Genomic DNA, 230,686 nt, shown 5'->3' with positions numbered 1-230,686 from the left:
ACCAATTCCTGGTACTTCCAAGGCTTTGTACTGGCATAGTATAACGTCGGTGATTGTAAGTCAGGTTCATTAGCCCTATTAAAATAATAATTGTCGAAAAAATCATCTAATTGCTTTGTAAATTCTTGCTTCCCACCAGATAAATCAATTAGCCCCTGAACATTAAAAGGCACCGACCATCTATACTGACGGATTGTTCCCTGATACATATTACGGACCGACATCCGATCGACATCCTTTTTAGTTAAATCTTTAAACTCACGGTTCCAGACGGTCTTATACGTTTGTGCTCGCTCAAAAAAATGTTTGCTCAGTTCTTTTTCACCATAATTATCAAACAACTTACCTGTGGCCCACATATCATAACATGCCTCCAGGTACTTATCGGGTTTAGTAAAATCGAATCTGGCGGTATCAGCTAATAAAGAATCTTTTAGTCCTTTGAAATCAACTTTATAACCTTTTTTTAAGGCATCAAGTAACACAACTACACTATGTTCCGTCCGAACTGAATTTGCCGGTTCCTGTGGTCCGGCAAAATCGTATTTCCCATATCTATATAAATCACCTATAGAATGAATCATATCCTGATACTTATCCGGGAATAAGATAGACAATAAAGGAAGTTGGGTTTTATAATTGTCCCAGATTGCCCAACCATGATACTGATTAGATTTTGTAAGATGTAGCTTTCCGTCGGTTCCTTTAAAGGTTTTATCAGATTCTGAAATAAGATAAGGAGACTGCATAGTTCTGTAAAGCAGCGAATAAAAAAGCTTTACACGTTCTTTATCACCTTCTACTTTCACTGATGAAAGATGGTTATTCCAACGCTGGGCAGACTGCTCTCTTAGTGTCGCTATATCTACTTCTTTGTTTTTATTTAACATTTTTATAGCGTGTGCTTCATCTACAGCAGAAAAAGCAACCCTGACATCCACATTTTTTTGCTTAGGGTCCAGATTTACCACCAGGCCATGCTTTCCATTTTCTTGCCATTTTTGTATGTGATCAATCTGGATCGCATAGTATATGGTATAAATACCAACTTTACATGTTGTTTTAGCCTTAACCCATCCGGAGATCACATCACCATTTTTTGTGTGTTTTTCTCCAACAAAAGCTTGATTAAAAACATGAGAAAAGTCAATCGAAAATCCCTTGTCTATTGTTGGAAAGCTAAAGTTGTACATACCATAATTTTGGTCAACAGCGATATTGGTTTCAATTCCTTCCTTGAAAGATATGGTATAACTTCCCGGGCTCGCGGAATCAGCTATTTTTGTTAAAGGTTGTCCTTCATCTTCTTTCCCTAAAAATGGCTTTATTAGTATTACGCCCCCACTTCCCTGGCAACCAACACCTTCGAGTCTGTTATGGGTAAAGCCTAAAACATTTTTTGCCAGATATTCATACCCAGTATGCAAGGTGGGATTGGTTTGAGGCAAAATACTCAACTGGCTAAAAGGCGATGAGGCCGCAGGCGATAGCTGTCCATGGTCTCCTGAGGACCCTAGAAAAACATTTACAAGTTGATCTGGACTTTGTGCAAAGGAAACTGTTCCTGACAATAAAAAGATAAGGCAATATATTAATCTCAGCATATTTTTTTTTTCCAATTAACACCTTGATAACATGTCAATTTACCGATATATTATCTATTAAGGAATGCGCAATATTACTACAAATAATTTTGTTTAAGCAATTCGCTTTCATTAACAAAAGGTTAAATAACCATAAAATAAAAAAGAAGCGAGCATCATCAGGAAGATGATACTCGCTTCTTTAAATTAACGCTCCCAGTTCAATTTATTTGCCCAATTCCGTTTCTTTAGATTTAGTCAATTTCCCATCGACACCCGTTAATTCCAGGTGGAAACGAACCGCTTTATCTATATCAACCGGCACTGTAAATTCAAAAGGGTATTCATTTTTATCAATGATCTTTTCCTTGCTTCCCTTGATCTTGTAGACCAACCTGGCCTTCTTCCATTTTGTATCATCTTCCTGAAGAAATACAAAAAGCTTTTGCGCATAAGCACCAAGCTTAAACAATAATGCCTTTGTATCTCCTTCTGGGATATTTATATCATCACTTCTTTGATCTTTTTTCACATTCAGGATCTGGTCCTGAAAACCACTCCTTATTTTTACGCCCGGGATAGCCAAGGCAGTTAGGCCACCGGCAGGGACATTGATCTCGAAAGAACCGTCTTTTAAATCCGAAAGTTGTGCTGATGGATATAAAGTATGGGCCCCGGTACTGCCAGAAAAATCTACCCTCGAAGCATCTACAGAAACACGAGTAGTGATGTCCGCTCCGGATTGGTTCATAAAAGCAAGTAGAAGTGTATCTCCTTTTTTTGCACTGACATAGTTTAAAGCAATGTTAGCTGTATTCAACAGGCGGGAAGGCATCCAGAGTTGTACATTTTCGAACTGAAAGAACCGACCTTTCTTAGCCCCGTAAAACTTATTCTGCAGATATGCATATCCTTCTATATAATCACTTGGAAAGTCAATTTTGCCGTTACTTTTTACATAAGCATCTGAAACCAGATAATCAACAAACATAGAAGCCATTGGCAGGATATGATTGTAATGAAAGGAGTTTACGCTCTGATCCTTATGCTCATGGAGCGGAAAATCGGCCTTTTCATAGGCTGTAGTTCTTTCCGTATTGATATGATATCCCGGAAAACTTTCAGAACGGCCAACAATCGAAGCTTTAGCCACATTCATTAAAAATGGATCTTTTGTATGATAGCCTATCCTTAACAACCAGGGGGCATAGGTAGACATAAAAATCGCCCTGTGTCCGGTGGACGTTCCTGATGATTCAGGTGTAAGTCCCATTTCAGAAAGTCTCCACGCAGGAACTTTTTCTTCAGGATAATACATTTGATGATGCCCCTTTGATTTGAGGTACCAATACATAGGCGCTTTTCCCCCTTTATTTACAGTAACCAAATCATTCGGTATTGCAGGGGTCATCCAAGTAAACAAGGTATAATGCCTGGCTCCATCCTGTGCTGCTTCCAAATACCGGCGTTCAGCAGTAAGTTCATATAACTCTAAAAGAGCTGACCAGTTATTGGTAAAGGTTGGCCAGAAAAAGTTGGAACTAAACAAGGGATCACCAAACTGCTTTAACCGTGTATCTACTCTTTCTTTCAGATATTTATCCGCTAAAGTCTTGCTTAAACGTAAATAAGCCGAATCGGATGTTAGCTTAAACATAAACATGGCATTGACCCAGTTACGGCCTTTCTGCTCTTCATCAAGATTTCTGACACGCGCGGTTCCAAACTCCTTTTTTGCCATCGTAGCATAAAAAGAGTTATTCTTGCCAAAAACATCCGACAACACCTGTAATTCTGATAATGGAGCAATGGGGCCTCTCAATTTCCTGGAAGGGGATTGAATTTTCTGATTGCTGTCAATCGCAAAAAGGAACTTTTCGCGCGATAACATAAATTCCATTAAAGGGTATGCCCTTTTATCAAACATTTCTTTATCATCCCTAACAATAGCCAATTCAAGCGGGTTCAGACTCGAAACATTTTTTACTGCGCCAGGCACATCTGTAGAATAAGCAAAGCCTTTCAAGCTATCAATAAACCAGGCATAACGTGTCTTGGAATAATCAATCAGGTTATCGAGGGTTGTATTCATTGAAACGGAAGCATTGCTACGGTAATCCTTAAATCCAAACACAGTTGTTGCGATCTGCTCATATGTTTTAGTGATGCTCGAGGGCTCAACAATAAGGTTCATCGAAAACTCAAAAGCATGTCCCGCTGTCATCTGAGAATTGAAACCACCCGGCATAGGGGCGAAAATCTGGGGCTGTAATTCTGATTTGTTATTTAAGAGTGCGATCCCGAACTGGCTGTTGGTTAACAATGGCAAAGGTTGAAAGGGCAAATATCTGGAACCAGCCAGTACGCCTATTGAATTGTATCCGTCATTCACCAATGTAGTGGGTATGGTCGCCATATACGAGGGCGTAAGATAGGGCTGCAATGGAGCCCGTTTTTCCGTCCATATCAGCGGTTGCCATAGTTCATCGACATTGTCGCTTTTAAAAGATGGTGCCCCGATATAGCCAACGCTATAAAAACCGTTCTTTTTAGGTGTAAACAGAAATTCTATTTTGGGATAAGGCAAACTGCTTTTAATTAACCAGGCTTTTAGTGTAAACAAGGCCTGTTCCGGAAAAATAAAATAAATGGAATCTCCGGCATTGACTGTTTTGATGGCACTAAGAAAATATGTTTTTCCTGCGTGATAGATATTGGCTGTTCTATCTTGCTTTGCACTTCTTAATATTTTATCGTCAAATCCATCTCCGGCAACGCTGGCGTTAACAATTTGTTGATGATAATCAGCCAGACTACTGTCATCAGTTTTCCAGGTGGGAATATTGTAAGCTACTTTTTTTAATCCTGAAGGTTTTAAGGCAAGTTCAGGATCCTTTTCGTTACAGATAACCACAAAATCGGGCTTAAACAGATAAGTTTTGTCCTTTGAGATAATTTTAACCCCTTTGCTATCTGTTACAATTTGCGCATTCGACTTCATGCACAAGCCAAAGGCAACTGAAAAGCAAATGAATTTAATATACTTTTTTAATTTAAGAATCTGTTTCATTTCAATAATGTTCCTCTTAATAAAATTCGACCTAAATAGATCACTGTCTGATCATATTTTTCAGGATGTTGAACGATATCCGCTCTCTTGTCTTCTGGCAGTATCATGAGTTTATCAGCTTTCTGGCCAGACAGGGTTACCTTTACCAAATGATCCCCATGAGGCACTTTAATTACATCAAACTGTCCACGGTAACGGTTATAGCAATAGTTGTTGAACCTATTCAATACATCAGCAGCAGTTGTATCTTTTGCCTGGTAATAAATAAAATTCCCCTCCTTTTGTCTGCTTAGTTTTACCGGTTTTCCATCTATGATCCACTCCAGTTGTCCAACCTCTGGTCCGCCAATATCAAATACGCCCAGCATATCTCCCTTAAATCGAAAACTAAATGTGGCCCCGGGCTTATTTGCAGAAAGCACATTAGAGAACCAGGAACTGAATTTTTTAAGGTTTGGATCGGTGTCTGTTGGTATCAGCCGCCAGCCCTTATCAAGAACTGGCAAAGTTGATGGATCTACCATCGTTGCCTCGTCCCATGCAGCAGTAATTAATGGTTTTGGCAACTCCTTCTTTTTTAAAGGCTTTACTACCTCAATTTTTTTAAAGGCACGGGCAATGGCTGCTGCATAGAGATTTCCCCCTGCTGTAGTCGGATGTATTCCATCCTCAGAAAATAAAATTTTCTCCTGATCAGCTGGGCTCCCTTTCCAGATCAGCTTTCCCGTTGCTTCCAGGCTTGCTGGCTCCATACCTAAATTCACAGAAGGCAGGTCGTAGTATGCCGCAATCTGCTCCAACCCTTTAATATTTGGTGGCAACTCATTTTTTTGATAAAAGGCAGTTTGTCCAGTTAAAATGGTATACAGCAAGCAAATAGCGGTATTGGGGTTCTTCTTGATCGTTTGACGGATCATCCCTTCCATCCCGGCAGCATAAGCGCCGTTAACAGCAAATTCTATAAAAATAAGATCTGGCTGGTGGTTGAGTACCTGTTCATTCATCCTGAATGCACCCAGCTCCGTTCCCGTGCCAGATACACCTGCGTTGATCCATTGAAAGCTTGCCTGGGGATATGTCTGCTCCAGGTGCCGAGCCGTTTGAAGTCGATACCCAAAATTCGCCTGGGTGATGCTCCCGCCGATAAAGGCGACCAGCACCTTTTTACCCGCATTTACTTTTTCAAAGAAGCCCGGAAGGCCTGCCCTGACATTGCATTCCAGCTCATTGTTGAAATTACTGGCTTCAATTACAGGAATATTGGATGCAGAAACATCAAAATAAAGAGGGGAAGCCCCCGCCTGGGAGGCCGCAATCTTATCACTATCAGGCCTGGTTTGGGAAAATGCAGTAGCAGACATCAATAAACAACCAAGCAATGCAGTTTTCACACCTTTTTTATTCATTACCATTGAGTACAATTTTTTTTGATTTTGATTTCCCATCATTACTCTTAAAAATGAGTTCCAGGTTTGCGCTCTGGCCCATCGCCAGTTTATTAAAACTCCATTCGTAAGGGTAATGCTTTATTTCCTGCGTCTGATTGTTACAATTAACGGTTACGGAATATCCATTTAAAGGAGCTGTTTCTGCAAATCCATAACAGGTATCCCAACCAAAGGGAGAGCGGATACGGAACAAGAATACACGCCCCCAGGGAGCCCCCAGATCAATCACCTTCATTCCATCTTTTACCGGCTGATATTTCTTGGCTACCCGGTTCGCCTTTAACGGAATAGAAATTGCCTTAAATCCTTTTGCAGGGACAACAACATCGATCTTGGCCGCTTTAAAATCCAGGGAAACTGACTGATCGCTTTGCGCATAAACCAGGGCTTTCCCATCCTTTAGCGCAGCTGTAGCATCAGTCCATTGTACACTTACCTTTTGCTCGGACTCCGCTTCCGAGGAAAGCAGGATCCAGAAGTTCTTATCCGAAATTGCAGTAACATAATTGATTCCTGGATTCTGAATATTTACCAGGCCCTTATGCATCCACAGTGTTGCCTCCTGATCTCCAAAAATCTTTCCTTTCCCGCCTCCGTATACCCGATTGTTAAACCAGACAAATCCTTCCTGTTTACTATAAGGAAACACTACATTTCCATTCGAACGCTGTATGGTTTCTGAGATTAGGTAATCGAGGCTAAAAGCGATGTGCGGTGGGATATGATGATAATAAATGGAACTCACATCCGGCCCTTTATAAGGAAAATCAGCTGACATAGGTACATCCGTAAAACCTGTACTGTAATACCCCGGATAGTTTGTATAACGACCGATCACTGCATTACGTGCATAGGTTTCATAGATAGGTTTGTTCTCGTATTGGAACAACCGCAACAAATGCGGTGCCCAGCTGCTCATCAGTACCGGATGGACTGTCTGACCTTTCACCCGGGTAAAATAAGTACTAGGCTGCTCCAGGCCCAGGCCTACTGGTGATACCAGCCATTCAGGCACTTTCTTTTCCTGTACATCGCCACTTTTCCTGGGAAAGCCTAAACGATAAGGTTGATTGCCTTTCCACCAGATACGTGTAACGCCATCATATTGATTATTCTTGTGAATTGTTTGCAGGCTGTCTTCCACTTTCGGATAGCTGCGTATTCCCGCAATGGTAAAATGGGCCCCATATTCTGCGGCTTTCAGATATTTTTTATCTTTTGTTGTTTCATAGAGATCCAGCAAGTCCCACCAGGGCGTATAAAAAGTGGCATTGTAAAAAGGTGTATGACTGAGTAATTTATTGGTATTGTTATATATTTTTTGCTGAATAAAAACATCGGCATCTTTTTTTGCCTGTTGCAACCATTTCGCCTGCCCTGTAAGCTGGTATGCCCAAAGCGCCTGGTTCCATGAATGGAAATCTGTTGAGTAGCCTTTTGCTATCCTCAGACTATCTCCTGGTAGTGCTATATTTTTCAGCCAGGGATTCAATCCTCCCAATAAGCGATCCAATCCTACGTAATAAGATGTGGTGAACTGAGAGGTAAGCGGATTAAATTCCAGTGTTTTTCGTGTAGCATTATACGCTGTCGGAACAATGTTGGTCGCCCATCGGTAGCCACTTCTGGAAAGCGTAAATTCTATAGTCGGCAGCGACCGGCTGATGTAAAATTCTTCATCATTCTGCAATACAGAGAGTGCGATGTTGGCCAATGGAGTGGCATTTACAACTGTAGGTGCTGTTTCAGGGTCGCCCTCAATATCATAAAATCCCTTTAGTTTGGTAGCCCATCCCGCAGCATTGTCATTTTTCACCAGTTCAATCATGTTGAATACCGCATCAGTAAGCGAAGCTTTTTCTTGTTTCCGGTAGTCCTTAACTTCAAACACTTCCTTCGATACATAATCCATGGCCGAATCCCAATTGCCCGACTTTACCCCAATAATAAATCGTCTGTCAATCAACTCCCCTGCACGGTATTTAGAGTCATTCATTCCCAAAACCGGAGAAAACATAACCGGCTGTATCTGGTTATTGTGGTTCTTCAGTGTAAAACCTGCAGGCGCATAGTCTACCGAACCCCAATCCTTTTTAAACAATTCAGGGCTTGTTGCGACATAACTAGAAACAACACCTTGTCCTGTTTTCGAAGAAACAATAGCCAAAGGCTGCTGCATCATAGAAGTAACCATCATTTGCGGACCTTCAGAAAGCCGCTTATACTGAAACATAGGTGCCATAAGTACGCTTTCCAGCTCCTGATCGGAAACAGGTTGAAAGGCTTCGATCCCCATACTGTAATATCCCGACTTGGCAACCTTGCAGATCAGCCGCAGATCAATATGTTGCTGACCCGGATGTAATGTCCACAAACCAGTTATGGTCGAACCGTTCCTGGTCACATATTGAACTTTTATGATTTGTTTATCTACAGCTTCTACAGCTATAGGAATGGCTTCGCTGAGGTTGCCTGCCTCAAAGGGATTGAGATCAGCTCCCGGCTTTTGAACCGCATATTTATGACCATTAAAAACAAAATATGCTGTTGGTTTTTGTTTGTCCCAACTTGGATAATATTTATTAAACTGGATGTTGGTAGCCTCAGTACTGATCAAGAAAATCCTATGGTCTTCCATGTTTGCAGTACTCACTTGTTGCCAAGCTCCTTCTTTTTTTATTTCTGTTTTACAAGCGATGGCCTTATGGTCAGCTCCCGTTCGTACAAACTGCACACGTACAGCCTCGTTTTCAATTCCTGCAATTACCTTATCCGTCTTGCTCAGTTGAAGTAAGGGGCTTGTGTTTTTCTTTTCCTCCGTAAGCGCGTCCTGCATAACAGGAAGCTTTTTCCAGGATAAAAGGGTTTTCTTATCTATGTCATTTGGATTGATGGTGCTGTCCTGCACAAAAAGAATAGCATCGCAGCGGCCAAAATTAAAATTATGGAGGCGCAACAGCACATCACTCTCTTTCAGGTCAGCACTTCCGAGACGCTCCCAGGCATACCCTGGTTTTCCATGTCCGCCTGCTTTTTTTAACCTGGCATTTCCAACCGAAAGCTGGAACAAGCGAGTGCGAGGACGTGTATCAAAATCGGGGGTCCTTATCCAGATGGCATAGCGACCTGCTTTTCCGATATTCATCACTGTTAATGCATCGGATGTACTGTCTTGCTCTCCTTCTAAAAACCTTAATATGCTACCACCGATGCCGTCTTTATTTACTTCATTAAACCATTTGCCTTTAAACTGAAAGTCAGTCCCCAGCAGCAGGCGTTTTTCTTGCTGGGCATTAGCTGTTCCGGTTTTAAAAAACAAGAATGCTGTTAGCAATAAACATAGGCTGGTTTTCTGGTACATATCTTAATTTATTTGTAGGTAAATGAATAAACCTGGAGGCCGTAAGGCGCTATTTTAATAGGATCACCGGCAGAAAAAGGAATTTTTAAACCTGATGCAGAAAAGCATTTGGCAGTTTTCATATCCAGGCTATGTCCCGGAATAAAATGGGATAGGTCTAGCTTAAGGGCACTTGCCTGTATTTCATCATCGTTGTTTAATACAAACAGGTAAAACACTTTATCCTGCTTATTCAGGGCGCATACATAGTCCATATTGGGATTGTTCAATGAAACCAGTTTTTCCATCAATATCAGGTCTCCCTGTTTATCAAATATTTTTCCCTGTCTGAACCCAAACGTTTTGTGAGGACCAACCTTAGGCGTAAGAAATCCTGAAGGAAAATCAATCCGCCCTTGTGAACGCAAGGAAAGTTCTGCCATCAGATAATCGGTGATCCAACCCACCTGCCACCAGGCGTGATGAGGAAAAGGTCCTGCCCCCTTGTTCATGGCGCTCCAATAATAGGAGGCAACTCCTGTGGCCGGGTCTACAAAAGCATCTTTACTTAAAGCTGCAGTCCTTGCCATTTTGAGGTATAGAGAATCTTTTGTCAGTTGAAATAGCCTTACAAACATGCCAGCATGACTTGCGAGCATGATGGGGCCGCTGTTATTTGCGGAACCTAAAATCCCCCCATGTTCAAAACTTAGCCCCACCTGACTTATTTGCCAGTCTTCCAATTGTCTCGACCCAACTTTTTTGCTTTCTTTATTCGGAATCGGGTGAGAATAGATGGAGGTGGTATAGAATTGTGCCGTTTTGATAGCAGCCTGTTTAAATCTTACATCCTTTGTAATTTCATACAGATCGAGCAAAGCCTGAGCACTTTGTCCCGTGGCAAAATCAGGTGCAAACCTGGCATCTCCGCAAACACCTAAAAAATATCCTTTATCTACCGCATTTTTGATGTACCAGTCTGCAGCTTTTACAGCCGCCTCCAGATATTTTTTATCCCGAAGCGTCTGGTATGCAACCAACAGTCCGTAAAAAGTAGGCCTGTAATCTTTCAGGTCTTCAAACATCGGCTTTTGCGTGTCATTATGATAAGCTACTTCCCAATAACCTTCTGGTTTCATTTTAGCCAAAAGCCAATCGGCCGCCATACGTATGCCCGATTTAAGCTGCTGATTATCCGGCTCAAACAAGGACACATTCCCCATATCCAGCAAAACATAGTAAGTAGTTGCGATCGGCTCCGTATAAGGCCCCCACTCTTCGGCAAACCGTTTTGACTTGTAGAGGTAATATTGACCTGCTGCAGCCCCGTTAAAGAACCCACCAGCCGTATTTTGCTGCGCCAATTTAAAGTTCAATGCATCTTTGAGACGTTTCTGGACAAGGATTGGGTCCTTTGTTATATTCGCCAACATCCACATGGCCCCGTAATCGGCATTTTTTACGGCGTCTTTTTCCGAGCCATGCACCCCACCCAAATATTCCTGGGCGCCGATGGTCCGACCGTTATAATCGAAAGTCCGCCAGCGGGAAGTACTGTCCTTTTTCACATAGTCTAAAAGCTGTTCCATACGATCAGATAAAGACAGGCTGGTTTGCTTTAAATGCAGTAATTCATCAAAGCGGTAAACATCATTCACCACATGCTGATATACGGGATACCAGTTTGAAGTATTGATGGTGTACCTGAAATCAAAGGAGATACTTTCCCCTTTTTTTAAATATGACTTTTGCTGCCCCAGTACGGGATGATATAAGGTCGGGCTGAGTTGTTCCTGCCTGTTGATCAGTGACAGACCAAGCAGCCAGTTCGATTGGGTAGATTTATCAGATTCCCATGGGTCTCTGCCTGTTCCCGGCTCAGCTGTAACTGCGAGTGTAATTCCCTCTTTATTTGTGAGCATAGCAGTCAACGCAGCCGCTGTTCTTTCTCTTACTACAACTGGTCTATCCGGAATCCCATGCCCATAAGCATAAGCATCTGTAAAATCACTGTTGATGGTACTGCCTTGGAACACTCCGGGGATGCAGCCCCATTCAAAGCTCTTTTTGTCGTTTGTATTCAATGCCGGACTTGCAATGGAATAATATCCATCCTTATCGGCTGTTAACTTGATGGAAACGCGTAGATCATTTTTGTAAACAGGATCTAATTTCCAGGTTGCCTCTACAGTAGAGACCTCTGTTTTTTGCTGAAATACGAGTGTATTGCCGACCTGTTTGTACTGCTGCGGATAAAATGAAATGGCACGCCCTTCCTTATTTAAGGAAACCGCAGAGGTATTGGCCTTCCAGGTAGGGATGATATAGCGGTATTCCGGCTCAGGAAACTGGATTTCTTTCCCGTTTTTGTCTTTAGCCTCCGACTCCATCCTGGGCTGATCTGCACTGTAAAGCAGGGTATATTGCCCCAATGTGCCAGACAAGGAGTGCCATCCCTTTTGTCCTTTTACCGACAGCTGTTTTATTTTATATCCCTTACCGCTATCTTCCCAGTTCAAGCGAAGCATATCATTTGTCAATCGGGCTGGGGGAGCTAGCTGGGCATAACTGCTGTTTGCAAAAGCAAGCAGCAGCACGATTACACGGTTAAATCTCATTGGGTAATGGTTAATTCTAATTCTTTTACAACAGTTACTGATTCCTTTAAATTGGCGTTGGTTGCTACAAATGAAACTTTATATACCCCTGCTTTGGTGTAAACCCTCGTATAATCTGTTAGATTCTGAGAAATATTCTTAATCGGTTCCCCTACATCAGGTAAAATACTATTAGGGTTGAACTGTTTGGTGACTACCCAGTCATCATCAAGATCAGTACTGTTTCTTACGGTAAGTAATTGTGCTGAAGTAATACTCCAATTGGTTGCAGGACCACTAAAATTAAAAGCAGTCCAGCCTGCGGTAGCCATAGTGGCCAGTACAGTTTCTTCTCCCGCCTGGTTGGTACTCTTAAGATCGAAAGAACGGATTACCCAACGGTTTTGCTGTGTTTCTGGTTTGATAACAGTAGTCTTATATACCAAAGCCAAGGCCATGTTTTTGTTACGCTCTGCAAAGCTATTCAGGCTGATATTTCCAGAGGGCGTCTGGTCCACACCAGAAGATAAAACGGCTTTATCTGTAATCTCTTCCCAATTAGCAGCCCTTACATTTGCAGCATCATATATTCCGCTGAAATTGGTGGATACATACAGTTTGATCACCGATTGATCAACAGGCGTTAAGAACTGTGCAAAAGTTTTAAAATTGAGGGAAATAGCATTTCCTTCTACGACCGTTCTTTTTCTGAACTCATATTTGCGTCCTGCTTCTCCCGACCAGAATACAATGTTCTCTGTTTTACCATTAACAATAAACTTAACGGGCTCTCCAACTTTATAACTGGTTTTTTCCAACTCAATAGAAAAATCATCCTGAGGAGCCAGCTCATAGGTCTTCTGGCAGGAAGCCAGGGAAAATAATATAACAGATGCAATTAATAGCTTATTCATCTTATACAATTTTGTAGTTACCATCCTGTATTTTGTTTGATATTAGGGTTAACGGCCAGTTCACTATTAGGGATCGGGAATAAAACAGCACGATCGGTTACCCGCTGTGCCTGTGCAATAGCCGCGTCTTTTAAAGCTGTCGGCATGCTGGTCTGGTATTCCCTTGCCTGTGTCTGCATAACGGATGAGTAAATACCCCATCGTACAAGATCGTGTTTCCTAAGGCCCTCGAAAGCAAGCTCACGTAGCCGTTCATTCCTGATCAGGTCCAGAAAGTCCTGCTGAGACAAATTAGCAGCAGCGTCTGCCTGTACATCGGGTATCAGCACATCTTTTCCGTAGCCCCTTCGCCTCACCATATTAATCGCTTTATAGGCATCTACAGAGGGCCCATTATTGGTATAATTATCAGCTTCTGCAAACATCAGCAATACATCGGCATATCTCAACAACGGCCAGTTCGTACCGGTATAGTTTTGATTTCTTGGTAGAGGTTCATACTCGCGCCTCCATTTCCCGTTGCTGCGGTCGTATATCTGATCTGCCGCCCAATTGGTCTTTACAGCCGTTAGTCCGCTTGTCACATACCGGTAAGGAGCAACTGTCCAATCCCTTCTCTGGTCGCCATTAGCATAGGCATTGTAAAGTTTCGCAGTAGCGTGAACATAATCATAGCCATATCCTATATCAATAATTCCACAGGTAATGCCGTTATAACTGCCAATCATGCCCCCCTCTTGTATTTCGCCCTGGTTGGTTCCTTTAAATTCGACTTCCCACAAACCTTCCTTTGTATCGAAGTCCTCCTTAACATGGTTGATATAGATTTGTTTGAAATCGGGATTAAGGCCGTGCAATCCTGAGTTCATTACTTTTTCTGCGTAAGTTCTGGCATCAGCATATTTTGCAACATCCTTTAGCGGAGCGCCTGCCATGGTCAGATAAACCCTCGCCAGTATACCCTGTACTGTAGTTTTTGTAATACGAGTATTATAGCCATAGTCAGAAATGGACTTCACCATATCTTCTGCTTTTTTCATATCAGTCACGATACGCTCGTAAATGTCCTTTATTGGAGTACCAGGGAGCGGCGCTTCGTCAGGTGATTTGCTAGATTGGAGCTTTAAAGGCACACCTCCAAACTCATCTACTAGCATAAAGTAATAGTAAGCCCTTAAAAATAGTGCTTGCCCTCTTATTTCGTTACGTTTTTCCAAAGGTACGCCAACGGCATTATCTATATTTTCGAGCAACATGTTCGCTCTCTCAATGCCAGTGTAAAGCGATTCCCAGTGTCTGTTTAGTTCCAGGGTCGATGCATCTACAATATTGGCATTCATTCCCGTTGTCTGGTTTTTCATGAAAAACTCGTCACTAAAAACCATATAGCAAGACATACCCTGTGAATAAACCCTGTTATCACCCAAACGGTCGTATACTCCGGCCAATGCAGATTGCAGTTCACTTTCTGTTTTGTAATAATTTACTGGCGATATAAAATCCTGTGGGGTTGTGTCCAGGATCTTTGAACATGAGCTAACAACCAGTGCCAGCATCATCGCGATATAAAATAAAGTTGTTTTCATTTGTAAAAACATTTATCGTTAAAAAGTTAGGTTCATACCAAAGGTAATGGTGCGGGCCCTTGGGTAGGGGCTCCAGTCGAAACCCGGTGTGAGTGCAGAATTTCGTACCGAAACTTCAGGATCCAGACCAGAATAGTTGGTCCAGGTTACCAGGTTTTGTGCCGAAACATTAAAGCGGGCTGACTGTATTTTCAGCTTTTTCGTCAAGACAGAAGAAAGGTTATAGCCCAATGAAGCTGTCTTTAACCGAAGGAACGAACCATCTTCGATATTCCTGTCAGAGTATACATTAGGACCGTAACCACCGGCAACAGGCAAATCGCTATTCTGATTTTCCAGAGACCACCTGTTCTCATAGGTTTTAAACATATTCAAGCTTTGTCTGGCTTCCGCACCTTCAAATACAATCCGGTTTGCATTTAAAATGTCATTTCCGTAAGACCATTGAAAGAAAACATTGAGGTCAAACTGTCCATATCGGAAATTATTGGAAAAGCCCCCAATGTGTTTGGGATTAGGATTACCAACAATCGTCTGGTCATTTGCATCTACTACCCCATCTCCGTTAATGTCTTTGTATTTGATGAAGCCCGGCTTAATTAACGAGCGGGGTCCCCCATTGTTCGGTACGTCAGTTCTTAGCTCATAGCTACCGTTAGACAATACATTGAAATCACTTAAAGGATATACGCCGTCAAAAACATAGCCGTAAAACAAGGCCACAGGGCGTCCTGGTAAGGCAATATAAGGTAAAGAGTTATTAAAATTGGCGTTCCAATTCGAAACGCGCGTAATCAAGCTAGGCTGATCACCATTCAACTCTTCTATCTTGTTATTGTTAAAGGCGATGTTGAAATTAGATGTCCAGGTAAACTTCTTTGTACTCAGGTTAACTGTATTCAAAGTGAACTCCAAGCCCCTATTTACCACAACACCTATATTTTTAAATGCAGTAAGGTACCCCGTTGAAGTGGCCAATGAAGCATTCAGCAATAAATCTGTGGTTCTTTTATAATAATAGTCGGTAGTTAAACTGATGCGTTGATTAAAGAAACTTAAGTCTAATCCAAGGTCAAGGTTTGCAGTTCGCTCCCATTTAAGGTTCTCATTTCCCAGCCCAACAGGTACAGTTCCTCTAATATATTGCCCGTTAAAATAATAGCCGCTTTTGGTATTTCCAGTGTTGGCCCCTACTTCCTGATCCAAAACACTCAGGTACGCAAAATCTGACACCCGATTGTTTCCGGTAATTCCATAAGAAGTCCTTAGTTTTGCGGAAGAAATAGCTTTAACAGATTTCAGGAATTTTTCTTCCCCGATATTCCAGGCAAAAGCGCCGGAAGGGAAATAACCCACTCTGTTATCCGGGGCAAACTTTGAAGATCCATCACTGCGGACAGAGGCGGTGAAGATGTAGCGAGAGTTAAAAGTATAGTTAACACGTCCGAGGAAGGATACCATCGTTGAGTAAGTCCCTGAAGTTGTTTTTGCCTGGATAAACCCCTGGTCAAGCCCCTTAATGCCCAATGACTCATTTGGCAATAAAATAGATGTAAATCCATCCCCATCCACGCTATTTCTCTGCATGGTAAAACCAGCCACTGCATCTAAACGGTGCTTCTTGTTAAATGTTCTGTTAAATGAGAGCACGTTCTCGTTCAGTAAACTGCGTATATTTTGATTGTCGATGTAACCATTGATGCCGTAGTTTTGCCCATAAACGGTCCGCGGATTTCCAGCTGCCGTATTAGAGTTGTTAAAGCGCTCAAAAGTCAGACGGGTATCAACCATCCCGCCACTTAGCTTGAACTTAAAATAGTTCAGAAAAGAATATTCCGCAAAAGCATTGGCACTAAGCGATTTGTTAAAGGCATACTGATACATATTGTTGGAGTTTACCACCGGGTTTATCCTTAAATCTGTAGTACCTGCCACATCGTCGTCAAAGGGCTCATCAAAGAAATTTTCATCATTCGCTCTGCCAGTAACAGGCCTATATCCCCAGGTGCTGTACATCAAATATGAGCTGGCATTTCCGGCCGAGCTGCTGTTTAGGTTATCACTGGTTAAATTGGCAATCTGACCTTTTTTGATTGCGTATGTATAATTGGTATTAAGGCCAATTCTCAAATTTTTTCCTACACGCTGATCTATCTGAAACCGTCCCTGGTATCTTTTAAATCCACCATTAATAACAATTCCATCCTGATTTAAATAAGAGCTGCTTACCGAATACTTTGTAGACGCAGTCCCGCCCCTCATAGAGAAGCTATGGTTTTGCATAAATGCATCCTGCAATACATAGTCCTGCCAGTTTATTCCCTGCTCATTCCGATAGGCATCCAAAGTTTTGCCGTCCTTAAGATACAAAGCGGTAGCTGAAGTCTTGTTCAACTCCAGCTGGTACTTCACAAACTCATAAGGGCTCATTACCTCCATCTGCTTTGCAGGGTACTGATAGCCCAGCCAATTGTTATAGGTAACCACTGGCGCGCCTACCTTACCTTCCTTGGTTTTGATCATGATTACCCCATTGGCACCTCTTGCTCCGTAAATTGCCGTAGAAGATGCATCTTTCAATATATCTATTGACTCGATATCATCCGGATTAATGGTATTGTTGTCGGGATTTTCCGAAGGAAAGCCATCAATCACATAAAGTGGTGAGTTTGACTGGGTAATGGAATTCCCTCCGCGAATGGTGATGTTGCTAATACTGCCTGGCTGTCCATCACTAGAACCGACCTGCACCCCTGCCACCCTTCCGGCTAAAGCATCTTCAAAGGAAACCACCGGTGCCTTTTCCATATCTTTCATGACTACAGAACCGACCGAACCCGTAAGGTCCTTTCGTTTTACCTGGCCATAACCCACAACGACTACGTCATCTAAGGCCGTGTTGCTGGGTTCCAGCTGTACTTTATATTGATTCTGGCTGGTTACAACTATCGTTTTGCTGACATAGCCGATCATCGAGAGCACAAGCAGATCGCTTTCTTTTGCATTGGAAAGACGAAAGTTGCCCTGACCGTCCGTTACACCGGAAGCAGTTTTCCCACGGACGGTCACTACTACGCCCGGCAGCGGTTTTCCGTTTTCATCTATTACGGTTCCGGTAATGGTTTTTACCGCCTGGGCCAGACCAGTCAGCTGAATACCCAGGACCAATAACATAGTTAAGAGTAAGTTTGGTTTCATATTCATTATTTATATTTGGTTGTATTGTTACGGCAGGCATTTATATACCTGTCGTACATTTTAAATGACTTGGTTAAAGCATTTCAAACCTCATCCAGATTACACACCTCTCATCAACAGCAATTAAAGCAAAATAACATCTTTGCGTATGCAAATCAACTGCGACATCACTAGTCTGGTCTGGACTGGTTTACTAAACAAATATAATATAATTTATTTCGATTAAACAAATAAAAAAACAAAAAAACCTTCGATGGAGAATTGGGGAGTAGCATTAAATAAATTGTTAGATAGACTGGTTTGGTTTGTATGGTCTATTAATTACATTTGCTTAAATCAAATATCTATGACAATCCAAAATACGCCTCAGAATGGCAATCAAGGTAAAATGAAATACAAACAGCTTGCCGATCACATTATGTCATTGATTGAAATTGATCAGCTCCACATCGGAGATCAGCTGCCATCTCTCAAGCAACTGCAACTACAATTAAAGATGAGTAAAGAAACTTTACTCAAAGGCCTGAATGAACTTGTTGAAAAAGGTATTGTAGAATCTGTTTATAGGAAAGGGTATTACGTACGAAAAACTACTATTGATCGCTCCTTCCGTGTTTTTTTGCTGCTCGATAAAATGAACATTCTGCGTGAACAGTTTTATCGGACCCTTTTTAATCAACTTGAAGCCCGGGCGGATATAGACATTTACTTTCACCACCACAATTACCAGGTATTCGAAAAACTGATCAAAGAAAATCTGGGAGCATATACACATTATGTTATTGCAACCTTTTTAAAAGAAGATGTTGCTCCACTCCTGAACTTAATTCCGGATAAAAAAAGAATAATTATCGATTTAAACGAGCAGGGTTTATCAGGCAACTACAGTAGTATATACCAGGATTATGGTTATGATATTTATAATAGCCTTCATAAGTTAAAGGATGAGTTAAAAAAATACGATCGCCTGATACTAGTAGCCCATCCCGAAGCCATACATGCCAGGCTTGTAATTGAAGGTTTCTTACATTATTGTACCGAAGTTGAGCATCCCTACCTGATACAATCTGACATCGATGAAAAGACTTTCCAAAAAGGTAATGCATACGTAACCTTTAGCAGATATGATACCGACGATGTGATGTTAATTAAGCTTGCCCGTAAAAAGAAACTTAAATTAGGCAAAGACGTAGGCCTCATTTCTTATAATGATACACTCGTGAAAGAAGTCCTTGAAAATGGAATTACTGTTATTTCAACTGATTTTGAGGCCATGGGAAAAACAGTTGCAGAAGCCATTCTGGAAGAAAAAATCATTATCAAGAGGAATCCTACCAACGTCATCAAAAGACATTCGCTCTAGTGTTGGTAAATTAAGAGAATATATACGACATAAAAAAAACCGGAGAAAAATTCTTGAAAGAATCTTACTCCGGTCTTGTTCTTACTGAACAACAGGTAACCATAGACTCTTTTTGATTTACGGACTTTCACCCTCAGGTTTTTTTAAGTTTTTAATCAAATCAACTTCATCCTGACGATATGGAGTTCCATCCTTCTTAAAAATATCATGAAACCACTCTGCAGGCTGATTGCCCTGAGGCAATGGAGTATCCCAGGCATAAATCGTATTTGATTTTCCGGCAACTAAGCCCCAACTGATTGCGCCAATATTTTCCTTTTTAAGCAGGGGTAAAATATTCGAGAACCGGCTGTTTCGGGTTCTTGCCATATATTCCGTACAGATCAAGGGGCGCCCATGAGTTTTTAGCATCTGTATTACTCTGAGATGCCATTCAGGCTCTTCGTAGTCGTGATAGGTAATTATATCGGAGTTTTGTATCTGAAAGGCATTTAGCTCTTCTAGGTCCCATTTCCAAATCCCGGAAGTGATTGGCTGTTCCGGAGCTGCTGCTCTGGCCCAGGAAAATACTTTCCGTAAAAGAGGAAGCGACTCATTTCCTTTATCAGAGTTACCCGGTTCATTATAAAGATCCCATAGTAAAATGCGTTTATCTTTGCCAAAACGATCAAGCACGTCCTTCACATACTTTTCAAGACCTGGAAAAAGTTTGGGATCGGCAGACATAGGTTGCCCCGGATCCTGTACCCAACCTGAGTTATGGATACCTGGTTTAGATGCAGGTTGTTTACCCGGTTTTGCTTCCTTATTCCAGCAATCATCAAAAAACACAAATACTGTTTTTATATGATGTTTGTCCGCAATACCCAGATACTGGTCTATACGCTTTTTAAAGCCCTCAGGATCTTGCTTCCATGCAATACTATGAAGATAGACCCTCAAGGTATTTAAACCAATTTTTGCAGCCCACCCCAACTCTCTGTCAATAGTCAGAGGATCAAATGAATCCGCCTGCCACATTTCTAACTGATTAATGGCGGTACTGGGAAGAAAATTAGCCCCTACCAGCCATCGGTGCTGTGCATACCAGGTATTGGCTTGTTCTATTGTCCATTTTCCAGCTGGCATGTCCTCTCTTTTGGATTGCTGCGCATTGCTCTTTGCAACCCCTGTAATAAGGATCAAAAGGAATACTAAAATCTTTTTGATGTTCATTTTTTTATAGGTTATAGTTACTAAAATTACTTTTATTACTCTCCTGAAGGAACTGGAAGTGAAACACCAGCCGGAATCGGGATGCCAAAATCAGGGTTTCCATCTGTTCTCCAGGTAAACTTTTGCAAACGTAAATCTCTTGCCCAACCCGGAGTGCTGCTTTTCTTGGTATGATAAAATACCCACCACTCCTTACCGTCAGGCGATTGGGTAAAACTTGCATGACCGGTACCGAGTACCTTTGCCGTGCCTTGAAACACTGGTCCACGCTTCTCCCAGTTGGCTGCATCGAGTGGGCTTTTGGAAGGATCCTTTAGTTTTAGCTGTGCCAGGCGATATTCCGGTGTCCAGGATTCTCTTGTCGAATAAATAATGAAGACCTGATCATTTCTCATTAAAAACTGGGGTCCCTCATTTAAATCCAGTGGCCCGCCTGTTTCCCAGGGCTGATCCGGGCTCGATATTTTTACCCGGGCTGAACTGATCGTCCATGGATTACTCATTTCAGCTATATAGAGATGCTGAGATGTTTTATCGGTTGTCGCATTCTGCTCCCAGCCCGACCATACGGCATAAAGCTTTCCAGCAATATGACCAACATTCACATCGATTGCCCAGATCATCCCAGTCTCATTTCCTGCGTCGACGCCTGTATTTAAAATCCCTTTGTCGACATATTCCCCTTGTGGATCATCGGTAACAGATTCGAGAACACCAGACCGCTGGTGAATATAAGGGGGGCCGGCTTTACCGGCCGCATAATAGATGTACCATTTTTTATTAAAATAATGCAATTCAGGTGCCCAGACCTGACTGCTGTTCCAACCCGCTGCAGGAGTATTCCAAACTGTCACCGGTTTGCCCAACTGGCTCAATTTATTGGATTTACTTACAGAAATTCCCTTGCTATTGATATCACCATTGCTTTGGCAGACGTAATAATAACCATTGTGCTTGATTACCCATGGATCGGCACCATTTCCAATGGGATTTTTAAACTTCAGCTGATTCTGATTCAATTGCGCATTACCATCGTTTAGACCATAAAGTGAAAAGAACAGCAGACACCACAGTATAGGTGTGCGGAAACTATTTTTTTTGTTATTCATCATTTTCTACTTAACGTTTTTACCAACTGCTTTTATTGCTGATGCGTATTTCTGGTACATCATTTTAGAAACTACTACCGGATCTCCCTGCGGGGTTTCACTGTACAACTCCCTTCCATTAACCCATTTCCATTCCCATGATTTAATTTTTTCATCAAAAGCTTCCTGGTTGAATTTCTGGTTACTGTTCATTTTTGTTGCCACTTCTTTAAAAAACTGCTGCCACCTTGGTAAGTAGAAGCCGGTTAACAGACCCGACCATTGTTTATTGGCATACTCATGCAGAGATGCATCCTTATCTCCCCAAAGCGTTATCAGATTTCTGGCATTCTTTTCATAAAGGGCTTTCTCCGCATCATTTGTACCCCATTTTTTTGCATCATTTAACCATTTACCTAATAAAAAATCCTTTCTGGTAGCAAGAAGCATATCCATGTCTTTAATCAATTCCAGAAACCTGCCGCTACTTAATTGAAATAATTTATGATTCTTATTTTTATGCGCAAGAGCGATCTCCTGTTGTAAAACACTGGCATAATCCGCCATAATCTGTCTGCTTAAATCAACCAGGTCATACTGAAATCCATCAACATTTTTAAAGTTAGCTGAGGCCTTGATCATATGATCCCAGGCAGGAATCAAATCGACTAACTTATAAGGCATTTCAGTATCTGTCCAGTCTGTACTCTTTTTAAATGTTGGCCTGCCAGTAACGATACTTTCATGTCCGCCATCAACATTATACACTGTATAATGGAGTATGTTCCAGGCCTTTTCTATGTCGACATTTTTTTGTCCGTATCTGCGGTGTGCGTAATCTTTAACCCAGTCATCAGCATCAATTACTTTATCTCTCCACACATTGTCCAGCATCAGTGCATATATGGCTGGATTCTGTTCGATTCCTTCCGGAACTACCCCTATGCCGATCATGTTGCCAGCCTTCGGATTATGAAAAGTTTCTGAAGGTTCGATTGAAATCTTATCCATGTGACCAAACATGTTGATTTTACCACCGAAATTATGAAGCATACACCATATCCATTGTTTACCATAATAAGCATCGGTCTTATCCCAGATTGGCTGCACCTCACTCCATAAATCGAGCACAATCAACTTATCTGTTGGTACTGCATTCAAATAGGATTTCAGTTGCTCTGGTTTCCAGAAATCTCTTTTATCCCAGAAAGTCCAGCCCTGCATAATCCAAACAGCCTGCGGATCTGATGCCGCCATCGATTTATACACTGCGTTACTAGACTCAGCCAGATAAGACGGATCGCTACTTGGTGGGTACATTTCATTAAAGGTATCGGCACCATATAGATGGTCTGTCCCAAAAGTTTTTGTTTGTTCTTCAATAAATTTGCGGCCAATAACCTGGAACATCGGATCTTTTGGATCAAGAATATAGGTATCAGCAAATCTCCCTTCCCAGTTGGTTTTTTGCAGTTTAGCTTGCGGGAAACGATCTTTAAATGCAGGAGGGACATGGCCCGTAAAAGCCGGTAGAATTGGCGTCATCCCCAATTCACGTTCACGTGCGAGAATCTTTTTCTGGAGTTCCTCATGGCTTTTCATCCAGGACTGTGGCAGCGGTCCGCCCCAACCATCAAGATTCCCAGCCCAAAACCACATGAAATAAGCTGGTCCCGAGAAAAAGACGTCCATATCCTGGTCGGTAAAGCCCAGGCTTTTATAAACTCTGTACCAAAGCGCATTCTGACCGGTCATAGCCAGCGGCATATTGATGCCGTTTAAAGCCATAAAGTCAATCTCCTGCTGCCAGCGCTCCCAGTCCCACCAGGCAGCGGTATAATTGAAGGTGCAGTAATTAAAATAATGCCTGTATTGATAAGGTGTAGTCTGATGTACTTTTGTCGGAACTGCAGGCAATTCTTTTAGCAAATTCAGGTTATTTCCGTTCCAGCTGATGTCGCAGTGTGCATAATTTTTCAGGTAGAAATTCAATGCGCTTGCCACTGAAATACCATGATTTCCTCTCAATACGATCTTACCGCCCTTGCTTTCTAATTCAAAAACATCTTTATCATTTTCCTTCTCCAAGAATTCAATCTGAAAATGATCGTGGAATTTCGGCAGGATACGTTTGATTAAAGCATAGCTGTCCTCTTTATTTAAAGTTTGGGTTCCATTTCTGTTCCCCTGCTTTGCAATTGAGGAACTTGCAGTAAATAGCAATACGATCCCCAAACCATAACTCAGTAGTTTTTGTGTGTATTTCATATGTTTTATTTTCTTCAAAAGCTGTTAAGCTTCTTGTCTGTGTGTGTGTTTACGTTTAAATATTTTAGGCAACCGCATGAAAGCTGACAAGTTCAGCGATCAGGGAAGGTAAAATCCGGCCCGGTTCCATTTGAAAGTCATTTAAAACCTCCTCCAGAATAGCTGCAAAATGATAACTTACTGAGCCGATACAATTAAAAGTATACTTATTATAGTCAGGATAACAGGAAACGAGATTATGGAAAAACTCAGTGAAGGACGATTTTACCAGCTGGTGGCCATAGTTCGGGTCAACCTCAGGATGCTTTAAAAACCGGGTAAAGCTTGCACAAAATCTGTTGGCCAATGGCTCTCCATAAATCTTGTGGATGATATCCGCAGGTTTTAGTTCATACGTGTTATAAAATGCACGCTTTACAGATTCAGGCATTTTATTACGTAAATAGTCCCTAAGTATCCTTTTTCCAATTGCCGCCCCACTCCCTTCGTCGCCTAAGATAAATCCCAAAGAATCCACATTGTTAATGATTCTGTTTCCATCATAAATACAAGTGTTGGTTCCGGTCCCCAGTATAGCAGCAAAACCAGGTTTATTTCCTAACAGCCCTCTTGCAGCTGCCAGAAGATCTACCTCGGCAGTTATTTGTTCGCAGTTAGAAAATACGGAGCGCAGTATTCCCTCCATGACCACAACTTTATCGTCCTGACAACCGGCGCCATAAAAATGCACGGCTGTAATCCCTAACCGATCTATTTCGCCAGGAAGATTTGCTTTAATGGAATTAATGATATATTGTTCATCACAAAAATAAGGGTTATAGCCCTCAGTTATAAAATAACGCCCTTTCCTGGCGGAATCAAGAAGACACCAATCTGTTTTGGTGGAACCACTATCTGCGATTAAGATCATTAGTCAGTTATTTAATTAATTTCTATTTTTTCCGATTTTATGCCCGGAAACAGCATAATATCCTATAACAATATAGCAGGGTATCACAATCCAGTAAGCCTGTTGCGGGTTCGTATGATCCGTAACGTAACCGTATAGCAATGGCAGCAACGCTGCACCAGAAATAGCCATAACCAGTAATGAGGATCCTACTTTTGTAAATCGTCCCAATCCCGCAATTGCCAAAGGCCATATAGAGGGCCACATTAATGAATTAGCCAGGCCAAGTAAGGCTACAAAAACCACGGAAATTAAGCCGTTGCTAAAAATGGCTATAGTTGCAAACAAAACACCGATAAGCGCAGAGCTTTTAAGTGCAGTTTCCTGACTAAAGAACCTGGGTATACAAACTATTCCGATCAGATAACCAGCCAGCATGCTAATCAGGGTGAACGAAGTGAAAAACTTGGCAACTGACAATGGGATTCCCTGAAATGCACCATAACCAATGATGCTGTTTCCAGCAATCACCTCAACTCCTGTATATAAGAACAATACGAGGACACCAAGCAATAGGTGAGGAAACTCTAAAATGGAAGTTTTAACATTATGTCCAGCAGATTCCCCTTCTTCATCCAACTCTTCCTCATCAACATCCGGTAGCGCAGAAAAACGAATCACTATAGCCAAAACAATCAATATCCCAGTAATGATGAGGTAAGGTATAATTACCTTGGCTGCCAGGGCATTCAATTCTTCAATCTTTTGCGAAGGATTTAAAAGGCTCAATTTATTCTTCAATGCATCTGCATCATTTAAGATAACAGCGCCCAGAATAACTGGTGCCAAAGCTCCTGCAATGCCATTACAGATGCCCATAAAACTGATCCTCCGGGCAGCACTTTCCTTAGGTCCCAGAATGGCAACATAAGGGTTCGAGGCCGTTTGCAGCACTGTTAGACCTGCACCCTGCACGAATAAACCAACTAAGAAGAGCGGGTAAAATCTGCTGATTGCTGCCGGAATAAACAATAAAGAGCCAGCCGCCACCAGGATAAGACCTATAGACAATCCGTTCTTAAACCCTGTTACCTTTAACAACCAACCGGAGGGAATTCCCATCAGGAAATAAGAGATATAAAAGGCAAATGCTACCAGATAAGATTGAAAATTGTTCAGTTCACAAGCAAGTTGTAAGTAAGGAATCAATACAGCGCTCAACCAGGTAACAAAACCAAAAACAAAAAACAACATCCCTATAATAATCAGGGGGTTCAATACTGCTCTATTCGTCATATCATTTAATAATTTTGAGTCTTTATTTTATCTATGATCGTTTCATAGACATTCAGAGGAAATACCGAGGGTTGTCCATACCAAAAAAATGAGCCTAGTCCCTCGTAACTACCCGCCTTTATATGTCTGCTAGTAGGCAAATAGCTAGATACATCATTACAGTATCCCGCAACACTTACCAATTTCCCAGGCCATAATTTTTTAACTCCAATACTGTAATCCGTTACGGCCTCCCGGGAAAGGCCTACAAGTTTCCAGTTGCCGATGTTGATGGTCTGGATATAAACCGGCATGCTGGCCGGTATCTTATTACTTTTATCCAGCTTAAACATCAAATCTGCCCAACGCACGTTTTTTTCGGCATTTACATCTGCCTTACCATTATCATTTTCCTTCCTGAATGTAGCAATACGTTCATTACTCCATCTGTCTACTGGGAAGTTTACAGAATCAAGGTAAAAGGTAACCTTACCAGACAATTTCTGCAAGGGGCTGTTTAAGATCCTTTTTACATCAGCAGCAAGATCGTTCCCGGTTTTAACGTGATCGTTACTTAAAGGATTAATATCCCCTCCGCAGCCCTGAATGAATAAAGCATCTGTTACCCCCGTTTCTTTCTCTAGGAGGGCCCTTGTTACCCCCGGATAATTGGGACTTACCGTAAAACCTTCAATTCCTTCATTTTTAAATACCGGGTGACATCCGGTTAAAAAGACCAGGGTTTTATGGTGATCTTTTACGCGCTCAATGCTCAGCACATCTACATCATTATCATAAGGTACTTCTGCTCCTTCCAGACTTCGGTTGGCCCCAATCGTAGTTTTTCCTCTTCCAAAAGACAACACAGAAGGTTTCATGCTTTTAATTGCACTTTCAATGACAGCGATCATTGCCGGTTTAACCACATCATTTAAGTAAACAGAATCGGGCAACTGATGTCCGCCCCAGGTTGTCCAGTCTTGCGTTGAAGGTGCAAAATGAGTGTGTGAGGCATTTATCAATACTGCCGATGGCGGTATTTTGTGCTTTCTAAAAACCTGCTGTTTTATTGAAGAGATGAAATCATGATTAAATCCGCAAACATCTGTGCCTACAATCAAAACTGTTTGTTTTTCTGCTGCTACGGCTACAGCGCTTACAGACAGGTTACCATCTGTTCTGTGCCTGCCCTCGAAAATGTTATTATTTTTATCCAATCCGTACAGTTTACCATTGTTGATAGCAATAGATTTCAGATGTACGTCGTATGATAGTCCATTAAATTTCGCAATTTTAACCCAGTCTGCATTTTTATTTTTTAGCTCAAACCGCATCAGTTCATCATTTGCTGTAAGCGCAAACAATCGGCCTTTATAACTCGCCAGACTAATTATTCCTTCCAGCTCCGTAAGTTTTCGCCAGTTCGCGTTTTTACGCTTTATCGGCGCATAAGTAACTGCTCCGTTTTTATCCGCGGCATACATCACTTTGTCCAATACGGTAAATGTTGTTGAGTGACCTGCCAGTTTTCCCCACCTTACATTATCCATTTTTATCCATTCCAGGCTAAAGCGTCCTCCCCTTGGATAACCATAACCTGCAAGGGCAACTGAAAATGGATAGGTCCTGGGCTCAATACTTGACCTCGCTGTTCCGGAAAGATAAGTTTGCTGTGCCTTAACCGGAATAACAAAGAGGCCAGCTATAGCTAACCCTATAAAAATGATCTGATATTGAATTTTCATGTTACTGTACCAATTTTAAGGATTGATAAATAAAGTACTTGTATTTGCGCTACGTTTTCCTGAGGGCGTAATAACGATGGCTTTCAACTGTCTTTTTTCTCCTTTACGAAGGATAATATCTATGGGCTTTTCATAGAGATAATCCGTTTCTCTTGCGTCCTGACCTTCGAAATTATAATAGATCTTAGCCCCCTCAACAGGAACCTTCAGTGAAATTTTAAATACTGAACCAATTAGTGTTGTATCAGTAATCCCGATTGGGCCTGGTACTCTGTAAATTTTATCAGTTTTATCCAATTCAAGCAGATGTTTAGGCAAACGATGTTCAAAAAAACTAACAGAGTCTTTTTTTTCAGGGAATGTCCAGGCAACCTCAGCAAGCGCCATTAATCTTGGATAAAGCATGTATTCTACCTTGCGGTGCGTATCCATATGTTCTGTCCAGATTGCTGCTTCAACACCTATTATATGTTTTTTCTGATCATCTGTTAACACCTTTGGAGTAGGATCATAAGCATACACCCTTGATAAGGTATTGTATCCCCAACCAATTGCTAAGGGTTCCAACTCTCTTTTTCCCTGAATGAAATCGAAATAAACATGTGACGTTGGAGACATCACCACATCATGATTTTGCTGAGCGGCTTTTATGCCTTCATCGATGTTGCGCCAGGCCATTACAGTCGCATTCGGTGCTAGCCCCCCTTCAAGGATCTCATCCCAGCCAATAATTTTTCTTCCTTTTGAATTGACAAACCTTTCTATTCTTTTTACAAAATAACTCTGGAGCTCAAACTCATTTTTAAGGTGTTCGTCTTTAATCCTTTTCTGACAATACTTACAGGCCTCCCAACGTTTTTTAGGGCATTCATCCCCTCCGATATGGATATATGGCGAGGGGAACAAGGCCATCACTTCTGTAAGCACATCCTCCAAAAACTTAAAAGTGTTTTCTTTGCCTGCACAATAGACATCATCATATATACCCCAGCTCTCAGCTACTTTAAAAGGTCCGGGATGATCTCCGCAAGCCAATTCAGGATATGCAGCCAATGCTGCAAGGGAGTGCCCGGGCAACTCAATTTCAGGGATTACCGTTACTTGTCTTTGTGCAGCAAAATCAACCACCTCTTTAATCTCCTCCTGAGTATAAAAGCCGCCATAAGGGAGATGATCCTGACCATTTAAAGAATCTGTATAATGACTGATCTGGGTACTTGCCCTATACGCCCCTACTGAAGTAAGCTTTGGATATTTCTTGATTTCAATTCGCCATCCATGGTCTTCTGTAAGGTGCCAGTGATAAACATTCATTTTATACCTGGCCAGCATCTCTATCTGACTTTTAATAAAAGATACGGGGTAAATATGATAACCAACATCCTGCATAATACCACGATAAGGATATCTTGGCTTATCGTTGATTTCCACACAAGGCAGGTACAATTTTGAGCCCTCCATTTTGATCACCTGCATTAACGTTTGCAATCCATAAAACAAGCCGGCTTCGTCTCCTGATATATTTAAAAGAGTAGAACCAGCTGTCAAGCGATAGGCCTCCTTCGCTAATTTATCCTGATAGGTAAAAACAATAGCCGGAGTTGACTTATTTGTAGTTTCAGCAAGTAAAGGCAGTTTTAATCCGTATCTTTTCTGAAGGTAATCTTTCAAAACAATTGCGATTTTCTTTGACTTACTGTCTGAGTACAAAATTTGAGTTTTAGCTCCTATAGTAAAATTACCCTTCTTTAAAATTACACTGGTAGGTGCCGGTATTACTCCCAGATCAGCGGGTGCATCTTGAGCATAAGCTGCAACAGTACAAAACAATAACCAAATGAATATATATTTCAAGATTGCTGATTTAAGTTAAAAAATTATTAGTTATGCTTTTTCACTAACTCTTCCATGGCACCTTTAACAGTTCCATGTGCAAGAAGAATTGATTTTGCTTCATCGTAATTTTCAATCTCTGCTTTTTGCATAAGCATTTTCACACCTCGATCTACGATTTTATCATTGATAAGCTTAACATTTACCATATTATTTCCTTCAATTCGTCCAAGCTTAGTCATTACTGTGGTTGAGATCATATCAAACAGCATTTTCTGAGCAGTTCCGCACTTCATTCTTGTACTTCCAGTAATAAACTCCGGTCCTGTTAGCACTTCTACCGGGTAATCTGATTGTGCCGAAATAGGTGTTGAAGGGTTACTTACGATACAACCGGTTGTAATATTTAACTCCCTGCATTTTTTTAAGGCTTCCAAAACAAAAGGGGTAGTTCCGCTTGCTGAGATCCCTACTACAATATCATTCGGATTAATTTCAACATTTAACAAGGCATTCCAGCCCTCATTCACATCATCTTCTTTTTCTTCAAGTGCATCAGCTAACCGATCAATTCCTCCGGCGAGGATAGCGTTGAAAATACCTTTAGGTATACCGTAAGTGGTAGGAAGCTCAATAACATCTAATACAGATAACCGGCCACCGCTTCCAGCGCCAATGTAGAACATCCGGCCATCGGCTTTCAATTTACTAACTATTGCGTTAATCAGATTATTTACGCTTGGAAGCACTCCTTCTATAACTTTCGCTACTTTGGTGTCTTCCTGATTAATGTATCTTGTTAATTCTTCAACTGACTTATTTTCTAATTGATCGTACAAGGATGATTGTTCTGTAATTGGTATCATGTGTTTATTTTTTTATTTGTATGTGTTTTTTTGTTAATTCTTTTCCTAAAATTCTGGTCCTTTTCTGATGGTGTTGCCAGGCACCGAATTTTCAATAACCGGCCAATCATCAATCCAATTGATTTTATCGAGCATAAGCATGCGCCTACTGGCCCCGCTGGGAACGAGTGGATTGGTTTTATCAATCGCGTGGTACAAAAGCCAATCGGCACCACTTTTATCTGTTATGATTCTCGAGTTATGCCCTGGCCCAGCATACTTATCACTACCAGAGATAAGCAGTGTTCCATTTCCTCTTTCCGTTATATTCTTCCCATCTTTATCCAGATACGGACCTAACAAATTAGCTGATCTTGCAACTCTTACGTTATAAGTACTTCCTGCACCATTGCAACAACCGCCCTTAGATCCGAAGAAATAGTAATAATCTTTTCTTTTATGAATCATTACAGCTTCGAAATCCCCGGCTGCAATTTTTACTTTTTCAGTTAGATCTTTCATTGAAAAACCATCGTCAGTTAATTCCATAGCATAAGTCCCCTGACTTAACGATGAACTGTAGCTACCAAAAAAGAGATACTTTTTATTGTTCTCCGCAAAGTAAAAAGGATCGATTGTATTGGGCACTCCAATGTCATTACTGAGAAAAAGTTTACCCTTATCAACAAATGGTCCCGCAGGACTACTTGCTATGGCCAGACCTATTCCAGGGTTTGGATCAGCCCAGGCAGAATAGGAATAATACATATGGTATTTTTTATTTACAACAACTACATCCGGAGCCCAGATTCCTCCCTCTGATTTCCATTGTGGTTTTACCGTAAATGCATTGCCAATAGCAGTCCATTTAATTAAGTCCAGAGATCTGATAACCGGCACCAATCTGTTGCCATTTCCATCCCCCCAATCGTCCTCTGTTCCATAACCATAAAACCATCCATCTTCTCCCTTTACAATAGAAGGATCAGCTAATATGGGTTCAAAAACAGGGTTAATGAATTCTACGGTCTTTGCGGGTAGAGGTGGTTCTTCCTCCTTCTCCCTATCAGCAGGACCAGATTTACCACATCCTATAAAGAAAAAGGGGATAACCAAATAAAGAAGCGTACTCTTGCGCATAAAATCTATTAAAGTGTCAGGTCCGTTGGTAGGCATACTATTTTTTTAATGGCCAAAAACCAATTGGATTGAATTTATACCTCCACAAGTCACCCGCACCATCTAATGCAAGCAAATCTTTGCCGGCTGAAAACACTAAGGAATACATATCCCAGCCACTGCCAACCTTACTTTTTGCACCGAATATGCCGTCATCAGATAGCGGAAATTGATACATATCGCCAGTGGCGTCAATTGTAAGTAAAGAGTTTTCGTAAGGAATGATTTGAGTAAATCCTCCCCAACCACTTCCTATAGTTTTTATTCTACCGAAATCAAAATTACCAGCGGCATCTAAAGGATACATATTCATGCTTCCAGCACCATCTATTCCTAACAACAAGCCTTTGAATGGTATGATTTTAGCAAAAATACCCCAACCGAATCCTACGGTCTTGCTTGCCCCAAAATTTCCATTCTTATCGATTATATATTGAGCAACATCTCCGCCACCAGCTGCAAACCTTCCTATTATGCGGTTACCACCATAGTAAAAAACGGTGTTAAAGATATTCCAGCCAGCACCAATCTGCCGCGGACTGCTGAATGTTCCATTTGTACCTGCAGGATAAAGCAATAAATTACCGTTGGGACTTTTACCAATCATATCTCCATTAAAATCGAAGAACATCACACCAGCATTAGCACCCAGCGCATATGCTTTCTCACGCGGAACCTCTCCCGGGGCGTACGATCCGGTTATTAAAAAATAAGTGGTCTGCAGTGCTGGATTAATTTTGGCGTTTGCTTCAGTAATACTTACAGGAAGCAAATAGGATTGAAATGGCAGGATAAAGCCCTGGGTTTTAATACTCAGATTTAAAACCCCTGTATTTTTACTGCCCGCATTTATCTGTGCTTCGGGATTGTCCAAGGTATAACTACCCTCGGGCATTGGCTTATAATCAGTACCGTTCTTCAGGTTAAAATCATCAACGCTTGCTGAAGATGTCCCAAACTTTACATTTATGGTACTGTTGTTATCCAGACTTCCACCCATGTAAGCGCTATAATTAAATTTAGATACCGAAGGTGTTATGCTTAGGCTTTTGATTACCGGGCTGACATTCGCCTGGGGCATATAGAGCATTGAATAGGTCTCGGCATCTTTAACATTTAAATCAATATCAACCTCTTTGCTGCAGCCTGCCGCCAGGATACAGAAAATAAGCAATGAAATCTGTAATATTTTTTTCATGATCTGTTTTCTTAATGTGATAATTCAGTTACCAACCCGGATTTTGTGCTATACTTGGATTTTTGTCAATTTCATCCTGAGGAATAGGAAATAAATAATGCTTCGGCGTTTGAAACACCCTGGTTTCTATCAAAGTTCGTTTATAAAAATCATCATCCTTAAGACTAGTTCCGGCAGCTACATTCATTCCATAAACACGTGCTTTGTCCGTTTGCTCAGCGATCTTCCATCTGTGGCAATCAAAATAGCGGTGTGTTTCAAATGCCAGCTCAACCCGGCGTTCATTCCTGATCCGCGTACGCATTTCTTCTTTGGTTAATGAAACCGGTAAAAATGGCATCCCGGCACGGTCCCGAATGGCATTTACGGCTTTATATACATCACTCGTCGCACCATCAGCTTCATTCAGCGCTTCGGCGTAATTCAAATACATTTCACCCAAACGAAAGAATATCCAGGTTTTAAGTGAATACCGTTGCTCTGTAAGACTTACACCGGGATCAATGAATTTTTTAAGCAAATAACCCGTAGTATTATAATCACGGCCATCGCCACCCATTCCATCAGCTCCGGACTTCCAGAACTGTACCCTTCTGTCTACAAAATAAGCACCGTTAAAGTTAATCGTCGCATAAAACCTGGGGTCACGGCGCAGGTACATATTCCGGGTACCATCCAGCCATTTGCCTGTCGGCTCATTTCCTGCAGCATAACCTGTTTCCACATAACCGGAAGCAGCATTAATGATGGGAGATCCATCTGTACTGTAACCAGTTATCGGCGCCATACCGTTATCCATTTCATAGGCATCTATCTGTCCCTGTGTAGGATTCCAGCCGTCCCATCCGCCTAAACTTCCGGGGAATGCACATTTTTCCATCCAGCCATCTCTACCAGAATTTCTGGCGAATAAAACTTCAGGATTATTATTTTCAATAAACAACTGTTGATAGTTTTTAACAGGATCAGCGTAATTCTTAAATAAATGATACCCTGCAGACTCACACTTTGTTATGCAATCCTTTGCTGCTGCTGCTGCTAAATCCCATTTATTCTCATCATACTGCTGAGGAAATAATTTAGTACCCTCATTGTCTGCAAATGACCTGTAATCAGGATTTCCATTCCATAAAGGACTGGCATTATACAGGAGTACCCTGGCTTTAAGCGCCAGTGTTGCCGCTGCAGTCGGCCGGCCAATATCACGGGTCTGTACCACATTCATTGGCAACAGGGTAATTGCTTTATCACATTCATCGACCACAAATTTTACGCACTGGTCTAAGGGTTTACGGCGGATCTTCGTAAAATCATCTGCAACACCAGCACTATAATCCATGATTGGTACCGGTCCATATATCCTCATTACCTGAAAATGATAGAATGCACGAAGAAAGGTAGCTTCACCAATCCAGCGGTCTTTTGTGGTCTGTGTAAATTCTGCAGACAAGGGTGTAATATGGATATGTTCTAAAAAAATATTTGCTTTTCTAATTCCTTCGTACATATTTTTGTAGATCTGTCCTGCTACATTAAAAGAGTTCCAGGCCCCCTTGTTCATCAGCTTAGGAAATTTCTCGGGCCATGGAATGTTCATTTCATCTGAAGCGACTATAAAAGGGTTTACATCAACCATATCCGTAAAATAGATCTCATTAGGAAGCCCTGCATAAATATCCACCAAAAATGCCTCGGCGTACTTACGCTGTTTAAATGCTTCTTCTATGGTGATGTCTTCATCCGGACTTTTATCCAGGAAATCTTTTCGGCATGCAGAAATAAGAAATAACTGCATGATCAATATGCTGCAGATGATATATTGTAATTTTTTCATGTTCAGTATTATTTAAAATCTATCTGTAAACCTACGTTCAGTGAGCGCTGTAAAGGATAACCGCCTGTACCGTCATTAGATTCAGGATCTATGATTTTGATGTAGTCCCAGGTAATAAGATTCACGCCGTTTACGAAAACCCGGAGATTATCAATACCTATTCTGTTAGTCAATTTTTTTGGCAGGGTATATCCGATTTCGGCATTTCTTAACCTCAAATAATCTCCTTTCCGCATCCATAGTGTCGAATTCACGTAATTATTAGGATTGTTACCTACGTCTATAGCCGGGTATCGTGCATTTGGGTTCGATGGTGTCCACCTGTTATCATAATATTCTGTCAGCACATTGTTAACTCCCTTACCTTCGTAAAACGGCCACATTGAAAAACCTGTTAAGAAAACACTGGTACGGGCAGCCCCGGTAAAGTAGACACTTGCATCGAAACCTTTAAAGGATACGGTCCCGCCAAAGCCGAATGACATTTCGGGCAAGCGAGGAAAACCTACGGGGATCTGATCAGAAGAATCAATCACGCCGTCCCCATTTATATCTTTATACCTTACATCGCCAACACGTACCTCAGAAAAAGTATGTTCCGGACTGGTTTCTATTTCAGCTTGGCTTTGAAAGAACCCATCAGCGATAAATGCGAAGGACTGACCAAGGCGTAACCCCTTTCCAGTCAGATAAGGGAATCGCTTGGCGGGTTCGTCATTTTCTATGACTGTATTTTTCGCGAAAGTAAAATTGCCCCGTAAGGCGTAAAACAAGCCGCCCGAAGTGGTATGCTTGACTTCCAGCAAAGCGTCAATCCCTTTATTATTTACTTTACCAAGATTGCCAAAAGGGATAGACCATGGGAAAAACCCGGCTACTGAAGGAACAGTTTTTCTTTGCAACAAGATATCTTTACGTTTTTCGCTGAACACGTCCACCTGGAGCGTCAACTGATCCTTGAACAAGCCTAAATCCATTCCTATGTTCGTTTTCTGTGCCGTTTCCCAGGTTACATTCTCATTGCCAATTGCATTTTCCTCCATACCGGATAATACTTCTTGTCCGGGGCCAAAACCGTAAGACTGACCCTGTGTTTTAATGGTACTCAGAAATAAAAACCGCTGTCCGATCTGGTCATTACCTACTCTTCCGTGAGATCCCCTGAATTTTAAAGTTGAAATTGCGGGTACTTTCCAGAAATGTTCATTAGACACCACCCAGCCTGCAGAAAAGGAAGGGAAGAAACCATATCTTTTTCCCGCCGGAAAATTCTCAGAACCGTTGTAGCCAAAATTAATTTCAGCAAAGTAGCGATTGTCAAAGCCATAAGTAGTACGTCCGGCCAATCCCTGCCTACGGTAGGGAATATTCAGGATAGAGGAGCTTGCTGTAAGGCTTACGTAGTCGCGCTGGTTAAATAATAACATGGAAGTAACATCATGCCGTCCAAAACTTCGGTTGTAATTCAATTGCAGTTCATTGTATATCGCCCGGTCGGCCGCATTTGAAAATGAATAAGCCAGAGGTTTTTCCTCTCTATAATTAGCGCTGTATATATCCTCACCCGTTATTGGGTCTTTTCCCAGATACCTTTTAACTGCAAATTCTTTAGCCCTTCCATTATCAGTTTGTGCTACACGGTCATACGAGAACAAGCCTCTTAGTGACAATCCCTTGGTGGTGAAAGAAGACATGTCCCAGTTGACACCGAATGTACCTTGCAAGGTACTTCTGTCCTGGGTTAAATATCCTGATTGGGTTGACCTTCCCCATGGGTTCCATCCAAGATAGGTCCGGTCGCCACCGGGAGTTCCATCCGGATTGGTTACCGGAAAAGCAATTGGTGAAATCACTTTTAATGACTGAAATATATCTCCCGCACGAAAACCCGGATAATTGCCGTTCTGAATAATTCCACCCAGGCTCAGCTGCATGGTCAAACTTTTAGACAGATTAAGATCTACGTTGCTTCTGAAATTGTAACGTTTGATATTCGCATTGGTGTTAAATTTATTTGTAGGATCCTGTTTATACAGCCCATCCTGTAGGGTAAAACCTACGTTTGTATAATATTTAATGATTTCCGTACCACCGGTTACGCTAAGATTATTAATGGTCTGCCAGGTATTTTGCTTTAAAACAGCATTGGTCCAGTCAGAATTTGGGTATAGATATGGATCAGAACCGTCATAGAATTTTTTTATTTCTTCCTCACTCCACACTGGCGACTGATTTGCATATAATAATGCTTCATTCATTAAGGATGCATATTGTCCGCCGTTGATATATTCAGGAAGACGCAGCGCTTTCAAAGTAGCTGCTTCGGATCTATAGGTAACGGTCGGTTTTCCAAGCTCACCCCGTTTAGTATTTATAAGTATGACACCATTGGCCCCACGTACGCCATAGATTGCTGTTGCAGAAGCATCCTTTAAAATGGTGAAGCTTTCAATTTCCTGTGCGTTGATCACATTCATATCCCGCTCAACCCCATCAATAAGCACCAAAGGGCCATTACTTCCAAAAGTAGACAAGCCTCTTATATATACTTGCGCGGCATCTCCACCGGGCTCTCCACTTGCCTGCCTGGTAATAATTCCAGGTAGCTTACCTGCAATAGCATTGGTTAAAGAAGGCGTGGAAACCCGCTCTAGTTCCTTAACTGAAATTGTAGACAGCGAAGCTGTAACTGAAACCTTCTTTTGCGTACCATAACCAATAACAGCTACCTCGTCTAAATCTTTATTACCATCAGGAAGAAGTCGAATTGTTATGTTTTTTTTAACATTAGCACTAATGGTCTGTGACCTGTAGCCAATAAAGGAAAACTGAATAGAATCCTTTTCAGTCCTGATTTGCAAAGAAAATCCGCCATTCGCGCCAGTAACCACAACTATATTAGTCCCCTTAATCTTTACCGAAACACCAGGCATGGGAATATTCTCTTCATCCACTACCTTGCCTTTTACAACCCCCTGATCTACCTCCTGAAAAAAAACAACTTCAGACGTGTACTCTTTTGCTGACCCTTTCTCTACATCCGAGTAAATAAAAAGATCCTTGGCTTTCGCTTCTGTTATAAATAACAGCAAAAACATAAATTGTAGAATTTTATACATATGGTTTGGTTGATTAGTTTAGCAAACAAAAACGCAAATAAGCAGCAAAACAACCTCTCAAACCCAATCTTCACTGCAAAAACACCTATTTGCGCTTTTTATGCGTTTTATAATACAAATATAACCGCAATATAATAGCATGCAAATTTTTTTTAAAAAAAATGTATTTATCTAAAAATACAGCCTATTGAAGCTTTGAAACAAGGAATTCCTGGCAAACCGGCATTAAAACTGCCTACAAAAGCACAGACCACAAAACCGCATAAAAAATGCACCTTTATAACTTTATTTAATTAAATAGTATGAAATATGCGGAAACAAGCTAAATTTACTGCATTTAGTCATTCAAAATAAATCATCAAACCGCAAAAAAATCTCAACTTTGAGAGATTTACTATTTTTACATAACGACTCAAAAGCATGCGTAAAGAAGAAAGACACAAACTGATAATGAGAGAAATAAACCTTCATAACAAGGTTTTATCAGCTGATTTAAGTACCTTATTAAACATTTCTGATGATACGGTAAGACGCGATTTAAAAGAACTTGCTGAAACAGGTAAGCTTTTAAAAGTACATGGAGGGGCAGCAAGCAAATCATTTGTTTCGCCTTTCAACACACAGAATGAAGTCTATGCTTTAAATGAGAAGAAGAAGATTGCAGAAAAGACGCTTAAGCTTATAAAAAATGAAATGGTTATTCTTACAGAAGGTGGAACAACCATATTAGAATTGGCAAAAATGATTCCTGAAAACCTTAAGGTTACATTTTTCACGATAAGTCCGCAAGTAGCAATTACTTTGTCTGACCATAGTAATCTGGAAGTGATTACTATTGGAGGCAAACTCAACAAAAATGCGAACCTGCATGTTGGCGCAAGTGTGATCAATCAGTTGGTGGACATTAAAGTAGATCTGTGTCTTTTAGGCGCAAATGCCTTTTCTTCTGAAGAAGGTCTTACGGATATGGATTGGGATATCGTCCAGGTGAAAAAAGCAATCATTCGATCTTCGAAAAAAACTGCAGTACTGAGTATTTCTGAGAAATTGAATACCGCGCAAAGGATAAGAATCTGCGATCCCAACCACATCAATTATCTGATTACTGAATTGTCTCCCGACAGCCCTTTACTAGCCAATTACAGGAATGATAACTTAAAACTGCTTTAGCTACCAATTTCTGCGATCTTTTTTTTATCACCTTCAAAAGTTAAGACTCCCAACGACACATCCATTCAATTTCCTCTATCCATTCTGCTTTTCCAATTTCCCTGAGATAGTTATTTGCCTGCACAATAGATGGGTCTAAATAATCGATGGTCCGATCCGTCCAAATTCCAATGTCATGGTATACAGCTGCAATGCGCTTCGAACTCCCTTCGATGGAGGTTTTAATGTTTTTTCTGCTATTTCCTGTTGTTAAAAGGGTATTTCCACCTGTCGAAAATTTAGAGGATAGTACCAGATCCTTCTTTTCCCCTTGACTTATGGGGGCACCTATTAATACCAGAAACAACAATATTCTCGAAGGTTGGCATCGCAAAGTTTATGAGCAGGCGGGAAAGTTTTATATTCAAATACTGCATAAAACAACACATCTACTATTTCAAACACGGCCCTTCCTGTTTTATGGTTTTAGTTTCGCTATTATTGCTACAAGTTTGATGAAAATTAAACTTAGCATTATGAAAAAAATCATCTTTATATTTCTCAGCTTCTTTATTGCGCTATCTACAGTAAATGCACAAAAAGGCATCAACTTTTCTCGTACATATCCTGGTGGAGGAAAACTCCTTATGTGTGTAGATAGTTCAGCCAAAAATGTCTTTTATGCAAATATGTTCCCCAATCAGCCCCGCACATCTTTTAGTTATTTACCTGAAGTCAACAATGTAAGTATCCAAATTTATTTTAGAAAGGATATAAATATACAGCACTATCGGTATACAATTTTGGCTGATAATAAACCAATAGTAGTAAACAAATCGATTAACATAGCGCAACTGAAGGATGTCGACAGGGGGGATGAAGAAATATTCCGCTCTACCACACTTGGTATTTTCCCTATAAAAGGCAAGACGATTACCACATTAATCTACAGCATCGAAAAACCTCTTGATATTGACAAAGCCGTTTTCTACGGCAAGCCTATTCCAAGAGCAAAGATCAAAGGTTTTTCAAAGCGTTTCGCAACTGACAAAGGCGTTGACTACAATTGGATCACCGACCCAAAAGAAAGAACAAACCTTACTTTCACTAAAAAAGACGAAGAACTAACCATTGTAAAAGACAGATCAGATATTGATTATCTCTACCACACCTCAATAAAAGACAAGCAAACAAATAAAATAATTTTCGAATCAACTGCCTGGGAATACGGTGGCTTAATTGAAGAGCATGAGTTTTTACCTTATGTGAAAATCGACAAAAACGTTTTCAAAAAATCGGGGAGTTATGAAATTATGATACAGCCTTTGATTAAATGGACTGGATGCATGGATTGCGATATCTCAGCAAAAGATATAGAAAAATATATCACCAGACATACGCTTTCTATAACTGTAGATGAAGAAAACTACACCAAAAAAGAACTTTTTATATATGCGTTTATTGTAGCATTTGCTATTGGATTGGCCTTTCTTGTTATCCTTTACTTCACAAAAAAAAGAAACAAAAAAAAGCTGGCAGAAAAAGAGCAGCAAAAAAACATGGCGAAGCTTCAACTTAACTCAATTCGTTCCCAATTAAACCCTCATTTTCTGTTTAATGCACTCTCTGGCATTCAAAATTTAATGAACAAAAACGAGATAGACAATGCCAATAAATACCTTTCCAAATTTGCTCGATTAACTCGTAACGTACTTGATGATAAAGAACTGATTAGTTTGTCACAAGAAAAAACTTTATTAGACGATTACCTACAAATGGAGCAATTACGGTTCGGCTTTAAGTACGAAATTAATCACTCCGAAAACTTAGGCTTAGATAACATAGAAATACCAAGTATGCTGCTACAACCTTTTGTAGAAAATGCGGTGAAGCATGGCATATCGCAAAAGGGTACCGATGGAAAAATTATGATTACATTTATTAAGCATGCCAATGATTTGGTGTTAACTGTTGCCGATAATGGAAATGGATTTGACACAGAAAAAACCAATAATGGTTTAGGTCTTCTATTAAGTAACAATAGAATAGCGCTGTTAAATAGTATTTATAAAGAAAACCGCTTTACTTTAGCTATACAATCCACCACTAAGGGCACTAAAATAAGCTTAACATTAACTGATTGGCTATAATACAATGAGGGCAATTTTAATAGATGACGAAATTTCCAACTTAGAAAACCTACGGACTTTGCTAGAAAAGCACTGTCCGCAGGTAACTATAATGGCAACAGCACAAAATGTAAGTGACGCGGTTGATGCTATTGAAAAATATTTACCTCATTTAGTGTTTCTGGATATTCAAATGGGCAAGCAAACAGGTTTTGATGTGCTAAAATTGCTTCCAACGCGCAGTTTCGAAGTTATTTTTGCTACCGCTTACGATCAATATGGGATACAAGCTGTAAAATCTGCCGCCTTAGATTATCTCTTAAAACCCATTGATATTGAAGAATTGATCAACTCGGTAAATAAGGCCGAACATAAATTAGCAACACAAATACAAACATCGCAGCTCGATTTTTTACTGCAACAACTAAAAAAGCCAGAAACGAACGTCAGCAAAATTGCCCTACAGATGCAAAGCGAAATAAGGTACGTTACTTTATCAGAAATTATACGTTGCGAGGCAGACAATACTTATACCCACTTCTTCCTTTCGAGCAATGAAAAAATATTGGTTTCTAAATCACTTAAAGAATATGCAGATTTACTGCGCCCCAACGGATTTTTAAGAACTCATCAAAGCCATTTAGTAAATCCAAAATATGTAAAAAGCTGGTTAAAAGAAGACGGCGGTATTCTTCTTTTAATGTCTGGAGAAAAAATACCCATTTCTAAGCCCAACAAGGACACTGTAAAACAAGCCCTGCAACAGCTCTAAGTAATAAATCCCAAAAGTCGTGGATTTTATACCAGGTTTACTATTTCTTGAACATAGGAAAAGGATTCAGCGGATGATTAACCGCATTTTTCAAGACCTCCTTTATGAGAAACAAATGAAAACCCAGATTCGGAAACTCATGTCTAATTTCTGCGATCTTTTTTTTATCACCTTCAAAAGTTAAGACTCCCAACGACACATCCATCCAGTCTGCTTTGCAAAAAATCACCACAGTTTCCTTATACGCTCCTTTATATCCTGTTATTTTATGGTGCCAATATATCATTAAATCAATTTCCTCTATCCATTCCGTTTTTCCAATTTCCTTGAGATAGTTATTTGCCTGCACAATAGATGGGTTTAAATAATCGATGGTCCGATCCGTCCAAATTCCAATGTCATGGTATACAGCTGCAATGGCATATTTTTTTTCATTACGCTTATCTTTATCAAGTAAAATACAATGCAGGAAGACACGACAAACGTGGTTCCGATATTTCCCATAATCGATACCAATGACCGATTTAAATCGGGACATTAAATCATCAATGATTTTGTATGAATACCCCATATTGACCTAAAATTCTTTTATGTTGCCCTTTCTTTTTTAAAGCTGGTGAAATTCACCCCGGAATTATTCTTGAAAAATTTGCTAAAATGGGCATAGTCCTTAAAACCTAAGAAATAGGCAATTTCCTTCATAGTTGAACCCGTATAAATTGCTTGCCGTTTTGCCTCCACAACAATCGCTTGATGGATATGGTACCTTGCTGCAAAACCGGAAATCTTCTTCACTGAACGGTTGAGATAGTTTGGAGAAACATATAAAATGCTGGCATATTCGGACACCATCTTTTTCGTCCTATAGTGGTTGTTAAGCAAATCAAAGAACTCTTCGGCCAATTCGCTCCCTCTGTCAGACCTTTCTTTCAGCTGTATCAATTCAGACCCGTTGGAAAGATAAATGATGAAAATATTAAAAAGCCCTATTAAAATCTCTAATTTAGAGGGGGTAAAAAGGCTAAATTCCTTCAACATTTTTGCCATTATATCTTCAAGGTCCTTTTGTAGGTCTAAATCCGGTTGTATAGACCTTACCGTAAATGAATTATATTTTGGAGCGAAAAAAGAGGATATCGACCGCCTATCTAAAAGATGGATAAATTCCGGCGAAAGGTAGATGTAATACCCATCAAGTTTCCCTTCGGCGCCAAATACGCATATTTGACCAGGGCAAAGGAAGTAGACTACATTTTCTTTAATCATGAGACTTTGCAGATCTATCTTGAATATACCATCTCCCTTCTGCACCCAGATTATCCGATAGCCATTATCCTGGTCAGCCTGTCTGGTCGAGAGCTCATTACAGGTACACTGGTCTAAAGTTCTAATTTCGAATTGCATATTATCATCTTTAAGATTCAAGCCTCAATGATATGACAACAACCGATCCACTACATAACAAACTGACAATCTTACACTTAAAACAAAACCCCACTTAAAAAGCTATCTAAATATCGCTAATTATTTAAAGCATTGGCGATATTTAGACATATAATTACTATCTTGAAATATGTCCAAATCAAAGAAAATAAAAAAACCTATGGTTCCAGCCGACATACACGAAACTGGACAAACCGGCAACAATATTGAATCTTTAGAAATGGATATTTTACTTTCTTTAAGTAAGGATATTGCTTCGGTTCGAAGTAAAGAGGATCTTTTTCGAACTATATACCCAAAGCTGAAGCAACTTTTTGCAACAGATGATATATTTATCTGCAAACTGGATAAAGCAAACAAAACCTTAAACCCCATTCTTAGGGTTAGTGACCAAAGGCGTGATGAACATACTGCTTATCGAAGTATAGTCAACACAGACCTCCCCATTCATGACGGCTTTATTGATACAATTCTGAATGCAAAAGCACCCTTGATCTTTGATATTGAGGAGGTAAATAAATGGCTTTCCCCACCTTCATATATGCCAATTGTAAAAGCGGCTGGGCTGGTAGAAAGTTTATCAATAGCTTTATGCCATGGGGATGATCCTATTGGGATTTTGACACTTTGGTCAGAAAAAAAATATTCATTTACACCCCATCATCTTCAACTGATAGGAAAAATTGCGCCCCAGATTTCTTTTGTCATTACCAATATTTTAGCAGAAGAGGCTGCAAGGGAAAGAGAGCAGGAAAATGAAGCGCTCCTTCTGATCAGTAATGAAATTGCTTCCATAAGGAACAAGGGGGACCTTGCAAAAATTTTCAGTACTACGTTGAAAAAATATATCCATTTTAACGATGTAGTTGTTATGATCTATAACAAAGATCGAAATGTTTACCAGGTATATATTTGTGAGGTCGAAGAAAAAAGATTGAGAAATCCTGATTTTCAGGCGGCAATGTCTGCGGAGTATCCGCTTCTGGATAGCGATCTCTCCAATGCCCACATGCCAACAATCATTGACGTCGAGTTCCTGGTAAAGTATATAAATAGTCCCGCAACGTTTATCCATAAGGCAGGAATCAAGGAAATTTCGGCCATTAAATTGATTGATGGTGACCGGCTGATCGGGCTTTTTGTTCTTTTATCAGAACAACTCCTTTCTTTTCCCAAAAGCGCGTTGTATATTATGCAAAGGATCTCTTATCAGATATCCATAGCCGTTGCCAAATTACTCGCCAACGATGAAATTGAGCGAAGGGAAGCTGAGAAAACCTTATTACTTTCGTTAAGTAATGAGATGTCACTGGTGAGAAGTAAGGAAGATCTGGCAAGGATCATCAACCAGAAGCTAAAAAAGTTATTCTCTATTCTGGATTATACGATCGTGGTTCTTCAGGGCGCTGAAATGACTTATGGCCCATACCTGTTCGACCCTGAGGATACCCCTTTCGACAAAAAGACTGAGCTTATCGATACACTGTTCAATAATTATAAGTTTGAAGAGGGATTTTATGATGTGGTATTACAGACTGATGAACCTGTGATTTTTGATATTGATGCGATAATGGCCGCCGATGAGGTTCCTGGACATATCAGCTTCTTTCACTCCCTTGGAATTAAAGTTATTGTTGGTGCTGCTTTACGTATCGGAGAGCGGGACCTGGGGATATTATGGATACAACCATCGCAGGTAAAGTGCTCAGATATCATCATGACCAATGTTTTTAAAGGAGTGTGTTCCCAGATATCAATTGCCCTGGCTAATATCATTGCTAACGAAGACATCCTTAAAAGACAGCAGGAAAAAGAGATTATGCTTTCTTTGGGCAATGACATCGCTTCTATCAGAAACAGGACAGATTTACTAAGCATCTTTACCCATCAGTTTAAAAAACTCTTCCATTATAATGATGCATCAATTATTATTTTGAATAAAGAAAACAACACTTATAGTGCCTTTGTGCTGGATATGGAAGAGAAGCGAACAAATCATATTGATTGCCTTCCCAATTCAATTGGAGTTTATCCAATTGCTGATGGGATCTGCGATGTTATTTTAGCTGCTGATGGCCCTATTATTTTGAATTACCGGCAGGTTTTAGAAAAGAAAACTGCTCCAAGCTGGGCAGTTTTCTTACACGAAAATGGTATAAATGAAATGGTATGTGTTGCTTTGCGCGAAGGCAAGGAAAATATGGGTGCCTTTTTCCTTCATTCTGAAGAGAAAAATTATTTCAACAAACACCAGTTTAATCTTATCCAGGGAATTGCTTATCAATTGTCTGTAGCCTTAGCAAATGTTTTGGCAAACGAAAAAATAACAAAACAGCTGGATGAAATCAATACCTACAAACAACAGCTCGAAGTAGAAAACCTATACCTCCAGAAAGAAATATCAACGGATGGGAACTATAGTGAAATTATTGGTACAGGTACTGAAATGCAAAAAGTATTTCATTTGTTGTCACAAGTCTCTTTTGCCAATAGTACGGTATTGATTTTAGGTGAAACCGGTACTGGAAAAGAACTAATTGCCCGGGCGCTCCACAACATTTCGCCGCGCAAAGATAAAATGATGGTAAAGGTAAATTGCGCTTCTATACCTGCTAATTTAATTGAAAGCGAACTTTTTGGTCATGAGCGGGGAAGTTTTACTGGTGCAACAGACAGAAGGATTGGCAAGTTTGAACTGGCTAATCATGGAACTCTATTTCTGGATGAAATTGGCGAAATTCCCTTTGAACTTCAGTCAAAACTCTTAAGAGCCTTACAAGAAAGGGAAATAGAAAGGATTGGTGGCAGGAATGCCATTAAAATAGATGTAAGGATAATTGTTGCCACAAACAGAGATCTTGAAAAAGAGGTTAATGAAGGACGCTTTCGCCAGGACCTTTTTTATCGGCTCAATGTTTTTCCAATAAACCTACCTCCTTTGAGGGATCGTAAAGAAGACATCCCTGTACTGGCTGCGCATTTTATCTCCAAATATTCGAGAAATGCCGGCAGGGCGATAAAGAACATTTCAAGTAAGGTTTTACAGGATCTGATGGCCTATGACTGGCCGGGAAATGTAAGGGAGATGGAGCACCTCATAGAGAGGAGTGTCTTGCTTAGCAATGGTGACACGATAAAAAACATTCATTTGCCGGTACTGAAACGCATGGAAACAGGATCTTCAATTGCTGAACTCTATATTAAAACTATTGATGAAAATGAGCGCGACCATATATTGTCAGTCTTGAAAAAATGCAAGGGAAAAGTATATGGCAAGGGTGGAGCTGCTGAAATATTAGGCGTTCCGGTGTCAACGTTGAACTCTAAAATTAAAAAATTTGGGATTAAAAAAGAACAATCCTTTCAATAGAAAGGACTGTTCTTTTTACTTAGATTAATAAAATCAGTAATGTATTTTGCGGAGAGTTCCGGATATTGATGTTGAGGCCCATGCCCCGACTGCATGAACGTAATCATCTGCGCGTTTTTAAGCTGTCTTGTAAACGGATACCAATTTTCAACAGCAAAGCTTATATCATGATCTCCACATATAATCAGCATTGGAGTTTTGGTGGTTTTCAGTTGCTCCCTGAAATTTGATTTGTCTTCACGAAATCCGTCGCCACCTTTAAAATAAAGATTAAAAACTTCCATTGTTGAAGGTATTTTTGAGATGTCAATTCTTTTTGCAATGCGATCATGTGAGGCTTTTGCCGCTGCAACGCTGGCCTCGGATTTTGGTTCAAAAAAGAGTACAACCTCATCGTCAAAATTGTTAATTGGTTTTAAAGCGACATCTAGAAAAGCTTTTTCTAATGGAACTTCATTTTTTCCAGGAGGGCCGGTACCAATAAAAATAGAATGGGTAATCAAATCCGGGTACATCAGGGTGGCAGCCTGTGCTACCAATCCTCCGTATGACCATCCCAAAACAATGAATTTTTTAAGGTTTAAAGCCTGGGATAAATCTTTGATATCTTTGGCTACAATTGCAATATCTGTTGGTAATGTACCTGTAGAGGAGCCAATTCCTGTATATTCAAAAGTGATCACATTGAAATTCTCTGCCATTTTATCCAGAAATAGAGGATCCCAGGTATCCAGCGTTCCTCTGAACCGGTTGACAAAAATAATAGGAGTACCTTTCCCTATGGATCGATAAGCTAGTTTTCTGCCTTCAACTTCTACAAGTTTGGTTTCGGATGCTATTGCTTTTTGCCCGTAACTCTCCAGGCTCGCGACTACGAGTATTACAAAAAGAAATGACTGTCTGATAAATGGATTTTTCATTTTGCGGGTTTCATTAACTTTCAAGGGAACTTTCAACTGTAATCTCTGCGTTTAGTACTCTGCTGACAGGACAATTAAGTTCAGCATCCCTGACACTTGTATCAAAAAGGGCCTGATCAATTCCTTTTACCTTAGCTTTTACTACCAGATGTGAGGCCGTTATAGAACCATTTTCAAAATTGATATAAGCGGTAGTTTCCAGGCTGTCGGGCACAAAGCCGGCATCCCCCAGTACAAAACTCAGTTTCATGGTAAAACAACCGGCATGTGCTGCTGCAAGCAACTCTTCGGGATTGGTCCCTTTCCCTTCTGCAAACCGACTATTAAATGAGTATTGTGATTTGTCCAATATAGTGCTTTGAGTGGTCAGATGGCCATTGCCATCTTTTCCAGAACCATTCCAGACTGCTGTTGCTGTACGTTTCATATTTTAAGTATTAGGTTTAAACTCAAAATCCCAGGATACCCTGAGGTTATTTTTCTTAAGCGAGGAATTTCATCTAAATGCCTCTACTCCTGACTTTCAATTCAAAATTATCGAATGGCGAAGCGTACAACAATTGACAAACAACGCCAATCCTTGTACGTTTTATCCCAATATTAATACGCCTGTTGTTTCAGCTGCATTAGCGAAGAACCCGCTCCAAAAATACGCTCCTGTGTTGCGGCTATGATTTCATGGGGAAAGCCCAGTGCAATTGAACTCATCTCATTCAGGCGATACATCTGTTCTGCTGTCAGGTTCGCTTCAAGTGAACTCAGGTTATCGGCCAACTGTTGTTCAGTTCTCGGACCTAGAATTGTAATGGTAGATAAAGATGTTTGAGCATGTTTTTGACGTAACCAGGCCAATGCTACATCAAGGGTTTTCACCTCATTTTCTTCTGCAATTGCTTCTAGTGTATCTATAATTGCCGTTTCTCTGGCACTACGCTCTGCCTTCACTAGTGTTCCCCCCCAGGCTTTTTGTCTTGAAACACTGTCCTGTACCGAAGCCCGGTATTTTCCCGTAAGCGTACCCCCAGCTAAGGGCGACCAAAATGCGACACCAAGTCCTAACGCTTCAGCCATAGGCAGTAGCTCTCTATCCGCTGATCGCTCAATCAGGTTATATTCGATCTGAATGCCGGTTAACGGAGCCCAATTGTTCAAATCAGCTAGAGTTGCGGCGCTTGCAATTTGCCATGCCGGGAAATTCGAGAAACCCGCATAAAGAATTTTCCCCTCACGTGTCAAGTCATCCAGGGTCTTCATTACTTCTATAACCGGGGTTTGACCATCGGAAATATGTGCCCAGTAAATATCTAAATAATCGGTTTTAAGGCGCGTCAAACTCGCTTCAATAGAGGTTCTGATGTTTTTTCTGCTATTCCCTGTTGTTAGAAGGGTATTTCCACCTGTCGAAAATTTAGAGGATATTACCAGATCCTGTCTTTTCCCCTTGATCAACCCGGACAATATTTTTTCAGACTCACCACCCTGATACCCGTCAGCAGTATCTATGAAGTTCCCGCCAGCCTCTATATATCTGTTGAATATTTTTTCTGAGGTCGCCTCATCAGCACCATGCCCCCATTGTGTGCCGAAGTTTCCTGTGCCAAGTGCTACTTCAGAAACCCTTAACCCCGTTTTTTTTCCAAAAATTTTGTAGTTCATAACGTTTTTAATTAAATATGTTTAAACAATGGTGTGCGGTTTGGTTGCTACTCCTGATTTTCAATTCAAAATTATCCAACGGTGAAGCGGCCAACAATTGACAAACAACGCCAATTCTTGTACGTTTTATCCCAATGTACTTATGGGTGCATCTATTAATGCCAGAAATTCTTAAGATTGCATCACATTTAGTTATTATAATTTTCAAACATTGAATATCATGGAAAGATCAAAAACTATCGTACTCATTCACGGAAATTTTGTGAATAACAACTGTTGGGCAGATTGGAAGCACTATTATGAACAAAAAGGCTATAAAGTTTATACTCCTGCGAATCCCGGACACGAAGGAAATCCTGCGGAGTTGAGAGCAAAAGTCCATCCTGCCCTTGTTAAAACAGGATTTATAGACATTGTAAACAACATTGCTAAATTAATAGATAGCCTGCCTGAAAAGCCATTAATTATTGGCCATTCGATGGCAGGAATGGTTGTATTGAAATTGATAGAAATGGGAAAAGCAGTGGCCGGAGTAAGTATTGACGGGGCGCCGCCGAAAAATGTTTTCCCACCGTTTCAAACGCTTAAGACCGTATTACCGGCATTTGGTTTTTTTTCTTTCAGTAAATATTTTATGGGTAGTCGTAAATGGTACAATAATGCATTTTTTAATACCATACCTGATACGGAGAAAGAAAGGGCCTTTGAAAAATTTGCCGTACCTGAAAGTTATAAGGTTAGTCGTGAATTAGTTTTAAATTCCTTTTCAAATATAGATTTTAAGAAAGCCCACGCGCCAATTTTATTTGTTGGCGGCGGTAGTGATCATATCTTTCCACCCAATCTTACACAAACAATCGCCAGAAGATATAAGCATACAAATAGCCGGGTTGATGTGAAAATATTTGAAGGCAAAAGTCATTTCATTTGCGGAGAGCCAGGCTGGGAAAAAGTAGCAGATCATATTCTGGAATGGTATGAATCTCAATAATATATAGAAAGAACCTATTATTGATGATTTAAGTACTGCACAAAACTACAGTACTTAAATCACTAAATAAAATTATGATATCGCTTAACTATCGTTGATTCTGCGGTATCGTTGATTTCATGACCACTTCCTGTGGGATCAGTAAGGTATACCGAAGGTCATTTGCAGGCAGTGTATGTGTCATTCCCTGGACTGTCCTGCTCAGGGTTGTGGCAAACCTGGGCTCCTTGTTTAACCTGCGCAAATCCGTCCAACGCTGACCACGCATTAGCAATTCCTTGCGTCGTTCAGTCAGAATGATCGATAGGGCATTATCGGCACTAGTGGCCTCCAGGTCTGTAAAAGTACCTTCGGTCCATCTGCTGCGAAGCAATGTATTGAGGTCGCCCATCGCTAAGCCCGTATTTCCTGCCCTTGCATAACATTCTGCCCTGATGAGGTACAGTTCATCCACCGCAAGGCCGTTAAAAAGTTTTGCCGAACCTACAGCTCCCTCATAATTCCCGGTAAACCTATAGGTTACTGATGGTACAGGGACATCTGTATTTTCCTTAACCAGGATGGTCTTCCTAAGGTCGTCAGTGGTATAGGAGGCGATCAGTACCGGATTGATGATGGCCAGGTCCTCATAGCCATAACCTGGCTCCAGTGAGCCGTTTTTACTGTACAAGGTGGAGTGAAAAATGACCTCTTCATTGAACCTTCTGAAAGGTGAGAATGATTCCTTGTCCAGCGTATTGAAATTGATCAGCGTATTCCGCAAAGTCAATGCAGCATTTGCACTGCTTAAAGCATTGGGATAGTCCCTCATTGAGAGGTAAACCCTCGCCAGCATGGCCTGTGCCGCCGCTTTGTTAGGGCGTGAGGCCACAGAAGAAACCGGGTTCATCAAACCTCCGGCCTCAGTCAGGTCCTGAACAATACGGTTATAAGTTTCCTGAACTGTACCTCTGCCAGGGACATTATTGATGTCTGAGCTAAGGTCGATAGGGATTCCGGGATCGCTCTGAGCGGTAGCAGCATCATAGGTTTTTGTATATAACTGCGCGAGATTCCAAAATGCATAGGCCCTTAGAAACAAGGCGCTGCCTCTTAAATTGTTCAGTACGGCAGGTTGTTCTTTGCCATTTAGTTCCTGTACCGCTTCCAGCACAAGGTTCGCATGATAGACCTTATTATAAATGTCTACCCATTGCTGTGCGGCAGTTCTGATGGCTCCGGATTGCCAGGTATAAATCGTCCGGTCTTCAATACTGATCTGGTCCGAACCAAACCTGGCATCGTTCATATAGTAATCATCTGCGGAAACCTCTCCGTCTATCGGATATCCGGTATTGAACAATTCATAATTGTCCATCAGCAACTGGCAATCGTTCGCTGACTCTATAAACGATTGTGCTCCACTTTTCTTAATGTCTACATATTTTTGACAAGAAGATACCAGGATACCAAGCGCAGAGAGCAAAAATATAAGTCTGTTTATTTTCATGATATTCAACAGTTAAAAGTTAGCAGAAAAACCAAAGCTGTAAGATCTTGGACTGGGATAATCGAATACTTCAGGATCTATGCCCTGATCGTTTGCTTTCCAAATGATTCCAAGATTGTTGACGTTCGCAGAAATCCGGGGATTTTTAATAAACCAGCTTTTCCCCGGCTTAATGGTGTAAGAAAAGTTAAGTTCCTGCAAGCGGATATGGTCTCCTTTAAGCACATTAATCTCCGCATACCTGTAGAAATTATCGCGGTTCTGGTTGCTGGAGGTAAAAATAGCGGAAGGCACATTGGTATGCAGTTCATCACCGGGCTTTTGCCACCTGTCCTGATACTCGATACCCTGAATCAGCGGAATATTGCTGTTTAGCTGGCTATAGTTTACCATTTGCGAAGTAGGTCTCCGGAAGTAATAGCCCAATTTGTACATCAGATTTGCGGAAACCGAAAAGTTCCCATAGCTGAAGGTATTGCGAATGGCGCCATAATATACCGGTACTGCCGAACCGAAGTACTTCACCGAGGTAAGCGGTCCGTTTTGAATGCCCTGGTAAGCTGCATTTCCTTCCGCATTGTCTGCGATGGTCACTATTGCACCGTCAAGATAGCCTCTCGGATCGCCGGTTTTAGGGTCTAATCCTGACCATTTGTAACCAAATACGCGCGACAGATCATAGCCTTCATTATAGGACCCACTGCTGTTAGAGACCACGCTTCCTGCTAGACTTGCTGTAGCCGCATAAAGTTTGGTCACCTTCACTTTATTGTAGCTGAATAACACATTACTGTTCCATTTGAAAAGTCCGCTTTGCACATTCAGGGAATTCAGGCTCAGGTCTATTCCATAACCCCGCAGATTCCCGGTATTATACGTGATGTTGGTATAGCCGGTACTTGGATCCAGTTCGCCATTGGCCAGCAGGTCAGTTGTCTTTTTGTTATAGTATTGCAAACTTCCCGACAATCTGTTTCCTTTCAATCCGAAATCCAACCCAACGTTCCAGATTCCTGTTTTCTCTGGTCTAAGTTTGCTGTTGGAGATTCCTGTTCCATAACTGGTAAAGGCATAAGGCAGGTCATTGTCGCCATTCACATCAGAATAAGTGATCAGTGGGCGGGCCAGTATAGATGGGTTTACGTTTCCGTTATAACCAAATGTAGAGCGGAAAGTCAGGACCGGAAAAAGCTCCGAATGGTAAAAAGGTTCTGCAGCAATGTTCCAGCTTCCACCAATAGAGTAGTAAGGCGTTCCTTTTTGGTTGGTCCCCCTGCCAAATTCGCTGGAAAGGTCTTTTCTGACACTCGCTGAAAAAGTATACCTCCTGTTGAAGGTATAAGCAGCATTGGCGTACCAGCTGAAAGTGCGGACCTTGTTATCCAGAAAACCCCTGGACAAGTTTGCAATGTACTCCCCGTTATACCCGCTAAAATCTTCCGCGAAAACAATAGGGATCATTGTTTTGTAATCCAGCTTGTTATCGCTTCTCAGTGTACTTTCATTGTAGCCATAGTAGCCGTCCGTTTTGAGGATGCTGTAGTTTTGTGCCAGATCTATACCGGCAATGGCCGAAATTTCATGCTTTTCGTTCCAGCTTTTGTTCAGGTTTAGTTGTCCCCTTAGCGTTTGGTTGTTCGATTTGGTAAGACCAGTCGTGTATTGTCCACCCAGAGGGATCTGACGCACATACGGCGTTACCGGGTTGCCCGTTCTAGGATCTGTGGAAGCCAGTGAAGTGGTAAAATAATTGATCAGGTTTCGCATATAGAATGAATTCTGCCGATACAGGGAATTGTCCTCATTTCTACCTGTATTGTAGTTATAAGTGGCCTGCAAGGACAATCCATCCAATAGCTGATAGGTACTGCTAAAATTCAAGTTCAGGTTCTGTGATTTGAGTTTATTGTAACCTTCGTTAATGTCTTCCAGTGGTTTATACCTCCAGCTTAAAAACTGACCTCCGGTGTAAGTACTTTCGAAAAGGTCTATGAAACCAGGCCGGTAAGTCTTGGTCAGCTCAAGTGGCTTGCCCTGTTCATCTGCCAAGCGGGAATAAGGGAAAAATGTGCTGTTCGCTACGCCACTGATCCGGTTTTCCTCTGCTTGTTCTTCGTTGTTTTGTTCATTGTAACTGATATTGCCCTGAAATTCCAGTTTTTTGATCGGTCGGGCTGAGGCACTGTAAGTCAGCACGATCCGGTCCAGTCCGGAATTTCGGGTGTTGTTGATGGACTTGTCGTAGCCGCCTGATATGCGGTAATTAAATTTTTCCGAGCCGCCATCGACGGCAAGCGCATGACTCTGCGTCATCGCATTGCGCAAAAAGTATTTCGTGTAGTCGCGTCTGATGTCATTGTTTTTAAGTGCTTCGAGCTGCGCCATTGCTTCCTGCTCCGTACTCAGTCCTTTAAATTTCCAGGCATCCAGGATCTCCGCCACCGGCGAAACCGTTTCCTGTCCGTACAGACTGCTGATGCTGACCGCCGGAAGTGCTTTATTCGCATTGAGGAACTGTAATTTCTGCGCCTCTACAAAATCCCCGATCCGCATCGTTTTATTGTAAAACAGGTCGATCTTTTCCGTGACGTTCAGGTTACTGCTCAGCGATACCCTCAATTTGCTGTTGTATCCTCCTTTTTTTGTCTTGATGACAATCACCCCATTGGCGGCGCGGGATCCCCAGATCGAAGCAGCAGCGGCATCTTTAAGGATCGTAACGCTTTCCACATCATTGGGGTTTACCTTGTCGATAGAATATGGGCTGGCAATCCCATCGATCACCACCAATACCTGGCCGCTGAAGTTCCCGTTGAGGTCTGCATTTTCATTTTCGTTGAGGGTATTCTTTCCCCTGATGGTGAGGTTTACCAAAGGTGAGCGTTGTGCATTGGGATTACTGGAATTTATGGGTCTGAGGTCATTTCTGAAATCCATAGACGTCGTGATTCCCTCCAGTCTGCGGATCAGGTTTGGATCGGTACTGTGTAGTAACTGAACTTTACTGATCGACTCAAATGAGCCTGTTGCACGTTCCCTGGGTAAATCCTGGTAACCTGTAGACACAATACGAACTTCCTGAATCTGGTTGAGCTGAGGGTCCATTTTCACATTGATCCTCGTTTTTCCGGCAATTGCAATGGTGTCTGTCCGATAACCTACATAGGATATGATCAGCCTTCCCTGGGGATCGACATCTTTCAGAAAGAACCTGCCTTCCACATCCGTGCTTGTTGCTTTTTTGGTACCCTCTACCCGAACGATGGCCCCAAGCATGGGGTATCCCAATTCGTTGTGTACCTGCCCGCTCAGGTCGATTGCCCGCAGGTATTCACTGATTTTGTCCATCAGCGATTGCTTCCTTGCACTGACCACCACGGTTTTTTCATCCACCGTATAGGTAAGTGGCTGATCGCGAAAGATCAGGTCCAGAACCTCTTTAAGTTCCATGTTATTGACCTTAATATCAATTGGCTTTGTACTGGCCAGCAGTGCATCGGTATACAGGAAATTATATTGGCTTTGTCTGCGAATCTCTTTAAAAAGGGATTTCAGGTTGGCCTTCTTTTCAGACAATGTGATCTTCTGGGCAAAGCCCGCAGCACTGACTTGCATTATGGTTGCTATTAAAATGACGGTGGTGAGTCGCATCATGAACAATAGTTTATAAGTATAGGTTTTATACATTTCATCTGGTTTGTGACAAAAAACTTAGTAGCTGATGAAGGGCCATCCATATTGCTTTATCGGGCAATAATGGCTAAGTTTGTTTGTCTGGTTTATGGAATAGAATCGCAAATTGTATGTAAATGATCCAGTCATTTGGCCAGTTGTGTTACAAGCACTTCTGGCCTTTTTTTATGGATCATCGTGAGATTTGTTATTTCGTAACGATAATCCTCCTTCCTTCTATTTTAAAGTGAACCTTATCGGTCAGTTCTAATTTTTTAAGGACCTGAGATACTTTGGCAAAGCGGTCAATTGTACCGCCGAAGGTATCCTGAGGAACTTCTCCTTCATAAACGACCTCGACGTTATACCATCTGGATATCTTTCTCATGACCGCATGAATGTCCTCGCTTTCAAACATGAAATAACCATTCTTCCAGGCGATAACTTCATCCGTAGAAACTTTAGAAACCGCGATCTTTCCGGCGGTCAGACTGGCCTGTTCTCCTGGTTTCAGCACACTGGAACCGCTGGCTTCAGCACTAATCCTGACCGCACCTTCCAGTAAGGTTGTTTTAGCGGAGGGTTCATCCGGATAAACATTGATGTTAAAATGTGTACCCAATACCTCGACCCGCTGCCCTTTACTTTTTACAATAAATGGCCGGGTTCGGTCATGGACAACTTCAAAATACACTTCACCGCTGACCGAAACTTCACGCCTGGTTGAAAATGCATCAGGAAAGGTAATCGAGGAAGCTGCATTCAGCCATACATGAGAACCATCCGGAAGAATCAGCTGATGTTGTTCCCCTTTAAAGGTTTCGAGTGTATTCCATGCTACGCTGGCTACCTTTTTCCCTGTTGGCTTTGCAGTATAGATCAGTTCTCCCGATTTGGTATGACTGATGCTGAGCCCCGGTTCCCTGAGAATCTCACCGGCTGCAGTCTCCGCCAAAATGATTTTCCTGCCGGAAGCGAGCGTAAGTGTCGCCCTGTTCTGTCCCGGTTCAATATCATTAGCGGCACTCAGCTCAAATGCTGTCGGTTCCTGGTTGTGCATGATAAACCAGGCACCAAAAGACAAAATTAAAAGAACCGCAGCAGCGATGCTCAGTTTTGCAAATAGGGAGAGTTGCTTCGCCACTACCGGCACCGGATTTACGCTTGCCCATACCCTATCCACCGCCTCCAGCAGCTCTGGCATTTGAGCCTGTTCCGAATGGTCGCCATTGTAATTCAGGTACCAGCTTTCGAGCAATGCTTTTTCCTGTTCGGTTGCCTTGCCCTCACTGTACCTTTTTAGTATTTGCTGTAATTCTTCCGCTGTCATGTTGGTGGTTGGAAAAGCTTGTTAAATAGTTAGACAATATAGTGGCTATCAAAGTGGTACATGGGAATGAAATTTATTTTCTTTTCCTGCTGATGATGATGTAGGCCCCCAGAAGTCCGATTAATAAAGGAATTAAACCAGTAAACACCAATTTTAAAGTTGAAATCTGTCTTTTTTTAAGCAGAATTTCATTGTCTTTAGGTTCGGGCCGCCGCGTATCTATCGGAAACTCCCCATTGGCGAACCATTTGAACAGCTTAGTGCTAAATCTTTGATTCATTCCTTTTGGCTGGCTCAGCTCTTTGTTAGAGATAAAGTCGGCATCTCCTGACACGAAGATCTTTTGCACTTTACCTCTGACCGTCCGGTGGAGCGCTATAGCTGTAGGATAGCTTCCTTTGACATCGCCCAGATCCGGATGGTAGGAAATATCAGTCGAGCCCTTGGCCAACTCCCCTTGTTTGTTCCAGCCATTGGCAGCACTCATCAGTAAGGTATCGGCAATGAAAACTCCATTGTTGTAATATTGCAACGCGGATACGCCCGGCATCGCCACCGGCATTCCTTCCTTAAAGGTTGTTGTGATCACCTGATCCGGCAGATTGTCGTTACTCGGCATCACCAATGCGCCTTCCTTTAACTGGATATCAACCCATTTTAAGATTGGGTTGATCAGTTGTTGCAGTCCGGGTTCTGTAGTGATCATCAGGTTGCCTCCATTGTCAATATACGATTTTAATCCGGTGAGTTCAGCAGGCTTTAGTGCCGTTGCAGGGTCTGCCAGGATCAGCAGGCTCAGGCGATCTGGTACCGGGTTTGAATCCAAGGTTATCGTAGAAACATCAAAACCCTGATTGATCAGCGAGCGCCTTACTTTTTTTGCGTTGAGGAAGGATTCGTAATTGCGTTCTCCGGTTTTCAAAATACTACGTTCATTGTGCCCTGTTATGACTGCAATCTGCGCTGCCGGGACAATCAGGCGTTTTATCGCCGCAGTGATCTCTGTTTCTGAAGGAAATGCATCCATTTCGTCGTACAGCCTCAACTTGCTCGTCCTTCCTTTGTATTCCAGAACGCGAATAAAATTATTGTCCTCAATGCTCAGGTCGATGCGCTTACGGATGTCGGCGGGAGACATGAAGTCATTGACATCCAGTCCCATATTATCGGCCACTTTTTCCGCCACCTGTTTTACGGTAAAACCCGTCAGGTCCCCCTGATAGACCATATTTCTATTGTTTTTAAGATCCGTGATGTCGTAATAATACACGTACTTCATCTTCAGGCCGGGAATATACCTGCGGAAAGCATCGAACCTGGACATATCCAGATTTCTGGAGACCGGCAGGCCGGCATAAACGTTTTGATCCAGGAGATTCACATAAGTGGTGATGACAAGATCACCTTTAATCTGCTTTGCAACTGCCTGACTATTGGGCGTCAGTGTGCGGACTTTATTTGCGGTCAGGTCTTTGTACCAAATGAACTGTGGCCTCGAGCTGAGATAAATCATCAAAAGTACGGCAACGATGATGCCCGTATATTTCATTAACAACATCCCGGCAGACTGAGGGGATCTGGCCGCCTTCAGACGCAGGATAGATAGGGAAATAAATAAACCAATGATCAGGAGAAAATAGATGACATCCCTGCTGCTGATCAGTCCTTTCAAGAGGTCGTCAGTTCTGCCCGAAATAGAAAGAAAATAAGTGAAATCCCTTACAAAATCAATCCCCTGACCAACACTTCCTACATATTGTAATGCTGCAAATACAGCCAGCGTACTGATCGCTGCAACCACCTGGTAACCGGTAAGACTGGACATAAAAAGTCCGATTGCCGCATAGGTACAGATGAGGAGGAGCAAAGCCAGAAGGCCCGATGCGATCAATCCATAATCTGCATTTCGGATCAAGACCGCACCTGTGACCGCATATACCACCAATATCATGACCAATAAGAAACCATATAGGGTTATGGCAAGGTATTTTCCAAAAATGATCTCTTTAACGGTAACGGGTGAAGAAAGCAATAATTTAATGGAACCGCTGCTTATTTCCCGGCTCATCAGCCCCATGCTGAGTAAAGGGATGTAAAAGTAGATGTTCTGCAAGGTTTGTTCGAAAAGGCCGCCTGTACCCGGGAACATAGCGAAAGTCAGGTCGCTGACCTGATTGCCCATGGCTATGGCCTCCTGGTAACTGCCAAACAGGCCGAGAAAGCGGTTGCCACTCTGCAGGAAAAAGATGACCAGCACCAGCCAGGCTACAGGTGCAAAGAATAAGACGCTGAGTTCTAGTTTTGCGATTTTTAATATTTTCTTCATGCGCTTATGCTGGCTTTTTATGGTTGGAAAGTTGGGCGAATATCTCATCAAGGGAGCTTTTCTCGAGCATGATCTCGCTGAGCTGCCAGCCGTTGCTGATACTGGCTTCAATGATCATTCCCGAAATGTTCTTTTGTGAGCCCTTAAAATGGAGTCTTAGCCCCCCGTCGCTCAGCGGCTCGGCACTGGTAATGTCCGGAAGGCGACTGAGGGTCTCAATGGATGGAGGATTGTTCAGGTAGATCAGCACAGAATTTGGCATGATGTAGTTGTTAAAGGCTTCCATGGTATCTGCAAAGACCATTCGTCCTCCTTCTATCATTCTGATTTCTTTACAGGTGGCCTGCACTTCGGAAAGAATATGCGTGGAAAATAGCACGGAGCGTTCTTCAGAGATTTCTTTGATCAGTTTCCTCACTTCCAGAATCTGATTGGGGTCGAGCCCATTGGTAGGTTCATCCAGTACCACCAGGAGCGGGTGATGAATGATCGCCTGCGCGATACCGACGCGTTGCTTGTACCCTCCGGAAAGGTTACTGAGCAGGCGTTTACTGAAATGGCTGATGCCGCATTTGTTTTTTACTTCCGCTACTGCCATTCGCACCTTCTTTGCCGGAACATCCCGGATATGGGCACAGTAAGTCAGGTATTCGTCGACATTCAAGTCGAGGTGTAAGGGAGCATGCTGAGGCAGAAATCCAAGCTTCCGTTTCGCCTGTTCGGGATGGAGCCTGGTATCGATTCCGTCAATGAACACGTTTCCTTCAGTTTGGTTGAGTACCCCGCAAAGAATATTCATCGTAGTCGATTTTCCTGCTCCATTAGAGCCCAGCAGTCCGAGGACTCCTCTGGGACTGATTTCAAAGTTAATATCCCGTATGGCCCAGTCAAGACTGTAACGGTGGGAAAGGTTTTCGATTTTTACAATACTGGTTGTCATCATTTAGTTTAGTCTAGCAGTTAGACAAACTAAGGACGGCCGAGGTGGTACAAGGAAAAAAAATAAATGTGTTATCGGTAAAACAACAGCATGAGGAGGAAAACGGGAAGGCCTAACTTTAGGCGTAGTGATTTTAAAGCTCTTGACATTTGCTTTTTGACAGTTTCTTCACTCGTACCCATGATTTCAGCGATCTGTTTATGACTCAGGTGTTGTTTCCTGCTCAATTCAAATACCTGGCGCATGCGTGGGGACAGTGCAGCAATCTCTCTTTCGATCAAAGCTTTCAATTGATTTTCCCGTACCAGGTGATCGGTAAGCACCGGCCCTGTTTCCGCAAATTCCAATATGGAAGAGGTGTATTTATTGTGGGTGTTCTTACGGACAATGACGTTAAGGATGTGATTTCGAACACAGGTATAGAGGTAACCAGAAAGATTATTGCCAATAGTAATCGTGGCTCTTTTAGACCAGATCATCGCAAAAACCTCCTGTAAAGTATCCTGTGCCTCCTGTTTATCCCGGGTTTTATTCCAGGCATGGTTGTAAAGGATAAATTTGTAGCGACTATAGATTTCCGCAAAGGCAGTCTGATCCCCTAATGCAAGCATTTTGGCCAGCTCCTGGTCAGTTATTACGGTATAATCTATCATGTTCCCCAACTTTACCCAAAATTATTAAAAAATGCTTGAATTAACAATCCTGGCAGTATGGGAAGGCGATTAATGAATCAGGTTCATAAAAATATATTAGTTCTTTTTACCTTTTCCTTTAGATGGGGCCGCTACGCCCTGCTCACTGATGCTTTTTCCAGGGGCCTCAGGAGTAGTTATCTGTAATTTATATTCACCCGCTTCCTGCACGGCAAAGGTAAATTCACCATTTTCATTTGTGATCAAATTTATTGAATTTCCCCCAGGATTTTTTCCGCCTTTTACGATTACACCTTTAATGGGCTGACCAGGACGGGCCATCATATTTTCGGCTGAAACTTCATTTTTACGTCCTCCAGAATATGTTCTGACCTCTCTTTTATTGTTTTCGGATGGGATTCTTTTTACCCCTTTACTACTGATACTTTTTCCAGAAGCCTCGGGTATCGTTAATTGCAATGTATATTCACCGGTTTCGGTCACCGAAAATACGATTTCACCATTTTCATTGGTAACTGCAATCCTATCCCGGGGACCAGGATTTTTACCACCCTTTACGATGATACCACCAATAGGGTTACCCGGTTTTGCCAAAGCGGATGGATTTTGCATCGGATTCACCAGATTGACACCATTGCCCCCTGGCTTTGTTACTTTCCCCTTTAAACGTCTGCGGCTGATCGCATTACCCAGTGGGATACTGAGACCAAAATTTACCCCAAAACTATTGTACTTCGCATTTTGATCTTTCGGCTTGCTACTCCCCATGCTCATCTGATCCTGGCTGTAGAACCCAGCATCGTTAACTTTGCCCTGAGGCTTAAATAACTCAGACTGACTTTTAACATCCGGACCACTGGTATAAGCGCCTTCCAGGTAAAAGCCTAGCTTTCCAGGAAAGAAAGCGATACGCAGTTTAGGAATAAAGGCAATCCCTGTAGTTTTAGCAACTTGTTGCGCATAGATTTCTTTACTATAGCTTACACCGTTCACCGTACCATCTTGCACCACACTAATCGCATTTTGCTTTAAACTCATATAAGCTGCGTTTAAAACAGGTGACAGCGTAACCTTCCCAAACGAAAAATTAGCCTGTACACCTGCCTCAGCTTTAAAGCCATTTTGTTTATTTCCATCATTGTTTCCCCTTACATTAGGTCCTGCAGACTGCCCTGAAATATCGTAAGACGGTAGTTCAGCCAGGTTATAATTTCCGGTACCGGCAAAATACTCGCCCCCGGCATTAAGACCAATAGTAAAGAAGTGTGCAGTATGGCCAGCCAAATTTCCATTTCCTTCTTTGGCAAACAAGGGTACATATACATTTGCACCTAAAGCATAGCCATTAACAAGGTTTGCTTTTGTTTTGATTGAACTGCCCGGGTTATTTATTCCACCACTTACAGACAATTGTGTATTCCCGCCTGGATTTTTACCGCCTTTTACTATTATACCTTTAATCGGCTGACCAGGTGTTTGTGCGGTAGCGCAAAAACAGATAGTGGAAAAGAAGAGTGTGAATAACTTTTTCATGTTGAATGTTGTTTAGTTTAATAGTATATCAACCTCACAATAAAAATGTTACCCCAACGATCACCTTTTATCCAGTATCGCCTCAAGCGCCTTCATACTTAAATCCCTTCCAATAATTTTTCCATTAGGATCAACCAACACAGTGGTCGGATATTTTGCAACAGCAAACTGATTAAGAGATACACTTTTATTACCCTGCATATCAATTACCTGTAACCAGGGTAACTTTTCTTTTTCAAGATCCTTAATCCAGGCTTCCTTACTATTTTCTGTAGCAATACCTAAAATTTCAAACTCCTTATCGCGATACTTGGCATACAACAATCTCAAATCCTTAAACGCAATGTGACAAGGACCACACCAGCTACCCCAGAAATCAATCAGTACATATTTTTTCCTTAATGAAGAAAATTTCAGCGGTTGATCTTTGGGATCATTTAAAGTAAAATCTTCCACAAAATTACCAACTGCAGATTGCTTACGTCCATTTAACTGGCTTAGTAAATTACGACCAAAAAAATTATCCATTACCGCCGGAGAAACCTTCTTACACAATCTTTCCAATACTTCCAGATCCAGATTATCCGCATAATTCTGAAGGATCAATGCGGACGCAAAAGAGTTCGGATGCTCATTTACGGTCTTAATGGCTTGTTCTTTCAATAACAAATTATAAGCAGCTTTTCCCTTATTGTATTCAGAGATCATATCTTTAAACTTTTGCTGCGTAGTATCGCGCTTCATGTCATACAGATAAGCTTTTCCGTATTTAGCAGACAGGTCATTTATCAACTTTTCGTAAACTGGGTCAGTAGCCTTTACAACAGCATCAAAAATAAAAAAGTCTTTACTCCCTTTAACGGCTGAATTGTCGAAACGCTCTATATTGCCCTTGATCTCCATCTTCGAAGGACGATCAAAAGGAACCGTTAGCACGCTATAGTCTCCCTTTGTCTTTTTTTCATATCCACTGTAAAAACTATAAATACCGGGTTCCTTAAAAATACGTGAAAAAGTAAAAGTTCCATTCACAATTTTGGCACTGTCCCGAACTGTCGTTGGCGCATTGGAAAATAGATAAACATACTGACCATTGTATCTGGTTGCAGCTGTTCCTTTAAAAACAACCTTTTTTTCTAGCGCAGTATTTTGTGCAACAGCGCCTAAAGCTGTTGCACAAATAAAAAGTAACATATAAATTGATTTACTCATAATATTCATATTGATCATAAAAAATAAATTAATCCACAGGATTTGGTTCAATTAAACCGTTCGCATTAATTTCAACTATAGGAATAGGAAGCGTCAGCGAATAAACAGACTTGACACTAGGTCTTAATGTTTTTAAGGTAGCAAGAGGAAGCCTGCGCAAGGCAAACCAGTCCAAGCCACTTTCTTGCAGGAAATTTTTGCACACTTCCTGCACTACTAATAATTGCATAGCCTCTGGTGTAGTTACCCCATCCATAACAGTAAAATCAGTGATTCCTGCACACGTTAACACTTTCTTTAAACGCGACTTAGCTAAGCTAAGGTCGGCACCTGATAAAGCAATAGCCTCGGCCTGTGTTAAGTAAGCTTCAGTTAACCGGAAAGCATAGCTGTTACATACCAAGGGCGTTTTTACGGGCTTAATTGCCGGTCCAGAATAATACTTAGTTACAGCAGGTAATATCCCATTTATGTTTGCAGCGTCTTTATACATCCAGGCCTTTCTTGGGTCATTAGCCAACAAATCTTTTAAAGCAGGAGTAACATAATAATCTACACTTGTATTATTCAGGTAAAATTTCCAACTGTCATTGGGGAAAGGCTGTACTGACAACATAACTTCTGCACTTGTAAAGCCTTTTACTTGAAATAAGTCTTTTAAATTCGCTTCAAGCTTAAAAGAACTATTATTAATGATGTCTTCGGTTAAATTAATGACCTGATTGTAATCCCCTGGCGCCCCTCTGTTAATCAGTACCCTGGCCTTAAGCATTTTTGCTACCCAAACATTAGCATAATGGATCTGAGTATTTAAAGGTGGCAAAGCAGCAATAGCCTCGTCCAAATCTTTAAGTATTGAACTATATGTAGCCGCAACGGTACTTCTAGGTAACTTTACATTATCGGCAGAAACAAACTCATCTCTCAATATAATTCCATACTTGCTATTTACATCATAATAATGACCAAAATAAAGGAGCAGATCAGCATTGGCAAAAGCACGCAAAAACTTAGCTTCAGCAATCATTTGTTCTTTCCGCGCTGAAGGGATATTGCTTACTGGGCCTACATTCTTTAGAAAACCATTGGCCGCATTCACAATATTGTAACCATACTTCCATTTACTTACAAGTATCGGACTGGAATTACGATAAGCCATATTCATGAATCCATCCTGACCATAGGAATAAGCCAAAGTACCAGAAAGTTCTGAAGGCAAAATTTCATTTACTGAAATCCATTTAACAGACTCTAAGCTAGCGTAATCCAAGCCTACATTTGCAAAAGCATAATACACGCCATTTAATACCGTCTCAGCACTTTTAAGGTCAATGATCACATTGCCATCTACTAACTTATTTGTAGGAAAAACATTCAATTGTTTTTCACATGAAAAAAATGTACATGTTAACAATAACAGTAGTAATAATTTGAATTGTATATATTTCATCTCAATATCTTATGTTAAAAACCAAGTTTAAATCCTAGTGAAAATGTGCGTACCACCGGATAATTGCTTACATCAAAATATCCCCCGCCTACACTAAATGTATCATTAGTTGTCTCCGGGTCATTTCCAGGATATTTAGTGATGGTAAACAGGTTAGTTGCAGAAAGAAAAACCGAAGTATTCTGCAATCCTGCACGTTGCATCCACTTTGTCTGGTTAAGCCTATAATTCATATTTAAAGTCCTTAATTTTATATAAGAAGAACTGAAAACATCAATAGATGATGGCATGGGCATGTTACCATCCAACACCAATCGTTCACGGTTAGTCTCCGTATTTCCTGGATGGTATCTGTCTAACATCAGCGCATGCGAATTTGAAGTTCCATTAAATTGTCTGCTACTGATATGATCACCCCATAACAATTTGCCCCCTTGAGAAAATGTGAAGAACAATTGAAGATCCAGATTTTTGTAACTAAAACCTTGTGTAAAGCCACCATAATATTTAGGTGCAGCATTTGCAATAATAGTTTTTGCATCAGCAATTGCAGATTTACTTGATTTGAAGTATTCATAGTCCAACTTGTACATTGGATCACCAATACCTAAAAACGGATAAAATACTGTATTACCCGGACCTAGTTCTTTTTTATAAGCATCCAGTTGTTCCTGAGTTTTAATGATCCCGGTGTAGGTATAGCCAAGAATCATCCCTAAAGGCATTCCTTCTGCAATCCGGGTATTCTGCCATTCCAGGCCAGTCATACTTCCGGACTGCCCCAAATTAGCTTTTGGATCCAGCCTGGTAACTATGGTCTTGTTCCAGGTTACGTTAAATGAAGCATTCCACTTAAAATCTTTACTTTTTATAATGTCACCCTGCAAAGAAAACTCGAAACCTTGGTTTTTAAGATCTGCAGCATTGCTGAGTAAGAAAGCGTAAGAACTACTTGATGGAACTGGTAAATATAACAAGGCGCCATTGGTTCTCTTATCGTAATAATCAGCCGTAAGTTGTAGCCTATTGTTAAACAATGAAACATCTAATCCCAGGTCTATAGACTTTGTACTTTCCCACTTAATATTTTCATTACCAAGCTGAGTTGGGATTAAAGCATTTGCCCCAGCATATGCCTTAGGGCTATACAAAGTACGGTACATCTGGTCGCCAATATTCTGGCTTCCTGTAAGTCCATAACTCCCCCTTATTTTAAGGTCATCTAACCATTTTACCTCTTTCAGGAAATTCTCTTTGGATATTCTCCATCCCAAAGCTGCCGAAGGGAAGTATCCAAATTTATTGTTAGGGCCAAACTTTGAAGAACCATCTGTCCTACCTGTGAAAGTAAACAGATATTTATCCATTAGGGTATAATTTGCGCGCAAATAAAACGACAATAAATAACTCTGTGGCCCGGTAGGCTCATCGCCACGAGTAAACAAAGGTGTTATAGCAGAAGAAAGGTTGTTTAGCGAATGATCATTAGGATATCCTGAAGCTGTAGCACTGAAGAAGCTATTTTTTCTGGTTTCGTAAGATGTACCTGCCAAAATATTGATATCGTGAATGTCTGCTATACTTTTAGTATAGGTAAGTGTATTTTCCAAAAACCAATTGGTCATTCTGCTATTTGAGTTGCTCCCAATCCCTGACATTTCTGTAGGTGTACCAAAATAGCTACCTGTCTGGATAAAACTAGGCATATAAATACGCTGGTTATAAGTCTGCATATTCATGGAGACCGTACTTTTAAACTGTAAGTCTTTTGTAATATCGTATAGTGCTGATAGTGACCCCAACATACTAAAAGTCTTGGCATTGTTCGTTGCCTGTAACAATCCTACAGGGTTTTGAAAACCCTGGTAGTCCTCACCACCCCGCCCAACAAAACTGGTAGGCATACCATTTTCGTCATAGGGTGCCAAATCCGGACGTGCCCTTAACGCTTGTCCATAAGCACCATCGCCAATATTCTGGTCGGTATAGCCTAAATTCAAATTGGTGATAAATCGGAACCTACTCCCAATCTCATTCTCTAAATTCAACTTCCCAGCAATACGCTGATAGTTTGTTGATTTTACGACACCAGGTGTTTGATTATACGAAATAGAACTGAAATACTTGGAAGCTGCACCACCACCCTGTACAGAAAGGTCGGCATTGTGAGAAACCGTATTGCGCGTAACCTCCTTCAACCAGTCTGTATTCGCTTTACCAAAGAAGGTATTTGAATGATTTAAAATAGCGTCAATATTTTCAGGGATATAGTCTTCATCCGGATCTGCTTCCATCATTAAATTTTGCGCAGATTCTGTAAGCAGCATTTTGTATTGATCAGCATTTAATAATTTAGGTAATTTGGGTGTAGTAACAGTGGAATAATAATTTGCCGTAATCTGAGGTTTCATATCTTTTTTTCCTCTTTTTGTAGTAATCATAACCACACCATTAGCTGCTTTTGAACCATAGATTGCAGTAGAAGATGCATCCTTAAGAATACTGATCGATTCGATGTCTTCGACATTTAATCCGCCCAAACTATTTAGTCCATTAGCAAATGCAGTTGATAAACCTGCATTCATACTTCCCATCCCATTGATCTCATTACCAATAGGACTGCCAACATCAAATCCGGGATTGATAAAGCTGTTCGATACCTGAACCGGTACGCCGTCAATAATGTATAAAGGGTCATTTCCACCAAGCAAAGAACTGGAACCTCGTATCCTGATGCGCACAGCTCCACCTGGCGAACCATCAGCTTTAGTTACCTGAACCCCAGCAGCTTTTCCAGCCAGCGCATTATCAATAGTTGCAAAAGGGGCATTTTTTAAATCAGCAGCATTAACAATAGATACAGATCCTGTTAGATCCTTTTTCTTAGTGCTACCATACCCCACAACTACCACCTGATCCAGGCTTGAGGTTTCAGGTTCCAGAGAAACATTAACCGTTGTTTGCTCTGTAACATAGATTTTTTTCTGTTGGTATCCGATATAAGTAAATACCAGTAGATCGCCTTTGTCAGCGTCTATACTGTAAGCCCCAGAACCCTCAGAAATTGTCCCCCTGCCGGTTGTTTTATTTAAAATGGTGACCCCAGGAACAGCCCTACCTGTTTCATCAGTAACCTTGCCTTTAACAGGATTTTTCTGATTAAACAGTTGCAACACCTTATCAGTTAGCGATTCTGACTTCTTTTTTACAACAATATTGTTGCCGTTGACAATATTGAATGTTAATGGTAGTGCTTTAAAATGACTGCTCAGTACCTCTTCAATACTCACATTTTTCACATTGATACTCATCCGCTGCTTATAAATCCCATTTTCATAAAGGAATACATAACCAGTTTGCTTTTCAATTTCCTTAAAGACATTTTCGATAGGCACATTCCGTTCCGATAAGGAAACCTTCTGACTATACCCTGCAGCACTTGCCTGCATCAATGCTATAACTAACATCAAGGTGGTAAGTTTCATAACTCTTAATAGTTTTTCCGGGAACCATGCATCAGGCATAGCTCCGCTTATAAAGTTTAATTTCATTACTTTTGTAATGTTTGGGTGAATAAAGAATGGTTTAGTTGAATTGTTTTTATACCCTTTAATTGGGCGGCCCAGATTTTATGCGGAGGTGCTAGTAACACCTCCGTAATTTTTCCGTTTCCCTTCGATAAAATTTCAGGTTAATTTTTAATCATATTCGTTGGTTTGTTTAAGGTTTAATAATGATCTTTTGTGGTATTTGTTGATTCTTTTTTTCCAAAACGAACTCCAATCCTAATAACTTTAGGACTTCCAATGCTTGATAAGCATTCACATTTCTATACAACTTTCCTGAAAATTTCTGGTTACTAACTGAGCCAGTATACACTATATCAATGTCATACCAACGCGAAAATGTGCGTAAAATAGTCTTTAAATCAGCATCTTTAAAATAAAACAGGCCATTTTTCCATGCCGTAGCTTGTTCTACATCAGCTGCTGTTATCTTTAATTCAGAATTCTTGTTTAAGACCGCCTCCTGTCCCGGACGTAGGATAACGCTGCCTGTTTCTCCAGCTTTCCCGGAAGATGAAAGTAAAGATACTTTCACACTACCTTCAAGCAAGGTAGTCTTCACAACACCCTCATCTTTATAGCTATTAAGATTAAAATGAGTACCTAAAACAGAAATTTCCTGTTGATCAGTAACCACTACAAATGGCATTCTGCTATCTTTAATCATTACTTTAGCTACTTCAAAATAAGCTTCTCCTATTAACTGAACCTTTCGTTGTGAAGTACTAAACTTAGAGGGAAAGATCAACTTACTATTTGCATTTAACCATACCCGAGTACCATCTGATAAAGTAATTTGGTAAGTACCCCCACGCGGTGTTGATGCCGTTAATAATTGGTTTTCCGCTTTAACATCTATATAGCTACCATCATTATAGGTTAAATCAGTCAATCCAACTACAAGTCCTGTTTTAGTATCACTAAGCGCAATTGCCTTGCCATTAGCAAGGGTTAATGTTGCTTTATTACGTCCAGGAGCATTGTCATTAATAGTCAATACAATCTGCTGATCTGAACCAAAATAATTTAGGCCATTAATGAAAAAATATCCTCCTACACTCAATGCAATTATAATGGAGACTGCTATACTTATCCTCTTCCAAAGTTTGACTGTCTGATTTTTTGCGGTAAAAATATTCCGATGATCCCGATGATCCTCTTGAATATTTAAAGTTACAAGGCCTTGCAATGTTTTGCCCCATATTATTTCTGAATTGCCTTCATTAAAACTGATCAGTTTCTTTTTCAATTCTTCTCTATGCATTAGACTATCAAACAGTTCTCTGTTACCTTGGCTTGCATTAAGCCAGGCATTGAGTTGTTTCTGTCCTTGAGCATCCAGTTCCCCTTTAACATGAGCGGAGAAAAGTAAGGCCATATCAAATTCATGTTCAAACATTCCAGTATGTTTCATAATTATCGCTACGGATTCGAACTTAAATACTCATCATTTAAGCGCTTACAAAACATAAAAACGACATTTCTTCCAAACGCCTAGTCGAAAATCATTTTTTTGGTAAATAAAAAAACAGAACATAAATAAACAGCTGATTTTCAGAAAAATAAAATCCAATTTATTTACTATTAAGGAATAAGATAACGGCAAACATCATCGCATCAGATAATCCTTTCTCAACAAATGCATACCGCAACTGCTTTACTGCTCTAGCTTTATGATTGCGAACCGTTTTAACAGAAATATTTAACTGATTGGCAATTTCATCTGTTGTTTTATGCTCAAAATAAAGCAATTTAAATACCTCAGCACATTTTTCGGGTAGTTCTTCTATTTCCCTATTAATGATATCCAGGTAAGCAGATTCTGCCGCTCTTTGAAGTATCCTTTCATCATCACCTTCAAGCTGCCTTAAATACTCATCCTGCCAGCCTTTACGTCTCTTATTTTTCTTTAGGTAATCCAAACAGGTATTTCGGCAACTGATATAAAGAAAGGCTTTAATTTTAGTTGGATCTGAGTATTGCTCCCTAAATTGCCATAATTTCACAAAGCAGGAAGCTACAATATCTTCTGCTTCAGCCTCATTACTTACCAATCCTTTAGCAAAATAACGTAAAGATTTATGGTGTAAATCAAAAAAATACCGCAAAAGGTTTTCATCGTCTTTGTGAAAAGCCTCCTTTCTCCCATGCTCTATTTCGGTATTGATTTTACTACTCATATATCACATGTTACTATAGCTCATGCAGGACAAATATAATAACAATCTACGGCTCCTACTTCAATAATATGGGTAGAGAACAGCGAGTCAACCAATCAAAAAAGTTAACATTTGTTAAAAAAAACAGACTTTTTGTTTCACAACAAGAATGTTACAACTAAGGATTTCAGCTCAAAAGTTTCTTTTCAGTTAACCCTGTAAACCCGGCCTATACCCGGCATTTACCCGGACATTACTCGGACACTGCCCGGCTGGAGCCGAGTAGCATCCGCTTAACATCCGTTAACATACTGTGAATTAAATTGCCTTAAAGTGCAAGCCGTCAAAAGCATGCGAGTTGACAATCAACAGCTTAGTGCATACTTTTAGAAAAAAACAAAAAACTATGGCAAGAATTGAGAATGGTATTTTGGGTGGCTTTAATGGTAATCTCGGTCCAGTAGAGGGTTATGTAAGATATGGAATAGCTTATGTTAGGACAAAGAAAAGAAAGCGTACCACTCCCCCAACCCCAAAAGAGAAAATCCAAAGAAAGAGAATGGAAGTAGTCAATAATTTCGTCAACAGTATGACGGATTATGTTCGAATAGGCTTTGAAGAAGCTGCCCAAGGCAAACCCATTTCGCCCAACAATGCAGCTAAATCCTACCAACTATTACATGCAGTTCAAGGCGAATATCCCGAAATCAGCATGAACTACGCTGCGGCCCGTTTAACTCAGGGAACCATTGAGCTGCCATTAAACCCAATTGTAACAGCCGAAGGCAATGGTGTTCGCTTTAACTGGACTTACGACACCTCATTAAACTGGAGCGACAGAAGTGCACGCGCAATGCTGTTGGTTTATGCAGAAGAAACAGGAAAATCATATTATCTGTTTTCTGGCGCGCGCATGACAGAAGAGACAGATTTTTTAGAATTGCCTGCAGAAGTAAAAGGCATGAAACTTCATGTCTATCTGTCTTTTATTGCAGATGATAGAAGAAGTTTAAGCAACAGTATTTACCTTGGCAACCTGGTTATTGAAATATCAGATTTAAACACAATGGGCATATCAACAGAACAGGATTCTTGTGCTATTTTACCAAGCAAAAGAAAAGAATATGCCAAAAAAACAGCGTCATTACTCCATGAAAACGGAAAAATAACCGGGTTACTTTTTGATAAAATAATTGACCGAGAAGGATGGCATCCCAAAAGGCCGGACACCATCCATTTTATTACTTTGTATTGCTTTCCAATAATGCAATTTTATAGCTGCTTTTTTGAGTAAAAGTCCTTCCGAAAATATCAATTGCTTTTACTTCAATTACATGGTCTCCAACGGGCAGATTTGGCTGAACCGGTGTACTCCACAGGTGACGACAAAGTGCGGGAAGTCCTGGCCTTCTTCCACTTAGTAATACCTCGCTATGGTCCCATTTATGTATAAGATCTAAAAATGTCGGGTCATTTTGTAGCACATAGTTCATAGCGGTCCATTTTCCACTATCTATGCGACACATTACTGTGTCGCCAGGACTTCCCATGAAGAAATTGGCATAAATTACGGCTGCCGTTCCTTTATTTTTTTCAAGAATTTTTGGAGCAGTAATCGCAATCTGATAGTCTGCCGGCATGTCCACCACTTTATAATCGATCGTGTAGGCATTCTGTTTAAAATTAATGAAGGCATATCCTTTAGGTGTCCCGTCACTCATGGTAGCCACAGGTACACCTTTTGCATTCAGTTCCCCCGAGTACCAGTTGCCTGAAGTTGTGCCTACATTGTAATGATGATGTGGTTTCTCTTGCTTCCAACCCTGCTCTTTAGTAAAAAAGTCCTGTTTCTGGCCGTGTGTATGCGCAGAAAGTGAAAGGGTATGCGGAAACCGGGCTAATATATCAAATAACCGCTGTCTGTCTTCATCCCTGAAAGGATCCCCACCTTCCTTAGGCTCACTTATGGGAATGTGAAAAGCAAGTACGATTAAATAATCTTCAGGAACATACTTTAACTCATTTTCTACAAAATCCAGTTGCTCCTTGCGGAAACCTCCCCAGTAACCTTTTCCATCCCTTGGATCAGGATATAAGATGTCATCAAGCACAATAAAATGCACTTTTGCATAATTAAACGCATAATTCGCGGGACCAAAGTGTGCTTCATAAGTTTCGTCGGCAAGGGAATCTGCTTTACCGTCAAAATCCAGATCATGATTTCCCAATAGATTATACCATGGAATACCCACGTCTTTTACCGCCTTAATATAGGGTGTAAACAGTTCCAATTTGTTCTGTACGAGATCACCCATACTTAAACCAAACTCAACTCCTTTGATCCCTTTAACTTCGGAGATCACTCCTTTATAAAAATAGTCCACATCCTTAAGTGTGATAGGTTGTGGATCACCAAATACCAGTATTTTAAAATTCTCGTTTTCTTTTACCTTTGTCAAAGGAAAATCGACTGATGCAGGTAATACTCCTGTGGGTAAAACGCCTTTATACTTTAAAACAGGAGAGCCGCCTGGCTTATGGTTATAAAAGAACTGGGGAAGCTGGTCTGCATTAACACCCGTTTTATAACCAGAAGGTTTGATCACTGAAACAATATTATCTTTTCCTATTGGTAATGTGTACAAACCACTTTTATCAGTTAGTACCACCTGTACACCATTAGTAACCGCTACATCAGCTACCCCCAGATCTTTATGATCACGTTTACCATTATGATTAAGATCCTGATAAACAAAACCTTTCACAGTACTTTGAGCCTGGAGTTGAAAACTCGCCAGAAGTACCAATGCTGTAAAACATACTCTTTTCATATTTTGATTTTTTAATAATTACAATTGATTACCAGCCTTTATTCTGGACGATTACCCCATTTGATTTCGTAATTTCTGACTGTGGGATCGGATAGTAATAGAGTTTATTGTTCCAGGTACGGTTTTCTACTACAGTTGGTGTATAGCTAAAGGTCCCATTAGTATTTTTAACCACATTAACCCCCCTTAGGGCACCACCAATTGCCTGATCGGCAATCATCCAGCGCCTTACATCCCAAAAACGGTGACCTTCAAATGCCAGTTCTACACGTCTTTCTCTTCTGATCAGTGCTTTCATAGCCTGTTGATCGGAACCTGCAGGTATAGCCTTAAGGGCAACCGCTGCTCTGGTGCGTACGGAATTTAACGCTGTCCTCGCACTAACTGTTAATGTCCCTGGCCCCATACCTTCCGGGCCATAAGCTTCATTCATCGCTTCGGCATAGTTTAAATAAATTTCCGACAGACGGATATACATCCATTGCTTGGGAGCAGTTTCGCCTATCTGCAGATCCAAAGTTTCGTTTATATACTTTCTTAGATAGTACCCTGTTTTAGAGGCCCTGTCTCTTGGTTTCCCATTAATTCCGCCGCTAAACACTTCAACAGGAGCCGGAACTTTGCCAAATGGGGCGCCATTAAAGGCGACTATTTTCGACAGTCGCGTATCACGTCTGTTATAAGGATTTGCAGCATGAGATGGCTTATTCCAATCGAAATCACCGTCATCAAGGTGCTCATAAGCATCAACAAGATTCCCTGATGGGCACGTTCCTGTTAATCCGAAGGGAAAGCCTACAGCAGTATTTTGCTTTTCGAAAGTATTGCTGGCGGCATACCTTCTTTCAAAAATAACCTCTGTGCTTTTGGTTGCAGCCAATACGCTTAATGTTTCATATTTCGGCTGAAATGCATAAGCAGGAATAAGGGTAATTACTGCTCTATTCGCTTCAGCAGCTTTAATCCAGCGTGCTATTCGGTCGCCTCCGACATACCCCAGTAAAGCATCACCATTTGAAGGCTGATTATAAAGATCACTTGCCGCGTACAGTAGCGTGCGCGCCTTCAGTGCCATAGCAGCCCCTTTTGTTGCTCTTCCATAGTTCCCTACATCATATGTTGCTGGGAGATCAGCAGCAGCCGCATCACAGTTAGCGACAATAAAATCAACGCAATCTGAAAATGACTTTCTCGGAAAACGGGAGATCCAGTCTGTATTTTTATCAATCACCTCATCTACAATCGGAACGCCGCCATAACGTTTAATCAGTTCAAAATAAAAGAATGCAGTAAGGAACTTTGCTTCCGCCTTATATTGTTTAGTCAAACCGACTCTAAGGTTGTACTCTGTAGGATTTGAATATTGCCAGATCTTCCAGGTAATGGTGTCTGTAGACTGAATAAATATTTTAGCATTCCTTATAGATGCATAAGATTTATTCCAAATGTCATCAGGGTTGGAATATGGCGTGATATTTCCGGTATTAAAATTCTGAATCGTTTCCACGTTGTTCACTTCCTCGGCTTCATCGCAGGCAGCTGCGAGCCAGGAGGTACCGATATCCGCAAAGCCATCTGGAAGACCGCTATATACATTACTCAAGATGTTCCGGATTTGTGTGATGTTGTTATAGATGTTTTTATCATCTACAAAGGTCAGGTCATCCGGGTCAGTTACCTTGCAGGAAACAATACTAACTGCCCCGATAAAAATTAATATGCCTTTTTTAAAGTTATTCATATCCTTCTGTTAAAATTGTAAACTGATACCTGCGTTATATGATTTCATGACAGGATATCCTGCTAAAACCTCCGGGTCCGTATATTTCAGATGATCAAATGTGAACAGGTTCATTCCCCTCAAAAATATCCTCGCATTCCTTAGCCTTGCACGCTTACTAAGGCCTTGTGGTAAGGTATAACCTAGTTCAAGGCTACGTAGACGAAGAAAATCACCATTTACATACCAAAAGGAAGATTCCCGGTAATTGTTCTTATTTTCAAGTGTGGTAAGCCGCGGATAATCTGCTGTATTTTGTGTTTGTTCCGTCCAGAACTGATTCGCATAGGTATTGATTCGACCACCATTGTTATTTAATGGCCAAAACAGGAAGGGGGCATTTCCCAGATAAATGCTCCTGCCTACTTGTCCCTGAAAGAATGCACTAACGTCAAATCCCTTAAAATTAAAACCAACATCAAATCCCATATCCCAATTTGGCAAATTGGGTTTTTCCAGAGGCACTTCGTCAAAAGCATCTATGATCTTGTCACCATTCTGGTCCTTATATTTAATATCGCCTGGCTTAACGGTACCGAATGTTTGAACCGGACTATTCTGAATATCTGCATCAGAGTTAAAAAACCCAATAGCTTCGAGCATAAACGGCTGCTTAATAGGATTACCTTTTTGATATAAATAACTATAAGGCTGGATGGTTTCTGGCAGGTAAGTTATTTTATTTGTGGCATAACTCACATTTACACCGGCGTGGTATCCCCAATCCTTTTTCTGTTTAGCAAAGGAAAGACTACCTTCAAGCCCCTTATTGGCCGTAATACCGGCATTGATATTTGGTAAATCCTGCCCTAGCAGACCAGGGATAAGTGCATCCTCCGAAACTAATATGTTTTTCCTTTTTTCATAAAATACGGTTAAGGAAAGATCTAGAATTTTAAATAATTGGGCGTCAATTCCAGCATCATATTTATAAGCCGTTTCCCAGGTGAGATTGGAATTAGGGGCGACACCAGGGTACAGACCTGCTTGTGCAGCATTGGCACTACCGAAATTATAGCCTGTTGCAGCAGTATATTGCCTTAAATCGCTAAACCGCTGGCCAACTTCGGCGTTACCCACTGCACCTGCAGAAACTCGGAGTTTCAAAAAGTTCAGGTAGTTATTGTGCTTTAAGAAGTTCTCTTCAGAAATTACCCAGCCAGCAGATACCGCCGGAAAAAAGCCAAATCTGTGTTCTTTAGGAAAGGCCTCAGTACCGCTGTAGGATGCACCAATCTCTGCATAGTATCTGTTTAAATATCCATAATTTACACGGCCACTTAAAAACTGGTAATTATATGGGCTTTCACTACCAATAATCAGCCGATCCTGGTGATAAATTAGCTGGGTATTAAGCGTATGGTTAATGCCCAGCTGTGGCGTATACTGGATGTTTCCTTCCAGGGTATTGCGCTTATTCTGGACATCATTTACAGGGTAACCACCAGTACTTATTGTTTTAAGGTCCCCGTTGACGCCAATCAAAGCGCTAAGTACAGGCTCCCCTGATGGATTTTGTCCTAACAATTCCCTAACACCGAAGGTTTTGCTGTAGCCTTCCTGATTGCTATAAAAATTATCAGTTGAGAACCTTAGGCCGGCAGTAAGCCCCTTAAGGAGATCATTAAAATCATATTTTGTAGAAAGGGTAGTGAGAATAGCCCTGTTGTTTGTTACCCGATATCCGGATGAATTGATATAGCCTATTGGATTATTTGGATAAACTGTTGTACCTCCATATACACCATTTTGAACATAAGCAGGGAAAAGGTGAGCAGGATATTTATAAAGCATATCCCAGGTAGTTGGGGCATTCGTAAAAGGAGCATTTTTCTGATAGACCCTTCCATTAAGGTCCAATCCAAAAGTCCAGTTCTTATTTACATTTAAATCAAGGTTCGACCTAAAGGAAACATTGTCCAGATAGATACCTGTAGAATATCCATCATTCCTATCCGAGTTTTTATAAAGTCCTCCCTGATGAAAATAGCCAAGGGCAACATAATATCTTGCGATCTTATCCCCTCCAGAAACATCAAAATTTGCCTTGGTTCCCAAAGCATTATTATTAGTCACCTCTTTTCTCCAGTCGACGTCTGGATAATAATAAGAATCCCCATTTTCATATCCTGCAATCTGTGCAGGCGTATAAGCTGGTGCCAATCCATCATTGCTGAGCGCCTGATTGTATAATTTTACAAAGTCTCCAGAGCTGACAAATCCGGGATTGCGGGTAGGTGACAGGAGTCCCTGTTCAACTTTACCATTCATGATCAGTTTGCCCACAGCTCCCCTTTTGGTGGTTACTAGTATAACCCCATTTGCTGCCCGGATTCCGTAGATTATAGTTGAAGCAGCATCTTTAAGCACAGTGATACTTTCTATATCCTCAAGCTGCACGTCATTCATATCCCTTTCTATACCATCAACCATAATCAGAGGTTGATTTGTCGCCATGGTACTTCTTCCGCGCAGAAAAAATATCGGCGCATCGTTTCCCGGTTCCCCGCTGCTTTGCTGCAGGGTTAAACCCGGTAATTTTCCAAACAAACTATTGCCCGATAGATAAACGGAATTACCAATGATGTCTTTACTGCTGACTGTACTGACAGAATAGGTCAGCGCCTTTTTTGTGATCTGCCCGTAAGCTATATTGACCCTATCTTTGTTCGAGAGCGTATCGGTTTCCGGTCCTTCTTGTTTTTGCTGTCTCCCATAGCTAGTGTAACTCAGCAGAGAAAGCAAAATAAAGGCACACAAACATTTATACATAAAAAATTTCATATGATCTATCTAATTAATTACCATCCAGGATTTTGGACCAGTCCGTATTGTAAACTCACCTCTGTAGGCGGGAAAGGATGCAAATAATACCAGTCATAAAACTGCCTGTCTTCAAACTTGTATTTTGTATACGTATAGGTATTATTATTCATTTTTTTTACGGCCATATCGTAAACCGGCCCTTTAAATACATTGCCCATTTTCCAGCGTTTCAAATCCCAGAAACGATATTCTTCAAATGCAAATTCAATAGCCCATTCGTTCTGTATTTTTGTACGCATTTCATCCTTTAATAATCCTGTAGGGATATTTGGCATACCAGAACGGTTTCTGATCAGGTTAATCTTATCGTAGACCCGACTATCAGGAACAGAAAGTGTTTCGTTAAGTGCTTCAGCATACATCATATACAGATCTGTGAGGCGCATTTGTGAACATATAGGCGACCATGTTTTTTGTGTTGACACTCTGTCTTCATATCCGTATACATGTTTTCTAACCTGATGCGACCATTGTGTCTGGGCCTTTGAAGGACTATTATTACCTGCCAGCGTAGGGGTTTCATGCTCATAATATTGTATCTGAGTAGTACCGTACAAGGTTTGCATATTATACATCACTGTCTGGTTAAACCTCGGGTCCAGGTTTTTATACGGAGCTGTAGGGTCATTTGGTGGTGTAGTGACCACCCCATTCCAGTTCACATAGGAGCCATCTTTATTCTGGTATTTCTCTACCATATTCATACTCACCAGATTGGAAGAAAACCCTCCAGAAAATGGTGTCCCACGAGGAATCCAATAGGCCATTGATGGGTTGGTCACCAGCTGGGTGGCCCAGATCATTTCGGTATTTCCCTGATTAGGTTTGTACTGATAAGAAATGGTGTAGTTCAAGTTAACATTTGGCGTGTTAACCATGACATAGGAGTTTGATTCACAATATTTAATCGCATCATCGGCAAATTTGACCGCAGTTTCCCAGCGCACAGGATCATAATTTGTTAAGCAAATCAAATTATTATGGCTACCAAAATTCATGTATGGAGTTGCCGTATTAAATAAGGGACTTGCAATATATAAGGCAGCTTTAGCTTTTAAGCTATAAGCAAACGTTTTATTTAAGTGCCCAAAATCCAATCCATCATACCGGGCTGCAAAATCAGGATTTGCAATTGCGGCGTCAAGCATCTGGATGATATAATTATAGACGTCAATTAAGGGCGACCGAGGAAGATTTACATCATCTGTTTGCACATTTAACCGTTTAGTAACCAATGGTACGCCACCATAGCGCTTCATCAATTCAAAATACTGGAAAGCGATCATCGTCTGCGCCTCGGCTTTGATCCTCGCCTTTTGTGCCTCAGAGGCATCGGGGACTTCCTCAACCCGTTCCAATAAGGTAAAAGCCTTGCGAATGGTTTTATAGTGGTTTGAATAGATGTCTTCCCCTGTTTTACTATTGCTGAGCCATTCGGCATCCACCGTACCAAAATTAAATTTATGTGCGCCATAGTTCGCATTGGCTCTGAAGCTTCCGCCAAAATCAGTGGCAGCTTCCAGCATTGACCCACCCAGACGTGTTGTACTGGTTACCCCAACTGCCAACTGAAGGTAATACGGGCCCAGATTATACATGTCGTTAACCAGTTTTACTGTATTTTCGTATTTAACGAATATGGAGTCCTCATTAAAGGTTACTGAAAAAGGTTTTTCTAAAAAATCCTTATTACATGAGCTGGTCATCATTGATCCCAGCAGCAATAGAAAAGCAGCTACTATTGGGATTATCATTTTTTTCATGATTATATTATTTAAATGACATAGATTTAAAATTGAACACTTAACCCTGCATTAAATACCTGTAACTGAGGATACCCCATACTGTCGCTGGCATTTTGTTCTGGATCAACCAGTTTTAGTTTGTCCCAGGTCAGCAGATTCTGTCCACTAACATATACCCTGGCACTGCTTACACCTACCTTTTTAAAAAAGTCATTGCTGCTAAACCTGTATCCCAATTCTATATTTTTCAGGCGCAGATAAGATGCATCTCTTATCCATAAGGTAGAATTCTGGTAATTGGTTCCATTTGCATAGGTGGCACTTAATTTGGGCAATTTCGCATTAGCGGCATTTTCCGGTGTCCAGCGCTGCTCCATGACATTGGCAAGGATACCCCCGAATTGATTCCCCGGTTTTTGCATATAGCCGCTAACCAATCGACTTACCCGCCCTGCGCCCTGAAAAAGTACACTAAAATCAAAGCCTTTGTACGACAAGTCTAACGTTGCCCCATAAATTTTTTCCGGATAGGTTGGTGAACCAATAGGAACAAAATCATCCTTATCAACCTTACCGTCCTTGTTTGAATCCAGGTACTTCACATCACCAGGGGTAGGCTTTGCTGAATATTGCAATGGCGCGGCATCAGCCTCAGCCTGCGTATTAAAGAAGCCCAGAGCGATCAGACCATAGGTCTGGCTGATGGAATGACCGAATTGGTTTTGAGCAGTTTCCGGCATTCCGTTCTCTAAAAGCTTATTATGGGCATAAGTGAAATTACCACTAAGGGAATATTTTAATCCTCCGATCTTACTGTTCCATCCAACCTGGAGTTCATACCCTTGATTTCTCACCTTAGCGAGGTTATATACGTCCTGAATGGCTGCGGCAACATGCCCTATAACAGGCTTGGTTGCAAGAATATTATTCCGGTAGTCGATAAAATAGTCAGCATTGAAGCTTAATTTATCATTAAAGAAAGTAGTTTCAATCCCATAATTTTGTTTAACTGCTTTTTCCCAGGTGATATTCGGGTTACCCGTCTGCCCCTCAACAACCCCTTCTACCCCTCTAATGTCTTCACCAAAACGGGCCCTGTTGGCTAATATTTCATAAACGGTTGGGAGGTACATAAACCGATAATACTCAGGTTTACCAGTAAGGGGATTAATAGCAATCAATTTATCATTACCAGTTTCACCGTAAGAAGCTCTGAATTTTAGCAGGCTAAGTACACTGTGATCTCCCAATAGTTTTTTTACCAGCGGTTCCCTGGTTACGTTCCATCCTGCAGAGATCGCAGGAAATGTACCATACCGCTTCTCTGCAGGAAAATTTTCAGAACCATTTCTGCCTATAGATCCTTCCAGCATATAACGGTAATCATAATTATAAGTTATCCGTCCAACAATACCAAGGTATCCGATAGCAACCTCAGGATATTGCGTCGCATAACTTGCACTGAAAGGCCAAAATTGTTTATTCTGATTATACAGTACCAGTCCCGTAACATTGTGCTTTCCAAAGCTCTTATCGTACTGCAGTGCTGCTTCTAAATAGATTCTTTTGGAACGACTGCTAAAACTTTGAGCCGTCACTCCTCCTACCAACTCATCGGTGCTTGGCAGATAAACAACAGTTTCTTTACCATCCACCACAGTCTCAAGTATTTCATAAGTTGGCCTCGTTACGTTCTTGCCCATGGAAGTGGTATAATCAGAATCATATCCAAGTTTTGCACGGAAAGACAATCCTTTTGTGACCATATCCAGTTTCTGGTTTAGATCAGCCGTAATATTGAACTGGTTGATAAACCTTTCATCATAGCCCCCTGAAATTCCGGTAATAGGATTGATATAGGACTGAATAATCTTATCACCTATTACTCCTGGCGAGGCACCTGCCCCAGCACGTAGCATGGTACTGAAAGGTGATCCCGCAGTATGGTATTTATCCGCATAACCGCCGAGTGAAAGCTTGAAGATGGTCGTTTTTGTCAGGTTAAAATCTACATTCGAGCGAAAATTATAACGGTTATAGGTGGTGTTGTTACTATATCCATAATTCTTATTGAACTCCTTTAGCAGCCCACTTTGATTCACATAACCAAGCGACACAAAATATTTGGCGAAGGTGCCTCCTCCATTTATGGTTAGTGTATTTTTTGTCTGCGGAGCCGTTTTGTGCAGCATATAATCAAACCAGTTAATGTTCGGGTGCAATAGCGGGTCACTTCCATCTTTAAATTTCTGCAAGTCTGCCGGTTTATAATATAGATTGTCTGGAGTTGCGGTTGGCGTATCGTTCTTCATACCTTCATTGTACAAGAACGCATAATCATAGGAATTTGAAAATTCCGGCAAACGGGTTGGTGTTTGCAAAGCAAAATTACTGGTAAAGCCAATTTTAGGTTTCCCGGTAGTACCCCGTTTTGTGCTAACCAGGATCACCCCATTCGCACCTCTTATCCCATATACAGCAGTTGTTGAGGCGTCCTTCAGTACCGTAATGTTTTCAACTTCTTCGGCATTGATACTGTTAAAAGGACGTTCAATACCGTCAACCAATACCAGCGGTTCACTGTTTAAAGCATTGGTACTTGATCCCCTGATACGAATTTTGATGGGTTCATTACCGGGTGCACCGGTTGTTTGTTCTACAAAAACCCCTGAAGTACGGCCAACAAGGCTTTGGGCTAAATTAAGGGTGGGCGATTTGGCCAATTCCTCTCCTTTTACCGTCGTTAGTGCCCCGGTTACGCTTATCTTTTTTTGCGTACCAAATGCCACAACAACAACCTCACTGAGTGTAGAATTTTCTTCTCTCAATACAACGTTTACAATTTTATTCCCTTGATATGCAATCTGCTGCGCTTTAAATCCGATCATAGAAAATAGCAACACCTGTTTGTTGTCGGATAGCGTTATACTGTATTTCCCTTCTTTGTCCGTTACTGTAGCGAGGATAGTCCCCACTATCTCAACACCGACACCTGGTATGGGGCCACCGATGGAGTCTGTAACTACCCCACGCACCACGATATCTACTGTTTTTTTTGCAACCCGAGCTTCCTTCAGCACAAGAAATTTTCCATTTACCTCCACCTCAAAACCAAGTTTTTCCAGAACTACCGTTATTTTTGTTTTGCTAAACGACATAGCAGGAAGATTTCTATTCTCATTTACAGTTACCGGATCATACAGGAATTCAAAACCAGAAATTTTCTGCATCTGGTTAAAGACGTCCTTCACTGAACTGTTCCTTTTAATAGCAATTGTAATTTCTCCGTTGGTAAATTGTTGTTCCCGTATTGTTGAAGCATGTAAAAAACTGACAAAAAATAATACAGGCCCCATAAGTATCAAGCCATATTTCCCTGATAGATATAGAATGGACCGACAATATTTTAAAAGTTTATTCATAATTTTATAATGTTTTTAACCTTACGTTATGTGTTGAAAATCCAGGGATACAAATTTGCATGATGTGCCCTGTCCTTATTATTCCAGCATTGATCTGATCAATGCTGGTTTAGTGCGATTACTTGTACTACATTTCTATTTAAATATTTTAAAGGTTTTCTTGTCTGCGGATACATGAAATTGAAAACGATGGATCCGGGACAGCAGCCATAAGATTTTCTCAGGTTGCTGATCTGTGGTAAATGTTCCTGTAAACCGTAATTTTTCCAGTCCTATTCGCGGCTGTAAACTTATTTTTATCGCGAAGGTATTTTCGAGTTCTTTAATAACGTCCAGCATAGAAGAGCCCGAAAACCTAATTTTCGGGATGGGTTTCAGCACCTGCGTTATTGTAGTCAAATGGCTATTCTTATGGTAGGCGAACTGTTCTCCTTTAACCAGCATACCTAAGACCTCCACCTTATTACCGATCGCTACCTTTCCCGAATGTACCACGACCTCAATTTTTTCAGAATGATGAAATGCACTGATTGTGAAAGAGGTACCTAAAACATGTGTATATAACCCCTCAGGCAGTGCGACCCTAAAAGGACGCCTCTGCTCATGATGAATGTTGAAGAAGGCCTGACCTTCCAAAAGTTCTACTTCTCTTTTATCAGCATGGAAGTGGAGCGGATACCTCACTTTACTTAATGGCCAGAGTTGAATTACAGAGCCATCTGTCAGGGTTATTTTTTTTGTCTGTCCAGATTGCGTTGATGCTATCGCAAATTCATTCAATCTACTGTTATTCCATACCCAAGCAGCCATACCTAAAGCAGATACAAACAGCACAACAGCAGCATATTTTAAATATTGAAGAATTCCAGGAAAGAGATATTTTTTCGGAGTATAAATGTGTGCGGCTATTTCTATAAAAATTTCCGCTTCTAATTCATCCCTTTCTATTTTACTACGAGATATTTTTTTCTGAAAAGAGCTGTACCAGCTGTCCAAAAGCACACGTTCAGCAGCATTTACCTCATCTCGCAAGAACCTATCCAACAGATCTTTTGCTTTTTCTTTGTTTGTCATCACCTCTATGTCACGCCTAGACACAGATCGTACCGTTCAAAAAAGTTAAGGATTCATGAAGATTATGTTAACAAAACAGAAGCAAAACCAAAAATAAGATATAGGAGAATCTTTTTTTAAGCACTTTTACCCCTATAGAGAGTTGATTCTTTATAGTTTGTTTATGAAGACCAAGTTCCAGGGATATTTCATCAATTGATTTTTGTTCCATCCGACTCAGCATAAATATAAGACGCATTTTTGCGGGCATCTCATCGATGGCTTGGTTTAGTGCTTGCTGTAGCTCTTTAGTCAATAGTTGCTGATCGGAAGAAACTTCAACATCCTGGCTAAACAGCATTTCCTCATGATAATTATCAGCTGTCAGTTCATTCCTAAAAAAATTAATTACCTTATATTTGACGGCCTGGCGAAGATACCCTGAGATTGATTCTTTTACATTCAAATTTTCACGCTTTTCCCAAATAGAAATAAAGATTTCCTGAACAATATCCTTTGCTACATCTTCATTTTGGGTACGGATGAGTGCATCATTATAAAGTATTTCCCAGTATTCTTTATATAACAGCTCTAATGCTTTTGTATGTCCTTTTTTGAGAGCGCTCAAAAAATCATAATTACTCACAGCGAAAGGTTGAAATTATTTTGTCCAAAACTACCTCTCCAGTGTTCAGTTACTATTAATAAATAATGACTTTAAACCTAATGCCGAAAATATCCTCTTTGCAAACAATCTCGGAAGGCATCTACTAATCAGGACTGTTTGTAAACGACCATGGAAAACTAGCCATCGTAAATCCGAACGTTGTCTTCTGTTTAGCTTATTGCAACGCTGCAATAAACCAACATAATTATAAAAATATATAAGTCTGACACCAGGGCAATTGCCTCATTCCGACTTTCTGGTTTTTTAATCAGATGCATCATTCCCGCAAGCCCAAAGTATAGGCCACCTGCAATAGCCGCAGGCATTCGCCATTCCGGACGAAATACCGAAAGCATGGCTATTATTCCTATACATATATTAGCAAATCCTAGTTCTCTGATTATTGGAAAACTGTCGTTACCAGTTATACGGAATATCTGATGTGCGGTAAATGAAGGTTTTGTAATCTGCCGAATACCAGCGATCAATAGTCTAACCCCAATTGCCCAAAAAATCAGCCATTTGCCAACTAGTAAGACACTGAAATCTACATCGGCTGAGAACACCTCTACAACAATAGAGACAATCGGTAAAATGAGCATAAACAAGAGTACACTGATCAAATAAAGATTAATTTTATTCTCTTTCATATATCTAAAATAAACAAATCTTAGAAAATAAAACACTATAATACGTGTGCAGCACCATCCATACTGTCTACTCAATTTATATCGATAAGGCATTGTTTTTATTCAGGGAAAAGCCTTTACAAAAAAACCATACCAAAAACAACCTTGACATTGGGTTTCAATTGCCTATTGATTAAACCGGAGACATACTATGCCTCCGGTCTATACCTTACTTATTATAAAATCAGACAGCGTTAATATCTTCCCTATTCACTCATAATTTCCTTAAGTTTTACCTCAAGCGGATCAGGGGCATTTTTACTATTCCCTCCTATATATCTTCCAATTACCTTTCCATCTAAACCGATCAGGATCTTTGTCGGAAATGCGTTCACGCCATATAATTCGGTTACATTAAATTGCTCAATACCTTCCTCATTAAGGATCTGTATCCAAGGCAGGTTGTCTTCCTTCACTGCCTCCTTCCATATTTTCATGTTTTCCGCTAGTGATCCTTTTTTCTCATTAGCGATACCGATTATGTTGACACCTTTGTCCTTGTATTTTTCATACAGGTCTTTCATATGCGGATTGTTTTGACGACAGGGTCCGCACCAGGAACCCCAGAAATCAAGAATTACATACTTACCTTTGAAGTCTGACAAGCTCACCGTTTTCCCGTTTAGGTCTTTCTTAGTAAACGGTATAGCGACTGCTCCTTCTCCGAACTTTTTAGTTTCAGCAAATCTTTCCTGTATCATTCGTCCATACTGGCTGTTCTTTACTGCGGGAGTAAGTTTTTGGTACAGCGCTGCAAGCTCTTCATCTGTCATTGTATTCTGTACGTCGAGTGCGAGAGTCAATGCACTTGCAAGGAATTCCGGATGATTTTTGATAAAGGCAATCCGATTTTCAAGCAGGAGTTTTTGGGCAGCAGTTATTCCAGGCGGCGTTTCTGTAGATTGTTCCCCGCTTTCTGCCATTTTCTTAAACTCATTCATCAGGTACCGTTGCTCCGGCCTTTCCATTGCCTTTAATTGATTGAGCTCATCGTTGTATTTACTTCCCGTACATAGTGCCATATCCATTTCGGAAGCTACTCCCTTCACGGTAAGACGATCACCATTCTGTACAAAAAATCTAAGGGGGCTGGCGGGCATTCCATTTTCCTTTTTTTGAATGACGAAAATAACGGGTTCATTATTTTCTACCTTGCCACTGATCTCAAACACGCCGCTGGTTATTTCCACACTATCAGGAACAAGTACCTTGCTATCCATCGGATTACGATGCATGAGCATCAGTTTCCCATCGGGCAGATTTTCTATATAGCCTTTTATGGTGTAGGTACCTGACTGGGCTGAAACGGAATAAGCGCTCAGTATCGACCAGCATATTAACATTAATTTTTTCATTAACTGTAATTTTTTCTAGTGTTTTATTTCCCAAATATCTCTTTAAGCAATTTATCCAGACGTGCCTCTGGTGTGTTCCCCAGAAGACGCTTGGGTACTGTCTTGGCAGCTGAACTAGCAGTTGAGTTGGCAGCAGAGCTAGCAGTTGAGCTAGCAGCTGAGTTAGCACCGTCTGCACCGCCGGGATTTCCAACACCAGCTGCCATACTCGAACCACTTGAACGCCAGATAATTTTACCTTCTTTATCTAGAAGTATTTTTGTTGGGAATGCCTTGATACCATAAAGCGTAACCACATCAGACTTCTCCTTTCCTTCTTCATTCATTATCTGTGTCCATGGAAGGCCATCATCCTTAATGGCTTTTAACCATGCAGCCTTGTTTGTTGTTCTTTCTTCCGCTACTCCAATGACCACAAGACCATCCTCCTTATATTGCTCATACATTTCTTTTAAATGTGGGTGACTTGCCCTGCACGGACCGCACCATGACCCCCAAAAATCCAGCAGCACATATTTACCCTTATAATCGGAAAGCCTGATGGTTTTGCCGTTCATATCTTTTTTTACAAAATCAGGAGCAACCAGGCCGGCCTCGGTCAATCCCTCCTGCTGTTTACCCGTTATCTGCTCTTCTATACTTTTTGCTATGGGGAAACTTTTTATTTTGCCGTCCAGTTTACCATAAAGCTGCTTAAGTTCGTCCATCTTCATAGAAGAAGAAAGGTCTGAAAGCAGGTAAGCACTGATCAGATAATCCGGATGCTGTTCAATAAACTGTTTTGTGATGTTGCGCTTCTGGGTATTCAATTGATCTGTTTCGTTATACACCCTTTTCGCATTTGGCGAATCCTCCGCTTCTTTGGCAAGCATCACTTTCCGAATATCATCCGAGTTGGCCCTGAGTTGCATCTGAACGTCTTTTACTTTTGCAGTGTACTCCATGGCCTGCTCATTATATTTATTGCCGCTAACCTGTGCAACTTCAAACCCTTTTTGGGTTCCGCTAACATTTATAACGTCACCATTCATCCCAAAAATGCGGAGGCGCACTCCCATAGTGGCCCCACCTTTAAAAAAACTGGCCTGGGACACATCCATCAGCATTCCAACCTCCACATCATTTCCTTTTGCGGTATCCCTGAATTCAAATGCACCATTCGCATCGGTTTGAACAAGTTTATTTTTCATATCGTCACCTTCACCAGTGGAATAGTAGAGTTTCCCGGTTGGGATACCCTCGATCTTGCCTTTCACCGTATAGCCCGCACCTTTTTTCTGTGAACATGCGATATTCGTTATAAGAACGCAGGACAGCATAAATAAGAATCTTTTCATTTTTTGTTTTTTTTGTTTAATAATATATGTTTCGAATTATGGATTATCAGTAATGGCCGGGTTAGTTTGTGAAACAAATTTTGGTATACGCAAGACCAGTCGGTCTGGCGTTAACGTATAAGTTTCCGTCCCGTTTTTATGTGTGTAAGTTTTCCCGCTAAATAAAGGGTCGTTGGAAAGTCTTCTTAAATCGAACCAGCGTTTGCCTGTGCATGCATATTCACGCAACCTTTCCTCAACAATAAATTTTATTAGTTCATTCTGATCGGTAAATGTTACCTCAGCGACATCCGAAGGCATTCTTTTGTTTCGGAATTCCTCGAGATCTGTTATCGCCCCGCCTGTATTGCCCGTTCTGGCCTTACATTCAGCAATCATCAGGTAGAGGTCAGGAATAGAGGGACCGTAATTTATTGCGATCGGACTCCTGCGAGCCTTATAAGGAATGGCCACACCTTGCGTATTTTTATCCCTGAACATCTTCAATCGCTGATCCTGAGGATCATAAATTGATTCATAACCGGGATCCAGGAAAACGCTGTTAGTATAGGCAAAGCCGAACATATTGACCCTTTTCTGGAATATTTCCTCCTGGTTATCGGGAGCAATTGGCATAATCCCCGGCGAATTGGTAGCAGCAGGTGCCCATATATCCATCATCACGTTATAGTCATACAGGGCCATCGGAACGTCGCTGTTAGACAGTAAACTTTTCGCACTATTTAATTCAACAAGCGCTTTTGAATATTCACCCATCATAAAATATACCTGTCCAAGCATATACCTGCCTGCAGTTTTTGAGATCCTGAACCTGCTCACAGTTCTCTCATTTAAATCAGGAATAGCTTGTGTGAGGTCGTTGATAATAAAATCGTAAACTTCCCGGACGGTCTTTCTTGCACCGGCCATTGCGCTCGCCTCGGGGATTTCAATAATGGGAACACCCGGGTCCGTCGATGCAGTAGCAGCATTATATGGCTTTGCAAATAAATTCAGTACCATAAAGTGCATTAATGCACGGTTTGCCTTGGCCTCAGCAAGTAACGCACGTTTTTGTTGATCTGTGCCTCCTTCAGCGGATAACACACCGCGAATAATTAAATTGAAAGTATAATTCTGCAGATAAAATGCGGCCCACTCGGCCGGTTGCTCGGTAAGCTGATATATATCGGGAAGCCATTTAAATGCATTTAGCTCCCTTGGCGCCAGCGTAGCGGAATATTGCGGATCCAGCCTCACTTCGTCCGACATCACCACCGGCAGCGTTACACCAGCCCCAGCCGACGCCCCATTCTCTACAGGCATGAAAATAGCATAGCTTAACAGGTTGGGATTATTGAACAGTCCATTGAAATGTTCATAAGTCTGCGGAACTTCAAGTCCTTTAGGTTTAACATCAAGGTATTTCTTACAACCTGATATCATAAGCAGCATAGAAGCTGCGATGTATATATAGCGTGTCATGTGTTTCATTTGGTTTATTTAAAACTTACGTTCAGCCCAATGGTGTAAAATGCCTTCATACGATTCGGTCGCATGCTGGCTAATTGAAGTCCCTGGCTAGAGCTTCCGCTTCCTACCTGTAAACCCATCTGTCCCATATTATAATATTCAGGGTCGATATCGTTATTATTGGCGGTCCAGAGCAGCACATTATTCACCTGGCCATATATTTTCAGCTCGCGAAGAAAACCTGTCGGCACACGGTAGGATAAGGTGAGGTCTCTTAAGCGCGCATAACTGGCACTTACAATATTAATGTCTGCCGCCTCATACAGGTCGAGGCTTCTCGATGATCCGCTTACAGATCCGTCTGCTATATATGCTGGTATATCAGTACGGTTTTCATCACCCGGCTGCTTCCACCTGTTTTCAAAATATTCAGCAATATTCTGTCTCAGGCGTCCCGAATAAAAACCATTAACATCCTTCCGCATTTTATGTCCCAGATTGTAGATCACAAGAAAGGAAAGCTCGAACCTTTTATACTGGAAATTATTAGTGATACCACCGTAATACAAGGGCTGTGCGGTGCCTGCATAACTCACATCGTCCATACTAAGGTCCCCTGAAAATTTTACTTTCTCACCTTTGTTATTGTAAACCTGGGGAGCGCCGGTATTGTCAAGCCCCGCCCATCTTAAGGAGAACAAGCTATATGCAGAATAACCCTCTATGAAAGCTCGCCCTCCCGCAGATAACAATGATTGCGGCGAGGTGGGGGCTACACCGCCAAGACGTGTGATTTTATTCTTGTTGCTGCCGAAAGTGACTGTAGTACTCCAGTTAAAATTCCTGGAAACGATATTCCTCGAAAGCGAGCTTAGCTCTATACCTTTATTGTTAAGATCACCAAAATTTGTGTATCCGTTAAACCATCCATTCGTTACATCGAAAGGTTGGTAAGAAAGCAGATCGGAAGTTTTCTTATCATACACATCAATTGTTAGTTCTATCCTGTTATTAAATAAACTCGCATCAAGACCAGCATTCAGCGTGGCGGTCTTTTCCCAGATCAGTTTATCGTTAGCCGGCCGCAATACCTGATAGCCCGGGCCAACCGTTGTGTACCATGGATGAGGAAAAGGAGACAGGATATCGTATGGACCGCCGGAGCCCGGATTCGGTGAATTTCCACCGATACCATAAGTAAGCCGGAGTTTTAAACTATTCACCTGCGGAACATGAAAAAATGATTCATTGCTGACAAGCCAGCTTGCGCCCATTGACCAGATCGGTTTATATTGCTGGCTCACATCAGTACCAAAAAGGTTCGACTGATCCATGCGGATACTTGCATTCAAATTATATTTTCTGTTGAATGTGTAACCCATGTTTCCGTAAAACGAAACAAAACGGGTTTCGGCTTCCCTGGATGTCATTGAATTCCCAAACAACAAACTCATGCCGTAATAGTTACCGATAACGGGATTCATAATCGGGTTCGACTTTAGTGTTCTTTCATCGTAAGGCTCATAAGCCAGCGTTTGAGGGTTGTAACCGCGTGTATAGGTGCTGATCCCAGTCTGCTTGTCTTTTCGTGTTTCTGTTCCCGCTAAAATGGTGAGCCTATGCTTTTCATTATTCCAGCTGCCGTCATAGGTTAATTGATTTCTTATCGCCCATGCAGTGGAACGCGCATTTCCTGTCTGGTAATGCCCGCCTGTAGCTGGCAGATAGTAAACCGGCAAAGGATCGGCGACAGTGAAATTTACAACTTCATTTCTTACAAAATAGTTATTCTGATCTGTGAAAGTATAATTAGTGTTGCTGCCCGTTTGATATTGGTAGCGGCCTTCAAAATTTAATCCTTTCAACAGATTAATGGTCAACCCGGCATTTACCCTGGCCATTGTTGTGCTGCTGTTATTATTCTTTGCATACCTGGTTTCATCCAGGGGATTGTAATTCAGGTTGATGCGGCTCAACTGTTCTGCAGGGAGCCGGAGGCCGTCATACATTTTCAGATCTGCCTGGGAAAGGCCGTTTCCATTTCCGTCGGCAAACATGGCGTAAGGCAGGTAAGAATTAAGCGGAAGCATACCCTGCATATTGAACTTGCGCGTATCCTCTTGCGAGAGACTGGTGATCAGGTCGAGCTTGATTTTAGGAGTAATTGTGAAATTCTGCCTCAGGTTAATATTGTAACGGCTGGCATTTGATTTGTCGGTTTCCCGCTCGTTGGTATACCCCACAGAACCGTAGTAATTATGAAAACTACCGCCGCCTGAAACTGTTACATTATGATTAGTGAGTAACGCAGGTTGCTGGAAATACTTTTCGATTTGTGACCTGTTGTTCAGCGATGCCAGGGAGTCGAGACGATGATTGGCTATTGACTCATCGATAAGACCCAGGTACTGGTCATATAATATGCGTTCGTGTGGATACACTATTGGTGCCTGGAACTGTTCATCGAATCCGGTAACAGTGGTCCAGGGGTAGGCCGTGGGATCGAAGACTTCTCTTGCAGCGCTTATAAATTGTTCCGACTCATCATTTTTTGATAGCTGTAGTCCGGCATTCCCTTAAAGGATACAAAGCCATCGTAATTCACTTTTATTTTACCAGAATTTTTACCTTTTTTAGTAGTGATTACAATTACCCCGTTAGCCGCCTGTGCACCCCAGATGGATGCTGCTGTTGCGTCCTTTAAAATGGTCACATCCTCTACATCATTTGGATTTACTACCCGTGGAAGGTCTTCATAGGATACTGGTGTACCATCCAGCACATACAATGGTCTTCTTGAGGCATCGACAGAAGTCACCCCTCTTACCAAAAATTTATCGGCTCCTTCTCCGTAATTAACAGCAAGGCCTGGAACGAGCCCTTCCAGGCGGTCAACCACATTCATACTGACCGATTTCTGCTGTATCGCTTCCCCCGCCACTTTTGAAAAGGAGCCTGCACTCCTTTCTTTTGAAATCATCTGGTAGCCGGTGCTCACTGTAACTTCTTCCAGCTGTACACGTCTTGTTGTTACATTCACATTCAGTTCATTCTTGCCATTCACCCTCACTTCGTAAGTTTCAATGCTCACCCCGCTAAATATCAGGGTTGCATTTTCACTTATCCCTTTCAGGAAAAACACGCCATTCGCATTCGTTTTTGTTCCTTTATTTGTCCCTTTAACGTTTACACTTATTCCTTCAAGGGCTTCGCCTTTTTCATTGCGTACCAGGCCGCGGATGTCAATGCTAGCCCAGCTATCAGCCAGACGATCCAGAAAGGAAGGCTCTTTAGGTTTTACAGTAATGTTTCTGGCATCTATGGTATAGATCAGGTCCTGTTTATCGGACAGTTCATCCAACACCTGCTTTAAATCAGCATTCATAAAATGAACATCGACTTTTTGTTGTTTGTTTAACTTTTCATTTGAATAAAATACATTAAACCCTGTCTGAGATTTAATCGCGGAAAAAAGCTCGGCAAGGGTAGCCCCTTTCTTACTGTAGGTAAGTTTTTGCGCGAAACTTGCAGCAGACACCTGCATTAAACAGGTAGTAAGTATAATTATGACCATTTTCATAATTAAGAGTATTTTAGACGGAAGGCCAAAATAGCGCAGCGCGTCAGGTTTCAAAGGATAATTTTTCATATCTTTGATAAGGTTTGAGTTGATAGTAAAACGGTTCTACAAAATTGTTTTGTCCCATGGGACAGGTTGACTCAAACTATTGCCGGATAGTGTTCGAAGCATTATTCGGCTTTGTTTTATAATCACCCTCTGAGGATTGTTATTCCTTTTGCTGTAAGTTTTTTTTCATTTCGTCAGTTTAGTTTTTTCGGTTAGCTTTTATTGAGTTTTTATCCTCAAGCTGGCTTCGCCGGTTGATTGTTTACATTCTGTTAATTAGCCGAAAGCATCTTTTACATTCAAGAGCGTTAACAGGTATGAAGTGAGGTTGGTTAGTCCTCAATGATTATCTATTTACTTACAAACACTTTTCTGCCTTGTAGTTTAAATTTCACTGTCCCTGCAAATTCTATTGTCTTCAATATTCTAGACACATTGTCATACCGTGAAAACGACCCGTCAAACGTTCTGTTCTTCAAATCCTCGGTAGCATATACTACTTCTATATCGTACCATCTTTCAACCTTACGCATGATAGAAGACAAAGGTTCGTTGGAACAAATAAATTCGCCATTTTTCCAGTCTACTGAAGAATTTGCATCTACCTCTTTAACATTTACGCCCGAACTACCTCTAAGAATTGCTTGCTGGTTAGGCTTAAGAATTACATCATTAACCTTTACACTTCCTTCGAGCAGGGTAGTTTTAATACCCCCTTCATCCTTATACGCATTTACATTAAAATGTGTACCCAGCACTTCTACTTTTTGTCCCTGGCTTTCTACAATAAACGGATGAACTTTATCTTTTGCCACCTCGAAATAAGCTTCGCCGGTAAGCTTTACAACTCTTTGAGCTTTGTTCCTATAATCCGATAAAAATTCCAATTTACTATCTGCATTTAACCAAACCTCGGTACCATCCTGCAAAATAAATTGATAGGTTCCTCCACGTGGGGTTGTAGCGATTACCATAGTGACTTTTCCATTGCGAGATCCTGAACCAGATTCAGGATGATGATTATCTACTACACTACCGTCACTATAGGTAAGTTTATCGTTATTAATAATTACCCCGCTCTTGGCAGCACTTAGGGTTATCATCTTACCCTGGTTATTAATTGTCAATGTTGCAGCGTTTTTTCCCGGGGCGATGTCGTTTTTAAACGCCACATCATCCTGAACTTGTTTCAAGATCTCATTGTTGCCATTATTATAAAAATATATTCCTGCACTGATAACAATTGCTGCTACCGCAGCAGCTATGCCAATGCCAGACCATAAACGACGCAGTTTCGGTGAGGCGTTAACATCAATGCTCCTAACCTGTTCTTCTAATTTCGCATAAACAGCATCAAGTGTTTCTTTATCGGCACCATCATAATTGAAATCCATTTTTTCCAGTTCAAACCCTTTCATCATGTAGTTCAATAACTCCTGCTCCGACTCCGTATTGAAATAGCTCATTAACATGCGCACTTCCTCAGGCGAACATTCGTTCCTGTAGTACTTTTCTAAAATATTGTAAACTTGACGATCCACTATTATCCTGTTTTAGGGGTATGACGCTTCCCAAACAAAAATCATCTGCTCTGCTTTAAAATTATTTTAACAAAAACTCAGATACCAACTCAATATACTGATTTACAGAACATTAAATATTCATCAAGATCAATGATGCAGCGATACTGATCATCGCATTGTGGCCAGTTCCGCCCATAGCCATACGAATGGCCTTTGTAGCTTTTACAATATGGTCGTTAATGGTGGAATTAGAAATACCTAGCAATTGGCTTACCTCGTCGTAGCTTTTACCTTCTATTTTACAAAGCGTAAATATTCTTTTTCGCTGAGGGGGAAGTTCATCTATTGCCTTTTGAAACAGACTTTGATTTTCCTTAGATATGTATAAGTCTTCAACCGTGTTGTACATTTCAGACGCAGCATTTATCAGGTGTTCCATAAGTTTTTTATCCCTTGATGCCTTTCTGAAGAAATCTCTAACCATATTTTCAGAGATCTTATACAAATAAGCCTGAAATGAAATCTCAACATTTAACGCTTCCCGCTTTTCCCAAACTTTAAAGAATACTTCCTGGAGTAATTCCTTTGCTAGCTCATCATCCTTTGTCAGACGTTTCAAATTGCTATAAATTCTGGTGCTGTAAATTTTGTATAGTTCAGAAAACGAACGTTCATCGCTGTTCTTTAATAAGGCAGTCAGTTCCAAAATAGATAATGTACTGTAAGCAGCCATGATTATATTCCTCTAATAAATTTACTCATTTTTTTGTAAACTTCGACAAGACCAAACAAAAACCTCTGGTCGAAATATTGAAAATCAAACATTTAGACACAATAAATGAACATACGTTTGTTTTACCATTCAAATTCGCTGAAAATCAATGTTAATATTATTTAAAGTGATATTGTTAAAGTCATAAATTAATAAGCTTAAAAAAGAAAACGGAGATGACCTAGATCAACCCCGCTTAAATTAACGCTCTCGAGGGCTAAGTTATATTTATTTTATACAAGCCACCAATAATTGGGATGAATTTATTTTCCTGCATACAAATGACACCTATTCCGAATCACCAAATTCCAGATACAACTGCTTGTGTTTTTTAAATACAACCAGCTCATCAGTTCCCAAAATCAGCGCTTTCGAAGTAATTCTTTAAGAGATTTTTCAAATCCAATATTGTGCTCATTTTTCAAAATCCATTTAATTATTGAATACCAATTCTCTCTTCCAGTATAATTAAGACCAAGCCACGTAAGGGCTGAAGCGAAATTAAAGCAATTAAATAACCGGGACACAGAAGATCTGGATATTGAAAGTCTGGCAGATTTAGCCACTAAAAACCTGCAAAAACTATCTCAATTTTATTCAGATGCCGATTCTGATATTAAAAAACTAATTACAAGAATCAAACTAGGATCAATCCAAAAAGTTGTAATAACCTGAATATCAGAAATATGAATAAAAAAAAGAGGGAATCTCATTGCTGAAATTCCCTCATTCTGTGGTGCTCCCCTTCGAACTGAACTCAAAAAAATTTATTGATGATTTAAGAAAAATTGCAAGGATTAGCGAGTTGGTTACCCAGGAACCCCTTAGTAGAGACTTTTCGTTAAAATACAAGCGAACCTGGAAAAAGAAAAAAGGATAAAAATAGGCTCTCAAGTGAAATTTGGCCGATAATGGTTTCATACAAGCACTAAACAACTCAATTCAAATGGTGCATTGCAGTCTCTAGTAGGGTGTTTTTTATGTGTACAAAAATCACATTTATCTCTACTAGAGATATGCAAAAAAATGAGTTTATCTCTAGTAGAGTAATTTGAAGTTTAAAACGCTTCAAATTTAAACCAGAAATACATATCTACTCTATGATTTCGTCAGCTAGGCTGAAATACCAATATCATTTTTGTCAAATTGGGTAATGTGCTGCTTCTTGGACAGTTTATTTGAAAGTGTATCCAAAAATTTATCCATTGCTCTACCTGGGAGGATTTGCTCCGGAATGACCCCTAAGTTATTTGGAATTTCAAAATCCAGTAAAATCACCTCTCTTAAATATAATCCTGGTAAATTAATAGCATATTGATTAGTGGAACAAACTACACACTTTTGTTGGACCGGTCGCTGGGGTTTCAGGTATTTCAAAATATCCTGTCTTTCCTCGTGCCGCTCCATCTCATATTTAATGTAGCTAAGCACATAGATTACAGATTTACCACCATTGGATCCAATAAACTGGTAACTGGAAAGGCCATCTAATTGCTGAAATTTATGCGTAGCGAAAAACAAAGCTACATCCAGCGATTCAGTCAAATCCAGTACCGGAGAGAGTAAACCATAATGTTGTAGTAAAGTGGTCATGGTGGTAGCTAAATTATAATTTAATCCCATCGCCAAATCCATTCTGAACTTACCAAATTCCCTCAGTAACTCGTCTGAAGATTCTGCCATCTCAGACATCGTGTAAATACTTTCCCCGGCATCAAGCTGTGCCTGATGCCGGGCTTCTATTTCAGCTAAATCAAAGGCCCCATACATAATATTCGACCATTCCATTAACGTCAATGTTTGAAATCCTTCCAGCGACTGTGGATTCTGCTCGAACATCCTTCGCCACAATGAAGGTAAAAGTGACACTTCTCCGTAGCCCGGAATGGTTAAAAATGGATTATTAATTTCCCTTGAAATGAAGTGATTTTGATTTTGCCCACGAAAAACCAACTCTTTTGTTCCTTTTAAATCCTCGATTGAAGCGTATAATTCTTTCAGAGATTTCACTTTTCTCACTTTCACACTGGAGCTCGCCTCAGTCTCGAAGATCTTACTTGCATAGTTTACAGGAAATCTAGTTTGTAAGTCGAAAGAATTGATTGCTCCTCCATAAAACCGATCTATGAGCACCTCGGATCCAAGTAAGCATATGTATCCAGACTTAATCAACTTCCATGCGTTCTCGATCGAAATGCCATTTTTTAATAATAGATCAAGGGTATGCGCGAAATCCGAAGAATCGTAATTATCCCACTTATAATCTGGCTCATAATACTTCCAATATTCCATAAAATGCTAATCAAAGTGTTTATTAACTTGAGGCAAGATAAATATTAAACGGAAAAAACAAGAAGCTTTTAAATTATAGAAATCTCCGTTTTAGCCTCTTTAACAGCTCTCCAAGATTCACTGAAATCCCATTACTCTCAAACTTGCCCACAGTAACTATTCCTGGAATAACATCTTCTTCCTTATCCTTCTGTTCAAGAATTTGTTTATACTGGTAATTCGATAATTGCAAAGTTTCAATCGTAGCATCCTTCATCTGCATACTGGATTTAGCTAGCATTAGCTGCGACTGCAAATGCATTACGTTGGATTGAAGCTGCATAACCGCAATATCCCTGGTGCCAGACTCCATATCAGAAAAATCCTCTGAAGCTGCATTTAAATACGCCTCCAGCGCCTCTTTAACCAGTTGCAAAGAAGTTTCTCTATCTTCTGGCACCACCTTAAAAAGTACCGCCCCAGCATGATTGCCCGTAACCTCAACTCCTGCTGATATTCCCAAATCTGCCAAAAACTGGGCAAAGTAAATTAAATACTGTGTACATGCCACTTTAACCTTATCCGGAAAACGAAAATAACTCCATAGTGAATGTGCGTCTAATTTCAGAAGGTTGTAATGCGTCGCCTTCAATATTTCGGTAAACTCAGCAACCAGATCATCATAAATCCCATCTAGCCTTTCTCCCGGATCAAAACTCCAGACCACACCACAACCATTGCTGACGAAATTATCATCTTGCTGATATTTCGTCTTATCGGAAGCCTTCAGTTCCAGTACCGCTGCTAGCGCCTTCGCAAATTCATTTATGGTAAACGGTCGTTTCCAGTCTTCGGATTCCAATCCAATCTTAATGTAAACAGAACCGGCAGCCATCCCAATGAAAGAACGACAAACAAAATCTACATCGCAGGGATACTCCCAGTCTGTCACCCTAAAAATAAATGAGTCAAGGAATTCGCCCAGTTCCGCAAAAGAATGTTTAAGCAGAGAATCAAAAACCTCAGTCGGCACAACATTCAGTGTATATTTTCCTGAGTATTTATTCAAATAACAGGAAGAAAGAACATCCTTAATCCCGTTTATCACAACACAATCAAAGGATTTGTCGGAATTTGGTATTTCTAAAGAACCAGGTTCGAAAGTAAACATAAGCGTTTTTTATTTTCGCTAAGAAAGACAAATCAGACCGAACAACCAAACGATTCGTCAGGCAAAGGCGTGACCTGAAAACAAGGGCTGAATGCGGCATATTCAAATGTATCAGCAATTATCCAATAAGCAAAATATCAGGAAACGTCTATAATTTCTGTTTAATAAATTTCAGTCACTATCTAGTAAGTGCAGGGCCCTAATGCCCCCAAATATTCAGCGTCTTTGCATTATAAATATTGACTTTACATTTAAATCTTGATCTTATATTTTCAATGTGGTGCAAACCGTCATCTGAATAAACACCGATATATATACTAAATAGTTTTCCCCCACTCTTCTTACCATAATGAGCAGCCTTATTGATTGCATCTATCAAATGTGTATCATACTCACCAAAGTTGAAACCAAAGGTTACCAATGATCCTTCAATACAAGTCAATTTATCATAGCAATGGGACAGATATTTATTATGCATGATATGAGTTAACTTTTGTCTTCCATCACCTGCAGTCACAAATATTGGATACTCTTTTTTTTCCATACGAGCTTTGATGTTATCAAGAAGATAATGTTGCGTGGTATAAGTTTCTTTAATCACATCTACACCATTATCGAAAAATGGAAGTGCCCCATGCAGGTAATATACAGTTTGCGAGTCTTTATATTTACCCCACCGGAGTTCCGAATACTCCCTGGATTCGTCAGGTATAAATTCATCACCATCGTTTTCTAAATCTCTTCCAAATCCATCTATTGCTACAGCTGATTTATTCCTGAGTAATACCCAATAAGGCAACAAGTCATAATTTGTAGAAAATACAAACCCACCGTTTTCTAGGTAGCTTTGAAGGAAGGAGAAACAGTGCTTACATTTTTCCTCAGGAATAGTAAATACGTGTTCTGGATGGAGTGCTTTAACTGCATCGATCAGACTCGTTTTCAGTTTATCACTGGCACCTTCGATCTTCGAGACCAGGTCTGGGTCCGAGCTAAATATTTTTGCGATCTCGGCAAAACTATCCAGCTGTTGCATTATTAGCTCAAAATTTTTGGTATTCAGACTTGCAAATAGCTGATTAAGAAGTTCATCATCAATTTTTTCGATAAAATCACTTAGCGCATTGTATGAAAAAATTCCGGAATTGTATGACATGCTAAATCCATTACCAAATAGTAGGTGCTTAGTTCTGTTTTTACCATGTAAGTAGGTTACCACATCTTGGTAACTCATTAAATCATTTATACTCATACTTTTTGAAACAATGGGCAAAAGCTTTCACCTTTGCCCTAATTGAACTAGATTATTTACGAGTAGACAACAAAATATCAGAAATAATGACTCTTAGCTTTTCTTTAAGGTCATAATCGATATCCAATTCTTCAGCTTTTCCACACATATCAAGAAGCTTAGCAAAGCTTTCGATTTCATTTGCAATTGCTAATCTGAAAATATCCCTCAACTGATGGGCATCTTTAAATGCACTTCTAGGATTCGATAATTTTAACAGTATACGCTGACGCAATTCCTCTGCCGACTTCATTTTCTTCACTTCCTGCAAGTCCTTGATGAACTCATCTGTATTGTTCAACAGTGCATTGAATTCTCTCAACTTTGCCAAAACTGTGAGTGGTGTTGAAGAATGGGACAAGACAAGTTTTGTTTTTTGAACCTCATCGCTTGGCGGGAAAATGTATACACCATTAAATAACGAGCCACCAACTTTTATCACTTTACTATAGTTGAGAGATCCTTGCCCGAGATCATTGGTCGTAATGACCATTGCAGAACTAACCTTTCCAAATTCACCTGCATCCTTAAGATTTTTATCAGCAACAATGATTTCAAGTTTAGATTCTGAAATTGCAGCGCTTGAAATAACATAAGCATTCCCTTCATTGGCGATCATATCCTTATGAAAGGATAGCATGGACACCACAAAAGTAAAATCAATCCCATACTCAAAATACCGATCTACCGAAGTAATTCCCCTTAAAAAGAGTTCCTCTTTATTTTGCACCAGGCGGTAACTCTTGTATTTCTTGAATTTCTTATTCGTTTCAGCTAAATCCTTAAAGTAATTAATGTTATAATCCGCTAATTCACCAAGGTTATCTTTGTACAACCTGTTTGCAAACTTTGCCATATCATATTCATCAAAAAATGTATTCTTTGAGTCATAGATAGCTATGCAATCCAGATTTCCCTTAACTTCATCAATCTCAACATATTCATTCAGATTGAAAATCAAGGCTTTTTCACCTACGTCTTCTATGTATGTTTTACTCTCAGCAATACTAATGTCCTTGTTGTAGGCGAAGACGGAAAAACGCCTGAAGTGTTCGTTCAAAAATTTTATCCTTTTGTAGATCACATCAATGTGATCGATTACAATAACATCATCTTTGATCTGGTCAAGTTGATACTGTTTCCAGACCTCTTCCCTATAAGGATGATCATTTAGTAATTCAAATAATTTAGAAACTTTTAATTTTCCTGTGCTTACCTCATCGTGTAAGCTGATTCTTTTTTGTATAAATCTATCTGCCATTTTATGGTATTCCGATTTTCCGAACTGCAAAGGCAATCCAGTTGAACACCAATCTTCTGTTTTTGATTGGTGTTGCATGTGACATTTGACAGCTCTCACGGGCTGCCGTTAATTCTACCGGCATTGATTATCCGGCTTTTAGGGCACATAACAACGGAACAATGAAATTTTACTTGCATAAAGTATAACTTTTTATACTTTTGTGCGTTATAAACGAGAATTGAGAATCTCAAATCCATTCGTTCTGTTGTCAACTGTGCGAATGACATAGTATTGCGGCTCAGGAGCTACCACACACCTGAGCCCTTTAACTATTTCATTTTATCTTGCATTCTAAACTAAATTTTCTTTTATTATTACCACATCTTATTCAAAATGTGGTTACTGGATACCTCCTTCCTTTTTTTATTTTTTTAAAAATTATGACTTCATGAATTAATCTAATCTATAAGACGCCACCATCGTTTCTACCCTTGCCAAAATATCCTTAACGGGTTCTTCCAATTCTTTACCCATTTTAATGATCTCATTGGGGTATTCTTTTTTTAGAACCGTCATTAAAGCATAATAGGTCGGTTTAAGAATCTCTTGAAGATTGCGATATCCATGAAAAATATTTAGTACCGTTTGATATTGTTTTCTTGACAACAGCAGAAGTAACACATCGTTTAAAACACTTCGCTCCCTTTCACTGTCCTTGAGTTGCTCTTTACTTAGCACATTTAACAGATCCACCTCTACAGCACCATATTTACCATCCCAAACATTTAAAAAGACTTGAACGATATCCCAAATAAAACGCTGTTCAAATAGTCTAGCATCGTTTAAAAGTTTCAATACTTTCTTTCTATCCCTGAGCACATCTTTATAATAAATCAAGCAAACAGTTAAAGTCAAATCCACATATATTGGCTCATAGTTCTGAACGTCATTTCGAAAATATTCTACTCTAGCTTTATGAAAGAAAGTTCCATGGTTTTTTTCCTTAATTCCACTCGATTTTTCATTGTGCAGTTGAATAATACCTTCATAAAAATATAAATCGGGATCGTTAGAAATCACCTCTTTTGCTTTTATCAATATATCATTTGCTTCAACTAGATACATTTTATCCTCATCTTTCACAAATAAGTAGAAGTCGATCAATTTTTTATACAGAAACAATTCAGGCCGTTTATTTATACCTTCTACCAAACATTGTTCAGCTTCATCTAACCTATCTAAATAAATTAAAAACTCAGAATAATTGAGATATGCATTTGGTGCATCCTCAGCGAAATTCAGAATAGCTAGCTTATAGTATTTTTCAGCATTTATGGCATCTTTAAGCCCGTTATATGCATCGGCTTTAAGCATGAAGATTCTCCCCTCTTCAGTAATTTCATGATCGAGCAACAACTTCAAACTTTTAGCAGGTTCGTCAAGAATCATGTAAATAATAGCTAAAGTAACAACGTCCTCATGTTCTTCAGGTGCAAGGCTCTCTATGATACTTAAAACAGGAGGGTAATCCTTAAGCAAAACAAAACACCAAGCATATATCAAACTCTCATGAACAGATCTGTCAGTGATTTCCCCAAGTAAACGAACTGCATCTTCATATTCCTTTTTTGAATAATGGTGAAAGGCGAGATTGGACTTTCTTTTACGCGGGTTTTGTAAAACATCTTGATTTTTATCAGCAAGAATCGCCGTGGTTTCATCATAAATCATCTTTTGTTTTTCTAAATTCAGTTTATCTGAGTTAATCAAAGCTTCCGCAATAAGTAAAGCAGATCTTTCATGATACTTCCCAGAACGAATTTTTTTAAGATGTATATGAAGAAATGCTGTCAGTTCATCTTCGTCTTCGTACCATAATTCTAAAAATTTAGTTAACCACACTACACGTACCCGATCTTTACGATCTCCATTTCGCATCAGGTACCAAATGTTAAAAAAACGTTCCTTTAACTGATAAAGATGATTCTTTGTCCCCGTCTTCTTCTTCTCAATCACATTGTTTTTTTCAAGTTGCTGCAATTGAGCAGAAACCAATTTTGTAGCTAAGGGTTTACCATCATCACGAATGTTGTCTGCGATTTCCTTCGCACTTACAGCATCCCATCTCTTCGCAATTACATCAACGATCCTTCTTTGTTGCACTGGTAGATCTTCAATACGGTGCTTGTAAAGTGGGGTGACACGATCTAGAATAATTTCCAAATCTTTCAATGCTGTTCCGTTTTGGTCATCTAAAAGAACCTGATAAAGCATCATCAATGTACGGATTACACCTCCGGTTAAAATCGCTAATGTTTCAATTTTAGCTTTATTCTTACTCAAGTCGACTTTATGCTCACAATTTTCTTGTAACTGTGAAATCAATTCAAAGGTCTCTTCTTTATTTAGCCCCTGGAGATAAATAACTTTAAACGAGTTGTAAAATGGCTCGGCATAATTATTTGAATCGTTCAAAATGATAGCTGAAGCGCCTATAATACTTAAATCACCGTAATGTTCTAAGATGTATTTCAATTTGTTTTTCTCAGCATCTCTGAGGTTATCCAAAAAAAGCTGTCCAAAATTATCAAAGAATAAAATTATCTTTTGTCCACGAGAACGCAAAATGCCAATTAAATATTCAAAGCATTTATCCTCATAGTCATCATACTCCATAAAGGACTCCGTATGCTCATAGTGTATATTATCTGTTTCCCAAACTTCATCTAAATGCTCTAATAATTTTTCCCACAATCTTGAAAGAGTTGTCAGGTCATACATTTCCTCATTGAAGAATATAGGGATAAGCCATTTATTTAGCCTATCTGTATTTTCTACCTCATACTTCAATCGAAGCAATAAAGTTGTCTTACCCATCCCTCTTTGCCCCTGTATAAGGTAGTGATTACATGGTGTATCAATAGTACGTGAGGATATATCATCAAAAATAGTCTCAAATACTTTAGTCCTAACAACAAAACTTGATATCAGATCAACCTTATTAAGGCTACCTGGATTGTACAATGTCTGAATACTCATATTCCATTTTAGTTATCTATCGCCTCCCTATATTTGACAATAGATTTTTTGTCAAAAATATAACAAAATTCTTATTGTCACAAGTTAACAGTAAAAATTTTGTTAAAGTCCAAAAAAATGCAGCTGACTCCAATCTATTGGTCTATCCACATCCTGGCATTATAGACAGGAATCTTCGTTTAATTCTAGTTATATGACGGAGCTTTGCAAAAACGGCTTATCTTTCATTCCACTAACTGGATCGAGTGTCAATGAAAAAATATGAAATGATCTAGAAAAATGAGTAGCGGATCAAAAGCGATCTTAAATTTAATCAAATTGATATTGTCCCAAAGGATCATAATATGTATCATTCTTTTGCCTAAGCTTGCATTGCCATGCAAGCTTAGGCAAAAGAATAACAAATTAGATTCCAAAAGCATTCTCTATTTTTCAATGCTTTTAACCCCACAATTATAGCTAGATTGTAATATTAGCGTAATTAAAACCACACTTTGATACTTGGAACATAAAGAATTGTGTTAAAACTTTATCATGCATACCGCAACGTTATACATTCGTGTAAGTACTGATGAGCAGGCACAAAAAGGATACTCACAGCAAAGCCAAAGAGAACGTTTAGAAAAGTTCTGCTTCACTAATAAAATTCAAATCCTACAGGTCGTATATGAAGATCATTCAGCAAAAACCTTCAATAGACCTGAGTGGTCAAAATTATTCTTGAGCTTAAACCGTAGTAGGGCAAACAGACCAGATTTTATTTTATTTTCCAGATGGGATAGATTCAGTAGGAATGCTGCTGATGCATATTCCATGATTGAAAGGCTAAAAAAGATGAACATTGAAACGAAAGCCATTGATCAACCTCTTAACCTGGCTATTCCAGAAAATAAAATAATGCTCGCTATTTACCTGGCAACATCCGAAGTAGAAAATGACAGGCGAAGTTTGAATGTCAGGCAAGGTATGCATAAAGCAAAGCAAGAGGGACGATATATGTGTCATGCACCGATAGGATATATAAATATCACCTTAATCGATGGAAAAAAATGTATAATACCCAAAGAGCCAGAGGCGACCTTTATCAAGAACATTTTTATCGAATTGGCCAACGGATATCATTCCACACGTTTTATTTATAACGAAGCAATAGAAAACGGATTTAAATGTAGCTTAAATAATTTCTGGCTGATGATTCGAAATCCTATTTATTATGGTAAGATCGTAGTTCCAGCATACGAACAAGAAAATCGGTATTTAGTTAATGGCTTACATGAAAAATTAATATCCGAAGATGTCTTTAAACAAGTTCAACAGGTATTAAATAACAATGCAAAACCACAACGCAGAACTAAAACTAATAATCAACTACAATTACGAGGTCTATTAACATGCCCGCTATGTTTTAAGAACCTAACAGGCAGTGCCTCGAAGGGTAGAAATACGTACTACCATTACTACCACTGTACAAATGGTTGCAAATTCCGGGTTAGAGCCGATTCTATGGATGAATTGGTACTAAAAGAGTTAAAACAGTTAATTCCTGGAGAATTCTATTTATCTCTTTTTCATATGGTCTTACAACGTGTTTATAACAAACATTTCGGCGAAGCTTCAAATACACAATCTCAAATCTTTAAAAGTATAGAAAGGACATTTGAAAGGCTAAATAAGGCTAAAGAACTTTTGCTAACAGGTGAAATAGACAATGACGACTACTTCGCAATAAAAGCCGATTGTGAGTACAAAATCAATTGTATAGGAACTAGTTTGAACAACGCAGCGTTTATGATTTCAAAAGCTGAAAAAATAATAGCTGAAGCTATGCACAAATTCTCAAATATCTCTTTAACCTACCAACAATTTGAAACTACATACAAAAGAAAAATAATCGACCTCTTAACCGACAAACGGATACTTTGCGATGATAAGAACTTTCATATCCTTTTCACAGATGCAGTCAAATTCATTTACAATTTAGAGCATGAAAATTCGGATACTATTACTGAAATCCAAGCAATTTCCGATTCAAATTCAGTAGAAGAATTTATTTATTCGAAAGAATCTGAGGAAATAATAAAGTTTGAAAGCAATAATAACCGAAGTATTGAGTCTAGAAATGCACAAAATATTATATTTTTCCTAGAGAGCTTTGTAGAACTGGTCATTCATAGCTAAAAAATGAATTACTTTACTGGGGATAAAAATTTCTAAAATCAGTGTCTAATCGCCCGCTATTAACTGTTTTTTATTAAACCGACAATTTTACTCTACTAGGGATATCTTGCTTTGGTTCGACTCTCTTTAACTCACCCTTCCGGATATCGAACCCTTTTGTAGAATTTTGATTAAAAAAAATAAATCAAACAGCTATATATCAGCACATTAAACAAAACAACACTTAAAAATATATAAAAATACTAAGATTTTAAATGTCAAAAATCAGCCAATCCAAAAAAAATGTAATAATCTGAATACCAGATATATGAATAAAAAAAAGAGGGAATTTCATTGCTGAAATTCCCTCTTTCCGTGGTGCCCTTTACTGGACTATTCTCGAACCAGTTTTTGGATGATTTGAAGAAAATTGCAAACTTGGACACCCTATTTCATAGTGAGCCCCTTAGTAGAGATTTCAAACTTAGGTACAAACGATGTTACACCAGTCAGGAAAGAAGAGATAAGCCTTTAACGCAAGTATGGGCAGAAAATGGTTTTACAAAATACAAAACTGATTAATCTGCTATATTTCATTTTTGTCAAAATGGGATGATTTTGCTAGTGATGAAACTTCAAAATCATCCCTACTAGAGATGGGCAGTTTTTGAGTCTTCACTACTAGGGATGATTCTACCCCATAGTAGTGATAATTTTACAGGAAATATTTAGTGCGACCTACCAATTGAAGACCGACATAAATGATTTATTCTAGTGTAACAGCTTCTAAAGATGATTTTTTTATATCTCGTAATGACTTCCCTTTGGAATTATAAAATATCCTCCCGCAATAAATAAGCATTTTCAGATCCTTTATTGATCAAAAAAGCAAGAACAACTAATACCTTTTTACGCACAGAAGGATTTAATTTAAGTGTGGTTCGGTTCAGATATACAAATTTCCGTACCATAATTTCTAGATAATATGTCGTATTAGTCACAAGTTGATCGGTGGAAAGATTATGATTGGATTCAATCAGGTTGCTGGCCCAAACAACTGCATCATCAATAAAATCCCCAGCAATTTCATTTACCAGTTTTGCAATACTGTAAAGTACGGCAGGGTGATGGCCCATGTCCTTGACCGCCTTTAAATAAAATCGTCGCTCCCTATCCTTTAAACTAAACCAAGATTTTGCAGTCTCCTTCCACCATGGCCAAGCTAATAAATAGGTACTGATCACCGCGTCACTTTTAAAAACCCTTCCTCGGGAAGAAGCACTAACTATCTCCTCGTAAAAGCAATCCCAGACCTTCCAAAACGGATCATACGTCCTTAAAATATCTTCCGCCCCGATAAACTCCTGTAAAAATTTATCAGACTCCTCACTCACCACGAAATTGTCCACAAATGGATGAACATACTGGGGAATCTCCTCTATTTTTCGGTGCAGCACGAAATAAGCTAACTTTTTAAATAAACGTAGCCTGATCATGTAATCCTTCGGTTCCTCCGTGCCGGAAAACCTGTCGTCAACAAGCATTGTACTGAAAAGAGGAAGACATTTTTTGGTAAACTCCAGATAGCTTGGTTCTAGAGTATCGTTAGGCACCAGATGAAAGGCTGTCTCCAGGAGATTAATATCTGTGTACTCCTTTAATTCCGGAAAATTATACTGGTCATTAAAGAATGCTTGAACATCAAGATTATGTTTATCTAGGAAATAATCGAGAATTTGTGAGCGGGAAATTCCATATCCATAGCTTTGGCGGTTCTTTTCTCGCATCTCTTCCAAACACAAATTGTATTTGTTGCCAAAAGCAAGATAAGCTCGAAATATTCTGAGCGCATTTTCAGGTGAAGTCGACGATAGTTTCCCGTTAATCGCCTCAATTGCATAGTCACAGATACGTTTATAATTTCCAATAGAATTGGTATCGAATAAAAGACACAGCAAAGTGAGGTCAAAATTGCTTTGTTCAGCTGGAAAGAGTCCATAAAGGTATGGAAGCGTACCAACCGAGGCTTCTACACCATCAGAAATCTGGTATCGATAGTCTTCATTGAGCGGTGCGTAAGCAAATTCCAAGATTATTTTTTTACAATATTGTAAATCCTCGATAGCTATATGCTCCACGTATTCCCGAACTAAAACACAACACACAAATGCCGGTATTGTATGGTTCATCAGCCAAAACTGTTCATTTGAGTCTTCAAGATCATTTACCAAATTTTTTACCTGCTGGAGCGCTTCGGCAGGATTCCCCTCATACTGAGGATACTGTGTATCGTGAATATAGGTTTCCAATTTATTACTAGCCCAAAGCTTCAGAGAAGCGTAACTAAACAAATTGTCACTGTCTTCCGCAATTGTATTTTGATATTCGATTAGCTCTGGCTCGATTTTAGGATTAAATTTGACTATCAATTTATCACCGGCATCTTCTACTGATGGATTCATATTTCTGCGATCTATACTAGCCAGAAAAAGCTTCACTGATTCCTCATCATAATTATCTAGCTCTTTATTTTTCAATCGCTGGTAGTACTCATCAATAGTTGACCAGATTTGTTGCTGACGTTGATCAAACACTTCATCAGAGACACCTTCGTTACGGAAAAATTGGTAATTTAAGATCAAATCATCGAGTGAACGTCTCCTATGTGCATCTTCACAGGTACTGATCCGCTCATCTTCGTATATCTTGCTTTTCGGATTCATCCCTCTGCCTATGCTATAAATACGTTTTGCCTGGTGCTCCTCCCCCTTACGCCACCTGTCGTGAATGATGAAATCATAGTTTCTGAACATTGCCAGCGCAATTTCGAAATAGTCATCTGGATGCGCAAGCACTACACTACATACAATCGCGCTGATTGAAGCAGAACTGCTGTTTTTAAGCAGGTACCACAGCCATCCACTTAGCACCTGCGGGTCTTGTGATTTCGCAAGCTCCAGAAGACGCTTTTCCAATGCCATGTGGTAGGATTGCATCATACAAGGAGCAACTGGCGAGCCACTACCACGATACATGTTCCAAAGACAATTGCTAATATATTGCTTATAGACCTTGTCTCCTTCCAATAAAACGGTGATTTCCTTTAAAGATTCATCTTCAAACTCAGAGGCACTATAAGCTTCTACAGCGCGCTTTGTAAAATCAAGAATAAACCTCACCCCAGCCATCAAATCTGACTTCAGGATCCAATAAACCGGAGTTTGAAATGCACTTGCGGGAGAATATTCATGATGCCATCGACTGGGAATTAGGTAATATTGCTCAGTCCCATATCCCCCATGATCGAAGGGGTGTCGTTCTGAAACCGGTTGGTACCAATACTTATTTGTAAGTTGAACAACGCTTTCAGGCATTGAATTCACCATATGTACACCACCATCCTGAGCTGTCAAGATTTTATCCAATATATCCTGATAACGGTCATGACGGTTATTCAAAGAAGAACTCAACAATCCATTTACAATTATCTGCAACTGTTGTTTTATCTCCGCACTGCCAAAAAGAATGATACGGATCAAATGTTTCAGTGTCTGATCATTTTTCCTTGCATAGGATTCTTCGTCGTGGTACTTTTCATAAAAATACAGTCCAAACTGAGCTGCTTTTTTAGTTGATAAACCAGTCCGATGGTCGGTGACCCAATCCCACAGTAGCGGTAATATAACAGGTAACTCTGATAGGTTAAACTTTGCTACATTGTTGAATAAAAAATCTATTGCATGTTCCCAGCCTTTCCCTTTAGGGGTTGTGATCAGATAAGTACCTGCTCCAGAAGAATTTTGCTGTAGATTTAAGAGCGTGGTGTAAGCAGGATCAATTGCCTTGCAAGCTGTTCGCAGTAAAAATATTAATCTAATTAGGCTTGACTTATTGTCCTTCAGTAATTCCTCTGAGAAAAAATCAAAAAACTCACCCGAATATTCAGATAGCATAGTGCTGATCAAAACTTCATCTTTCCAAAAGCCGACTATTGTCTCATCTTGGAAAATTGAAGTGACAAACGATTTGATTTGAGCTACGTCGGACTGTAGTTTACTCGATATCCAATTACGGAATGCCCTGCGAATAGCTAATGATTGGCCGATCTTATCAAAAAAAATCTGATGCGCATCCCGATCAAGATAAGCCTGTTCTATGATTCTCTCCAGCGCCCATTCCTCATAAATGTCGTGGGCGATGAAGAAGGCATTTTGCATATTGTCATAATAGATGATCTCATCGTTAGCCAGGTGAGAAAGCGCTGTTTGGTTCAGATCTTTTCCTGAAATGTAAAAGCGACCAGTTTCGCATCGTAACTTTGCAAGTTTGAGGAAGGTTTCTTCCCGTTGCAGGTGAATCTGATCTTTACGAAAACTGGAATGCTGGATTTTTTTTTGCCAGAGCGTCTGTTTAAACCTAGTCAGGTCAGAAATTTCACCCTCCACCATTGCAATTGAAAGATATTCATTAAGATAGAACAGATTCCTAATTAACGTCCTTAGTTTCGAATCAGAGGGTAATGTGAAGCCGTTCTCCTCCGCAATTTTCACCAACTCCTCCGGGTCCAATTCATTAATTACTGTAACCGAAAAGGGTAACCTATAAACTTCAACAAATTGAAACTTCAGGTCTTCAAGGTAACTGTAACGGGTGGTAAAAATGATTCTCCATTTGCTGCTAATGAGGGACGAAAGAATTTCCAAAAAAGCAGTCTGGTCATCGAGGTCGGAAAGTTTCTCTGCAGAGTCTATTACCATAACCTTTGTCTGCTCGGTCTCATGAATCTCAATGAAATCCTTTAGATTGAAATTACCGAATTTCCTGAATAGTAGAGACGCACAATTGATGTTAAACTCAGCAGCTTTGAAAAGGTAAACTGGCGAAGTTGCATTTTTAAAAAAGTCCTTAATTACCGCAGTTTTACCTGACCCACCGGTACCTGCCAGAATTTGTATGCTGGCATCGGATTGTTCGATTTGTTTGACCGTATCGATCCGCTCTATCTTTATTTGTTTCTGACCGTATGAAATACTTGATTGAATGGGCAAAAGTATATTTTCAGCATGTTGGCGCAAGTCTTCTGTAAATTCTACAATACTTTGATCCAAGCTAAAGAAATGCTGAGCGATCTGCTGGTTATCTACAAGAGAGAGTTGCTGGGTAAAGTGCGAGGGCAGTCTCCATTCCAAATTTACTCCCACGGTGTCTGCAATTTCAGCGATTTCCGACAAATACTTTGGTAGCTTAACTCCTTTTTTGTTTGATTCGCTTGGTGTTTGATTGGTATAAAGAAAAATTGTATCTAATAATGGATTTTCGCGCTTAGCTTTTTTAAGGGAATCAATGATATCAATTTTGTGATTGGCAAGCGAGCTATCATAATATTTCGACTGAAAGCCAATATATTTCTCATTATGTAGAACAGGTTCCGTTTCAATACCTATTTGATTTTTAAAGCCAAATAAGCCTTTTTTGATTCCATGCTCAGAACAGAACAATAAGTATGACAATCTTTCAAAGGCGCTCTGCTCTTTTTCATTAAATTTGATTTTGAATATGTTCCAATTTATCTCAGTCATTTTTGAAAATTATTGATTTAACCCTAATTCCAAAAAGAATTTGAGAGCTTGAGACTAATATAATTAAATGAACTTGAAGACAGGCAATAACACTTCAATACTTTGATGTTTTCAACCAAAATGTTCAGACCTATACGAACCTGCTTTTTTATCAAATGAAAATATGCTAGTTTTATATTTATAATTAACGGCATGAGTAGCAATCATATTTTTTTCCTACAAGAGGTTATTAACGACCTAATCAAAACTGACGGCTCCATAGAACCTGCACTATTCAAATTGAATTATTTCGCCCGATTAATCAAAAATCAAGAGCTACTTGATTATACCGATGCAGAAATAAACGGATATAAAGGAAAAGAACCTCCTGGATATCGCAAAGCAATTGCAACATTAACAGTAACCCTACAATCGGGTGCGTATTCACAGATAAAGGAAGTGCCAATTTCAATGCTTGAAGAGCCCTTTAATACCCATTTTTTATATCAGGGAGTGTATGAGGGTATTAAAGTAATAGAAAGCATGGGTTTAAAATCACACAAAAATGATTCTCCTTTAATTAGGGTTGACTTACCTTTAGAAATGATTCCATACATACAACCTGCAGCATTAAAACTATATCGTTCAAATATATCAATTCAAGTTGTTGGCGCTATGATTACAGCGAACGCAAACATTATCATTCAAATACCTAGTACAGTTAAATCGAAGTTACTTGCTTTCTGCATGGAACTTGCTGATCACTTCGGATATGATATAGAGATCAAATCATTTAACGAAAAGCAAACAGTAAACAATCATTTTGTAACTAATTACATCAAAAATGAAATTACCAATAATGGAGATGGAAATGTCAATAATACAGGAAATGATTCCAATCTTGAAGCAACCATTGCGGTCAAAGCACCAGATTAAAAAGATAATTTATAATCCGTAATATTTTTTAATCGCTTCGGCCAATAATGTACCTCCGGCGCCAATCCCCACCTGCCAACTTCCGTCCAAGGACTTAGCGAGCATTTTGTGCATCCAAACATTGACTTTTTTACCAAAGCCCATTTCAGTTGGCTGCTCTTCATCGATTACTGTTAATAACTCGGTAATATCTGATTGGTCGACATGATTTTCCTTCAAAATACTCTCAAGCTGTTCCTTGTTTTGCTTTGTAATATTAATGGAGGCTGAGACATTTGCATTATTACCTGTGTTTATTACATTCCCGTCACCGTTTGCATTTATAGTATTATTCATAATATTGTTAATTACTGCTGTATTACTTTTTAATTCTTGTATTTCCGTTTCCTGTCCAAATTCATTTTCAATTTCCAACATGAAGTCTAATAATTTTGATCGAACATTTGACAATATATCTGTCAGGAATGTTGCTGGTATCTGTAAATGAACATTCAGAATTTGAAAATACGGATTACCGAGATCTTGTATGGTTTGCTCTAAGTATAGCTTTGTTTGAGCATTAACACTCATTTTTAAGCCTTTTTTTCCTATGAGATTTTCAATTGAGCTTATACTGTCTCTCATCACAATTTTAGTAAGACCTTTTGCTACATCCTCTTTTAAATGTGCTATAGGAATAGATGAATTAGAATATTGCATATGACCATTTACATAATTCCCTTGCGGATCACCTTTTGACTCACGGTAGTCGGGAAGTTGGGCATCTTCTGCGTAACCACTTAATTCTCCATCAACCCATGCCATCAGATTATTATTTCCAATTCTAGAAGCCAAAACTTTGGTTTTAAGTAATGGGCCTGAAATCGCCTTTTCATAATCCATTAACTCATTGATAATATCGCTGATTAGTTTCATCTTGAGAGTTTAAAAAATAGATTGCCTAAATTAACAAAAAATAACTCCCCGTCTTCATAAAACTGTTTATGCCCGTTAGGGCCGCCCGCATTTTTTCGGGCAGCCATACATGCAAAATAACAGCATTACAGGCAGATTAAAATAAAACCGTTTACTTATTCTTCTTCGTTATTAGGGTTCAAATTAATGCCAATAACCAGAAGATTCCGGTCATCAATCACGCGCCCGCAATATTCGCACCTGTAAAAATATTCCCATTCGTTTCCCGGTTCGATCAGGTCACCATCTTCATCACAGGCATAAAAACCATTATAACTGGGCATATTACCACATATACAAACCCATGCGTCTCTGTCCTGTTCCTCATGAGTAATATATTCGCCATTTACGGGTTTTAAAATAGAGGGAAAAACGCCATTTTTTCCCTCTACTCCTTTTAACAATTCCAACAGGTCAATTAAGCCAAAAAAGTCAATTTCCAAATCTGAAATACTACTCCGTAAGAATTTGTCAGTTGTATCAGCAAATGACGTGTCCAAAATGATCTCCACATTTTCATCCAATCGGATGGCATCCATATAGATACTTACTTCACCTGAAAAAGGGTTGAATTTAAGTTCGGCAATTTCTACCCTCCGACTAATACGCTGCAATTCACAGGTTAAGCTGTAAATGATTTCTTTGGCAAAGTCCAAAAGCCCAGCTTTCAGCACATTGATTCCTTTAATCCTTCTCATTACCAGCTTAAATTTCAATAAACAGCTTTACCGATTGTGCAAACTTATGCGAGCAGTTTTCAGTTTCTGCGTAACGTAATAAAGTATGAACGGTAAACAGGCATACACTTCCTTTGAATAGCTGCTTCGTAAATAACTTTCGGCAATAAAAGAAACTCTCCCCGTATTGTTTGATACGGTCAAAGGTTTTCATCGCCAGTAAAACCCAATAGTCCTGCTGAACGACATTTTTACCCCATGCTTCGGCTGCTTCTTCTCTTTCGTCTATAGTTTCAATTGCACAGGCTTTTAAATAATCGGTGAATTCAACAATAGAGGCAGGATATAACTTATAAAGGATGTTGATTTTTTGATGTAGTTTTAATTTATGTATAGGTTTCATGTTCATAGAATTAAAGAGCAAAAATTGCCCTTGATTAACATTTAAGAATTAAAAACATTTAAGAAAAACATCGGAAGGGCCAGTTTAAACCTTTGGTTATAACATTCCGTCTCGGCGTATTGGTTAACTGGTTTAGGGTTATGGTCGCATAATCCAGGAAAAACAAGTGGTTTGCAAATGCTTCTGCACTGGATTCCAGTTTTGAACGTTTGCTTTCCAAAAGTTGCAGGATATAACCCGAAGTCACCCGCCATCTTTCAAAATGCATTAACCGGGGATTCCATAATTTTTCATAACCTTCCTGCCGTTCGTGTAAGTGCGTACAGAATTTTTGCAGATAGTTTAAAAACACCGGTATTTCATTAGGAAAAAGCGCATGTAACAATTTGGCCTTTTCTTTAGTATTGAGTTTTATAATTGGCTTCATCAATTTTAGAATTAAGGGGCGGAAACCCGCCCATGACTAGATAAACTAATTAATAGCTGTAGCTTTATCAGCATCCTGTTTGAGTATCACCAGTTTGCTATAAATATCTTTCCAGTAGCTTAAACGTTTCTTATGAAATGCTTCCTCCTCCTTAGTAGGATTCTTGATTTCGTAAGTGAGGTACATGGCCACCTGAAATATTGCCGCCTTTAAATCTGTTACTTCCAACAGATTCCCCTCATTATCGACTATATATCGTTTCATGATTCGAAATTTAGGGGGAATACTCCCCCATTAGATAATCAGTTAATTCAAGGCGCTTGCCCCTGTTTTGGTAAAGTCCATGCACAAATCAAATGCGGTTTGCGTACGGGTTAGTGCAGTACCTGACATAATGGATTTAAACTTGCTTTCATCATCCTTGTAATTGCGCACATTCTGAAAATACCCTGTTACCGAATTATAAGCCCCAAACAGTGTACCCCTTGTGGTATCCATTTGCTGGGTAGGACTTGCCATTGCATACTCGTACACATTCTCTACGATATTGTTAAACTGTGTGGAAAGTTCATCCTCCTGAAAATTGCGCAGTTTTTCCAGCGTTTCACGGTTGGGCACCATAGCCAGTTGAATAAGGCGTTTTAATTCCGGATCACTGATACGCACATGAGACCAGCGGTTATAAATAGCCTCCATTTCAATAGAAAGGCTGTTTGATATACCTAACATCATTTGCGCCTGTTTCAGTTTATCCGCAGCACTTGCCGTATGACGGATTTTAATACAACCCGAATTGTGTTTCAAAGCAGCATTAAGCGTATTCGCACAGCAAATGCGCACAGGCGTAAAAGCTATGCTGATACTGCCTGAACCATCATGCGAAGAAGTTAAAAAAAGATATTGCTCAATTAAATCCTCACGCCCAACCCGAATAAAATCCGGTAGTTTGGCCGTGATAAAAATAACCTGACCACGTCCGAGACATCCGGCCGTTTCATACTTAATACCAGTCCCCCCGCCCACTATGCTATCAAAGAAACCAAAAGCCTCTGTATTTTGAACCACTTGGTAATCCTTCCCCACTAAGCCCAATACTTCATCGGTATCAGTTCTCATTGTAGAAAAGAAATCCGGAACTATAATATTCGGCTCAAAGCTGTTCATATATTCGTCCGTTTCCACATCGTTAAAAACTGCAAAGTTTTCTGAATCACAGGTAAAAAGCGGTCGTTTCTCCACTTCAAAATTCAATCCTGCGTAAACTATAGCCTCACTACTGGTCGGGTAATGCTCAATGATTTTCCCCAGATTGTGCCATGCTTTTTCTTTCACACTGAAAAAACTATGCGCTTTCGTATTGCTGTTATAATTAAGGTTATGTGACATGATTGTAAAAATTAAGGGTAATTAAATCCAGTTGCTAAAAGTTCAGTTTCCAGTACCTTCACGTTTTCGGTACTCTCAAAACTGTAATTGGTTTCCCCTTCAATTTCGGCTACCGTTTCCATCAGGCAATCGGTCTTGCTTTCGACCTCTACCCGAACGATGATATATAAAATTTGACTTTTCATATTTAGGAATTTTAGGCAGCTGGCTAAATCTCTCCAACTGCTGATAAAATGCCGATGGGTTATTTTCCTTGAACTCCAAGCCATACCCCGGCTCATACACATGGTCTAGGAATTCAATAAATGCCTTTTCCATACTTAAATATTTAGGTGAATATTGACGCCCCCGCCTAAACAGGGGCGCAACATATTTAAGCAGGAATAAGGTTAACGATGTCGGTTTCGACCTCTTCGAGTTTTTCGCTGCACAGGCTATTCACCTGCTCGGCCACCCCTTTAATAATCGTAGGGTTTTTAGTAGTAAAGGTTTTACCGTTGTCATCTTTGATCGTAAGCATACAACCCTGATAATAATTCCCGTCTGTTTCGTCCGCATTGTCTTTTAAAACCAATTCGAATTCTTCCAGCGTGGTAATGATATTTTTTAAATTGTCCCTGTGCCTGATCTTACGCGCCAAATCATCCCCGAGTTTAATGTGGCGTTCCAGTATCGCCCTTTGTTCAGCAATCTTTTCCGCAATACTGGCTTTGATTTCCATTTTTGAAGGTTCGGCCTTCGGCTTTTCAGCCACCTGACCAGCATCTACAAAACCACTTTTTACACTTTCAACTTTTGGTTCTTTGTCCGTGTCCCCCTTTTGCGATACCGCATTTACCGGGTTACCCGCTACAAACTGAGGGGCTTTTTTGTCTGCTAGTGCGTTAGTTCCTTTAACCTCTGCACCTGTTTTTACTTTAGTTTCCATTTTTATGGGTTTTAGATTTTCCAACCTGCCTACTACCCTTCGGCAGGAGCCTATCCTGGCTTTTTGTTAAGCACCCTCACCTGATTTAGAAGGGATTACAGGCAAGGCTTTTGGAAAAAAAATACTACCCAAGCGAAGCGCAGGTGTGGAGATTATTTTTTCAAAACCAGCGGAGCAAAGCGGAGCCGCCTTGACTAGGTAAGCCCTGCGGATCAGAAATTTCGACACAAACAGCCTAATACTTACCGACTAAATAATCTTAAAAAACCTTCGAAAAATGATGTAAAAAAGTAACAGACTAGCTATACTCAAAAAAATCGCCCGGCTCCTGCCCAGGTGGACGGTAGATGTATACAGGTTTATAGCTGGGCGCAGATTCCGGGGATAGACGTGCTGCCAACTCCAATGCAGCCAGCACATTGCAGGATTTGGCAATCCCCATACCCTTGAACCTGCAAAGCTGCTCCAGCGTCATGCCTTTCAAACCAGCCAGGTCTGCACCCTGCCCAGCCAGTATACGCTGGGCAAGTACAATTGAAGATTCATTTGGGGTACCCGAACCGATCAGTATCGCCAGTAGTTCTGCATCCTCAAGTTGTGCAGCTCCCAATGCCATCAGCCTTTCCCTCGGCCGATCTTCGGGTGCCATCCCCTTGATACCCTTTGCCGCTTTGGCCTCGGCATGAATCTCTTTCATCCCTTTATAATCTGCACCATACCATGCAGCACTCTGGAACAGCGAAGAAAAAGCCTGAATAAATTCAGCAAACTGATTTTCAAAAACAATCACCTCCCAGCGCTTATAACTACCATCAGTTTGCTGCTCACTCCGAGTGATCTGTATATAATTACTATTGTTCTCTGCACGCTTGAAATCCAGGAAATAATGCCTGTTTTTAAGCGAAAATGATTCCGAGGCTAAAACTTGTCTTTTCATAACTTTAAGAATTGGTTGAAACAAAATTCAAGCGATCCGAAAGAAAAAAAGGCAGAAAAAATGATCTTATCTGATAGAGAGAACGACTAACCGTTCCAAATTAAATTAACAGTTTCCAAAAACATTTATCGGATAACAAATGTTTATAACGAATAACCAAACACCGTATGGAACCAACATCAGCACAAAAACAGGAAAAACCAACCTGCAATTATTGCGGCAAACAGGTTTATGGAAGAGAAGGAAAAAAATATTGCAATGTCGATTGCAAAAATAATTTCAACAGCAGAATCCGCTCTGAATTACGATCAAAAGAAAACGAATTCTTTCCAAAAGCGTTCAGCCAGATCAAATTAAATTATCGGATTTTACACACCTACAAAGAGCAACTGGAACAAGGTAATGGATTGTATATGGAAATAAAAGAGTTAGAGGACCTTGGTTTTGATCCTGATTTCTGCACAAATGCATATATAGATTACAGAGAAAAGCTCTGGAAATCCTGCAATAATTACTACTGGCAGGATCAGGGAGGTACAATTCGGATCAAATACATTCAGGGGCGCTTTGATCGACATCAGTGATAATCCTATAGGACAATATATCTAAGCGGGTAAACTGGGTAACTCAACAAAAGTGTGGCCGTTCGTTTCGGATTTGAGCGTTTTTCTGATTTTAAGACTTGAAAATTATACGATCTGACTAATCCTGCTTAACTCTCGCCCCCTTCCAAATTCAATTGCTTAGACAACTCCTTAGTAATTAACTTCACATTACAACCCAGCTGCTCATAACTGCAGTGTCTTAACCCAAGTGGAAAAGGCACACCATTTTCCCTTTTTATCAAATCAATTGTAATCACAGCACTCGGAAATACCAAATCCTCTCCCTGCATCAACCCAAAGACAGACCTGGCAAACCTCTCATCCTTCCCAAGCCAAAAACATCCGTAAGTCTCCATCCCTTTCAGCGTTCTGATATTCAGCGAAATCTCATACCTTGTTTCCATCCTCTATCACATAAAAGAGCCGCTCCCCAAAGAGCGGCCCGGTTAACCTAAATTTAAAACCATTAATTACTTAATCTCAATCTGGCGGGATTGTACTTTCGCCTCTTCCCGTTTAGGGATATCAATACACAGCACCCCATCATTGTATTTAGCCTCAATTCCATTCTGATCAGCCGTTTCAGGTAAAGTAAAAGAACGTACAAACGAACTATAGCTGTATTCCCTTTTCGCATAGTTGCGCTCTTGTTTCTGATCCTCATGTACCTGCTCAACCGAAATACTCAGCACATCCCTTTCCAGCTTCAACTTAAAATCCTCTTTTTTCAGGCCAGGGGCAGCTAGCTCCACATGAAAATGATCTGCACTTTCCGAAATGTTCGCAGCAGGCACCTTAGTCATCATGCGGTCCGAGAAAAAAGTATCATTGAAAACAGAATCGAAAACATCATTAAAGCCTGGCATTAATGAGTTGTTAGTTTTTGGATTAAATTTAACCAGTGTCATAGGTTTTTCCTCCTTAATTTGATTTAATGATTAAAACTTACAATTAATTAAACTCTTGAACTTGCGTTCAATTACCTTATTACAAGCCAAATGCCAATGCCAAAAACACCCCCTCAGACTGAATTTTTTTCAGAAAAAATGAAAAAATTTCAGTTTCCGAATGTCAAAAATTCACGCTCAACCCAACTGAAACCTTTAGCACCGAAACTATATTTGTCTGCAATTGTTACCCTAGTCAAGTAACGAATCTTTTAACAGGAGCATATACCCCTTCAGATGAAATCAATATCGAATATGAACAATACCGGAAAAAACATATTATACCTCAGCTTAGCACTCGGTGCCTTTGCCATACTCTTCAATGCCTGCAAAGTCAGCATACCAAAGGGAGCCAAAGCAGTAAAACCATTTGACAGCAAACGTTACCTGGGCAAATGGTATGAAATTGCCCGCCTTGATTTTAAATATGAAAAGAACCTCAATAATGTAACTGCAACCTATACTGAAAAAGATAAGAGTCAAATCCAGGTAGACAACCGGGGCTACGACACCGTAAAAAAACAATGGAAACAAAGCATAGGCAAAGCCAAACTGGTAAAACGACCAGATGAGGCGAGATTAAAAGTTTCCTTTTTCGGCCCATTTTATGCAGGTTATAACGTTTACGGCGATGATCGCCGTAAACTCAGAAAATATATAAATAAAGATATCAGGCTAATTAGTTTAATTACTTTCAAAGAATGTATACCCTGGATTATTTCCCTTTGTAAACATCATTTGGAATTAACCCCTTCCCTTCCACAAACTTATCAACGGTATGAAAATAGTCCAGGTTATTGTCTTTCCAATAACTCTCAGGGGCATGTTCCACCAAAAGGATTTGAAAAGAGCTCTTTTTTGTTTCAACAATATGTGCGACAAATGAGTTAATCAATGAAAAAGCATCCAACAACTTCGTTTTGTCTTCATTGTCCATATTGTCACCATCTGTATAATAAGGTATACTTGGTTGATCAATGAAAAGAAACTGAGGAACATGGACTTGACCAACTGAGATCATATGTTCATGCAGTCCTAAGTAAAAACACAGATGCATCATCATATAATTTGATTTACTACCTACATTATCCAGAGGAAACATTTGACCTGCCGGAAAAAGCTGCAAAACCATCTCTGAAGTATTAAAATATGTCCTAGCAGTACCATAAGCAGGCAAAGAACTGAGAAGGTTAAAATTACGTTGAATACTACTGTTCAACAGCTCTTTCATACTGAATTTAATTTCTTGATTATCTTTGGGAATCTTCTCCAGATTAGCCCGCTCATCATTCAGCTCATTTAGCTTTACAGTGTCAATCAATTCAATATGCTGCCCGCTTAAAAGCTGTTCGTACGCAAATTTGATTTCCCCAAGATTAACAAATCGTTGAGCTTCGGCAACGAACTCTTTTTGAACACTCCTCAATTGACTAATTCTAGTTTCTACTATCTTCAGTTCTTCCTGTAAAACTTTAGTATCACCAGAAACCTTTTTAGGCTCAGCTACATTCTTTGATAAATTGTTCCTTATATTTCTTAGCGAAGCTTCAAGAGAATCCACAAAAAGCTTAGTTTCATAGGATTCCACCAACTGATTAGATAAGTTTTGATTCAGATACTCTATCGGCTGTAGACTATCCGCACATTTATTCAATGTCCTATTATATTGTTCAAACTCAGTTTTATAACGTGTAATAGCATTTAACTGAACTTTAATATGTGACCGTTGTTGATTAAGCTGATCTAATTCAGAAAAGAGCTGTGCGTTTTCTGTTACTTTTTTCGTTCCGGAAACGACTGACTCCAAAATCTCTAGACCTTCTAGCAAAGATTCTGGTTGTTCATTATAGTCTACGAATCCAAACTCCTTGGATCGGGCTAAAAGAACTCTGGTATTAAACTCGAAATCCTTTTGTTTCTTTTGATTACTTTTTTGTTGATTCTGAATTTTTCTGATCTCAGCATTGACCTTTGAAAGCCTTTCATTGGCTTTAAGATTCTGCATACCGTTAACCCCGATCACCAGGTCAAAAATATGGGCAAGTGCATTTTCATATTCATCCTTACCAAAAAAAGTCGTATCAAAGTATGTTTTTGAGGTTCCGATAATATCTTCTGACAAAAGATTAAACAGTAAGAAATACCGGAATGAAAGATTAAAATGAGTACCCCCTTTTGCTTTACCATGTGGGAATCTCAAATCATCAGATATACCAAATTCCAAATCTAAAATAGACTTAACCTGTGAGATTTCCTTGTTAGCAACTAAATCAATTGGGAAACCTCCTTCATTATAACACACGGCTAAAATAGGATTACCAGAAGTGGGCGATGCCCTGACAATTGAAATCTTCTTACTGTTAATCGTAAAATTGATACCGTACCAAGAAACCGAATCACTTATAGGTTCAGCGATACTAACTTTATCAGATAAGAGGCAATAATCTATAATGCTCCAAAAACTAGTTTTACCTGTTGTGGCACCGCCAGTGACTACATTTATCTTGTTAGGTTCAAAGAAATAACTTTTAGGCGTTGACCCCTCATCTTTAAACCACAGTTTAATTTCGTGCAAAATAAATATCATAGTTGTACTTTTAATAGCTTATAAAGCGTAACGGTATTAATACTCGCTGTTAACGACATAAATTTCGGGATAGCCATTCGAATGTTCTCAAATCTATTACCTAAAGCGATGTTCCCAACATCTTCTGAAGATTTGTAGGTGATCTCTTTTCCGATTTCTATGAGTTCGCCTTTGTTTAACAACATGAGTGAATTAATAGAAACAGGCAGTAATGCCAGATAACGTTTATTAAAGGATATAAATAATTTTCTTTGTTCACTTACTAATTGTTGTAGTCCACCCTCAACGATATCATTCCTAAGCAAGTAATTAACAGTGCTGTCATCTAACAAAAATGGCAGAATCAGACAAGCTCTAGCAATATCCATTGACGGTACACTTTTAAGGATAGAAAGAAAAACGCAACTTCCAATCGCCTCGTTGTTATATGTATAATAAATTTCCTTCATGCTCAAGAATATTTGTTTTCCCAGTCCATATGCCAGCCGATACGTAACTGATCAGAAAGCGCATAAAAATGTCCGTTACTAAGCTCAATACCTAACTTTTCTTCCAATATTGAGAGATCTTGTTCACGTAAATATTCAATAATTTCAATCGCTAAATTTTGAATATCTTCATTTAGATCAGCTACAGCAATACCTGCATCAATTTGCCGTTGTATACCGCGATATTGTGCTTTAAATTTATTCTTCCAAATCAGAACAGCATTCCTGTCACATTCTTCAATCTCTAAGGGTAGTAAAAGATTTTCTTGCCCCCACCACGCAAACTGGTTAATGACCTTCAACATCTGTCTGGTATACTCTGTAATTTCTTGGGATCCAGACTTCAATTCTCCAATATCGATAAGCTGCTTAACAAATGTCTGTGTTTCTAAATCTTCCGGAAGAAGTATCGGGAACTCTCTTCTGGGAAGGCTTTTTTCCTTATAAGCAGGAAGGAAGCATCTGTTAAATCGTTTATTAAAATCCTGGAATGTTAGTTCGAATTTGTTTCCTTCTTTAATATCCAAATATTTGGCTACTTGCATGTTGGTATATAAACTTTCAAAAATAGCTTCAACTATTGCGGGATTTCTTGCTGTTTCCAATATCCTATTCTTAATCTTATCGATTAGGTTATCTTCACTTGTCTCAATGGTGAGTTTATTCAGAAACAGTTTTAATTCTTTTACTTTAAGCCCGATGACATTCTTCAGATACGCTTTTATGGCTTTATCACTTGTCCCTTTTTGAAGTTTTTTCAGGACATCAATGACCAAGCTTGAATTCTGGTCGTGCTTGTAAGTATTTAAAGCACTCACAAATTCATTAAAATTTTCATTTTTATTGGTAAACAGAACAAACGAATGCTGTTTGAGAAACTCAGACTGGCTGCTTTCCGCCTGAACCATATCAACCCAGTTGCTAATCGTTTTCCATAAATCACTGTCCAGCGCAGTTAGATTTTTAATTTCTCCACTAGCATTTTTTTGAATAGAATGTTTCCCCTGAAACAATACAACGGTTCCGTCACTTTGTTCAATGTGAACATCATCCCTTACTTCAAACCCAATTATATCACCATGTTTGAGGTTGAGCGCCAGATACATAAAATAAAGAAATTGATAATCGAACCCTATTGCTTGCGGACCAGCTGTATATTGCTCTTGAACCGATCTATTTTCCGCCATATGAGTGTTAATTTAGAGTTTATAGACGTGATAGCAAATATATAATAAAAAAATATCTTAGGAATGATTAATGAGTTTATTGATAGCGTAAATTCGAATTATTGACAATAAAATTGATTTGATTACAGAAAACTCTTTCCAATGCGAGAAAAGTTCCTTTAAATCCCTAAGATCCCGTCAGAATGTTAAAAAAACAACTATTTTCCAAAATATTGAAGAAAGAGATCTTGTTACGGCTGAACATTATAGCATAATACAAATTTAATTGAGGCAGAAATGAATTCTATTTGCTTTTAAATTACTTTATACATACTTATCTCGGTAGGGAAACCACAAATTGCTATAATTCATAATAAAATACTACTTTCCATTTTTAACGATCTCTGTCTATAAATTTAAAGGCCAAAATCTCCTCCACAACAGCCACCTGTATTTAATGACTATTTGCTATTATTGACATATCTTTATGATTTAGATTTAATGTTCCTAACAAAGCAAAAGTGGTTCAGGAGAGCGAACTCTTTAGTTGAATTGAAAAAGGATATTGAAATAGTAATTTTTAATTGAAAAATATTTATACTTGAAGAAATTATGCTGAATGTTGAACATATTTGATAAACGTTTGTTTAACTAAGCATTAGAAAAACAAATATGGCTAAATTTTTTATCCCTGAAACGCTTTCAAAGGGATTCTTAAAATTAATTAATACTGCGGACAGGGAATTGCAGCTTATAGCTGAAGCTATGCTAGAGTTTGACGTGTCTGCTAAACCCAGGGACTTTTTCCACCTATTGGAGAAAACTAACATTTCTGACATCGAAGATATTTCTCAAACCATTTTTGGAATGGGCTTTTTATTGATAGAAAATTCTGATCATGAAGATCTTGCTAAGTCTTTATTAAGCTCCTATTCTGTCAATAATGTAGATATCGACCCTGAAAATCCAGAGTTCGTCAGAAAGTTAAAATATATTTTTGATCATTCAGCGAAAGTCATGATCAATCATAAGGCCATTGGCCTGTATACAAGTTCCAAATACATTTATAGAAGTAGTAATTTAATTACCGATATACGTCCAGTATTTAACGGTAACGTTGCTGAAGGGGGCCGATATGCGATGATCACTCAGCAGTTGAAGATTGTTTATTCTGATAATGGTGATGATCAGACTACTTTTATCAGCATGGATCTTACAGACTTAAATGCTTTGCGATCACAGATTGACAGGGCAATCGAAAAACAGGAAACGCTGATGACTGATTGTGGAGAGTTGTTTAAGTTTATTGAATTTGGGAACTAATGATTATTTCAGAAGACAGTAAACTGCCTGAATGGCTTCCTACAACTGTGGAGGACTCGATATTTCCTGAACAAAATGCTAAAGTCACTCGATCCAAATATGGTCGTGTGGGAGCGTGTTTGACACAAGGCAGCCATTTTAATTTGCCTAAGATGGATAGATATAGCGGATTCATTATTGAACCAACTAGTCTCACAGGCTTTATGGACCAAACCGACATTTATAGCGTTGCCGCCAGTATAAATGTCAAAAATGGTTTTCAGTCAATTTTTGATGATTATCTGCTCAAACCGATTAACCGTGTTGGTTTCACGAAGTATCACGAGAATTTCGCTCAATTAGTTGTTTCTCAAATAGAAGCTCTTACAAATAGAAGTTTTCAAGATGCTGTGGAGAAATCCCAATGCATAATAGATCTTGAAGAAGGTTGGGATGATGAAGAGGCTAAACCTATTGATGAAAAACTATTCAATGAAAGCACAAATCGGATAAGATCTTATTTACTGGAAGTGAGCAGAGAGACGGGAAACTTTATCTCTAGCCCCAAAATCAATCCCGTAGTAGATGGTTCTATTGATTTTGAGTGGTCTTTGAAAAATGTTCGTTTGTTAATCAATGTACGACAAACGGAAAAACGCCCAATTGCGTACTATTTTGGTGACCTTAATAATAAAGAGCTCTCGATCAAAGGAAATGTTCCTCTCGATTGCAATTATGAGCATCTTTCAAAATGGATGAAATTTCTAGCAAGAGGATAGAATGAAGAAAGATTTTGGCGAATTCAGTGATGACTGCTTAATATATAGGAAAGCTCATGTAAATCAATTCAAGGCAAATTCGGAACCAAGTGCAAATATGTTTGGACCGGATATGTCAGGATGGTCTGTGGACTGGAACAAATTCACTACGCCTGAAGAATGCCTGATCCGAAGTGGTTTAACATATAAGTTCAATAAGAATGAATTCAGGAATCAGAACGATTATCGAATTTTCGAACTTAACGTCGGTCAAGTTAAAAAGATAGAAGAGATAACAAGACTAGAGCATACACCAACGAATAGAACACCTGAAAAAATTGGACAACCTAATAATCCCAGTCACTCTTCTCTGTATTACATGGATGTTGAGGTAAGAATGGAATTGCTAGGCATCATCAAAGAGATTTTGAAAGTTGACAGGGATGCAGTAGATGCTGCCATTGGAGAGGCGAAGAAAGGTATTCAAGAACCGTCAACCCTGCCTGTTTCTGATTCTGCTTAGTGTTTATTTCCTAAAATACCTTGTCCTTCATAAGGATAATAAATCCTACAGCCTTAATACATACGACAAAAAATACAAAAGGGCTGACAGATCAAACCGCCAGCCCTTTCCCAAAACAGTTATACTGCTATTTACTCTCTTTGTTTTTCAGTTCAGTAACTTCGTTACGTCCTTCCTGAGCCAAAACTTTAATATCCTGGAAGGCTTTACGCAAACGAGTTCCCGCTGCTTTATTTCCTTTAGTGTAAAAAGCTGTTGCATCTGCTTCAGTAGCAGCTACCAATTCTTTCAATTTTTCAAATGCTGACATAATAAATATAGTTTAAGGGGGTGAATTTATAAATTAATTGTTTAAAACGCCAAATGCGCTACATCGTCATTTCCTGGCTTTGGGAGGCCCCCTTCTCCTTTCCAGCAGAAATATCCTTTCCTTGCTTCACCACTTTCTGAAACTGCTCCCTATTGACAGGCCTATAGTCCATGCTAAAGAAGTTCAGGTTACCAAAACGTGGAGCGGCTTCCATCTGTAACTTCTTTTGTTCCCCCGTCTCCGTTAATGCAGTAACAACCGGGCGTTCCCCGTCTTTCATAGCGACCACAATAGCATTGAATTTCTCCGGACTGTCCAACTCCTTAATCCTATAGTTAGATAACTCTATTTCCAGGTTAAAAGGATAGCCCTCACCATACTGCTTGACCAATAGATTCCCATACTTATCACGGGGTTCATCAAACTTATAGACATTCCAGGCCTGGTACTGTTCCCCCGCACGACTAACCAGATCATCCCGGTGGGCCGCCCCCCCCTGTAGCATATTACTGCTTTGAGTCATATTGAATCCAACACCCTTATTTACATACACTGTATTTTTTACCACAGTATTGCGATAAGCCCCCTGAAAATCACGGGTAACATAATCTACCTTGCCATCGTTCATCGTTGCCAGCGACTGACCTCCGGTCAATTTTCCATTTTCTGATACTTTGCCCGTAAACAATTCACTATTGCCTTTCTGCTTGTTAAAAAAGTCTATCGCAGCGATAGGGCTGTCAAACCTGCGAAGCAATGGTTTTTCCAATACCACACCATCTTTGACATCAGTTCTCACCGCATACTGATAATCATTCCCCAAAGGCTTTACCTTATTATTATAAGCCAGATCATACTTATTGAAAAAATAATACTCCGAATCTCCGGCACCTCTTTTCAAGTGAGCAGTAACTTCCAAATGCCCTTTGTGTGAAGGCAATTTTGCAGTTACTGCAATAGTCTCCAGGTTTTTCTCCATTTGTTTTTCGATCGCCTGCTGCATTCCGGCAGGCATTTTCAGGGCAGCCGCCTGCTCCCTAAAATCTTCCAATGAATTTCTGTTCATCTTAAATATTTTTAATTAACTAAATGTGCAGGGATTGATCCTGCTGTTGTTTCTTGTTGCGCTGTATTTTCTTTACCCGGGTTTTAACCTGCTGAGGCTTCACCTTTAAAGCAGCTTCCTTTTGCTTTTTCAACTGTTCCAGCGTAATTGGCTGTTGTTTTTCATTGAGAATCAGCACCTGTTTATTCAAAGGATTGGCTTCCAAATAGGTGGTTTTACCATTTGCCTGCTTTAAAGCAATCTGGTTACCTTGTTCCATTCCATTAAGTGCTCGTACACTAGCCAGTTCCGGTTTATTCAATACCTCAGCAATCCGGCTCACTTCCTGCCTCAAATTGAAATCATGATCAGCCGGGGTCTCTTTTAAAAGCGGAATGCCATCAGCAGTCAGGTTCTCGAAATCCAGCTGCATCCATTTGGAAGCCATCCGGTCTCCACCGATTGAATAATATTGCAGCACGGCTCTTCCTTGTAAAAGGTTCGCAGCTTCCCTGGCATTGATACCCAAACCCACATCAAAAGTATAAGAGCGGTTCTGCCCAGGGTTCAGCGGATCTTTCAGCATCCCCGTATAGCTGGACATCTGGTATTTACCGGAAAGGTCTTTTTCAAAATTCACCTTCACCTGATAATTACTACTACCCCAGGGAGAAATCAGTTCAATCGAAGTCTTTGCCCGTTCAAAATCAAGTTTTCTATCCAGCTGAAGCAGGTCAGGATTTAGCCCCATTGCTCCAACTGCACTGCTAAGGGTTGCAAGGTTCTCGTTTCGTAACTTCTTAAACTTAGCCGCCTGTAAAGGCCGGTCAAACATCACCGCCTTAAGCCTCCGCAGAACACGGATCACCGGGTTCGGATACAATTGTTTTTCCAGCTTATTCACTGTTTTTTTCACCATATCCAGCACCAGCTTTTCATCCGGACTCGCGCCTTTAGCAATACGCCCCACCCCTGAACTTAAAAAATCATACTTCTGCCTGGTGATGTCTTTTTCAATATCCCGACCAAACACCTCTTCCAGCATGATCATTTTATCCTGCCAGTTTTCGCAAAGTACAATTGCCCGGTTAACTTGGCTGCTCATGCTATTTCAGCTTTTTGGTATTGTCCCGAAGCAGTAAAGGATAATCTGCTTTCAATTTCTGCTTAACCCTTTTTACTTTTTTATTAAACAAAGATTTCGCTGCATCCAGTCCCGCCCCGGCTATCTGCGTACTCAGGCTCTGATCAAAACCCATCAAGCCAATACTGCTGACCGCATCTACACTCCCCCTGTTTACCGCATCTGTTAACAATGCCTCCGGTGCGTTAATCCCGGGCATAGCATCGCGTTTGTCAAACACCGTAAGGTTGACCGGGATGACGGAAGTACCCAGCCGGATGTTGCGGATCTGCAAATTCAGGCGCTGGTTACTGAACTCTGCAAGGCCAAATACCAGGTGCCCCTTGGGGATGAGCTGCCCGTTTAACCGGACAGTATCCAGCAACCGGAGTTCTACCACTGAACCCTGCACGGCCTTTTGGTTACCCGAAATGACCGCAGGAATGGCTTTAAACAGGCTATCCACATCAGCGGCAACAGGCTTCAAATTTTGTCTGGCCAGTTCAGGGTTCTGCACCGCCATGATTTTATCCATGAGCGAATGCAGTTGTGCCATTTCGGGGTCTTCCTCGGCAGGTGACTGCATGTTTTTCATCAGGCTTTCCAGCCTGGCTACATCTTTACCCATTGGCGCATCGGCTGAAAAAGCCGTTCTTCTTGTTAGCTCCTCATAACTTTTAGCTGGCGCAACCGGGCTATTGATTTCCCTATTGATGGCTGCCAGTTTTTCATTGATCTGCCTGGTTTGCGGGTCTTCCACTGGTGCAAACCCAAACCGTCCGGCTACTGCTTCCATACCATTACTGGTATCCGCACCACTTTCGGTCAGCTTATAAATGCCCATTTTATCTTTTGGTTCCTGTGTTTTAAACTGCGCATCCGGCAGATTGGCATTAATTCCTTTGGGCTGTGTCTCAGCATCAGTTTTTTCAGGGTTTCCCCAACCCATGGCATAAAAGGCCAGTGCTGAAAACAGCAGTACCAGTACAGGCAGGATCAATAAAATCCTGCGCTTGTCTACTCGTTGTTTGTTCATATCAAATAATTTTAATGGTGAATGATTAAAGGATTTGCAGCATTAAGCTCAGGCAGTAAGTCCCAAAACCAGCACAAAAAAGCACCAGCAGGATCAGCCAGCCTTTACTGGAAACACCTTCGGTTTTACCATTCAGGTAATCCGCTACACGCTGCTGATAACCCAGTATGGCCAAGGCAATTCTTCCGGCAGTCTGCTCCTGCTTGCTGCTTAAAGGCCGCTTTTTTCTTTTATTAAATAGCCTCATAACCCCGGTTTTTTACCCGCTGCATCTGCATTGAATAATGTTTCCCAGTTTTGTATTAAAAAGCCATGCGGGTTATTGTCCGTCTGGATTTTCAAGTCCCTTACCGTTCCCTGAGTAACCAGCTTACGAAATACCGTACTACTGGATCGCGACAATTTCTGAGTCGCATAACAGGTAAAAGCATAGGGATAAACATTGATATCCAGCCTGGTACTGTCCACTGTAATCTCCTGGGAGATATTGGCTGAGATCAGGTTATTATAATAACCCTGCTCGCGCAGATTATCATAGGCTTTCTTGGCACTTTGATCCGCCAGGTACAGCGCTTTAACCATACTACCCTGAATCGCCTTATCATCGGGACTCAGGTTAAAGAAATACTGGTGAAAAGTCTTGATGTGATCGCGTAGCTCTACCTCCAGGTTACTTTTACGGTCTGCAGCAAAAGCCTGCAAAAGCTTCCCGTTGTACAATACATGAACCGTTTGCCTTTCTGCCCGGATGACCTCGCAGAATTTATAAATCCCAAAACAAAGTGTCACCACATTGGCCAGCAGGAAAAACAGGCTGAACTTTTTAATGTGCTGAAAAGCACTGTCTATATTTTTAAGTTGTTTGAACATAGTTGAAAAGTTTTACTTACCAGATACTTTGTCTTTGAAATAGTCGCTACCTCCAGAGGATGTAAAAGAGCCGGACATCTTCCTGGCCATATCGCCGAAAGCATCCTGCTGCATATTGTTGCCCTTGTGTACCTGTTCACCAGCCACCTGACTTCCGCTGACTACCAGGCTATTGATTTTGGATAGCATGGCATTCCCTCCTCCCGCATTGACAATGTAATTCGCTACCCCTGGCACAGTGAAATAGCCGAATATGCCAATGATGAGGAACACTAAATATGCGGTATCGGCAGGACTGAAAAAGGTATCTCCCTCCAAACCAATCTGCGAAATATCAATTTTTAACATGTTTTGCTGGATTTGTCCCAGGATCGTCCCAAAGATGTTCGCCACCGGCAACCACATAAAAATGTTGATGTACCTCGCCAGCCAGATCGTGAGTGTATGCTGGAATCCATCAAAGACCGCAAAGCCGAAGACCAGTGGTCCCAAAATCGCCAGCACAATCAAATGAAAGGTCCGGACAGTATTTATACAAAGCGCGGCTGCTGCAAACAAGACCTGCAATACCTCACTCATCCATTGCTTGATGCTGTTTCGGAAATTGTAATAACTCTTGTCCATCCAGAACTTAATGTCATTTCCTACCCCTTCAAAAATCCCTTCTTTTGTTCTATCTGGATCTTTAGGATGTGTAAACCGGTACCACTTTTCACTATCTCCCTGCCCGGATTCCCCGACATACATCTGCCATTGCCTGCTCTTCTTTACCGCAGCTTCCTTTTGTTTGAGCAAGGTTGAAATCGCTTTATCGGACTCCTTCACCATACTCCCGGTAGCCGAGACCACGGGCTGTAATACCCCGTTCATTACGGAAATGACCATAGGAAATAAAATGATGGCCATCCCCAGGGCAAAGGGTCGCAACAATGGATAAAAATCCACCGCTTCTGCAGCAGCAATTTGCCGCCAGACACGGGAAGCGATGTACCATAAGGCACCAAAACCCGCCAATCCTCGCGCCACTCCGATCAGTTTACTACATAACGGCAGCATATCCCGGTACACATTATCCAGTACCGGCTGCATCCCGCCAATATATCCTGCCCAATCTACACCACCACTCTGCCCAAAGGACAGCATGGGCAAAAGCGTGGCCAGTACCGCAAAAAATGCGGTGATTAAAAATGTCTTGATCATAAATTATCGAATTAAATTATTGAACCTGATAATACTTTTTCAATGCCTCGATTTCCGCTTTTTCCCGCTGTCTCTGTATGTTCAGCGAACCGGTCTGCCGGTTAAAACTGCGCAGGAACATCAGCTTATCCTGGGTATCTGCAAAGATCCGGTCAATGGCCTGCAAACGTTCATCATCACTCATGCGCAATTTCCCCGCAGTAATCACCATCGCAAGCTGATCCAGGTTGTCCAGGCTCTTGCTGAACAATTCCCCGTATACTTTACTAAGGTATTCCAGTTCAGCAACCGTAAAATTACCTCCAGCGCTGAACCGCTTAAAAGCAGATTTGTATTCTGAAACAATATCCGACTGATCGGAAACGATGTCTGCGATCCTGCGGTATTTCCTCACTTCAGGACTCACCAGCATCATCCCATCCAGGAAAACCTCGTGCAAAGAAAAATTACCTTCGGCAATATTCTTCACCGATTTATATCCCTTAGACAGTACATCGTAACCTTTTTTCATCGAGGTAAGAATTCCTTTGAGCTGGCTGAGCTTTTCCACGTTCAGCAACAATTGCTGCGCTTCCTGAGATTGCGCTAAAGTTCCAAAAGAACAACAGCACCCCAGCAATAACATTAAAAACAAATTCTTCATCGCTATTCTTTAAAATGAAACATCCTGTTCATATCCTCCAGTTCCAATACTTCAGACTGCCTGTGCCGGATCAACTGCCTGGTATTGCCAATAAAATCCTGGCTAAAAGCAGATTTCTCCAGCATACTTTCATACACCTTATCCAGCCTGGACAACCGTTCATCATCCTTCATTTCCAGCCTGCCCGCAGTAATCACCAGCAGCAGTTCCTCCAGGTCATCATAACAGGACGCAATCAGCTGATCCGCCACCACCGCGATGTAATCCAGGTTTTTCGCCGATAAAAGGGCATTCCCTTTGATACCGCCGAAGGCCTTCATGATCGAAACCTGCAAAGCAATGATTTCCGCAATCCGCGCATCCTTGCGAATAGCCGGACTGACCTGCTTCAAAGAACTGATAAACGCATTGTGCAGGTTAAACTCCCCATGGGTAATGTCCCTGATCGTCGATAGCCCCCCATCTACAATTTTGTAACCTTTTTTCAGATAACCCGCGTATACTTCTAAGGCGACGATCTGTTGCAGGAGATATTTTTTCTGCGTTTTCTTTTGCTTAAACCACTCCGACCAGGTCTGCGCCTGGCTCAGTTGAGCAAAACCAATGCAAAACACAACTACCAGGCAAGCTATTTTCCTAATCCAGTTCATACATCTGCTTTAAGGTTTTCACTTCAAATTCTGATTTCGCCCGCTGGATCGACAAAGTGATGTTCTGGTTATTGAACTGCTTCAGATCTGAATAATTCTGTTCCATCTGCTCAGCAGCCGAACTGATAAGTTCCAGCCTTTTCGCATCAGACATCTGCGTTTTAAAGGAATTCACTACCACAAACACCTGATCCAGGTTTTTAATACTCGCATCCAGAATCCCCCGATAGACTTCTTCCATATGCAGCAACTCATCTACGCTGAAATGCTTGTCTTTATTAAACAGATCGATGGCCCATTTGTATTCCTTGACAATAGCGGCCTGCACTTCTGCCAGGTCTTTGATCCGCTTATAAGTAGCAATCAAAGCTTTCACTTCCCAGAGCTTCTGGTAGTAATCCGCATACAAGACACGCTGCCTTTCTGTCCAGTCTGAAATCTCCGTCAGCTTCAACTTAGACAACTGGTTTTCAATGACCTTCTGCGCATTTTGCAGCCAGATCGTTTCATTTTGCAGCCGTTGCACCTTCAGGTCAACCGCCTTAATGACTTTTTTCACCCCTGCCTTAATCACCTCCACAATCGCCAGCTGCGCATTCGCCCCGGTGGGCAAAGCGACCAGCAAAGTCATGGCACTAAGCGGCAGGACAACCATATAGGTTCTCATATAACGCTTTAATATTTTCATAATTTTTGTTAATTGATGCGCTGATACCTGCTGTTTTCCAGGATCAGCAGCCCTTGTTTAAATTCAAATGAAATGACTCTTCCCTTGCGGTTCTCGGTCATGCTTTGAGAACCTTCATCATAAACCGCTTTCCAAGCTTCCCGCTCTATCTGCAAATCTCCAACCCTGCCCTTTTCATCGATCAGCTGAAACCCCGTCTTGCGGTGAATCAGGTAATTCAAATCCTTGTCGTGTTCTACCACCAGGGTATCATAAGCGATACTGAATTCAGAAGAAGCCTTATTCACATAGGTGCCGGGAATGTTCTGTTCAAGACCAGCACTACAACCAGCGATAAATAATACCACTAACAAAACCAACAGAAATTGAAATTTGAAATTTTTCATAACTAAAATTTTAAAGGTTATAAACTGATTTTACCACTGCGGATATCATTAGCAAGGGCAACAACGCCTTTATGGATATCACCATATCGTGCAGCATATTCCTCCACTTTCATCTTCTCCGTTTCCTCGGTGGTATACACTAAATACTCCTCCAGACAGAGCTCGTTCCGGTAGACATTCATCTGCTGTCCGCCCTGATCTACAAAGATTTCCCGGTACTGCTTACCTTCTTCATTGGCCTTATTCAGCGAAAGCAGCATGGTTTTCGCCTTATCCGACAAGCCCAACACCTCCTGCAACTTGTCAAACTTGTTCATGAACTTGCGCATGTCCAGAAAAAGCTTGGTATCAGAAAGGTTGATTACCGTTTCTTTAATGATTGGTGAGGAAATCAGATCATCCACTTCCTGGGTAATCAGTGCAGCAATCCCGTTAAACTTCCGTACCGTTTTGTATAAATATTTTATAAATCCAGCCATACCCGTCTTTGCAATGGCTATCCATGCTTCATCTATTGCCAGGATTTTCCTTTTACCTTTCAGCTTGCGCATTTTAGAAATGAACATTTCCATAATGATGATCGTAACCACCGGAAACAAAATCTCATGCGACTTGATTTTGTCCAGCTCAAAGACAATGAAACGCTCATTCAGCAGGTCCAGGTTCTCGGTTGCATTCAATAAATAATCAAACTCACCGCCCTTGTAATAAGGATTCAAGACATACACAAAATTCGACAAATCAAAATCCTTCTCCTTTACATCCCCGGTACGAAGCACCACCATATACTCCTGTAACAGAAACTCATAAAAGGTATCAAAACAAGGAAAAACCTCCGGATGAGCTGCCAAATGCACATAATACAAAGTAATCGCCCCTGAAATCGCTACATATTCCGAGCGGTTGTAATCCTCGCTGTCCTTCTTCCAGAGCGCAATCAGCAAAGTCTTCAGACTCTCCTTTTTCTCTACATCCAGTACATCGTCCTTACCAATATAAAATGGATTAAAGCGGATCGGGTTTTCCTCGGTATAAGTAAAGTAGTAACCCTTAACTGCATCACATAAACCTTTATAACTACCACCAATATCAATGGTCACACAATGCGCCCCCTCATCATACAGCGAACGCAACAAATGACACATCGCTAGCGATTTACCTGCACCCGAAGAGCCGCAACAAAACAGGTTCCTGTTGGTGATTAGTCCCGATTTCATCGGCGCATTGAACAAATCCAGGTAAACCGGCCGGCCGTACAAACGATCCCCCAAACGCACGCCCGTAGCATCAGAGCGGCAAGAAGACTCCAGGTTCAGGAAACAGGCCGCCTGCTCGGCGAACGTGTCAAAAGTATCATTCATCGGAAAGTCCGCCTCATTTCCCGGCATCCCCGCAAACCAGATCTGCGCAGCGCCGTCAGTTTCCTCTTTCACCACCGCATCCATTACCGCCATAGCTGAACCCACCTTATTTCTCAGCTCCGAAAGTTCCGATACCTGATCTGACCAGCAAAGCACATTAAAATGCGCCTTTACCGGCAGTTTCTGCGTAGCTACCGCCTCGTTTAAAAAATCGTTACAGGCATCCCTGCCAATCGCATTCTCCCGGGAATAAGCCGATAAAGACTGTAAACGCAGTTTCTTCGCCTCTAGTCCCTTGATCGTTTTCTGCGCATCCCCGATAAACACAAACTGGTTATACACATGGTTACAATCCAGCAGCTGCCCCAAGGGTGTTGCAAAACCAATGCTAAAGCGCGTCTTATCTGTAGAATACTTATCATAATTGATCCTGGAACCACAAATTGCAGGTAAATCCACCGCATCAGAAAGCGTATACAACTGGCAATGCTGATCACCAATCCGGATTTCATCCTTAATATGAATGTCCCTGATCACCGGTTGCTGTCCGCGTCGTAAAAGGAAACAATACTTTTCAATCACCCCGGGCTTACTCGCTGTCCCCGAAAGCTCCGCATCTACAAGCCGGCGCAAGCCCAGCTCCCCAGTATCCAGCAAAATCCTTTCAAACTGTCCGCAGGCAGATAAAAACCCTGCAAATAACTTTTCATCTTGCATCCGCACCGGAGCAATCGACTTCCGCAGGATATTGGAATAACTCGAAGAAGACAATTTTCGCCCCAAAGGTTTATGCGTTAAAAAGACAAAACACTGGTGATCCAGGAAGCTACGGTCCTTAAAGAACTCCGCGGCAGCACCAGATAAAACATTATCCAAACTACCCGATATCCCGACTTTCGCCCGCTGAAACCAATCCGCTTTATGAAACACTGTTCCCGGGTTCAAAACCCTGATCGCCTTTACAAAAGCCTGGTGCAGCGCCTCAAAATCCCCTACCGACTGCGTCCCGATCACCGGCAAGCTCAGCTCATAGGCAATGGTCACATCCCCAAACATCGAGATCATCGCCCCGGATTCCACCTTCCAGACCGGCATTATTTTTTCAATCCCGATCATACCCTTTGCCTTTCCGCATTACTTTGTGCTACCTGCAAACCGGTAAACACCCGCCTGGAAGAAAACTTCAGGTAAGCAGGCAATCCACGTTTAGCAAAGTATTTACTCAATCCATGTACCCCAAAGCGTTTAGACAGCCTACTCACCACTAAAAACAAAGCAGCGCCCAAAAGCACAATCACCGGCACCACCACGACCAACGGAACGCCCAGAATGTACATCAGCGTAAAACTGAGCAACAGCAAAACCAGTCCTACCGCTAAATACGCAATGTACTGACCATACAAACCCCGAAACTCTATGGGCTTATTAATGCCCTTATTGATTTGATAAATTGAACTCATCATCTTAAAAATTTAATTCTACAGCGGACGAGGCTATGCGCCATCTTATCCTAAGCTAACCCCGCCCGCTGTGAATAGATTAACCCTAAACCCCGAAGAAAGACTTCAGCACCGTGGCCACAATCACCAGGAAAATACAGGAACCAAACCATGCCGCAGCTACTTTATTGGTATCCGGCTCACCCGCATTCCACTTATTGAAAACTTTCACCGCCCCTATCAAGCCCACTACTGCACCGATCGCATACACCAGATCACATCCCGTATCAAAATAACCCGACACCTGATCTGCCGCAGCCCTGATCCCAGCCTCTCCATCCTGCGCCCTAGCGATCACCGCATTTAACACCCCATAAACCGACAGACACATCGCCAGCAAAACATACCGGCATGATAATTTTTTCTTCATACATCTTATTTAAAATTCCCTGATCTGCAGCCTCAATGCCGCCATTACTTATTTGGCAGGGAACTCAAAAAAGAAAGTCAAAAAAACTACCCTAATCCAAAAGACCAGCCAGCTCGTCCTCGGAAAGCTCAAAAGGCAAATGCTCCACTATAAATTCCGCCAGTTCAGTCCTTAGCCCCGTAGCAAACACCTTGGGGTATTTTTCACGAATCAGCGCAAAAAGCGCAAAGAAATCCGCCTTAGTACCATCTTCCATTTCCAAAACCGAACAAATGCTCTTGATCTCTTCCTGGACATCCGCCAAATCCCCCAAAGGATCTAAAGCCCTATCCACCGATTCCCGGGGCACAAAACTGAACTCATCCGCCTCCAGAACACTCACCCCAGACTCCCCCGCCGCAGCACCAACCAAATCTACCTCCAGCTCATCCACCTGATCCTCCCAGCCATGCGCCAAAGGTTCCGCAGTCCTTCCCCTCCCCGATAAAAACCCCGAAATCTCCGACCGGTAAAACAGCAGGCCAACCCCCGCATACCAAAGGACACTCAAGACCAGCGCAGCAATCAAAAATTCCTGCCACGTAAACGCTTGTAACATCATCATATCTTTAATTTTATTCCGCAGCGACATTGCAACGGATTCACAACACAAAATTTCAAAAGCCAAAAAACAGTTGGTCACTAGTAGAGATCAATAAATTTCAAAACCAATGAAAAACCCATCGAAAAGCCCAAAAAACAGCACTAATCATCGAGGTCATTATCCATGTATTTCAACAAATTCTCCCGAAGCAAATCAGTAAAATGCGTGCGGCTAATTCTTTTTCTACGCTTAATCTCCCTGAACCGGTTCGCAGGAATCCCAACCTCCACCCTGAAACTCTCCTCCAGCCAACGAAAAATCTCCGCAAGTGAAACCTTACCGTCCCCAATTTGCCTGGACGTATATAGCGCATAACCCAACTCCACCAAATTCACCACCTCGCCCGTCCAGTCAGCCCACTTCTTATCCCCGCCCACAGGTGCAACCACAGCAGCAGCCCTCAGCTCCAAAACCCGAAGCTCCCCCAGAATAAAATCCCGAAGCCTCTCATAAGCAATAAACTTAGAAAACAAATAATCCCCAGGCGTAGAAAACTCCGGGTCCAACTCCCAAAACTCAGGCAAAAGCACATCAGGCGCCATCCCCTCCCGCAAAAACAACAATTCATCCATCTGCGTAAAGCCCGATCGGTAATACTCATACAAGAAAGCATACTGCTTAAAGAACCTGGAAATAAAAGTCAGCTCCTCCAGATAATAATCCCGCAACATCTCATCAGTACCAACTGGACGCTGGTTCAAAATCCCAAACAAAGAAACCTCATAAATCTTCAGCGCATAATACTCCGGCTTTTCGAACTTAAAAAAATAGACCTCCTCCAACTGATCCTTAAAAGCCACCGTCGTGACCCGCTCACGAACCGCAGAAAGAAAAACATTAATCAGCGAAATCGACTCATTGAACCGACCCAATAAAGAAAAATCATCACGAGCCGCAATCGCTTTCAGCCTCAGCCGAAGATCCCGGAATTCCTGTTTAGCATTGTTGTTTTTACGCATAGGTTTATAGATTTAGATGTACCCCGCCGACACCCGTTAACTGGTCTTGATTATCACACATCAGCAGGAAAAAAGTAAACATTTCATCATAGGCAAAAAAAGCTTTAAGCCCGAATGTAAACTGCCAGAAAAAAGAAAAATGTAAGGGAAAAGACGTAAAATAAATTATACGGGATTACCCGTACAAACACGGAATAAAAAGCAGGAAATTCCTAATCAATTCCCTGAATCCAGGTATAATTTCAGGTTTACAAATAGAAAAATGAGTAATTTACAGCGCGCACCAAATCGCTAAAATTGGCGAAGGATTTAAAAGATCTCATTTATAGATGTTTTTTACTTTTTTTCTGAACATTAGAAATTCGATAACAGCACCTACTAAATAAATTATGGAGAAGCACAACAGTGTTTTTACTGGAGCAGGCGTAAGGTTATATTGGTAAATATCCATCGAAACATTTACAACTAAAAAAACAACGCAAACCAGCGGAACTCCTGAAAACGTCAAAAAAGACAAAAAATAACTATGCTTAATCTTTTCAAATAGATTTAGAAAAACAGAGAAAGAACCAGCAACCATCACCACAAGATAGATCAGTGAAAAACCAAGGTTCAACAATATATCCAGCATATTAAAAAACCTTTCTAAAAAACTGGTACCAGCAGGCTGTAATCCAGCAATAACAATTCTGTACAGCATAAACAGCACAACACTTAGTAGTAGGTTAACCAGCCAAAACCTAAATACAATTTTCCTCATACCTAATTCATAACACACTGAATATAAAACCTAAAAGAGAGACTTTCAACAAAGTTCCATTTTCTTTTTCCGGATTGTCTTCGCAACCTTCAATTCAATGTAAACAAGTCCGCAAATCAATACAATTTCTACCAAGAAATAAGCTATCCCTGCAATGCTAATTATAGGAAAGTGTATAATTAAAATTCCAAAAGTCAAAACACAATAAAGTAAATTAGCCATGCCAATTCCGATTATAAAAGGGGTCCAATGTTGCTTTAAGAAGAAAAAACAGGCTGCTGAATAAACGCAAAAGCAAACCGCTATTAAGGAAAGAGAGTTCAATATCCATATTGGCATTCCAACGTAATCATTGAAATTCCGTAATACTACAAATAAGAAAAACGCAGTTAGTAACGCACCTAATCCATCAATTAAGAAAAGCACTCTTGGCTTATCTGTTAATTGATTTATGATCCTTCTTACTATTTTATTCACTTTAAAATATAAAATTGATTCCTCTTTTTGTTATCCATTTAAATCGAATCAGGAAATTACAGACCTTAATTTACTCACTATTTGAAAGTAAACCAGTTAAAAGGAAATCACTTCAAAAAAAGTTACCTATTTAATTACCTTTTTGTCTATTGGTTCAATACTAACAACTTCAGTCATTTTCTTTGTGGAAGTAGATCCATCCTTATTAGTCTTGTTTGTTCTTCTCAAAGTCAATCTAATCTGGTCGTATTTAGGAGTCTGCTTAGGAAGAACATCTTTAATATCACACTCAAGCGCTATCGCTAAAAGAGGCAAATGCCGAATACTGTACTTAGCCCTTTCTACGAATGTCTCAACTTTAGAGACGAAACCATCGGCCAATTTCATCCTTTGAGACAATTGCAATTGAGTTACCCCTTTCTGTATACGAAGGGCTCGTACAAAACAAATTAAAAGATAATCCATCTCGGATATCTCAACATAAATAATTTCTTCTGTTTTGCTTACCATTTTGATTGGCAATTGACATAAATAATAAACCTGCATCAACTCCACTTGTGGATTTAAAATATTTTCATTATCTTAGCTTATATCAAGCATTTAATTATAACTATTGTAAAAAGACATATATAAAAATATCATCCAGTTAACTGGAATGAGTTATTTACCGAAAGAACTTGTGACGAAAAGTAGGACGTTTGAACACAAGAGGTAGGTTAAAACTCATTTCCTATGTTATCTTTGCGTAACATAAGGATTTGGGTCGCCTGCTTATCTGTGTTCAGCCGCTGAAAAGCGGTGGCGGTCCTACGCCTTCGTCTCAGAATAAGCATTAAGGCGGCCCTTTCTTATTTTTCTGAATTTCAAATCTTTCGGCATCAATTCAAACATAGAACATGATACCGAACCTTTCCATATTTAATCTTTCAAATAGAAACTACAAAAGATTTTTACCATTTAATAGGTCTTATTTAGGGGTAGGTAAAACTATGACTTCTAACCTTGATCTATTCCTGAAAAATTTATTTAAGAACATAATAAAAGGGCCAGATTGATGGCCATCTTATCAAAGCAGGCAGTTCATAAGCATTAGGGAGCCGACTGCTCTACCTCGCTTTGTCATACATCCCTCTCGAAAAAACTAACTACAAACCATTCATAAAAACTAAATGAAAAAATCGATACTAACCATCGTAATGGCCACGCTTTGCCTTTTTTACAATGCAAAAGCACAGCAACAACAAATAATCCTAAACGGCAAAATAACCGATCGAAAAGGCATCCCCATTCCGGGGAGTACCATCAAAATCAAAGACGAAAAGGTTACTGCCCTAACGAATACAAAAGGTGAATTCAATATCGTCTCCACAAACCAAACAGGTACTTTACAAATCAGCTACCTAGGTTATAAATTCATAGAGATTCCATTCAACCCAGGAAAAACAGGCCCTTTTATCGTCACCCTGACAGAAGGCCAAAGTGAACTAAAAGAAGTTGAAATACTCAGTACCGGCTATCAAACCTTATCCAGAGAAAAGACAACCGGAAGCTTTGTACAGCTAGACAACAAACTGTTAAACCGAAGCACTTCCACCAATATCCTTGACCGTATAAAAGATGTTGCAGAAGGCGTTTATTTTGAAAACCGTGATCCAGAACAGAGCACCATACCCCGAACTCCAAATAATAAAAGTCTGGGCATAACAGTCCGGGGACAAAGCACCTTCAGCGCATCCAAGCAACCACTGATCATATTGGACAATTTCCCTTATGAAGGAGAGATTAAAAACATCAACCCCAATGACATAGAAAACATCACCATCTTAAAAGATGCTTCAGCAGCATCCATTTGGGGAGCAAGATCAGCAAACGGCGTAATTGTGATCACCACAAAAAAAGGAAAATTAAACCAGAAAATGAGTATCAACCTTAGCAGTAACGCCACCATCATCCATAAGCCAGACCTGTTTTATTCTCGTAATTTTCTCGACTCCAAAAGCTATATAGAAGTTGAAAAATATTTGTACGACAAAAGCTACTTTAACGCACAACTGAATGACCTAACCTCATTCCCTACCGTTTCACCTGTGGTAGAACTCATGAAACGTTACGATCAGGCAAGCAGCGAGGTGCAACGCGCAGCAATAGAAAGTCAGCTGGATGCCTTAAAACTTCATGATGTCCGTAACGATTTCAGCAAATACGTTTATCAAAAAGCGATCAATCAGCAATATGCCCTAAGCCTAAGAGGTGGCACCAGCAATATGACCTACAGCTTATCCGTGGGACGTGATGACAACCGCAACAATTTAGTCAGAAACGGCTATCAAAGAACTTCCATCAATTCGCTTAATACCTACAAACCCCTAAAAAATCTGGAAATTACAGCAGGGATTAACTACAGCCAGAATACCACCTCACAAAACAATAAATTCGCATTTGGTTATTATAACCTTACGGGAACTCCTTACAGCAGTATTTTCCCCTATGCAGAACTGGCCGATGAAACTGGAAATGCAATGCCCCTGCTTCAGGCCAGGCGGGCAAGCTACCTGGAAAGCACAAAAGAAAAAGGATTTCTGGACTGGAATTACAGACCCCTTGACGAAATCAATCTGGGCGATGACCAAACCAATATTACCGATTTACTACTCAGGTTCTCTGCTAAATATCAGCTCATTCCGCAATTGAGCCTCCAGGTCAATTACCAGAATGAAAGGCAGCTCATCACGGAAAGAAACCATCAGCGCGTAGATACCTATTATGCACGCAACCTGATCAACAGATTCAGTACAGTTAACCCTGCTACAGGAGTATTTACCTATAATTTCCCAAAAGGAGGCATACTGGATTTATACAATGGAAACTGGCGCCAAAACAATTTAAGAGGCCAGCTGAATTACGAACAATCATTTGGCAAACACGAACTCAGCGCCTTAAGTGGCATTGAATTCCTTGAACTAAAAAACGAAGGATTCAGCAGAACATCATATGGTTACAATGACCAGTTCGGTACCTCAACAGCAAACCTCAATTATGGCACATCCTATCCCACTAACCCCTCCGGCTCAGCCTTCATTCCAGCACCAAGCGGTATCATTTCTGGTAATTTAAACAGGAATATTTCTTACTACGCGATTGGCGGCTACAGCTATGACCACAAATATACACTTAACCTAAGCGCCCGTAAAGATGGAGCCAACCTATTTGGTGCCGATGCAAATGACAAATTCACGCCACTTTGGTCTGCCGGATTGGGCTGGAACCTAAGCAAGGAACCATTTTACAAACTCAACTGGCTTTCCGAATTAAGAATCAGAGCTACCTACGGTTATCAGGGTAATACCAGTTTAAACGGATCAGCCTACCTGACCGGAAGCTATAATGTAGATTCCAGTACAGGAGCCTCCTACATTTCGGTGATCACCGCACCCAACCCACAGCTTCAGTGGGAAAGCATCAGAAACATCAATCTGGCTATGGATTTTTCAATCAAAAATGACATCCTTAAAGGAACCATCGAATTCTATCAGAAAAACGGAAAAAACCTAATCCAACCCAGCCCCCTGGCACCACAAACCGGCTTTACAACCTACCAGGCAAATACAGCCAGTACATTAACAAAAGGGATCGACATCAGCCTGCAAAGCCAAAACCTCAGCGGTAAATTCAAATGGAGTACCAGCATATTGTTCAGCGCTATAAAGGATAAAATTGTCAAATATGATGTTCCCCGAACTGCCTCATCAATTTTAAGTCCGGGATTTGCAGTCGGCAAACCGTTAAATGCACTCTTTAGTTATAAATGGGCTGGTCTAAACCCTGTAAACGGTAATCCCAGAGGGTATCTGAAAGGACAAATCAGTGAAGACTACGCTGCCATAAGGAACAATTTCAACCCTGACAGTCTGGTCTACAACGGTTCAAGGATTCCTACGGTGTACGGAGCATTGCGCAACGACCTTTCTTATAAGGGATTTAATCTATCTGTAAACATCAGTTACCGACTTGGATATGTGTTCAGAAGAACATCTACCAGTTTAAACTATACAGACATCATCAACAAAGACCAGCATTCGGATTATAATCTAAGATGGCAAAAGCCCGGCGATGAAAACATGACCAGCATCCCTTCATTGGTATACCCTGCAAACAGTAACAGGAATACTTTTTACCGAATTTCAGAAGCCACTGTAGCATCCGGAGATCACATCCGGCTTCAGGATATCAGATTCGGTTATGAATTCCCATTGATTAAGCTCAAGTCCTTAAACATCAGTAACCTCAATTTATTTACCTACGCCAACAACATAGGGATCATCTGGCGAAGGAACAAACTCGGAATCGATCCCTCAGAGGTAAGCAGTGGGTCAATTACTTACCCACTTCCTTTTTCAATTTCTTTTGGTATAACCGCTAATTTTTAATGTCATGAACAAGTACAAAATTAATTCACACTACGTGTTGATCATCCTAATAATGGTCAGCATGAGTATACTCAGTTGCGATAAACAAAATGAATGGCTCGATGTAAAATCCAATAAAGGCTCAGTGGTTCCTGAAACATTGAGTGACTACCAGGCCATATTGGATAATAGTGCAGTCATGAATGATGCCTACTCCAATGCCGGACTGATCGGTAGCGATAACCTACTTTTAAATCAAACTGCCTTCAACGCAGCAGGACAGGACACCAGAAACCTCTATAACTGGGACAAAGACCTCTGGGTTACCGGAGTATCCTATCACTGGAACAATTATTACAAGATCATCGGACAGGCTAACATCGTTCTGGACGGAATTCAAAAGATCGCCAGTACCGAAAATGATTACAGCAATGTAAAGGGACAAGCCCTATTTCACAGGGCCATGATTTACTATGAACTGGCACAATTATTTTGCTCAGCATACCACACTACGATGGGTTCTGATTTAGGTCTACCACTTAGAAATCATGCAGACGTAAACCTAGTTGTCCAGCGATCCAGCCTCCTGGCTACCTATCAGCAGATCATCAATGATGCCCTTGAAGCAAGTAATTTACTCTCAGATCATCAGCCTTATCTACAAAGACCTGTAAAAGCCGCAGCCTATGCGCTGCTTGCCAAAGCATATCTGAATATGGGAGATTACCAAAACGCATCAACATTTGCAGATAAGTGTCTATCTACCAGACCTCAATTATTAGATTACAATAGCAGTCTTGTAGTTCCATCTTCCACCTACCGCTTCCCCTTTTTCGCAAAAAACAATCCTGAAGTACTCTTCTATGCCCAAGGCAGTATGTTTGCAGAACTCATGCCTTTTACCTCTTCCAGAGGCCAAGTTTCAGTTGAACTTTACCAATCTTACGCAGAAAAAGACCTTCGCAAAACTTTACTTTTTGTTGCAACAGACGCATCAACAGTAAAATTCAGAGGTGCTTACACGGGTAAAGAGCAAAACTTCTGTGGACTGGCAACCAATGAAATCTACTTAATCCGTGCGGAGTGTAACGCAAGGCAAGAAAAGACCGAAGCAGCAATGGCTGACCTCAACAAGCTGCTGATTAACCGTTATGTAACTGGAGAATTTTCTGAACTCAGCGCTTCAGATTCAGAACAGGCATTGGCCTTGATTCTGCAGGAACGAAGAAAGGAACTCCCTTTTACGGGAAATATCAGATGGGAAGACCTTAAAAGGCTGAACAAAGAAACCCGATTCCAGACCACTCTCAGCCGAACCATCAATGGAGTAACCTACACTTTAGCTCCAAATGACAAACGCTATGTATTGTCCATCCCACAAAATGAAATCGAACTAACCGGAATTCTGCAAAATGAAAGATAAACTTAAACAAATAACCTGCAAACTGATTCTGCTTGGAGCCTATGGGCTGCTTTGCTTTGTTTCAATCTCATCAGCAAAAGCAATACAAACCTTTCAAAATGAAAGGAAAAAAGCTATTTATATCAATGTCCGCTATAAAGAAGCCATATCTACTGATACCCTGATTATTTCCATCAACGGACTTTTCTTGACCGAACCCTGGGTAGCAGAACATGGTTGCAAAGCCACAGCTGACCCTGATGGATTTTTCAGGTTTGAAATACCGACGGAAACATCCTGCGGATATTTTACACTTTCTAAACCTGCCAGGGGCGATCGGAAAGGCCACCTGGTATATATGCTCAAAAATCAGCTATACGAATCCGGGGACAGTCTTGATCTGGAGATCAGCTTTACTGAAAATGCAATTGGACAACAATCTAACTCTTATAACTACCATGGTAAAGGAGCCCAGAAATACAATCTGGTTAATATGCTTATTAGCGGAAATTTCAAACCTGACCCTCAAATTCCTATTACCATTACGGGAAACTATCCCCAAGATTGGGATGGTAACATTCTTTCTTTTCCCAATTTCGATGCCGTACCAACCTTAGTTCAGCAGAAAGTAGATTTCTTAGACAGGCATAAATACCTGCTTAGTCCGCTGAGTTATCAGGTAATCAGAGCTGACCTGCTCTATAGCAGCAGGGGTTCTGTTTTTGAAAAAATAAATGCGTTTGTAAAAAACGGTAAAATGCAAAGACAGGATGAATTACAGAGAAGAAAGATTAGAAGCAGGTTTGCCAGTTCTTTCGATTATCTCAATACTTTTGAAATAAGCCCAGAGGCACTTGCTATTTCCGTTAATTACACCTCCTTTCTGGCTGGACGATTTGGAAAACTCAGGGCACAATCCTCTGTAGATACAGGTTTCTATTCTTTGGAATACGTCTATAAACTGGCCAAAAACTATTCCTCAAATCCGGCGCTTAACGAAAAGCTAGTCATGCTAAGTTTTACAACTCCGGAAAAGACACCCCAAAATATAGATTCACTATATGCAGATGCGGAAAAATATTTAAAAATTCCAGATCATTTAGCACTACTAAAATCATTTCGCAACCGTACATCAGCGAACTCATTTAGTACTTACGCTTTAACAGATACCGGCGGGAAACACGTTAAAACAACTGATTTCAAAGATAAGATCGTACTCATCGATCTTTGGTTTACCGGATGCAGTGGTTGCGCTGCCTATTACCAGCAAACTTTATCAAAAGTAAAAGTCTTTTTTAAGGATAATCCTTCTGTTGTATTTTTATCGGTATGTTCCGATCTTAGCCAAGAAACATGGAAGAAGAGTATTCTCACAAATCGATATACGTCATCAGATGCGGTAAACCTTTACACCAACGGATTGGGCTTAAAGCATCCCTTTCTTACCAGCTACAATATCGTAAGTGCTCCGACGGTTATCCTATTGGATCAGACTGGAAAAATCAAATATTTTAATACCAGTAATTTATATAAGGAAGAACTACTGAAGAAAACCATAACAGAGCTGTTATAAAGAACGGCTGTCTGGAATAATTTACCAGACAGCCATTTTTACTTAAAATGTCTGGTTGTTTGTCCAGGTCAGGTTAGCAGGATCTAAATCTGCTGCAGGAATGATACCATTGGCGGGTAACTCATAATCACCAACAGTTGTAAATGAACATGGGTCACCACTACCCGAGCAGGTAAACGAACCCAGAATATAAGGATAATCTCCTGCCAGATTTCTTTCAATGATAAATCCATCTACAAGTCTAGCATCTGCTTTTTCTGTAAAAGCGCTTGTGCCCATTGCAGTCGCTGCTACAACAAGGCCGATAAATAATCTTTTCATAATTTTAAGATTATAGTAATTGATTTTTCTACCACATTTCTTTATTCAGGCCGTGGTATTTACCCTGATTTGACAAGTGAAATATACTATTTCCGATAAACCCTTAATGACCATATAGCAAGCCCTGTCATCAGCAAATTAAAAACCACATGATGCCACCAGCTAAGCTTGGAAACGAGCCCCCCGCAGCTACAGGGTAGGTTGCTCCCAGAAATAAACATATACAGGATATATATCGTAAAGCAAATCATCAGCAGTAAAGCAGCAATCATTCCTGTTCTCTTATACTTTTCAATGATCAGTGCAAACGCAATAAGCAACTCAACTGCTGGCACCAAATAGGATATCAAAACATTGTATTTCCCCAGCAGCGGGTACTTGATCAGCACCAACTGAAAATTCTCTAAGGACTGAAGCTTGCTGGCAGCAGTATAAACAAACAACAGTACAAACAAATAGGAAACCAGGTCAAAAAACAGCTTCTTATTCCTTTCCTCCTTAAAAAGGGAATATAAACTCAATTTAAATAAACCATAAGGCTGATTGTCCTGTGGAATTCTTTTTGTGTTCATCTCTGTAACATTTGGTTAAGCCTAAATTCCGAAATGAAAGACCAGAAAGACACGATCCAGATCACAAAAAAACACGATCCAGATCGTATTTAAGAATCATTACTGCTAAGCAAAACCACTTAAAAAACAGAAAACCAACACCTTAACCCATTCTATCATAATACCTCGTTCGCAAACGACCAAGCGTAGCAGGCGCCATCCCCATAAAATCTGCAATATAATTCAGTTGTGTCCTAAGAAACAAATAGTCCAGCGTAGCTTCCAAATCCAGGTAACGCTCATCCACACTCAGCAATTTCATATCTTCCATATGTTCAATACGAATTTTACTATAGTCAGCTCTGATCCGCTCAGTAATCAGCTCTACTTCAGTAAAAGCAGCTTTCAAATTCATCCAATCCTGATAACTGATCAATACCAAAACACAATCCACCTCCGCCTGGATAGCCCTTAAAGAAGGTTGCTGACTAAAATACCCCGGATCGGTATACACAAAACTATCCTGCAGCCAATACCAGCTTGTTTTCTCCTTTAGGGCAACCTTATTTATCCTGATCTCCCTGAGCAATCCCGATAACATAAACCAAACCACCTGCTGAGTCCCACCAAAATTCAAAATACGGGCATCTTTTTCATAACTGGTTTCGTACAAAACCTTTCGTAATTCCAGCTTAAACTTAAAACTCAGTACCATCACTGTCTCCAACACCTTGAGCAAATGCTCAAAAGCGCCATGCGAAATCGGTTTAATCAACTCACTCATAACAAAAGCATTAATTTGAAAAGCCCAGCACCTGCTGCAGCTCAATTTTATTTTTCACCTCCAATTTGTAATAAATCCGATGGGCATGTGTATCCACTGTCCTGGCAGAAATGTGCAGATGCGCAGCAATCACCTTATATTCCATACCCTGGCAAAGCATCAGTGCCACTTCTACTTCACGCAAACTCAATCCCATATCCAAACAGGTCTGGTTAAAATCCGCCTGCTGTTTCTCCTCCAATGCATCACGCTGCTGCCTGCGTTTTCTCTCATTACGTTCATACTTACCAGACTGGTATAAAAACAATCCTGCAATGATTACAAAACCCGAATTAGTAAACAGTACCTCTACCCATTGCGGCATTTGTAGATAGGCAAACAAACACATAAAAACCCAGGGAGAAACCGCCCAATACACTGCCTGTATCTCCAGGCGAGTAAACTTGTCGTGATCAAGTTCAGTGCCTGAAAATCTTTTTCGAATCGAACGGAAAATTGCCACCAACAGCACAGGCGAATACAAGCCCGGGATTATCATTCCGTAATTAATCGCAAAGCTCAGATCCCCTTGAAGCGGGTACAATAGCACAAAAAAGACAAGATAAGGGAAGAGCAAAAAAAAAGGCGCCCCGTATAAGGCATGAAAGCGAAGTGAGGAAAGACTAAAAGAACTATAAAAATAATAAGGAAAGTAAGCCGCCATCAAAAAACCCGAACCATAAGCGATAATGTTTTGTACAGGTACAGAAACCCAGCCTATATCCTGATCCGGGAAAATGCCCCCTGTTAAATTGTAACAGATCAGCAATACCAACAGGATCAAATAGGTTAACCTACTGCGATGGTAAGGCCAGATCAGATAAAAGTACAACTGTACACTCAGCATCATCAGCTCCAGTAAGATAAAAACAGCGGTGAGGCCGTGCATCTCTCCAAAATCAAACATATAACGGGTATATAGTGTAAGAGAAAACAACATATGCTAAAAATAATCTCTCCAAAGTAAAACACCAGAGAACTCCTGCAAACGAGCAAACCGGTTCAGTTTCTGGTTAAAATTCATGTGGTCAATTTCTCCTGCAAACCCGCTTGCCATAATCATTGCAGTATCTCCTTCAGCGATCTTATTTTCGTTATAAGGCAGCATTCTCCTGATGCTTTTTCCTGTACTTATTTTTGCAACCATCGTTCCGTGAGTTTTGAAATAATCGTATATAATTGTTTCTACCTTTTCATCCACTTTTATAGCATTAAGAGGCTTTCAGTATAGAGAAATCCCGATGAACAGCATTATCCCGATTCAAATTCCTAATGACCAGCGTACTTTTGACCCGATTTATCCCAGTTTCTGCCTGTCTTTGTAGGTGTTTCAAAATCTGCTCGATTTTAAGGCAGATAACGAAGTTTATCGACCCGTGCAAAAGCTTTGTAAAAATTGAAGAGTCTTTACACTAAGAATAGCAAAAACAGTTTATTACTAGTAGAGATAAACAATATTTAAAAAACAAATAATCACGTAATATAGAGGAACTAATAAATTACCATTATTAGAGTAAATGAAACAAGTACTAGGAAATCGAAAACGAGATCTCTTGGTAATGTGTAAAAATGAAAGTTGTTAACATGAGAAGTTTTTACCCTACCCTTTTTATTAGTAACCAATTAACTAAGTAGAGTTATTCTCAGTCATGAGTTAAATTTCCAACTTACTAACACTAGATCCTTTACTTTTTGTTAAATCTGATATACTGAAACAATTGAGGTGGAACCAACCCCACCCCAATTATTTATCTATTATAACATAATCCTCCTTGGCTAAGAACCACTTTCACTCCAAAAACACTTTAAAGAGCAGATTTCAACCGTTCCAGTGTAACAGGATTACTCGGCCTGGGTGCATTATTATCCAGAAGCTTTCCGTCTTTACCAATAATCATGTATCTAGGCACCCCAGAAAAATTAAACAATTGGCAAACTGTACTTTTAAAACCTCCTTTAGATAAAAGGTGAATCCCTTCAATTTTATCTTCGGCTATCGCCTTTTTCCATTTAGCTTCATCGTCATCAATGCTAACAAACAAGAAAACCACATTATTATCTTTTAACTTTTCATGTAGTTGCGGCGCATATTTCATTTCCAACCTACATGGCCCACACCAACTAGCCCAAAAATCTAGGTAAATCACCTTTCCTTTAAATTCTTTCAATGTTACTTTTTCTCCAGTTATACTGGTAAGTTCAAAAGAAGGAGGCACTTGTCCTATTGCTGTTTTAAAATAAGCACTATATTCATTTAACAGCGCCGCCTTTGCTTCATTGCTGTGACAGTATTTGCTAAAGTAGTCTTCCAATTCTGGCTTCATTACCGATACATCTTCCGCATAATGAAAAAATGATAAAAACAGAGTTGGCAATACAGTGGAACGAATCAAACCTGTATAATTATTAACGCTGAACAGGTAATTCTGTTTAAAATTACTTCTATCATTTTTAGAATCTCTGATGTCATTCTTAAGTAAGCTATAACCAATAAAATTATAAATCGCACTTCTATATTGACTACTGAATAGCAACTTTTCATTTTTTTCCATCTCATTACCAAATAAAGAGAATGAACTAGGTATACATGAAGCAATCGGTTTCCTAGATAAAGTCGCCAATCGTTGTGGCAATCTGAACAAATTCGCCAGGTAACCATACTTCAGTTCAGTTTGTTCATAACTAAAAAATACTGGAGTAACAAAATCCTTCTTATCAATAAGTATTCTACTTTGTTCACGGTATACTTTATCATAAAATGATTTTAATGAATCTGGAGTAATTTTCGTATAATCGATATTGGTTTCTGATTTGATTCTAATATCTTGATTTTTCTTAAAAACTTCATTATTCTGAGCTCCGTTTCCCGAAAAAGAGGAAATTAACGCAGGTCCATTCATTTTACAATTTACCACTAAGCTATCCCCTGGTTGAATAAAAACTTGAAGAGCAGGCCTAGAAACCCATATTTCAACTTTCAGAGGCTTTTTTAAATCAAACTCATGGATAACTTTTCCTGACCTTTGTATTTCCTTTTGAATTGAAAGATTTTTTTCGGGATACCCCTCACCTATGTTAGCGATTAATAGTAATGAATCGCCTTTATAGCCCTCTACATTTACAGTCAATATTGACTTTTTTTGTGCAACTGCCATTGTTCCCAAAAGGGAATAAAAGAATATAAAAAATATTTTTCTCATTTTTTTGATTTAATTTTAACAGTACTGATCCGATATTAATAATTTCAAAAAACCCTTAAAGTTTAATTAAGTGGAATACCCGGATTAAATTGCTGAACTATCAATGGGATTTGAAAAGTGTAATTCTCACTCTTGGGTTCCAAAGATGTTAATACAGTTACGCCATCAGCTGCGAACCGTTTAACACTTGACATCCGCCCTTCAGCATCCAATCTTTTCATATCTCCCCATCTTACTCCTCTAAACATTAATTCTATTCTTCTTTCATTTAGAACGGCAGTAATTGCTTCATCAGAACTATTTGCCGTTAGCGGGTGATAATTCAATGGGTCAAATCTTTTCTTTCTGATAGTTTCGTTAACAATTGTTAAAGCACCAGATATATCCCCGCTTCTTGCCAAGCATTCTGCTTTATTAAGAAAAACCTCGGCCCAACTAATCCCAAGATTTGGCCTGTACTTACTCGTGTTAAAACGTGGCGCTGTGGGATTATTCACCAAAATTCTCCATCTTAAATCAGAAGGAATTAATCTAGCGTTCAAGTCTTTCGATAAAGTAAACGTACCGGCACCTGAAAAGCGGTTAAGTAATTCTTCAGGGCTAACATTTGTCGCTGGTAATGTTAAATTGGAAAGATACTGGTTGTAATCGACAATACTCGCCTTTGGAGAAGTTAGGGCTAGATTAGCATATTTCAGTGCGTTGACATAGTCATGCATGTATAAATAAAATCTAGATAACATAGCGTATCCCCCATACTTATCAATTCTTGTCTTAAAAGTTTGCTCATTTGGTAAATTTGGGATCGCGTTCAACAAATCTCCAGTTATCTGTTCCAAACAAGCTTTCAAAGTAGGCCTTAAAGGAATTGCAGTACCTTGATCTACAGTAACGACATAAGGAACACCATACTTATTGGAAGCTGTTGCAGGCATGTAAGCTGGAGAGAAGAAAATAAGTAAATTATAATAACAAAATGACTTAGCAGCCAATGCTTCTGCAAAATATTGGCGTTTCTTTTCCTCCGTTCCACCAGTTGCACTCATTACTCCCTCCGTAACGACATTAAGATTAGCAATACAGCGATACATTTCAGACCACATAGTAGTATTGATGCTGTTTAAGTCAGTAATATAGGACTTCCAAAAATATACGTTTGAAGAAGGATCATCATTTCGGACCAATGAATAACTTGTACTCGTTAAATCATCGCTAGGATTAATCAAAACAGGCAAAGTTCCAAAAGGATTGGCAACAGTATTACTGTTTAACAAGCCCTCATAGTCGGTGATAGTTTGTGCAATAATTATACCTTTTGGCTTAATATCGAGATATTTTTTACACGAACTTTGACTTACCATTATACAACCAATCGCAAGTAATAGGTTAAATATTTTCATAGCTTATAAATTAAAAATTTGTAGAGAACGAAATAGAATAAGAAGGCAAAACCGACACTCCTCTATTACCATTATAAAAATTTAAAGTTTCGGGATCAATATCGTTGCCACTGAAAACATATTTAAATGGATTACTAATTTGTAGCATAACTTTAGCGTCTCGTAGCCCAATCTTGTTTGCGATATTGGAATTAAGCTGATAACTCAATGTAGCTGTTCTTAAGGCAATAAAATCTAATTTCCTAACGAATTTCGTACCATATCTGTATCCTTCTGTTCTAAGATTGAATGGAAGAAACCCTGGTACATCTGTATTTTTCTCATCCCCTGGCTTCTTCCAATAATTCTGAGTGCCTTCAATTGGCCTACCCTCGCCTCCCACCGTTGGAGGTGCAACGATTGATGAATGGCCACCATAATACATCAATAAAGCGGATAAACCGAATTGACCAAAGGTAAAATGGTTATTGAAACCAATTGTATATTTCGGCATATTAACACCAGAAAAATGTAAAGCATCTAAAGGCACATCAACAACAGGAAAAACATTAATAACTATTGGCTCACCATTTTCTCCTTTCACCATTGGATGTCCTTGATCATTTAACCCTATATAATCCATTGTAAACAAGGAATACATAGGGTAACCCACCGCATTTTGTGGTGTCAGTACACGTAAAAAATTATTCGTACTGTTAAATTGGATGCTTAGTTTTTTCACTTCGTTTTTATTAAACGAAGCTGTAAGTTGCGTTTGCCACTTAAACTGATCAACTTCGATGTTTCTGCTCACCAAGCTAATATCAAGTCCACGGTTTTGAACTGAAGCATTATTAGTAACTAAACTATTAAAACCTCCTGTTGGATCTCTAGTAATACTTGCAAAAAGATCTTTACCATTTTTAATATAATAATCAATACTTCCCGAGACCCTTCTGTTTAAGATTTCAAAATCAATACCACCATTTAGATTAAGTGTTTTCTCCCAACGTAATGAACTATTAGGGGGTGAGCTCACTGAGTAACCAATTACTGAATTAGGTGTATAATTGTTTACACTTGTAGATAAAATACTATAATTACTGCCAGTATTTCGAATATTTCCATTATATCCACCAGCAAAGCGAACTTTAAGCATATTTATCCATTCCGAATCTTTGAGAAACTGCTCTTCACTTAACATCCAAGACACCCCAGTCGACCATAAAGGAGTATACCGAAATTTAGGATCCTTTCCAAAGAGATTGGATTGATCTACACGCAAACTCCCGGTAACAGAGATTCGGTTGTCAAAAGTATAATCACCATTTGCATAAACAGACACAAAGCGATCACTATTATAAGTCTCGCCAAAATAATTATAGAAATAAGTTTGATCTCTTAATGACCCATCAAGAGGAACCAACTCATCAATAAAACCAGGACTATATTGCAAACGGTTTCCAATAAAATTAAGATTGACAGGCTGTGTGGTTAGTGTTTGCTCATTATATCCAAAGGCAGTGCTCAATCTGCTGCTGCTAGATAACTCTCTTTGTTCAGCCCCAAGAAGAAACGAGAATGAATGTACATTCTCATTAAAGCTTTTGTTATAATTTAATTGAGCTCTAAGGGTATGTGTGTTAATAATCTGATTTGTATTCTTTTTAACACCACCTTTTGGAAACTGAAAAACAGGCTGGCCTGAAACTGGATCCTTAATGGCATAGTAATTTAATAATAAACGGGTTTCCCATGAATTTTCTGATGCGAAATTTGTTATTTCTCCGATCTGTCTTTCAAAAACACCTCCTATTTCAAAGTTAAGCCCATTGAAAATACGAGTGGTTAATTTGGCCTGTGCATGAAAAATATTAGAACTTGTCGTATTGTTCGATTCAAACATATCCTGATAAGGATAATAATTTACATCATACAAGCCCATATCCATATTTTTCTGATTACGGTCTGTATTGATAGATCCGTCTGGTCCAAACCCATAAAAATTGTAATTGTATGGTTGAAGAAAAGTAGGCAATGCTTTCCCCTGGTCATCTACAAATTTTTGATACGGTTCAAAAGAAAGGTAATCTGGTATATTAGAACTGTTGTCCTTCAAATTTGAATAAACACTCTGTACTTCTAAATTAAACCGTTTAAAAAATTGAAAAGTTCCATTATATTTCAAATTCATTCTTTTGTGACTTGAAAACCTTTCCGACCCCTTGTTATCTTGGTGGTTAATTCCAAAATAATGAGACGAATTTTCCGTTCCTCCACTAATGTTCAAATCATAACTTTGCAAGAAAGAATTTTGTAAAAATAATCGTTTATAATCTTCCATATTGTCATAAGTCGACAATTCGGTCATGCGCTTATCTGCCTCAATTTGTGTAATTCTTCCTTTGTCTAAATCATCGCTTATTTTAAATAAAGGAAGGTAGGCCTGATTGTTAGAATCATAAAAATCAGTTGAAATACCATCCTGTTCAATATTGTATAAATTAACGGCATGAGCATAGTCAATATACCCCTTACCAGAAAGTAGCTTTAACTTTTCATAATTAGTTTTTGGCTTAATCGTTAAGGAGCTCGTAAAAGAAATGATTGGTTTACCAATTTTACCTTTTTTTGTAACAATAACAATTACCCCATTGGTAGCCCTAACTCCGTATATAGCTGCAGCTGCAGCATCTTTAAGCACAGTAATTGACTCTATATCATATGGATTCAATGAAGACACATCAATTTCTGTCGGATAGCCATCCATAACAATTAGCGGCTTTTTTATTGCCTGAAAAGTAGAAATACCTCGAATCGTAAACTGCCCTTGATTGGTGAACTCACCTCTTGAATCATTGATGTTAAGAACCAAACCGGCTAAACGGCCTTCCATATTTTCCGCAATATTCCCAGTCGTTGGTATAGCCTGTAAATAAGTTTCTCTATTTATAGATGTATACGCTCCTGTTAATTGAGTTTTCTTCAACGTTTGGTAACCGGTTTGTATCACCTGTACCTCTTCAAGTTTTGAGGTAGAAGCAATCATACGCACTAATAATGATCTATTTTGTGGAATAGCCACTTCTTGACTTTCAAATCCAATATAAGAAACATTAAAACTACTTCCAGAATCAACATTTTTAAAGAAAAACTCCCCATTCTTGTCGGTGTGTACAGAACGACTGCTACCTTTAAGATTAATATTTGCACCCATTAATGGTTGCCCATTTCGAGCATCGATAACCTTTCCCCTTACATCTATAAAAAAGAATTCATTAACAATTCTCTCATAGAAAGATTCAATTTTTGGTCTAATTACGATAGACTTATTTTTAATTGTATAGGTAAGTTTACGACCTCTAAAAATATCGACTAACACATCTTCAAGCTTCGCATCTTCTATATTAATATATACCTTTTTCTCATTAAGTAAGAATTTTGTATCAAAAACAAAATCATAACCGACCTGAGTTCTTATGTTTTGTAATACAACACTAAGCGGTGTTCCATTCTCTTTTAAGGTAATTCTCTGGGCGAATCCTGTTGCGCTAACCTTGGTAAGAAAGATCGTCATTAATATGATGACTAATTTCATAATCATTAAAATTTTAGGGGGTATCCACGATGGGGATTCTCCTATGTTAAAAGCATATTTTTTCATACTTTTGAATTGGTTTGAGTTGAGATTAATTGTACAGAATAATTTGTTTTTCCGATGCAGTGCACCGGAGAGGTCATCTCAGACTTACCGGGGAGTGTGTCAGCACTTCCCGGATTATATATAGATTACCTTCTATTGAACTACGATTGCTTGAGTATTTTTTTTTTCATAATTGATTTTGGGTTTAGTTGTTTATTTTCGATTATTTGTATACTTCGATTTTCCTATGCTCGATATTAAATTTGAGACTACCCGTAGACTCTAGCAATTCAAGTACAGCATCAATATTTCTCGATCTTGAAATTATTCCCTCTAGACGAATCTGTTTTAAGTCTTCGGATTTATAAGTGATTTCTACATTATACCATCTACTTACTTCTCGCATAATATTTTCCAAATTCTCCCCCCTAAAAATAAAGTCTCCATTTTTCCACGCTACCTGGCTTTCCACATCAGCATCCCTCACAGAGATGTTTTTACTATTGCTGATAGCTTGTTGCCCAGGGTTGAGTATAACATTTTCGTTCACTTTGACGCTACCTTCAAGAAGTGTTGTTATAGTATTCGGTTCATCCTTATAACATTTTACATTAAAGTGAGTTCCCAGTACCGTCACTTTCTGTGCCACTGACTGTACAATAAACGGACGTGATCTATCTTTTGCTACCTCAAAATAAGCTTCCCCTTCAAGAATTACTTTTCGTTGTTTCTGTCTATTTAAGAAAACAGAATAAGTTAAACTTGATGCCGAATTCAGCCAGACTGTTGTACCATCTGGTAAGTGCAACTCATATACTTCCCCCATTCCAGTTGAGAGGGTATTAATTTGATCTTTATGCGTTACCTCTTGAGCAGTAAACTCATAAACTAATTTACCTTCCTTAGTTCTCGTAATTTTCACACCAGATTCATTTGCTAACTCCCCCCGTATCGGATCTGAAAGCGAAATTCTCTTTCCACTTGCTAATGTTAACGTACCTGCATTTTTACCTGGTGCAATTACCTCACTTTTATAGTCTAGCAAACTATTTGTTTGTCTTAACTTCTGTAGAAATAACACTGAAAAACTTAAAATAAGTAGAACAGAAGCTATTTTTAAAATTAATGAATAGGACCATAATTTTATGGTCTGCTCAGGCGCAGTAATTATTTTTGTAAAAATTTCAGCCGCCTTTTTAGAAGGCAGGTCTTTACGGTCTTGATCAGTTATTTTATACCAACTATCATTCATGAACTCTTTAAATATTAACTCATTTTCATCATCAGCAAGTGCCAGACTTAACTCCTGCAACTCACTGTCATTCAGCTGCCCTTTCAAATACATGCTGTGCAAATAATTCAATCTTTCTTTCTGCATTTCTGGTGATTGTGGAAATAAATTTTAGCACATCAATATTACGTGCTTATCTATATGGACGCATGAAAACTGTGATCGGGGGAAGGACAAAAAAAATATTTAATGCAGTCTAAAAAGAATTAGCAAAATTGCCATATCAGTATTTTTAGACAGATAGTGTCGCAAAAACCTCAATGCTAATTTCATATGTGTCTTTATCGTTTCTGGTGAAACATTGAGAATCTTGGCAGCCTGATCGTATTTCAACCCCTCCTGATGACACAGCTCGTAAACCAATTTCTGCTTGGGAGGCAATAATAAAATCCCCTTATTAAGTAATTGTCGCGCATCATTAAGTAGAATTTCCTCCTCAGTATCATTTATCGGAAAATCTTGGTAATCAGCAAGCGGTTCTATATTTTTAGCCTCAAGCTTCATTCTACGTAACATGGAGAAAGATTTGTTACGACTCAAAGTGAGAATATAGTTTTCAAGGTCATTAATTTCCAGCAACCTCTTTTCTAATTTCCATAATTTAAGAAAAACCTCCTGTACTAACTCTTCTGCCTGTAGTGTTGATCTGAGATATTTTAAAGCAAAGGTAAATACTTGAGCCCGATACAGTTCATATATTACTTTAAATGCAGATTCATCCCTATTGGAAATTCTAGCAAGTAATTCGGTTTCATTATTTAAAGCGGAGATTGGCATCTAGAATTAAGTCTACCTGTTAAAGCTATACAAAAAAATTGCAAACGTAAAATTATTCCATTTTTGTTAAAATAATCTTTCAATAGCAACCAAAGCATAAATACCCTTTGAAAAAATTGACAAGAAAAGAAAAAGGAACCTAATACATATCCTCATTGCCACTTTTGTTAAGACTCACAACCTAAATAAAACTATGCGATAGGAGTTTACCCCGTCTGTCTAACTATGTACAAAACAGTCAGGCATTTCTACTTTCAATGCAAAGAAGAAATCCAGTTCTGTAATCAAAAATGTAATAAGGATGACCACACATTGAATATGTGCAATCATCCTTTCAAATATGAGCGTGAATTGTTTTAAGGGTTCAATTAACAAATTGCGATGCCATCACTCCCTATAAGTCTGAAACATGTAATACAAGACGCTTATGGAATAGTAATCAACCTATCCCGCAAAAACCTCTCTAATTCCTCTCCTCTGAGATTTTTTGCAATAATTATTCCGTTGGGATCAATCAAATAATTTGATGGGACACTAAGAACATTGTACAAAACAGCAGCTTCATTATTCCAATATTTGAAATCAGAAACCTGTGTCCACGGTAATTCATCCTGCGCTATAGCTTTCTTCCAAGCAATCCTTCCTGATTCACCATTTTCAAGGGCTACACCCAATATGTCAAAGTTATAATTCCTGTATTTATGGTAGGCTTTTACAACGTTAGGATTCTCTTGTCTGCAAGGAACGCACCAAGATGCCCAGAAATCTAGTAGAACATATTTACCTTTTCTAAATTGCTCAAAATTAACGGGATTACCATTTAAATCGTTTTGGGTAAAATCTAAAGCCTTTTTACCATAAGTAGTTTTGTGTTTTATCTGAAGAGTGCTAAAAAAATACCTCCCCATTTCCGATTTCTGTACACTTGGAGACATCGCATTGTATAGGCTATCAAAAAGCACAAGATTTTCGCTACGCATTAACATTTCGGGAATCATCGCTTGCGATAAAACTGAATTTGGAACTTTTTTAATATAATCATATTTTATGGAAAGTTCTTTCGTACGAATCTTATCTGTATTGTTGTTATAGGCCTCGGTAATCTGTTCTTTTTCAGATTTAGATTTTCCATCAATGTCTTTATAAAACTGATATTGTAAGGCTTCGCGCTTTTTCACTAATGATAACATCATATCATCATATAGCTGAATGTCTCTATTGGCTTTAGTTCCATTAATGACACTATACTTCAACCCAGAAAGACTGCTGAGGTTAATTACCCCACTTCCTAGATAAATCCTTTTATAATCCGAAGTGGGCTTATGGGTTGAGCCGGGATAAAATCCGTTAAAAATATAGGCTAAGGAAGGTTTGTCGACCCTACCCTTGATGGAGAATAATCCATTTTTTACGTACACAGAGTCAACTTTCTCAGTTTTATTTGAGTTATATACAATAAAAAGTTTGGTGTTATCCTTTAAACTTTTTACAACTCCACGAATCTCAAATTCAGAAGCTTCCATTACATTCGGATTATTTGTTTGAGCCACTCCCAAAAAAGGGAAAATTAATGCGATTATTATAGATATTGATTTCATAAATATTTAATTAAGCATAAGCCAAATTGTCAATTTATAATAATTAACAATTTGGCCCTTTGATTTAAATGTTAGGATTACGATAATTAATCTGAACGATATCACCAAAACCGCCTATCTTTTTGCTATAGGTATTGTTAGTCACATCTCCAGTTGGACTAAGATCAAGATAGTAAACTTCACCCTCTACTCCGTTATAAGTTGCAACCACAAGTCTTTTGTCAAAACTGGCATCAACAACTTTACTCCAGGCTTTGTTTTTTAACATCTCCAAATCCTTAATTTTGGTGTTTTCAGGGAACTGATAAACCAATCTGGAGGCATTTGCCAGAATATCATAAACATATACCTTATTAGCTGCTCCATAATAAATTTGCTTAACTACGCTAGAAGAAGAAAAGGAAGTCGCCAACTCGATATCTGGGCTATTTTTGATAGGCTGCATTGATTCTGCTGGGGATGCTTTCGCAGGCATAATAGAGTAAAAGTAATAGCCATTATTATCTTTCATGATTGCATAATATTCACTTCCCGCTCCTTTGTCACCAGCAATCATAGTTTTACCGACATTATTAAGATCGTAAGCAGCTCCAACAGTTGTTCCGAAGGTATTCAAGGTACGATCATTATAGCTCGTTTGTAAAAATCTCTTGTTAAGGTTATCATAAAAAACGGTATAGAATTTCGAACCTGAAATCAGATAAGGAAAAGCATTATAACCGTTTGAAGGGCCACTAAATTTTTCAGAATATTTACCTACATCGCCGAAATTTGGTGTTAGGGTAGCGTAAACCTCACCATCATTCACAATAAATTGATCTGTATTGATAGAGTTAAGCGTGTAATATGGTTCTCGCCAAACATGGTTAGCTAAAAACAAATCACCTGTATTCCCATTTAACTTCAAATCATCAGCATTGAAACGATATACTCCCTGATCTGTGAAAACATTAATCTGCGTCATCTTACTAATAACTGCAGAATAGACAGAGAGGCCTTTTCCTTGCAAAACAGCTCCATTCAGTTCACGAATAGGATCTACAAAAACCTCATCATCTTTTCTAATGAAAGAAACCATCGCTTTTCCAGCTTTATTGCTCATTACAAACCACCCTTCATAAAAGGTTCCATTGACTGTTAGACTAAATCTTTTAAAAGTTTTTATTCCGGTTCTTGTATCGGTTATAGTATACTGTAAATAATAGCTATCAGGCGATAAATCAATGATTTTATCAAGATTTTTTTCTTTCGATAGCGTTATTGATTTACTGGGCAAATTATTGACTTGATAATTTTTGGTACTATAAACTGACCATTCATAAGTATAAGGACCACTACCTGGGACAGATTCTTCCAATTGAGGAGTGATCTTCAATTTATCTAATTGTTTGATTGTAAATACGGAATCAGAAGTCTTTACCAAAATCTGATTTACTTTTTGATAGGTAAAATTTTTATCTTCCTTTTTACAGGCTTGCAAAATTATGGTCAAAGCCATAATACAAAATACTTGATATAGATATTTCATCATTATATTTTTAAAAGGTTTATTATGGAAAAGATACTTCTTTGACATTCTCATCCATTAAAGGACCATAAATAGCTTTATATTTTTCCAATTCATTTTTTAAGGCAACATTATAATTGAGAAAATCAGAATATATAATTGTTCCGCCGATGTGAGTAGGCCTCAAGTCTGTAAAACCTAAGTATTCTATGATAAATCTGAATTTCACGTTACTGTAATCTCCAAAATAATTTTGCACATAAATCCAATAATCTGGTTTAATCAATTGATTGTTGAAATTGATTTTATAGTAAGGGATATTACGGGTTTCCACATTGGAAATACCAACCGCTCCTTGAACAAAATCCTTATTTTCTTGCACTTTTAAAACCAGTTTATAAGTATTAGTAGTAAGATCCATTGCATTCAATAATATAACCGGATAACTTATTGTTAAAGAATCCGAAGGCAGTAAAATCTTTGGCAAAATAAAATGAACCCCTTCTTTTGCTGTGGTTCCTTCGCCAGTACTAATACTAATTTCTCTTGCCCTTGAAACTGGTTTCCCAGTTAAACGTAGTTTCAAAAAAATGGTATCTCTCGATTTTATCGTCAATTGACTAGCAAAAGAGTAATTCATGCTATCTCTTTCACTTGCGGATACTATATAAAAAGCTAACCCCGACCCTGCTTCATAAGCAGTTAATTCTGATTTTTTACAGGATACTATAAAAAACAGCAGCAATATTAATACGATATTTTTCATTTTATAATGATAGTTAATTATAATTTGGATTAAATTCAAGTTCATTATCTGGAATTGGCACTATATAATTAGACTCGGTTAAAGACCTGGTACTGAACAACATTTTTACAGTTGCATTGCGTTTATAGTAATAAAACAATTGCCCTTCTGCATAAAATTCTTTTTGGTACTCCTTGGCAATCTCATCCTTTAATTTTTGAGCGGTAATTGTAGCTACTGGAAGCTCTGCAATCCCTCGGTTTTTTCTAACTGTATTTAAAAAAACGAGTCCCTCCTGAGGAGTTCCGGCTGCCTCCGCTAAAATATAATACATTTCAGATAATCTCAACAATGGTACGGTTTGATCAAGGCGGTTTTTTTCGGAACCACCACTTGGTTGCACCCAGGTTTGCCAATATTTAGAAGGAAATTTTAAAGATCCATCACTTTCGAACAAATAAGCAATTCTATAGTCAGTGGTTCCTCCAGTACTAGTTTCATATAACTTTCCAAAATCCGCTTCGGTTCTTGTTAAATTATCTCTATCGTCACCAGAAGATTTAAAATACCCAGGTAGTGTCTCTGCCCAGTCCTTCATTTTTTTAACTCTTAAAGCAAAAACAAGCTCGTTAGAGAACAATCTATCGCGGCTAGCTGCACCTGCACCAATTTCTGCAGCAGTTACAAATCTAAATTGATTAGATTTCAAAACTATGTCGGCAGAAACCGCTGCTTTTGGCAAATCTCCTTTATACAAAAATACTCTCGCTTCTAAAGCTTTAATGGCAACGTAATTCATTCTAAACCTTCTGTTTTTTTCACCGGTCATGACACCATCTTTATTCTCCATTAAAGTTTCTGCTTCTTTTAAATCTTTTAAAACGGCTATTACAACTTCTTCGACGGTACCAGGAAATTTTGAAGAAGAATTTAATTCGGTACGATAAGGAATAGCTTTTTTAGTATAAGAACTACTATAAATACCTCCATATAGTCTTAACAAATCGAAATGAAGATAGGCTCTTAATCCCAACGTCTCACCTTTAATAAGGTGATAATTATTACTCGTAAATTTTTCCTTTTTAGCATCTATTTTTGCTAAAATATTGTTTAGCCCTGCTATTGCATTAAAGGTAGATGACCAAACCGTTTGTGCTAAACGCGTCACTTCAACATCTTTATAATTTAAAGCCGTTGTTTGCTTATATCTAAAAAAAGCATTTGAGGGGTTGTAATTTTGGGCCAATGCACTAACAAAGCCCATTGACAAATTATCTCCATACATCGATTGTGAGGCCGCCTGTGCGTAAATTCCGTTTAATGCCTGTTCGAATCCGCTTTCTGAAGAAAAAAGTTGATCTTCAGATATTGTTGATTTAGGATCAACCATTAAAAATTTTTTACACGCGACTAAGTTTAAAACTATCAGAAAAACTGATAAAACCAATATCTTTTTTTTCATAACATTTAAATTAAAATCCTACCCTTAGTGATAATGAATAGGTACGGGCAAATGGATTAGATGTTCCCCTTTCTATTTGTATCGAACTTAGGTTAAACAAATCATTGGTAATTGCAGTAAGCTGCAAACTATTTAAGCCCATTCGTTTTATAAACTTAGACTTATAAAAATTATAACTAACTGATGCAGAACTCAAAGAAAGATTATTATAATCTTGCACAAACCTTGAAGTCACTTTTGCGAAAGACCTGGTTGTTCCCAATTTTGTAAAAAAGGACTCGTCTCCTGGACCTTTCCATCCTAAATCGTAAGCTCTTCTATCTACGTTAAAATTTGGATCGACAGATTGTACTTTATCTACCAATGTTTGGTTGTAAATTTGCCCTCCGAACCTGTAACTAAAGATTACGCCTGCTTCCCACCCTTTGTAATTGAAATTTGAACCAAATGTTCCATTCCATTTTGGATCGGTAACACCATATGGGATCTTGTCTGCAGCACTCCAATCAAACGTTTTTGTCCCATCTATTTTCTGATAGACTTCAGCGCCAGTAGTAGGATCTACACCCAATGATTTTACTACAAAAATCGTATTGATTGCCTGCCCCTCTTTTAGCTGTATATTAGGAACAGATTGTTGGGTCGCCACATTGTTAGCGGTATTTATTTTATCATTAGTTGCTTTTAATTTATTAGAAAGCTCTTTTAGAATATTCTTATTAGTTACTGCATTAAAATTAACAGACCACAAAATCCCCTTTTCCTTAAAATTTAATATTTTATACCTTGTAGATATTTCAAAACCGGTATTTTGGATTTTCCCTAGATTTTCAGAATAATTATTAAATCCTGTAGAAGGTGCTAGTGTCACATCAGTAATAGTATTATGAGTAATTCCTTTGTAGAAATCAAACCGTATATCTAATTTGTCTTTAAACAATATAACGTCCATTCCAAGATCTAAGGTGCGTACATCCTGCCAAGACAACTGAGAATTGCCAAGCCCCATAATAATGGCACCCAATTGTCCATCATAAATATTACTTACTCCAAAATCATAACGTGTTTGCGCACGATAGGATGGTATATTTAAAGAACCTGAAGAGCCATAACTTCCACGTAGCTTAAGTCTATTCACAACATTATTATGAGCTAAAAAAGATTCGTTATGCACATTCCACCCTAATCCAGTAGACCAAAAAAGACCATATCGCTTATCTGTTCCAAATTGCGAAGATCCATCTCTCCTCACGGATAAGTCAGCAAGATAGCGGTTATCATAACTATAATTAGCGTTAAATAAGTACCCCAATCTCCGCACAGTTGCCTCATCTCCACGAGGTCTGCTGTTTGGCTCGTACTGAGTTGCAAAAAGTAAATTATCCAATCGATCAAATGGGAAACCAACCGTATTGATGGAATAAAAATCATTCCTATTACTCGCAATATTAAAGCCAGCTGTAGAATAAATAAGGTGCTTTTTATATAATTTAGAGAAATTGGCAGTCGTTAAACTTTCGAAACCCAAGGCATTATTATTGCTTACAGTGTAGGAACCTCTAATATCGGCATCAGAAACCCTTGCAAATTTTGAATGCTGAGCAGAAAAAAACTGATCTGTTGACCCATTTTGTTTGTTTAAGCTAAAATTTGATTCTATGAACAAACTTGGCAACAAATTATAACGCATTTGAAAATTATTAGAAATTCCGAAATACTGATTCTTATTTATCGTATTTAATGTTGAATTAAATAGCGGGTTGGCAAAAGTTCCAAAAGCATTACTTTCTAGTATTTTATTTACGTTCCCATTTTCATCGAAAGGTTTCCAGTAGGGGTTTTGCTTAATATAATCAGAAAAAGAGCCGTATGGAGACTCATTAGCCGTATTCTGAAAAATTCTTATAGAGTTTTGAAACCGAAACTTACGTACATTATAGGTTAAGTCAAATTGACCTGAATAATTATTGCGGTTCTGGCCTTTCATTACCCCAGATTGAAAATCTGTAGATAGTTGTAATCCGTAACGGATATATTCATCTCCACCTTGTAAGTAAAGAGAACCTCTATTGCTAGCACCTACCTGTGTAGGCATAGATAACCAGTTTGTATTAACACCACTTGTTACTGCTTTAAGTCTGTTATTATAGATCTCATTAAGACCGAATTGTGTGTTAGGAATCTCAGATATATACATTTCTACTCTTTTTTCGAAATCAAGTTTCTCAATAGCATTCAACACGTGATATACTGACAGGTCTGGAGTAGTTAATCTAAAATCATTATTATAAGTTACCTGAATCTTGCCCGATTTAGGGGTAATAGAGGTAATAACGAGTACCCCATTTGCACCCCGAGATCCATAAATTGAAGTAGCAGAAGCATCTTTTAATATGGTGATTGACTTTATAAGGTTCATATCAAGATCTACCACACGCTGCAAGTTGACCTCAAAACCATCTAATATAAATAAGGGAGCGTTCGGATTTGCTGAAAGCTCGCCACTTAAATTAGGAAAGGAATTAGCTCCCCTCAATTGGATTTCTGGCAATTGATTAATATTTCCACCTGTAACATTATTAGGTATTATTTTTAATGATGGATCTAGAGCCGTTATCGCCGCAAATATATTATTAGAGCTAACCCTTTTAAGCTCTTCTCCGTTAATACTTTTTGCAGCTCCAGTAAAATTACCTTCAGGACGTTCAAAAAGTCCCGTTACAACTACATCATCCAATGACTGCAAATCTTCTTCCATCTTAATTGTAAAGGAAACAACATCAGCAATTGGGATTTCCTGAGCTTTATAACCTACAAAACGAATTAAAAGCAATTCGCTTCCATCAGGAACATTTAAAGAAAAACGTCCATCTTTATCAGTCTGGGTACCAACTTTAGTCCCCTTAATCAGGACAGTGACTCCAGGAAGGGGTTTTCCATCCTTTTTATCTGTTATAACACCGCGTATCTTTTTGTCTAGTATTAACTGGTCCAAATTCAAAGCTCTGATTATAATAGTTTTGTTATTAATTTCGAAAGTAAACGGCTGGTTGGCAAAACATTTATCCAGCACTTCAGTTAGTGATGAATTTCTTGCGTAAACATCCACGTTTCGAGCCAGCTTTATTTGCGAGCTATCATAAACGAAATCATAGCCAGTTTGCTTACGAATTTCATCGAACATCTCTGGTAAGCTGATGTTGCTTTTGGTTAAATTTATTTTTTGCCCATAACTCTTTGCGTTTACCTGTAATAAACAACTGATGAGAACTATGAGGGTAAAGTTGATTCGCATAATCAGTTTTCTTTTATCTTTACTAACGAAACAGAATGCTTGATTTAGAATATGTTGGACGTGTTTGACTATACGACAATACGTACGTTTCATTAACGCATAAAAATTCATACATTTGAGTTTAAACCTTTAGTTTCTAAAGGTGGTGTTTGGTTTTATGTTGATTATTAATGTCTCTTTACATTAGTCTGCAAATCAAACTCTTTGGTCAGGGGTGCATGAGACCCATCCCTGACTTTTTGAATTTACAAACCGAAAGGTTTAAAGTAACTATCACTTCATAACTATAATCCTCCTTCCATCAATCTTAAAATGAATTGAACCTGTTGTTTCCAAGACTTTTAAAACTTCATATAAATTTTTTGCTTTTGAAATTTTACCACCAAAGTTTACCTCTGGTATTTTGCCTTTATATACTACCTCCACATCGTACCACCTAGCTATTTTACGCATGATTAATTGAATATTTTCATCAGCAAGATAAAAGTATCCGGCTTTCCAGTCAACTGCGGTTTCAGTATTTACATCATAAACTTTTATATCTGTTGATACAGCAGACTGTTGTCCAGGTTTAAGTGTCTTTGTAATGCCTCCCACTTTAACTAAAACACTCCCTTCTAGTAAGGTAGTTTTAATGGCATCTTCATTTTCATAACCATTAATATTAAAATGTGTGCCCAAGACTTTAATTTCCTGATATTTATCAGAAAGTTTTGATAAAACAATAAAAGGCTTGGCTTCATCTTTATGGACTTCAAAATAAGCTTCTCCAACAAGCTCAATTTTTCTAGAACCAAGCTTACTGAATGAGGTCGGAAATTTAATAGACGAGGCAGCGTTCAGCCAAACATTGGTTCCGTCAGGTAATACAATCTGGTATTCTTGACCCTGACCTGTAGAAATCATGTTGTAAGAATTAACGTTAGATTGTTCCTCTGAAGTCACTGTGTACAAAACTTTACCATCAGCTGTTTTAGAAACATTAACCCCCGACTCTTCCGCAAGTTTGCCATTTATCACGTCAGAAAGATTTATTTTGTTACCGTTAGCAAGCGTTAATGTAGCAGCCTTTTTTCCCGGGTAAAAGTTGTTTACGAATGCAACATTTTTTTCACCTCTTTTTTTAGAGTTGGATAAACTAAAGTATAGAGCAACACTTATAGTAATTAAAATTAATGCAGCAGCTATGAATTTATAATTAGGGAACATCTTAAACTGAAGTCGCTTACGACGTTCCTGCTGCATTTTAAACAATGCTTTATTCCATATTGCAGTTTCATCTTGAGAATTAAACTCCTTAAGATCTTTACTCACTTTTTGTGCATCTAAAATCTCATTAAACAAAAGCTTATTACTTTCTGTCGCTGAGATCCATTTCTCCAACTCATCTTGCTCTTCAGGAGCAAGTCTTGATTGAAGATGCTTTACGATAAGATTTGATATATGAAATTCCTCTTCAAGCATATTGAGCTAATATTTATAATTATTTAATGTCATCTTAATATAAAAACAGATGACAACTCAAAACAACCCAAAAAATATAATTTTATTTTTTAACTCTCGAATATCGCAAATAATGTAGCGACTAATGTAACAGAAATAGACTTTTTGAGCATTGCTGTTTTTAGAAGTTCTATTGCTCTCGCCTTATAATTTCTGACTGTTTGAACAGAAAGAGAAAGATCCAAAGCAATTTCATCCGTTTTCTTTCCATCCAAATAAAGCAGCTTAAATACAATACGATAATTTTCTGGCAATAGTTCAATTTCTAAGTTGAGCGCCTGAATTACTTCTGATTTTATAATTTTGTTCAAAACTGAGTCATCGGTATAATCAAGATATCTGTAATAGTCTTCTTGAAAAGCGGTTTTGACCTTCTGATGATTAAGATAATTCAAGCATGCATTTCTGCAACTGATATATAAAAACGCTTTGATGTTTTCTGCCGTTTCAAAGTTCTTTCGACGCTGCCATAACTTAAAAAAGCAGTCAGCAACAATATCTTCTACATCTAAACGATTGTGAATCATATTCAATGCAAAATAACATAAAGATTTATTGTGCAATTTAAAAAAGTAAGAAAGTGCTATATCTTCCCCATTTCTAAGTGCCTGATTCCAATAAATGTCATTATGTTCGCCTTCTGGCTTCATATATATTCAGATTATTATCTACTATAAATAAAGCTCAATTATAAATATATTTTTTGCAATTAGTCGCCATTTATTTTAATAATTTTTCGCACTAGAACAGATATAATATCTGTCACAAATCAAAATAATAGAATATGTACTTCGTTAAACTACTGACCTTGCTATAATTCTAAGAAGCCACACAAGTTAGATCCCCATTCATTTTTTAAATAATTTTGGATGTTTCCTGCCTATTAGTTTCACCGAAAGAAATTGGAGTGGGACAATGCTGCTCAAAATGAATGATTGAACTGGATAAACAGCATCAAAATTTTCTTTCACTCCATCGTCAAAAAATGTTTTTTATTATCTCCTGCTTTATCCTGGCCTGTTCCTCAGATACTTCTTGAAATTGAACAGTAACTGTATACAACTTTTCCGATTTCTTATCAGCGACAGCCGTCTTATATCGAATTGTTTTCACATCCCTCTTTTTATGATCTTCCATAAGTCTTATCATCTACCGAAGCCAGAAAATTGTTGGAGTGCTCAACGATCAATGCTCTATTTTCAGGATTAGCTTTCGCCGGTATTATATGGACGATACTTCTCCAACGAAATGCACTTAGACTACAACGGGAAGATCCAAAACTACCTAGGGATAAAGCTGTTGATCAGAACAAAACCTTAAAGTTACAGCGTTTTGAAAACACCTTTTTTAATATTCTTAATGTGCGGAATGAAATTATTAGAAATCTTAAACATAGAAACTTTGAAGGACGAGAAGTTATGGACGAAGAACAAAAAGATCTATTTGGCTTTTTAAGCGTGGAAAATTACGCAAAGCTCCATTCGACTCCATTACAACCTCAACGAAATGTTTTAAATAAAATTCCACAATCGGATCTTGAATCAAAAGAGTTGTTAAATGATTTCTATCGAATTTATTATTATAATCGTTTTGCAAGCAATTTCAATCATTATTAGAGACATCTTTACCATATTTTTATATTCATTTACTTTTCAAATCTTGATTCAAAAGAAAAGAATTTTTATGCTACGCTTGTTCGTGCCCAACTTTCACAACGCGAATTGTACCTTATCGCATTCAACAACGTTATTAAAGGCTTCGGTAATCCAAATTTCCTTTATTTAACCAAAGAGTATTATATACTTCAGAATATGGATTGATCATTTGTAACCCCATCAGCATTTAAGACATTGATAGAAAATGAAATCAGAGATGTCACTTATTCATTTGCATTGGATAAACCGACGCACACCAACTACTAAACAGCAAATCACAAGGACATAGTCTGCTGCTGCCCTTTACTCGTTTTCCCTTTAACAGCAGGAACAGACTTCCTGATCGGCCGCTTCCTCGCCCTAGTTTTCTTCTCTAGAACCGGCTGCTCTTTCTCCTCCACTTTCAATTCAGTCCTGACAACCTCCTGAATATCATTCTTGATCCTGATGTAATTCTCCTGCAAATCATCATAACTCACCTTCCTGATCAAAGGAATAGGCACATAAGCAGCCTCTTCTCTGGCAATCCCCTCATGATCATTCTGCAAACCTGCATGGAACATCTTTAAATCGATCTTTTCACCAGGACTATCCGCCACAATCCCCACAAATTCACCAGACGATAAAGTCGCAATTTTAGAAGCCGGAATCGCATAATCCAGCTGCGTAGATTTAGAAACAGAAGTTTCCGAGCTATTGATGCTCACACTTTCCCTATCCTGCATGATCTTACCAAAAGTCTCAGAAAGCTTCCTGGCACTATCCCCCGTCACCTGGCCACTGATGATATTACCCGAAATGCCCGCAATAATTTCCGCAAATTCAGTACCATACTCCTTCTTCAGCTGCTCAATAGACTGAATCCCCAATGTACAACTGATCAGATTCGATCTGCCGGTACTGATTGTACTCACGATGCCCGTTGCCACCAAAGTCGGAAACTCATCAAAGATCAGGCTCGACTTTAACTTCCCTTTCTTATTCACCAGCTTCAGTAACCTGCTCACATATAAAGACAATACCGCCCCATAGGTATCAATCTTCTGCGGGTTATTCCCCATACACACAATCTTAGGTGCATCAGGATTATTGATGTCCAGCGTAAAATCATTACCCGAAAGCACATAATACAGCTGAGGAGAAGACAATCTCGCCAGCCCAATCTTGGCAGAAGCAATTTGTCCCTCCAGTTGCGCCATAGCATTGTTCCGGTAAGCCGAAATAAAAGGATTGATCAAAGCCTTAATTTCTTCCTGTTGTTGTAACAACGCAAACAACGGATCATAATCAATCATCATCAGCTCTATCACATGCGGCAAAGTACAATACTTCCCATTCTGATATTTACGCAAATACCAGATGATCGCTGTTAAAAAGTTAATCGGGCTTTCCACAAAAAAATCCCCCGTCTTCTTCAGCCATTCCTTATTTAGTCCAAGCATAATTGTCCTACTCGATTCCGTAGCATCCGTAATATCCTCCATACTATCCGGATCAAGCGGGTTACACCTATGCTTAGGATTCTCCAGATCAATCACATAGAATTCAGGCTTGACTTTATAATGCCTATGATATTTCAGCAGCTTGTTATAAGCCATCCTGCTCAAATCATCAAATTTGAAATCATACAAAAACATCGCAAATCCCTTTTTCAAATGCTGGTCGATGATGTGCCGGATCACAAAATAAGTCTTCCCCGCACCCGCAGAACCCGACACTAAAATGCTTCTAAAAGGATTCACTACATTGACCCAACCATTTCTGACCACTCCCTTCAACCTGTATTTGGTAGGCAGGTTCACCGAATACTCATTTTCTAGCAGCCGTTCTTCCTGCGGAAAGGTTTCATTTTCGGAGTTGAATACATCTTTGCTCAAATTGAGTTTGATCAACCTCGATAGCCAGCTGCCCCCAGTAAGGATCAGTAAATACCCAATACCAGTTAAACCCATATACAAGCCAGCAATGAGGGATATGCTCCCTGGCAGGTAAAACACCAGCAGGCTTAAGAAATAAACCAGCAGCCCACATAACAGGTAGGCGACTATGCTGTTCCTTTGGATCTTCTCATCCTTTTTACCTTTTACGCCCAACAAGGATATGCACAAAAACAGTAATGCAGCCAGTTTGGCTTTGAGCAGGCCAATAAACAATCCTGTCTGTGCGACATTTTCCGCCATACGGTCTGTAATTTCTGCCGTTAATCCCCATAGCTGAAAAGCCCGGTGACAAACGATATAAAAATGAATGATCAATATGGCGATGCTGATTAACCTCGTCAGGTCAATGATCTTGCGCAAGCCTTGAATATCTTCTCCTGTATTCATATAAAATAATTATAAAGTCAACTCCTGATTCATTTGCGGACGACGTTTTTTCCGCTTCTTTCTTCTGCGCGGCATACCTATACCATATTCAGGCTGCGTTTTGGCCAATAATGCCTCTAAAAAATTTGTATTTACCTCGGTGTTCATATATTCTTTAGGCCATTGCTGAATTTGAGTGCGTGGTTGTTCTTTAGTCTTTACTGATGGTTTATTTTCCAAAGCAGTCCTTTGAATCGCAGCTATAAACCGATCCGTTAGTGCCTTCGCGCTATAGCTCTTACCCAGATCACTTCCATTAAACACAGTCTGGCTGTGGTGATCCACATAAGTAACCCCAAAAATAAAACCTTGTGCATTTTGACGAAAAGCCACCTCAATCCCCTGCTTTTTCAATTCCAGCTCAAACTGAGATCTGGACATTTTACCCTTTGCGCTCAACACCTGGTCGATCCGCTGTTTCAGACCAGCTTTATACTGTTTTCTTTTTTCTATATTTCTGACAAATAGCTTCTCCAGGTTTTTCAGTGTTGGCCTGGCATAAAAAGCACTCGCCTTTACCGGAACTCCTATAGGCTTACCTTTTTCATCCAGCATGGAAAACATCAATCCTTTATGCTTATACATCGGTGTATCTTCTCCCCCACGTAAAGCCACCACATTGAAGCACTTTAGAATGGCGTTAAATTCGGCCAGAGAAGTAAACTTGTAATCCCGCGTCACGCCCGTCAGGATATTGCTGATGGCTCTTTTGGTCGGAATCTTACCATATTTGACTTTTCCAGCTTCCACCTTTTTGATCCCAGGTTCCTTTTGGATGTTCTTTGATTCAGCCTTCACCAGGTTAAACTCCGTTTCAATTTCTTTTCTGGCCTCTTCTGATTGAAAGGCATTGTTGTGCAACTCTATCCTTTTCCCCTTCGCGGTGATATTGGTGGTCACGATATGTACATGCATGTGCGCAGCATCATCATGACGGTAAACCAGAAAAGGCTGATCCCCGTAACCGATCTTTTCCATGTAACGGTTAGCGATCTGCTGTAGCGTGAAATTATCCAACTGCTCAGTGGAATGGAAGTTAAGCGAAATGTGCAAAGTGTTGGTCCTCACCTCAGGCCTTAATTCCAACAGGTGTTTAAAACGGTTCAGTTTCTGGTTAAAATTCATCTGCTGGATTTCCCCTGCAAAACCACTGGCCATAATCAAACTCGCCTCCCCATGGTCCACCTTATTCTCATTGTAATGCAGTGCCCCCCTAATGGTCTTACCCGGTATTATCCTTGCAACCATTTGTCCGCGAGTTTGGAAATGATGATTAAGAGTTCATCCACCTTGACATCAATCTTTTGATATTGGTCAGCTGCTTTTATTGCATAAAAAGTGCGCTTGGCTTCAGACTTGTCCTGGTTGAAACTACGAGTGATCTGGTTGATGTTGACACCAATCGCCCTTAATTCCTTACGAATCAGTGCCAGTTCTTCCATAGTTGCATTCATTGTAATGTCCTTATAAAAGAGGGTGATCTTCTCCTGGCTCAGGATCTTTCTGGCAACCCCGCCCACAGAATGACAATCGCTATTCCGGCTGATCTTATCTAACCTGAGGTAGACTTTTTCAGTTACCCTGGTTCTGACAAAATGTGTTAATACTGATTCAGGATTGGTTGATTTCTTTCTGGGCATAATCGGTTTATATTGAAATAAAAAGAGGCAAGTTCCGCAGCCTGTAAAAGGTTTTCGTGGACGAAAATATATCTTTGCTTAGACCACTCGGGCTACATAAAGCTACTTATAACAGTGCTTTTAAACGCTTGTTAGTGATTGAACTAGGATGTATGGATTGGCTATTATTTACCGGACGGTTTGTTCAGAACTTCGAGGTGGCTTGAATTGTTCAAGGGGAACAAAAGTCCTTAGGAGTTGCCGGATTTTGACACGTGGATCGGCCTTGACTTTCTTTAGTTTCAGATAAGGACTTCCTTTATATTTTCTGCCCTTCAGATTCGGGTCTTTGGTTTTCCTTGACGGCAATCTTGTTTCCTCTAGTTGCGCTTTCAGTTTTATTGTTTTGTTCATGACTATGTGATTTGATAGCCAAAGGTGGAAAGGGAGAAAATGGGTTGGTCACTAGTGGTGATAAATAATTATATTTAAAATATGGAAAAGGAAAAACCAGCATTCAGATTAAAGTATAATGGAGTAGTTGTTATACAATCGCTTCCAGACAATGAACCTCAGACAGGTAAACAGTTGTATGACGATACTATAGCCAGATGGTGTGATAAATATGAGCATGGAAAATACTTTTATAACCCTAGCTCAAAAAAGGAATTACTTGATGTTCTGAACGAAGTATGTAATAATGTTTTGAAGGATGATTTAATGCCAATTTTGCATTTTGAATTGCATGGCTTTAAAAAGGGGCTGGAACTTAAAAATAAGGAACAAATTCTTTGGCATGAGTTTATGGATCACTGCCGTTTAATTAATATCAGAACAAACAATCAATTGATCATAACTTTAGCCTCATGTTGGGGTAGTGAAATTTGGCGAATGATAGATATAACCAAACCTTCACCTTATTGGGGTTACATTGGTCCGAAAGAGGAGATTAGCTCTGGAGACCTAATGGAAGATTTTAGTGATTTTTATGATAGCTTATTAACAGAACAGAATTTGGATAATGCACTTAAAAAGTTAGCATTTAATGATCGAAGACACAAATACATTTACTTACATGCTAAAGGCATATTTGAACATCACATAGAAAAGAATTACAAAGGAACAACCATCAACAAAAACGAAACTTTCAAGCGCTTAGCTAAGCAGGCGAAGGAACATTACCCGAACCTAAACCGTGCTGAAAGAAGAAATCGCGTCAAAACCAATGTAAACACATTTAACAGAACAAGCTTTATTTATAAGATGAAAAAAGCATTTCTAATGACCTGAGGAGTTCTGAGCAAAATCAGACACCTGAACTTACTGTAGCCGTAAAATAATCTAACTCCGAAGGCAAATTGAGCAGTAATATTTACCTCTAGTGGTGACCAGCTTATTTTCTCCTCATAAAAATCGAGTTTTATTCATCACTACTAGAGACAATACTAATTCATTCTCTTCCATGTTTGCATTTTAACTATGCAACATGAAGAATTTCAGACCTACTGGTAAACGTACCATCACCCCTCAAAAAGCCATCAAAATCCTCCAGCAAAATGGCACCATCATAACTGAAACCGAAGCAGAACTTATTTTGGATTTCATGTATAAATTCGCTAAATTATCGGTCAAACAGATGATTAACAAGGCTTCAGGTGAAAAATCACCAGAAGTAAAAACACCAAGAAAACTGTTTAAATAATCGATTTATTTATTCACCAACTACATGAAATGAAAGGAGAAATTTAATGAAAAGAGCATGTTTATACATCAGGGTAAGCACTGATGAACAGGCCGACAAAGGCTTTTCCCAAAGGGATCAGGCTGAACGCTTACAAACCCATTGCTTAAAGAACGATATCCTGGTCACCAGGATCATTTTTGAAGATTATTCTGCAAAGACCTTTAATCGCCCGGAATGGACGAAATTATTGGCAGATATGAAGAAATCAAGAGGAGAAGACTTTGATTACGTCATGTTCACCAAATGGGATCGATTCAGCAGAAATACAGCAGATGCCTACCAGATGATCCGGATCCTCACTGTTGATTACCAGACCCAACCGATTGCCATCGAACAGCCTTTAGACTTATCTGTACCTGAAAGCAAGACCATATTGGCCGTTTACCTATCCATGCCCGAAGTAGAAAATGACAGAAGAGCTTTGAATGTCACCTATGGCATGAGAAGGGCAAAAAAAGAAGGTCGCTGGATGGGACTGGCACCAATAGGTTATAAAAACAGGATTACACAAGACGGCAGGAAGTATATTGCCATCCATGAACCAGAAGCCAGTTATATGAAATGGGCATTTGAACAACTTGCTGAAGGTACACTGGCAACCGAACATGTGTGGATGAAGGCAAGGGAAAAGGGCTTGAAATGTAGCCGGAGTAGTTTCTGGGACTATATCCGTAACCCCGGCTATTGTGGTAAAATAAGAGTTCCACAATTTAAGGATGAAGAGGCACAATTGGTCGATGGACAACACGAGCCTTTGATTTCCGAAAGGCTGTTTTACCAGGTTCAGGATATGCTGGAAGACCGGAAGCGCCAGTTCAAAAACAAGAAAGGGACAAAAGCGGTTTCCCCACGCTCCCTTGCTTTAAGAGGTTTCTTAATCTGCCCAAAATGCAATAACCTGTTAAGCGGAAGTGCATCAAGAGGTCGCAAGCATTACTATCATTATTACCACTGTAGTTGTGGGACCAGGTTTAAAGCAGAACCAACCAATATTTTGTTTGAACGTATGTTAAAACAATTCGTTCCTAAGCGTGGAATGGCTGAATTGTTTAAAGCTGTAGTTTGTGACGCATTTTACGATTCCAAAACAAGGAGACCGGACTATAATCGAACCGTCGAATTCATCACCCTACAGAACAACAGAATTACTAAAGCCAGAGAATTATTACTGACTGATATCATCAGTGGTAAAGAATACCAGGAAATCAAAAAAGAATGCGATGATAAGATCGTAAGGGCTGAAGCAGAATTAAAGCAATTTAATAACCGGGACACAGAAGATCTCGATATTGAAGGCCTGGCAGATTTAGCTACCAAAAACCTGCAAAAACTATCTCAATTTTATTCAGATGCTGATTCTGATATTAAAAGACTAATTATAGGTTCCGTTTACCCTGAAAAATGGGTGTTTGACGGAGAGTCTCATCGAACCACCAAAATCAATCAAGCTGCCGAGCTTATCTACCAGATAAACAACAAGTTAAGATATAAAAAAACCGGAATAAAATTTCTTGAAAAATTTCATTCCGGTGAAGTGCACTTGTAGGGATTCGAACCCCAAACCTTCTCATCCGTAGTGAGATGCTCTATCCAATTGAGCTACAAATGCGTTTCTGTTTCGTTAACAGGATGCAAAAGTAATGCTTGAAATTGATTTTACCAACTTTTTTTTGAAAATAATCTCAAGCATTACCCTTAAAAATTGAGCTTAAGCTTCTACTACTTTCTTAATCGCATCAAAATCAGGCATGTTACCGGCATCCTCTAAAACCTCAGAATGGATAATTTTTCCTTCTTCATCAATTACAAAAGCTGCTCTTTTTGCTACTCCCTTTAAATTAAGAACAAAATCTTCATAAAATGAACCGTATGCTTGTGATGTTTCTTTGTTGAAATCTGACAATAAAGGAAACTGATAAGCTTGTTCTTCTTTAAACTTAGCCAATGTAAAAGGAGAATCAACTGAAATACCTACAACATCAGCATTCATTCCCTGGTAAAAACCAAAGCTATCTCTCATTGTACATAACTGTGCAGTGCAAACACCTGTAAACGCCAAAGGGAAAAAATGTACAACCAATTTCTTTCCTTTATAATCTGAAAGTGATACATCTTTCAAATCAGTACTTAATAATTTAAAATCCGGGGCGTTATCGCCAACTTGTAATGCCATATTAGTTTATTTTTTATTAATGATATATTCTTTTTATGTACGCTGACTTAACTGCTGATCAACTATTGCCAGTCCTTCTTCAAAACTTCTAGGGTTATAACCCAGTTCAGAAATGGTCTTATCTAAGATGAAACCTGTTCTTGCTGGTCTTTTTGCCGTTTGATTTAAAGTTTCGGCACTAATCTCGTTAATCAGGCTTTTATCTAAATGCCAATAGTCCGCTACACGGGCTACCAATTCAGAAATACTCATCATATCTTTTCCCGAAGCATTATACACGCCTCTTGCGTCTTTCTCTACAGCCAGTAAACAGCAATCTGCTAAATCTTCAGCTAAGGTTGGCATCCGCCACTGATCATTCACTACATTAATAGGATTACCTTTTTCAAGTGCACCTTTTGCCCAAAGCACGATATTACTCCTACTCATATCACTTACAATACCATATACTATAATGGTACGAAGGATTGCCCAGCGGCAGGTAGAATTTTTAATCACCTCTTCGGCTTCCAATTTAGTAATCCCATAATAACTTAAAGGATTGGGAGCAGCCATTTCATCGTAAGGACCGTGCGCGCCATCAAATATAAAATCTGTTGATAAATGGACCAACTGAATATTGTGTTCTTCACAAAGCGATACCAGCGTTTTCACCGCTTCAACATTGAGTTGGTGTGCCAACCCTTTTTCTGATTCACAGGTATCCACATTGGTCATTGCCGCGGTATGAATAATCGCATCTGGCTGATACTTTTCCACAACTTCCCTAACATTTATAGGATCAAGAATATCCATTTCAACATAAGTGTAACCTGCTTTAATAGGAAAGCGATTAGCCCCTTTAGAAGTTGCGATGAGATTAAACTGATTCGTTTCCAGCAATCGTTCTGTTAATTTCTGGCCTAAAAGGCCATTACTACCTGTTACCAGTATTGTCTTCATGAGCTTATAATTTCTTAATTAACAGTCATACAAGGACCTAAACCCTAGATTTTATGCTGCTTAACTACTCGCTAAAATACCATTTTAAAAACTGTTGAAAAACTTTTTATTTATATATGCAATTCTTGTATAAAAATTTTAACTTTGCAAACCAAATTGTAGGCTTATAAAAGAGCCTTTAACAAATTGATATTTATAATTTTACCCAAAACAATATATGCCTAACATTGGAAAAATAGCGCAGATTATAGGACCGGTAGTTGACGTGAGTTTTGCTGACGATGCTCATTTACCTCAAATTTTCTCTGCATTAGAGATTGAAAAAGAAAACGGACAGAAGGTCGTTTTAGAAGTTCAACAACATCTTGGTGAAGACCGCATACGTGCAATTGCAATGGACTCGACCGACGGTTTAGTTCGCGGAATGAAAGTACTAGATACTGGATCTCCTATCACAATGCCTGTTGGTGACCAAATTAAAGGTCGTTTATTCAATGTTGTTGGTGAAGCTATTGATGGTATTAGTGCCGTTGATAAAGCCGATGGCAGACCAATTCACAATGCCCCTCCTAGATTTGAAGATTTATCAACTGAAACTGAAGTACTTTTTACAGGTATTAAAGTAATCGATTTATTAGAGCCTTATGCTAAAGGTGGTAAAATCGGTTTGTTCGGTGGTGCGGGTGTTGGTAAAACCGTATTAATTATGGAGCTGGTAAACAACATTGCGAAAGCATATGCTGGTTTATCTGTATTTGCTGGTGTAGGTGAGCGTACTCGTGAAGGTAATGACCTTTTACGTGAGTTTATCGAATCTGGTGTAATCAACTATGGTGATGACTTTTTGCATTCAATGGAAAAAGGCGGATGGGATTTGAGTAAAGTTGATACTGAAAAATTAAAAGAGTCTAAAGCAACATTGGTGTTCGGTCAAATGAACGAGCCTCCTGGAGCACGTGCTCGTGTAGCTTTATCTGGATTAACAGTTGCTGAATATTTCCGTGATGGTGATGGCGAAGGCGCTGGAAAAGATATCCTTTTCTTCGTTGACAATATCTTCCGTTTCACTCAGGCTGGTTCTGAGGTATCTGCCCTATTAGGTCGTATGCCTTCGGCGGTAGGTTACCAACCAACACTAGCTACTGAGATGGGTTTGATGCAAGAGCGTATTACTTCAACTAAACGCGGTTCAATTACATCTGTACAAGCTGTATATGTACCTGCGGATGATTTAACTGACCCTGCTCCGGCGACAACATTTGCCCACTTAGATGCAACAACTGTATTGTCTCGTAAAATTGCTGAGTTAGGTATCTATCCTGCGGTGGATCCATTGGATTCTACTTCACGTATCCTTTCTCCTGCTGTTTTAGGTGACGAACACTACAATACTGCTCAACGCGTAAAAGAAACTTTACAACGTTATAAAGAACTTCAGGATATCATCGCCATCTTAGGTATGGATGAGTTATCTGAGGAAGATAAATTGATCGTATCTCGCGCTCGTCGTGTGCAACGTTTCTTATCTCAACCTTTCCACGTTGCTGAGCAATTTACAGGATTAAAAGGTGTATTGGTTGACATTAAAGATACCATCAAAGGATTTAACATGATCATGGATGGTGAAGTTGATGAATATCCAGAAGCAGCATTTAACCTTGTAGGTAGCATTGAAGAAGCTATTGAAAAAGGTAAAAAACTATTAGCGGAAGCAAATAACTAATATTGATAAATAGCGGCGAGATTTGAGTCATTGGCTCAAACCTCGCCGCTCCTATCTAAAAGCAAATGACACTAGAAATATTAACACCAGACAAGAAAATTTTTGAAGGCGAGGTAACAGCTGTTACCGTACCGGGAACAATGGGTTCGTTCCAGATTTTGCACGACCATGCTCCGATTATTTCTACTCTGGAGGATGGCCCCGTAATTATTAAAAGCAAAACCGGCGATAATACCTTTATTATTAAAGGTGGTGTGGTTGAGGTCTTAAAAAACAAAATTATTGTTTTGGCCGAAGGGGTTGCTTAATATTTTATCATACAATATTGAGAAGCCCTTTGAAATTTCAAAGGGCTTTTTTTGTACCTAAAAAATAAAGCATTACGTCATCCTGAATTTATTTCAGGATCTCACAAGAAAAAGGCAACCATGCAGGTGCGAGATGCTGAAATAAATTCAGCATGACGAAGAGCATAAGCATCAAATTATTCAATTTTTTTCCTGAGATACCAAGTTTTAGGAAGAAAATCACAAAAAATACAATGCTGGCATAATACCCATACCGAATACCGAAATCATATTCGGTATAACATCATCCAATTAACATACCAAAAACAACAAAAACAACAAACTATAATCTGAAAGAGATAAAAAACACAGAATTATATTTTTTTTCAATTATTTTCGCCCAGCTATTGATAGTTTAAACAGCAACGACTAAATTGGATTTATAAAGCAATAACAAATAAACGATACAATGAACCTTTCAATTACAGCATTATATAATGTCATTATTAACCTAATTATTCTTCTGATTCTTCAGAAGGACAAGGCGCTGTAAATGAATATTTAATAAAAAATATACGCAAGCGCCCCCAAAAGTGGCGCTTTTTTAATGAAACAATACCTTAAAAAAACAGAACCTATAACCAAATGCAATATTTCAACTCAAATACAGTGCTTTACTTAAACGGCCAGTTTCAAAAAGCAACTGACACGACTGCAGATATTTATGGGCAGTCATTACACTATGGCTATGCTGTATTTGAAGGAATAAGAGCATACCATACCCATAATGGAACGCGGGTTTTTAAAGCCAGAGAACATTATGAACGCTTAAAACGCTCTGCGGAATTGGTTCATATCCCCTTTCCCTGGGATGTAAATGACCTGATTAAACAGACATACAAATTATTAGAAATCAATAATTTGAAAAATGCATATATCCGCCCGCTAATTTATTGCGCACCTAATATGTCATTAATAGGCGGTACAAAACCCTCCATTATGATATGTGCATGGGAATGGGGCGCTTACCTTGGACACGAACAATTAAAAGTTTGTATTTCGAGTTATGAAAGACCCAATCCTAAATCAACGCAAATAGAAGCTAAAGTAAGTGGCAATTATGTAAATTCTATATTGGCCACAACAGAAGCGAAAAGCAAAGGTTTTGATGAGGCATTGTTGCTAGACATGAATCAAAATGTTGCTGAAGCTCCGGGTGCAAACGTCTTTATTGAAAAGAATGGCAAATTGTTTACGCCACCGCTTGGCAACATTTTACCAGGTATCACTCGCGCAACAGTTATAGAACTATGCCATATCCTTGAGATAGAAGTTATAGAAAAACATTTAACGGTAGCAGATTTGAAACATGCAGACAGTGCTTTTTTCTGCGGCACAGCTTCAGAAATTGCCGGTATAGCCTGCATTGATGAATATCAATTCCCATCAAGATGGATTGATAGTATCGGCGCAACGATACAACGTACCTACAAATGTTTGGTATTAGAAAAACAGAACTACGAAGTAATAATATAATAAAACACATTAAAAAAAACGACCTAACCATATATTATGTCACAAACACCAGAAATTAACCGTTACAGTAAAACTTTTACACAAGACCCAACACAACCAGCTGCACAGGCGATGTTGTACGGAATTGGATTGACCAAAGCAGATATGGATAAAGCACAGGTCGGTATTGCCAGCATGGGATATGATGGAAATACCTGCAATATGCACTTAAACGATCTGGCTCAAATTGTAAAAAAAGGTGTCTGGAACAATGATATGGTGGGTTTAACCTTCGGCACGATTGGCGTAAGTGATGGGATGTCTAACGGTACTGATGGTATGCGTTACTCTTTGGTATCTAGAGATGTAATTGCAGATTCTATCGAAACCATTTGTGGTGGACAATATTATGATGGACTGATCACCATCCCTGGTTGCGATAAAAACATGCCAGGTTCGATCATGGCAATGGGTCGCTTAAACCGTCCATCTATTATGGTATACGGTGGAAGTATCCACTCCGGAAAATATAAAGGTGCCTCATTAAATATCGTATCTGCGTTTGAAGCTTTAGGGCAAAAATTAGCAGGTAATCTGGAAGAAGAAGATTTTCAGGGCGTAATCAAAAACGCTTGTCCGGGTGCAGGTGCATGTGGTGGCATGTATACCGCAAACACCATGGCTTCAGCTATCGAAGCTTTGGGCATGAGTTTGCCTTACAGCTCATCCTACCCTGCTACAAGTGAGGAGAAAAAGAAAGAATGTATAGATGCTGGACAATATATCCGCACCCTTTTAGAGCGGAATATTCTTCCTTCTGACATCATGACTGACAAAGCATTTCACAATGCAATTGTAACTGTTATGGTATTGGGTGGTTCTACCAATGCGGTATTGCACTTAATTGCAATGGCTAAATCTGTTGGCTTGAACTTAAAACTAGAAGATTTCCAAAGAGTTAGTGACAGCACCCCGGTATTGGGCGACTTAAAACCAAGTGGAGCTTACTTAATGGAAGATTTACACGAGATCGGTGGTGTTCCAGCTGTATTAAAATATCTATTAAAAGTAGGATTGGTACATGGCGACTGCTTAACCGTTACCGGTAAAACTTTAGCTGAGAATGTTGCTGATGCTGCTGATCTTGATTTTGAGACGCAGAAGATCATCTTCCCGATAGAAAATCCGATCAAAGAAACTGGTCACTTGCAAATGCTTTATGGAAACCTTGCAACCAAAGGTTCTGTAGCTAAAATCAGTGGTAAAGAAGGCGAGAAATTTACAGGTCCTGCGCGCGTTTTCGATGGAGAGAAATCGCTTATGGCTGGTATTCAAAGTGGAAGAGTGAAAAGTGGAGATGTAGTGGTGATCAGACAAGTTGGTCCTAAAGGTGCACCTGGTATGCCGGAAATGCTAAAACCTACTTCATTAATTATCGGTGCAGGTTTAGGTAAATCGGTTGCTTTGATTACTGACGGACGTTTCTCTGGAGGAACACATGGTTTCGTAGTAGGCCACATCACTCCTGAAGCATGGGACGGTGGAAACATTGCCTTGGTACACGATGATGATGTCATCACCATTGATGCGGTAAACAACTCTATTGATGTTCACCTGACTGATGAACAACTGGCTACCCGTCGCGCGGTTTGGACACAGTTACCTCCACCCGTCACCAAAGGAGTGCTCTACAAATACATTAAACAAGTAAGCGACGCCAGTGAAGGCTGCGTTACTGATGCCTACAACGGTTAAACAAATTTAAAAACCTCATTACCTAAAAATAAAACAATGAATACAGCACAAGAGGAAGCAACCACCTTAGCAGAACCAAAGAAGACGATAAACGTTTCTGGTTCGGTAGCTTTATTGGAAGGATTAATTGCCGAAGGTACGGATACCATTTTTGGCTATCCTGGTGGTGCAATCATGCCAATTTATGATGCATTATACGATTATAAAGATAAATTAAAACATATTCTGGTACGCCATGAACAAGGCGGTACACATGCCGGTCAAGGTTATGCACGTACCTCTGGAAAAGTTGGTGTAGTATTCGGCACCAGCGGTCCGGGTGCAACCAACCTGGTTACAGGTTTGGCAGATGCTCAGATAGACAGTACACCTATGGTTTGCATTACTGGTCAGGTTTATGCACACTTGTTAGGTACTGATGCTTTCCAGGAAACCGACGTGATCAACATCACGACTCCGGTAACCAAATGGAACTACCAGATCACTGATGCCACAGAGATTCCAAGTGTATTGGCTAAAGCGTTCTACATTGCGCGCAGCGGCAGACCGGGACCGGTATTGATTGACATTACTAAAAATGCCCAGTTGCAAATGTTCGATTACGAGGGCTATACGCCTTGCGATCACATCCGTAGCTATCGCCCAAAACCTTTGATCAGAAAAGAATATGTACAGCAAGCTGCTGAACTTATCAATTCGGCAAAGAAACCATTTATATTATTTGGACAAGGCGTTTCATTGGGTAATGCTGAGCAGGAATTTAAAGCTTTTGTTGAAAAAACTGGTATTCCGGCAGCATGGACAATTTTAGGTGCTGGCGCAATTGCAACTGACCACCCTTTAAATGTGGGTATGTTGGGTATGCATGGTAACTATGGCCCTAACGTACAAACCAATGCTTGTGATGTACTGATTGCTATAGGTATGCGTTTTGATGACCGCGTAACTGGTCGTTTAGATAAATATGCCAAACAAGCTAAAGTAATCCATTTAGATATTGATCCTGCAGAGATTGATAAAAACGTTAAAGCCGATGTTCCTGTTTGGGGTGATTGTAAAGAAACGTTACCGCTTTTAACTGCATTGGTAGAAGAAAAACAACACACAGAATGGTTAGCTGAATTCAGGGCTTTCGATAAAACAGAACAGGAAGTTGTCATTCAAAATGAATTACATCCAGCAAGTGGTGAATTGACCATGGGTGAGGTAATTAACCAATTGAATGAAATCACTAAAGGTGAAGCTGTAGTTGTAACTGACGTAGGTCAACACCAAATGGTAACTTGTCGTTATGCTAAGTTTAACCACACCAGAAGCAATATTACCAGTGGTGGCTTAGGAACTATGGGCTTTGGCTTACCTGCAGCTATTGGTGCTAAATTTGGTGCGCCAGACCGTACCGTTGTGGCGGTAATCGGTGATGGTGGTTTCCAAATGACTTTACAAGAATTAGGTACCATTATGCAAAGTGGTGTGGATGTGAAAATCATGATCCTAAACAACAGGTTCCTGGGTATGGTTCGTCAGTGGCAGCAATTGTTCCACGACAAGCGTTACTCCTTTGTGGACATCGCCAGTCCGGATTTTGTTAAACTGGCCGATTCTTATTACATCGCCGGCAGAAAAATCTCTGAGCGTGAGGACTTAGTTGGCGCTTTAACAGATATGTTGAACCATAAAGGCTCATACCTCTTAGAAGTAATGGTAGCCCAGGAACACAACGTATTCCCGATGGTTCCCCAAGGTAGCAGTGTTAGTGAAATCAGACTTAAATAATTAAAGACCATGAGCAATTCGCAGGATACAGAATTAAATGGAAAACAGGAATTTACGATTACTGCATACACCGAAAATCAGATCGGTATATTGAATCGTATTGCCATTATATTTTCAAGAAGAAAAATCAATATAGAAAGCTTAAATACCTCTCCTTCTGAGATTGAGCATATCCACCGCTTCAATATCGTGATTCACGAAACAGAAGAAGTTGTACGTAAGCTTTGCCGTCAGATTGAAAAACAAGTAGAGGTATTGAAGGTATATTACAATACCAATGGCGATATCATTTGGCAGGAGCTTGCGCTTTACAAAGTGCCTACAGACATCGTTGCAGAACGTGCTCCGGTAGAACGATTGCTTCGTGAGTATGGTGCCCGTGCGGTAGTGATCCGTAAAGATTATACCGTGTTTGAAGCGACTGGACACAGAGAAGAAACCGATAAACTGATTGAAGTTTTACAACCTTATGGGCTGATAGAATTTGTAAGAAGTGCAAGGGTAGCGATCATCAAAGACAGCGAAGGCTTTAATGCTAAACTGAGAGAATTTGAACGTAGAGAACCAGGACAGGATGTTATTGAAAACGAATTCCTGGATAAAGAAAAGAATGTATTTAGCATGTAACGCTTAGCAAGATGGAATACCTTTTAAATATTACAAGACAAACGCGCGAGAACTTCATCAAGTTGATCGAAACATCAACTGTTGAAGAACTGAACGAAATTCCGGCAGGTTTTAACAACAACATCATTTGGAATTTCGGACACATCGTTGCTAGTCAGCAAGGTTTATGCTACCGACTGGCCAATGTTGAGCCTGTAATTGAAAAGCAGTACATACTGCCTTATACAAAAGGGACGAAACCTGAAAAGTTTATCGATGCCGAAGAAATCAATAGCCTAAAAGAAATGATGCGTAATACCATCAATCAGTTAGAAGAAGACCTGAACGGCAATAAATTCATGACCTACAATTCGTTTAAGACCGCTTATGGTGTAGAAATAAAAAGTAGTACTGAAGCTGTTCAATTCTTTGTAGTACATGATGCGCTGCATTATGGAATTGCTTCGGCGATTAAAAAAGTGATCAATACCAATAAATAAAAATAAAACGAACCTTAAAAAAATCTAAAACAATAAAAAAGATGTCAAATTACTTTAACACATTACCTCTTAGAGAACAACTGAACCAATTGGGCGTTTGCGATTTCATGGACAGCGCTGAATTTCTAGATGGTGTAAATGTATTGAAAGGAAAAAAACTGGTAATTGTAGGCTGTGGTGCACAAGGCTTAAACCAGGGTTTAAATTTAAGAGATAGTGGTTTAGATGTTTCTTATACTTTGCGTAAGGAAGCTATCGAAGGCAAAAGAGATTCATGGAAAAATGCTACAGAGAACAACTTTACTGTAGGCACTTACGAAGAATTGATCCCAACTGCTGATGTTGTAATTAACCTTACTCCTGATAAGCAACATACTGCAGTAGTAACTGCAATTATGCCTTTGATGAAAAAAGGTGCTACTTTATTGTACTCTCATGGTTTCAACATTGTTGAAGAAGGCATGCAAATCCGTAAAGACATTACGGTGATCATGGTTGCTCCAAAATGTCCAGGAAGTGAAGTTAGAGCTGAATATGTAAGAGGATTTGGTGTACCTACTTTAATTGCTGTACACCCTGAGAATGATCCGGAAGGAAAAGGTTTGGCACAAGCAAAAGCTTACTGTGTTGGAACTGGTGGTCATAGAGCTGGTGTTTTAAAATCATCTTTTGTGGCTGAAGTAAAATCTGACTTAATGGGCGAGCAAACTATCCTTTGCGGATTGTTGCAAACAGGCTCGATCCTTTCTTTCGATAAAATGGTTGAAAAAGGTATTGATGCTGGTTACGCTTCGAAATTGGTTCAATATGGTGTTGAGGTAATTACTGAAGCCCTTAAACATGGCGGTGTAACCGGTATGATGGACAGATTAAGCAACCCTGCTAAAGTTAAAGCTTTCGAAATTTCGGAAGAATTGAAAAACATCATGCGTCCATTGTTCCAGAAACATCAGGATGATATCATGAGTGGAGAGTTTAGCAGCACAATGATGGCTGACTGGGCTGCTGGTGATAAAAACTTATTGGCATGGCGTGCTGCAACTGGCGAAACTGCTTTTGAAAAAACTCCTGCTGGTGATGTTAAAATTGCCGAGCAAGAATATTTTGACAACTATACTTTAATGGTAGCTTTTGTTAGAGCTGGTGTGGAATTGGCTTTCGAAACCATGGTTCAAGCTGGTATCAAACCTGAGTCGGCTTACTATGAGTCGTTGCACGAAACTCCACTTATTGCCAATACCATTGCACGTAAGAAATTATTTGAAATGAACCGCGTAATTTCTGATACTGCTGAGTATGGTTGCTATTTATTTGACCAGGCTTGTAAACCATTGTTAGCTGATTTTATGACTAAGGTTGATACTGACCTTGTTGGTAAAAACTTTAATGAAGGTAAAGATGGTGGTGTAGATAACAGAACACTAATTGCCATAAACGAAGCATTGCGTACACACGAAGTTGAGGTAATCGGTACCAAACTGAGAAAAGCAATGACTGCAATGAAATCTATTAAAACAGCATAAACATAAAATAATTAGCTGCATCTTTTTTTAGGTGCAGCTAATTACAAAACAACAAAATGTCACAACCCGTCGTCCATATCGCCAATCTTAACTTAAAGTACCAGTCCAAACCTGTGTTACAGGATTTGAATTGGACTATAAATAGGTATGAGAATTGGTTATTATGTGGAACAAGCGGAAGTGGCAAAACTTCATTGGCAAAAGCTATTGCTGGTGTAGCGCACAGTTACGGGAACATTAAAATTGAGTTTAATGCGCAAAGTAATTTGCCTGCAACTGTATATTATGTAGCGAACTGGTTTCAGTTTAAAGATTTAGAAGGTCAGTCTAACTTCTATTATCAACAGCGTTACAACAAGCAGTCGACAGAAACTACGGCGACTGTAAAAGCGGAGTTAGAAAGCTTTGGCAAAAAACACGCGCTTCAGTTTAATGAACTGGACAGCATTTTAGCTGCATTAGGCTTTTCGGAATTGAAACACTCTACCCTTATCCAATTATCCAGCGGAGAGCATAAAAAATTGCAATTGGTTAAAGCCATATGGTTAAAACCACAGGTATTGATCTTAGACCTCCCCTACAATGGCTTGGATACGCTTTCTCGTCAAAACTTAAATGCTTTATTGGAAGAAATTTCTGAAGCCGGAACGCAGTTGATTTTAATTAGCAACGACGATGAATTGCCTTCATGCATAAATCGCTTCGCGGTGATTAAGGAAGGTCAGTTGGTTGAAATTTCGGCGGATGAACGTACTGGCAATGAGTTCGACACATTGGATCAACCTGTTCCAGCATTTTTGGCTGAAACAATGGTTACTTCTTCTTCGGCAGAGATCATTAAAATGATTGATGTAAACATCAGTTATGGTGAAAAAAGGGTGCTTAAAAACATCAACTGGGAAGTTAAAGCTGGCGAAAAATGGGTATTGCAGGGCCATAATGGTTCGGGTAAATCAACTTTATTAAGTTTAATTTGTGGCGATCATCCACAGGCCTATGCCAATAATTTCCATCTATTTGGAAATAAAAGAGGTAGTGGCGAAAGCATCTGGGAGATTAAAAAACGTATTGGTTTAATATCTCCGGAATTACATTGGTATTTTGATCCTTCGGCAACAGTTTTCCAAAGCATCGTTTCAGGATTTTATGATAGCTCGGGCTTATTTTGTGATCCCGGATATTCTAAAAAAGTGCAAACGGATGAATTGATTAGCTATTTCGGTCTGGATGAATTTAAAAATACCTTGATGAATGAACTCCCTCTGGGCAAGCAACGACTGGCTTTGCTGGCCAGAACGATTGTAAAAAACCCGGAGCTATTGATCCTGGATGAACCTTGTCAGGGTTTAGACCAGCAGCAAACTAAACATTTTAACAGACTGGTAGATGGATTGTGTAAAAATGGAACAACACTAATTTATGTTGGCCACTTTGAATCACAATTGCCAGACTGCATTGAAAAAAGAATCTTATTAGAAAACGGAGCAGTAAAATCCGTAGAAAACATATTAGAAAGCGTTGAGATCGCAGAAAGCGTTGAGAACGTCGAAAATTTTGAATACTAATTAAACACTAAGAATTATGTTACACGATCCGAATAGAGTTTATGTATTTGACACCACCTTGCGTGATGGTGAACAAGTGCCGGGTTGCCAATTGACGACCCCAGAGAAAATAGAAATTGCTAAGGAACTTGAAGCGCTGGGCGTAGATGTTATTGAAGCAGGATTTCCTATTTCGAGTCCAGGCGATTTCCAAAGTGTTGTAGAGCTTTCAAAAGCTGTATCTGAACCAATCATCTGTGCATTAACCCGTGCAAATAAAGGTGATATTGATTCGGCAGTTGCTGCATTACAATATGCCAAACGTCCGCGTATCCATACAGGTATCGGTTCGTCTGACATGCACATTAAACATAAATTTAACAGTACAAGAGAAGAAATACTTGAACGTGCCGTTGAAGCCGTTAAATATGCCAAGAAATCTGTAGAGGATATTGAGTTTTATGCAGAAGATGCTGGCCGTGCTGATGTTCGCTTCCTTGCCCAAATGGTAGAGGCAGTTATCGCAGCGGGTGCTACTGTTGTAAATATACCAGATACAAACGGTTATTGCTTGCCAGATCAATATGGCAGCAAGATCAAGTTTTTGAAAGAGAATGTAAAGAACATTGATCAGGCGATCATATCTGTGCATTGCCACAATGATTTAGGTTTAGCTACCGCCAATTCAATTGCTGGTTTGCAAAATGGTGCACGTCAAATTGAAGGTACCATTAACGGTATCGGTGAGCGTGCAGGTAACACTTCTATCGAAGAAGTGGTTATGATTTTAAAAACGCACGAGATTTTAGGTTTGCACACGAACATCAACACTAAAAACTTTTACGAATTAAGCCGTATGGTGAGCTCGCAAATGCGTATGCCTGTACAGCCGAATAAAGCGATTGTGGGTAGCAATGCCTTTGCACACAGCTCTGGTATCCACCAGGATGGTTTCTTAAAGAACCGTGAGAACTACGAAATTATCCGTCCTGAAGATGTTGGTTTCCCTGATGCAAGTATTGTACTGACTGCACGTAGCGGCAGACATGCTTTAAAATTCCACTTAGAGCGCTTAGGTTTTAGTTTGAGCAAAGAGGAATTGAGCGAAGTATACCACCGTTTCCTTACGGTAGCGGATAGTAAATTAGATATTAATGACCAAGATCTTTTGTTGATGATGGGCAAGCAGCAATTAGCTTAGCCATCATTTTACAATAATGAATTTATAATAAAAAAGAAAAAAATGAGCAAGACATTATTTGATAAGGTGTGGGACACTCACGTTGTACGTAAAATAGAAGGTGGCCCTGATGTGCTTTTTATTGATCGCCATCTTATTCACGAAGTAACCAGCCCTGTTGCCTTTTTAGGTTTAAAAAGCAGGGGGATTAAAGTATTGTATCCTGAGCGTACGTTTGCTACGGCAGATCACAACACGCCTACAATTAACCAACATTTACCAGTTGAGGATCCACTTTCGGCTAATCAATTAAAAGCATTAGAATCAAACTCTAATGAATATGGTATCAGTCACTGGGGCTTAGGTCACCAAAAAAATGGTATTGTTCACGTTGTAGGTCCAGAGTATGGTATTACCCAGCCGGGTGCGACTATTGTTTGCGGTGATTCACATACTTCTACACATGGTGCTTTTGGTGCTATTGCTTTTGGTATTGGTACTTCTGAAGTAGAAATGGTGCTTTCTACACAATGTATCATGCAGCCAAAACCTAAAAAAATGCGTATCAATGTGAATGGCAAATTAGGTTTAGGTGTTACGCCTAAAGATGTTGCTTTATTCATTATTTCTCAGTTAAGTACTTCTGGTGCTACTGGATATTTTGTTGAATATGCAGGTGATGTTTTCGAAAACATGACTATGGAAGGCCGTATGACGGTTTGTAACTTGAGTATTGAAATGGGTGCTCGTGGTGGTATGATTGCTCCTGATGAAACGACTATCGAGTATGTAAAAGGTCGTGAGTTTAGCCCTAAAGGCGAAGCATGGGATAAAGCATTGGCTTATTACAAAACCTTAAAAACTGATGCTGATGCAGTTTTTGATAAAGAATTAACTTTCGATGGTTCTTCGATAGAGCCAATGATCACTTATGGTACTAACCCAGGAATGGGAATGGGTATCTCTCAGGAAATTCCTGATGCTGCTCATGCTGAAGGTGGTGCTGCAACCTATGCTAAATCATTAGGTTACATGGGCTTCTCTGAAGGTGATTCTATGATCGGCAAGAAAGTAGATTTCGTTTTTGTGGGTAGCTGTACAAATGGTCGTATTGAAGATTTCAGAGCATTTACTTCTATCGTTAAAGGCAAGCACAAAGCTGATGATGTGACTGTTTGGTTAGTTCCAGGCTCGCATATTGTTGAGGCACAAATTAAAGAAGAAGGTTTATTGGATATTTTAACAGAGGCTGGCTTTACTTTACGTCAACCAGGTTGTTCTGCTTGTTTAGCCATGAACGACGATAAAATACCTGCCGGAAAATATGCGGTAAGTACTTCTAACAGAAACTTTGAAGGAAGACAAGGTCCTGGTTCCAGAACAATGCTGGCTAGTCCCCTAGTTGCTGCTGCTGCTGCTGTTACAGGCGTGGTTACAGATCCTAGAACACTAATTGAGAACGTTGAAGAACTTGTCTAACACAAAAAAAGATTAAAATGGCTTACGATAAATTTAATATACTTACAAGCACTGCGGTTCCACTTGCAATAGAAAACGTGGATACCGACCAATTGATTCCTGCACGCTTTTTAAAAGCTACAGAACGCGTTGGATTTGGTGACAACCTATTCCGCGATTGGAGATACAATCCGGACAATACTCCTAAAAAAGATTTCGTATTAAATAACCCTATCTACAGTGGTAAAATACTAGTGGGTGGCAAAAACTTCGGTTCTGGTTCATCAAGAGAGCACGCTGCATGGGCTGTTTATGATTACGGATTCAGATGTGTGGTATCTAGCTTCTTTGCTGATATTTTTAGAAACAACTGCTTAAACATTGGCGTATTGCCAGTACAGGTTAGTCCTGAGTTTGCTGAAAAGATCTTTGAAGCAATTGCAGCTGATCCTAATACTGAACTGGAAGTTAACTTACCTGAGCAAACAATTACACTTTTAGCATCAGGAGAAAAAGAGACTTTTGAAATCAGTCCTTACAAAAAAGACAACATGTTGAATGGCTTTGATGACATCGATTATCTGCAGAGTATAAAACCAGAAATTGAGGAGTTCGCTTTACATCTTCCTCTTTAACCAACCAAACAACCAACCCCCTGAACATGGAAAGAAGGAAAATAGAGATAATGGACACTACATTGCGCGATGGAGAACAAACATCGGGCGTGTCTTTCTCCATTTCAGAAAAACTAACGATCACCCAGTTATTATTGGAAGAACTCCATGTTGACAGGGTGGAGATTGCTTCTGCACGTGTATCTGATGGAGAATTCCAGGCTGTAAAATCCATTTTAAACTGGGCTGAAACGAATGGCTATGCAGATCGTATAGAGGTATTGTCTTTTGTTGACAATGGTGTTTCTATAGACTGGATGTTAAATGCTGGTGTTAAAGTTCAAAACCTATTAACCAAAGGTTCATTAAACCACTTGACGCATCAGCTTAAAAAAACACCGGAACAGCATTTTGCAGAGATTAAGCATGTTGTTGATCTGGCTGGCGCTCATAACATCGCCACTAATGTTTATTTAGAAGATTGGAGCAATGGAATGCGTAATTCACCTGAGTATGTTTTTCAAATGCTGGACTTTCTAGCTACTCAGCCTATAAAGCGAGTTTTACTACCGGATACCCTGGGCATTTTAACGCCTTGTGAAACCTTTAAGTTTATTAAAGATCTGCAATCGAAATATCCAGATACTCATTTTGATTTTCATGCACATAATGATTACGACCTGGGTACTGCAAATGTATTGGAAGCCATTAAAGCTGGGATAAGTGGCTTACACTTAACCGTAAATGGAATGGGTGAAAGAGCTGGAAATGCTGCAATGGCTAGTGCTATTGCTGTAATTAAAGATTTTGCACCGGAGGTTGAAGTACAGTTAAAGGAATCTTCTATTTATAAGGTAAGTAAGCTGGTAGAGACGTTTTCGGGTGTTAGAATCCCTTCGAACAAGCCGATTGTTGGTGATCATGTATTTACCCAAACTGCTGGTATCCATGCTGATGGAGACAATAAAAACAATCTTTATTTTAATGATCTGTTGCCGGAACGTTTTGGCAGAAAAAGGAGTTATGCTTTAGGCAAAACATCTGGTAAAGCCAACATCGAAAAAAACTTGCAGGAGCTAGGACTGAAACTAAATGATGCCGATCTGAAAAAAGTTACGCAACGAGTAATTGAATTGGGTGACAAGAAAGAAACGGTAACGAAAGAGGATTTACCTTATATCATTTCTGACGTATTGGATAGTAATCTTTATGAAGAAAAGGTTATTGTTGAATCGTACGTATTGATGAATTCTATGGGTTTACGCCCATCTGCAACAATTTCGGTGATCATTGACGGAGAGAAATTTGAAGAGAATGCACAAGGTGACGGCCAGTTTAATGCTTTTATGAACGCCCTTACCAACGTTTATGCTCAGAAAAAAAGATCTTTACCTAAGCTGATTGATTACGCGGTGCGAATAGCTCCGGGAAGTAATTCTGATGCTTTGTGTGAAACCATCATTACCTGGGAAACGGATCAAAAAATATTTATTACCAGGGGTCTGGATTCAGACCAAACCGTTTGTGCAATTAAAGCTACCCAGAAAATGTTAAACATCATTTAAGGGTTAACAAAAAGAATATTATCAATAGAATTAAAAACTATAACAAAAAATATGAAACTTAATATTGCTCTTTTAGCAGGAGATGGAATTGGGCCAGAGGTTATTGACCAGGCTGTTAAAGTATCAAATGCGGTAGCAAAAAAATTCAATCACGAAATTACCTGGACAGCTGGTATCACTGGTGCTGCTGCAATCGATGAGGTTGGCGAACCTTACCCGGATTCGACACACGAAATATGTATGGCTGCTGATGCTGTTCTTTTTGGTGCTATCGGTCACCCACGTTTTGACAATGATCCAAAAGCAACTGTTCGTCCTGAGCAAGGCCTTTTGAAAATGCGTCAGAAATTAGGCTTATTTGCAAACGTTCGTCCTACTTTTACTTTCCCATCTTTAATTGACAATTCTCCTTTAAAAAGAGAGCGCATTGAAGGTACTGACTTGATTATTCTTCGTGAATTAACTGGTGGTATCTATTTTGGTGAGAGAGGTAGAAAAGACGATGGCAACACTGCTTTTGATACTTGTACTTACACCAGAGCTGAAGTTCAGCGCTTAGCTAAATTAGGCTTTGAAATGGCGATGACACGTAGCAAAAGACTTTGCTGTGTAGATAAAGCCAATGTATTGGAAACTTCACGTTTGTGGAGAGAGACTGTACAGGATATGGAGAAAGATTTCCCTGAAGTAACGGTTAGCTATGAGTTTGTGGATGCAGTTGCGATGCGTTTGGTTCAATGGCCAAATTCTTATGATGTATTGATTACTGAAAATCTATTTGGTGATATTTTAACTGATGAGGCCTCTGTAATTTCAGGTTCTATGGGCCTGATGCCATCTGCTTCTATTGGTGTTCATACTTCATTGTTTGAGCCGATTCATGGTTCTTATCCACAAGCAGCAGGTAAAGACATTGCTAATCCTTTAGCTACTGTTTTGTCTGCAGCGATGATGTTTGAAGATGCTTTCGGATTAAAAGAGGAAGCTGAATTGATCAGAGAGGTTGTGAACAAATCTCTTGCAGAAGGCATTGTAACAGAAGATTTAGCTGGTAAAAACAAAGCTTACAAAACAAGTGAAGTAGGCGATTGGTTGGCTAAAAACATATAAAACTTCTGATTTATCCTATATTTGGGTAACCTAACTAAAGCCGCCATCTGCGAAAACAGGTGGCGGTATTATTTTTTCAGAAAAAATGACAAAGATTAATCTAAAATTAGATTCCGAAGCCGCATCGAAGCGATTGGAAAATGTTGTAAAACATACTCCACTTATTTACAATCCCAAATTATCTGAAAAATACGATTGCGAAATATACTTGAAACGTGAGGATCTACAGGTGGTACGCTCTTACAAATTGCGTGGTGCTTATAATATGATCAGCCAATTAACGCCTGATGAATTAAGTCGCGGAATTGTTTGTGCAAGCGCGGGTAACCATGCACAGGGTGTTGCTTTTTCATGCGATAAACTAGGCACCAAAGGTGTCATATTTATGCCGGAAATTACGCCTAAGCAAAAGGTGAAACAAACAGAAATGTTTGGCAATGGCAGTGTAGAATTGGTGTTGGTTGGTGATACTTTTGACGATTGTTTAAAAGAAGCTTTGGCTTACACGCAACAACATAACATGACCTTTATCCCTCCTTTTGATAATTACAGCATTATTGAAGGTCAGGGCACTGTTGGTGTAGAGATCTTAGAAGACTTACCTGGTGTTGAAGTGGTGATTATGCCTATTGGGGGTGGCGGTCTTTCTGCCGGTGTAGGTAATTATTTAAAAGGTAAAAACCCGAATATACTTTTAGCAGGTGTTGAACCTGAAGGTGCTCCATCTATGTTAAAAGCATTTGAACATGGTGGCCCCATTACTTTACCTGAAATCAACCGTTTTGTTGATGGTGCTTCTGTAAAGTGTGTGGGTAAGCTAACTTATGAAATCTGTACAGAGGTGTTAGACGATGTATTGTTGGTTCCCGAAGGTAAGGTTTGCACCACTATATTAAAGTTATACAATGAAGATGCTATTGTTGTTGAACCGGCAGGTGCTTTATCGGTGACTGTCCTTGATGCTTATAGAGATAAAATTAAAGGCAAAAAGGTAGTTTGTGTCATCAGTGGTGGTAACAACGATATTGAACGTATGCAGGAGATCAAGGAGAAATCCTTGTTGTATGAAGGATTGAAACATTACTTCATCGTTCGTTTTCCACAAAGACCGGGGGCATTGAAATTATTTGTAAACAATGTTTTGGGTCCGCATGATGACATTACACGGTTTGAATTCATTAAAAAAACAAATAAAGAAAACGGTCCTGCTCTGGTAGGTATTGAATTGGCCAACAGTGCCGATTATGATGCTTTAGTTAAGAGAATGAAAGAGTTTAAGTTTGAAATTATTGAATTGAATAATGATCAAACGTTGTTTGAATATTTGGTTTAGCTTCATTTTGGATAACGAAATTCTGGATAACATTTTAATTACAAAATAAGTAAAGGAATACAACGTTATATTGTGGCAATAAATTTGCTATAACAATACAAACACACAAACACATGAAAAAATTTATATTATTATTACTATGCACGGCCACGCTTGGTCTGGCATCGTGCAAGAAGGACACGATAATTCAGGATACTCCAAATAGAACTTATAATTTCACAATACAGCCTAATCAGTGGGTATTGAGTCAAGACGGTCTGACTTATACCTATGAATGGAGACACGGTGCCATTGATCAGGTTACTGTTGATGATGAAGGGGTTTTAGTGTATCTATCTCATCCTATAAATTCAAACAGCTACATTCAACTACCATACACATTTAATGTTGATGCATATAGTTATGAACTATTTAATGGTGGTATAGCGATTGACATTCAGAGTTCTGATAATCAAGACGTACAACCAATCAGACCAACGAGAGCAATTGTGGCTAAGGTTGTTGTTATACCGTCCCTGTACTCCAACTAGATATAAAGATTTTCGAAATTTAAAGAGGCGATGTTCATTAGAACATCGCCTCTTTTTTGTACGTTCGTCATTCTGAATTTATTTCAGAATCACTCCTGAGCATATTTTTTGAATAATCAGTGCGAGATTCCGAAATAAATTCAGAATGACGAACGCCTTCATACTCCCTCTTTTTTTTATTTCCCTACTAGGTTTTTCTTAATTTTCTCCGCTGTCGTTAGCAGGTCATCTACAATCTTTTGCTCTTCAGCTAAATGGAAACGATATTCAGGCATATATAAACATAAACTAGCTAAAACACGCTCATCTGAATATACTGGCACTGCAAACCCAACAATATTTCCTGCAGTTACCTGCTTCACATATCCTTTTTCTTTAATCAAGCTAAGACTTTCACGAAGTGATTTTTCATTCTTCACTTCAGCCCATTCCTCTTTTTTAGGTAAACCATATTTTGTGATAAAAACGGTAAGTTCAGCTTCCGGCAGCATTGCGATCAACAACCTCCCCGAAGCCGTATCATAAACACGTTTTTCCTTAGAAGTGACCACTTGTATATTATTAGTTCCAGTTACCCTTACTATTGCTACGCGGACATCCTTTACCAATATAGATAGCAAAGAGTTTTCGTCATAAATACTCGTTAATGCTTCCATTTCCTTTTGGGCAGCTTTTACTAAATCCTTATGATACCCTTCATTCCCGGTTAAAACATAGGCCTGTGATCCCAGGCAATATCCTTTTTTTTCAACCTTTTCGATATATTTTCTGGTTACTAATGTTTTAATAATATTGGCACATGTACCCGCATTTAAGTTAAAATGTGATGCAATTACGCTTAAAGGCTTGGGTTGGTCCGGTTCGATGGAAATATATTCTAGGACATCCAAAGCCCTGTTTATTACCTGAATCATATCGTATATTATGGTGTTATAAAGATACAGTTATTCTTTAAATTAAAAATTAGCTCCATTTATCAATAGCAGCATACAAACAGCTACCAGCCCTCATTCTGTTTAAGAGCCTTGTTCAAACCTAATTCCCTAGGAGAAATCGGCCAAAGCTGATCTCTGCTCGTCAAGTTACTAAAAGATACAATACCGTAGGCCATTGAGCTGGAAGCTGCCGGAATTATTGCGGCAGGGTTTGATGCATCGCCACTAACAAAATCCTTAGCTACAAGCTCCATTCTGGTTAGGTAGATATTCCAGCGCACAAGATCTCTTTTTCTTAAACTCTCAAAAGTCAACTCTCTTGATCGCTCTTCTTGTATGGCTTCCAAAAAGCTATCATGATTACTGGTTTGCGATGATGTTAAGTCAGCATCAAAAGGCGAGCTTATTGTTGTCGATGCAGTCGCCCCAGTTCCAGCTCCGCCAGAAAAACTTACCGTTGGAGCAGATGTATACTTAGTCCCTTCATTAACGATTGCTATTCCAGTTACTTTTCCGCCTGCTACAATTGCAGTTGCAGTTGCCCCCGAACCGCCACCACCTGATAGCGTTACAGTTGGAGCAGTAGTGTAACCCGAGCCAACATTACCTAGCGCGATTGTTTTTACCACATCCCCCTTATCATATTTACCATAAGCCCTTCGTCTAACCTGATTTACGGCATCAATAGCTTCTTGAGTAGGGCCATTTATTTCATTTTCAGCCTCTGCAAACATCAGTAACACATCCGAATACCTTAACAAAGGAAAGTTGATGCCACCACCCTCTTTCGCTAAAGGTTTAGTGATTTCATACTCTCTTCTCCACTTAGCACTTGTACGTTCGTAAACCTGACTTCCGCCTAGCATTGACTTTGTTGCCGGATTTCCTACAAGTCTATAAGTTGCAATAGACCAATCCCTACGCCTGTCTGGTGAATACTCCTTTTTAATTAATGTTTTTGCAGGCGTAATTGAATCCCGTTGTAGACTTTCATAACGTTTAAACAACCTACCAGTTATACATGTAAAACCGTAACTATAACCATAATTAGGATCACCAGGGGTAACCACATATTGTATACCATTGTTGCTCCCATTCCTTCCGATCTCTTTATGAACACCTGTTGCATTTCCCCAAAACTCTACTTCCCAGATGCTTTCTTTTATATCGTATTTATCCTGACACATATTGATAAAAACGTTTGAATAAGAAGGATTTAAAGCATGTTGAAAACCGCCCGAAGCACTCATAACCTTTTGAGCCCATTTCTTTGCTTCTGCATACTGCGAGCGATCATTAATCGGATTTCCGGCCATATATAAACATACGCGAGCCAATATTCCCCTTACGGCTGACTGGCTCACTCTTCCAGCGTATCCCAAAGCGTCAATTGAATTCACTAATCCTTCGGCCTGAGTCATATCAGCAATAATCTGCTGGTAAACTTCCTTGGCAGGTGTACGTGGTATATAGATCTGAGAAGTGCTATAAACAGTCTTTGTCATTAGCGGGATATCTCCCCAGTTGCTCACCAACATAAAATGATAATAAGCGCGTAAAAACAAAGCCTCTCCCCTAATTGCATCTCTAGCAGCCTTATCCATAACAGGTTTATTAATGTTGTCCAAGAGCATATTGGCCCTATTGATACCATCATAGAAAGTTCTCCAGGTATCGGCACAAAAAGGATCACCAGCAGAGACCTGGTTAACCCGCACGTTATCAGTAATGGTATTTCTTGCAAAAAAACCTTCATCACCATCCAATCCCATTCCCCCAAGCAATTGATCGCCGTAAGTTTTGGTACTGCCCATCACATCATAAACACCGGCTAAAGCAGAATTTAACTGCGCCTCGGTATCGTAATAGTTTTCTGGCGATAAGGTATCAACCGGCACTGTATTTAAAAGCTTTTTACATGAAGTAATTATTGTAAAAAACGATATGGCAAAGATTAAAATAATGCGTTTCATAATCTTAAATGTTAAAAGTTTGAGGTGATACCTAGAACAATTGTTCTGGCTTGCGGATAGGCAGAATAGTCAAAGCCTGGTGTGAGTACAGAATTTCTTACAGAAACCTCAGGGTCCATGCCTGAATACTTTGTAAAAGTGTATAAGTTCTGAGCTGTTACAGAGAAACTTAAAGTGCTAAAATTAATCCGTTTCAGATATTTGGCAGGAATGCTATAGCCTAGTGAAACTGTTTTTAAGCGTAGATAAGAACCATCTTCAATTACACGGGATGAATATCGACCAGAAGGACCACCGCCTCCGGTTCTGTAATACATATTGTTGGGATTGTCTATTGTCCAGCGATTTTCATACGTCTTATATTGATTTAAGTTTACATAACTAGTCCCTTCAAAGATTAATCGGTTTGCATTAAACACATCATTTCCATAAGACCACTGCAGAAATACATTTAGATTAAAACCCTTGTAAGAGAAGTTATTCGTAAATCCACCTGTATGCTTTGGCAGGCCGCTACCGAACACTGTTTGATCATCCAAGGTCACATTACCATCCCCATTAATGTCTTTGTATTTAATGTCACCTGGCTTTATGCTCGCTCGGCTATTTCCATTTGCCGGAACATCCGCTTTTAAGGTATAAGCGCCCGCTTGCGAAACATCAAAATCATCAAGCTGATAATTTCCATCCCATAAAAAACCATAAAAGTTTCCTGCAGGCTTTCCTACTTCAGTTTTATAAAGATTTGAACTGGCATAAGGTCCTTCCCAAACAATAGTACTATACATCGGCTGATTGGCCCTTGTTAAAGCCAGTACCTTGTTTCTGTTAAAACTGATATTGAAGTTACTTTCCCATTTGAATTTTCCGCTATTAATATTTACGGAATTTATGGTGATCTCAAGTCCCTGATTCTGCAATTTTCCTACATTTTCATAGACGGTACTATAGCCCGAATAATAAGGCATATCAGCATTAAGTAATAAATCTCTTGTTGTTTTACGGTACACATCTGCCGTTAAAGTCAACCTGCCTTTAAAAAGCGATAAATCATAACCAATATCTGCCTGTGCGGTGGTTTCCCATTTTAAATCAGCATTTCCCAAACCCGATATAACTACTCCTTGTGTTGGAGTCCCATCCTTAAATGAGTAAGCAGCATTATTTGTTGGCGTAAGGAAAGGAAGATAAGCAAAATCAGGAATACGGTTGTTACCGGTTTCCCCGTAACTTATCCGAAGTTTTGCATCGGATACGAATTTTAGGTTTTTCATAAAGGGCTCACTACTCATGCGCCATGCAATTGCACCAGAAGGAAAATATCCCCATCTATTTTTGGGACTGAACTTTGAAGATCCATCGGATCTATAAGCTGCAGTGAAAAGGTATTTTGATTTGTAGCTGTAATTTGTTCTGAACAAAAATGAAGCAATTGCAGAAGAAGAAGCCGGAGAGGTCACAATCTGAGGGGTACCCTGACTTAATCCATTTATGCCCAATTCCTCATTTGGTACTTTAATAGAAGTAAACCCTCCGCCTGTTAAGGAAGTCCCCTGCATACTAAAACCGCCAACAAAATCAATTTTATGGTTCTTTTCGATTGTTGCTTCGTAGGTTAATGTATTTTCATTAGACCATATATTAAGATCCGAATAATTCTTACTACCAAACTGGCCTCTTACGTTGCCCGGGTTAGAATTATTTCCCAGAATAGTTTTAGAATTAGAAAAGGCTTCAGATTTTACGTTAGTATTATTTAATCCTCCGGTAACCTTTAGTGTCAGGTTCTTAACGATCTCGTAAGTAGCATACACATTGGTAAGTACATTGGTATTGAACCCCTTGGTGTATTGATTGGTTGCAGATACCACTGGATTCACCCTAAAATCTGCAGCAGGATTCACATCAGTATCTACAGTCCCGTTCTGCAAGTCATCCAAAGTATAATTAGGATCGCCCGTTAATGGTCTGTATCCCCATGCAGAAAACAACAGATAAGCCGTTGCTGCACTACCCCCAGCTGTAGCCACTGGCATACCATTCCTGCTGTTATGACTATAGTTGATACTTACACCTAGATTGATTTTTTTATTCACTTCCTGAATCAGGGATATGCTTCCCTGGTAACGTTTATTACCCGAATTGAGCACTACAGCCTTTCCATCAAACAAGGAAGCAGAAACTGAGTATCTGGTTTGTTTAGAGCCGCCCCTTATGGCCAGACTTTGAATATTGGTGGTACCCGTTCTAAAGACCTTATCCTGCCAATTAATTATTGGTGCATTTGAATAAGAGTCTAATGTTCGACCGTTTGTCAAGTAATCGACACCATTGCCTCTTTCTATTTGATACTTAACAAACTCATATCCGTTCATTACATCAACTGTTTTAGGGATTTTTTGAAAACCATATGATCCGTTATAACTGATCACCGGTTTTCCTATTTTCCCTTTTTTGGTTTCGATTACCACTACACCGTTGGCGCCCCTAGATCCATAAATTGAAGTCGAGGATGCATCTTTAAGTACATTGATGGATTCAATATCATTGATATTGAGTGATCCAGCGTTAAAATTTTCAATTGGGAATCCATCTACCACATATAGCGGTGATGCACTTTGCGTTAGCGATCCACTTCCCCGAATGACAATATTGATTCCTTCTGCACCGGGTTGACCATCATTTGAAGAGACTTGTACCCCAGCTAACCTTCCAGCTAATGCCTGGTCAAAAGAAGCTACCGGTGCCTTTTCCAGATCTTTCATATTTACTTGTCCAACAGCACCAGTTAAATCTTTTTGCTTAACTGATCCATAACCGATCACCACCACTTCATTCAAATTGCCTAATTCTTCTTTAAGCTTGACATCAATCTCTTTGCGGTTTCCAACTAATGTTTCCTGGGTAAAAAAACCAACAAAGGAGAATACCAAAGTTGAAGATACAGCAGGTACAGTAATTTTATATACCCCGGCATTATTTGTTAAAACCACTGTTTTGGTTCCCTTTACTTTAACACTAACACCCGAAATTGGGACTCCCATTTCGTCGGTTACTTTTCCTGTAATGCTTATGTTCTGTCGAATATTGTTTTGTCCAGCGTTTTGCCAATTGGTAGCAGCTGAAGCTTCCATCAATAATGGCAGTAATAAAAGACAGAATATTGGGATATACCGCGTGGTTTTATACATTTTAAGGTTTATTTTTGGTTTATACTTGGTTGATAAGAACTAGTTGAGCATTAATTCTGTCAATAAGATATAGTTGGTGTCTCGGTTTTTTGGGGATTAAATAATTGAGGCATCCATACTTTATAAAAGGACGCTACCGGCCCATTCCCTGCCGATGCATAATCACATAATGCGACAGTCACAGTGCCCTGAGGCTTCTCTGTATAGGATTCCGGAATAAAGCGCGCCTTAAAACTCATTAGATATTCTTCTGGTTTAGCAGGCAATCTGGTCAGTTCAATATACCCCTTAGCATCAGTTACAGGTTTTAAAACAGCCTCCAAACCGGCACCTTCAAATCTTGAATCTCTGGCCAATACAATTGGCCCCCGCATAATGGCCATACTTTTAACGATACTGCCGGTTTCTACGACCCTACCACGCATGTCTAATTCCAAAGAAATTTGATCTCCCAATTTCCAGACACGATTGATCCGAGCCGCCTGACCTGGTATCAGGTCTGTCAGCTCTTCACCATTTACGCTTAGTTTCGTTAACTTACTCCATGCAGGAATACGCAAGTGAACATCAAAGGCTTCCGGCTTGGCGATATTCAATCCTATTTTAATAGCGCCAGACAGCGGATAATCTGTACTTTGAACAACTAAAATCCGTTGATTTTTAGGACTTTTTACGATGTAATTGCCCTCTGCAAAATAATTAATCTGCAATCCTTCATTTCGTTCCATAACCATATATGATGGTAAATTAAACAGCCCTCTAGGCCCACTCGCATCGCAACAGTTTAAGCCCATTCCGCATTGTTCGTTTCCGCTAAGTCGCTGGCCATTCAAAGGCGTATACTTGGCCCAAACAGCCCCCTTTGAACTCATTGCCCCCAATAAGGCATTGTAATAGGCTGTTTCAACTGCATCGGCGTACTTGGTTTCGCCGGTAAGCCTTAGTAACTGATTGGATAATTTTAGCCAGGTTACCGCAACACAGGTTTCCTGGTAATGATGAACAGGTGTATTTTGGTATTCCTTACCTTTAAACCACATCTCTGTAGAAGCACCAGATCCCGCGATATTAATTTCTGTGTTTCGGATATTTTCCCAGGTGTTTTCCACAGCTTGTTTATAAACTGCTTTTCCTGTTAAGCGGTAAAGCTCCAATAAACCTTCATAGCAGGACATCATCTCATAAGCTTTTTGTCCCTGCTCGGCACTATACCAGCTTTTGGGTTTAGGAAAGCGTTCGCTTACATTTATTTTAGACTTACTTAATAATTGAGGACCTTCTGGTGTTTCCCATTGTCTCACGATCTCTTCTGCAAAATCAAGGTATTTTTTGTTGTTGGTATATTGATACAATAAGCAGATAGGCTCGAGCACAGAGGATGCTGCCATCCCTCTGTAACTACCTTTAGTCACGATAATCCCGTCTTGTTTTTTAAGATCACTTATCAGATTATCTGCTGCACGTACCGCAGCTGATAACATTTTTTTGTTTTTAGTAAGGTCATAATAAGCAAGCAAGCCCAGCATACAATACTTTCTTCCCCAAATATCCCAGCGTTGTAAACGGTTAGTTTCAGCATAATTACCTATATACCCATCTGGAGTCTGCGTGGCCATTAAACCGTTAACCGCATCATCAAGTACTTTCTTCAAACGAGGATCTGGATGGTATTTATAGGCCAACACTGCTGATGTAAACCATTTCCCCCAAAACTCACTCTGCCAGTAAAGGGTTTCTGTCCGGTTTTCCAATTTAAAAGGCTCTATAAGTCGCTGGACATCTTGCGCCAAAATGCGATTGTTTAATGAGCCATCCAGTTGATCCGCCAGATAGCCTTTCAAATGAACTTCCGATGAAGGACGTAAGCCATCATTTATCGCCATCTTAGCAGAAGATTGGGCAAATAACTGTCCATTCGAAATCATCAATGGAACAAATATGATATACCACATTTTTTTTGTAATCCTATCCATGAGCCAATAGATTAGCATTTATTTTAAGCCGTTTTTAATACCGATTAACAAAGAGTCTTTTAATACTTTTGAAGGTGTTAACCAAGCCCCTTCGCCATATTCATTCCATGCATAGATCAACGCAATTCGCTCTTTAGTGATATCTGCAGGATTGTCATCCATAAATTTCCTTACCGCTTTAACCGAAGACTCAACAGTCTTTTGTGAGTATCCGGTGTAACCTGGAGAATGTTTATACTGAATTGGCCAAGCTCTGGGGTCCCAATTCGAAGTTATCGTAGGGATCAATGGCAATGGTGATTTTTTAAGGGCATTCCAGGTTCGTACACTTCCAACTTCTAAGCTATCAATGGATACACTAGTTTTATTTTTTTGGTAACCAGTTTCGTGGTAGTTATATCCCGTGGCTACATCAAAGCCACATTCTGCCACCAATTGACTTATTTTGGCATCTGGATATTGGCAAATAGCCACAGTAACGCCTGTTAAGCCATTTTCTTTGGCCATTGCCCTAAACTCTTTCAGCGCTGCATTTACTTTGGCGCTTGATCCAAAGCTTTTAATCAGACTATTGGTGCTGATAAAAGTCAGCATAGGGGATCCATTAACCTTTAAATAAAGTGGATTTTTGAATAGCTCGATCCAGTACTTACATAGATAATTCCAATTTTGAGGACCAACAATGTAATTGTCGTGATTTGCCACCAACAAATTATACTTTAGCTTTCCTTTGTTTTTTGCCTTTAAATAAAAAGCAAGGGCACGATTTCTTGGATTTCCCTGAAACTCATCAATGGTGGTAAAGTACCAGCAAAAACTAAAAAAGGATATCCCTGATTTAACGGCCAGATCCATCTGTTGTTCTACCACTTTTTGCTTACTGGTAAGCCATCCCCAGATTGGCTTACGCTCTGGAAAATCATGCTCCAATTCTGGTGTCAGATGACTGGTTAGTCCAGCCCAACCATCAAAATAATAAGCCCCCAAAGAAATAGATGCGCTTGATGTAGGGCCATATATTTCGCCCCATATTTTATCTGCTATAGCTTTCATCCCTTTATCAGAAGGGTGAGCACCTACGCCCCTATCCTTAAACAGATGGTATGCCATATTGGTAGAGTCCTTTGACAATTCACTTAGATTCACAAACTGATCGCCTCTGGCCGTACTTACCGCTTGAATATCCTGTGCTACAAGCTCTTTTTTCCAGAAAGATGAAGCATGAAGAATTTTAGCCTTCGGGTTATTGGAAGTTAAATAATTGATCAGTCCATCATAGTGCTTTTTAAAGTCCTGTGTTTTTAATGTTTTTGGTTCTATATTCTCACCCAGCCTAAGGATAATCAGCTCTGCCTTTAGTTGTCTTAAAGCGTCTAATTGTGACAAATTATAGTTCCAGAATGCCCGCTCATAATCTGCGATATTTTTAAACTGAACAGAAATATTAGGATTAATAGCTTTGAACTTTGTAATCAGCAAGTGCACATAGTCACTATCTTTTGCCGAAGCTGCCATTCCCCAATCGCCATTCCAACCGATTTGGGGCTTAGGACCGTGCCTGGTAATGCTATTGCCTAGAATTAATACGTTTTTATATTTTTCTATCGCATTCTTTTGCGCAAACACAGCGTTTGCGCAAAAGAAAACGCCGTACATCAGCAGGAGCGAAAAGATTCGTTTCGTTAATATCGTTTTCATATAAAACCTGCTATTTAGCATTTACAGGTATGTTATCTTTTTCTAACCAGGCAAAGGCGCACCACAACACTGGAGCCTGACCATGCAAATCACCCGTATTTCTTTTTCTGTCTAAGTAGTACTGTTTATCATTTTTCTTATTTGTTCCTTCACAAACATTCATTACATCTCCTTTGGCATCAATCTGATCAACCAAAGCTGTCCAGCCATTTTTTGCCGATAACAAATATTTAGGATCTTTTAACCAGCCATTTTTCACACCTGTAATCATTGCATAAGCAAACATTCCGGTTGAAGAAGACTCTGCCCATGAATTGGAGTCATCAATCAATTGTCCCCACATACCATTTGCAGACTGGTATTTAAGTAAAGATTTCATCATTGTTTGATATCCCTTAAGAATTGCAGGTCTTTCTGGATTACTTAAAGGCAGTGATTTCAATAATTCTGTCATACCAGCAGCCATCCAACCATTACCTCTACCCCAATAAAATGGCACGTCTGGTGCATGATAAAACAATCCATTCTTTTGCTGAAGCTCATCTAAATAAAACACCATTTCCTTTGCCGCACGGTTGATGTATACCGGATTTCCGGTAGCTCTGTAGGCTTGAACCTGCAACATGGTAATCATATACATATCGTCTATCCAAAGGCGTGTTTGCCAAGAGTGCCCTAGTTTTACGTAATTACTAACCGTATCTGTTAGCTTCATACCCGCAGGTACAGCCCATTGATTGTATGCAAAAACCTTCCCTTTGTTCAGGTACTTCTCTTCTTTGGTTTGCATATATAGCTCTAGTATCAAAGCACCAAATACAGAATGATCTACGTTATCATATAAAGGGATCAGCTTTTTATCTTCAGCATAAAAGGGTTGATATTTTGCAACCAGTTTATCTTTCATGGCTGTATTTCCACTTAGTTCGGCAAACTTAAGCGCACCATACCAAGTACACACTTCCGAATAGGCAATGGATTTACCATACAACACATGGGCAGATTCGACAAATCTGTTGCCCACCTTATTACCAACATTAGTCGGATCGTACTTAGCAGGAAATTTTTCAGTTGTTTGTGCCATTACACTATTTTGCATCAAGGCAAAAATGATGAGCAGGCCGTAAAAATTTAGAAATCTTTTCATAATTTATATTTTAATTTTTAACCATTAATTCTTTTCAGGAATCCACTGTAACACAGATAAATTTTGCGGCGCCACTGATACCCGCCCATCATTATCCTTTTGCTGAACCTGCTGTAACAGCAGGTTTAATACTTCCTTACTTTCCCACAAAGTGGTGTCATAAGTTGGCTCCCAGGAGCCTAAACTTGAAGAATGGAGGTCCTTGCATACCCATATAGGCTTGTCTATATTCTTACACACTGCAATAGAAGCTTTACTTCCTCTTTCTTCATCTCTAAACACAATCCCCACTGAAACCTGCTTGTCCTTTTTCCAGGCGATCACCTGGGGTCTCGATATGGGAATGCCTTTGGTTCCACCACCACTTAACAAAAAGTTACTTTTCCTAAAGCCAAGGTTTAAATTTGTCCAGTGCTTATTTTTTAAATAAAGCAGGTGATACTGAGGTGCAGTATCGCTCTTCTCTTTCCAATAGGTTGAAATGTAAGGGTTCCCATCCTGATCAATCGTCATAGAGGTTTGATTAATCAGCTCACTATTTTGAGGAATCTTGATTACATATTCAGCGGTTGACTCTTTAATAGGTAGTACATATTTTTCTCCATTTGATTTTGTCCAGGTTAATCCGCCATCCAAAGATTTTGCATAACAGATATCATGGTTCGATGCCGCATCTGGACTTTCACGCCAGGTCCAGGATAAATGAATCACCCCTTTCTTGTCTACCACAATTTGCCAGTAAGGGTTTCTTAAATTCTCGCCATCAATAAAGGAATTTTGAACCTGAGTCCATTTTTTTGTTTTTAAAGCGTAACGGTTCAGTATAATGTTTCCATTCCCAGACTCTCCATCACGAAAGAAAAACAGCAGATCACCATCAGGGAGTTTATAGAACTCCGGATAAGTAACCTTATCCTCATGTATCCCGGTCATCTTGATCTTATCAGATAGTTGTAGAGATCCGGGTGCTACACTCTGACAATAATTTAGTGCAGTAAGATGCTTCCCATAACTATGATGATCCCAGGCAACATGTAGATAGCCTTTTCCATCAACCATAATGCTGATGGAATTGTGCGCGTCAAAAACATCCCCCTTATACTGAGTTCTTGATATTTCCCATTTCGTACTGTTCAACTTTCGTCGGCCCAGCACAACGCAATGAGCGCTATCGTAGTAAGCGGTATACTGCATCCCCTGATGAGTTACCAGTGAATTCTTCCTAAATGAGACCACATTAATTGAATTATTTGCCCAACCTTCGCCTATAACAGAGATCTTAACAGGGGTTTTAAGCTGTGCAAATCCAACTGTTGCCATTAAAAGGAATACGGGGATGATTTTATAGACTCTCATGTTAAAAATACCCGCCCTTTTCGCTGATTTCCTGAATCGTTTGTCCTTCTTTTACCCAGCCAAATATTTTCTTTTCATTTTCTATGATTTCCTCAGCCCGTAGCAAAACGTCATAAGCAATGTCTCTTGGAACGACTAATACGCCATCAATATCACCCATTACTACATCACCCGGTTTAATGGTTACCGAACCAATCTGAAGCGTTACCTGATAATGCGTAATTAAACACCTGCCTAAACTACCGTTAGAGATTCGGTATTTATAAAACACAGGGAAATCAGCTTCCAGAATCTGGTGGGTATCACGGATCCCACCGTCAATACAAGCGGCCTTTACTTTCTTACCTTTTGCGGTGGCTGTCATTACCCCACCCCATAAGGTAGCATTTTCATCTTTAGTGGTATCCCAAACCACAAAAGCATCCTCATGCATCTCGTCCAACATCTGCACCCTAAACTCCATTTCTCCTTTTATCATAGCATTAGGGGCACTTTTTACGGTAAAGGCAATACCAGCTATAGTCCGGTATTCTCGTAGTGGAACTAAATGCCCTGGTAAAGCCTGATTAATCAGACAAAATTCCCGCATAACGTCATTGATTGCACCGGTATATAATTGCTCATAGCGGTGCAACAATTCCTTTTCTGGAATTGGGAAACTTGCCTCTGATTTACCTTCTCTGGTTTCGATCAATTTTTCTAAATTCATCATACCAATTTCTTTCTTATACTGATCTGTACTCATATTACGTTAATTATTATTACTGTTATCTTGTTAATTATCAACTATTTTCTTTCAAAGCTCACATGAAGCAAGAGCCCTTTTTCCGCTTCAGTGACGATCAAATCATACCTTCCAAATGGATCAAATGCACAATTGGTAGGATTTTGACCAGGTAGGGCGATCGCGTCGATTACCGCTCCATCTGCATTTGCTATTCTTATTTCAGCAGTACCATATACTGCTGTATAAAGATTCCCTTGCTGATCAAAAGCCATCCCATCAGGACCACCAGGACCTGCGGGGCCACCGACATTACACCAAACCTGGCCATTAAGCCATTCACAATTTTGAGAGTCCCAGTCCCCTTTCCACAATTGATGTGCATAAGTTTCGGCAAAGACGAGACTTTTACCATCGTTTGTAAAGGCCAGACCATTTGGGAAGTACTTATTTTCAATAATCTTTTTTACGGAGTTATCCGGCCTCAATACACAGATATAGCCTGTTGGCTCCGTCCTTGAATTACCCGGGCAGGTAAATAATAGATTACCATTTTGATCAAATGCCAAGTCATTTGGCTGCGCCAATACTTCTCCATCGACACGATTAGCAAGCACTTCTGTTTTCAGCTGATAAGGATCAAACTTTCTGATTGCATTCTCAGCGGCATCACAAAACCAGATCATTCCTTGCTTATCAATGGCAATACCATTAGGTTTTCCTCCTACCTGAAAGCGTTCCAGTTTTCCATCCAGGTACCGCAGCAGGCTTTCCCCCTTTAATTCCACAGCCCATAAACTTCCATCAGGTGCAAATGCTGGGCCTTCCGGAAAGTTCAATCCATCAGCTATAATCTCTATTTTAACTTTCATAAGCCATTGCATTTTGTCTGTCTGTTTTAAAGAAAAACAGAACAGCAGTTAATAGAAAAGCCGCGCCTAAAAAGTAACTTACCCATAACCATGATAAACCTGTGGACAAGCCTAATGTGGGTTTCAGTACGCCTAAAATCAATGGAGCAAAAGCACCTACTAAAAACGCGCACATGAGCATAAAACCTGATGAAGATGACCTGATGGCTGGTTTAACAACTTCATATAATGAAGCGAAAATATTTGAGTCATATATCCCTCTAAAAATGCCGAAAAAGAAAAGTGCCAGGTAGGTAGCAAATGGTGTAGTTCCCATGCCTATCCAATAGATAAAAGGTACCGCGCCTAGCATCGCAACAGCCTGTACGACCAGGCGATTGCCTGGATTTATTCTGGAAACTTTGTCGGACACCAAGCCGCCTATCAGCACACCTATAAAAGCACCAATATGATGGTAAAACATAGAAGAGAAACCAGCGGCGACAAGTGACAGGTTAAACTTTTCGACCAGTAAGGAGGGCATCCAGGTCAGATAGGCTACGTTTACAAAAACCATACAAGCAAATGCGGCTGTAAGTAGCACTACAGTAGGATTTTTGGCCATTATTTTTGCAGATTCAACTACGTTAACCTTTTCTTGTGCCTGGGCTGGTACATCTTTTCTTAATTTAAAGAAAGACACAATAGCCACTAAAATTCCGAAACCACCAAATAAATAAAATGCATTGCGCCAGCCATAATGCTGGCCAATATATCCGGCAATAACGCCGCTCAAAATAATACCAAAGTAAACTGCACTTTGATGAATAGAGAGCGCCAATGACCTTCTTTTTTGATGCTCTTCACCAATAAGCGCATTGGCAGCTGGCGCATAAAAAGCTTCACCCCCACCTGTTGCAATGCCTCGGAATAAGACAAACTGAGCAACAGTAGTACTGATGCCGGTAAGCAATGTGGAAACACTCCAAAACAAAAGACTAAATACAATGATGTTCTTCCGAACCAATCTATCGCCCACAATGCCCGCTATCGGAACAAATAAACCATAAGTCCAAACCAGCGAAGATGCAATCAGTCCAAGCTCGGCATCGCTTAAATTCAAATCCGCTTTAATTAAGGGCAGCACCACACTAAATATCTGTCTATCGGCAGAATTAAGGAAAAATGCAGTCCATAGTAAAGCCAGCATTAGCCACTTGTAATTTTTAGAGGTACTTAAGGGATCGGCTATTTGGTTATTCATATTTTATACTTAAGCTCAGTTATTAAAGTTTTACAGCTACTACTTTTGCATTCCAGGCCTGCACCGTAACGGTTGCATTGTTCTTCTGCTCACGCCAATTTACATTCATCGTTATTGCTATGGTTTTACCTGGTTCTATCCACATATAGTTATCACTGGCATAAAAAGCTCTTTTTACTCCTGAGATATCAACTTTTGTCATAAAAGCAGGAATAGATCCTTCATTTTTAACCGTTAACGTAATCTCACTTTCATCAGCAGAGATGACTTTATTCGATTTTACTTTTAGTGATAAGCTAGTATTTGTTTTAGCAACAGATGGTTTTAACCAAGGTCCTTTATCCAGGGTTATCCATGGAATCGGTTCATTCACATACTGATCATGAAAAGCTTTGTCCTCCATTTTCACCAAACAACGTGGATAGTAATAAGCACTGGAAACAACTTTACCATTCTTATCAGTTAACTCTGTTAAAAGGAACAGGTATTTATCTTTGTAGTTAGCAGGAATATCGAACTTGCCAAATGAAGCGTTGTTTACTGAAGGACCAGTAGCGATGTTTATAGGTAGTGTTTTTTTAGATAACTGCTTAAAACTGTCATCATACACTGTAACCGTTGCTTTATAGCCCTGATTTGTAGTAAACAGTGAATTTGTAACCTGCACATCCAAAGGAATGCTTTCTCCAGGAGCCCAAAGTAAACGCTCAATATCTAAAGCAATATGTGTTGGTTCATAAGTCCTTTTCAGAAAATAATAAGGAGCATTCGCCTGTCCAAACCAGTCCATCATTTGAATGGCAATTGCCGTCCAATGTCTTTTAAAAACCCATGGCATTAAGCCTGTTGTTACTGGATAGCTACCTTGCACCTTTTCTGAAAGTACCTGATAAAATTCTCCTGCACCAATCTGTGTAGCCTCTGATATGGACTCTAGTGTAGGGTCATTCATGTTGTCAATGTGCGATGCGCGACTTAACATACGTGGTACACGACTGGGTTTATATTCCGTAAAATGATGTATAAATTCAGTATGCCCCGGTCTAAACGATTTTTCCCACATCGTGCCCAGGTTAACAAATTCCTTCTCGTTTACTACTTCTCTAAACAAACTTGCTTCGGGCATACTGTGCATTCCGGTTTCAGAAATCCAGGCTTCTTTACCATAGCTACGTCTGTACCAGGATGGGTCCATATCCGGATAAGTGTGAATACTACCCCCATCAGGAGTAGTACGCACAAACATACGACTGCTATCGAAGGTCTTAATATTTCGCTCCCAAATACCCATGGTAGTGGCATTGCCTAAAGAGTAAGGATTAAACTCATTTCCACCACACCAGATCACCAATGAAGGGTTATTGCGCAGTCTACAGATGTTCTGCACTACTTGTGCCTCCCAGATGTCTTGTGGGTAATCAGGGGTATCCTGGTTTCCGATAGGAAAATCCTGCCAAACCATAATCCCCATTTCATTGCATAATTTATAAAACGTATCTGTTTCAATCAGACCTCCACCCCATATTCTGATGAGTTGTACGCCCATTTTCTTGGCTGCAGACAATGTCCAGCGGTAACGTTTCTCTGAAGCATCCAGCAAAATATCCTGAGGCGTAAAATTCATGCCTTTCACAAATATTTTCTTCCCATTTACCACAAATTGCCAGTTTTCAAAACGATCTCCCGTTCTTGGCCCTGCACTTGCTACCCGTTCAATAACACGTATTCCATAATCAAAAGAAGTTTTGTCAACCACTTTTCCACTTCTGATCAATGAGATTTTCACCTGGTATAAGTTTGGATCTCCTAAACCTGTAGGATTCCAAAGTTTTGGATTTGGCAAATCAATATCATCCTCAACCCAATTTCGACCTTCATAGGTTTGAACAGAAATGAGCTTACTAAACACTTTATTGCTGCCTGAATAAAACGCGACATTAACCTTAAGTTCTTCTTTTGATGGAACAAAAGGCATTCCTTTTTCATAGGGATGACGGAGTTGTGCATTCTTCCATGGGTGCAGACTTTGCTTCATGGAATTGCTGTTGATAAACAATTCTGTTGATAAGTGCAGCTTTGCAACATTACCAGTAATCGCTTTTGTGACCAGGTATGGTCTTTCGATATGAACCTTAGGTACAACCTCCAATCTCACGCCCTGCCAGAGTCCCATCGCAAAAAAGGTTTCACCACCCAATCCACCGGATATTGTCCAGGGTTTAATGATGCGTCCGCTGTTCCATGGATCATAGCCTTTCCGCTTGCTCATGTCTTTAGCGTTATTGCTATCGAGCGGTATGATATCAAAGTCGGTGGCTTTGTTTCCCCAGTTCCCGGCACGTAGTTCAACTATAATTTCATTGTTACCCCCATAATTTAAGTAATCACTGATCTCCGCATTTGGTCCGCCAAACATACCTTCATGTACACCGACCAATTTTTGGTTAACCCAGACTTTTGTAAAGTAATCTGCCCCATCAAAGCAAAGGAAACTGTAATTGCCTTTTGCTGTTTGTGGCAAATCAAAGCTCTTTTTATAGTACCATACCTTCTCATCAACGAATTTATAGTAGTCAGAGTTCTTGTTGTAGTATGGATGAGGGAACTTCCCTGCTTTATATAATGACCATTGAACGGAATTAGGGACCGTTGTTTCAAAAGGATCTTTTTTATTAACCAATTCTTTAAGATCGACTACTGGTTTATCCATATGAGACAACTCCCATTTACCCGTTAAATCAATATGTTGGGCATCCGCTCTTGGCTGAATGTACCAAGGCTGTCCAAGGTTTTGAGCCTTCACCAATCCGGTACACATTGCCAGCTGGATAAACAGGATCCACATGTATGTTGGGATTTTCAACACATCCATAATTCCTTTGATATAGCCAATCCCAAATAAGCTTCCATTTACGGTATAGCCATGTTGCGTATTGTCATCTCCGGCCATAGATGGCACATGATCTGACCGCAACGGGCCAGTAAATCCAATATCTCTATAGGCCTTAAACATTTCAGGCATATCTGTTGGACCATCGTCATGAAAGGTTTCCTTAAAGTTTTCGCTATTCCCTTCAACATCACGGATGTGGACAAAGAATATTTTCTGACGCTGGCCAAACTCAGCGATCAGGGCTTTCACATCTTCGCCCATTGTGGTATAGGTACCTTGGCAAAAAGTAAGACCATGGGCATCACTATCAGACAAAGACAATGCTTTACGGATCCCATCTGCGTTCTTAAAAACACGACTGATGCCTCTTAATGGTGAAACCGGTGGATCATCAGGATGCAATGCCATTTTTACCCCAGCCTTTTCGGCAGCGGGTAAAACCCTTTCCAAAAACCATGCATAGTTTGCCCAAATTTCGCTTTCACTAATCGGACCAATATCAGTTAAAGGCAATTGCTGCGCAGTTTCCATATCGAACCCATTTACTAGGGCGCCACCTCTCGCTTCAATAGTCGTATGGGTTCTGAACCAGCCAATTCCCGCCATAAAATTATAGCAAAGCAAAGGGATGTTAAGTCTACCCATATTTTCAAGCATCTGGCAATAAAGTTGGATATCCTCTTCTCTACCAGGTAATCCAAGTTTAATACGGTCCATGTTAAACTGATCTCCCTCCATCCCAATCAGCTCAAAACCATTATCCTTAAAAATCTGTTTTGATGCAGCCAATGATTCGTAATCCCATGGTGGCAAACTGCCGGTTAGCTCGGGAGCCAACTTGGCTATGGCGTATTTAACGCCCATTTGCCTGCTTAACGCCCACTTCTGATCAGGCTTATTTCCGAAAAACAAAAAAGACAATTGCATGCTTTATATTTTAATACTGTAGTACTTTAATTATTGTAGGACTGTGATTTTAAAAAACCTTGCTGAAGTTGCCAGCCCCCATCTATTTTAATGGTGGCCCCCGTCATATAACTTCCCGAGGCCAGGAGATCGGCAACCATGCTCGCGATCTCCTGAGGGCGACCTAACCTGCCCAACGGGATATGATCATTTACCAATTTTAGTTTTTCTGGATCCTGCCATACCGGAGCGTTCATATCTGTTTCGATGGCACCAACAGCAATGGTATTTACTTTGATTTGATGTGGAGCTAATTCTAAAGCAACGCCTTTCATTAAAGTCTCTAAAGCGCCTTTAGTAGCGCCGTATACACTTAAACCAAGTCCCGGCTGAATTGCATTAATAGAGGTAATGGTATAAATACTTCCCTCAGTTTGGTTCAACACCATTTGTTTTGCCACTGTTTGAGTTAAAAAAAGGGTTCCTTTAAAATTGATATTGGTGAAATGATCTACATCTGCCATAGTGGTATCCAAAAAGTGTTTTTTATAGGATACCCCTGCATTGTTTACCAAAAAATCAATACCATCCATTACTTCCCAGGCATCCATTCCTAGCTTAATTGCCTGCTCTGCATGATTTAGATCAGCTTGTAACACGTGTGCCAGTCCACCATTTTTTAAAATGACATCAGCCACTTCAGAGGCTTCTGTCGGGTTCTGATTATAATGGATCACCACCTCAGCACCTTCCTGAGCCAGTTGCAATGCTATCGCCTTCCCTATGCCTCTCGATGAGCCGGTAACCAATGCCTTTTTTCCTTGCAGTCTTTTCATCATCGTAATTTTATCTATCTTCTTAATTACCAATTAAGATATATTAATAACCCGGGTTCTGATCCTTAACCGGATCTAAAGCTTTGTTAAATCCTAGTTCAGAAACAGGTATTGGCCACCAATAATGCTTAGCTGCGATCACCTTTCCTTTTGTTGCCAATATGATTTCGGCAGCTTTCCCTGTGCGTTTAAGCTCCAACCAGCGCTTACCTTCATACTGAAATTCGTAGCCACGCTCCTTTATGATGAGATCAAGAAATGTAGTCGCATTATAATCGGCTACCTTAAAGTCAACCGTAGAAGGCAATAGGGGATTTTTTCCGTATGCCCTACGATGAACTTTGTTTAGCGCTTCCATCGATGCAGCAGATGGTCCATTCTCGGCACGACTAGCGGCTTCGGCATAAATTAACAATAGATCTGCATAACGATACCAAGGCATATCATTTCCATGGCCGCTTTGTGAGGTAGCTAAGGGGTCTATAAATTTCTTATTGAGCAATGAATTTCCATCCAAACCAATATTGTAAGGATACCAAAGTCCTTTACGGAAATCGTTATTGTCCCAGTTTTTGTAAACAGGATTAACAGTTTCACTATGGAGACCATAAAAGCCACCTGCACCACTGAACTTAGTACCTGGATGGTTCAAAAACATCACGAAGTAATTACCGAACAGATTTTGTCTGGTAAATTTTATATAGAATATTTCCTCTGAAGTGGTTACGACTGTTGGGCCGAATATATTTTGCAAGTCATCAGTAGAGCTAATCGGAACTAAAGCGAATTTATCACTTAATATCACCTCGTTAGCCTTATCTCTAGCCTCAGGGTATTTCCCTAATTGTAAATAAACATCGGCAAGCAAAGTCTTGGCAGACCACTTGGTTGGGCGACCAACCTGAGGTTGGGTTATTGGCAAATTGGCTTCTGCATCCAGCAAATCGGCAACGATGAGCTTGTAAACGTCATCCGCTGTATTTCGTTTAACATCAACAACGGTCATATTTGCTTCTGTACGAATAGGTACACCGCCCCAGTTTCTTACCAGGAAGAAATAGTTGAAGGCCCGTAAAAACTTAGCCTCGCCAACATTGGTATTGATATCAGCCTGACTGATCTCCTTACCATTAGGTGCATTTTTAATTACAAAATTGGCATTTCTGATACTCAGGTAAAACAAGTCCCACATTGAACCTACACGCGTAATATTGGTTGAGTTTAATCCCTGAAAATCATTTAAAGAAGCATAGCTTCCACGGCCCAATCCATAATCTACATAGCAATCTACTTGAGCGATGTAGGTAACCAGTCCATTGATATCTCTAAATGGGGTATAAATAGCATTTACAGCGCCCTGCACCTCGGCTGCCGTGTTGTAAAATTTCTCTGCCGCCAGGGATTTAGGATCTTCCAACAGCTGTTTTTGGCAAGAAGAAAAAAGAAGCAGAAGAATTAAATATTTGAGATTTTTCATGTCTTTATAATTAAGATTATATGTCCTTATGTGATTAAAATCCAGCTCTAATGCCTACGTTATAAGTTTTTGCATTTGGATAACTGTAATAGTCAAATCCTTGAGCTGTGGAGTTAGCACCCCCTCTGGAGTTAATCTCTGGATCCCAACCTGAATATTTGGTAAAGGTTAATATGTTCTGTGCGCTTACATAGAGCTGTAATCTTTTGGCCCAACTGATGTTAAGATTTTGAACCGGTAGATTATAGGCCAACTGAATATTTTTTAGACGCAAATAAGCACCGTTTTCCACAAAGCGATTGGATGCTGTAGCTGAGGTACTGTTGCTGATCACCGGATATTTCGCGTCCGTTTTTGTCGGGGTCCAGTGATTTAAATAAACATCTCTTAGCATGTTTAAACCATAGCCATAATCAACTGTATTGTTGATTGCGCTGATGTTGAAGATATCGTTACCCTGAGATCCTTGTAAAAAGAAGGTAAACTCAAAGTTTTTGTAACTCATGGTAGAGTTAAAGCCGTAGGTAAAATCTGGATTAGGATTACCGATATATGTCTTATCGGCTGTGGATATTACACCATCATTGTTTAAATCCTTGTATTTGATTTTGCCTTTATCATCATATCCGTTTTCTACGTAACCATAAAAAATACCGATAGGCTGTCCTTCACGTAGGATATTGGCATAATCATTAACTGCTGACACATTAAATGCGCCTCCTAATATATCCTGTCCACCATAAAGCTTAACTACTTTATTCCTGTTAAAGGAAATATTGGTATTGATATCCCAACTAAAATTGCCGGAGAAAGGTTTAGCATTTAAGGCCAGCTCCAATCCTTTATTACTTACTTCACCAACATTTTGTATGGTGGTGGTAAAGCCCATCGATGATGGTAACTGTACCGTATTTAATAAATCACGCGTATTTTTGATATAGTAGTCGGCGGTTAGATAAATTTTATTGGTCAATATCCCCACATCTATACCTATATTTTTTTGCTCTGTAGTTTCCCATTTCAAATTACCCGGCAAAACTGTTCCTGGCGCATACGAGGTAAATAAAGCATCCCCAAAAACAGTTTTATTAGATAGTAACTGATTTAATGTAGCATAAGGATTGATGGCCTGACTACCTGTATAGCCCCATCCAAGTCTTAATTTCATATCGGATATAATGGTCGATTCCTTCAGAAAATCTTCGTTAGAAATGCGCCATGCCAAGGCGGCAGAAGGAAAATACCCCCATTTATTACCTTCACTATATTTTGAGGATCCATCGGCACGGAAACTTACTGTAGCTAAATATTTGCTGTCATAAGCATAATTTAAACGCCCCAAATAGGACAATAACGACGATTTAACGTACGATGTACCGGGTATTCCAGGGGTGGTTGCCGAGCCCAGGTCAAAAGTTTCACTGATATCGCTAATATATCCATTACCACTACCAGATAAAGAGGTATTTAAAAAGTCCTGATAGGTGAAGCCTGCAACTGCCGATACACTGTGTTTTTGATTGAATGTTTTATTGTAGCTGATCGTATTTTCGCTCAACAAACTAGTAGACTGAGTAGCTGAAACATTAGCACTCCCTTTCGAATTGATAAATTTAAGTGTGGTATACGCATCGTTACGGTCATCTGCATTTTCTACTCCTCCAGAAATCTTAATACTCAACTCAGGAATCGGTTTATATACGATAGCTCCATTCGACAAAATCCGATTGGAAGTAGTTGAATTACTTTGTTCATTGATATAATTAAGCGGATTTGATAAAACATAAGGGAAACTTGTTGAAATTCCTCTGTAGCTGCCGTCATCATTATATGGATTAAGCGTTGGCGGCGCAGAAATAATAGCAGAAATCAACGACCCGCCCCTATTTCCACCACTACTATTTTGAGCTTCGGATTTGATGCGCGTTATTGTGGTAGAAAGGTTAACACTAAACTTTTTACTGATTTCGTGATTTACATTTGAATTGATAGAGTAACGATCATAGCTACTGCCTTTAATAATTCCGTCTTGTCCAAAAATACTTCCAGCGATGGCGAACTGGGTTTTATCACTCCCGCCACTCAGGCCAAAAGAAATGGTTTTTAAAGGTGCTTTTCTAAAAGCAAGATCCTGAATATCAAAACCCTTCCCCATACCAGCAATCTGATCTGCAGTAAAATAAGGTGCTAGTTTATCATTTGCTGCCTGCTCATTGTAAAAAGTGGCATATTCCTGTGCATTCATCAGATCCATTTTTTTACGGAGTGTCTGAATACCATAGGTTGTTTCAAAACTAACTTGATTTTGACCTGCCTTTCCCTTTTTTGTTGTAATCAGCACAACACCATTTGCACCTCTTGAGCCATAAATAGCTGTAGCACTCGCATCTTTTAAGATCTCCATACTTTCGATATCTGAGTTATTGATCACTGATGGATTACTGCCGGCTATTGGAAAACCATCTATCACATATAAAGGCTCGTTGCTACCTTGAATAGAGTTGGTACCACGTATTCTCACACTTACACCTGCACCTGGAGCGCCTGTATTTTGTAAAACCTGCACGCCTGCCGCGCGACCAGCTAAGGCTTGCAATGCATTTGTTGCAGGATATGAATTAATGTCTTTTGCTTTTACTTGCGACAATGAACCAGTGAGGTCACTTTTCTTTTGAGTACCATAGCCTATTACAACGACTTCGTCTAATTTATTGTCCTTTGATTGCATCTTCACATTAATTTCCCTGCGGCCATTAACAGGTACTGATACAGAGTCGTACCCTATATAATTAAATGTCAATACACCATTTGCCGGAGCTGCTATCTGATATTTTCCGTTAACATCGGTCCTGGTAATAACTGAAGTACCTTTTAATTTAATGACAACGCCTGGGAATCCAGACTTTTCATCCGCAGAAGTCACTTGCCCCTTAATGGATGTATTGTTCTGAGCATACGAGCTTTGTGCCATAAAGACACAAAATAGCATACCCAGTAAGTATAGTAATTTCGATTGCATAATATATTTGGTTAAATAAAATCACTCTATTGTTTTATATTATAAAACAATGTTTTACAATACGCCATAAATATAGTTATGATTATTACATTTCCAAATATTTTTTTATTTTTTATCTACCGATTACCATCTTGATAATCAACGAAGAAACAGACCAAAAACGCCAGATTATGCCATAAAAAACTTGATTGAATTGCCTTCACAACGAAAAAGAGGCGATGTTCTATTCGAACACCGCCTCCTTATTTATTCAGCAAGCTGAGATAATAAGGATAATTCATCATCTAATTGTTTAAGATTAATAAAGCAGGTAGGGCTTTATTTCCTCAGCCCATGCACCAGCATTACAAACTTCAATCATCGTGGTTTTAAATTTCGCCATAGGCAGTTCAAAAAATGCTTCACTTTGGGGAAATCCTAACAATTTATCTAAATGATTAGTCCCATCTGGATTTACGTTTGTAGGATAAGTTGCCCATTTAAAATATGCTGGATAATGATCCTTAATCAACTTAATCAGTAGCAATCCATGATATACCGATTTGAAATGATCATATGCTTTGAGCTTAAAGCGTAGCCCAAAACAATCCTGCCCTGAATACTTTCCTTCATTTGGCCTAACGATTATACTTTCTACACTGATACCATCCGTCTTAGCAATTGATAGAAAATCAAAATGATTCATCCAAGGCGATGCAAGGATTTCAAAGGGCAAAGCTGTACCTCTTCCTTCGCTGATATTAGTTGCTTCCAATAGACCTAAACCAGGGTAAAGCATAGCTGCGTTAATGTTTCTTATAGCTGGAGAGGTAGGTAAGAATTTGATCCCCCATTCTGGTTGAAATTTATTTCTATCCCAATTTTCACAAGGTATAACCGTTAAATCGGCATTGATATTTTTCGTTGTATTAAAGAAAAGGGCAAGTTCAGCTAAAGTACAACTATGTCTTAGCGGTATATTCCATCTGCCAATAAAAGATGAGCAGTATTGCTCATTTAACATAGGGCCTTCGCACAGCTGCCAATTTCCAGAAATTGGATTGGGTCTGTCCAAAATTATTACCGGTTTATTATAATTCGCACTCGCTTGCAAAACATAAGTTAATGTCCATAAATAAGTATAAAACCTGACACCCACATCCGGGATATCAAATATGATCTTATCTACATCTTGCAAATCTGTCTCTGCTGGCGACAAATGATCTCCATATAAACTTATAACAGGCAATTGGGTAACCTGGTCAACCCCATTTTGCATTTTAGCTCCATCGGCACCTTTAGCATCAAATCCATGCTCAGGAGAAAATAACTTAACCAGATTAAAACCCGCTTTTAATAACGCCAGACTAATTGGCTCATATTGATTTGTTGTTGCTGCTGTGTTGGTTACTAAAGCTATCCGCTGGTTCTTAAAGTCAGGATTTTGAGCGATCAAAACATCCACACCAAATCTGATCATCCTGGAATATTAAAAAGGCTTTGCACTCTCATCTAAAATTCGTTCCCATTCGGGATGCCTCTTCAGATAAGCCGCTACAAAGGGACACAAAGGGATAAGTCGATAACCATTATCTTCAATATACGACAAGGTTTTCTCTATTACAGCTGTTGCAGCACCTTTCCCTTTCAATTCTTCAGGAGCTTCGGTATGGATCAGCCAGATCTTTTTACCATGCTCTTTAAAGACTATAAAAGTCATGTATTCACCAATTTTTAGTTCAAAACGCATGTCTACCGAGTTTTTAACCAATGGTAGTACCAGATATTCCTCATTCATAGCTGCTAATTTTTAATTCGACATCCTAATTTACCTCAATAAAAGAATAAAAGAAAGAAAATATCAAGACATTTAAAAAGCAACTTAATTGCATTTACTATTGCATATCACAAATTATAAATGCAACTTTGATGCAGTTATGAAATCAAGTGCCAAACTTTTATGGACAAAATCACAGCAGACTGCTTCCTTTCTGTTAATGGTGCTATTTTTGTTCATATCTACTGCGCAACTTTTTCATATACATGCTGACAAGCATTCAGACCAGGATGTGCAATTCGAAGATAAAGATCAGATTCAGTCTTTAGACAAATGTTCCATTTGCGATTATTATCACTACGCTCAAGGCCAACAAATATTGTTGTACTATCCGACAGTACTAACCATCGTAAATCCTGAAGCCATCACACTGAATACGTGTGTGCTAACAGGAAACTATGATTTTACTCCGAAAATCATCGCCAACAAAGGGCCGCCGTATTTCGCTTAACCAGCCTCCCTTTTCTCCTTACACCTTAATTTAAGCCTGCTTTAAGCAGACAGGTATCCTTTTGTCTATTTTTTTCTATAACTGAACTCCAAAAATTCAATGAAGAGTTTCTATGTACTATTATTTCCCTTGTTGCTCATTTTTCAAACCGGCTTTGGACAGGCTAAAAATAGTCTGCCCGATTCTACTTTAAAAACCACGCCTCCCCCTTCTACACATCAGTTGAAAGAGGTAGTGATTAAAGACAAGCGGTTGCAACTACGCCAAAAAGAAGAATCATTAAATGTAATTACTATTGGCAGCGATTTTATACAACGGAACCTTAGTGGAAGTTTAATGAAAACACTAGAGCGTTTACCTGGTATTAAGACCATTGGTATTGGATCAGGGCAATCAAAACCACTGATCCGCGGACTTGGTTTTAACAGAGTAGTGGTTATCGATAAAGGAGTAAAACATGAAGGACAGCAATGGGGAGCTGATCATGGCTTAGAAATAGACCAGTTTGCTGCCGCAGAGGTCGAATTGATAAAAGGCGCTGCTTCCTTTATATATGGATCGGATGCTATAGGCGGAGTCATCGATGTAAAACCAGCTAATGCACCACAGAAAAACACACTAGGTGGTTCGATTGATCTGATTGGCAAAAGTAACAACAACCTGTATGGGAGCTCTGTTAATGTGTTTGGCCGAAAGGAAGATTGGTTCTTTGATTCCCGTATCACCTATCAGAATTACGGAGATTACAGTGTACCCACAGACACGGTATTTGTGTATGACTATGCGGTTAGGTTGCACAACCGAAATCTGCGCAATACTGCCGGCCAGGAAACAGGATTACACCTAAATACGGGTTATGTAAAGGAAGGTTTCAGATCCGTTTTTTACCTCAGTAACATTTACAGCAAAAGCGGGTTCTTCGCCAATGCGCACGGCCTGGAGCCGAGAAGAGTAAATACAGAAATGCACGATGCATCCGCAAGGGACGTCCAGATGCCCAACCAGCAGGTAAACCATTTTAAGCTGATCAATCGCAGCAACTATCAGGCAAAAGGCCATAAGCTGGAGATGGAACTGGGGTATCAACGAAATTTCAGGCAGGAATTCAGTCAATATGTAAATCATGGCTATATGCCACCTGTTTATCCCGATTATCTCTCTATTTCTCCTGAACTGGAAAGGGAATTTGATAAGCGTGTATATAGCATGAATCTTAGAGATATGATCAATGTTGGAAATCATCAACTAACCACAGGCTTCAATTCAGAATATCAGGACAATGCGATTAACGGTTGGACATTCTTGGTGCCCTCCTTTAAACAGGCTTCCGCAGGGGTATTTGTATACGATAAATACAAAATAAACGAACAGGTTTTACTGCATGGCGCATTGCGCTACGATTATGGGCAGATCAGGATGTTTAAATATACTGACTGGTTTGATTCTGAGCTTACAGCAGGGGAGACAATAATATCAGAAAAGCTAATCAGGGCTAATGATTTAAATCGCAGTTTCAACAGCCTGGTTTGGTCGGCCGGCATAAATTATAATGTTCACAATTTTCTGTTGAAGGCCAATATTGGTAAAAGCTTCAGAATGCCGATAGCAAAGGAACTGGGGGCCAATGGGGTAAATTATCATTATTTCAGTTATGAAAAAGGAGATGCGACACTTTCGCCCGAGCAGTCGTACCAATTGGATCTGAGTTTGGGATGGAACGAAGATCGCTGGTCTGTGCTAATTAGTCCTTTCTACAATTATTTCCCCAATTACATCTACCTGAACCCTACCGCAAACCATGATTTTTACTATGGTGCAGGCAACCAGATTTTCCAGTATGCCCAAAGCAAAGTGCTTAGATATGGGGGCGAATTCCAGCTGAAATATAAAGTCACGGAAAATCTGAGTACTGAGTTATTGGGCGAATACTTATTTGCGAAGCAGGTATCGGGAGACAAAAAGGGCTATACACTTCCCTTCTCTCCACCAGCCTCAGCTTTGGCTAACCTAACCTGGTCGCCTGAATCGGAATCATTTTTTAAACATTCCTATTTTTCAATAGACTACCGAATCACCGCAAAACAAAATAACATTGTGCCACCTGAAAAGAAAACGCCGGGCTATGGGTTAATTAATATTCAGGCAGGGATAAAATTTGGCCTTTGCAGACAGCAGCTGACGCTCAGTTTACAGGCTCAAAATCTGCTAAATACCAAATACTTGAACCATACCAGCTTTTACCGGCTTATTGAACTTCCTGAAGCAGGAAGAAATATAATTATGTCGTTAAAAGTCCCTTTTAACATCCCTTTAAATAAACAAAAAAAAGAAATCAATAATGAATTATCAAATAAATACAATTAAAATTTCAAACAAAAACACATTATCAACTATGAACACAAAGAAAATTATAGCGGCTTTACTACTTTTTGTTACAGCTTTCCAGGCCTGTAAAAAAGATAAAGAAGTTGAACCTGAAAAGGCAATTCCCACTGCAACAAATGTAGAAATCGGATCGGGAAACAAGCAAGCATTGAGGGGAAGGGATTTCCATTTCAATGCGGATGTGATAGCTGCCGATAAGATAAAAGATGTTCGGGTAAAGATATTACAGAAAAGCGGCGAAAAGTATACTGCTACCTGGAAATTTGAATTGACCTGGGCAGAATACAAGGGTGCTAAAAACACCAATGTACACAAGCACTTTACCATTCCAGCCGAGGCACCCGAAGGCAAATATGATTTCTACTTTGTAGTGCTGGATGAAAATGGGACGAAACTTGAAATTAAGGAAGACCTAACCATCATTGACCCTGCAAATATCCCTGTTGATCCAAAAATTGGCCGCGACTTTGTCTCGCGTAATGACATCATGATTTATTCCATGGGTACCTATATGGAAACTGAACTGATTGTTAAAAAGGGTGATGAGCTGAAACTTCATGCACAAGTGAATGACATTAAAGGTGATGGCATTCTATACTCTGTACTCATAAAAAGGAAAGCCAATTATTACCCAGAAAGCATCGATAAGCTTGACCTTAGCAAAGCGATTGTTGTCTCTAAAATAGAACACAAAGCGCTTGCTGCCGCTTCAAAAATCACTACGCTAAAACAGATAAATGGCGTATATGGTGGTGAATCCATTGTAATTGGCGCCGAAAAAGACAACAATGAGCCGGCAGCTAACCCAATTAATGGAGAGAAAATATGGGAATCAGAAAAATACAATTGGGTTATCCTATACAAAAACACCACGCACAACATCAGCACTTATAAAGTAATACCTATCACAATAGACTATAAATAAAATGAAAAAACTAAGTTTATTGAGCCTCTGCCTGGCATTGATGCTCGTGCTGAGCAATTGTAGTAAAGATAATACCGAACCAATTGACACAATTTATCCAGAGATCAATACGGCTACAAGTGACGCATTTCCAAAACAATGCAGTGTAGTTAAACGTGGGGAGAAATTTATATTCAAGGCATTGCTTAGCGATAATGTCCAGTTGGGATCACTAAATCTGGACATCCATCATAATTTTGATCACCATACGCATAGTACCGAACTGGAAGAATGCAATCTGGCTCAGGTTAAACAGCCTGTAAAACCATTCTTACTGATTAAGAACATTACTATTCCTTCAGGGCAAAAAACCTATCAGGCAAGTGCAGAAATTCAAATACCGGCGGATATTGATCCTGGTGACTATCATTTTATGATCAGATTGACAGACAAAGAAGGCTGGCAAACCATAAAAGGGTTAAGTATAAAAATTGAGTAAAAATGTAGCGTTTTAGTGAGTTATTACGTTTATCACTAAAACCGATAAATTATGAAAAAAATAGTACTTGCACTCTTACTGGTCAGCGCCTTGCTGTCTTGTAAAGAAAAGACAACTGACACGGGATGCGAAGACAGAATCTGTACTGAGGAATTTCGCTCTTTGGTTATAAAATTCGTAGACAACAAAGCAG

General features: G+C 39.6%; 170 protein-coding genes, 1 tRNA gene and 2 pseudogenes (2 of these 173 cut by a window edge). 43 read left to right on the top strand and 130 right to left on the bottom strand.

What is annotated here, in order from left to right:
* The 8 genes from EZ444_RS04610 to EZ444_RS04575 all read right to left on the bottom strand — a co-directional run.
* Positions 1–1,604: the 5' portion of a glycoside hydrolase domain-containing protein gene (locus EZ444_RS04610; protein ID WP_131607546.1), read on the bottom strand. 439 nt of this gene lie to the left of the window's left edge; the window shows 1,604 of its 2,043 coding nt (coding positions 1–1,604); the start codon lies at positions 1,602–1,604; its stop codon lies off the left edge, out of view.
* A 205-nt stretch (positions 1,605–1,809) separates the two neighbouring features.
* Positions 1,810–4,653, bottom strand: coding sequence for a hypothetical protein (locus EZ444_RS04605; RefSeq protein WP_225874632.1), 2,844 nt, complete (start codon positions 4,651–4,653; stop codon positions 1,810–1,812).
* Entirely contained in the window at positions 4,650–6,065 is a 1,416-nt protein-coding gene (locus EZ444_RS04600; RefSeq protein WP_225874631.1) for an SGNH/GDSL hydrolase family protein, read from the bottom strand. Before EZ444_RS04600 ends, EZ444_RS04605 begins: the two co-directional genes overlap by 4 nt.
* A complete protein-coding gene (locus EZ444_RS04595; protein ID WP_131607545.1) occupies positions 6,052–9,462 on the bottom strand; it encodes a hypothetical protein in 3,411 nt (1,136 codons plus the stop codon). The genes EZ444_RS04600 and EZ444_RS04595 overlap by 14 nt, the downstream gene beginning before the upstream one ends.
* Positions 9,463–9,470: 8 nt before the next feature.
* Positions 9,471–12,059 (bottom strand): glycoside hydrolase family protein, encoded by a 2,589-nt coding sequence (locus EZ444_RS04590; protein WP_131607544.1) that lies wholly within the window; start codon positions 12,057–12,059, stop codon positions 9,471–9,473.
* Positions 12,056–12,952, bottom strand: a complete 897-nt coding sequence (locus EZ444_RS04585; protein ID WP_225874630.1) for a DUF5017 domain-containing protein — start codon at positions 12,950–12,952, stop codon at positions 12,056–12,058. Before EZ444_RS04585 ends, EZ444_RS04590 begins: the two co-directional genes overlap by 4 nt.
* 17 nt (positions 12,953–12,969) lie before the next feature.
* Complete coding sequence (locus EZ444_RS04580; RefSeq protein WP_225874629.1) at positions 12,970–14,538, bottom strand: RagB/SusD family nutrient uptake outer membrane protein; 1,569 nt, start codon at positions 14,536–14,538, stop codon at positions 12,970–12,972.
* Between the two features lie 18 nt (positions 14,539–14,556).
* Positions 14,557–17,736, bottom strand: a complete 3,180-nt coding sequence (locus EZ444_RS04575; protein WP_131607541.1) for a SusC/RagA family TonB-linked outer membrane protein — start codon at positions 17,734–17,736, stop codon at positions 14,557–14,559.
* Between the two features lie 346 nt (positions 17,737–18,082).
* On the opposite strand from EZ444_RS04575, the gene EZ444_RS04570 reads away from it, so the two are divergent.
* Positions 18,083–19,099, top strand: a complete 1,017-nt coding sequence (locus tag EZ444_RS04570; protein WP_205945214.1) for a winged helix-turn-helix domain-containing protein — start codon at positions 18,083–18,085, stop codon at positions 19,097–19,099.
* A gap of 117 nt (positions 19,100–19,216) precedes the next feature.
* On the opposite strand, the gene EZ444_RS04565 is transcribed toward EZ444_RS04570, so the two are convergent.
* The 12 genes from EZ444_RS04565 to EZ444_RS04510 form a co-directional block, all read right to left on the bottom strand.
* Complete coding sequence (locus tag EZ444_RS04565) at positions 19,217–20,314, bottom strand: cellulase family glycosylhydrolase (protein WP_205945213.1); 1,098 nt, start codon at positions 20,312–20,314, stop codon at positions 19,217–19,219.
* Between the two features lie 35 nt (positions 20,315–20,349).
* Positions 20,350–21,426, bottom strand: coding sequence for a glycoside hydrolase family 43 protein (locus EZ444_RS04560; protein WP_225874628.1), 1,077 nt, complete (start codon positions 21,424–21,426; stop codon positions 20,350–20,352).
* A 3-nt stretch (positions 21,427–21,429) separates the two neighbouring features.
* Positions 21,430–23,670, bottom strand: coding sequence for an alpha-N-acetylglucosaminidase (locus tag EZ444_RS04555; protein WP_131607540.1), 2,241 nt, complete (start codon positions 23,668–23,670; stop codon positions 21,430–21,432).
* Between the two features lie 64 nt (positions 23,671–23,734).
* On the bottom strand, positions 23,735–24,580 hold the full coding sequence (locus EZ444_RS04550) for an N-acetylglucosamine kinase (protein WP_131607539.1): 846 nt from the start codon (positions 24,578–24,580) through the stop codon (positions 23,735–23,737).
* 15 nt (positions 24,581–24,595) lie between these two features.
* Positions 24,596–25,855, bottom strand: coding sequence for a sugar MFS transporter (locus EZ444_RS04545; protein ID WP_131607538.1), 1,260 nt, complete (start codon positions 25,853–25,855; stop codon positions 24,596–24,598).
* Between the two features lie 5 nt (positions 25,856–25,860).
* Positions 25,861–27,579, bottom strand: a complete 1,719-nt coding sequence (locus EZ444_RS04540) for a hypothetical protein (protein WP_131607537.1) — start codon at positions 27,577–27,579, stop codon at positions 25,861–25,863.
* Positions 27,580–27,594: 15 nt separating this feature from the next.
* Positions 27,595–29,433 (bottom strand): beta-N-acetylhexosaminidase, encoded by a 1,839-nt coding sequence (locus tag EZ444_RS04535; protein ID WP_225874627.1) that lies wholly within the window; start codon positions 29,431–29,433, stop codon positions 27,595–27,597.
* A 26-nt stretch (positions 29,434–29,459) separates the two neighbouring features.
* The gene (locus tag EZ444_RS04530) at positions 29,460–30,278 is read right to left on the bottom strand and encodes an N-acetylmuramic acid 6-phosphate etherase (protein ID WP_131607535.1); all 819 of its coding nucleotides are present in this window, start codon (positions 30,276–30,278) and stop codon (positions 29,460–29,462) included.
* A gap of 45 nt (positions 30,279–30,323) precedes the next feature.
* The gene (locus tag EZ444_RS04525; protein WP_225874626.1) at positions 30,324–31,433 is read right to left on the bottom strand and encodes a family 43 glycosylhydrolase; all 1,110 of its coding nucleotides are present in this window, start codon (positions 31,431–31,433) and stop codon (positions 30,324–30,326) included.
* Between the two features lies 1 nt (position 31,434).
* On the bottom strand, positions 31,435–32,634 hold the full coding sequence (locus EZ444_RS04520) for a BT_3987 domain-containing protein (RefSeq protein WP_131607534.1): 1,200 nt from the start codon (positions 32,632–32,634) through the stop codon (positions 31,435–31,437).
* Positions 32,635–32,662: 28 nt separating this feature from the next.
* Positions 32,663–34,468: a RagB/SusD family nutrient uptake outer membrane protein gene (locus tag EZ444_RS04515; protein WP_131607533.1), complete on the bottom strand. Its 1,806-nt coding sequence runs from the start codon at positions 34,466–34,468 to the stop codon at positions 32,663–32,665.
* An 8-nt stretch (positions 34,469–34,476) separates the two neighbouring features.
* Positions 34,477–37,587: a SusC/RagA family TonB-linked outer membrane protein gene (locus EZ444_RS04510; protein WP_225874625.1), complete on the bottom strand. Its 3,111-nt coding sequence runs from the start codon at positions 37,585–37,587 to the stop codon at positions 34,477–34,479.
* Positions 37,588–38,007: 420 nt separating this feature from the next.
* Between EZ444_RS04510 and EZ444_RS04505 the strand changes: the two genes are divergently transcribed.
* A complete protein-coding gene (locus tag EZ444_RS04505) occupies positions 38,008–38,757 on the top strand; it encodes a DeoR/GlpR family DNA-binding transcription regulator (RefSeq protein ID WP_131607532.1) in 750 nt (249 codons plus the stop codon).
* Between the two features lie 40 nt (positions 38,758–38,797).
* Here EZ444_RS04505 and EZ444_RS27360 read toward each other — a convergent pair whose 3' ends face one another.
* A complete protein-coding gene (locus EZ444_RS27360; RefSeq protein ID WP_205945212.1) occupies positions 38,798–39,103 on the bottom strand; it encodes a hypothetical protein in 306 nt (101 codons plus the stop codon).
* 169 nt (positions 39,104–39,272) lie between these two features.
* Between EZ444_RS27360 and EZ444_RS04495 the strand changes: the two genes are divergently transcribed.
* A complete protein-coding gene (locus EZ444_RS04495) occupies positions 39,273–40,886 on the top strand; it encodes a sensor histidine kinase (RefSeq protein ID WP_131607531.1) in 1,614 nt (537 codons plus the stop codon).
* 4 nt (positions 40,887–40,890) lie between these two features.
* Positions 40,891–41,637 (top strand): LytR/AlgR family response regulator transcription factor, encoded by a 747-nt coding sequence (locus tag EZ444_RS04490; protein WP_131607530.1) that lies wholly within the window; start codon positions 40,891–40,893, stop codon positions 41,635–41,637.
* Between the two features lie 40 nt (positions 41,638–41,677).
* On the opposite strand, the gene EZ444_RS04485 is transcribed toward EZ444_RS04490, so the two are convergent.
* Both EZ444_RS04485 and EZ444_RS04480 read right to left on the bottom strand, forming a co-directional pair.
* Positions 41,678–42,175: an HD domain-containing protein gene (locus tag EZ444_RS04485; RefSeq protein WP_131607529.1), complete on the bottom strand. Its 498-nt coding sequence runs from the start codon at positions 42,173–42,175 to the stop codon at positions 41,678–41,680.
* 50 nt (positions 42,176–42,225) lie between these two features.
* Positions 42,226–43,041, bottom strand: a complete 816-nt coding sequence (locus EZ444_RS04480) for a helix-turn-helix domain-containing protein (RefSeq protein ID WP_131607528.1) — start codon at positions 43,039–43,041, stop codon at positions 42,226–42,228.
* 169 nt (positions 43,042–43,210) lie between these two features.
* Between EZ444_RS04480 and EZ444_RS04475 the strand changes: the two genes are divergently transcribed.
* A complete protein-coding gene (locus EZ444_RS04475) occupies positions 43,211–46,450 on the top strand; it encodes a sigma-54-dependent Fis family transcriptional regulator (RefSeq protein ID WP_131607527.1) in 3,240 nt (1,079 codons plus the stop codon).
* Here EZ444_RS04475 and EZ444_RS04470 read toward each other — a convergent pair.
* From EZ444_RS04470 to EZ444_RS04460, 3 genes are all read right to left on the bottom strand, one after another.
* Positions 46,444–47,370, bottom strand: coding sequence for an alpha/beta fold hydrolase (locus EZ444_RS04470; protein ID WP_131607526.1), 927 nt, complete (start codon positions 47,368–47,370; stop codon positions 46,444–46,446). The two genes, EZ444_RS04475 and EZ444_RS04470, sit on opposite strands and share 7 nt — an antisense overlap.
* 13 nt (positions 47,371–47,383) lie before the next feature.
* Positions 47,384–47,797 carry an OsmC family protein gene (locus EZ444_RS04465; protein ID WP_131607525.1) on the bottom strand — a complete coding sequence of 138 codons (414 nt, stop codon included), beginning with the start codon at positions 47,795–47,797 and terminating at the stop codon, positions 47,384–47,386.
* A gap of 173 nt (positions 47,798–47,970) precedes the next feature.
* The gene (locus EZ444_RS04460) at positions 47,971–49,026 is read right to left on the bottom strand and encodes an aldo/keto reductase (protein ID WP_131607524.1); all 1,056 of its coding nucleotides are present in this window, start codon (positions 49,024–49,026) and stop codon (positions 47,971–47,973) included.
* A gap of 220 nt (positions 49,027–49,246) precedes the next feature.
* Here EZ444_RS04460 and EZ444_RS04455 point away from each other — a divergent pair, with 220 nt between their 5' ends.
* Positions 49,247–50,017, top strand: coding sequence for an alpha/beta hydrolase (locus EZ444_RS04455; RefSeq protein WP_131607523.1), 771 nt, complete (start codon positions 49,247–49,249; stop codon positions 50,015–50,017).
* Positions 50,018–50,105: 88 nt separating this feature from the next.
* Here the strand turns inward: EZ444_RS04455 and EZ444_RS04450 are convergent, their stop codons facing one another.
* The 12 genes from EZ444_RS04450 to EZ444_RS04395 all read right to left on the bottom strand — a co-directional run bounded on the left by EZ444_RS04450 (position 50,106) and on the right by EZ444_RS04395 (position 70,368).
* On the bottom strand, positions 50,106–51,506 hold the full coding sequence (locus EZ444_RS04450; RefSeq protein ID WP_131607522.1) for a RagB/SusD family nutrient uptake outer membrane protein: 1,401 nt from the start codon (positions 51,504–51,506) through the stop codon (positions 50,106–50,108).
* A gap of 12 nt (positions 51,507–51,518) precedes the next feature.
* A complete protein-coding gene (locus EZ444_RS04445; protein ID WP_131607521.1) occupies positions 51,519–55,193 on the bottom strand; it encodes a SusC/RagA family TonB-linked outer membrane protein in 3,675 nt (1,224 codons plus the stop codon).
* A gap of 193 nt (positions 55,194–55,386) precedes the next feature.
* Positions 55,387–56,508, bottom strand: coding sequence for a FecR family protein (locus EZ444_RS04440; RefSeq protein ID WP_131607520.1), 1,122 nt, complete (start codon positions 56,506–56,508; stop codon positions 55,387–55,389).
* A 73-nt stretch (positions 56,509–56,581) separates the two neighbouring features.
* Complete coding sequence (locus tag EZ444_RS04435; protein WP_131607519.1) at positions 56,582–58,834, bottom strand: Gldg family protein; 2,253 nt, start codon at positions 58,832–58,834, stop codon at positions 56,582–56,584.
* Positions 58,835–58,838: 4 nt separating this feature from the next.
* Entirely contained in the window at positions 58,839–59,774 is a 936-nt protein-coding gene (locus tag EZ444_RS04430; protein ID WP_131607840.1) for an ABC transporter ATP-binding protein, read from the bottom strand.
* Between the two features lie 71 nt (positions 59,775–59,845).
* On the bottom strand, positions 59,846–60,427 hold the full coding sequence (locus EZ444_RS04425) for an RNA polymerase sigma factor (RefSeq protein ID WP_131607518.1): 582 nt from the start codon (positions 60,425–60,427) through the stop codon (positions 59,846–59,848).
* Positions 60,428–60,523: 96 nt separating this feature from the next.
* Positions 60,524–61,960: a collagen binding domain-containing protein gene (locus tag EZ444_RS04420; protein WP_131607517.1), complete on the bottom strand. Its 1,437-nt coding sequence runs from the start codon at positions 61,958–61,960 to the stop codon at positions 60,524–60,526.
* 60 nt (positions 61,961–62,020) lie between these two features.
* Positions 62,021–63,172: a thioredoxin-like domain-containing protein gene (locus EZ444_RS04415; RefSeq protein ID WP_165503526.1), complete on the bottom strand. Its 1,152-nt coding sequence runs from the start codon at positions 63,170–63,172 to the stop codon at positions 62,021–62,023.
* Between the two features lie 28 nt (positions 63,173–63,200).
* On the bottom strand, positions 63,201–64,550 hold the full coding sequence (locus tag EZ444_RS04410) for a RagB/SusD family nutrient uptake outer membrane protein (RefSeq protein WP_205945211.1): 1,350 nt from the start codon (positions 64,548–64,550) through the stop codon (positions 63,201–63,203).
* 86 nt (positions 64,551–64,636) lie between these two features.
* A complete protein-coding gene (locus EZ444_RS04405) occupies positions 64,637–68,173 on the bottom strand; it encodes a SusC/RagA family TonB-linked outer membrane protein (protein ID WP_131607514.1) in 3,537 nt (1,178 codons plus the stop codon).
* 169 nt (positions 68,174–68,342) lie between these two features.
* Positions 68,343–69,602, bottom strand: coding sequence for a FecR family protein (locus tag EZ444_RS04400; protein WP_131607513.1), 1,260 nt, complete (start codon positions 69,600–69,602; stop codon positions 68,343–68,345).
* Between the two features lie 160 nt (positions 69,603–69,762).
* On the bottom strand, positions 69,763–70,368 hold the full coding sequence (locus EZ444_RS04395) for an RNA polymerase sigma factor (protein ID WP_131607512.1): 606 nt from the start codon (positions 70,366–70,368) through the stop codon (positions 69,763–69,765).
* A 385-nt stretch (positions 70,369–70,753) separates the two neighbouring features.
* Between EZ444_RS04395 and EZ444_RS27355 the strand changes: the two genes are divergently transcribed.
* Complete coding sequence (locus EZ444_RS27355) at positions 70,754–71,641, top strand: DUF6266 family protein (RefSeq protein ID WP_205945210.1); 888 nt, start codon at positions 70,754–70,756, stop codon at positions 71,639–71,641.
* Here the strand turns inward: EZ444_RS27355 and EZ444_RS04385 are convergent.
* From EZ444_RS04385 to EZ444_RS04290, 20 genes are all read right to left on the bottom strand, one after another.
* On the bottom strand, positions 71,589–73,178 hold the full coding sequence (locus EZ444_RS04385) for a calcineurin-like phosphoesterase C-terminal domain-containing protein (RefSeq protein WP_131607511.1): 1,590 nt from the start codon (positions 73,176–73,178) through the stop codon (positions 71,589–71,591). The genes EZ444_RS27355 and EZ444_RS04385 overlap by 53 nt on opposite strands.
* A gap of 28 nt (positions 73,179–73,206) precedes the next feature.
* The gene (locus EZ444_RS04380) at positions 73,207–74,919 is read right to left on the bottom strand and encodes a RagB/SusD family nutrient uptake outer membrane protein (protein ID WP_131607510.1); all 1,713 of its coding nucleotides are present in this window, start codon (positions 74,917–74,919) and stop codon (positions 73,207–73,209) included.
* Between the two features lie 9 nt (positions 74,920–74,928).
* Positions 74,929–77,742 (bottom strand): SusC/RagA family TonB-linked outer membrane protein, encoded by a 2,814-nt coding sequence (locus EZ444_RS04375; protein ID WP_131607509.1) that lies wholly within the window; start codon positions 77,740–77,742, stop codon positions 74,929–74,931.
* Between the two features lie 17 nt (positions 77,743–77,759).
* Positions 77,760–79,547 (bottom strand): RagB/SusD family nutrient uptake outer membrane protein, encoded by a 1,788-nt coding sequence (locus EZ444_RS04370; protein ID WP_131607508.1) that lies wholly within the window; start codon positions 79,545–79,547, stop codon positions 77,760–77,762.
* Between the two features lie 26 nt (positions 79,548–79,573).
* Complete coding sequence (locus EZ444_RS04365) at positions 79,574–82,759, bottom strand: SusC/RagA family TonB-linked outer membrane protein (RefSeq protein ID WP_165503525.1); 3,186 nt, start codon at positions 82,757–82,759, stop codon at positions 79,574–79,576.
* 327 nt (positions 82,760–83,086) lie between these two features.
* Positions 83,087–84,025: a FecR family protein gene (locus tag EZ444_RS04360; RefSeq protein ID WP_131607506.1), complete on the bottom strand. Its 939-nt coding sequence runs from the start codon at positions 84,023–84,025 to the stop codon at positions 83,087–83,089.
* A 67-nt stretch (positions 84,026–84,092) separates the two neighbouring features.
* Positions 84,093–84,650, bottom strand: a complete 558-nt coding sequence (locus tag EZ444_RS04355) for a sigma-70 family RNA polymerase sigma factor (protein ID WP_131607505.1) — start codon at positions 84,648–84,650, stop codon at positions 84,093–84,095.
* Between the two features lie 191 nt (positions 84,651–84,841).
* Positions 84,842–85,321 (bottom strand): DUF6790 family protein, encoded by a 480-nt coding sequence (locus tag EZ444_RS04350; RefSeq protein WP_131607504.1) that lies wholly within the window; start codon positions 85,319–85,321, stop codon positions 84,842–84,844.
* Positions 85,322–85,566: 245 nt separating this feature from the next.
* A complete protein-coding gene (locus EZ444_RS04345; RefSeq protein ID WP_131607503.1) occupies positions 85,567–86,715 on the bottom strand; it encodes a TlpA disulfide reductase family protein in 1,149 nt (382 codons plus the stop codon).
* A gap of 23 nt (positions 86,716–86,738) precedes the next feature.
* A complete protein-coding gene (locus tag EZ444_RS04340; RefSeq protein WP_131607502.1) occupies positions 86,739–88,052 on the bottom strand; it encodes a TlpA disulfide reductase family protein in 1,314 nt (437 codons plus the stop codon).
* 36 nt (positions 88,053–88,088) lie between these two features.
* Complete coding sequence (locus EZ444_RS04335) at positions 88,089–89,525, bottom strand: RagB/SusD family nutrient uptake outer membrane protein (RefSeq protein WP_131607501.1); 1,437 nt, start codon at positions 89,523–89,525, stop codon at positions 88,089–88,091.
* Positions 89,526–89,530: 5 nt separating this feature from the next.
* Positions 89,531–91,945 (bottom strand): SusC/RagA family TonB-linked outer membrane protein, encoded by a 2,415-nt coding sequence (locus tag EZ444_RS04330; protein WP_131607500.1) that lies wholly within the window; start codon positions 91,943–91,945, stop codon positions 89,531–89,533.
* Positions 91,946–92,028: 83 nt separating this feature from the next.
* Positions 92,029–93,084: a SusC/RagA family TonB-linked outer membrane protein gene (locus tag EZ444_RS04325; protein ID WP_165503524.1), complete on the bottom strand. Its 1,056-nt coding sequence runs from the start codon at positions 93,082–93,084 to the stop codon at positions 92,029–92,031.
* 398 nt (positions 93,085–93,482) lie between these two features.
* Positions 93,483–94,673, bottom strand: coding sequence for a FecR family protein (locus EZ444_RS04320; protein ID WP_131607498.1), 1,191 nt, complete (start codon positions 94,671–94,673; stop codon positions 93,483–93,485).
* Between the two features lie 112 nt (positions 94,674–94,785).
* A complete protein-coding gene (locus EZ444_RS04315; protein ID WP_131607497.1) occupies positions 94,786–95,388 on the bottom strand; it encodes an RNA polymerase sigma factor in 603 nt (200 codons plus the stop codon).
* 1,152 nt (positions 95,389–96,540) lie between these two features.
* Positions 96,541–97,719 carry an FRG domain-containing protein gene (locus EZ444_RS04310; RefSeq protein WP_131607496.1) on the bottom strand — a complete coding sequence of 393 codons (1,179 nt, stop codon included), beginning with the start codon at positions 97,717–97,719 and terminating at the stop codon, positions 96,541–96,543.
* 73 nt (positions 97,720–97,792) lie between these two features.
* A complete protein-coding gene (locus EZ444_RS04305; RefSeq protein WP_131607495.1) occupies positions 97,793–98,869 on the bottom strand; it encodes a hypothetical protein in 1,077 nt (358 codons plus the stop codon).
* Positions 98,870–99,068: 199 nt separating this feature from the next.
* The gene (locus EZ444_RS04300; RefSeq protein WP_205945209.1) at positions 99,069–100,103 is read right to left on the bottom strand and encodes a DUF4917 family protein; all 1,035 of its coding nucleotides are present in this window, start codon (positions 100,101–100,103) and stop codon (positions 99,069–99,071) included.
* A 70-nt stretch (positions 100,104–100,173) separates the two neighbouring features.
* Entirely contained in the window at positions 100,174–101,499 is a 1,326-nt protein-coding gene (locus tag EZ444_RS04295) for a hypothetical protein (protein WP_131607493.1), read from the bottom strand.
* A 357-nt stretch (positions 101,500–101,856) separates the two neighbouring features.
* Positions 101,857–104,442 carry a winged-helix domain-containing protein gene (locus tag EZ444_RS04290; RefSeq protein ID WP_131607492.1) on the bottom strand — a complete coding sequence of 862 codons (2,586 nt, stop codon included), beginning with the start codon at positions 104,440–104,442 and terminating at the stop codon, positions 101,857–101,859.
* A 534-nt stretch (positions 104,443–104,976) separates the two neighbouring features.
* Between EZ444_RS04290 and EZ444_RS04285 the strand changes: the two genes are divergently transcribed.
* Positions 104,977–106,620, top strand: a complete 1,644-nt coding sequence (locus EZ444_RS04285) for a recombinase family protein (protein ID WP_131607491.1) — start codon at positions 104,977–104,979, stop codon at positions 106,618–106,620.
* A gap of 809 nt (positions 106,621–107,429) precedes the next feature.
* Here the strand turns inward: EZ444_RS04285 and avs4 are convergent.
* Positions 107,430–112,178, bottom strand: coding sequence for an AVAST type 4 anti-phage nuclease Avs4 (gene avs4 / locus EZ444_RS04280; RefSeq protein ID WP_131607490.1), 4,749 nt, complete (start codon positions 112,176–112,178; stop codon positions 107,430–107,432).
* A 192-nt stretch (positions 112,179–112,370) separates the two neighbouring features.
* On the opposite strand from avs4, the gene EZ444_RS04275 reads away from it, so the two are divergent.
* The gene (locus EZ444_RS04275; RefSeq protein ID WP_131607489.1) at positions 112,371–113,093 is read left to right on the top strand and encodes an AbiTii domain-containing protein; all 723 of its coding nucleotides are present in this window, start codon (positions 112,371–112,373) and stop codon (positions 113,091–113,093) included.
* A 9-nt stretch (positions 113,094–113,102) separates the two neighbouring features.
* Here EZ444_RS04275 and EZ444_RS04270 read toward each other — a convergent pair whose 3' ends face one another.
* The 9 genes from EZ444_RS04270 to EZ444_RS04235 form a co-directional block, all read right to left on the bottom strand.
* On the bottom strand, positions 113,103–114,008 hold the full coding sequence (locus EZ444_RS04270) for an AbiTii domain-containing protein (protein ID WP_131607488.1): 906 nt from the start codon (positions 114,006–114,008) through the stop codon (positions 113,103–113,105).
* 155 nt (positions 114,009–114,163) lie between these two features.
* Positions 114,164–114,745, bottom strand: coding sequence for a hypothetical protein (locus EZ444_RS04265; protein WP_131607487.1), 582 nt, complete (start codon positions 114,743–114,745; stop codon positions 114,164–114,166).
* 7 nt (positions 114,746–114,752) lie between these two features.
* Positions 114,753–115,127 carry a hypothetical protein gene (locus EZ444_RS04260; protein ID WP_131607486.1) on the bottom strand — a complete coding sequence of 125 codons (375 nt, stop codon included), beginning with the start codon at positions 115,125–115,127 and terminating at the stop codon, positions 114,753–114,755.
* A gap of 58 nt (positions 115,128–115,185) precedes the next feature.
* Positions 115,186–115,554, bottom strand: a complete 369-nt coding sequence (locus EZ444_RS04255; RefSeq protein ID WP_131607485.1) for a hypothetical protein — start codon at positions 115,552–115,554, stop codon at positions 115,186–115,188.
* Positions 115,555–115,599: 45 nt separating this feature from the next.
* Positions 115,600–115,818, bottom strand: a complete 219-nt coding sequence (locus tag EZ444_RS04250; protein WP_131607484.1) for a hypothetical protein — start codon at positions 115,816–115,818, stop codon at positions 115,600–115,602.
* A 42-nt stretch (positions 115,819–115,860) separates the two neighbouring features.
* Entirely contained in the window at positions 115,861–116,940 is a 1,080-nt protein-coding gene (locus EZ444_RS04245) for a DUF932 domain-containing protein (RefSeq protein WP_131607483.1), read from the bottom strand.
* A gap of 11 nt (positions 116,941–116,951) precedes the next feature.
* Entirely contained in the window at positions 116,952–117,125 is a 174-nt protein-coding gene (locus tag EZ444_RS27125) for a hypothetical protein (RefSeq protein WP_165503523.1), read from the bottom strand.
* Between the two features lie 188 nt (positions 117,126–117,313).
* On the bottom strand, positions 117,314–117,868 hold the full coding sequence (locus tag EZ444_RS04240; RefSeq protein ID WP_131607482.1) for a hypothetical protein: 555 nt from the start codon (positions 117,866–117,868) through the stop codon (positions 117,314–117,316).
* Positions 117,869–118,166: 298 nt separating this feature from the next.
* Entirely contained in the window at positions 118,167–118,805 is a 639-nt protein-coding gene (locus tag EZ444_RS04235; RefSeq protein ID WP_131607481.1) for a UPF0758 domain-containing protein, read from the bottom strand.
* A 167-nt stretch (positions 118,806–118,972) separates the two neighbouring features.
* Between EZ444_RS04235 and EZ444_RS04230 the strand changes: the two genes are divergently transcribed.
* A complete protein-coding gene (locus tag EZ444_RS04230) occupies positions 118,973–119,389 on the top strand; it encodes a hypothetical protein (protein WP_131607480.1) in 417 nt (138 codons plus the stop codon).
* Between the two features lie 128 nt (positions 119,390–119,517).
* Here EZ444_RS04230 and EZ444_RS04225 read toward each other — a convergent pair whose 3' ends face one another.
* The gene (locus EZ444_RS04225) at positions 119,518–119,814 is read right to left on the bottom strand and encodes a hypothetical protein (protein ID WP_131607479.1); all 297 of its coding nucleotides are present in this window, start codon (positions 119,812–119,814) and stop codon (positions 119,518–119,520) included.
* A gap of 66 nt (positions 119,815–119,880) precedes the next feature.
* Complete coding sequence (locus EZ444_RS04220) at positions 119,881–120,318, bottom strand: Hsp20/alpha crystallin family protein (protein ID WP_131607478.1); 438 nt, start codon at positions 120,316–120,318, stop codon at positions 119,881–119,883.
* A 276-nt stretch (positions 120,319–120,594) separates the two neighbouring features.
* Between EZ444_RS04220 and EZ444_RS04215 the strand changes: the two are divergent.
* Positions 120,595–120,978, top strand: a pseudogene (locus EZ444_RS04215) (lipocalin family protein); the annotation flags it as partial.
* A 94-nt stretch (positions 120,979–121,072) separates the two neighbouring features.
* Here the strand turns inward: EZ444_RS04215 and EZ444_RS04210 are convergent.
* From EZ444_RS04210 to EZ444_RS04200, 3 genes are read right to left on the bottom strand one after another with little or no spacing between them, the layout of a single operon-like run.
* Entirely contained in the window at positions 121,073–122,944 is a 1,872-nt protein-coding gene (locus tag EZ444_RS04210) for a DUF3732 domain-containing protein (RefSeq protein WP_131607477.1), read from the bottom strand.
* Positions 122,941–123,393, bottom strand: coding sequence for a three component ABC system middle component (locus EZ444_RS04205; protein WP_131607476.1), 453 nt, complete (start codon positions 123,391–123,393; stop codon positions 122,941–122,943). The genes EZ444_RS04210 and EZ444_RS04205 overlap by 4 nt, the downstream gene beginning before the upstream one ends.
* Positions 123,394–123,395: 2 nt before the next feature.
* Positions 123,396–124,619: an ABC-three component system protein gene (locus EZ444_RS04200; RefSeq protein ID WP_131607475.1), complete on the bottom strand. Its 1,224-nt coding sequence runs from the start codon at positions 124,617–124,619 to the stop codon at positions 123,396–123,398.
* A gap of 651 nt (positions 124,620–125,270) precedes the next feature.
* On the opposite strand from EZ444_RS04200, the gene EZ444_RS04195 reads away from it, so the two are divergent.
* The 3 genes from EZ444_RS04195 (at position 125,271) to EZ444_RS04185 (ending at position 127,181) form a co-directional block, all read left to right on the top strand.
* Positions 125,271–125,921: a hypothetical protein gene (locus tag EZ444_RS04195; RefSeq protein WP_131607474.1), complete on the top strand. Its 651-nt coding sequence runs from the start codon at positions 125,271–125,273 to the stop codon at positions 125,919–125,921.
* Complete coding sequence (locus tag EZ444_RS04190) at positions 125,921–126,679, top strand: hypothetical protein (RefSeq protein WP_131607473.1); 759 nt, start codon at positions 125,921–125,923, stop codon at positions 126,677–126,679. The genes EZ444_RS04195 and EZ444_RS04190 overlap by 1 nt, the downstream gene beginning before the upstream one ends.
* A gap of 112 nt (positions 126,680–126,791) precedes the next feature.
* The gene (locus EZ444_RS04185) at positions 126,792–127,181 is read left to right on the top strand and encodes a hypothetical protein (RefSeq protein ID WP_131607472.1); all 390 of its coding nucleotides are present in this window, start codon (positions 126,792–126,794) and stop codon (positions 127,179–127,181) included.
* Positions 127,182–127,308: 127 nt separating this feature from the next.
* Here EZ444_RS04185 and EZ444_RS04180 read toward each other — a convergent pair whose 3' ends face one another.
* The 18 genes from EZ444_RS04180 to EZ444_RS04090 all read right to left on the bottom strand — a co-directional run bounded on the left by EZ444_RS04180 (position 127,309) and on the right by EZ444_RS04090 (position 141,711).
* On the bottom strand, positions 127,309–127,491 hold the full coding sequence (locus EZ444_RS04180) for a histone H1 (RefSeq protein WP_131607471.1): 183 nt from the start codon (positions 127,489–127,491) through the stop codon (positions 127,309–127,311).
* Positions 127,492–127,549: 58 nt separating this feature from the next.
* Complete coding sequence (locus EZ444_RS04175; RefSeq protein WP_131607470.1) at positions 127,550–128,557, bottom strand: hypothetical protein; 1,008 nt, start codon at positions 128,555–128,557, stop codon at positions 127,550–127,552.
* Between the two features lie 19 nt (positions 128,558–128,576).
* Positions 128,577–129,641: a hypothetical protein gene (locus tag EZ444_RS04170; RefSeq protein ID WP_131607469.1), complete on the bottom strand. Its 1,065-nt coding sequence runs from the start codon at positions 129,639–129,641 to the stop codon at positions 128,577–128,579.
* A 1-nt stretch (position 129,642) separates the two neighbouring features.
* Positions 129,643–130,695: a conjugative transposon protein TraM gene (traM, locus tag EZ444_RS04165; RefSeq protein ID WP_131607468.1), complete on the bottom strand. Its 1,053-nt coding sequence runs from the start codon at positions 130,693–130,695 to the stop codon at positions 129,643–129,645.
* 25 nt (positions 130,696–130,720) lie between these two features.
* Complete coding sequence (locus EZ444_RS04160; protein ID WP_131607467.1) at positions 130,721–130,942, bottom strand: hypothetical protein; 222 nt, start codon at positions 130,940–130,942, stop codon at positions 130,721–130,723.
* Positions 130,939–131,565 carry a conjugative transposon protein TraK gene (gene traK, locus EZ444_RS04155; protein ID WP_131607466.1) on the bottom strand — a complete coding sequence of 209 codons (627 nt, stop codon included), beginning with the start codon at positions 131,563–131,565 and terminating at the stop codon, positions 130,939–130,941. The genes EZ444_RS04160 and traK overlap by 4 nt, the downstream gene beginning before the upstream one ends.
* A 12-nt stretch (positions 131,566–131,577) precedes the next feature.
* A complete protein-coding gene (traJ, locus tag EZ444_RS04150) occupies positions 131,578–132,765 on the bottom strand; it encodes a conjugative transposon protein TraJ (RefSeq protein ID WP_131607465.1) in 1,188 nt (395 codons plus the stop codon).
* 16 nt (positions 132,766–132,781) lie between these two features.
* Positions 132,782–133,408, bottom strand: a complete 627-nt coding sequence (locus tag EZ444_RS04145) for a TerB family tellurite resistance protein (RefSeq protein ID WP_131607464.1) — start codon at positions 133,406–133,408, stop codon at positions 132,782–132,784.
* A gap of 2 nt (positions 133,409–133,410) precedes the next feature.
* Entirely contained in the window at positions 133,411–134,058 is a 648-nt protein-coding gene (locus tag EZ444_RS04140; protein WP_131607463.1) for a hypothetical protein, read from the bottom strand.
* Positions 134,045–134,725 carry a conjugal transfer protein TraI gene (locus tag EZ444_RS04135; protein WP_455430281.1) on the bottom strand — a complete coding sequence of 227 codons (681 nt, stop codon included), beginning with the start codon at positions 134,723–134,725 and terminating at the stop codon, positions 134,045–134,047. The genes EZ444_RS04140 and EZ444_RS04135 overlap by 14 nt, the downstream gene beginning before the upstream one ends.
* 29 nt (positions 134,726–134,754) lie before the next feature.
* The gene (locus EZ444_RS04130) at positions 134,755–135,132 is read right to left on the bottom strand and encodes a hypothetical protein (protein WP_131607461.1); all 378 of its coding nucleotides are present in this window, start codon (positions 135,130–135,132) and stop codon (positions 134,755–134,757) included.
* Positions 135,133–135,149: 17 nt separating this feature from the next.
* Complete coding sequence (locus tag EZ444_RS04125) at positions 135,150–137,609, bottom strand: TraG family conjugative transposon ATPase (protein WP_131607460.1); 2,460 nt, start codon at positions 137,607–137,609, stop codon at positions 135,150–135,152.
* The gene (locus EZ444_RS04120) at positions 137,606–137,956 is read right to left on the bottom strand and encodes a DUF4133 domain-containing protein (protein ID WP_317130109.1); all 351 of its coding nucleotides are present in this window, start codon (positions 137,954–137,956) and stop codon (positions 137,606–137,608) included. The genes EZ444_RS04125 and EZ444_RS04120 overlap by 4 nt, the downstream gene beginning before the upstream one ends.
* Before the next feature lie 82 nt (positions 137,957–138,038).
* Positions 138,039–138,323: a DUF4134 domain-containing protein gene (locus EZ444_RS04115; protein WP_225874648.1), complete on the bottom strand. Its 285-nt coding sequence runs from the start codon at positions 138,321–138,323 to the stop codon at positions 138,039–138,041.
* Positions 138,324–138,453: 130 nt separating this feature from the next.
* A complete protein-coding gene (locus EZ444_RS04110) occupies positions 138,454–138,912 on the bottom strand; it encodes a hypothetical protein (protein ID WP_131607458.1) in 459 nt (152 codons plus the stop codon).
* 194 nt (positions 138,913–139,106) lie between these two features.
* On the bottom strand, positions 139,107–139,964 hold the full coding sequence (locus EZ444_RS04105) for an RteC domain-containing protein (RefSeq protein ID WP_131607457.1): 858 nt from the start codon (positions 139,962–139,964) through the stop codon (positions 139,107–139,109).
* Between the two features lie 319 nt (positions 139,965–140,283).
* Positions 140,284–140,724: a hypothetical protein gene (locus EZ444_RS04100; RefSeq protein ID WP_131607456.1), complete on the bottom strand. Its 441-nt coding sequence runs from the start codon at positions 140,722–140,724 to the stop codon at positions 140,284–140,286.
* Positions 140,725–141,327: 603 nt separating this feature from the next.
* The gene (locus tag EZ444_RS04090; RefSeq protein WP_131607455.1) at positions 141,328–141,711 is read right to left on the bottom strand and encodes a helix-turn-helix domain-containing protein; all 384 of its coding nucleotides are present in this window, start codon (positions 141,709–141,711) and stop codon (positions 141,328–141,330) included.
* Between the two features lie 659 nt (positions 141,712–142,370).
* On the opposite strand from EZ444_RS04090, the gene EZ444_RS04085 reads away from it, so the two are divergent.
* Genes EZ444_RS04085 through EZ444_RS04075 form a run of 3 tightly spaced genes read left to right on the top strand, consistent with a single transcriptional unit; the run spans position 142,371 to position 148,582 of the window.
* On the top strand, positions 142,371–145,628 hold the full coding sequence (locus EZ444_RS04085; protein ID WP_131607454.1) for a SusC/RagA family TonB-linked outer membrane protein: 3,258 nt from the start codon (positions 142,371–142,373) through the stop codon (positions 145,626–145,628).
* 4 nt (positions 145,629–145,632) lie between these two features.
* Entirely contained in the window at positions 145,633–147,030 is a 1,398-nt protein-coding gene (locus EZ444_RS04080; RefSeq protein ID WP_131607453.1) for a RagB/SusD family nutrient uptake outer membrane protein, read from the top strand.
* Positions 147,020–148,582, top strand: a complete 1,563-nt coding sequence (locus tag EZ444_RS04075; protein ID WP_131607452.1) for a TlpA family protein disulfide reductase — start codon at positions 147,020–147,022, stop codon at positions 148,580–148,582. Before EZ444_RS04080 ends, EZ444_RS04075 begins: the two co-directional genes overlap by 11 nt.
* A 42-nt stretch (positions 148,583–148,624) precedes the next feature.
* Here EZ444_RS04075 and EZ444_RS04070 read toward each other — a convergent pair whose 3' ends face one another.
* From EZ444_RS04070 to EZ444_RS03990, 17 genes are all read right to left on the bottom strand, one after another.
* A complete protein-coding gene (locus EZ444_RS04070) occupies positions 148,625–148,903 on the bottom strand; it encodes a hypothetical protein (protein ID WP_131607451.1) in 279 nt (92 codons plus the stop codon).
* 86 nt (positions 148,904–148,989) lie between these two features.
* Positions 148,990–149,475, bottom strand: a complete 486-nt coding sequence (locus EZ444_RS04065; protein WP_131607450.1) for a MauE/DoxX family redox-associated membrane protein — start codon at positions 149,473–149,475, stop codon at positions 148,990–148,992.
* A gap of 142 nt (positions 149,476–149,617) precedes the next feature.
* Positions 149,618–150,238 (bottom strand): Crp/Fnr family transcriptional regulator, encoded by a 621-nt coding sequence (locus tag EZ444_RS04060; RefSeq protein WP_131607449.1) that lies wholly within the window; start codon positions 150,236–150,238, stop codon positions 149,618–149,620.
* 10 nt (positions 150,239–150,248) lie between these two features.
* Positions 150,249–151,184 (bottom strand): helix-turn-helix domain-containing protein, encoded by a 936-nt coding sequence (locus tag EZ444_RS04055; RefSeq protein WP_165503522.1) that lies wholly within the window; start codon positions 151,182–151,184, stop codon positions 150,249–150,251.
* A gap of 36 nt (positions 151,185–151,220) precedes the next feature.
* Positions 151,221–151,424 carry a hypothetical protein gene (locus EZ444_RS04050; RefSeq protein WP_205945208.1) on the bottom strand — a complete coding sequence of 68 codons (204 nt, stop codon included), beginning with the start codon at positions 151,422–151,424 and terminating at the stop codon, positions 151,221–151,223.
* A gap of 658 nt (positions 151,425–152,082) precedes the next feature.
* The gene (locus tag EZ444_RS04045) at positions 152,083–153,477 is read right to left on the bottom strand and encodes a TlpA family protein disulfide reductase (RefSeq protein WP_131607447.1); all 1,395 of its coding nucleotides are present in this window, start codon (positions 153,475–153,477) and stop codon (positions 152,083–152,085) included.
* A gap of 62 nt (positions 153,478–153,539) precedes the next feature.
* Positions 153,540–154,877: a RagB/SusD family nutrient uptake outer membrane protein gene (locus EZ444_RS04040; protein ID WP_131607446.1), complete on the bottom strand. Its 1,338-nt coding sequence runs from the start codon at positions 154,875–154,877 to the stop codon at positions 153,540–153,542.
* 10 nt (positions 154,878–154,887) lie between these two features.
* Positions 154,888–158,454 carry a SusC/RagA family TonB-linked outer membrane protein gene (locus tag EZ444_RS04035; protein WP_165503521.1) on the bottom strand — a complete coding sequence of 1,189 codons (3,567 nt, stop codon included), beginning with the start codon at positions 158,452–158,454 and terminating at the stop codon, positions 154,888–154,890.
* Between the two features lie 268 nt (positions 158,455–158,722).
* Positions 158,723–159,877: a FecR family protein gene (locus tag EZ444_RS04030; RefSeq protein ID WP_131607444.1), complete on the bottom strand. Its 1,155-nt coding sequence runs from the start codon at positions 159,875–159,877 to the stop codon at positions 158,723–158,725.
* A gap of 99 nt (positions 159,878–159,976) precedes the next feature.
* Positions 159,977–160,567 (bottom strand): RNA polymerase sigma factor, encoded by a 591-nt coding sequence (locus tag EZ444_RS04025; RefSeq protein WP_131607443.1) that lies wholly within the window; start codon positions 160,565–160,567, stop codon positions 159,977–159,979.
* Between the two features lie 425 nt (positions 160,568–160,992).
* On the bottom strand, positions 160,993–162,165 hold the full coding sequence (locus EZ444_RS04020) for a TlpA disulfide reductase family protein (RefSeq protein ID WP_131607442.1): 1,173 nt from the start codon (positions 162,163–162,165) through the stop codon (positions 160,993–160,995).
* A gap of 64 nt (positions 162,166–162,229) precedes the next feature.
* Positions 162,230–163,696, bottom strand: a complete 1,467-nt coding sequence (locus EZ444_RS04015; RefSeq protein WP_205945207.1) for a PKD-like family lipoprotein — start codon at positions 163,694–163,696, stop codon at positions 162,230–162,232.
* 19 nt (positions 163,697–163,715) lie between these two features.
* Positions 163,716–164,438: a DUF4843 domain-containing protein gene (locus EZ444_RS04010; protein WP_165503519.1), complete on the bottom strand. Its 723-nt coding sequence runs from the start codon at positions 164,436–164,438 to the stop codon at positions 163,716–163,718.
* A gap of 13 nt (positions 164,439–164,451) precedes the next feature.
* Positions 164,452–165,879 carry a RagB/SusD family nutrient uptake outer membrane protein gene (locus EZ444_RS04005; RefSeq protein WP_131607439.1) on the bottom strand — a complete coding sequence of 476 codons (1,428 nt, stop codon included), beginning with the start codon at positions 165,877–165,879 and terminating at the stop codon, positions 164,452–164,454.
* A gap of 10 nt (positions 165,880–165,889) precedes the next feature.
* A complete protein-coding gene (locus EZ444_RS04000) occupies positions 165,890–169,174 on the bottom strand; it encodes a SusC/RagA family TonB-linked outer membrane protein (protein ID WP_165503518.1) in 3,285 nt (1,094 codons plus the stop codon).
* Between the two features lie 273 nt (positions 169,175–169,447).
* Complete coding sequence (locus EZ444_RS03995) at positions 169,448–170,638, bottom strand: FecR family protein (RefSeq protein ID WP_131607437.1); 1,191 nt, start codon at positions 170,636–170,638, stop codon at positions 169,448–169,450.
* Between the two features lie 89 nt (positions 170,639–170,727).
* A complete protein-coding gene (locus tag EZ444_RS03990; protein ID WP_131607436.1) occupies positions 170,728–171,327 on the bottom strand; it encodes an RNA polymerase sigma factor in 600 nt (199 codons plus the stop codon).
* A gap of 516 nt (positions 171,328–171,843) precedes the next feature.
* Here EZ444_RS03990 and EZ444_RS27350 point away from each other — a divergent pair.
* Positions 171,844–172,293, top strand: a complete 450-nt coding sequence (locus tag EZ444_RS27350; protein WP_131607435.1) for a hypothetical protein — start codon at positions 171,844–171,846, stop codon at positions 172,291–172,293.
* 12 nt (positions 172,294–172,305) lie between these two features.
* A pseudogene (locus EZ444_RS27825) lies at positions 172,306–172,497 on the top strand (putative phage abortive infection protein); the annotation flags it as partial.
* Positions 172,498–172,607: 110 nt separating this feature from the next.
* Here the strand turns inward: EZ444_RS27825 and mobC (EZ444_RS03975) are convergent.
* The 3 genes from mobC (EZ444_RS03975) to mobC (EZ444_RS03965) are packed head-to-tail and all read right to left on the bottom strand — an operon-like array spanning position 172,608 to position 176,338.
* The gene (gene mobC, locus EZ444_RS03975) at positions 172,608–174,659 is read right to left on the bottom strand and encodes a conjugal transfer protein MobC (protein WP_131607434.1); all 2,052 of its coding nucleotides are present in this window, start codon (positions 174,657–174,659) and stop codon (positions 172,608–172,610) included.
* A 9-nt stretch (positions 174,660–174,668) separates the two neighbouring features.
* Positions 174,669–175,946 (bottom strand): relaxase/mobilization nuclease domain-containing protein, encoded by a 1,278-nt coding sequence (locus EZ444_RS03970; protein ID WP_131607433.1) that lies wholly within the window; start codon positions 175,944–175,946, stop codon positions 174,669–174,671.
* Positions 175,931–176,338 carry a plasmid mobilization relaxosome protein MobC gene (gene mobC / locus EZ444_RS03965; protein ID WP_131607432.1) on the bottom strand — a complete coding sequence of 136 codons (408 nt, stop codon included), beginning with the start codon at positions 176,336–176,338 and terminating at the stop codon, positions 175,931–175,933. The genes EZ444_RS03970 and mobC (EZ444_RS03965) overlap by 16 nt, the downstream gene beginning before the upstream one ends.
* 474 nt (positions 176,339–176,812) lie before the next feature.
* Here mobC (EZ444_RS03965) and EZ444_RS03960 point away from each other — a divergent pair, with 474 nt between their 5' ends.
* The 3 genes from EZ444_RS03960 (at position 176,813) to EZ444_RS03950 (ending at position 179,607) form a co-directional block, all read left to right on the top strand.
* The gene (locus tag EZ444_RS03960) at positions 176,813–177,607 is read left to right on the top strand and encodes a hypothetical protein (protein WP_131607431.1); all 795 of its coding nucleotides are present in this window, start codon (positions 176,813–176,815) and stop codon (positions 177,605–177,607) included.
* Between the two features lie 196 nt (positions 177,608–177,803).
* Entirely contained in the window at positions 177,804–178,019 is a 216-nt protein-coding gene (locus EZ444_RS03955; RefSeq protein WP_131607430.1) for a hypothetical protein, read from the top strand.
* Between the two features lie 46 nt (positions 178,020–178,065).
* On the top strand, positions 178,066–179,607 hold the full coding sequence (locus tag EZ444_RS03950) for a recombinase family protein (protein ID WP_131607429.1): 1,542 nt from the start codon (positions 178,066–178,068) through the stop codon (positions 179,605–179,607).
* On the opposite strand, the gene EZ444_RS03945 is transcribed toward EZ444_RS03950, so the two are convergent.
* The 3 genes from EZ444_RS03945 to EZ444_RS03935 all read right to left on the bottom strand — a co-directional run bounded on the left by EZ444_RS03945 (position 179,597) and on the right by EZ444_RS03935 (position 181,176).
* A tRNA-Arg gene (locus EZ444_RS03945) sits at positions 179,597–179,670 on the bottom strand. The genes EZ444_RS03950 and EZ444_RS03945 overlap by 11 nt on opposite strands.
* Before the next feature lie 99 nt (positions 179,671–179,769).
* Complete coding sequence (locus EZ444_RS03940; protein ID WP_131607428.1) at positions 179,770–180,234, bottom strand: redoxin domain-containing protein; 465 nt, start codon at positions 180,232–180,234, stop codon at positions 179,770–179,772.
* A 33-nt stretch (positions 180,235–180,267) separates the two neighbouring features.
* The gene (locus tag EZ444_RS03935; RefSeq protein WP_131607427.1) at positions 180,268–181,176 is read right to left on the bottom strand and encodes an SDR family oxidoreductase; all 909 of its coding nucleotides are present in this window, start codon (positions 181,174–181,176) and stop codon (positions 180,268–180,270) included.
* Between the two features lie 217 nt (positions 181,177–181,393).
* Here EZ444_RS03935 and atpD point away from each other — a divergent pair, with 217 nt between their 5' ends.
* From atpD to EZ444_RS03855, 16 genes are all read left to right on the top strand, one after another.
* Entirely contained in the window at positions 181,394–182,899 is a 1,506-nt protein-coding gene (gene atpD, locus EZ444_RS03930) for a F0F1 ATP synthase subunit beta (RefSeq protein WP_131607426.1), read from the top strand.
* A 65-nt stretch (positions 182,900–182,964) separates the two neighbouring features.
* The gene (gene atpC, locus EZ444_RS03925) at positions 182,965–183,207 is read left to right on the top strand and encodes an ATP synthase F1 subunit epsilon (RefSeq protein WP_131607425.1); all 243 of its coding nucleotides are present in this window, start codon (positions 182,965–182,967) and stop codon (positions 183,205–183,207) included.
* 624 nt (positions 183,208–183,831) lie between these two features.
* Entirely contained in the window at positions 183,832–184,722 is an 891-nt protein-coding gene (locus EZ444_RS03920) for a branched-chain amino acid transaminase (protein ID WP_131607424.1), read from the top strand.
* A 36-nt stretch (positions 184,723–184,758) separates the two neighbouring features.
* Positions 184,759–186,456, top strand: a complete 1,698-nt coding sequence (gene ilvD, locus EZ444_RS03915) for a dihydroxy-acid dehydratase (protein ID WP_131607423.1) — start codon at positions 184,759–184,761, stop codon at positions 186,454–186,456.
* A 36-nt stretch (positions 186,457–186,492) separates the two neighbouring features.
* Positions 186,493–188,232 (top strand): biosynthetic-type acetolactate synthase large subunit, encoded by a 1,740-nt coding sequence (gene ilvB, locus EZ444_RS03910; protein ID WP_131607422.1) that lies wholly within the window; start codon positions 186,493–186,495, stop codon positions 188,230–188,232.
* Positions 188,233–188,241: 9 nt separating this feature from the next.
* The gene (gene ilvN / locus EZ444_RS03905) at positions 188,242–188,859 is read left to right on the top strand and encodes an acetolactate synthase small subunit (protein ID WP_131607421.1); all 618 of its coding nucleotides are present in this window, start codon (positions 188,242–188,244) and stop codon (positions 188,857–188,859) included.
* A gap of 11 nt (positions 188,860–188,870) precedes the next feature.
* Positions 188,871–189,338, top strand: a complete 468-nt coding sequence (locus tag EZ444_RS03900) for a DinB family protein (protein WP_131607420.1) — start codon at positions 188,871–188,873, stop codon at positions 189,336–189,338.
* A gap of 41 nt (positions 189,339–189,379) precedes the next feature.
* Positions 189,380–190,861, top strand: coding sequence for a ketol-acid reductoisomerase (ilvC, locus tag EZ444_RS03895; RefSeq protein WP_131607419.1), 1,482 nt, complete (start codon positions 189,380–189,382; stop codon positions 190,859–190,861).
* A 56-nt stretch (positions 190,862–190,917) separates the two neighbouring features.
* Positions 190,918–192,426 (top strand): ATP-binding cassette domain-containing protein, encoded by a 1,509-nt coding sequence (locus EZ444_RS03890; protein WP_131607418.1) that lies wholly within the window; start codon positions 190,918–190,920, stop codon positions 192,424–192,426.
* A 16-nt stretch (positions 192,427–192,442) separates the two neighbouring features.
* Entirely contained in the window at positions 192,443–193,606 is a 1,164-nt protein-coding gene (locus EZ444_RS03885; protein ID WP_131607417.1) for a 2-isopropylmalate synthase, read from the top strand.
* Positions 193,607–193,648: 42 nt separating this feature from the next.
* The gene (gene leuC / locus EZ444_RS03880) at positions 193,649–195,064 is read left to right on the top strand and encodes a 3-isopropylmalate dehydratase large subunit (RefSeq protein WP_131607416.1); all 1,416 of its coding nucleotides are present in this window, start codon (positions 193,649–193,651) and stop codon (positions 195,062–195,064) included.
* Between the two features lie 17 nt (positions 195,065–195,081).
* Positions 195,082–195,678 carry a 3-isopropylmalate dehydratase small subunit gene (leuD, locus tag EZ444_RS03875; RefSeq protein ID WP_090786584.1) on the top strand — a complete coding sequence of 199 codons (597 nt, stop codon included), beginning with the start codon at positions 195,082–195,084 and terminating at the stop codon, positions 195,676–195,678.
* A 26-nt stretch (positions 195,679–195,704) separates the two neighbouring features.
* On the top strand, positions 195,705–197,222 hold the full coding sequence (locus EZ444_RS03870) for an alpha-isopropylmalate synthase regulatory domain-containing protein (protein WP_131607415.1): 1,518 nt from the start codon (positions 195,705–195,707) through the stop codon (positions 197,220–197,222).
* 51 nt (positions 197,223–197,273) lie between these two features.
* Positions 197,274–198,332 (top strand): 3-isopropylmalate dehydrogenase, encoded by a 1,059-nt coding sequence (gene leuB, locus EZ444_RS03865; RefSeq protein ID WP_090786580.1) that lies wholly within the window; start codon positions 197,274–197,276, stop codon positions 198,330–198,332.
* Positions 198,333–198,417: 85 nt separating this feature from the next.
* Positions 198,418–199,665 carry a threonine ammonia-lyase IlvA gene (gene ilvA / locus EZ444_RS03860; RefSeq protein ID WP_131607414.1) on the top strand — a complete coding sequence of 416 codons (1,248 nt, stop codon included), beginning with the start codon at positions 198,418–198,420 and terminating at the stop codon, positions 199,663–199,665.
* A 242-nt stretch (positions 199,666–199,907) separates the two neighbouring features.
* Entirely contained in the window at positions 199,908–200,195 is a 288-nt protein-coding gene (locus EZ444_RS03855) for a hypothetical protein (RefSeq protein WP_225874623.1), read from the top strand.
* Between the two features lie 176 nt (positions 200,196–200,371).
* Here the strand turns inward: EZ444_RS03855 and EZ444_RS03850 are convergent, their stop codons facing one another.
* The 16 genes from EZ444_RS03850 to EZ444_RS03770 form a co-directional block, all read right to left on the bottom strand.
* A complete protein-coding gene (locus EZ444_RS03850; protein ID WP_131607412.1) occupies positions 200,372–201,109 on the bottom strand; it encodes an IclR family transcriptional regulator in 738 nt (245 codons plus the stop codon).
* Between the two features lie 83 nt (positions 201,110–201,192).
* The gene (locus EZ444_RS03845; protein WP_131607411.1) at positions 201,193–203,103 is read right to left on the bottom strand and encodes a RagB/SusD family nutrient uptake outer membrane protein; all 1,911 of its coding nucleotides are present in this window, start codon (positions 203,101–203,103) and stop codon (positions 201,193–201,195) included.
* 11 nt (positions 203,104–203,114) lie between these two features.
* Positions 203,115–206,294 carry a SusC/RagA family TonB-linked outer membrane protein gene (locus EZ444_RS03840; protein WP_225874622.1) on the bottom strand — a complete coding sequence of 1,060 codons (3,180 nt, stop codon included), beginning with the start codon at positions 206,292–206,294 and terminating at the stop codon, positions 203,115–203,117.
* Between the two features lie 59 nt (positions 206,295–206,353).
* Positions 206,354–208,267: a glycoside hydrolase family 127 protein gene (locus EZ444_RS03835; protein WP_205945206.1), complete on the bottom strand. Its 1,914-nt coding sequence runs from the start codon at positions 208,265–208,267 to the stop codon at positions 206,354–206,356.
* 18 nt (positions 208,268–208,285) lie between these two features.
* Positions 208,286–209,965 carry a glycoside hydrolase family 99-like domain-containing protein gene (locus tag EZ444_RS03830; protein WP_165503517.1) on the bottom strand — a complete coding sequence of 560 codons (1,680 nt, stop codon included), beginning with the start codon at positions 209,963–209,965 and terminating at the stop codon, positions 208,286–208,288.
* A gap of 10 nt (positions 209,966–209,975) precedes the next feature.
* Positions 209,976–211,112, bottom strand: a complete 1,137-nt coding sequence (locus EZ444_RS03825) for a glycoside hydrolase family 88/105 protein (protein ID WP_131607408.1) — start codon at positions 211,110–211,112, stop codon at positions 209,976–209,978.
* A 24-nt stretch (positions 211,113–211,136) separates the two neighbouring features.
* Positions 211,137–212,468 (bottom strand): BNR repeat-containing protein, encoded by a 1,332-nt coding sequence (locus tag EZ444_RS03820; RefSeq protein ID WP_131607407.1) that lies wholly within the window; start codon positions 212,466–212,468, stop codon positions 211,137–211,139.
* 1 nt (position 212,469) lies between these two features.
* Complete coding sequence (locus tag EZ444_RS03815; RefSeq protein WP_131607406.1) at positions 212,470–213,213, bottom strand: RraA family protein; 744 nt, start codon at positions 213,211–213,213, stop codon at positions 212,470–212,472.
* 41 nt (positions 213,214–213,254) lie between these two features.
* Positions 213,255–214,064 carry an SMP-30/gluconolactonase/LRE family protein gene (locus EZ444_RS03810; protein ID WP_131607405.1) on the bottom strand — a complete coding sequence of 270 codons (810 nt, stop codon included), beginning with the start codon at positions 214,062–214,064 and terminating at the stop codon, positions 213,255–213,257.
* On the bottom strand, positions 214,054–215,307 hold the full coding sequence (locus EZ444_RS03805; protein WP_131607404.1) for an MFS transporter: 1,254 nt from the start codon (positions 215,305–215,307) through the stop codon (positions 214,054–214,056). The genes EZ444_RS03810 and EZ444_RS03805 overlap by 11 nt, the downstream gene beginning before the upstream one ends.
* Before the next feature lie 22 nt (positions 215,308–215,329).
* Positions 215,330–219,127: a mannonate dehydratase gene (locus EZ444_RS03800; RefSeq protein WP_205945205.1), complete on the bottom strand. Its 3,798-nt coding sequence runs from the start codon at positions 219,125–219,127 to the stop codon at positions 215,330–215,332.
* Between the two features lie 26 nt (positions 219,128–219,153).
* A complete protein-coding gene (locus EZ444_RS03790) occupies positions 219,154–219,945 on the bottom strand; it encodes an SDR family NAD(P)-dependent oxidoreductase (protein WP_225874621.1) in 792 nt (263 codons plus the stop codon).
* 40 nt (positions 219,946–219,985) lie between these two features.
* Positions 219,986–221,419 (bottom strand): RagB/SusD family nutrient uptake outer membrane protein, encoded by a 1,434-nt coding sequence (locus tag EZ444_RS03785; RefSeq protein WP_131607403.1) that lies wholly within the window; start codon positions 221,417–221,419, stop codon positions 219,986–219,988.
* Positions 221,420–221,453: 34 nt separating this feature from the next.
* Positions 221,454–224,438: a SusC/RagA family TonB-linked outer membrane protein gene (locus EZ444_RS03780; protein ID WP_131607402.1), complete on the bottom strand. Its 2,985-nt coding sequence runs from the start codon at positions 224,436–224,438 to the stop codon at positions 221,454–221,456.
* A gap of 298 nt (positions 224,439–224,736) precedes the next feature.
* Positions 224,737–225,897, bottom strand: a complete 1,161-nt coding sequence (locus tag EZ444_RS03775) for an exo-beta-N-acetylmuramidase NamZ family protein (protein WP_131607401.1) — start codon at positions 225,895–225,897, stop codon at positions 224,737–224,739.
* Between the two features lie 9 nt (positions 225,898–225,906).
* Entirely contained in the window at positions 225,907–226,215 is a 309-nt protein-coding gene (locus tag EZ444_RS03770) for a GNAT family N-acetyltransferase (RefSeq protein WP_131607400.1), read from the bottom strand.
* A gap of 139 nt (positions 226,216–226,354) precedes the next feature.
* On the opposite strand from EZ444_RS03770, the gene EZ444_RS03765 reads away from it, so the two are divergent.
* The 5 genes from EZ444_RS03765 to EZ444_RS03745 form a co-directional block, all read left to right on the top strand.
* Positions 226,355–226,705, top strand: coding sequence for a hypothetical protein (locus EZ444_RS03765; protein WP_131607399.1), 351 nt, complete (start codon positions 226,355–226,357; stop codon positions 226,703–226,705).
* Between the two features lie 99 nt (positions 226,706–226,804).
* Complete coding sequence (locus tag EZ444_RS03760; protein WP_131607398.1) at positions 226,805–229,069, top strand: TonB-dependent receptor; 2,265 nt, start codon at positions 226,805–226,807, stop codon at positions 229,067–229,069.
* Between the two features lie 28 nt (positions 229,070–229,097).
* Positions 229,098–230,015 carry a DUF4625 domain-containing protein gene (locus EZ444_RS03755; RefSeq protein ID WP_131607397.1) on the top strand — a complete coding sequence of 306 codons (918 nt, stop codon included), beginning with the start codon at positions 229,098–229,100 and terminating at the stop codon, positions 230,013–230,015.
* Position 230,016: 1 nt separating this feature from the next.
* The gene (locus EZ444_RS03750) at positions 230,017–230,493 is read left to right on the top strand and encodes a DUF4625 domain-containing protein (RefSeq protein WP_131607396.1); all 477 of its coding nucleotides are present in this window, start codon (positions 230,017–230,019) and stop codon (positions 230,491–230,493) included.
* A 51-nt stretch (positions 230,494–230,544) separates the two neighbouring features.
* Positions 230,545–230,686: the 5' end (the start) of a hypothetical protein gene (locus EZ444_RS03745; RefSeq protein WP_131607395.1), read on the top strand. Its footprint extends 278 nt past the window's final position; the window shows 142 of its 420 coding nt (coding positions 1–142); it begins with the start codon at positions 230,545–230,547; its stop codon lies off the right edge, out of view.

This window comes from Pedobacter hiemivivus, from assembly GCF_004331685.1.
GTDB classification, from domain to species: Bacteria; Bacteroidota; Bacteroidia; order Sphingobacteriales; family Sphingobacteriaceae; genus Pedobacter; species Pedobacter hiemivivus.
This window is presented reverse-complemented; position numbering and strand designations above follow the sequence as displayed.

Bases quoted from the DNA above. Each gene is read 5' to 3' on its own strand.
- EZ444_RS04605 (WP_225874632.1), bottom strand. From the start codon at position 4,653: ATGAAACAGATTCTTAAATTAAAAAAGTATATTAAATTCATTTGCTTT.
- EZ444_RS04600 (WP_225874631.1), bottom strand. From the start codon at position 6,065: ATGGTAATGAATAAAAAAGGTGTGAAAACTGCATTGCTTGGTTGTTTA.
- EZ444_RS04595 (WP_131607545.1), bottom strand. From the start codon at position 9,462: ATGTACCAGAAAACCAGCCTATGTTTATTGCTAACAGCATTCTTGTTT.
- EZ444_RS04590 (WP_131607544.1), bottom strand. From the start codon at position 12,059: ATGAGATTTAACCGTGTAATCGTGCTGCTGCTTGCTTTTGCAAACAGC.
- EZ444_RS04585 (WP_225874630.1), bottom strand. From the start codon at position 12,952: ATGAATAAGCTATTAATTGCATCTGTTATATTATTTTCCCTGGCTTCC.
- EZ444_RS04580 (WP_225874629.1), bottom strand. From the start codon at position 14,538: ATGAAAACAACTTTATTTTATATCGCGATGATGCTGGCACTGGTTGTT.
- EZ444_RS04575 (WP_131607541.1), bottom strand. From the start codon at position 17,736: ATGAAACCAAACTTACTCTTAACTATGTTATTGGTCCTGGGTATTCAG.
- EZ444_RS04570 (WP_205945214.1), top strand. From the start codon at position 18,083: ATGACAATCCAAAATACGCCTCAGAATGGCAATCAAGGTAAAATGAAA.
- EZ444_RS04565 (WP_205945213.1), bottom strand. From the start codon at position 20,314: ATGAACATCAAAAAGATTTTAGTATTCCTTTTGATCCTTATTACAGGG.
- EZ444_RS04560 (WP_225874628.1), bottom strand. From the start codon at position 21,426: ATGATGAATAACAAAAAAAATAGTTTCCGCACACCTATACTGTGGTGT.
- EZ444_RS04555 (WP_131607540.1), bottom strand. From the start codon at position 23,670: ATGAAATACACACAAAAACTACTGAGTTATGGTTTGGGGATCGTATTG.
- EZ444_RS04550 (WP_131607539.1), bottom strand. From the start codon at position 24,580: ATGATCTTAATCGCAGATAGTGGTTCCACCAAAACAGATTGGTGTCTT.
- EZ444_RS04545 (WP_131607538.1), bottom strand. From the start codon at position 25,855: ATGACGAATAGAGCAGTATTGAACCCCCTGATTATTATAGGGATGTTG.
- EZ444_RS04540 (WP_131607537.1), bottom strand. From the start codon at position 27,579: ATGAAAATTCAATATCAGATCATTTTTATAGGGTTAGCTATAGCTGGC.
- EZ444_RS04530 (WP_131607535.1), bottom strand. From the start codon at position 30,278: ATGATACCAATTACAGAACAATCATCCTTGTACGATCAATTAGAAAAT.
- EZ444_RS04525 (WP_225874626.1), bottom strand. From the start codon at position 31,433: ATGCCTACCAACGGACCTGACACTTTAATAGATTTTATGCGCAAGAGT.
- EZ444_RS04520 (WP_131607534.1), bottom strand. From the start codon at position 32,634: ATGAAAAAAATATTACAGATTTCATTGCTTATTTTCTGTATCCTGGCG.
- EZ444_RS04515 (WP_131607533.1), bottom strand. From the start codon at position 34,468: ATGAAAAAATTACAATATATCATCTGCAGCATATTGATCATGCAGTTA.
- EZ444_RS04510 (WP_225874625.1), bottom strand. From the start codon at position 37,587: ATGTATAAAATTCTACAATTTATGTTTTTGCTGTTATTTATAACAGAA.
- EZ444_RS04505 (WP_131607532.1), top strand. From the start codon at position 38,008: ATGCGTAAAGAAGAAAGACACAAACTGATAATGAGAGAAATAAACCTT.
- EZ444_RS04495 (WP_131607531.1), top strand. From the start codon at position 39,273: ATGAAAAAAATCATCTTTATATTTCTCAGCTTCTTTATTGCGCTATCT.
- EZ444_RS04490 (WP_131607530.1), top strand. From the start codon at position 40,891: ATGAGGGCAATTTTAATAGATGACGAAATTTCCAACTTAGAAAACCTA.
- EZ444_RS04485 (WP_131607529.1), bottom strand. From the start codon at position 42,175: ATGTCCCGATTTAAATCGGTCATTGGTATCGATTATGGGAAATATCGG.
- EZ444_RS04480 (WP_131607528.1), bottom strand. From the start codon at position 43,041: ATGCAATTCGAAATTAGAACTTTAGACCAGTGTACCTGTAATGAGCTC.
- EZ444_RS04475 (WP_131607527.1), top strand. From the start codon at position 43,211: ATGTCCAAATCAAAGAAAATAAAAAAACCTATGGTTCCAGCCGACATA.
- EZ444_RS04470 (WP_131607526.1), bottom strand. From the start codon at position 47,370: ATGAAAAATCCATTTATCAGACAGTCATTTCTTTTTGTAATACTCGTA.
- EZ444_RS04465 (WP_131607525.1), bottom strand. From the start codon at position 47,797: ATGAAACGTACAGCAACAGCAGTCTGGAATGGTTCTGGAAAAGATGGC.
- EZ444_RS04460 (WP_131607524.1), bottom strand. From the start codon at position 49,026: ATGAACTACAAAATTTTTGGAAAAAAAACGGGGTTAAGGGTTTCTGAA.
- EZ444_RS04455 (WP_131607523.1), top strand. From the start codon at position 49,247: ATGGAAAGATCAAAAACTATCGTACTCATTCACGGAAATTTTGTGAAT.
- EZ444_RS04450 (WP_131607522.1), bottom strand. From the start codon at position 51,506: ATGAAAATAAACAGACTTATATTTTTGCTCTCTGCGCTTGGTATCCTG.
- EZ444_RS04445 (WP_131607521.1), bottom strand. From the start codon at position 55,193: ATGTATAAAACCTATACTTATAAACTATTGTTCATGATGCGACTCACC.
- EZ444_RS04440 (WP_131607520.1), bottom strand. From the start codon at position 56,508: ATGACAGCGGAAGAATTACAGCAAATACTAAAAAGGTACAGTGAGGGC.
- EZ444_RS04435 (WP_131607519.1), bottom strand. From the start codon at position 58,834: ATGAAGAAAATATTAAAAATCGCAAAACTAGAACTCAGCGTCTTATTC.
- EZ444_RS04430 (WP_131607840.1), bottom strand. From the start codon at position 59,774: ATGACAACCAGTATTGTAAAAATCGAAAACCTTTCCCACCGTTACAGT.
- EZ444_RS04425 (WP_131607518.1), bottom strand. From the start codon at position 60,427: ATGATAGATTATACCGTAATAACTGACCAGGAGCTGGCCAAAATGCTT.
- EZ444_RS04420 (WP_131607517.1), bottom strand. From the start codon at position 61,960: ATGAAAAAGTTATTCACACTCTTCTTTTCCACTATCTGTTTTTGCGCT.
- EZ444_RS04415 (WP_165503526.1), bottom strand. From the start codon at position 63,172: ATGAGTAAATCAATTTATATGTTACTTTTTATTTGTGCAACAGCTTTA.
- EZ444_RS04405 (WP_131607514.1), bottom strand. From the start codon at position 68,173: ATGAAATTAAACTTTATAAGCGGAGCTATGCCTGATGCATGGTTCCCG.
- EZ444_RS04400 (WP_131607513.1), bottom strand. From the start codon at position 69,602: ATGAAACATACTGGAATGTTTGAACATGAATTTGATATGGCCTTACTT.
- EZ444_RS04395 (WP_131607512.1), bottom strand. From the start codon at position 70,368: ATGAGTAGTAAAATCAATACCGAAATAGAGCATGGGAGAAAGGAGGCT.
- EZ444_RS27355 (WP_205945210.1), top strand. From the start codon at position 70,754: ATGGCAAGAATTGAGAATGGTATTTTGGGTGGCTTTAATGGTAATCTC.
- EZ444_RS04385 (WP_131607511.1), bottom strand. From the start codon at position 73,178: ATGAAAAGAGTATGTTTTACAGCATTGGTACTTCTGGCGAGTTTTCAA.
- EZ444_RS04380 (WP_131607510.1), bottom strand. From the start codon at position 74,919: ATGAATAACTTTAAAAAAGGCATATTAATTTTTATCGGGGCAGTTAGT.
- EZ444_RS04375 (WP_131607509.1), bottom strand. From the start codon at position 77,742: ATGAAATTTTTTATGTATAAATGTTTGTGTGCCTTTATTTTGCTTTCT.
- EZ444_RS04370 (WP_131607508.1), bottom strand. From the start codon at position 79,547: ATGAAAAAAATGATAATCCCAATAGTAGCTGCTTTTCTATTGCTGCTG.
- EZ444_RS04365 (WP_165503525.1), bottom strand. From the start codon at position 82,759: ATGCAGAAAATTTCTGGTTTTGAATTCCTGTATGATCCGGTAACTGTA.
- EZ444_RS04360 (WP_131607506.1), bottom strand. From the start codon at position 84,025: ATGACAAACAAAGAAAAAGCAAAAGATCTGTTGGATAGGTTCTTGCGA.
- EZ444_RS04350 (WP_131607504.1), bottom strand. From the start codon at position 85,321: ATGAAAGAGAATAAAATTAATCTTTATTTGATCAGTGTACTCTTGTTT.
- EZ444_RS04345 (WP_131607503.1), bottom strand. From the start codon at position 86,715: ATGAAAAAATTAATGTTAATATGCTGGTCGATACTGAGCGCTTATTCC.
- EZ444_RS04340 (WP_131607502.1), bottom strand. From the start codon at position 88,052: ATGAAAAGATTCTTATTTATGCTGTCCTGCGTTCTTATAACGAATATC.
- EZ444_RS04335 (WP_131607501.1), bottom strand. From the start codon at position 89,525: ATGAAACACATGACACGCTATATATACATCGCAGCTTCTATGCTGCTT.
- EZ444_RS04325 (WP_165503524.1), bottom strand. From the start codon at position 93,084: ATGAAAATGGTCATAATTATACTTACTACCTGTTTAATGCAGGTGTCT.
- EZ444_RS04315 (WP_131607497.1), bottom strand. From the start codon at position 95,388: ATGGCTGCTTACAGTACATTATCTATTTTGGAACTGACTGCCTTATTA.
- EZ444_RS04310 (WP_131607496.1), bottom strand. From the start codon at position 97,719: ATGGAATATTGGAAGTATTATGAGCCAGATTATAAGTGGGATAATTAC.
- EZ444_RS04305 (WP_131607495.1), bottom strand. From the start codon at position 98,869: ATGTTTACTTTCGAACCTGGTTCTTTAGAAATACCAAATTCCGACAAA.
- EZ444_RS04300 (WP_205945209.1), bottom strand. From the start codon at position 100,103: ATGAGTTACCAAGATGTGGTAACCTACTTACATGGTAAAAACAGAACT.
- EZ444_RS04295 (WP_131607493.1), bottom strand. From the start codon at position 101,499: ATGCAACACCAATCAAAAACAGAAGATTGGTGTTCAACTGGATTGCCT.
- EZ444_RS04290 (WP_131607492.1), bottom strand. From the start codon at position 104,442: ATGAGTATTCAGACATTGTACAATCCAGGTAGCCTTAATAAGGTTGAT.
- EZ444_RS04285 (WP_131607491.1), top strand. From the start codon at position 104,977: ATGCATACCGCAACGTTATACATTCGTGTAAGTACTGATGAGCAGGCA.
- avs4 (WP_131607490.1), bottom strand. From the start codon at position 112,178: ATGACTGAGATAAATTGGAACATATTCAAAATCAAATTTAATGAAAAA.
- EZ444_RS04275 (WP_131607489.1), top strand. From the start codon at position 112,371: ATGAGTAGCAATCATATTTTTTTCCTACAAGAGGTTATTAACGACCTA.
- EZ444_RS04270 (WP_131607488.1), bottom strand. From the start codon at position 114,008: ATGAAACTAATCAGCGATATTATCAATGAGTTAATGGATTATGAAAAG.
- EZ444_RS04265 (WP_131607487.1), bottom strand. From the start codon at position 114,745: ATGAGAAGGATTAAAGGAATCAATGTGCTGAAAGCTGGGCTTTTGGAC.
- EZ444_RS04260 (WP_131607486.1), bottom strand. From the start codon at position 115,127: ATGAAACCTATACATAAATTAAAACTACATCAAAAAATCAACATCCTT.
- EZ444_RS04255 (WP_131607485.1), bottom strand. From the start codon at position 115,554: ATGAAGCCAATTATAAAACTCAATACTAAAGAAAAGGCCAAATTGTTA.
- EZ444_RS04250 (WP_131607484.1), bottom strand. From the start codon at position 115,818: ATGAAACGATATATAGTCGATAATGAGGGGAATCTGTTGGAAGTAACA.
- EZ444_RS04245 (WP_131607483.1), bottom strand. From the start codon at position 116,940: ATGTCACATAACCTTAATTATAACAGCAATACGAAAGCGCATAGTTTT.
- EZ444_RS27125 (WP_165503523.1), bottom strand. From the start codon at position 117,125: ATGAAAAGTCAAATTTTATATATCATCGTTCGGGTAGAGGTCGAAAGC.
- EZ444_RS04240 (WP_131607482.1), bottom strand. From the start codon at position 117,868: ATGGAAACTAAAGTAAAAACAGGTGCAGAGGTTAAAGGAACTAACGCA.
- EZ444_RS04235 (WP_131607481.1), bottom strand. From the start codon at position 118,805: ATGAAAAGACAAGTTTTAGCCTCGGAATCATTTTCGCTTAAAAACAGG.
- EZ444_RS04230 (WP_131607480.1), top strand. From the start codon at position 118,973: ATGGAACCAACATCAGCACAAAAACAGGAAAAACCAACCTGCAATTAT.
- EZ444_RS04225 (WP_131607479.1), bottom strand. From the start codon at position 119,814: ATGGAAACAAGGTATGAGATTTCGCTGAATATCAGAACGCTGAAAGGG.
- EZ444_RS04220 (WP_131607478.1), bottom strand. From the start codon at position 120,318: ATGACACTGGTTAAATTTAATCCAAAAACTAACAACTCATTAATGCCA.
- EZ444_RS04210 (WP_131607477.1), bottom strand. From the start codon at position 122,944: ATGATATTTATTTTGCACGAAATTAAACTGTGGTTTAAAGATGAGGGG.
- EZ444_RS04205 (WP_131607476.1), bottom strand. From the start codon at position 123,393: ATGAAGGAAATTTATTATACATATAACAACGAGGCGATTGGAAGTTGC.
- EZ444_RS04200 (WP_131607475.1), bottom strand. From the start codon at position 124,619: ATGGCGGAAAATAGATCGGTTCAAGAGCAATATACAGCTGGTCCGCAA.
- EZ444_RS04195 (WP_131607474.1), top strand. From the start codon at position 125,271: ATGGCTAAATTTTTTATCCCTGAAACGCTTTCAAAGGGATTCTTAAAA.
- EZ444_RS04190 (WP_131607473.1), top strand. From the start codon at position 125,921: ATGATTATTTCAGAAGACAGTAAACTGCCTGAATGGCTTCCTACAACT.
- EZ444_RS04185 (WP_131607472.1), top strand. From the start codon at position 126,792: ATGTCAGGATGGTCTGTGGACTGGAACAAATTCACTACGCCTGAAGAA.
- EZ444_RS04180 (WP_131607471.1), bottom strand. From the start codon at position 127,491: ATGTCAGCATTTGAAAAATTGAAAGAATTGGTAGCTGCTACTGAAGCA.
- EZ444_RS04175 (WP_131607470.1), bottom strand. From the start codon at position 128,557: ATGAACAGAAATTCATTGGAAGATTTTAGGGAGCAGGCGGCTGCCCTG.
- EZ444_RS04170 (WP_131607469.1), bottom strand. From the start codon at position 129,641: ATGAGCAGCCAAGTTAACCGGGCAATTGTACTTTGCGAAAACTGGCAG.
- traM (WP_131607468.1), bottom strand. From the start codon at position 130,695: ATGAACAAACAACGAGTAGACAAGCGCAGGATTTTATTGATCCTGCCT.
- EZ444_RS04160 (WP_131607467.1), bottom strand. From the start codon at position 130,942: ATGAGGCTATTTAATAAAAGAAAAAAGCGGCCTTTAAGCAGCAAGCAG.
- traK (WP_131607466.1), bottom strand. From the start codon at position 131,565: ATGTTCAAACAACTTAAAAATATAGACAGTGCTTTTCAGCACATTAAA.
- traJ (WP_131607465.1), bottom strand. From the start codon at position 132,765: ATGATCAAGACATTTTTAATCACCGCATTTTTTGCGGTACTGGCCACG.
- EZ444_RS04145 (WP_131607464.1), bottom strand. From the start codon at position 133,408: ATGAAGAATTTGTTTTTAATGTTATTGCTGGGGTGCTGTTGTTCTTTT.
- EZ444_RS04140 (WP_131607463.1), bottom strand. From the start codon at position 134,058: ATGAACTGGATTAGGAAAATAGCTTGCCTGGTAGTTGTGTTTTGCATT.
- EZ444_RS04135 (WP_455430281.1), bottom strand. From the start codon at position 134,725: ATGAGAACCTATATGGTTGTCCTGCCGCTTAGTGCCATGACTTTGCTG.
- EZ444_RS04130 (WP_131607461.1), bottom strand. From the start codon at position 135,132: ATGAAAAATTTCAAATTTCAATTTCTGTTGGTTTTGTTAGTGGTATTA.
- EZ444_RS04125 (WP_131607460.1), bottom strand. From the start codon at position 137,609: ATGATCGGGATTGAAAAAATAATGCCGGTCTGGAAGGTGGAATCCGGG.
- EZ444_RS04120 (WP_317130109.1), bottom strand. From the start codon at position 137,956: ATGATGAGTTCAATTTATCAAATCAATAAGGGCATTAATAAGCCCATA.
- EZ444_RS04115 (WP_225874648.1), bottom strand. From the start codon at position 138,323: ATGTGTCTGTCGGTTTATGGGGTGTTAAATGCGGTGATCGCTAGGGCG.
- EZ444_RS04105 (WP_131607457.1), bottom strand. From the start codon at position 139,964: ATGCGTAAAAACAACAATGCTAAACAGGAATTCCGGGATCTTCGGCTG.
- EZ444_RS04100 (WP_131607456.1), bottom strand. From the start codon at position 140,724: ATGAGGAAAATTGTATTTAGGTTTTGGCTGGTTAACCTACTACTAAGT.
- EZ444_RS04090 (WP_131607455.1), bottom strand. From the start codon at position 141,711: ATGGTAAGCAAAACAGAAGAAATTATTTATGTTGAGATATCCGAGATG.
- EZ444_RS04085 (WP_131607454.1), top strand. From the start codon at position 142,371: ATGAAAAAATCGATACTAACCATCGTAATGGCCACGCTTTGCCTTTTT.
- EZ444_RS04080 (WP_131607453.1), top strand. From the start codon at position 145,633: ATGAACAAGTACAAAATTAATTCACACTACGTGTTGATCATCCTAATA.
- EZ444_RS04075 (WP_131607452.1), top strand. From the start codon at position 147,020: ATGAAAGATAAACTTAAACAAATAACCTGCAAACTGATTCTGCTTGGA.
- EZ444_RS04070 (WP_131607451.1), bottom strand. From the start codon at position 148,903: ATGAAAAGATTATTTATCGGCCTTGTTGTAGCAGCGACTGCAATGGGC.
- EZ444_RS04065 (WP_131607450.1), bottom strand. From the start codon at position 149,475: ATGAACACAAAAAGAATTCCACAGGACAATCAGCCTTATGGTTTATTT.
- EZ444_RS04060 (WP_131607449.1), bottom strand. From the start codon at position 150,238: ATGAGTGAGTTGATTAAACCGATTTCGCATGGCGCTTTTGAGCATTTG.
- EZ444_RS04055 (WP_165503522.1), bottom strand. From the start codon at position 151,184: ATGTTTGATTTTGGAGAGATGCACGGCCTCACCGCTGTTTTTATCTTA.
- EZ444_RS04050 (WP_205945208.1), bottom strand. From the start codon at position 151,424: ATGGTTGCAAAAATAAGTACAGGAAAAAGCATCAGGAGAATGCTGCCT.
- EZ444_RS04045 (WP_131607447.1), bottom strand. From the start codon at position 153,477: ATGAGAAAAATATTTTTTATATTCTTTTATTCCCTTTTGGGAACAATG.
- EZ444_RS04040 (WP_131607446.1), bottom strand. From the start codon at position 154,877: ATGAAAATATTTAACCTATTACTTGCGATTGGTTGTATAATGGTAAGT.
- EZ444_RS04035 (WP_165503521.1), bottom strand. From the start codon at position 158,454: ATGAAATTAGTCATCATATTAATGACGATCTTTCTTACCAAGGTTAGC.
- EZ444_RS04030 (WP_131607444.1), bottom strand. From the start codon at position 159,877: ATGCAGAAAGAAAGATTGAATTATTTGCACAGCATGTATTTGAAAGGG.
- EZ444_RS04025 (WP_131607443.1), bottom strand. From the start codon at position 160,567: ATGCCAATCTCCGCTTTAAATAATGAAACCGAATTACTTGCTAGAATT.
- EZ444_RS04020 (WP_131607442.1), bottom strand. From the start codon at position 162,165: ATGAAATCAATATCTATAATAATCGCATTAATTTTCCCTTTTTTGGGA.
- EZ444_RS04015 (WP_205945207.1), bottom strand. From the start codon at position 163,696: ATGATGAAATATCTATATCAAGTATTTTGTATTATGGCTTTGACCATA.
- EZ444_RS04010 (WP_165503519.1), bottom strand. From the start codon at position 164,438: ATGAAAAATATCGTATTAATATTGCTGCTGTTTTTTATAGTATCCTGT.
- EZ444_RS04005 (WP_131607439.1), bottom strand. From the start codon at position 165,879: ATGAAAAAAAAGATATTGGTTTTATCAGTTTTTCTGATAGTTTTAAAC.
- EZ444_RS04000 (WP_165503518.1), bottom strand. From the start codon at position 169,174: ATGCGAATCAACTTTACCCTCATAGTTCTCATCAGTTGTTTATTACAG.
- EZ444_RS03995 (WP_131607437.1), bottom strand. From the start codon at position 170,638: ATGCTTGAAGAGGAATTTCATATATCAAATCTTATCGTAAAGCATCTT.
- EZ444_RS03990 (WP_131607436.1), bottom strand. From the start codon at position 171,327: ATGAAGCCAGAAGGCGAACATAATGACATTTATTGGAATCAGGCACTT.
- mobC (WP_131607434.1), bottom strand. From the start codon at position 174,659: ATGAATACAGGAGAAGATATTCAAGGCTTGCGCAAGATCATTGACCTG.
- EZ444_RS03970 (WP_131607433.1), bottom strand. From the start codon at position 175,946: ATGGTTGCAAGGATAATACCGGGTAAGACCATTAGGGGGGCACTGCAT.
- mobC (WP_131607432.1), bottom strand. From the start codon at position 176,338: ATGCCCAGAAAGAAATCAACCAATCCTGAATCAGTATTAACACATTTT.
- EZ444_RS03960 (WP_131607431.1), top strand. From the start codon at position 176,813: ATGGAAAAGGAAAAACCAGCATTCAGATTAAAGTATAATGGAGTAGTT.
- EZ444_RS03955 (WP_131607430.1), top strand. From the start codon at position 177,804: ATGAAGAATTTCAGACCTACTGGTAAACGTACCATCACCCCTCAAAAA.
- EZ444_RS03950 (WP_131607429.1), top strand. From the start codon at position 178,066: ATGAAAAGAGCATGTTTATACATCAGGGTAAGCACTGATGAACAGGCC.
- EZ444_RS03940 (WP_131607428.1), bottom strand. From the start codon at position 180,234: ATGGCATTACAAGTTGGCGATAACGCCCCGGATTTTAAATTATTAAGT.
- EZ444_RS03935 (WP_131607427.1), bottom strand. From the start codon at position 181,176: ATGAAGACAATACTGGTAACAGGTAGTAATGGCCTTTTAGGCCAGAAA.
- atpD (WP_131607426.1), top strand. From the start codon at position 181,394: ATGCCTAACATTGGAAAAATAGCGCAGATTATAGGACCGGTAGTTGAC.
- atpC (WP_131607425.1), top strand. From the start codon at position 182,965: ATGACACTAGAAATATTAACACCAGACAAGAAAATTTTTGAAGGCGAG.
- EZ444_RS03920 (WP_131607424.1), top strand. From the start codon at position 183,832: ATGCAATATTTCAACTCAAATACAGTGCTTTACTTAAACGGCCAGTTT.
- ilvD (WP_131607423.1), top strand. From the start codon at position 184,759: ATGTCACAAACACCAGAAATTAACCGTTACAGTAAAACTTTTACACAA.
- ilvB (WP_131607422.1), top strand. From the start codon at position 186,493: ATGAATACAGCACAAGAGGAAGCAACCACCTTAGCAGAACCAAAGAAG.
- ilvN (WP_131607421.1), top strand. From the start codon at position 188,242: ATGAGCAATTCGCAGGATACAGAATTAAATGGAAAACAGGAATTTACG.
- EZ444_RS03900 (WP_131607420.1), top strand. From the start codon at position 188,871: ATGGAATACCTTTTAAATATTACAAGACAAACGCGCGAGAACTTCATC.
- ilvC (WP_131607419.1), top strand. From the start codon at position 189,380: ATGTCAAATTACTTTAACACATTACCTCTTAGAGAACAACTGAACCAA.
- EZ444_RS03890 (WP_131607418.1), top strand. From the start codon at position 190,918: ATGTCACAACCCGTCGTCCATATCGCCAATCTTAACTTAAAGTACCAG.
- EZ444_RS03885 (WP_131607417.1), top strand. From the start codon at position 192,443: ATGTTACACGATCCGAATAGAGTTTATGTATTTGACACCACCTTGCGT.
- leuC (WP_131607416.1), top strand. From the start codon at position 193,649: ATGAGCAAGACATTATTTGATAAGGTGTGGGACACTCACGTTGTACGT.
- leuD (WP_090786584.1), top strand. From the start codon at position 195,082: ATGGCTTACGATAAATTTAATATACTTACAAGCACTGCGGTTCCACTT.
- EZ444_RS03870 (WP_131607415.1), top strand. From the start codon at position 195,705: ATGGAAAGAAGGAAAATAGAGATAATGGACACTACATTGCGCGATGGA.
- leuB (WP_090786580.1), top strand. From the start codon at position 197,274: ATGAAACTTAATATTGCTCTTTTAGCAGGAGATGGAATTGGGCCAGAG.
- ilvA (WP_131607414.1), top strand. From the start codon at position 198,418: ATGACAAAGATTAATCTAAAATTAGATTCCGAAGCCGCATCGAAGCGA.
- EZ444_RS03850 (WP_131607412.1), bottom strand. From the start codon at position 201,109: ATGATTCAGGTAATAAACAGGGCTTTGGATGTCCTAGAATATATTTCC.
- EZ444_RS03845 (WP_131607411.1), bottom strand. From the start codon at position 203,103: ATGAAACGCATTATTTTAATCTTTGCCATATCGTTTTTTACAATAATT.
- EZ444_RS03840 (WP_225874622.1), bottom strand. From the start codon at position 206,294: ATGTATAAAACCACGCGGTATATCCCAATATTCTGTCTTTTATTACTG.
- EZ444_RS03835 (WP_205945206.1), bottom strand. From the start codon at position 208,267: ATGGATAGGATTACAAAAAAAATGTGGTATATCATATTTGTTCCATTG.
- EZ444_RS03830 (WP_165503517.1), bottom strand. From the start codon at position 209,965: ATGAAAACGATATTAACGAAACGAATCTTTTCGCTCCTGCTGATGTAC.
- EZ444_RS03825 (WP_131607408.1), bottom strand. From the start codon at position 211,112: ATGAAAAGATTTCTAAATTTTTACGGCCTGCTCATCATTTTTGCCTTG.
- EZ444_RS03820 (WP_131607407.1), bottom strand. From the start codon at position 212,468: ATGAGAGTCTATAAAATCATCCCCGTATTCCTTTTAATGGCAACAGTT.
- EZ444_RS03815 (WP_131607406.1), bottom strand. From the start codon at position 213,213: ATGAGTACAGATCAGTATAAGAAAGAAATTGGTATGATGAATTTAGAA.
- EZ444_RS03810 (WP_131607405.1), bottom strand. From the start codon at position 214,064: ATGAAAGTTAAAATAGAGATTATAGCTGATGGATTGAACTTTCCGGAA.
- EZ444_RS03805 (WP_131607404.1), bottom strand. From the start codon at position 215,307: ATGAATAACCAAATAGCCGATCCCTTAAGTACCTCTAAAAATTACAAG.
- EZ444_RS03800 (WP_205945205.1), bottom strand. From the start codon at position 219,127: ATGCAATTGTCTTTTTTGTTTTTCGGAAATAAGCCTGATCAGAAGTGG.
- EZ444_RS03790 (WP_225874621.1), bottom strand. From the start codon at position 219,945: ATGATGAAAAGACTGCAAGGAAAAAAGGCATTGGTTACCGGCTCATCG.
- EZ444_RS03785 (WP_131607403.1), bottom strand. From the start codon at position 221,419: ATGAAAAATCTCAAATATTTAATTCTTCTGCTTCTTTTTTCTTCTTGC.
- EZ444_RS03780 (WP_131607402.1), bottom strand. From the start codon at position 224,438: ATGCAATCGAAATTACTATACTTACTGGGTATGCTATTTTGTGTCTTT.
- EZ444_RS03775 (WP_131607401.1), bottom strand. From the start codon at position 225,897: ATGATCAGATTTGGTGTGGATGTTTTGATCGCTCAAAATCCTGACTTT.
- EZ444_RS03770 (WP_131607400.1), bottom strand. From the start codon at position 226,215: ATGAATGAGGAATATCTGGTACTACCATTGGTTAAAAACTCGGTAGAC.
- EZ444_RS03765 (WP_131607399.1), top strand. From the start codon at position 226,355: ATGAAATCAAGTGCCAAACTTTTATGGACAAAATCACAGCAGACTGCT.
- EZ444_RS03760 (WP_131607398.1), top strand. From the start codon at position 226,805: ATGAAGAGTTTCTATGTACTATTATTTCCCTTGTTGCTCATTTTTCAA.
- EZ444_RS03755 (WP_131607397.1), top strand. From the start codon at position 229,098: ATGAACACAAAGAAAATTATAGCGGCTTTACTACTTTTTGTTACAGCT.
- EZ444_RS03750 (WP_131607396.1), top strand. From the start codon at position 230,017: ATGAAAAAACTAAGTTTATTGAGCCTCTGCCTGGCATTGATGCTCGTG.